The sequence below is a fragment of the Haladaptatus halobius genome, assembly GCF_020618475.1.
In the GTDB taxonomy this organism is placed as follows: Archaea; Halobacteriota; Halobacteria; order Halobacteriales; family Haladaptataceae; genus Haladaptatus; species Haladaptatus halobius.
In genome coordinates this window covers 173,014-403,699 of record NZ_CP085338.1, presented here as the reverse complement: position 1 = coordinate 403,699, position 230,686 = coordinate 173,014, and the positions used below count along the sequence as shown (strand labels likewise).

At 51.8% G+C, this 230,686-nt stretch carries 185 protein-coding genes and 13 pseudogenes (1 of these 198 cut by a window edge); 83 read left to right on the top strand and 115 right to left on the bottom strand.

The features are described 5' to 3' along the window. From LIW51_RS29425 to LIW51_RS29410, 4 genes are all read right to left on the bottom strand, one after another. A protein-coding gene (locus LIW51_RS29425) for an ATP-binding protein (protein WP_227379093.1) crosses the window boundary here: on the bottom strand, nt 1–386 show its beginning. The gene continues 1,033 nt to the left of window position 1, outside the view; the window shows 386 of its 1,419 coding nt (coding positions 1–386); it begins with the start codon at nt 384–386; its stop codon lies beyond the left edge, outside the window. Between the two features lie 51 nt (nt 387–437). Continuing rightward, nucleotides 438–1,937 carry a TrbL/VirB6 family protein gene (locus tag LIW51_RS29420; protein WP_227379092.1) on the bottom strand — a complete coding sequence of 500 codons (1,500 nt, stop codon included), beginning with the start codon at nt 1,935–1,937 and terminating at the stop codon, nt 438–440. Between the two features lie 84 nt (nt 1,938–2,021). Then, nucleotides 2,022–3,854, bottom strand: a complete 1,833-nt coding sequence (locus LIW51_RS29415) for a DUF8186 domain-containing protein (RefSeq protein ID WP_227379091.1) — start codon at nt 3,852–3,854, stop codon at nt 2,022–2,024. Nucleotides 3,855–3,923: 69 nt separating this feature from the next. After that, nucleotides 3,924–4,265 (bottom strand): hypothetical protein, encoded by a 342-nt coding sequence (locus LIW51_RS29410; RefSeq protein WP_227379090.1) that lies wholly within the window; start codon nt 4,263–4,265, stop codon nt 3,924–3,926. 244 nt (nt 4,266–4,509) lie between these two features. On the opposite strand from LIW51_RS29410, the gene LIW51_RS29405 reads away from it, so the two are divergent. After that, the gene (locus LIW51_RS29405) at nt 4,510–4,878 is read left to right on the top strand and encodes a helix-turn-helix transcriptional regulator (protein ID WP_227379089.1); all 369 of its coding nucleotides are present in this window, start codon (nt 4,510–4,512) and stop codon (nt 4,876–4,878) included. Between the two features lie 90 nt (nt 4,879–4,968). On the opposite strand, the gene LIW51_RS29400 is transcribed toward LIW51_RS29405, so the two are convergent. From LIW51_RS29400 to LIW51_RS29390, 3 genes are all read right to left on the bottom strand, one after another. After that, complete coding sequence (locus LIW51_RS29400) at nt 4,969–5,556, bottom strand: metal-dependent hydrolase (RefSeq protein WP_227379088.1); 588 nt, start codon at nt 5,554–5,556, stop codon at nt 4,969–4,971. A gap of 326 nt (nt 5,557–5,882) precedes the next feature. Next, nucleotides 5,883–6,899: a PGF-CTERM sorting domain-containing protein gene (locus tag LIW51_RS29395; RefSeq protein ID WP_227379087.1), complete on the bottom strand. Its 1,017-nt coding sequence runs from the start codon at nt 6,897–6,899 to the stop codon at nt 5,883–5,885. Nucleotides 6,900–7,086: 187 nt separating this feature from the next. Further along, the gene (locus tag LIW51_RS29390) at nt 7,087–9,969 is read right to left on the bottom strand and encodes an FtsX-like permease family protein (RefSeq protein WP_227379086.1); all 2,883 of its coding nucleotides are present in this window, start codon (nt 9,967–9,969) and stop codon (nt 7,087–7,089) included. 1,188 nt (nt 9,970–11,157) lie between these two features. Between LIW51_RS29390 and LIW51_RS29385 the strand changes: the two genes are divergently transcribed. The 3 genes from LIW51_RS29385 (at nt 11,158) to LIW51_RS29375 (ending at nt 16,820) form a co-directional block, all read left to right on the top strand. Continuing rightward, nucleotides 11,158–13,479, top strand: a complete 2,322-nt coding sequence (locus LIW51_RS29385) for an FtsX-like permease family protein (protein ID WP_368411884.1) — start codon at nt 11,158–11,160, stop codon at nt 13,477–13,479. 25 nt (nt 13,480–13,504) lie between these two features. Further along, nucleotides 13,505–15,112, top strand: coding sequence for an RND transporter family protein (locus LIW51_RS29380; RefSeq protein WP_227379084.1), 1,608 nt, complete (start codon nt 13,505–13,507; stop codon nt 15,110–15,112). A gap of 481 nt (nt 15,113–15,593) precedes the next feature. Continuing rightward, nucleotides 15,594–16,820 (top strand): glycosyltransferase family 2 protein, encoded by a 1,227-nt coding sequence (locus LIW51_RS29375; protein ID WP_227379083.1) that lies wholly within the window; start codon nt 15,594–15,596, stop codon nt 16,818–16,820. A 1,099-nt stretch (nt 16,821–17,919) separates the two neighbouring features. Here the strand turns inward: LIW51_RS29375 and LIW51_RS29370 are convergent. The 4 genes from LIW51_RS29370 to LIW51_RS29355 all read right to left on the bottom strand — a co-directional run bounded on the left by LIW51_RS29370 (nt 17,920) and on the right by LIW51_RS29355 (nt 23,229). Further along, entirely contained in the window at nt 17,920–19,335 is a 1,416-nt protein-coding gene (locus LIW51_RS29370; protein ID WP_227379082.1) for a sulfatase family protein, read from the bottom strand. A 72-nt stretch (nt 19,336–19,407) separates the two neighbouring features. Continuing rightward, nucleotides 19,408–20,334, bottom strand: coding sequence for an alkaline phosphatase family protein (locus tag LIW51_RS29365; RefSeq protein WP_227379081.1), 927 nt, complete (start codon nt 20,332–20,334; stop codon nt 19,408–19,410). A gap of 123 nt (nt 20,335–20,457) precedes the next feature. After that, complete coding sequence (locus LIW51_RS29360) at nt 20,458–21,966, bottom strand: oligosaccharide flippase family protein (protein ID WP_227379080.1); 1,509 nt, start codon at nt 21,964–21,966, stop codon at nt 20,458–20,460. 51 nt (nt 21,967–22,017) lie between these two features. After that, nucleotides 22,018–23,229, bottom strand: a complete 1,212-nt coding sequence (locus LIW51_RS29355; RefSeq protein ID WP_227379079.1) for a glycosyltransferase family 4 protein — start codon at nt 23,227–23,229, stop codon at nt 22,018–22,020. A 127-nt stretch (nt 23,230–23,356) separates the two neighbouring features. On the opposite strand from LIW51_RS29355, the gene LIW51_RS29350 reads away from it, so the two are divergent. Next, nucleotides 23,357–24,652 (top strand): sulfatase-like hydrolase/transferase, encoded by a 1,296-nt coding sequence (locus tag LIW51_RS29350; protein ID WP_227379078.1) that lies wholly within the window; start codon nt 23,357–23,359, stop codon nt 24,650–24,652. Nucleotides 24,653–24,654: 2 nt separating this feature from the next. Here the strand turns inward: LIW51_RS29350 and LIW51_RS29345 are convergent, their stop codons facing one another. Beyond that, nucleotides 24,655–24,897: a hypothetical protein gene (locus LIW51_RS29345; protein ID WP_227379077.1), complete on the bottom strand. Its 243-nt coding sequence runs from the start codon at nt 24,895–24,897 to the stop codon at nt 24,655–24,657. A 49-nt stretch (nt 24,898–24,946) separates the two neighbouring features. Further along, the gene (locus tag LIW51_RS29340; RefSeq protein WP_227379076.1) at nt 24,947–26,029 is read right to left on the bottom strand and encodes a glycosyltransferase family 4 protein; all 1,083 of its coding nucleotides are present in this window, start codon (nt 26,027–26,029) and stop codon (nt 24,947–24,949) included. Between the two features lie 245 nt (nt 26,030–26,274). On the opposite strand from LIW51_RS29340, the gene LIW51_RS29335 reads away from it, so the two are divergent. The 3 genes from LIW51_RS29335 (at nt 26,275) to LIW51_RS29325 (ending at nt 31,554) form a co-directional block, all read left to right on the top strand. After that, nucleotides 26,275–27,399 carry a glycosyltransferase family 4 protein gene (locus LIW51_RS29335; protein WP_227379075.1) on the top strand — a complete coding sequence of 375 codons (1,125 nt, stop codon included), beginning with the start codon at nt 26,275–26,277 and terminating at the stop codon, nt 27,397–27,399. Between the two features lie 453 nt (nt 27,400–27,852). After that, nucleotides 27,853–29,199 (top strand): sulfatase, encoded by a 1,347-nt coding sequence (locus LIW51_RS29330; protein WP_227379074.1) that lies wholly within the window; start codon nt 27,853–27,855, stop codon nt 29,197–29,199. 651 nt (nt 29,200–29,850) lie between these two features. Then, complete coding sequence (locus LIW51_RS29325) at nt 29,851–31,554, top strand: hypothetical protein (protein ID WP_227379073.1); 1,704 nt, start codon at nt 29,851–29,853, stop codon at nt 31,552–31,554. A gap of 408 nt (nt 31,555–31,962) precedes the next feature. Here the strand turns inward: LIW51_RS29325 and LIW51_RS40515 are convergent, their stop codons facing one another. Beyond that, nucleotides 31,963–32,079: a galactokinase family protein gene (locus LIW51_RS40515; RefSeq protein ID WP_497007406.1), complete on the bottom strand. Its 117-nt coding sequence runs from the start codon at nt 32,077–32,079 to the stop codon at nt 31,963–31,965. 432 nt (nt 32,080–32,511) lie between these two features. On the opposite strand from LIW51_RS40515, the pseudogene LIW51_RS39565 reads away from it, so the two are divergent. Together LIW51_RS39565 and LIW51_RS29315 are read left to right on the top strand one after the other, a co-directional pair. Next, nucleotides 32,512–32,565, top strand: a pseudogene (locus tag LIW51_RS39565) (hypothetical protein); the annotation flags it as partial. A gap of 129 nt (nt 32,566–32,694) precedes the next feature. Continuing rightward, nucleotides 32,695–34,083, top strand: coding sequence for a PQQ-binding-like beta-propeller repeat protein (locus tag LIW51_RS29315; RefSeq protein WP_227379495.1), 1,389 nt, complete (start codon nt 32,695–32,697; stop codon nt 34,081–34,083). Between the two features lie 34 nt (nt 34,084–34,117). Here the strand turns inward: LIW51_RS29315 and LIW51_RS29310 are convergent, their stop codons facing one another. Continuing rightward, entirely contained in the window at nt 34,118–34,414 is a 297-nt protein-coding gene (locus LIW51_RS29310; protein WP_227379072.1) for a hypothetical protein, read from the bottom strand. Nucleotides 34,415–34,837: 423 nt separating this feature from the next. Here LIW51_RS29310 and LIW51_RS29305 point away from each other — a divergent pair, with 423 nt between their 5' ends. After that, a complete protein-coding gene (locus tag LIW51_RS29305) occupies nt 34,838–36,229 on the top strand; it encodes a hypothetical protein (protein ID WP_227379071.1) in 1,392 nt (463 codons plus the stop codon). A gap of 1,150 nt (nt 36,230–37,379) precedes the next feature. Here the strand turns inward: LIW51_RS29305 and LIW51_RS38810 are convergent. The 3 genes from LIW51_RS38810 to LIW51_RS29295 all read right to left on the bottom strand — a co-directional run bounded on the left by LIW51_RS38810 (nt 37,380) and on the right by LIW51_RS29295 (nt 38,825). After that, nucleotides 37,380–37,502, bottom strand: a complete 123-nt coding sequence (locus LIW51_RS38810; protein ID WP_255767599.1) for a hypothetical protein — start codon at nt 37,500–37,502, stop codon at nt 37,380–37,382. A 172-nt stretch (nt 37,503–37,674) separates the two neighbouring features. Then, entirely contained in the window at nt 37,675–38,262 is a 588-nt protein-coding gene (locus LIW51_RS29300; protein WP_227379070.1) for a metal-dependent hydrolase, read from the bottom strand. Nucleotides 38,263–38,555: 293 nt separating this feature from the next. Then, nucleotides 38,556–38,825 (bottom strand): winged helix-turn-helix domain-containing protein, encoded by a 270-nt coding sequence (locus LIW51_RS29295; protein WP_227379069.1) that lies wholly within the window; start codon nt 38,823–38,825, stop codon nt 38,556–38,558. Between the two features lie 410 nt (nt 38,826–39,235). Here LIW51_RS29295 and LIW51_RS29290 point away from each other — a divergent pair, with 410 nt between their 5' ends. The 4 genes from LIW51_RS29290 to LIW51_RS29275 all read left to right on the top strand — a co-directional run bounded on the left by LIW51_RS29290 (nt 39,236) and on the right by LIW51_RS29275 (nt 43,763). Next, entirely contained in the window at nt 39,236–39,574 is a 339-nt protein-coding gene (locus tag LIW51_RS29290; protein ID WP_227379068.1) for a hypothetical protein, read from the top strand. Next, nucleotides 39,571–40,464 (top strand): DUF8008 family protein, encoded by an 894-nt coding sequence (locus tag LIW51_RS29285; RefSeq protein ID WP_227379067.1) that lies wholly within the window; start codon nt 39,571–39,573, stop codon nt 40,462–40,464. Before LIW51_RS29290 ends, LIW51_RS29285 begins: the two co-directional genes overlap by 4 nt. Before the next feature lie 739 nt (nt 40,465–41,203). Further along, nucleotides 41,204–41,719 (top strand): hypothetical protein, encoded by a 516-nt coding sequence (locus LIW51_RS29280; RefSeq protein ID WP_227379066.1) that lies wholly within the window; start codon nt 41,204–41,206, stop codon nt 41,717–41,719. Nucleotides 41,720–42,248: 529 nt separating this feature from the next. Further along, nucleotides 42,249–43,763, top strand: a complete 1,515-nt coding sequence (locus tag LIW51_RS29275) for an amidase (protein ID WP_227379065.1) — start codon at nt 42,249–42,251, stop codon at nt 43,761–43,763. 269 nt (nt 43,764–44,032) lie between these two features. Here the strand turns inward: LIW51_RS29275 and LIW51_RS29270 are convergent, their stop codons facing one another. After that, the gene (locus tag LIW51_RS29270) at nt 44,033–45,409 is read right to left on the bottom strand and encodes an aspartate aminotransferase family protein (RefSeq protein WP_227379064.1); all 1,377 of its coding nucleotides are present in this window, start codon (nt 45,407–45,409) and stop codon (nt 44,033–44,035) included. 191 nt (nt 45,410–45,600) lie between these two features. Between LIW51_RS29270 and LIW51_RS29265 the strand changes: the two genes are divergently transcribed. Next, nucleotides 45,601–46,362, top strand: a complete 762-nt coding sequence (locus tag LIW51_RS29265; RefSeq protein ID WP_227379063.1) for a LamB/YcsF family protein — start codon at nt 45,601–45,603, stop codon at nt 46,360–46,362. 271 nt (nt 46,363–46,633) lie between these two features. On the opposite strand, the gene LIW51_RS29260 is transcribed toward LIW51_RS29265, so the two are convergent. Beyond that, nucleotides 46,634–47,989 carry an acetyl-CoA carboxylase biotin carboxylase subunit gene (locus tag LIW51_RS29260; protein ID WP_227379062.1) on the bottom strand — a complete coding sequence of 452 codons (1,356 nt, stop codon included), beginning with the start codon at nt 47,987–47,989 and terminating at the stop codon, nt 46,634–46,636. 286 nt (nt 47,990–48,275) lie between these two features. On the opposite strand from LIW51_RS29260, the gene LIW51_RS29255 reads away from it, so the two are divergent. The 5 genes from LIW51_RS29255 to LIW51_RS29235 all read left to right on the top strand — a co-directional run bounded on the left by LIW51_RS29255 (nt 48,276) and on the right by LIW51_RS29235 (nt 53,468). Continuing rightward, nucleotides 48,276–49,181: a 5-oxoprolinase subunit B family protein gene (locus tag LIW51_RS29255; protein WP_227379061.1), complete on the top strand. Its 906-nt coding sequence runs from the start codon at nt 48,276–48,278 to the stop codon at nt 49,179–49,181. Beyond that, complete coding sequence (locus tag LIW51_RS29250; protein WP_227379060.1) at nt 49,178–50,158, top strand: 5-oxoprolinase subunit C family protein; 981 nt, start codon at nt 49,178–49,180, stop codon at nt 50,156–50,158. Before LIW51_RS29255 ends, LIW51_RS29250 begins: the two co-directional genes overlap by 4 nt. Before the next feature lie 84 nt (nt 50,159–50,242). Next, nucleotides 50,243–50,503 (top strand): acetyl-CoA carboxylase, encoded by a 261-nt coding sequence (locus LIW51_RS29245; RefSeq protein WP_227379059.1) that lies wholly within the window; start codon nt 50,243–50,245, stop codon nt 50,501–50,503. 1,582 nt (nt 50,504–52,085) lie between these two features. Beyond that, nucleotides 52,086–52,238 (top strand): DUF2080 family transposase-associated protein, encoded by a 153-nt coding sequence (locus tag LIW51_RS29240; RefSeq protein WP_227379058.1) that lies wholly within the window; start codon nt 52,086–52,088, stop codon nt 52,236–52,238. A gap of 3 nt (nt 52,239–52,241) precedes the next feature. Then, on the top strand, nt 52,242–53,468 hold the full coding sequence (locus LIW51_RS29235; protein ID WP_227379057.1) for an RNA-guided endonuclease InsQ/TnpB family protein: 1,227 nt from the start codon (nt 52,242–52,244) through the stop codon (nt 53,466–53,468). A 1-nt stretch (nt 53,469) separates the two neighbouring features. On the opposite strand, the gene LIW51_RS29230 is transcribed toward LIW51_RS29235, so the two are convergent. Continuing rightward, a complete protein-coding gene (locus tag LIW51_RS29230) occupies nt 53,470–55,812 on the bottom strand; it encodes a hypothetical protein (protein WP_227379056.1) in 2,343 nt (780 codons plus the stop codon). Nucleotides 55,813–56,333: 521 nt separating this feature from the next. On the opposite strand from LIW51_RS29230, the gene LIW51_RS29225 reads away from it, so the two are divergent. Both LIW51_RS29225 and LIW51_RS29220 read left to right on the top strand, forming a co-directional pair. Further along, on the top strand, nt 56,334–57,698 hold the full coding sequence (locus LIW51_RS29225; protein ID WP_227379055.1) for a PQQ-binding-like beta-propeller repeat protein: 1,365 nt from the start codon (nt 56,334–56,336) through the stop codon (nt 57,696–57,698). A gap of 671 nt (nt 57,699–58,369) precedes the next feature. Next, nucleotides 58,370–58,825: pseudogene (locus LIW51_RS29220) on the top strand (zinc ribbon domain-containing protein); the annotation flags it as partial. Nucleotides 58,826–59,859: 1,034 nt separating this feature from the next. On the opposite strand, the gene glmS reads toward LIW51_RS29220, so the two are convergent. Together glmS and LIW51_RS29210 are read right to left on the bottom strand one after the other, a co-directional pair. Continuing rightward, nucleotides 59,860–61,662 carry a glutamine--fructose-6-phosphate transaminase (isomerizing) gene (glmS, locus tag LIW51_RS29215; protein WP_227379054.1) on the bottom strand — a complete coding sequence of 601 codons (1,803 nt, stop codon included), beginning with the start codon at nt 61,660–61,662 and terminating at the stop codon, nt 59,860–59,862. Between the two features lie 3 nt (nt 61,663–61,665). Continuing rightward, entirely contained in the window at nt 61,666–62,841 is a 1,176-nt protein-coding gene (locus tag LIW51_RS29210) for a sugar phosphate nucleotidyltransferase (RefSeq protein ID WP_227379053.1), read from the bottom strand. 592 nt (nt 62,842–63,433) lie between these two features. Between LIW51_RS29210 and tbsP the strand changes: the two genes are divergently transcribed. Further along, on the top strand, nt 63,434–64,240 hold the full coding sequence (tbsP, locus tag LIW51_RS29205; RefSeq protein ID WP_227379052.1) for a transcriptional regulator TbsP: 807 nt from the start codon (nt 63,434–63,436) through the stop codon (nt 64,238–64,240). A gap of 649 nt (nt 64,241–64,889) precedes the next feature. Here the strand turns inward: tbsP and LIW51_RS29200 are convergent. Next, nucleotides 64,890–65,579, bottom strand: coding sequence for an SOS response-associated peptidase (locus LIW51_RS29200; RefSeq protein WP_227379051.1), 690 nt, complete (start codon nt 65,577–65,579; stop codon nt 64,890–64,892). Nucleotides 65,580–65,876: 297 nt separating this feature from the next. Next, nucleotides 65,877–67,136, bottom strand: coding sequence for an RNA-guided endonuclease InsQ/TnpB family protein (locus tag LIW51_RS29195; protein WP_227379050.1), 1,260 nt, complete (start codon nt 67,134–67,136; stop codon nt 65,877–65,879). Between the two features lie 201 nt (nt 67,137–67,337). Between LIW51_RS29195 and LIW51_RS29190 the strand changes: the two genes are divergently transcribed. Continuing rightward, the gene (locus tag LIW51_RS29190) at nt 67,338–67,790 is read left to right on the top strand and encodes a GNAT family N-acetyltransferase (protein ID WP_227379049.1); all 453 of its coding nucleotides are present in this window, start codon (nt 67,338–67,340) and stop codon (nt 67,788–67,790) included. Nucleotides 67,791–67,810: 20 nt separating this feature from the next. Here LIW51_RS29190 and LIW51_RS29185 read toward each other — a convergent pair. From LIW51_RS29185 to LIW51_RS29165, 5 genes and pseudogenes are all read right to left on the bottom strand, one after another. Then, nucleotides 67,811–68,356, bottom strand: a pseudogene (locus LIW51_RS29185) (GNAT family N-acetyltransferase). A 72-nt stretch (nt 68,357–68,428) separates the two neighbouring features. Next, nucleotides 68,429–69,034, bottom strand: a complete 606-nt coding sequence (locus LIW51_RS29180; RefSeq protein WP_227379048.1) for a class I SAM-dependent DNA methyltransferase — start codon at nt 69,032–69,034, stop codon at nt 68,429–68,431. Continuing rightward, on the bottom strand, nt 69,031–69,651 hold the full coding sequence (locus LIW51_RS29175; protein WP_227379047.1) for an NUDIX hydrolase N-terminal domain-containing protein: 621 nt from the start codon (nt 69,649–69,651) through the stop codon (nt 69,031–69,033). Before LIW51_RS29175 ends, LIW51_RS29180 begins: the two co-directional genes overlap by 4 nt. Before the next feature lie 156 nt (nt 69,652–69,807). Then, on the bottom strand, nt 69,808–70,440 hold the full coding sequence (locus tag LIW51_RS29170) for an FkbM family methyltransferase (protein ID WP_227379046.1): 633 nt from the start codon (nt 70,438–70,440) through the stop codon (nt 69,808–69,810). A gap of 149 nt (nt 70,441–70,589) precedes the next feature. Beyond that, nucleotides 70,590–70,763: pseudogene (locus tag LIW51_RS29165) on the bottom strand (FAD-dependent thymidylate synthase); the annotation flags it as partial. On the opposite strand from LIW51_RS29165, the gene LIW51_RS29160 reads away from it, so the two are divergent. Beyond that, on the top strand, nt 70,706–71,164 hold the full coding sequence (locus LIW51_RS29160) for a GNAT family N-acetyltransferase (RefSeq protein WP_438267462.1): 459 nt from the start codon (nt 70,706–70,708) through the stop codon (nt 71,162–71,164). The pseudogene LIW51_RS29165 and the gene LIW51_RS29160 sit on opposite strands and share 58 nt — an antisense overlap. A gap of 12 nt (nt 71,165–71,176) precedes the next feature. On the opposite strand, the pseudogene LIW51_RS29155 reads toward LIW51_RS29160, so the two are convergent. The 5 genes and pseudogenes from LIW51_RS29155 to LIW51_RS29135 all read right to left on the bottom strand — a co-directional run. Continuing rightward, nucleotides 71,177–71,383: pseudogene (locus tag LIW51_RS29155) on the bottom strand (zinc ribbon domain-containing protein); the annotation flags it as partial. Between the two features lie 837 nt (nt 71,384–72,220). Then, a complete protein-coding gene (locus LIW51_RS29150) occupies nt 72,221–72,511 on the bottom strand; it encodes a PadR family transcriptional regulator (protein WP_227379045.1) in 291 nt (96 codons plus the stop codon). A 722-nt stretch (nt 72,512–73,233) separates the two neighbouring features. Continuing rightward, nucleotides 73,234–73,827 (bottom strand): hypothetical protein, encoded by a 594-nt coding sequence (locus LIW51_RS29145; RefSeq protein WP_227379044.1) that lies wholly within the window; start codon nt 73,825–73,827, stop codon nt 73,234–73,236. Nucleotides 73,828–74,258: 431 nt separating this feature from the next. Then, nucleotides 74,259–75,453, bottom strand: a pseudogene (locus LIW51_RS40130) (CBS domain-containing protein). 289 nt (nt 75,454–75,742) lie between these two features. Continuing rightward, nucleotides 75,743–76,687: a formate/nitrite transporter family protein gene (locus LIW51_RS29135; protein WP_227379043.1), complete on the bottom strand. Its 945-nt coding sequence runs from the start codon at nt 76,685–76,687 to the stop codon at nt 75,743–75,745. Between LIW51_RS29135 and LIW51_RS39545 the strand changes: the two genes are divergently transcribed. Then, the gene (locus tag LIW51_RS39545; protein ID WP_368411882.1) at nt 76,669–77,286 is read left to right on the top strand and encodes a universal stress protein; all 618 of its coding nucleotides are present in this window, start codon (nt 76,669–76,671) and stop codon (nt 77,284–77,286) included. The two genes, LIW51_RS29135 and LIW51_RS39545, sit on opposite strands and share 19 nt — an antisense overlap. Here LIW51_RS39545 and LIW51_RS29125 read toward each other — a convergent pair. Further along, nucleotides 77,184–78,323: pseudogene (locus tag LIW51_RS29125) on the bottom strand (calcium:cation antiporter family protein); the annotation flags it as partial. The gene LIW51_RS39545 and the pseudogene LIW51_RS29125 sit on opposite strands and share 103 nt — an antisense overlap. 391 nt (nt 78,324–78,714) lie before the next feature. Between LIW51_RS29125 and LIW51_RS29120 the strand changes: the two are divergent. Continuing rightward, nucleotides 78,715–79,425 carry a prolipoprotein diacylglyceryl transferase gene (locus LIW51_RS29120; protein WP_227379042.1) on the top strand — a complete coding sequence of 237 codons (711 nt, stop codon included), beginning with the start codon at nt 78,715–78,717 and terminating at the stop codon, nt 79,423–79,425. A 526-nt stretch (nt 79,426–79,951) separates the two neighbouring features. Here LIW51_RS29120 and LIW51_RS29115 read toward each other — a convergent pair. After that, nucleotides 79,952–80,137 (bottom strand): hypothetical protein, encoded by a 186-nt coding sequence (locus LIW51_RS29115; protein ID WP_227379041.1) that lies wholly within the window; start codon nt 80,135–80,137, stop codon nt 79,952–79,954. 683 nt (nt 80,138–80,820) lie between these two features. Here LIW51_RS29115 and LIW51_RS29110 point away from each other — a divergent pair. Next, on the top strand, nt 80,821–81,642 hold the full coding sequence (locus LIW51_RS29110) for an IS5 family transposase (RefSeq protein WP_227379040.1): 822 nt from the start codon (nt 80,821–80,823) through the stop codon (nt 81,640–81,642). A gap of 18 nt (nt 81,643–81,660) precedes the next feature. Here the strand turns inward: LIW51_RS29110 and LIW51_RS29105 are convergent, their stop codons facing one another. Beyond that, nucleotides 81,661–82,326 carry an O-methyltransferase gene (locus LIW51_RS29105; RefSeq protein ID WP_227379039.1) on the bottom strand — a complete coding sequence of 222 codons (666 nt, stop codon included), beginning with the start codon at nt 82,324–82,326 and terminating at the stop codon, nt 81,661–81,663. Nucleotides 82,327–82,555: 229 nt separating this feature from the next. On the opposite strand from LIW51_RS29105, the gene LIW51_RS29100 reads away from it, so the two are divergent. After that, on the top strand, nt 82,556–83,341 hold the full coding sequence (locus tag LIW51_RS29100; protein ID WP_227379038.1) for a YihY/virulence factor BrkB family protein: 786 nt from the start codon (nt 82,556–82,558) through the stop codon (nt 83,339–83,341). A gap of 80 nt (nt 83,342–83,421) precedes the next feature. Next, nucleotides 83,422–83,510, top strand: a pseudogene (locus LIW51_RS29095) (IS5/IS1182 family transposase); the annotation flags it as partial. 88 nt (nt 83,511–83,598) lie between these two features. On the opposite strand, the pseudogene LIW51_RS29090 reads toward LIW51_RS29095, so the two are convergent. Continuing rightward, nucleotides 83,599–84,045, bottom strand: a pseudogene (locus tag LIW51_RS29090) (RNA-guided endonuclease InsQ/TnpB family protein); the annotation flags it as partial. Nucleotides 84,046–84,060: 15 nt separating this feature from the next. Between LIW51_RS29090 and LIW51_RS29085 the strand changes: the two are divergent. Further along, nucleotides 84,061–84,379 (top strand): annotated as a pseudogene (locus tag LIW51_RS29085) (cupin domain-containing protein); the annotation flags it as partial. 11 nt (nt 84,380–84,390) lie between these two features. Here the strand turns inward: LIW51_RS29085 and LIW51_RS29080 are convergent. From LIW51_RS29080 to LIW51_RS29055, 6 genes are all read right to left on the bottom strand, one after another. After that, a complete protein-coding gene (locus LIW51_RS29080) occupies nt 84,391–84,675 on the bottom strand; it encodes a hypothetical protein (RefSeq protein ID WP_227379510.1) in 285 nt (94 codons plus the stop codon). A gap of 100 nt (nt 84,676–84,775) precedes the next feature. Beyond that, nucleotides 84,776–85,303: a DoxX family protein gene (locus tag LIW51_RS29075; RefSeq protein ID WP_227379037.1), complete on the bottom strand. Its 528-nt coding sequence runs from the start codon at nt 85,301–85,303 to the stop codon at nt 84,776–84,778. Further along, nucleotides 85,300–85,968, bottom strand: coding sequence for an SDR family oxidoreductase (locus tag LIW51_RS29070; RefSeq protein ID WP_227379036.1), 669 nt, complete (start codon nt 85,966–85,968; stop codon nt 85,300–85,302). Before LIW51_RS29070 ends, LIW51_RS29075 begins: the two co-directional genes overlap by 4 nt. Continuing rightward, nucleotides 85,965–86,384, bottom strand: a complete 420-nt coding sequence (locus LIW51_RS29065; protein ID WP_227379035.1) for a DUF6069 family protein — start codon at nt 86,382–86,384, stop codon at nt 85,965–85,967. The genes LIW51_RS29070 and LIW51_RS29065 overlap by 4 nt, the downstream gene beginning before the upstream one ends. A 291-nt stretch (nt 86,385–86,675) precedes the next feature. After that, complete coding sequence (locus LIW51_RS29060; protein WP_368411870.1) at nt 86,676–87,329, bottom strand: ABC transporter permease; 654 nt, start codon at nt 87,327–87,329, stop codon at nt 86,676–86,678. Nucleotides 87,330–87,514: 185 nt separating this feature from the next. Continuing rightward, on the bottom strand, nt 87,515–88,561 hold the full coding sequence (locus tag LIW51_RS29055) for an ABC transporter ATP-binding protein (protein WP_227379034.1): 1,047 nt from the start codon (nt 88,559–88,561) through the stop codon (nt 87,515–87,517). 93 nt (nt 88,562–88,654) lie between these two features. Here LIW51_RS29055 and LIW51_RS29050 point away from each other — a divergent pair, with 93 nt between their 5' ends. Together LIW51_RS29050 and LIW51_RS29045 are read left to right on the top strand one after the other, a co-directional pair. Further along, nucleotides 88,655–89,293 (top strand): helix-turn-helix domain-containing protein, encoded by a 639-nt coding sequence (locus LIW51_RS29050; protein ID WP_227379033.1) that lies wholly within the window; start codon nt 88,655–88,657, stop codon nt 89,291–89,293. A 599-nt stretch (nt 89,294–89,892) separates the two neighbouring features. Then, nucleotides 89,893–90,531 carry a TMEM175 family protein gene (locus LIW51_RS29045; protein ID WP_227379032.1) on the top strand — a complete coding sequence of 213 codons (639 nt, stop codon included), beginning with the start codon at nt 89,893–89,895 and terminating at the stop codon, nt 90,529–90,531. 515 nt (nt 90,532–91,046) lie between these two features. Here LIW51_RS29045 and LIW51_RS29040 read toward each other — a convergent pair. The 6 genes and pseudogenes from LIW51_RS29040 to LIW51_RS29015 form a co-directional block, all read right to left on the bottom strand. Beyond that, complete coding sequence (locus LIW51_RS29040; RefSeq protein ID WP_227379031.1) at nt 91,047–91,370, bottom strand: helix-turn-helix domain-containing protein; 324 nt, start codon at nt 91,368–91,370, stop codon at nt 91,047–91,049. Next, nucleotides 91,340–91,540: pseudogene (locus LIW51_RS39540) on the bottom strand (bacterio-opsin activator domain-containing protein); the annotation flags it as partial. The pseudogene LIW51_RS39540 and the gene LIW51_RS29040, both read right to left, overlap by 31 nt. Before the next feature lie 93 nt (nt 91,541–91,633). After that, nucleotides 91,634–92,602: a hypothetical protein gene (locus LIW51_RS29030; protein ID WP_227379030.1), complete on the bottom strand. Its 969-nt coding sequence runs from the start codon at nt 92,600–92,602 to the stop codon at nt 91,634–91,636. Nucleotides 92,603–93,252: 650 nt separating this feature from the next. Next, on the bottom strand, nt 93,253–93,462 hold the full coding sequence (locus tag LIW51_RS29025; RefSeq protein ID WP_227379029.1) for a hypothetical protein: 210 nt from the start codon (nt 93,460–93,462) through the stop codon (nt 93,253–93,255). A gap of 37 nt (nt 93,463–93,499) precedes the next feature. Beyond that, nucleotides 93,500–93,646, bottom strand: coding sequence for a hypothetical protein (locus LIW51_RS29020; protein ID WP_227379028.1), 147 nt, complete (start codon nt 93,644–93,646; stop codon nt 93,500–93,502). A 796-nt stretch (nt 93,647–94,442) separates the two neighbouring features. Then, nucleotides 94,443–94,781: a hypothetical protein gene (locus LIW51_RS29015; protein WP_227379027.1), complete on the bottom strand. Its 339-nt coding sequence runs from the start codon at nt 94,779–94,781 to the stop codon at nt 94,443–94,445. A 986-nt stretch (nt 94,782–95,767) separates the two neighbouring features. Here LIW51_RS29015 and LIW51_RS29010 point away from each other — a divergent pair. The 3 genes from LIW51_RS29010 (at nt 95,768) to LIW51_RS29000 (ending at nt 97,235) form a co-directional block, all read left to right on the top strand. After that, nucleotides 95,768–95,935 (top strand): hypothetical protein, encoded by a 168-nt coding sequence (locus LIW51_RS29010; protein ID WP_227379026.1) that lies wholly within the window; start codon nt 95,768–95,770, stop codon nt 95,933–95,935. Between the two features lie 228 nt (nt 95,936–96,163). Continuing rightward, nucleotides 96,164–96,310, top strand: coding sequence for a hypothetical protein (locus tag LIW51_RS29005; RefSeq protein WP_227379025.1), 147 nt, complete (start codon nt 96,164–96,166; stop codon nt 96,308–96,310). 784 nt (nt 96,311–97,094) lie between these two features. Beyond that, entirely contained in the window at nt 97,095–97,235 is a 141-nt protein-coding gene (locus LIW51_RS29000) for a GrpB family protein (RefSeq protein WP_227379024.1), read from the top strand. 525 nt (nt 97,236–97,760) lie between these two features. Here the strand turns inward: LIW51_RS29000 and LIW51_RS28995 are convergent. Both LIW51_RS28995 and LIW51_RS28990 read right to left on the bottom strand, forming a co-directional pair. Next, on the bottom strand, nt 97,761–98,822 hold the full coding sequence (locus LIW51_RS28995; protein ID WP_227379023.1) for a DUF4350 domain-containing protein: 1,062 nt from the start codon (nt 98,820–98,822) through the stop codon (nt 97,761–97,763). 3 nt (nt 98,823–98,825) lie between these two features. Continuing rightward, a complete protein-coding gene (locus tag LIW51_RS28990) occupies nt 98,826–99,101 on the bottom strand; it encodes a DUF8044 family membrane protein (RefSeq protein WP_227379022.1) in 276 nt (91 codons plus the stop codon). Nucleotides 99,102–99,938: 837 nt separating this feature from the next. On the opposite strand from LIW51_RS28990, the gene LIW51_RS28985 reads away from it, so the two are divergent. Beyond that, entirely contained in the window at nt 99,939–100,904 is a 966-nt protein-coding gene (locus tag LIW51_RS28985; protein WP_227379021.1) for a DsbA family protein, read from the top strand. An 18-nt stretch (nt 100,905–100,922) separates the two neighbouring features. Here LIW51_RS28985 and LIW51_RS28980 read toward each other — a convergent pair whose 3' ends face one another. The 4 genes and pseudogenes from LIW51_RS28980 to LIW51_RS28970 form a co-directional block, all read right to left on the bottom strand. Continuing rightward, nucleotides 100,923–102,137, bottom strand: coding sequence for an RNA-guided endonuclease InsQ/TnpB family protein (locus tag LIW51_RS28980; RefSeq protein WP_227379020.1), 1,215 nt, complete (start codon nt 102,135–102,137; stop codon nt 100,923–100,925). Then, nucleotides 102,138–102,260, bottom strand: a complete 123-nt coding sequence (locus LIW51_RS38800) for a hypothetical protein (protein WP_255767596.1) — start codon at nt 102,258–102,260, stop codon at nt 102,138–102,140. Nucleotides 102,261–102,475: 215 nt separating this feature from the next. Next, nucleotides 102,476–103,309, bottom strand: coding sequence for a M99 family carboxypeptidase catalytic domain-containing protein (locus LIW51_RS28975; RefSeq protein ID WP_227379019.1), 834 nt, complete (start codon nt 103,307–103,309; stop codon nt 102,476–102,478). A 265-nt stretch (nt 103,310–103,574) separates the two neighbouring features. Further along, a pseudogene (locus LIW51_RS28970) lies at nt 103,575–104,152 on the bottom strand (RNA-guided endonuclease InsQ/TnpB family protein); the annotation flags it as partial. 1,242 nt (nt 104,153–105,394) lie between these two features. On the opposite strand from LIW51_RS28970, the gene LIW51_RS28965 reads away from it, so the two are divergent. Further along, nucleotides 105,395–107,152, top strand: coding sequence for a carbamoyltransferase family protein (locus LIW51_RS28965; protein ID WP_227379484.1), 1,758 nt, complete (start codon nt 105,395–105,397; stop codon nt 107,150–107,152). A gap of 483 nt (nt 107,153–107,635) precedes the next feature. Continuing rightward, entirely contained in the window at nt 107,636–108,457 is an 822-nt protein-coding gene (locus tag LIW51_RS28960; protein WP_227379483.1) for a DsbA family protein, read from the top strand. A gap of 16 nt (nt 108,458–108,473) precedes the next feature. On the opposite strand, the gene LIW51_RS28955 is transcribed toward LIW51_RS28960, so the two are convergent. After that, the gene (locus LIW51_RS28955; RefSeq protein ID WP_227379482.1) at nt 108,474–109,325 is read right to left on the bottom strand and encodes a M14 family metallopeptidase; all 852 of its coding nucleotides are present in this window, start codon (nt 109,323–109,325) and stop codon (nt 108,474–108,476) included. Between the two features lie 188 nt (nt 109,326–109,513). Then, complete coding sequence (locus LIW51_RS28950) at nt 109,514–110,116, bottom strand: hypothetical protein (protein ID WP_227379481.1); 603 nt, start codon at nt 110,114–110,116, stop codon at nt 109,514–109,516. Between the two features lie 1,406 nt (nt 110,117–111,522). On the opposite strand from LIW51_RS28950, the gene LIW51_RS28945 reads away from it, so the two are divergent. Further along, nucleotides 111,523–112,299, top strand: coding sequence for a Na+/H+ antiporter subunit E (locus LIW51_RS28945; protein ID WP_227379480.1), 777 nt, complete (start codon nt 111,523–111,525; stop codon nt 112,297–112,299). Nucleotides 112,300–112,797: 498 nt separating this feature from the next. Here the strand turns inward: LIW51_RS28945 and LIW51_RS28940 are convergent, their stop codons facing one another. Continuing rightward, on the bottom strand, nt 112,798–113,937 hold the full coding sequence (locus tag LIW51_RS28940) for a hypothetical protein (RefSeq protein WP_227379479.1): 1,140 nt from the start codon (nt 113,935–113,937) through the stop codon (nt 112,798–112,800). A gap of 302 nt (nt 113,938–114,239) precedes the next feature. Here LIW51_RS28940 and LIW51_RS28935 point away from each other — a divergent pair, with 302 nt between their 5' ends. From LIW51_RS28935 to LIW51_RS28915, 5 genes are all read left to right on the top strand, one after another. Next, nucleotides 114,240–115,367: a mechanosensitive ion channel family protein gene (locus LIW51_RS28935; RefSeq protein WP_227379478.1), complete on the top strand. Its 1,128-nt coding sequence runs from the start codon at nt 114,240–114,242 to the stop codon at nt 115,365–115,367. Between the two features lie 667 nt (nt 115,368–116,034). Next, a complete protein-coding gene (locus LIW51_RS28930) occupies nt 116,035–117,531 on the top strand; it encodes a sulfatase family protein (RefSeq protein WP_227379477.1) in 1,497 nt (498 codons plus the stop codon). A 315-nt stretch (nt 117,532–117,846) separates the two neighbouring features. Continuing rightward, nucleotides 117,847–118,956, top strand: coding sequence for a hypothetical protein (locus LIW51_RS28925; RefSeq protein WP_227379476.1), 1,110 nt, complete (start codon nt 117,847–117,849; stop codon nt 118,954–118,956). 259 nt (nt 118,957–119,215) lie between these two features. Further along, nucleotides 119,216–120,388 (top strand): alpha-amylase family protein, encoded by a 1,173-nt coding sequence (locus LIW51_RS28920; protein WP_227379475.1) that lies wholly within the window; start codon nt 119,216–119,218, stop codon nt 120,386–120,388. Between the two features lie 243 nt (nt 120,389–120,631). Further along, complete coding sequence (locus LIW51_RS28915) at nt 120,632–121,435, top strand: creatininase family protein (RefSeq protein ID WP_227379474.1); 804 nt, start codon at nt 120,632–120,634, stop codon at nt 121,433–121,435. A gap of 83 nt (nt 121,436–121,518) precedes the next feature. Here the strand turns inward: LIW51_RS28915 and LIW51_RS28910 are convergent, their stop codons facing one another. The 3 genes from LIW51_RS28910 to LIW51_RS28900 all read right to left on the bottom strand — a co-directional run bounded on the left by LIW51_RS28910 (nt 121,519) and on the right by LIW51_RS28900 (nt 122,952). After that, on the bottom strand, nt 121,519–121,899 hold the full coding sequence (locus LIW51_RS28910; RefSeq protein ID WP_227379473.1) for a Rid family detoxifying hydrolase: 381 nt from the start codon (nt 121,897–121,899) through the stop codon (nt 121,519–121,521). Between the two features lie 136 nt (nt 121,900–122,035). Beyond that, on the bottom strand, nt 122,036–122,347 hold the full coding sequence (locus LIW51_RS28905) for a beta/alpha barrel domain-containing protein (protein ID WP_227379472.1): 312 nt from the start codon (nt 122,345–122,347) through the stop codon (nt 122,036–122,038). Between the two features lie 95 nt (nt 122,348–122,442). Further along, nucleotides 122,443–122,952, bottom strand: a complete 510-nt coding sequence (locus LIW51_RS28900) for a cupin domain-containing protein (protein WP_227379471.1) — start codon at nt 122,950–122,952, stop codon at nt 122,443–122,445. Between the two features lie 1,628 nt (nt 122,953–124,580). On the opposite strand from LIW51_RS28900, the gene LIW51_RS28895 reads away from it, so the two are divergent. Both LIW51_RS28895 and LIW51_RS28890 read left to right on the top strand, forming a co-directional pair. Then, nucleotides 124,581–125,882 (top strand): Gfo/Idh/MocA family protein, encoded by a 1,302-nt coding sequence (locus tag LIW51_RS28895; RefSeq protein ID WP_227379470.1) that lies wholly within the window; start codon nt 124,581–124,583, stop codon nt 125,880–125,882. Between the two features lies 1 nt (nt 125,883). Continuing rightward, entirely contained in the window at nt 125,884–126,927 is a 1,044-nt protein-coding gene (locus LIW51_RS28890; RefSeq protein WP_227379469.1) for a Gfo/Idh/MocA family protein, read from the top strand. Between the two features lie 767 nt (nt 126,928–127,694). Here the strand turns inward: LIW51_RS28890 and LIW51_RS28885 are convergent. After that, nucleotides 127,695–128,834 carry a dienelactone hydrolase family protein gene (locus tag LIW51_RS28885; protein ID WP_227379468.1) on the bottom strand — a complete coding sequence of 380 codons (1,140 nt, stop codon included), beginning with the start codon at nt 128,832–128,834 and terminating at the stop codon, nt 127,695–127,697. A 104-nt stretch (nt 128,835–128,938) separates the two neighbouring features. On the opposite strand from LIW51_RS28885, the gene LIW51_RS28880 reads away from it, so the two are divergent. Then, entirely contained in the window at nt 128,939–129,385 is a 447-nt protein-coding gene (locus LIW51_RS28880; RefSeq protein WP_227379467.1) for a DUF8162 family protein, read from the top strand. A 91-nt stretch (nt 129,386–129,476) separates the two neighbouring features. Here the strand turns inward: LIW51_RS28880 and LIW51_RS28875 are convergent, their stop codons facing one another. After that, the gene (locus tag LIW51_RS28875; protein ID WP_227379466.1) at nt 129,477–130,637 is read right to left on the bottom strand and encodes a Gfo/Idh/MocA family protein; all 1,161 of its coding nucleotides are present in this window, start codon (nt 130,635–130,637) and stop codon (nt 129,477–129,479) included. 382 nt (nt 130,638–131,019) lie between these two features. Here LIW51_RS28875 and LIW51_RS28870 point away from each other — a divergent pair, with 382 nt between their 5' ends. After that, nucleotides 131,020–132,066: a Gfo/Idh/MocA family protein gene (locus tag LIW51_RS28870; protein WP_227379465.1), complete on the top strand. Its 1,047-nt coding sequence runs from the start codon at nt 131,020–131,022 to the stop codon at nt 132,064–132,066. A 19-nt stretch (nt 132,067–132,085) separates the two neighbouring features. Here LIW51_RS28870 and LIW51_RS28865 read toward each other — a convergent pair whose 3' ends face one another. The 6 genes and pseudogenes from LIW51_RS28865 to LIW51_RS28840 form a co-directional block, all read right to left on the bottom strand. Further along, nucleotides 132,086–132,430 (bottom strand): hypothetical protein, encoded by a 345-nt coding sequence (locus LIW51_RS28865; RefSeq protein ID WP_227379464.1) that lies wholly within the window; start codon nt 132,428–132,430, stop codon nt 132,086–132,088. A 1,273-nt stretch (nt 132,431–133,703) separates the two neighbouring features. Further along, nucleotides 133,704–134,795: a Gfo/Idh/MocA family protein gene (locus tag LIW51_RS28860; RefSeq protein ID WP_255767635.1), complete on the bottom strand. Its 1,092-nt coding sequence runs from the start codon at nt 134,793–134,795 to the stop codon at nt 133,704–133,706. Nucleotides 134,796–135,109: 314 nt separating this feature from the next. After that, entirely contained in the window at nt 135,110–135,973 is an 864-nt protein-coding gene (locus tag LIW51_RS28855) for a dihydrodipicolinate synthase family protein (RefSeq protein WP_255767640.1), read from the bottom strand. Between the two features lie 247 nt (nt 135,974–136,220). Further along, nucleotides 136,221–137,381 (bottom strand): mandelate racemase/muconate lactonizing enzyme family protein, encoded by a 1,161-nt coding sequence (locus LIW51_RS28850; RefSeq protein ID WP_227379461.1) that lies wholly within the window; start codon nt 137,379–137,381, stop codon nt 136,221–136,223. A 44-nt stretch (nt 137,382–137,425) separates the two neighbouring features. After that, complete coding sequence (locus LIW51_RS28845) at nt 137,426–138,421, bottom strand: LLM class flavin-dependent oxidoreductase (RefSeq protein ID WP_227379460.1); 996 nt, start codon at nt 138,419–138,421, stop codon at nt 137,426–137,428. Nucleotides 138,422–138,579: 158 nt separating this feature from the next. Beyond that, nucleotides 138,580–138,939, bottom strand: a pseudogene (locus tag LIW51_RS28840) (RNA-guided endonuclease InsQ/TnpB family protein); the annotation flags it as partial. Between the two features lie 202 nt (nt 138,940–139,141). On the opposite strand from LIW51_RS28840, the gene LIW51_RS28835 reads away from it, so the two are divergent. Genes LIW51_RS28835 through LIW51_RS28820 form a run of 4 tightly spaced genes read left to right on the top strand, consistent with a single transcriptional unit; the run spans nt 139,142 to nt 142,527 of the window. Next, entirely contained in the window at nt 139,142–140,398 is a 1,257-nt protein-coding gene (locus tag LIW51_RS28835) for a sugar ABC transporter substrate-binding protein (RefSeq protein WP_227379459.1), read from the top strand. Between the two features lie 42 nt (nt 140,399–140,440). Further along, nucleotides 140,441–141,388, top strand: a complete 948-nt coding sequence (locus tag LIW51_RS28830) for a carbohydrate ABC transporter permease (RefSeq protein WP_227379458.1) — start codon at nt 140,441–140,443, stop codon at nt 141,386–141,388. Between the two features lie 3 nt (nt 141,389–141,391). After that, nucleotides 141,392–142,297 carry a carbohydrate ABC transporter permease gene (locus LIW51_RS28825; RefSeq protein ID WP_227379457.1) on the top strand — a complete coding sequence of 302 codons (906 nt, stop codon included), beginning with the start codon at nt 141,392–141,394 and terminating at the stop codon, nt 142,295–142,297. Continuing rightward, nucleotides 142,294–142,527: a hypothetical protein gene (locus tag LIW51_RS28820; protein WP_227379456.1), complete on the top strand. Its 234-nt coding sequence runs from the start codon at nt 142,294–142,296 to the stop codon at nt 142,525–142,527. The genes LIW51_RS28825 and LIW51_RS28820 overlap by 4 nt, the downstream gene beginning before the upstream one ends. A 71-nt stretch (nt 142,528–142,598) precedes the next feature. On the opposite strand, the gene LIW51_RS28815 is transcribed toward LIW51_RS28820, so the two are convergent. Both LIW51_RS28815 and LIW51_RS28810 read right to left on the bottom strand, forming a co-directional pair. Continuing rightward, nucleotides 142,599–143,459, bottom strand: coding sequence for an EamA family transporter (locus tag LIW51_RS28815; RefSeq protein WP_227379455.1), 861 nt, complete (start codon nt 143,457–143,459; stop codon nt 142,599–142,601). A gap of 564 nt (nt 143,460–144,023) precedes the next feature. Next, complete coding sequence (locus LIW51_RS28810) at nt 144,024–145,172, bottom strand: ABC transporter ATP-binding protein (protein WP_227379491.1); 1,149 nt, start codon at nt 145,170–145,172, stop codon at nt 144,024–144,026. Nucleotides 145,173–145,468: 296 nt separating this feature from the next. Here LIW51_RS28810 and LIW51_RS28805 point away from each other — a divergent pair, with 296 nt between their 5' ends. Then, entirely contained in the window at nt 145,469–145,714 is a 246-nt protein-coding gene (locus tag LIW51_RS28805; protein WP_227379454.1) for a hypothetical protein, read from the top strand. Nucleotides 145,715–146,077: 363 nt separating this feature from the next. Here the strand turns inward: LIW51_RS28805 and LIW51_RS28800 are convergent, their stop codons facing one another. Both LIW51_RS28800 and LIW51_RS28795 read right to left on the bottom strand, forming a co-directional pair. Then, a complete protein-coding gene (locus tag LIW51_RS28800; RefSeq protein WP_227379453.1) occupies nt 146,078–147,082 on the bottom strand; it encodes a Gfo/Idh/MocA family protein in 1,005 nt (334 codons plus the stop codon). After that, the gene (locus LIW51_RS28795; protein WP_227379452.1) at nt 147,079–148,083 is read right to left on the bottom strand and encodes a Gfo/Idh/MocA family protein; all 1,005 of its coding nucleotides are present in this window, start codon (nt 148,081–148,083) and stop codon (nt 147,079–147,081) included. The genes LIW51_RS28800 and LIW51_RS28795 overlap by 4 nt, the downstream gene beginning before the upstream one ends. A 773-nt stretch (nt 148,084–148,856) precedes the next feature. Between LIW51_RS28795 and LIW51_RS28790 the strand changes: the two genes are divergently transcribed. From LIW51_RS28790 to LIW51_RS28770, 5 genes are all read left to right on the top strand, one after another. After that, nucleotides 148,857–149,660: a sugar phosphate isomerase/epimerase family protein gene (locus LIW51_RS28790; RefSeq protein WP_227379451.1), complete on the top strand. Its 804-nt coding sequence runs from the start codon at nt 148,857–148,859 to the stop codon at nt 149,658–149,660. 123 nt (nt 149,661–149,783) lie between these two features. Then, a complete protein-coding gene (locus tag LIW51_RS28785) occupies nt 149,784–150,482 on the top strand; it encodes a PIG-L deacetylase family protein (RefSeq protein ID WP_227379450.1) in 699 nt (232 codons plus the stop codon). A 242-nt stretch (nt 150,483–150,724) separates the two neighbouring features. After that, on the top strand, nt 150,725–152,002 hold the full coding sequence (locus LIW51_RS28780; protein WP_227379449.1) for a Cdc6/Cdc18 family protein: 1,278 nt from the start codon (nt 150,725–150,727) through the stop codon (nt 152,000–152,002). Nucleotides 152,003–152,057: 55 nt separating this feature from the next. After that, entirely contained in the window at nt 152,058–153,056 is a 999-nt protein-coding gene (locus LIW51_RS28775) for a Gfo/Idh/MocA family protein (RefSeq protein ID WP_227379448.1), read from the top strand. Then, on the top strand, nt 153,053–154,066 hold the full coding sequence (locus tag LIW51_RS28770; RefSeq protein WP_227379447.1) for a Gfo/Idh/MocA family protein: 1,014 nt from the start codon (nt 153,053–153,055) through the stop codon (nt 154,064–154,066). The genes LIW51_RS28775 and LIW51_RS28770 overlap by 4 nt, the downstream gene beginning before the upstream one ends. Nucleotides 154,067–154,105: 39 nt before the next feature. Here LIW51_RS28770 and LIW51_RS28765 read toward each other — a convergent pair whose 3' ends face one another. The 5 genes from LIW51_RS28765 to LIW51_RS28745 form a co-directional block, all read right to left on the bottom strand. Further along, on the bottom strand, nt 154,106–155,398 hold the full coding sequence (locus LIW51_RS28765) for an RNA-guided endonuclease InsQ/TnpB family protein (RefSeq protein ID WP_227379446.1): 1,293 nt from the start codon (nt 155,396–155,398) through the stop codon (nt 154,106–154,108). Between the two features lie 3 nt (nt 155,399–155,401). After that, a complete protein-coding gene (locus LIW51_RS28760; protein WP_227379445.1) occupies nt 155,402–155,542 on the bottom strand; it encodes a hypothetical protein in 141 nt (46 codons plus the stop codon). 138 nt (nt 155,543–155,680) lie between these two features. Then, entirely contained in the window at nt 155,681–156,667 is a 987-nt protein-coding gene (locus LIW51_RS28755) for a Gfo/Idh/MocA family protein (protein WP_227379444.1), read from the bottom strand. Beyond that, nucleotides 156,664–157,635, bottom strand: coding sequence for a Gfo/Idh/MocA family oxidoreductase (locus tag LIW51_RS28750; RefSeq protein ID WP_227379443.1), 972 nt, complete (start codon nt 157,633–157,635; stop codon nt 156,664–156,666). The genes LIW51_RS28755 and LIW51_RS28750 overlap by 4 nt, the downstream gene beginning before the upstream one ends. A gap of 106 nt (nt 157,636–157,741) precedes the next feature. Beyond that, complete coding sequence (locus LIW51_RS28745; protein ID WP_227379442.1) at nt 157,742–158,497, bottom strand: sugar phosphate isomerase/epimerase family protein; 756 nt, start codon at nt 158,495–158,497, stop codon at nt 157,742–157,744. A gap of 438 nt (nt 158,498–158,935) precedes the next feature. Between LIW51_RS28745 and LIW51_RS28740 the strand changes: the two genes are divergently transcribed. Both LIW51_RS28740 and LIW51_RS38795 read left to right on the top strand, forming a co-directional pair. After that, on the top strand, nt 158,936–159,814 hold the full coding sequence (locus LIW51_RS28740; RefSeq protein WP_227379441.1) for a thioredoxin domain-containing protein: 879 nt from the start codon (nt 158,936–158,938) through the stop codon (nt 159,812–159,814). An 825-nt stretch (nt 159,815–160,639) separates the two neighbouring features. After that, on the top strand, nt 160,640–160,768 hold the full coding sequence (locus LIW51_RS38795) for a hypothetical protein (protein WP_255767634.1): 129 nt from the start codon (nt 160,640–160,642) through the stop codon (nt 160,766–160,768). A 789-nt stretch (nt 160,769–161,557) separates the two neighbouring features. Here LIW51_RS38795 and LIW51_RS28735 read toward each other — a convergent pair. Both LIW51_RS28735 and LIW51_RS28730 read right to left on the bottom strand, forming a co-directional pair. Beyond that, entirely contained in the window at nt 161,558–161,809 is a 252-nt protein-coding gene (locus LIW51_RS28735) for a hypothetical protein (protein ID WP_227379440.1), read from the bottom strand. Then, nucleotides 161,802–162,383: a glutamine--fructose-6-phosphate aminotransferase gene (locus tag LIW51_RS28730; protein WP_227379439.1), complete on the bottom strand. Its 582-nt coding sequence runs from the start codon at nt 162,381–162,383 to the stop codon at nt 161,802–161,804. Before LIW51_RS28730 ends, LIW51_RS28735 begins: the two co-directional genes overlap by 8 nt. Before the next feature lie 1,435 nt (nt 162,384–163,818). Here LIW51_RS28730 and LIW51_RS40510 point away from each other — a divergent pair. The 3 genes from LIW51_RS40510 (at nt 163,819) to LIW51_RS28720 (ending at nt 166,281) form a co-directional block, all read left to right on the top strand. Continuing rightward, nucleotides 163,819–164,145, top strand: a complete 327-nt coding sequence (locus tag LIW51_RS40510; protein ID WP_497007409.1) for a DUF8044 family membrane protein — start codon at nt 163,819–163,821, stop codon at nt 164,143–164,145. Then, nucleotides 164,142–165,194 carry a DUF4350 domain-containing protein gene (locus LIW51_RS28725; RefSeq protein ID WP_227379438.1) on the top strand — a complete coding sequence of 351 codons (1,053 nt, stop codon included), beginning with the start codon at nt 164,142–164,144 and terminating at the stop codon, nt 165,192–165,194. Before LIW51_RS40510 ends, LIW51_RS28725 begins: the two co-directional genes overlap by 4 nt. Nucleotides 165,195–165,264: 70 nt before the next feature. Then, nucleotides 165,265–166,281, top strand: coding sequence for an AAA family ATPase (locus tag LIW51_RS28720; protein WP_227379437.1), 1,017 nt, complete (start codon nt 165,265–165,267; stop codon nt 166,279–166,281). A 242-nt stretch (nt 166,282–166,523) separates the two neighbouring features. On the opposite strand, the gene LIW51_RS28715 is transcribed toward LIW51_RS28720, so the two are convergent. Both LIW51_RS28715 and LIW51_RS28710 read right to left on the bottom strand, forming a co-directional pair. Then, complete coding sequence (locus LIW51_RS28715) at nt 166,524–167,519, bottom strand: NAD-dependent epimerase/dehydratase family protein (protein WP_227379436.1); 996 nt, start codon at nt 167,517–167,519, stop codon at nt 166,524–166,526. After that, a complete protein-coding gene (locus tag LIW51_RS28710) occupies nt 167,512–168,477 on the bottom strand; it encodes an NAD-dependent epimerase/dehydratase family protein (protein WP_227379435.1) in 966 nt (321 codons plus the stop codon). The genes LIW51_RS28715 and LIW51_RS28710 overlap by 8 nt, the downstream gene beginning before the upstream one ends. A gap of 370 nt (nt 168,478–168,847) precedes the next feature. Between LIW51_RS28710 and LIW51_RS28705 the strand changes: the two genes are divergently transcribed. Then, nucleotides 168,848–169,870 (top strand): glycosyltransferase family 2 protein, encoded by a 1,023-nt coding sequence (locus tag LIW51_RS28705; protein ID WP_227379434.1) that lies wholly within the window; start codon nt 168,848–168,850, stop codon nt 169,868–169,870. A gap of 106 nt (nt 169,871–169,976) precedes the next feature. On the opposite strand, the gene LIW51_RS28700 is transcribed toward LIW51_RS28705, so the two are convergent. Genes LIW51_RS28700 through LIW51_RS28680 form a run of 5 tightly spaced genes read right to left on the bottom strand, consistent with a single transcriptional unit; the run spans nt 169,977 to nt 175,773 of the window. After that, nucleotides 169,977–171,203, bottom strand: coding sequence for a glycosyltransferase family 4 protein (locus LIW51_RS28700; protein WP_227379433.1), 1,227 nt, complete (start codon nt 171,201–171,203; stop codon nt 169,977–169,979). Beyond that, nucleotides 171,196–172,476 carry a nucleotide sugar dehydrogenase gene (locus LIW51_RS28695; protein WP_227379432.1) on the bottom strand — a complete coding sequence of 427 codons (1,281 nt, stop codon included), beginning with the start codon at nt 172,474–172,476 and terminating at the stop codon, nt 171,196–171,198. Before LIW51_RS28695 ends, LIW51_RS28700 begins: the two co-directional genes overlap by 8 nt. Further along, on the bottom strand, nt 172,463–173,380 hold the full coding sequence (locus tag LIW51_RS28690; RefSeq protein ID WP_227379431.1) for an NAD-dependent epimerase/dehydratase family protein: 918 nt from the start codon (nt 173,378–173,380) through the stop codon (nt 172,463–172,465). The genes LIW51_RS28695 and LIW51_RS28690 overlap by 14 nt, the downstream gene beginning before the upstream one ends. A 35-nt stretch (nt 173,381–173,415) precedes the next feature. Further along, nucleotides 173,416–174,540 (bottom strand): non-hydrolyzing UDP-N-acetylglucosamine 2-epimerase, encoded by a 1,125-nt coding sequence (gene wecB, locus LIW51_RS28685; protein WP_227379430.1) that lies wholly within the window; start codon nt 174,538–174,540, stop codon nt 173,416–173,418. 45 nt (nt 174,541–174,585) lie between these two features. Then, nucleotides 174,586–175,773 (bottom strand): glycosyltransferase family 4 protein, encoded by a 1,188-nt coding sequence (locus LIW51_RS28680; protein ID WP_227379429.1) that lies wholly within the window; start codon nt 175,771–175,773, stop codon nt 174,586–174,588. A 120-nt stretch (nt 175,774–175,893) separates the two neighbouring features. Here LIW51_RS28680 and LIW51_RS28675 point away from each other — a divergent pair, with 120 nt between their 5' ends. The 3 genes from LIW51_RS28675 (at nt 175,894) to LIW51_RS28665 (ending at nt 180,557) form a co-directional block, all read left to right on the top strand. Further along, a complete protein-coding gene (locus LIW51_RS28675) occupies nt 175,894–177,123 on the top strand; it encodes a sulfatase-like hydrolase/transferase (protein WP_227379428.1) in 1,230 nt (409 codons plus the stop codon). A gap of 64 nt (nt 177,124–177,187) precedes the next feature. Beyond that, complete coding sequence (locus LIW51_RS28670) at nt 177,188–178,732, top strand: flippase (protein WP_227379427.1); 1,545 nt, start codon at nt 177,188–177,190, stop codon at nt 178,730–178,732. A gap of 82 nt (nt 178,733–178,814) precedes the next feature. Next, entirely contained in the window at nt 178,815–180,557 is a 1,743-nt protein-coding gene (locus LIW51_RS28665) for a hypothetical protein (protein WP_227379426.1), read from the top strand. Here the strand turns inward: LIW51_RS28665 and LIW51_RS28660 are convergent. The 5 genes from LIW51_RS28660 to LIW51_RS28640 form a co-directional block, all read right to left on the bottom strand. Next, nucleotides 180,554–181,456: an alkaline phosphatase family protein gene (locus LIW51_RS28660; RefSeq protein ID WP_227379425.1), complete on the bottom strand. Its 903-nt coding sequence runs from the start codon at nt 181,454–181,456 to the stop codon at nt 180,554–180,556. The genes LIW51_RS28665 and LIW51_RS28660 overlap by 4 nt on opposite strands. Before the next feature lie 129 nt (nt 181,457–181,585). After that, a complete protein-coding gene (wecB, locus tag LIW51_RS28655) occupies nt 181,586–182,719 on the bottom strand; it encodes a non-hydrolyzing UDP-N-acetylglucosamine 2-epimerase (RefSeq protein WP_227379424.1) in 1,134 nt (377 codons plus the stop codon). A gap of 95 nt (nt 182,720–182,814) precedes the next feature. Beyond that, on the bottom strand, nt 182,815–183,987 hold the full coding sequence (locus tag LIW51_RS28650; RefSeq protein WP_227379423.1) for a glycosyltransferase family 4 protein: 1,173 nt from the start codon (nt 183,985–183,987) through the stop codon (nt 182,815–182,817). A gap of 179 nt (nt 183,988–184,166) precedes the next feature. Continuing rightward, complete coding sequence (locus tag LIW51_RS28645; RefSeq protein WP_227379422.1) at nt 184,167–185,369, bottom strand: NAD-dependent epimerase/dehydratase family protein; 1,203 nt, start codon at nt 185,367–185,369, stop codon at nt 184,167–184,169. Next, entirely contained in the window at nt 185,366–185,515 is a 150-nt protein-coding gene (locus tag LIW51_RS28640; protein WP_227379421.1) for a DUF8595 family protein, read from the bottom strand. Before LIW51_RS28640 ends, LIW51_RS28645 begins: the two co-directional genes overlap by 4 nt. A gap of 226 nt (nt 185,516–185,741) precedes the next feature. Here LIW51_RS28640 and LIW51_RS28635 point away from each other — a divergent pair, with 226 nt between their 5' ends. After that, nucleotides 185,742–188,690 carry a LamG-like jellyroll fold domain-containing protein gene (locus tag LIW51_RS28635; RefSeq protein WP_227379420.1) on the top strand — a complete coding sequence of 983 codons (2,949 nt, stop codon included), beginning with the start codon at nt 185,742–185,744 and terminating at the stop codon, nt 188,688–188,690. 44 nt (nt 188,691–188,734) lie between these two features. On the opposite strand, the gene LIW51_RS38790 is transcribed toward LIW51_RS28635, so the two are convergent. The 5 genes from LIW51_RS38790 to LIW51_RS28615 form a co-directional block, all read right to left on the bottom strand. Further along, nucleotides 188,735–188,860, bottom strand: coding sequence for a hypothetical protein (locus tag LIW51_RS38790; protein WP_255767632.1), 126 nt, complete (start codon nt 188,858–188,860; stop codon nt 188,735–188,737). A gap of 561 nt (nt 188,861–189,421) precedes the next feature. After that, nucleotides 189,422–189,622 (bottom strand): hypothetical protein, encoded by a 201-nt coding sequence (locus LIW51_RS28630; protein ID WP_227379419.1) that lies wholly within the window; start codon nt 189,620–189,622, stop codon nt 189,422–189,424. Nucleotides 189,623–190,248: 626 nt separating this feature from the next. After that, complete coding sequence (locus LIW51_RS28625; RefSeq protein ID WP_227379418.1) at nt 190,249–191,151, bottom strand: DUF7982 domain-containing protein; 903 nt, start codon at nt 191,149–191,151, stop codon at nt 190,249–190,251. Beyond that, entirely contained in the window at nt 191,144–191,620 is a 477-nt protein-coding gene (locus LIW51_RS28620; RefSeq protein WP_227379417.1) for a DUF8163 family membrane protein, read from the bottom strand. The genes LIW51_RS28625 and LIW51_RS28620 overlap by 8 nt, the downstream gene beginning before the upstream one ends. Nucleotides 191,621–191,624: 4 nt before the next feature. Continuing rightward, a complete protein-coding gene (locus LIW51_RS28615) occupies nt 191,625–193,073 on the bottom strand; it encodes a DUF58 domain-containing protein (protein ID WP_227379416.1) in 1,449 nt (482 codons plus the stop codon). A gap of 129 nt (nt 193,074–193,202) precedes the next feature. Here LIW51_RS28615 and LIW51_RS28610 point away from each other — a divergent pair, with 129 nt between their 5' ends. The 3 genes from LIW51_RS28610 to LIW51_RS28600 all read left to right on the top strand — a co-directional run bounded on the left by LIW51_RS28610 (nt 193,203) and on the right by LIW51_RS28600 (nt 197,354). Continuing rightward, entirely contained in the window at nt 193,203–195,299 is a 2,097-nt protein-coding gene (locus tag LIW51_RS28610) for a hypothetical protein (RefSeq protein WP_227379415.1), read from the top strand. Between the two features lie 50 nt (nt 195,300–195,349). Continuing rightward, nucleotides 195,350–196,399: a DUF1616 domain-containing protein gene (locus LIW51_RS28605; RefSeq protein ID WP_227379414.1), complete on the top strand. Its 1,050-nt coding sequence runs from the start codon at nt 195,350–195,352 to the stop codon at nt 196,397–196,399. 433 nt (nt 196,400–196,832) lie between these two features. Then, nucleotides 196,833–197,354: a hypothetical protein gene (locus LIW51_RS28600; RefSeq protein WP_227379413.1), complete on the top strand. Its 522-nt coding sequence runs from the start codon at nt 196,833–196,835 to the stop codon at nt 197,352–197,354. A 153-nt stretch (nt 197,355–197,507) separates the two neighbouring features. On the opposite strand, the gene LIW51_RS28595 is transcribed toward LIW51_RS28600, so the two are convergent. The 6 genes from LIW51_RS28595 to LIW51_RS28575 all read right to left on the bottom strand — a co-directional run bounded on the left by LIW51_RS28595 (nt 197,508) and on the right by LIW51_RS28575 (nt 206,610). Next, nucleotides 197,508–199,838 (bottom strand): hypothetical protein, encoded by a 2,331-nt coding sequence (locus LIW51_RS28595; RefSeq protein ID WP_227379412.1) that lies wholly within the window; start codon nt 199,836–199,838, stop codon nt 197,508–197,510. Nucleotides 199,839–200,671: 833 nt separating this feature from the next. Then, entirely contained in the window at nt 200,672–201,940 is a 1,269-nt protein-coding gene (locus tag LIW51_RS28590; protein ID WP_227379411.1) for an RNA-guided endonuclease InsQ/TnpB family protein, read from the bottom strand. 319 nt (nt 201,941–202,259) lie between these two features. Beyond that, nucleotides 202,260–203,192: a class I SAM-dependent methyltransferase gene (locus tag LIW51_RS28585; protein ID WP_227379410.1), complete on the bottom strand. Its 933-nt coding sequence runs from the start codon at nt 203,190–203,192 to the stop codon at nt 202,260–202,262. A gap of 899 nt (nt 203,193–204,091) precedes the next feature. Then, nucleotides 204,092–204,220, bottom strand: coding sequence for a hypothetical protein (locus LIW51_RS38785; protein ID WP_255767631.1), 129 nt, complete (start codon nt 204,218–204,220; stop codon nt 204,092–204,094). A gap of 633 nt (nt 204,221–204,853) precedes the next feature. Further along, nucleotides 204,854–205,639, bottom strand: a complete 786-nt coding sequence (locus LIW51_RS28580; protein ID WP_227379409.1) for a sugar phosphate isomerase/epimerase family protein — start codon at nt 205,637–205,639, stop codon at nt 204,854–204,856. After that, nucleotides 205,636–206,610 carry a Gfo/Idh/MocA family protein gene (locus tag LIW51_RS28575; RefSeq protein WP_227379408.1) on the bottom strand — a complete coding sequence of 325 codons (975 nt, stop codon included), beginning with the start codon at nt 206,608–206,610 and terminating at the stop codon, nt 205,636–205,638. The genes LIW51_RS28580 and LIW51_RS28575 overlap by 4 nt, the downstream gene beginning before the upstream one ends. 123 nt (nt 206,611–206,733) lie before the next feature. On the opposite strand from LIW51_RS28575, the gene LIW51_RS28570 reads away from it, so the two are divergent. Together LIW51_RS28570 and LIW51_RS28565 are read left to right on the top strand one after the other, a co-directional pair. Then, nucleotides 206,734–206,997: a hypothetical protein gene (locus tag LIW51_RS28570; RefSeq protein WP_227379407.1), complete on the top strand. Its 264-nt coding sequence runs from the start codon at nt 206,734–206,736 to the stop codon at nt 206,995–206,997. A gap of 2 nt (nt 206,998–206,999) precedes the next feature. Further along, on the top strand, nt 207,000–207,356 hold the full coding sequence (locus tag LIW51_RS28565; RefSeq protein ID WP_368411880.1) for a hypothetical protein: 357 nt from the start codon (nt 207,000–207,002) through the stop codon (nt 207,354–207,356). Nucleotides 207,357–207,366: 10 nt separating this feature from the next. Here the strand turns inward: LIW51_RS28565 and LIW51_RS28560 are convergent, their stop codons facing one another. Continuing rightward, entirely contained in the window at nt 207,367–208,299 is a 933-nt protein-coding gene (locus LIW51_RS28560; protein WP_227379405.1) for a dihydrodipicolinate synthase family protein, read from the bottom strand. Nucleotides 208,300–208,373: 74 nt separating this feature from the next. After that, nucleotides 208,374–211,634 carry a family 78 glycoside hydrolase catalytic domain gene (locus LIW51_RS28555; protein ID WP_227379404.1) on the bottom strand — a complete coding sequence of 1,087 codons (3,261 nt, stop codon included), beginning with the start codon at nt 211,632–211,634 and terminating at the stop codon, nt 208,374–208,376. A 141-nt stretch (nt 211,635–211,775) separates the two neighbouring features. On the opposite strand from LIW51_RS28555, the gene LIW51_RS28550 reads away from it, so the two are divergent. Then, nucleotides 211,776–212,939 (top strand): ABC transporter ATP-binding protein, encoded by a 1,164-nt coding sequence (locus LIW51_RS28550; RefSeq protein ID WP_227379403.1) that lies wholly within the window; start codon nt 211,776–211,778, stop codon nt 212,937–212,939. 746 nt (nt 212,940–213,685) lie between these two features. Here the strand turns inward: LIW51_RS28550 and LIW51_RS28545 are convergent. The 3 genes from LIW51_RS28545 to LIW51_RS28535 all read right to left on the bottom strand — a co-directional run bounded on the left by LIW51_RS28545 (nt 213,686) and on the right by LIW51_RS28535 (nt 217,436). Continuing rightward, nucleotides 213,686–214,567 (bottom strand): carbohydrate ABC transporter permease, encoded by an 882-nt coding sequence (locus LIW51_RS28545; RefSeq protein ID WP_227379402.1) that lies wholly within the window; start codon nt 214,565–214,567, stop codon nt 213,686–213,688. 36 nt (nt 214,568–214,603) lie between these two features. Then, nucleotides 214,604–215,578 (bottom strand): carbohydrate ABC transporter permease, encoded by a 975-nt coding sequence (locus LIW51_RS28540; protein ID WP_227379401.1) that lies wholly within the window; start codon nt 215,576–215,578, stop codon nt 214,604–214,606. Between the two features lie 349 nt (nt 215,579–215,927). Next, nucleotides 215,928–217,436, bottom strand: a complete 1,509-nt coding sequence (locus LIW51_RS28535; RefSeq protein WP_227379400.1) for an extracellular solute-binding protein — start codon at nt 217,434–217,436, stop codon at nt 215,928–215,930. A 345-nt stretch (nt 217,437–217,781) separates the two neighbouring features. Between LIW51_RS28535 and LIW51_RS28530 the strand changes: the two genes are divergently transcribed. Next, nucleotides 217,782–218,432 (top strand): hypothetical protein, encoded by a 651-nt coding sequence (locus LIW51_RS28530; RefSeq protein WP_227379399.1) that lies wholly within the window; start codon nt 217,782–217,784, stop codon nt 218,430–218,432. A gap of 4 nt (nt 218,433–218,436) precedes the next feature. On the opposite strand, the gene LIW51_RS28525 is transcribed toward LIW51_RS28530, so the two are convergent. Continuing rightward, on the bottom strand, nt 218,437–218,922 hold the full coding sequence (locus LIW51_RS28525) for a hypothetical protein (RefSeq protein ID WP_227379398.1): 486 nt from the start codon (nt 218,920–218,922) through the stop codon (nt 218,437–218,439). Nucleotides 218,923–219,579: 657 nt separating this feature from the next. On the opposite strand from LIW51_RS28525, the gene LIW51_RS28520 reads away from it, so the two are divergent. Further along, complete coding sequence (locus LIW51_RS28520) at nt 219,580–220,341, top strand: IclR family transcriptional regulator (protein WP_438267461.1); 762 nt, start codon at nt 219,580–219,582, stop codon at nt 220,339–220,341. Nucleotides 220,342–220,427: 86 nt separating this feature from the next. On the opposite strand, the gene LIW51_RS28515 is transcribed toward LIW51_RS28520, so the two are convergent. After that, entirely contained in the window at nt 220,428–221,459 is a 1,032-nt protein-coding gene (locus LIW51_RS28515) for a zinc-dependent alcohol dehydrogenase (protein ID WP_227379396.1), read from the bottom strand. 179 nt (nt 221,460–221,638) lie between these two features. Here LIW51_RS28515 and LIW51_RS28510 point away from each other — a divergent pair, with 179 nt between their 5' ends. From LIW51_RS28510 to LIW51_RS28500, 3 genes are all read left to right on the top strand, one after another. After that, on the top strand, nt 221,639–222,853 hold the full coding sequence (locus LIW51_RS28510) for an enolase C-terminal domain-like protein (RefSeq protein WP_227379395.1): 1,215 nt from the start codon (nt 221,639–221,641) through the stop codon (nt 222,851–222,853). A 2-nt stretch (nt 222,854–222,855) separates the two neighbouring features. Continuing rightward, nucleotides 222,856–223,884: an LLM class flavin-dependent oxidoreductase gene (locus LIW51_RS28505; RefSeq protein WP_227379394.1), complete on the top strand. Its 1,029-nt coding sequence runs from the start codon at nt 222,856–222,858 to the stop codon at nt 223,882–223,884. A 76-nt stretch (nt 223,885–223,960) separates the two neighbouring features. Then, nucleotides 223,961–224,827, top strand: coding sequence for an amidohydrolase family protein (locus tag LIW51_RS28500; RefSeq protein WP_227379393.1), 867 nt, complete (start codon nt 223,961–223,963; stop codon nt 224,825–224,827). Nucleotides 224,828–225,184: 357 nt separating this feature from the next. Here LIW51_RS28500 and LIW51_RS28495 read toward each other — a convergent pair whose 3' ends face one another. The 3 genes from LIW51_RS28495 to tnpA form a co-directional block, all read right to left on the bottom strand. Next, nucleotides 225,185–226,030: a fumarylacetoacetate hydrolase family protein gene (locus LIW51_RS28495; protein ID WP_227379392.1), complete on the bottom strand. Its 846-nt coding sequence runs from the start codon at nt 226,028–226,030 to the stop codon at nt 225,185–225,187. 148 nt (nt 226,031–226,178) lie between these two features. Then, nucleotides 226,179–227,414 carry an RNA-guided endonuclease InsQ/TnpB family protein gene (locus LIW51_RS28490; protein WP_227379391.1) on the bottom strand — a complete coding sequence of 412 codons (1,236 nt, stop codon included), beginning with the start codon at nt 227,412–227,414 and terminating at the stop codon, nt 226,179–226,181. Continuing rightward, nucleotides 227,414–227,821, bottom strand: a complete 408-nt coding sequence (gene tnpA, locus LIW51_RS28485) for an IS200/IS605 family transposase (protein WP_227379390.1) — start codon at nt 227,819–227,821, stop codon at nt 227,414–227,416. Before tnpA ends, LIW51_RS28490 begins: the two co-directional genes overlap by 1 nt. 1,044 nt (nt 227,822–228,865) lie before the next feature. Here tnpA and LIW51_RS28480 point away from each other — a divergent pair. Both LIW51_RS28480 and LIW51_RS28475 read left to right on the top strand, forming a co-directional pair. Next, on the top strand, nt 228,866–230,377 hold the full coding sequence (locus LIW51_RS28480; RefSeq protein ID WP_227379389.1) for a sodium:solute symporter family transporter: 1,512 nt from the start codon (nt 228,866–228,868) through the stop codon (nt 230,375–230,377). 1 nt (nt 230,378) lies between these two features. Next, the gene (locus LIW51_RS28475) at nt 230,379–230,654 is read left to right on the top strand and encodes a hypothetical protein (RefSeq protein ID WP_227379388.1); all 276 of its coding nucleotides are present in this window, start codon (nt 230,379–230,381) and stop codon (nt 230,652–230,654) included. Nucleotides 230,655–230,686 lie beyond the last annotated feature (32 nt).

The following is a 230,686-nucleotide window of genomic DNA, read 5'->3' as shown; positions in this document are numbered from 1 at the left end:
AAGATTGCTGCAAATTCCGGAGAAACGTGACTCCAAAGAGGAAGAAACCAAATTCCGGTAAGTGGAAGTACTCCGATAATCGCTCCTAAAAACCACCCCGGATACATATTTTCTTTTTCTACCTGAGCTAACTGCCTCAGAACTTCAAAAAAGACAGATGTGACGAGAGGAGGTAGGAACCACATGGCTAATAAGCTTAGAATTGCCGAAATGAGTCCACCAAGGAGAATGGACAGTTCCCTACCGGCTAAGAATATCCCTATCGGTACGAAAAGATAGCACAGTGATGCTACGATCGTTGTGACTGCGACTATGATCAAATTCTTCAAGACGTAATCAGAATTATCTTGAGGTATTGTGGACGTAGTGTTTTCTTGATCGTCCATAGTCACATTATAATTCTCCTTAATTACCCAAATATATTCTGCCAGCAGACATCATTTCGACCGATAGTCACTGGTCGATGAGTCGGCCCATTCCCTCAATGTCTGCTGTTTCGAGCCAACTCCATCCTGAGGGTCGTTAATAACTGGGTTTTCACGATAGTGCTCCAGACCTGCCTCTGCCCAATCAAGCGGTGAGCGGTCAAGATTCCGAAGTGCAAAATTCGTTCCGGAGCGAGCGTCTTTGGCTGCACGTTTACCACCTTTCTTCGTATATTGTGTTCCTCTTTTGCCGGCTTTAGTTGCGTCTTCTGCAATTGTTCCTTCAACTTTTGACCCAAAACTATCTTTGATACCGCTACTAGTTGAAGTGGCTTTGTTTACGCTACTGTTGAGTTTCTCACCTACTTTTCCACCAGTAGTCCGCTGATCAAGAGAGCCAATCTTGGAACTCGCGTAACTACCGGCTTGTTTCCCACCAAAGCGCGCCTGCTTCATGATACTCGCACGGCTTGACTCCCCAGACCGGCCTGATGATGCAGCCGAGCGGCTTCCAGAACTCCGTTTCCGCCGGCTACGTACCCGCCCAGGAATGAATCCCGAGGACATCGCTGTCTTCAACCCATAGAGCGCAGGCGCAACGAGTCCAATCAGCCAGAACAGGAATGACTCGAGAACATCATTGAACGAGCCGGGATTCGACCCTGCATTTGCGGCTGCATTCGCTGCCCCATGCCCGCCGCCACCGACCGCGACCGTCCCAACAAACATGAGCGCCGCCATGAAGATGCCCGCTAGGAAGAGCGAGAGCGTCGCGTTGATGAACATCTTCGCGGCTTTTGCCGAGTCCTCGAATGGCCCGAAGTCAAGATAGAGCATGACTGCGAGGATGGGCAGCGTGACAAACATCGCCACGAAGAGGAACTCACGGACGATCAGCATCGCAAACAACAAGAGAATCCCAATGATCGAGGTCACACTGAGAATGACCATGCCAACGGCCACGACACCCGCCGAGGCAGCCGCTCCCTCCATCCCTGATTTGAGAATCTCCGTACTGAACGCCCCATAGCTCTGGGGGTAGATGTAGGTGACCACAGCATTGACGAGCAACAGACCAAAATGCATGAGTTGGCGCCCCACTGCAACGAAGATGATCGCTTTGAGTGCCTTCCAAACCAAGATCACGCTATCCACGTCGGCTTTCTTTGAAAATGGCTGTGACGCAAACCCAGCCATCACGACGACTGCGAGCAACTGTGGGAAGATGCCCAACAGATGATCGAATGCCTGGAGGTATTGTGGATCAGTATACGGGCTATCGAAGACGAGAAATGTGTACACTCCCCCGGACATGAGCACCCCGACAAAACCCATGAGCTTTGTCATAAGCCAGATAAACAGATCCCCGATCCACCCGGTGAACCCAGCGGCAACAACATATGACGTTGTCTCCTGTGCGACGAGTGTCGCGCCAGCTGAGAAACGGTGAAACACATGCGGGACGATGCTCGCAACGGAGGACGACGACGTTCGGATGAGGGTGCCAATCATGAGCGTCAGCAGGTCGCGGGTTACTTGGTGTTCACTTGTATATCATAGTAGTACCGTAAAAAATATTTTCTTGCGGATCATGAATTATCTCCGACGAAGATAGTGGAATGGAAGATAAAATAGCACGAACGCGATGACCGAGACGAACCCCTTGCTGATGTGCAAGAGTGCGCTATAGATGTTGAACGGTGTCGGCGCAAACCGAATGCGTTCATGTGATGGGGCGTAGTAGACGCCTTTTGAGTTGGTGGTGTCACCGCGAAACGTCGCTTCGACGGCGCTATCATTACGCGTAACGACAGCGACCCCGTCGCTATTTGTCGTGACATGACCCTGGACGGCCCCATGGAGATAGATCGACTGGTTAGGAACCGGCTCCCCCGTCTGCGCGTCGGTGAGTTCGATCCGAACGTGTCGCTTATCCTGTTTTGTCAAGGTGAGCGAGACCGGGTGTTCCGAGGCAGTCTTCGTGGCCAACGGAATTTCGTTGCCGTGAATATCGTAGAGATTCGTTAGTGGTTGATCGACGTTCGTGATGACAATACGAGTAGAGGCTCGTGGTGGCACCGATGACAGATTGACAGTCGATTTCAGTGGTGCGGACTTTGCGGTGAGCGGGACGGTGTAAACACGATCAACAGTTGCAGTCGTCGCTGTCTGTGGGCCAGTATGAGCGATGGCTGGCTTACTCCGAACGGCGATCAGCTGTTTTTCGAGTACATTCGGTGGTGGGAGTGTCTCCTGTGAGATCGTGATGGATGCCAAGGAGCGATTGATCTGCCCATCAGACAGAGCAGATGGCCGTGCTGAGATATTGAGTGTCTGCGTCGTATTCGGTCGTTGGGTGCCTTTCGTCGCATTCGAGTACCGATGCTGGGAGTAGATGCCCCACACGTTCTGCAGACGCATTTGGCTCGATTTGAACGTCGCGTAACTCCAGTGACGCCGGTCGGAGAGTGTCTTAGGCCCGTCGAGGGTAATGACGATACGTTTGATATCGCCATTCGAAGTGACGAGTGTTTGCGTCGCATTGAGTCGCTGGTTTGGTGTGATCACGACGGGTACTGTATCACGAACCGTATGCGAGAGGAGCGTCGTGTTCGAAGTCGTGTTTGTGCGCTCCCACCCCGATTTGGTCCGAATAGCGGTCGTTGTATGGCGGGTGAGTTGTGTCTTGATCGTCGCTCGAACGACCATTGTTGTTTGGCCAGTCGCCTGTGCATTCGTGTAGGCAAGCGGCCGGGATGCACCCTCCTGAGAGGTCTCATTGGCCGTCCATGATTGGGAGCCAATGCGAAGCGATCGATTGACGGATTGCGTCGAGATAGTGTAGTTGATACAGGTCTTCGTGCCATTCGTGATCATACACGTGCGATTGGGAATCGCCGTCGAATAATCGAGGTGCGTGAGAATGGTTCCGTTTCGCGGAAGGAGGAATCGGCTTTGTGACGATGTATTCGTCTGCCCTAGACGTGTTTGCGTCCCGTTCTGCGTTCCGAGGATAGTCACATGGGCATTTTTAACCACTGTCCCGTTCGAGCGATTCGAGTCGAGAAACCATACGCTCGTCGAGCGATTATGTGGGAGTTTGCGGAGATTGTCAGATCGATACTCCGCGAGCGTCTGATTACGAGGGCCGACTTCGTATGATGGCTGGGACGTCGGATAGGAGAAATCGCGCACTCGACTGGCCTGTACTGCCGAGATATTGTCGGATTGCAGGATGGTACGTAAGTCCGGTTGGATGAACGGTGGAAGGTCTCCAATGTCGGGATCAGGATCGTCAGAGATGAAGACATCCGTTCCAGTGGCGAGCTTCTGTGTACTAACACCAGTTGTGAACGAACTCGTCAGGAGAAGTAGAACAATCGTTCCGAGAGCCAGTTGACGACCAAGGGTACCAGGGAGCGAGGGCATTCGTAATGCGAAGACTGTTAGGGAGTATCTGCGAGCGATAAGACGGTGGAGCTGTCGAACCGCCGTGGCTTAGATGAACGGTGGGACGATCATCCCCGGAGCAAGGTTTTCGAAAAGCGTGACGAACACGTTATAACTGACCGAGAGGACGATCATCCCAGCACCGCCCCAGAGCGCACGCCAGCCCCACTGTGAGCGATTTGCACTCCGGCCGGAGACAAACCACAGTGCTGCGCCAACGAGGAAGACAATGACACCAATCTGGCCCAGGGTGGTTGCGACGAACTGTTCGATCTGACTTAACGAGTTGGTGATCTCGCTTTGTTGAGCGGCGGCGATTCCAGTACTGACACTGATCGTGAACAGGGCAGTGACCACATACGGAACTCGATGTCGGAATGGGAGGTGCATACACGTTTTCGTTCTTTATCCAATGGCAAAAATCTTATCCTTTATGAATAATATACTGAATTTTAGCGATATCATGGAGCAACCTCTACTCATTTCGAAGATGTTTTCGGACGACCAAGGCAGATAATACGCTTCTTTGCCCAGCAAAGGTGAGTGCTGATCTCGAATTTTCCTGCTTGATTAGCACTAATTATTTGCTATAGATTATAGCAGGATTTAAGTAGCAAAGATTAGTCACTCCGGTATGACTAATTCAGGATCTAACCAGGACGACTCTGCTGACATACACGAGAACGAACCCGCTCTTGATTTTGCTTCCTATAATCTCCCGACCGATCTCACCGCCTTTCAGGCACACCTTTTGTGTCTCATCTACCGTTTAGGACCAGCTGAGGGCGTTGATCTGCAGGAGGCGTTGGAAGACCTCTATCCAGAGCCGATCAACCACGGTCGATTATATCCAGGCCTTGACCAACTCGTCGAGAAAGGATTGATCTCGAAGCAGACGAAAACGAGCGATAAGCGACGGAATGCGTATGCAACGGTCGGGCGGGGAGAGTGGGCTGTCGAAGAATATTACCGATTTATGCACGATATCGTGACGCCAGAGTAGCCATCAGACGCTTCTAGCTGCTGAAAGTCTTCGCTCTCTCGGTCGGCCTTCTCACAGTCTACTATGGGACTCGATCTGGGTCTGATTCTCTTATGGAAACGCTCCTGCGAGCGGAGAGAGTGCGAAGATGACAGTACCCATCGCGAGCAGGCCAAGCAGCAAAAAGACGGTGTTCGCGAGTGTGCTAGCAGCACGAAGATTTGTCAGCGAGATTCGCTGTCGAGAGAACGGAAGGTAGGGCTGGATACCGCTGACCGTGATGATGTCCCCGGCAAGATGCACACAGATCCCGAGAAACCCAACAATGAATCCGAGTCCGACGAGCGTTCCAGGAGTGAGTGTAGCGAGCTGCTCGGTCATGATCGCGATAGCCGAGACTTTGGTGACTGGAAGGATGGTCGCCTGCAACCAGTGTGCAAATGGGACGGTGAGATACCGACCAAGAAGCCAGCCAAAGCCCGCGCATAAGAGTCCAACAATGCCTGCGGCTAACAGTGAGTGGCTCACGCCACGGTGCGAGAGACCGGGTATCCAGTGATCATTGTCAGGAAGTGGTTCGATGATGAGTATACCAAGCGTGAGTAACCCAGCAAGAGCAATCTGATTGCGCAGGATGAGGGCGTAGGAAATCGGCGCGAGAAAAAGGAGTGCAATGCCGATATGACCGTGTCGGTACATACTGAGTCACCTCTAGGTATAATTCTGGCTCGTTCTTCTACTAGCATAAGCTCTTTGTATCGATTTAGTCAATTCTATTTGAACACGGAGCCGTTTAATAGCACAATTGAGTATCGATTGTTAGTATAGTATACTAATGAGTGTCTACCGCTATTATGCTATTTTCGTAAGAACCCTCCGCGTGACCATTATAAAAAGCGGACGTAAAATGGCCAATGGAATACCCACGAACGGTACACCAGTGGCGCTTATCACCTCTCGTATGCTCGCTTACTGACCAACGAAACAGAATATCACACCAAGAAGGCGTGAAAGGGGTTACTTCCCTATTGTCTGCGCCTGGCGAGGAGTGCTGCTCCGAGGAGAGCAACGACAGCAGTAGCAACGCCAAATCCAGGTTGACCATTGCTTTCAGTTGTCGTTTCGTCTCCACCCGACCCATCGTCTGACGAATCGGTAGTGGTCGTGCTCGTATCCTCTTCAGTGGTCGTAGTTGTGGTCGTCGTCGTTGTTTCGCCGGGAGTATCTCCCTCGCCCGAATCTCCGAAGACGAGTTTCACGTTACGGATTTCGATGTTTTGGATGATGACACGGTAGGTCTTGTCTTTCTTGACACCCTTTTTCGCCATCTTTTCTTTTACTTGATCCCGAACAGATTTCACCGCAGCCATCGACTGCTTATCTTCCATTGAGGAAGAATCAACGGAAAAGGTGCGGTCTTTGAGGGTCACATCTCCAAGCGTGATTGTCTCGTCTGGAGTCTCATCGGGGCCAACAACAAACGACCATTTCTCGATACTCAATCGCTCAACAGTTATGTGATATGAAGGTAGTTGTTTGTCCCCCGACGTCAGCGACTGCCATTCTGATGAAGACACCAATTTCTTTTTAGACATATCATTTGGCATCTTTTCTGGCAATTTTACAATGACTTTGACGTTCTGAATCCGTATGTTTCTGAAGCAGATACGGACAGTTTCACCCTTTTTCCGTTTGACCTCTTTTTTCGCTTTCGCCATCGCTTTCTTCTTCGCAGGGACTGCTGCAACCTCGGACGCACTGTCCGCCTTCATCAGCTTATTCGCATTCAGGTGGAAGGTCTTGTCCTTGATTGAGTGAGGACCAACGAATACGGTCCGGTCTGGTGTCTCATCAGGCCCCACAACAAACGACCAGTTATGGATCGTCATCTGCTCGACCTTGAAAACGACCTTTTGTGGGTGCTTTTTCTCTTTATCTTTGTCTTTATCTTTATCTTTTGCTCCGTCTGCCTGTACAACCCCGACTGAGGATATGAGGAGTATCCCTATGAGGAAGATACTCACGATCTTGTTCTTATTCATTCTCTTTATTTGGAATTTTAAATTCCTTTGTGACCTCAAACCATCTTAATTTAGGCAGGTATTTAATACTTATCCAAATCTACTGTTAGATTCTTGCTCAGTACATCTCGATTAGATGATGCGCTTCCCCACAAAGGATGGATAAGGACGCCACACAGAGTGAGTGGATTCCTCAACCACCACGGAACTAACGTTCCTGAGGTGCCGAAGTGTTACTTGAATTTGATTGTAGTGTCGTGGGTTCTGCCATGAGGAATGGCAAAACTGCAAGTGAGACACTGAGACAAGATAGGAGGAATGCGCCAACGCCGGTAGCAACGAGTATAAACGGATCAGTCGTCACCGACAACTGGATACCAAAGATCGTCAACATCTCTGTGAATGACATGACATAGACGATTCCAAGCGCACAGAGGATAGCCAGAATCGATGCAGGAATTGATAACCGAATGACATCACCGAGTAGGATTTTGAGAAGTTGCCATTGAGAGGCGCCAGTAGCACGATGAATGCCAATCGCTCGTCGACGGGCGTGGACCACCTGTGCAAAGGTTGCCGTTGTACTCCCGATCGTTGTAAGTCCGGCAAGTGCCACCATTCCTACTAAGAGTAACCTGAAATTCCCAAAGATGAGTTCCACAGCTTGTCCGAGTCCACTACCGCTCGAAAACTGTGTGTTTTGAGCAAGTGTTGAGCGGACCCGCTCATCACCTACGACAGTATACGTGTCGCTAGCTATCGTTGTCCCATTAGAAACAACCTTAATAGTATATTCTCCGGGTGCGATCTGGCTATTCGAATCGGATGCACCGAGTGTAATCGGCATGGTACTCATATTATACGCCGGGAATGTTACTGACCGATTCCGTGTCTGTAATGGTGTGACAAGTGATATATCTCGCGTGAGCGGTTGTCCCCACGGATTTGCAATTCGAATATCGGCTTCTGGTTTCGTATAGACACTTCCCGTATTCGGTGAGACATCAATATCGGCAAACAATCGTCGTGATGCATCTGGTGAAATTCGTATCTGGGTCGTTTTTGTCCGGCCATCTTTGCGTGCCGTCAGTTCATATGTGCCAGGTGTTTGTGGAAGTTGTACAAGTGCTAGCCCTTGTTCGTTGGTAACTGCGGTTGCACTCCCAATTGTCACCGTTGCACCTGAGACATTTTTTTCGGTAATTGTTTGAACTGAGACGGCGATCTGCGATCCTGGTGGTGCTTGCTGTGGAGTAATCGGCAGAACGATCGGAGGGCGCTGATAGACCTGCACTGGTTGTGAGTGGCGTCCCACGTTCAGCGTATAATTCCCTGCTTGTGAGACGCTCAAATTCGTACGAATCGTTGTTTCTTCTCCTGGTTGGAGAGTTACTGACTGGTGATGTCTGGCATCGCCAAGTGATGCAGTCACGTTGTGAGTGCGCTTTGACGAGCCGATATTCTGAACGGTAAAAGAGACGTTTGTTGGCTGGTCAACAACCGTTACGTTTGGTGCAGTAACGCTACTTACAACTACCTTTCTGGACTGAGACCCAGCGGTCTGGGTATCAACGAATTTGTTTGGTGAGCCACCCGATGTTCGGATGAAATGAACCACTCCCGGTTTCGTTGAGAGTGTATGTGCGGTCGTAAGGGGGATAATGAGTTGATCATCAAGCATGCCAGGAGCACGATAGACACCAACGATTGTTACTTCTGTCACGGCTGGCGATGTACTGCCGCCAACAAGTATTGAGTCACCAGTTGTGATGTTTAATGTTTGTGCGAGATCTTGCCCAATAACCGCCTGTGCCGAGGACTGTGGTGGATGTCCTTCAACCAGCTTTGCATCTGAGACTGAAGCAAACGCAGTATAGTTTGCACCCCTTGCTAAATATGGATTCCCATCAGAGACTTGTGCAACAATGATCTCTGGGCTTGCGTTAATTCCTTTATCTCGAAGTGCCGTTGCATACTGACTCTCGATTCGGCTTTCCATTGGGTATGACGCGCCCGGTTCTGTGACGGTTCCCGTCGAAGTTGTAGCAAGTGGAGCGAGCACACCTGCAAGAGATCCTGACAGAATAACGAGAAGAGCAAAGACAGTCAAGGTGGTTGTGGTCGGAATTACGGCTCGCCATGAGAGTAGTCGGGGATGGATGCGAACCCCAAGCAATGGTACCTGTCCCTTTTCAGCTGGAGAGGTTCCTCTGTGTTTTTGGGTTAACTGCGAGGGAGGCGTCATCACCGTCGACCAAGTCGCGAGCACACCTGCAAGTACACCAATGCCAACCACACAGGACAACATTGGGAGTAGAATGCGCGCAACTGATGGTGTGACAGTTGGATCCAATGAGATAGCCATCCCGGCGGCAATTGCGATATTTACGACTGCTCGTATTGCGATCACACCGATCGCATACCCTAGCACAGACCCAACTAACGCTAGTAAACCAGCTCGAAGCGCAAAAACGCCGATAAGACGGCGTGCCGTTCCGCCAGTAGATCGGATGACGATGATCGATCTGAGCCGATCGCGGACACTCATCCTCGTGATATTGTAAAGAACGACAAGAATGAGGATACTAGCAGCAACCGTTGCTGCGAAAAGGACACGAAGTACGCCTTGCATTCCGCTCAAAAAGTACGCAAATAGTGAGGGACTAATAGTTCCATGTTGGGACAGTTTCCCACCTTCGTTTGCCTTGTTAATCTGAATGAGGAGTGCGTTTGTCTCTCCTAACGAACGCACGGTGTCTGGCGTTCCAACGTACCACGAGTGAGGGAAAATCGAATCATCCGTTTTGTATGGGGCGACACGAACAGATACCTGCTTTCCTGTACTGGTTTGAAATTGCTGTTCGGTGGCTGTCGAGACGGTGCCACGGAAACCAGTTGATGGCGGTGCTGGGATTGTTGCATTCCGCCATGAAACAGAAAGACGAGTCAATTCAGACGGTGCATCTGGTGGTACACCAACAATTTTGTGATTTGTACCGTTCTGTTTGATAGTAGTGATTGGAAAGACGAGATCTGATTTTGCTGCGTTCTGGCGAGCAGTCTCATATGAGTCGTAGTGTTGGACGACCATTGAACTCCGCTCAGTCCCCGCGATTGCTGCTGACTGCGTACTTGCTGCAGCCAACAACAGTGTTGTGCCCACGAGAAAGGCGACTGTAATTGCGATAATAAGGACTGTCAGTCGGTCCCGTCGTGACCACTGCGTGAGGAGTGCTTTAGTATAATTCATTTAGTTCCCATTTTCTCCATATTTGTTGGCGATATTGCGAAAGGGAATCAGTGTTAGCTATATGCTTATCATAACTCAACGGTATTCAATATCAATGAAAGAGATAAATCATTAATTGAGTATCAAGACACTAATTAAGGAGATATATTTTAAGTATTCTCCTGGATTCATCGGGGACTTTTTATTATGGTAGCGCTCATACGGAATTGAATGATCCGCGACGTTGAGTCAAAGCCTCTCCTTTTCCATTCGGTCTGCCACTGTCCTGCAGGTTTGGAGACTCCAAATACTATCTACTCACAATCAACACAAGGTATGAGGTAGACCGTGGGATACCGTCGTTCGATTCTTGTACGGTGGTCACATCGCGACAAGCTTGCCGTCCTTGTTATTACGGTTACCGTTGCATTTCTGACTGGAACAACACTTGTCCTCACCGCCGCTGGCACACAGACGACGACCATCGCAGAAGAGTACGACACAGATGGAACTGCCACATACTATGATTCAGTCGAGACAGCCACTGCACATGCGTCTGCAAACACGCTTGTCCTCCCAGTAGCGACGGTTAGCCAGCCTAATGGCTCACATCAATATATTATCGGGATTCCCCCTGACAAAGCACAGGCGCTCAGTACACAAACGGGAATCACCATTCCATCCCCACCAGCAGCAGGTGTCAGTACGAGCCGCAGTTCAGGACTCTCTAGTGATACACTACGCCTCGTCGGGACGAATCAGTCACTAACAGTCCCTGTTACAGTAGACACAGACACACACTCTCAATCAAGTCTACCACCATCCTGGTATCGTGCAACGCCAGCAACAGTCAACCGACTTGGATCAACTGGTGCGTTTGTCGTTCAGCCCTCCTCTCAAAATTCGACGCCTGTTCCGGCAACCGGTGTCCCACTGCGTGCTGCCCTTGCGTTTTTCGTTGCTGGAACTCAGCAATTGCTCTCCGTCGTAGCACTGCTCGCCCTCGGTGGCGCAGTGCTCGTTGGCGTTGTGGTCTATAGCGTCACACGGATGAGCGTCCGCGAGCGCATCCAAGCAATTCAGCTTATCCGTGCCACCGGTAGTACACCCAGTATCGTGTGGCGGTTGTTCGGAGTACGGGCTGGATTGCTCACTGGCATGGGAATCGGAATTGGATACGCGGTCGGCGTAATTATGACGCGTGCCGCGGTCAATATCGCAGTTGCGACCGGGCTCCCAACATCACTTTCCGTTCGAGTAACCCCGCAGGTAGCTCAACTCTTACTACTAGGCTATGGCGGACTTGCTCTCACCGGAATCATTGCTGGTGTTAGCGCAGCTTGGTCAGTAAGCCAAAGACCACCTGCAACACTCCGTCAAGAGACTACTATTACCCCATCGACACCGGCACAGACATCGAGCTGGGTTCCGGACTTTATCTCTTTGACACTGCTCGACTGGCGGGCACTCATTCCAAGTACTGCAACACTTGCTGTGTTCGCAACAGTCGTTCTCGTAGGTGCATCTGTGGCCGGTGTTCTTGCACCACTCATGGGCACAAGTGGGACGACGATTACAGAGCCTGGTGCAGTCCATCCCGTTGCCAGTAAAGTTCCGAGCAACTATGCAAGCGTGTTACAGAACCAAGGAACGACTGCAAGTCCCGAACTGCTCGTATTTACTGCTCACGATGGGAAATCACTCGTTGTTCGAGGAGTTGAATTTGACTCGTTTGCTGCTGTTTCAGGAGCAACGCTTACACATGGACGAGCACCGCGTGCACAGAACGAGGCAGTGATTGGAGCAGATCTCGCTAATACTCGGAATATCGAGGTTGGTGAGTCGATTACCCTCGGCGGGAGTACAACGGCTTCATTTACACGCGTCAAAGTTGTGGGGATGTATACTGCCTCTGGCATCTATGACGATCAGCTGCTCGTGTCACTTCGGACTGGTCAGCATCTCTCACGCGCTAAACCAGGAACAGTACACTTCATTCGAACAACGGAACAACTCAATTCGACACCAAAGACACAATCAAGAGTTGCAATTCTCGATGTCACCGTTCCGGAGACAATCACGGCCACTGAGTCGCTTCCTGTACAAATTCGCGCCCAGAATTTCGGTACAAAAGCAGTTTCTCGAACGATCCGTGTCCACGTTGGACAGCAGGTTCGGGAACGGACCGTCCAGCTTGAACCACATGCACAGCGAACAATCACGGTCAATGTATCACTTACGGACGTTGGTACTCGGAAAATTACCGTCGGCAATAAAACTGCGACAGTGAGAGTTGTCCAACCGAATGCGCTCAAAGTCCATGGACTCCCCGCGTCGGCACCTCCTTCGAGCAAACCTCAGGTACAAGTGACGACGGTTACAGGAAACCCGGTGGCCAATGCAACACTTCACATTCAGAATCGGACAGTCACGACGGGGCAAAATGGAACGGCTCGTCTGCCACTTGGAGCATCTGGAACATACACGCTGACGGTAACCCATCAAAATCAGTCCGTAACAAGAACGATCAACGTCTCGAAAGCCGCAACACGAACGCCTACTGCGCAAGTACAGATCCGTCCTAACCAACCTTCACTCCTAGTACGACCTACCGCTCAGATCTCCGTGTACAATCCCTGGCAGACAGAGATCTCAGAGCAGATTGATCTGACAGCAGCCGAAAAACAGTATACCCAACGCGTTACACTCGCCCCAGGTGAGACCATGACAAAGCAGATCCAACTGACGCGTGCGGCACCAGGGTCATATACGGCTCGTCTGACTGCTACTGGGCAAACGCTCGACACGGCCACCTACACTGTAACTGGTGATGAACGGATCGTGACAGCCTATGCGGGCCGAGGTGGATATGCTGGCAGTAGTGGAATCGGCCGAATTCTTGAAACGGCATTCGGAAATCTGACGTTCCTCGTTGGGATTCTCGGTGTGTTAGCTGGCAGTATGACCATTGGTAGTACCACCGCCATGTTTGCACAAGCGATTCACGCCCGTCGGCAAGCCATCGGAGTTCATCGAGCCACTGGTGCACTCCCGAGGCAGATCACTCTCCTCATCCTCACCGATGCGCTCAAGATCGGTGTTGTCGCAACTGGACTTGCCCTTGGTGGTGCACTTCTCACGACGACTGTGCTTGCAAAGAGTGGTTTCTTAATGGTATTCGGAATTCAAATTACGCCAATGGTAACGTTAACAGTGATTGGTGTTGTAATCTGCGGTGAACTCATGATTATCCTCCTTAGTGCTCTCCTCGTCGCTCTTGGGCTGCTGCGACAGCAACCAGTCGCGCTAGTCAGAGCACCCGAGCAGACGAACAACTCGACGACTAGTTCTCGAGGTATTTGGAATGAATAACCGTCGGTCGTACGTGCTCATTGGTGTGACAGTTTTCATGGTGGGAGTTGCGATGAGAACGATCCCGCTCTATTGGAGTTATCTTCCGTTTAATCTTGATGGGCTCCAATTTGCTGCTCCCGCTCGATACACCCTGTCTCATGGCCACCTACCGTTTTCGCATAGTTATTTTCACCCAGACAAGTACGTATTCTCTGCACTGCTTACGATTTGTAGCCAGCTAACAGGGGTTTCCCCACTCCGGATCGCCCAGCCAATGATTGCAGTTATTGGCAGTATTCCATGTGTGATCGCGGTTTGGCTCACCCGTCGTCTCGGTCGGCAGTTACGATGGCGGCCAGGTATTGTCCGTGTTGCAGCTGCTCTTGCTGGTCTGGTGCTTGCAACAGAGGGGATTTATTTAGGGCGGTCAGCGGCAGTGACGAGTGAGGGTGCTGGTCTTGTCTTCGTCGCTGTGTTGGCTATCGTCTTCTATCGAATGGTACAGACGGGTCGACTTTCGTGGGTGGTTTTGACGATACTTATCATTAGTTTGTTTCCACTCACGCATAACCTTAGTACGATGATTGGAGCACTTGTAATCACTGCTTTGCTTGCTCTAGCTCTGCGTCAAACAACGAAGCAGGTAGTACTTGCTGGTGGCTTCGCTGTTGCTGGATTTTGGCTTTATCTTAGTGGATACTACTCAATAATGGGGATGAGTGAGTTTTCGCGAGTCGCATCCTTGCCGGGTCTCTTTCTTGCCTGGCTTCTTGTGTTGATCGTGGTAGCGATCTGGCTCCCGTCGACGAGTACTCGTGCACAACGTGGGGTGCCAACATTCGCGCTTCTCGGTGGCGTGGGTATATTAGTTACCAATTTCTTTGTTCCTGTCTTCCCAGGAACAGCGGCGCTCCAACCATCAGCACTACTGTTTACTCTTCCAATTGTCGTTGGCGGCTTCCTCGCGACTCGTGGACTTCCATATATTACGACGACAAAAGACGGTGCAATTGTTCTCGCAATGCTCTTAGGGCCCCTTGCATTGATCGGCTTTGCGTTAACTGGGGATCTGACCTTTGAGTACCAAGGTATCGCTGTACGTAGCCAGATTTTTATCCATCTGGCAGCAGCCGTGCTGGCCGCACTTACGGTAGTAGATGTCGGCCTTCGTGGTCGTTCACATAGAAAGCATTGGAATATCGTTCGGACGAGTTTCGTTCCTTTACTACTCATATTTGCACTTGTAAGTGCACCTGTTGCATTTGCTGGCCTTCGAGCGACTTCAGCACAGGCAGTAATTGCCCCAAATGAATTCGAGGCGACCACATTTGCTGTGACTCATGTCCCTAATACCTGGGTGAGTGATGGGCATCTCACACGACTCGCATCATATTACTATCCACTCCAGACGAACTCGACTGATACTATACTGTATCAATGGCTCCGTGGCGGTGATCCGCCAGCATGTCCAGTTATTTCTCAGCATTCATGGACGACAGTTGGCGCACAACTATTCCCAGCGTCACCAGAGCAAGTTGGGTCGACTCAATATCAGACAATGGTTACAAAGCGGAACGTTATTTACTCAGCAAGTGGGGATGACTCACTCCTGATTTCGAGTCCTGTGACTAGCCAACAGAACCATTGTTGATACTTCAGGCGTATTTGCCTGCTTGCATTGGATTCAGTTCATTAAGTCAGGAAGACACTAGTTGGACGGCTACATCTTCTGGTATCAGAACCGTCATTTTCGGCTAATAATGTAATGGGCTATAGAACACGTTTAACTAGTATACTACATTCAGCCATTTATTGAACCGAAAAGTATATACGTTAACTCAATAGTAGTTGATATTGCAGAATCTCAAACATAAGCTTGAAGTACTACAATCAATAGAGTTTACTATAGAAATAATTCAAAGTGTATAAATTATGATAAGGTTCCCAAAATCAGTTCGAGCAGCATCGATCAAATGCATCTCATGTAATGCGCCGGTCATACGAACGGTTGAAGATGCGTATGCCTGTGTCAAGTGCGGAAGAGCGCCTATTGAGACACGATCCTCACCGGATCGAACAAAACTAGTAACAAAGAAAGGGTCTACCTCCGACTAGCTAAATTCATATAATCAATGTCACAAGAAAAAGCCACTGGGAGAACGGCTCGTCAATCCTCCACGCAGGATGGTGTGCAGGTTCCAAAATCTGCAGACGACCTCCTACTCACTTCGGATAGCGTTGTCACTCCAACATTGAGTGTGATTATGCCCACGCTCAATGAAGAAGAGGGAATTGCTGAATGTATCGAGATGATCAAACGGGGTATTGATAGAATCGGAGTTACGACCGAGATCATCATTAGCGATAGTTCGACGGATCGAACCCCTGAGATCGCACGGGAAATGGGGGCAATCGTCGTCAAGCCAGACGAACCCGGATATGGGTATGCATATAGATACGCGTTTGAGCGAGCTCGAGGCGAGTACATCGTTATCGGTGACGCTGATACGACGTATGATTTCGAGGATATCCCCCGACTTCTCGATGAAGTCATTAACAACGATGCGGACATGGTGATGGGAAGTCGTCTTGGAGGTGAAATCAAATCAGGGGCAATGCCCCCACTACACCAATATATTGGAAACCCATTACTGACAAAGTTTCTGAACACCTTTTATGGAGCCGGTGTCTCCGACGCACATAGTGGCTTCCGAATTATCAAGCGAGAAGCGCTTGATAATTTGGAGTTGAAAACGGATGGTATGGAGTTTGCAAGTGAGATGATAATGGAGGCCGGTGCTCGGGACATGACGATCAGGGAAGTCCCAATTACGTACCACGAGCGAGAGGGTGATGCGACACTTGATAGCTTTGAGGATGGCTGGCGCCACGTGAAGTTCATGCTCGTGAACGCGCCTGGCTATCTGTTCTCGATTCCAGCAATGATTTTGACTGGGATTGGAGTGCTAATTATGTCACTCGCATATTTCAGCATTTCAATTGGTGGAGTAAATGTGGGCATTCACTCGATGATAGCTGGCAGTCTGCTAGCTATTAGTGGATATCAAATTGGCAGTCTCGGGGTATTTGCGACGGTTGCTGGGAATCCAATCAAGAAATCTCGACAGCCCGTAATGGGGTGGTTGTTGAAGCGACTGCAGCTTGAACACACGGCGACTCTAGGTCTGTTGATGTTCACCACCGGTACGGTATATGCTGGATTCCTACTCATTCAATGGATTACAAGTGATTTCACTCAATTGCCGCTTCTGATGGACGATATCGTCGCATTTACTGCGATCGTCCTCGGGGTCCAGACGGTATTCTCGTCATTCTTTATGAGCACGATTGCGGAATAACTGTTATAAATATTTTCCATCCTTATTTTAGTATTTTTATCTTACGCAAAAATAGTAGGAAAAGGGTGGGGGAAAATTCATTCTACTTGTAATCAAGTGCTCGAAGCTGATCTTCGTCCATTTTACTAGTTGTACTATTAGTGTCCGGTTCGTCCCAGTCCTCCATAAGTCGCGAAATCAGATCGCCAGTATCGAATTCACTATCAAAATATTCATCACCATCTCTAACAATTGCTGAAAGTGTTATGCCATCTTGTTTTGATGAGAGAATTTTTCCTGCTTGAGTAGACTACCATATCATTTAGACCATTATCAAGTAATTCAGCCATTTTTGAAACAAAATCAATGAATGCAGATAAAGCCGTAGACGATTCTTTCGATAAATTTGATAGTTCTCGTCGGTTGCATCCTAGCTATCAGTATATCTGGTGAATGATTTGAACTAGCTGATAGAATTTTCCACATCTATTTGGCTAATGTATTCTTTAGGGATTTCGATAGGAGCATGAACGTCGCCGAGATGAAGGTAGCCAAATGCTCGATCACGACCAGATCTCTACGATTCATAAGTATTTGTTACGCGTTTTGCATCGGCATCGGTGTAAACTCGGTGTGACTGGAACCAACCGCGAGTAGTCATGAATGGCATCGGGAAGCCGTATCCAACGAAGGTATCATATTCATATTGTTCGAAAATTTCTGGGAGCGGTGTGCTTTGGTCAGGTTTGTGCAGGCATTGCGAACGAGTCGTTTTCCGGATCTGTGTGCGCTACGGCTCCATGTTCATGTGGTATAATCCAGTGAGGTAGCTTGATACTGACGGAAAAGTCCATGAGCTTGGAGCGATAGCGTCTGAAAGCGAAAATCCAGGATATTCGGGGCACTAGTGGCACGGGGGCATCGACGCAAACCAACAGTATGTGTTGCGGTGCATTCGTTGGGGTCGAAACCGTCTCGATCCGCTCGTGAGAGTAGTTTGCCTGCTTCGAGAGTTTCCAAAAGTATGCTGGCCGAACCAACTTTTTCGGATGATTCTTGAATATCATGCTATGATAAGGATCGTATTGGGGGTGAAAAATACTCGGAAAAACGACCGAATTTAGCGGTAGCCAAGATCTGACAGTCGTTGCTTTGTTGCCGCGTCAACCTGGCCATCGAGTGTGGGAAGGTTATCTGGGTTGACAACTAGTTCTGCGGCCGTTTCAATAAGGGTATCTGGCACATCAGAAACTGGAACTCGTTCTCCAGGATCCGCAGAAATATAGTACGCGTTAGTAGTGTTCTCTCGAATATCTTCTGCATTTGTCGAACAGGATGTTATCAATTTCCACTCATCCGTACGGACGGCGAGAGTGTGACCCTCATTTGTTACAGCATCAGCAATGACCGCTTCTGAAGATTCTTTCCGTGATTGAGGGAACGTTGGGGCCTCCACATCTAGATAGTCCGTGATAAGATCACCAAGCCAGCAGAGCGAGAACGGTTTTTCTATTCGTCCAACTGAAGCCTCCGATCCATGAATCAATAGTGGGACTTTAATCACATCATCATACATATAGTGGTGACGGATTTCACCTGTATCAACATGCGCGAATTGACCTTCTCCCTCGCCGTGGCCATAAACACCGCGATCATATAGTGACTCTCCATGATCGCCTGTCACGATCAAAAGCGTTTCGTCCCAGAGATCTTTGACTTTCAAATTTTGTATAAGCCTTCCGATTTGTGCGTCAACATATTTAAGAGCACTATCGTACATTCGTTCGTAGTTCGATTCATAACTCCCGCGTACACGCTTCGAATCCCACCAAAATTGTGTGAGTGACGATGCAGACAGAAGCCCACCAGCGTTAATACGGCCTGGATGAAGTGGTGCATGCAGATCCATTAGGTGGGTCCAGCCAAAGAAGGGTTCAGTCGTAGCTTCTAGGTCCGCTAGAAACTCATCGACGACAGTTTCAGCAGGAACTGTGGGCCATTCAGTGCGGCGTTGAATTTCACGATAGGCAACATACGCTGGAACAAAGGGGTTTACTGGTGCGGAGTCGATATTATTGAGGCATCGCCTGAAATTATCAAGAAGACCGGACAAAGGTGGACCACTGGATTCTTCATTCTGAGGCTGATTTTGTGCGATTTGACTACTTGCATTAGATTCCAAATTTCGGAACTGGTCGAATCCAATATCGAAGTTCCGTATCGTACTTAATTGTGGGTTTGTTATCGTTGCAACAGTATTGTATCCTTGTTTCGAGAGACAAGAGGCAATTGTAGAGGAGTCTGGAGAGAGGCTCTTCAAATGGATTTCTTCGAGATAGGAACTGTCCCGAGACAACTGTCCAGCTAAAATGCCAGGAAATGACTCCGCAGTCCGCATACCTGGAGCAATTGCAGTTTCATATACTTGAGATCCTATAGCTAGTTCGTCAAGAACAGGTGTTGTTTGGAGGTGATGGCCATTAAAACTACAACGGTCATAACGGAAGCAATCGACCGTTAGAAGAATAACGTTCATTACGCTTTGTTAACTCCCTATTGACTTATTCTTTAAGATTTAACGCTGCAGATCTCCTTATCCTACTTGGAATTAGACGTATCCAAGTGCCCGCAGACGCTCATCACGCGATAGTTTATCTTCGCCGTCTGTTTCCGATTTGAATTCTGGCTCGTAGTTTTTATTATCTATAGCTTCCGTTTCAATAAAGGGCACCTGTCGTAGACAGCTTAAGGGTGAATTTGGTGGGTGTCCATAAATTCCCCATTCGCCAACTGCATTACCATGATCACTCGTGATAATTACTTTCTGAGCATCAATATTATCAAGAAGGATTTTCACATCCTTTAGAACGTGTTTCAAGTTCTTCTGGTAACCATCCCAGAGTGTTTCTTCATCGATATCACCATCACGGAATTTTTCCCATACATCACGATTATCTTGTTCGCCCCATTTATCGACCTCTTTTTGCATCATGAGTTCAGGGGCTGGTATAAATGGGCAATGAGGTTGCATATAATGTGTGATGATTTTATCATGATTTTCTTCACGAGCGATTTTAATCGTTTGGTCAGTTATAGCGCGTGGAGGGACAGTTCCCGGTGTTTGCCATTCCGATTTCCAAACTTCGATAAGCTTTCCGAAAGAATTAGCATCCAACTGCTCTGCAGAGAATGGATTCCCACAAACGTAAGCCGTCTTCGAGATCTTACTACAATATTTCGAATTAAAGGTCTTTTTCATCCAAAAAGCAGTTGTGCTGTCAACTGAACGAATAGAGTCAACTGTGTTGATATAATCAAAATTAATTGATATTTGTTGCATCAAGTCAAGCCGACAAGCATCCACGATAATGAGTAAGTCCCATTCTTCCTCGTAAATATTCTTCCCTGGGTCAAGTGCTAAATTCCCCAATGTTAGAAGCTTATGATATATGGGACGTAATGAGCTTCTAACTCCGTCAATTCCATCTTCTTGAACTCTCTTGGATGACTTCAGTATCCACTTTTGAATGTCCATACATAGTAGAGCAGCTCTATCTAATTCAATTTTCCGATCGATATAATTGATCTGATAGAATATATTCCATTATTAATCCCACGATTTTAACTCTGTACTGATATAATGTCCGTGGAAGTTTATTTATTTGACCAAATTCGAGATTTTATAGCCTGTTTTGCTCTCAAATCTGGTGATTAATATTTGGTCTGCATCACTAAGACTCCGTGTCAGAAACACAGAGGCGAACGAAACAATTCCTAAGACGATTCCTGTAGGTAAGAGAATCAGAAAACCATTTGTCTGTATGAAGACTGAAAGAACAAAAGCAGCAACGACAGTTGGTACCATTGGTTTAAACAAGTTCCAAGAAAACGGTGTCTGTCCAGTAATCCGATAGATTGCGACTAGCTCTACAGTGTTGTAAATTACGAAGCCAACAACTGTCCCTAATGCCGCTCCTGCTATTCCAATTATAGGTATCAACAATAAGTTAAGAATAAAGTTGACAATGACGCCCATTACTCCTGCAAATAATTCTATTTTAGGCACATTAATTGCTTTTACCATATCTCCATCAAGTCCCGAAAGGGCTCGGAGAAAATAACCTGCTGATAGAATACTTAATGGTAGTGCGGCCGGTCGATACGCTTCCCCAAAAAGGAACAAAACAATATTGTCAGAAAAGAACATTAGTATTAGAACCATAGGGAGGGCAACAATAACGGTCCATTTTGTAGTTGTAGTAAATAATTTACCAAGATCATCAACCTTCCCTTTTTCAAAATACCGCGTAGCAAGTGGGAGAAAAAGGAAGCTGAATGATGCAAGGACGAACGTACTTGCTTGTCGGAGTGGTTGGATTGAACGATAGTAGCCAACTTCTTTTGCAGAAAGAAAGTAACCAATCATTAGAATGTCAAGTTTAGAAAGAAAAAGAAAAATAACTGAGCCGATAGCAAGTGGCCATGAAAATGACCATAGCTTTGAAACAACATTAGCATCGGGACGTTTGGTTAAAATTTCATTGTAAGAAATTAAAGGATTAATGAAATAAGTAGAAATTGATATAATGGTAAAAGGAATGATAAGCCAATATATTACGGCTGCTTCGGCGTCAAAACCAAAGTGCAATAGTATTCCTAGGCTAAATATCCCTATTATACGCGACGCAATAGCTCTTGATAAAATAGCGTGTTTGGTTTGTCCCCAAGATCGAAGAATGCTTATAGAAACCTGAGAAAGAGGATATAATAGGAGATATGGGGAAAGCAATACGAGAAATAATGCCAAGCCTGGTTGAGACATAGTTTGAGCGATTGCTTTTGAAAAAATGATAACTATTAGAACTCCTATGATACCAGATATCGCTACAGAGAGGTAACCTGCTTGTGTGACGTGATTCATCTTTTTCTTGTCCGTTGTTGCCGAGAGTAGACGCGTAACTCCCTCATGAATCCCAAAAAGAAGAACGCTTCCGACGGCACCTACGATTGAGAATGCAAGAGCAACCTGGCCGTAAGTAGTGGGCATGAGTGAGCGAGCAATGAAAGCTTCAGCGATCAAAGCAATTACCCGGCCAAAAGCTGACCCGATAAATACAATTGTTGCACTTCGAACCAGTGCTGACAATGAATCAGTAACCGAGGACACAAACAACGATTAGAGAAGGGGTCATATCTTTGTTTCGCAACAACATAGTATTTATTTGATCACTGGTTTATATGCTATTCCCTCAAGATTATCAACATGATCTTCGATTGTATGTTTTTGAGCCCATGACAAACAATTTTCGCGAAGTTTCTCATTCGAAAGGTCATCAAGTAATCGGCGGACTGCGTGAACGAGTGCGGTCGAATTTCCTGGTTCGAATAATACCCCTCGTTTACCATCTTCAATTAACTCCGGAATTCCTCCGATATTACTTCCTACTACGGGAAGACCTTGAGCAAAACTCTCGTAAATTGTCAAAGGTGAGTTCTCCATCCAGATAGAAGGTATTACAGCTGCAGCAGCCTTTTCTCGTAGCTTGGCTAATTGGTCAGTCTTGACAAAACCGTGATAGTGAAGATTATCTATTTCTTTGGCAGCTGTTGCAGTTTTATCACTAAATGGTCCACTTCCGCATACGTGAACCGTTACATCAGGCAATTTGCGACTAGCGTTAAACAGTGTTTCTAGTCCTTTTGCCTTTAGTTGTTTACCAACATACAAAAGTGAAGTATTCTCTCTATTAGGCGGTACCTTGTTACGGACAGATTCCACCCCTAGTTGTATACGTTGAGTTGGAGAATCAAGGAAAAACCCACTTTTTTTGTGAACAGAAATCACATGGTTACTAGGTCCAGTGACGAAATCTGGTTTTCCCATTCTATTCTTTTTTTGATTCGCATAAATTCTGCAAGGGAGAGGTGGATTTTCGCAGACTTCGCGATCACCTTTTGCGGTAATATCTCGAAGTCGATTGCTCTTTGGGCAAGTAAGACTATAATCATGTAGCGTATGTACGTGATGGACATTGTCGGGAGCGACTGCACCAATTTGAGGTGAAATACCCATTAAGTTATTTGTGTGGACTATGTCGGGTGAAAATTCATTAAAAACCTGCTTTGAAATATAAGATGCATGTGGATTGTTTATGTCGACTTGATGCCAAATGGCTTTTCCAACCAGACCATATGGATTCCCCCCACTTCTATGGGAAATGTTTGCTGGAAAAAATCGTTTCACACGTACACCTTCGACTCTTGTTTCGGTAGTAGTCATAGAATGTAAGTCATCGTATGGTTCAGTCGTTAAAACTAATATTTCATGATCTCGATTCTGTAATGCCTTTGCAGTACGGAGAACGTAATTTTCCGCTCCGCCATACTGGTGAGGTGGGAACTGTGAGTTGATAAGACAAATACGGGCCATCTTTGAAAGGAACCTTATTCTAATATTGGAAAATCACCATATTAATCTACCGCTTTATCTAGTGAATTGACTGGCAAAAAGACATGGATAATTTTATTTGGTAGGTACTCTTTCTATAAGCAAGGGAATGCAGAACCTTTTGTTAATTTCAATTGATAGCCTCAGAGCAGACACCTGTGGATTTCTTAATGATTCCGGTGTTACTCCGTATCTCTCGGAGTTAGCTAAAGAAGGAACCGTTTTTGAGAATGCGATTGCACCAGGTCCACGCACCCCATCATCTCTCCCGCCAATGTTTACGGGTGAGTTCTATCGTCATGAGTATGACTCTGTTATAGGACGGCGAACTGCAATCGATTTCCATCTTTCAACGCATCAGACTATTCCAGAACAACTTAGTGATATAGGTTATACTACAGTTGGATTCACTGCAAACCCGTGGACCGCAAAAGATACTGGGTTTAATAAAGGATTTGATGAATTCTACGAGCTTAATCCCAATTCAAACAATAATATAGAAACACTCGTAGATTCTCCAGTTATTAGAGGAACTAATACTCTTCTTGAAGCATTTGGTAGAGAAAATATGTTTGGCTGGCAAGGAAAAAGGGAATGGTTTACACACTGGACCGTATTTCTAGATCAAATAAAAGACAAAATCAGTGAATTGGCAGAGCCATATTTTGTATGGATTTTTTTAATGGATAGTCACCAACCATATATTGTTCCATCGACACTTCAAAATGAGACAAATTGGTTTAAAATGTACTACTCACTGCTTCGTTTCTGGCGAGATCGTGACACAGAGTTACCACCACATGCTATTAAGTGGATGCGGCAGAGTTACCGTGATGCGGCACGTTCAGCAGATGAGTTTGTCCGTCGATTGTATGATTCAATTCGAGGATCGAATATTAATCTCGTAGTTCATTCAGACCATGGAGAGTCTCACGGTGAACATGGGACGTATGGTCATGAATATCGACTCTATGAAGAAAATATTCGTATTCCGTTGTTAATACATGGTGACACATATACTGAACGAATAGTCGACCCAGTTTCCCTCACTTCCCTGCCTTCTATTATAGAATCTACCTGTTCTAATGAACTGACAACGCCTGAATCATTCGCCAAATCTTTCGTTTATTCGGGTGCTGAGAGCCGGTCAATATCTACACTGCGCGGAAATATGCTCGATTATTCTCCTCATGACTTTGCTGTTCGAGGGAAACGGTATAAGTATATTTCAGCAAAAGATGATGAAGAGTTGTATGATCTTAAAGTAGATCCTGACGAAACGACTGATATCTCTGGCAAATATACTGAAATTACGAAGAATCTCCGCCAATTGGCCGCAGCTAGAATGATGAAACCAATCGAAAAGAAAAAAATTGTCAGTTCAATTAATAAATCTAATTTATGATATTATTCATCAAGATATCCAAGTGATTTAAGCCGGTTTTGTACAGCTTCTTGGTTAGCTTCGACAGTTTCAGTATGGTCAATTGGATCAAGTTCAGCAAGGACAGCTCGTAGGATATACTCTGTGTACGCCTCGAGAGAATCAAAGTCTGTGGCATCTGCTCGTTGTTCAAGTTTTTCAATAATGTCATCAGGCAATCTTATCGTACTATACTTATCAGACATTTCATTAGGTTTCTCACTCATGCTGATTTCTTCGCAAGTAACCGAACTAACTCTTTTGATTTTAGTTAGATTATCGACTTCTTCGCACTTCTCGAAATACATCAAGTAAGCTGCTCAATGCATTTTCCCAGGTGAACTTAGCTACACGTGCTTTTCCCCGTTGGACAAGCTCTGTTCCGTACTCGGGATTTTCAAGTATTCGTAGCATTGATTTACAAATCTCATTCGTTGCATATGGATCAGGCAATTCTGCAGCGTCACAAAGTACCTCGGGAAGAGCGGATGACGACGACGCTACGACGGGTGTTCCGCAAGCTAGTGCCTCAAGAGGTGGGAGTCCAAATCCTTCGTATAAGGATGGATATAAAAAGAGATCCGCTGCGGTATATGCAAACTTCAATTCCCCCTTAGACACGAAGCCTGGGATGATAATATCATCCGTTTCCTCCACAGAGAGATTTTTAAATATTGATTTATTCTTTGGCCCAATAATGACCATCTTATGTTCGAGATTTCCACGGTTTTTTGCGGCTTTGAATGCTTTAATAGCTCTTTCAATATTTTTTCTAGGATTTAGTGCACCGACAAAAAGAATGAATTTATCTGGAAGTGATAATGCTTGCGTATTGCCTTCAGCTCGGAAAAATGGATCTATACCATTGTAAACAACCTTGATTTTTGACTTAGGTATACCAAGAATCTCGTGGATTTCTTGTTTGGAGAATTCAGATACAGTGGTAATGATATCCGCGCTGTTTGCACCAAATGGGACAGCTGTCCGCCTATACAGCTGGTGGATTCCACTTGACATCCCTTTTTGAGCATTCACGTCATGAATACACATCACAGTTGGAAAAGGTGTCCGATGAAGTGGTCCATTTCCGTTTGGTGCGTATAGTATGTCTATGTTTTGCTGTTGTGCTTTAAGAGGTAAAATAGTTCGCTCCCAGAGGACACCGTACATCTGTGAAGATGAAGGATAAAAAGTTGATTCAACATCCATATTGGGATAATGATTAGTCAAATTATCACTTCCGAAAAGAACAGTTTCATCCACCCGTTCATGGAGCATTTGTGTTAATCGTATGCTTGATTGGATCGCACCACTTGGCTCTGTAACATCGAATGTACGAGCATTAATACCTATTTTCATTGTAAGTTAACTTCTCACTGTGTACTTCATCAGATTAACTGTTCTCACAGGTCAAGAATTTAGCGATTAATGAAGCACTTTTATTGCTCTCAATTCTATCTCATGACGGAAGATAATAATTTTTTAAGTTTTATACTAAATATAAGACCAATATGTTTACATTTTAGATATTTCAGATCGCCACCATTAATGGCAAAAAGTTTATTCAGAAAATTAATATGGTAGGGTAGTATACTTATTAGCTGATGCGGATTGCATTCATTTCAAATGTTGTTTATCCCTTCGTGACTGGGGGTGCTGAAAAACGTATTTATGAAATCGGTCGTCGACTTGCCGACTCTGGACATGATATTACAATATATGGTCGTCATTTTTGGGATGGACCTCCTGAAATCACTTATGAAGGGATGAGACTACGAGCCGTTAGCCCAGAGCGAGAACTCTATGCGGAAGAGCGTCGATCTATTACAGAAGCGATAGAATTTGCAAAAGACCTTGTACTTCCACTCTACCGCCATCGAGATGAACACGACGTTGTAGTTGTATCTGTTTTTCCTTACTTCCCGGTTCTCGCGTCAAAGATTTCCACAATTGCTTCCGAACTCCCTGTAGTAACCACGTGGCATGAAGTCTGGCAAGATTATTGGAATGAATATTTGGGAAATCTTGCCCCATTCGGCAAGGCTATAGAATATCTTACTGCAAGCGTTCCACAATATCCTCTCGCTGTCTCTGGGATAACGGCTGATCGGCTTGAAGAGCTTAGTCCTACTCATGATGATGTCCCAATCGTGCCAAACGGAATTGATTATGATAAGATCTGTTCAGTTGATCCCGCAAAAAACGGCTTTGATGTCCTTTTTGCGGGTCGACTAATTAAGGATAAACGCGTTGATCGTCTCTTAGAAGCGTTTGATAGAGTTGCGCCTCACAACAAAACACTTGGGATCATTGGAGAAGGTCCGGAACTAAGGACGCTACAAGCAAAAGCAGAGAACTTAGAATCAACTGACCAAATTACATTCCTTGGGTTTTTAGAGGACTACAATGATGTTCTTGGGCATATGCGTGTAGCAGATATTTTCGTATCACCATCTACGCGTGAGGGATTCGGCATTACATATGCAGAAGCAATGGCTGCAGGTTGTACGGTTATTGGGGTAGATCATCCTGATTCAGCTGCTAGTGAAGTGATTGGAGATGCTGGATTCGTGGTAAAACCAACAATCAACGACCTAGCTGTTTCTCTTGATGCTGCAATTGCTGGCTATTGTCCTTCTTGTTCACCTTGTGAACAAGCTCGACAGTATGACTGGGATCACGTTGCTGAACGAGCAAAGTTAGTTTATTCTAATGCTCTGGGTCATTAAATCTCACCCTTCAATGTAATATTCACCCGAAATCTGGCCGACGAAATACGGCAGTATCTTGAGGGAGATTAGAATAGGTCGGAGGAGACGTTTAAACAATTTATTCGAAATACAGAAATGAACTTATTTGGGTTAGTTCTCCTTTTAGAAACTATATCCTAATTTGATGTGGAAATATAAAAGGAAACTAAGGTTAGTAGATGATCCAGAGACTAAGACTCTACATTCTATCTAGTGCTATATTTTAGTAGTTACCGGGCAGGTTAGTAATCGGCGGCGTATACGTCGTACCGTATGAGGTAAATTTATTACCAATCATCGAGTCCTATAATGCATGGCTCTAAGGCAGATTCAAAACTCCATATCATATTACGACGATAATCCTTACAAACACGGTCTTACCGCAGAAACAGCAAGTGTCGCGTTTACCTGTTTTTTCTAAACTTCCAGCCGATGAACATCGCACTAATCGTTCTAGATACAGTTCGAGGAGACGTCGCAAATGCACTTATTGAAGATGGTGAGCTACCCACTCTGGCGTCTTTAGCAAAATATGGGAGATGGTATACAGATGCGCGTTCAAACGCACCATGGACGGTTCCATCCCATGGGAGCTTATTTACAGGAAAATATCCCAGCGATTCAAATATTACTGGGACAAGTCCATCCTATGAGTCAGTACCACTGATTGAACGGGTGAATTCAGCAGGGTATGATACTGCCGGTTTTTCTAGCAATCCGTGGCTAAGTGCTAATTTTGATTTCGATAGGTCCTTTGACAAATTTTACACTTCATACGATTTCTATTCTGATGGTGGTTCAATGAATCCTATATTAACGAATAATGGATCGCTCCCGACACGATTCAAAGAATTTTTGTCTGAATTAGGTACCGGATCATTCTCAAAATCATTAGTCAACACAGCGTTTTGGTGCTACCAACGTACCTTCCGAGATGATGCAGGAGGTCACCACCTTACATCTCGAGCAGCAGATTGGCTTTCTGAAAAGACCTCTTCGCGATTTGCATTTGTCAACCTTACTGAATCTCATCTCCCCTATAAACTACCGGAGGATTGGCTCCCTGATGGGATCAACATGACAAAACTTCAGGAAATAGAACAAGATGCATCACAATATCAGGCTAATGCTTCAGACATAACAAGTCAAGAATATGAAATTCTTAAACTCGTATATCAAGCAACAATTAAGTACTCAGATCATCTCCTCGGTGAACTTGTGGATAATGCAAGCGATGACACAGTGTTTATTATTCTTGGAGATCATGGAGAACACTTTGGGGAATATGAGAGATTTGGACACCAATATTCTCTCTACAATGAGCTCTTGCATGTCCCACTCATTATTAGTGGCCCGCACGTCAATGCACAAAAAATCAATAAAACAGTTAGTCTCCGTTCACTTTACCAGTTCGTTCTCAAACTTGCAGACGGCGAAGTGACAGAGTTACCGAAACAACCTTATCATATCGCCGAACTCATATCCCCACAGCCATCGGTAAAAACTTTAGAAGAGAAAGGGCCTAACAATCCCCATCAATTCGTTTACCGATATGGAAATGGGGCACGGTGTATAGAAAATAGAGAAATGAAGGTTGTTGAGTTTCCTGATGGGGAAGTGAGTTCTATCGAAAAAAGCTCAGACATCCAAGGTGATGTTCAAGAACGATTGTATTCGATTCTTCGTGATGAACGAGGCAAGATCGAAGGGAACGACTCAGATGAACTTATAGTATCTGAGACAGTGAAATCTCAACTTGAAGATTTGGGATATGCGTAATTGATGAGTTATGCTTAATTAAGCTAACCGGGTAGGATTTTCACCCATCTTTCATTAGCTTACTAACCATTATAGGGAATTATCCCATCAGGAGGAATTGGATAAAGCAAATTTAGATCCCTACCTCTTATTCATTAAATATTTCAGATATATAAGTATTTGTTATAAATTATATTGCCAAGATTATTTTAATAAAGTATCACCTAATATCTCACCCTATTGTTTCCAATATTACATCGTCCACTTATAATGGGTATAATATTAGAATGTGTGAAACCAATGGCAGTGAGACGGAGAAAGGCGTCCGCATTAGCGACGAAATGGTCAATATGTTATGATCGTTGTGATTGATAGGGATCTCGGCGGTAGCAAAGATATCCATGTTTAGATCATAAACAACCAAACGCATCGCTCTGGGTGCGACCTAAAAACGACAATAGCTGCACTGGATACTGAATGGATAAGATGACGAATTTCATCCATAATGACCTGAGCGTGAGTTTCCTATTGCCCCCATAAACCGAGTCCATGGTTCACTGTGATTGGCACGTCGCCAAATGGTTAGTGGTCTAATGTAATATTATCCAATTCCGCCGTCATGGACTAGTTAATCCACTCAACTTAATATCCTCCAATTACATTGCTCAACCAATGAAACGGTGGAGTAAATTTGCAGTTAGTCTTTCCACACTGGCATTCACTTTCGGCATTCTCCATTCCTATACGTCTGGAACTCTCTCACCGGGGCTTCCCATTGGTACTGCGGTTGCCGTTGTCGGCCTCTTTTCACTCTTGTGGAGTGAGTCACGATGGCTGCCTCTTACAGCATTTGTCAGCTTGGGTGCGCTCTATCGCGTCGTCGCATTCGTTATCCCATCGACGTTCTTGAATTTTGACCCGGATGCTCATGCCGTCCGTAGCCAAATTGTAATGCAAACCGGAGGTACGCAGCATCTTGTCGGCGCTTTCTATGGGTCAGCTGCCGCGTTCGATGTCCACGGGGCGATTGTTGCGCTACTTGCTGGACTTCCTATTGAGGATGCTTACGTATTTTTCCCACTTGCGATTGGGATTGTCATTCCTCTTATAGCAGTTCTCACTGTTCGTACTCTTCTAAGAAAAATCGAAATCTCACCGCACTACAAAACGATTGCCATTGGTTGTGCGGCGGCACTCGGGGCGGTTGAAGCCTCGACAATCCAATACGGCGCGGCACCCATACCCGTGACGTACTCCGCACTCTTCCTTGGCTGTGCGATTCTTGTTACAATCTCATATGAATCCACCCAGCGACTGGAATTCTTTGCTCTCCTCGTACCACTCTCGTTGGCTATGCTTATGAGTGCAAAAGTGCCATTATTGTTGTTCACAGTTATACTCTTAGTGTGGATAATAATTGACCAGGTTATGATCGCTCGATATGCAGCCCCGAAACGGAGACTGTCTAAGTTTCCATTACTTTTCTCGGTACTCCTTCTGCTTCAATGGATGTTTGTAACAGAGTATTTCTCGTTTGGTGTTGGCGTATTTGCAGTCCTATCGGACCTCGTTGCCATCGGCGACACTGGCATACCACCCCTTCCAGCAGCAACTCGCTATAATCCAAGCCTCTTGTCAAAAATACTTGGGCTCTCAAACATCCTATCACTCCTAGTGGCGAGTGGTATTGCGTGGCTTTACTTCTCGATCACGCGTTCCCCGAATAGAAATGCCCATCCAATTCTTGCGGCTTGTGCCGTGACAGTTGCGTTCATCGTCCCAGATCTTGCGTTCGGAACCGGACCTGGGTTCCAGCGCGTCTTCGTGTATGCTGCTCCATTCATTTGCGCGATTATTCCGGCTGCTGTAGTCCTTATTATCGATCGCCAACCGACCCCATCTAACCAATTTCTTCGTCGAGGAGTGATGACTTGTGGCATTATCTTCATTCTCGTATTGGCAAATGTTGGTTCAATGAGCGCAACACCAGATCGTGTGGGTGGAACCCGCTATTATTTGACCCAGCCTGAAATCTCGGGTAAACACTTCTCGCATGCCTATATCTCTGAGGACGTCTATATGGACGTTTATTACGGGGATGAGGTTGTCAATTTCTCCCGTGCGGCTCGCGGTCCGATATACCACCAATATACGGTACCTAACCCATGGAACCGACCACTCTTGAGTCACGAATTATTGACGAGAAGTCTACTTGCACAACATTATCAGTATGTGGCCCATCGGACAACAGTCGATGTATATCGCCTTTCAGATGGGCGATATCGCCTTACTTGGAATCCTGGACGAGTATTGGACAAACATTACAACCGCGTCTATAGTAGCGGTGCCGTGAATTTATACCGTATACCACGGTAATTGACTGTAGCTTATTCACTCAAAAGAAAGCACGGAATCTGAACAATCTTGGAGATGTACTATTCACTCTCTGAGCTTAATTAAGAGACACACCGTGATCGAGTGGTTGTCAAATACTTCAATAAAGACGCTAAAATGTGTAAACCATTCCCACGCCACAGAAAACTCGCTTTGACCTGACGCAAACGGCTGCAAATACTGAACTTGTAAATAAGTAATTATTCGAGTTTGGGTATGCCGATGCAAACCGCAAATAGCTCGATAGAGGGTGTCTGAGCCAGCTACGCCACCCAGACGGTAAAATATACCTCGTTTGAAAGCAATCCCTCGAACCCTGCGACTCCTTCTTGACACTCCGCAATCCCCTTGTTGTAGGCTGACTCAGCGAGTTCGTGTTTCACATATGTGTCAGACAATTGCAGTGGGAGGGTGACCTCCGATGAGTTTTACACGGCCAGGGGCTACCGAGACACAGTCGGGATCCCCATCGAATACTGATTGAGATGCAGCACTGCCTTCGGCCATCCACTGATTATCTTCCGTGACTATGCGTCCTCATCCCCTTCTCGTTATTTCACCATATCTCGTTATAGCTCCCATCGAAGTTGACGGGTCACTACCGCTGGCGGTCTCGGTTGTCGCATGTCAGCCAATCTGGAGGCGGATTAAACGAAGAGCAGATCCGTGAAGTAGTCATACTGCCGACTCTGATGGGCACCGATGCTCAGCATCGGGAAAATCAGCTAGTCAACGACCACTATTTCACGTGCCGTTCTATCTCAATCCAACTACTCCTGTTCCGCAGCAGCATACCAATAAGAAGATGACAATAACGATCCGTTTAAAAATTTTCTCCATGTGAAACACCGGAAATATCAGGTTCAACATGTTAAAATCATTCTTTATTTTTAAATTAATCATGGAAAGCTTATTAATGCGTGATGCCCAATATTCGATATGAACAAAACAGATCGTCGAGAATTTCTTAAATCAGTTGGAATACTTGGCGCGACTCTTACAGTTGGGACACGATTAGCACCCTCAGTGAAAGGTACTAGCGTTCCAAGTAATTCGTGGACGACATCTCGCGGAAACGCCGGGCGAACGGGAGCAACCGCTGATAGTGGACCTCGTTCGGACGTGACAACAGAATGGTCGATTGACATGGACGGTGGAATGCATACCACCGAACCGGTGGTCGACAATGGAATGTTCTATCTGGCTGTGTCGACGGCACATACGCCCTCTGCCAGTAATGGTTATGTCGCCGCCTATGATGTGGCCGAACAAACTATGGTGTGGAAACGCGAGAATGTTTCGCGCCCAGGGACACCAACAATCGGCAATGGCACTATTTACTTCGCCACCTTTGGTTCTGAGGATGCCAGCGGGACTGGGTTCTTCGCTCTCGATAGCACCAACGGAGAAACAAAGTGGCACAAATCTGCATCGACTAGCATTTCAGATTCATTGTTTACAGATGGTCGGCTGTATGTCAATATGTCTGCGGGCGCTGCGCAACTCGATCCCAGTACTGGTGACGTCATTTGGTCGACCGAAGGGGTCAATAGCAGTGCGTGCTACGCCGATGGAAAACTCTTCTATGCGGAAGGCATTGCGTTGAGCGCCGACGATGGATCTGTCTTGTGGGATGTCTCTACGGATGAAGACCAACTCCAGACGGTGATGAACGGGCTTGTATACAGTGTGAAAACGGGTAACGCAGAACCCGCAGTTATGGCACGGTCAGCGGACGATGGCAGCGTCCAGTGGTCGCACTCACTGAATGTAGAAGATTCTTTTTGGAATGCTACGCTCGCAGTTGCCAATGGACACGTCTTCTTCCGGGCTGGAAATTCAGTGCGGGCACTTGACGCAAAAACAGGAACCGAAGCATGGGTACATGAGGTAGATGCAGAACTCACGAATGCTCCCGCGGTGGGCAATAATACGCTCTATATTGCTGGACGGACGACTCTCGACCAAGATGATGGGGATGGGGTTGTTGCTGCAATAGATACGGCATCCGGTGACCGCCAATGGGACTACTCATTCGGAAGTTGGGACTTCGACGAGTACGGCCCTGCCGCCAAAACGCCCGTCATCGCTGACGGACGGGTGTACACTACCACATACCCAATGGGGTCGACTCTTGATTGGATGTACACTGAATACGCTGACTTCCACATCCTTGGTTCCAGTAGCAAAACGACGACTACGGATGGAAGAACGACTGAAACGACTGAAACTACGACGAAAACAACAACTTCAGAAACAAGTACAGTAAAGGGAACTACTTCGAAATCAACCTCAACACAATCGACGACGCGAAAAACAACGGCGACCATAGAGCAGAGTAAAACAACCGCGAAGAGTGGAACAACCACAACGAAGTCAACAATCGGAACAACAGGGACTGCTACTACGACGGCCTCCGATGGCCAGCCAGGTTTCGGAGTACTTGCCACAATTGGCGGACTAACTGGTATTGGCGCGTATCTCCGGTCACAAGTCAAAAATAAGGAATAACCTGGTCTAAATAGGTTTTTCACATCAAAAGTGCTTACTCGGCGAACGTGATAGGCGATTCTAGCCAGTCAGGTATGGATTCGTGGCTTGAACCGACGATATTCGCGCAGAGGTCACTGACAATGACGACAAGGAACACGTCACCGGTTCGCACCGTGGCTACGACTACTACGACAACTTTGACCACTACTACTACGTTGACGATGAGCGGCGTGTCGGGCTTGTCGTTGGTGGCGGGATAGTAACCACACTCTCGGCTGACGAGTATTTTGAGATGGGTGGCGAGTCCCTGCTTCAGGCAGATAGCGGGACTGACGATGAAGAGCAGCATTGACCGAAGTCTGGTGAGCCGATTCCGTCGGTGATAATCAGAGGGCTGAGCACAGCGCGACGGCACCCGTGCGGACATGAGATTCTAGCGGATTAAGGGATACTTTCTGATGGAGGCGAATAGAACTCACATTCTACCACTATGAAATCCAATCGAGATCAGAAAGTATTTACATCTTAAACATTCAGATTAAATGAGTTATCGAAAGCCGTTAGAGTAATACCTCATGACAGTTAAAACCATCTGCGCGGGACTTGAACAGCAGTGGAATCGTTATTCACACCGCTTCCTAGAACTCGTTCTAATCATCCTTTGCTGGCCCATACCGATCTTGGATACCGAGTATATAGTTAATGAGCGCGCTGGTGGTTCCGAGGAGCAACCTGATATTGACGGAGAGCCAGTTCTTTTGGATCCACATCGGTGGCGAATGCACGCTATAATATTCAAGCGTGGGTCAATACAACTATCTCTCCAATGACTATTCTACGACGGCAAGCCATATTGGTTCTCGGCTATCTGACGTCAATTCTCTTCACCCTCGGAGTGACGATTGTCCCCGCCCATGGCTACCACCCAAACATCTACCGTGCTGTCCCGGTCTTTGTCTGGGTGTTGTTTATTGTTGGGTTGGTTGCTGGGTTCATATCGAGTTATAGTGCGATTCAAGCACAATCTCATAAGGAGTTCTCCCAATCTGTGCTTCTCATCGGTGTTTTGTACCTCGTATTCTGGTTCTATCCTCTAAATATAGGCCTCCGTTTTTGGACTGCACCACGCGGAGATTTGCTTATGCATTTTGGACGTGGGAGTGAAATCGTCCAAACAGGGGCGATACCTGCGATTGATATTTATCCCTTGGCTCACATTTTTCTTGCTGAACTCAATCTTGTCTCGGGAATTCGGATGGGGGTGTTTGGCCCGCTTACTTCCCTCCTTTACTATGGAACGCTAATCGCTGGCGTTGGGTTGGTTGCACGCCGCTACGCAAACACAACTGTTGCTCAATACGTCCTCCTCGCATCCTTGCCGCTGGTATTCAACAAATACACACATTCGTTTATGCCGTGGGTTCTCACATTCTCTCTTATTCCGCTTGTGTTTCTTTTTGCCAGTATTCGGCAGAACCGGGATACTCAACTGCAACGCGCGGGAGTAGTCCTTGGCGCACTTGTTGTCATCTGGTTTATTGTCATCGGACACCCAATGACCGGATTAGTCACGGTGGCTGTCATTGTCGGATACTATCTTATTCGTGGATTCGCCTCTAAGTGGGTTGGTGAGTCGGACATCCCGCACTCGCCGGTTACGTGGTATATGATTACACTCCTTGGCTTCCCGTTTTGGTATCTTTCTCGGGGCGGGTTTTCGACGAAAATAGCCACGATTGCTATTGCATTGACTGGGGCTTCCTCAGGGGAAGCCACCCAGAAAATCACACGGGCAGGAAGTTCTGGCTATGGCCTTAAAGGCCTTGTTGAGTATGCCATCGGACACTGGGGTACCCTCATACTCTATCTTGGGGTTGCGGGCGTCATTTGGACGTTCGCGGCGTATCGGGTAAGTAGACGCTATGCAAGTCCGGGAGAAACAATTGTCGCGGCAATGTTTGGGTTCGGGGCCAGTGTTGGGGCGTTTTTACTCGCGGGGAGTTTCATCACCGGAAATCCGTATCGAGTGAACCAAATTACAGTCGTCATCTCGTTTTTTGTCATTGGTGGGGCGTTTTACTGGCTATCTGAACGTGACGGGAAATTCAAATATCAAGCTACCAGTGTTGTGCTCTTGTTAGCAGTTGTTGGAGCTGGTATTTGAGGACCATTCACCATCTATAGTGAAGACGCCCATGTCGTCGAAACCGAATTTGAAGGCGCTGACCATCTCCTCCAATATCGTGATACATCCGACCAAGTCAAGTCGTCCAAGATGGCGAACGTGCTTGCGATATACCTCCAAGGCGGAAATGAGGTATCGTATGAGAACTGGGCATTCTCCTTGCACAAACCCAAATACCAACTCCCGAAACACCTCGGATATCCTGGCAATAAGACGTTTAGACGGGCAGTTGGGTCAGATGTCTATGCCATCACGAAGACGCGAGATTACTATTGGTGGCAAGGGTCTTCACAAGACCGGTTGGATTCGATCCAATATTATAACCGTGGAGACACACGACGACTTCGAAGCGACCAATCAACTATGCGGGTGTATTCGAACGGGAATTTTACCTTATGGGAGACGTAATGATTCAATTGGTATCTTTTGACTACTTTTATTAATATAGAAGTTGTCATCAACCGACCCCATTATCTTTATCTCGCGAATTTGGTGGTTAGTTTATTGCGTGATAACTTCCATTGAGAACACGATAGAACGACGGTGGGGTGGTCGATGCGTCAACAACGAAACACTCTCACGTTCTGCTCGGACTTCTTCCCCCATTTTACTCATCAGCTGCGACTGCCGAACTAGGAGCAGCAGATTGCATCACAACACCGTTAAGAGTAATCCTCATCCCGTTAATACCCTACGTCACCCATGATCCATTAGTAATGATGGCATCACGGTTGCTGACATACAAGTCCTTTATCCCCCATCTTGAGAACTTATTCCATTAAGAAGAATTGGGAAAACGCCGTTATCGCAAACGTAAATGATATATTTTGGTGCGCTCTCTGCATAGAGATTGGTTCCGACCATATCATCTGCGTTGGTTTCGATTTCCTTTTTGATAGGTGTCACTTTGCTTGTCTAAATCCCATCTCCTACATTCTTACAAATGATGTTGTCTCTCGGTGTGGCAGAAACCCAGTGGAAGACTAAGGATGATATATTATACCAATACCGGGGGCGATCCTTCCCGGAGTTCTCGCAGTTGTTCTATTCCGACATGATTTGGATGTTAAGGTGATTTTCGGGTTTCTTGGCGGTAACCAATGCGCAGGCGCGAATTACAACGCTATAATTAGCGCCATCCGGTTGCTATCTCCATGTTCGCTTCGTGGACTTGCATCCACCCTGCCAGATCAGGATGGTCAAACGTAATTTCGATGTGACGTCCGCCGACATCTATCGCGTCATCGACCAACAACTCGTAACCCCTTGTAGCTCACGCCCATCTTTTTCTTCCTCAATACACCCAACAGATACACTCTATGGCGTGTTTTCTGACCTTTATTCAAGAAAAAGAACGATCCATACGATTAATCATTTTCCGAACACCGAGCATAGGGTAGCAGCCCCCCATCGTCGTTAGACGGTCAATGGTCAGTCTCACGTTCACGATGAAGATGATTTTTTACTCGTTGTTGAATCTCCGTAACTCCCGGCATCCCGGTGATAATCCAGACGGCGACGGCCACGCCTAAGAGCACAAGTTGAGTTATCATATAGGGATCGAGCGTCAGCGCTATAAAATGCTCGTGAAAGGAGCTATCATGGGGGTATGGCGGTGACGGCAGCAGTGGCCAGAGAAGATACGTCGTCCACTTCAGCTGGCTCAAATCTCCAGTTAAGAAACCAAACACCACTCTTGGGCCGAGATCAAAAATGCTATGCGAGAGGTATCCAATGCCGAACGCAAGGGCTCCCTCTTCAGAATCTAACCGTTGGCCGATCCAGTAAACAATCCCAATGATCAGTGTAGCGGTAATGAGTGAGTGAGCGAATGATCGACCTGACGGAAGTATCGTCGTACTCCACGCAAGTGGCTTGTCAATCAGGTCGGGAAATTGAGTGCCGACGGCGACGGCGACCAGTGTGAAAAGCGTTTGTTCACCCTCGCTGCGTAATTTAATTGCGGCAACGTAACAGAGATAGCCGACAGCGAGATGTCCCCATGGCCACATCACCAGTGGCTTTTCGATAGGACATTGTGACTCTTTTCATCGAAATATTCGAAGGAGGTTAGGCTAGCAATCTACGATCGCCATACGAGACTACCAGAATCGTACAGGATCTCGATCACCGTTCTGGTTCACCGACTGAGTGCATTTCAGTTGTTCAGTCGTTGGTTCGTTTCCACTTGGACTGTCGTTTTAGTGTTCAGGGTATAGCGCGAACGTAGACCTATATTACAAGGAATAATGTACAAGCAGACCAACCACTCCAATAAGAAAAATACCTAATTCGTTACTGCCCACTAGTCCTGGTTTGACTCCAGTTCCTTTGCGTCAAGTTCACCGGCGAGATATGCGATACCTCGGTCAGTGATTTCGTAGTAGCCCTTTTCTTCGTCTGCCTTCTGGAGAAGGGCGTGGTCAGCGAGTGTTCGCATTCGATTGCGGACATGAGAATAGGAGAAGTCGATGTTATATGCAACAGCTGCAGGAGGAAGGGCGATGGCGTGATCCTCGAAAAACTCAAGGATAGCATCGTCAGCGTTCGTCATCCATGAGACCCGCGGACGCATATCCGCGACAATTCTGGTAGCACGTTTAGTCGCGTCGATAATAGAAAATACCACCCTATAAAAGCTACTATAGTAGCCTATATGAGCTACAGCTTTATTAGGATGGAGTCATTAAGATGTACCAAGAGCTCACTCGGAATTCACTGCTTCCGAAAGGATAGGAGTGGATTCGTGTTCACGGCACGAATCCGAGTTGGCTCTTTACCGAGAAGCCATGTACCTATTCGAGAACATGGGACAAAAGTGTCCCGTCCGAGAGCCGCAGCACCCGCCAACTACCCGCCACCGACACACCAAGCCACGTTTCTTGCACCCATGGAGAGGTGGGGCTCAATGACTAACCACTCACCACACAGAGAAGCCATCCTCCATCGCCCACAAACAGCAGACTCAGTGGAGGTGGCCGACCGATGACAAACGACCAGACCGCAACCGTCCTCGGGTTTGAATGCACTGACCCAATCCAGATTCGCACACAACTATACACCATCACGGGCGTCGTTTACCACTGTGATCACCGTGAGCCAGAATTGACTTTTCGTGGCCCAGAACCCGGCGAGTGCACGCTGTTCGTGGTCACAGACCGTAACGATCGCTACCGCCTGCAATACACCTACTACGACGAAATTGACTACACCAACGTCACTCTCGACCAGTACGGAGGCATTTCTGATGGTCAGTACAGTTGGTTTCGAACTAGCGTGTCTGTCGAGGCTATTACCGACCCGAAAGTAGGTGATCAATCGTGACGACCGCCCCCTCCGCCGTCCGCGAGGACGATGTCTCGGTCAGTGAGCTGGCTGCACACGTCCAAACACTCATCGGCCGCATCGACGAACTCGAACAGAACGTAGCCGAGAAAGACCAGCAAATCGCTGATCTCCGTGCGAACCTCACTCAGAAAGATACCCAAATCCAGGAGCTCGAGCAGCGCATCGAGAAACTAGAAACCACTGCAACTGAGGCGCAAGCCCATCGTGAGGCAATTGCCCGCAAGACGAAGGCATGCGATGATCGGGTCGACGAACTGCAAGCACGCGAACTCGAGAAAGGCGCGCATCTCCGTGCCGAGTATGTCGAACACGATCGAATCACCGTCGAGGAAAGCACACTCGAACGCATCACAAAAGACGATGGTAAGACCTACGTCCGACTTCCCGGCGAGAACGACGCCCTCGAGCGAGGCGGCGCAGTTGCGCATTCGACGGCGGATCTCTTACCGATTCAGCGGTTGGCCCGCTATGACGATGAGATGCTTGCATCAGTCACCAATCGCAAACCCGATGAATTGGCGGGCAAGGTATGGCGTGAACGCGATGAGGCCGGTCGCTATTCATTATGGTCGACGGGCAGTGGCGATATTCGTGTCTACGTAGATGCCTCCGACCTTGCTGAGTGGATTCGCCTCAAAAAGTCCGGTGTGAGCAAGAAATATAGTCAGGAGCTTGCACGCCGGACGATGGATGCGATGCTCGAGTTATCGAAAGGGCGTCTTGGGAAAATCAAACGCCAGCGATCCAAAGACGGTCTACGATATCACGAGAATCGTCTTGTGTTGAAGACGGATGTTGATCTCTCCGGAGAAGTCACCAAGAGCACGGACAATGACTCGGCCACAAATGCGGTGGACGGAGAGTAGCGTGGCCGGGACAGGTGTATGCCCGAGAGGGCGACTGCTCTAACATGAGCTCCCATCTGAACGCGGAATTGGACGCCCCGAATTAACACAGTTCGGGACTGACGGGGGACAACTACTCGTGAGTACGGCAGGTGTATCGGCACCTATCGGCGACAAACCAGCGGGTGGGGGAAACATGGAACTGACCACCGCGTTTGTGGTCGGAGAGAAGTCGAATACCAGCATACCGTTTAACGTTCTCTCTGCCGAGTGAACTACGTTGCAGGAGTTATAAACAGAAGAGAGTGTAGTCGCCGATTCAACGGTATTTTGCAATAAACTAATGATCTTTCTAGTTATAATGGTCAGAGCAGTCAGCCTATCTGGCTCACAGACAGAGACATATGACTGACGAGGATTCCTCACGTTGGGGTTCGGCTCATACCCTCAACATGAGGGCTACCGAACTACGGAGGCATCTTGCAGGTTTCTGCGCATTTTTTGGAACCGTCGTGAGGGTGCAGTTCCCTGACCAGTTGTGGTCGTCCCACTCAAATCGTACGGGCCGTGCCTTCGTTCACCCCCTGAGCGATTTCGGCGACCGATGCGTTCGCTAGTCTACAAACTAATCGATAACCGAAAATGGTATTCAGGCGGGATAATCTCGACGATCGTAATATGATGAAAACAGTTTGAACTTCATGGGATATGACATAGAAACGGCCGAATAACAATGACCCAAGCGTGAGTGGCCAGCATGATGAGAGGCGACTCAAATGCAACGCAGAGTACACGTCGAAAGTTTCTTCAGAGAAGTGCCGTTGGTCTTGTAACGGCAAGCGCCATCGGAAGTGCACAAGCCACTGAGACACCCAGACTCGATGAAGACATCCTCCGAACAGGAAACGCGTGGACAGACCCTACCGAGGTGGCAATCTGTGGAACACTAACGGACTTTCTGGACAAAGACTACGTTTGGGCCGGTATTCTTTATAAGAAGAAGGGCACGATGAGCGGAAGTTATGGTGAAGAAATTAAACTCTGGAATCCAAGAAAAAGGCCAACAAAGGCAGGGCAGACAGATCAACATGGGCCGACGTTTACGCTGACATTCGAATACGGAAAGGAGGGCGTCACGCGAGAAAGTGAGGAATGGCGGCTTCAACCCGGAAATACATACACGTACCACGCTACCGTTAGAATTCCAGAACAAATCGGATTCAAAGGGATTTCGGGGAGTGATCGAGAGTTCACTATTCCACAGCAGGAGCAATAATCCACTCTAGTGACATCTCCTCGTGCTAAAGCGCGAGGATTCCTTACGTCAGAAGTTCGGCGACCCAATGGAGGCAAGAACGATTATGAGTCGCTTAGTGTCCGCCCATACAAACTTAGATGCGCAGATATCGTCGGGATCATGAATGGTGCTGCATCGCGCCGCTAAACGCGATACAACGGTGATGACAGTCGAGAATCTCCACAAATCCTTCCTGAAGCATCGTCCGGGTGAAAGAGTATCTATTCTTGCTGGAGAAGTGTATAAATTCATGTAATCCTCTGGTGGAATTTTATACTAAAGTGTTAATCTTCGCGTTTTAAGACGAATACGATCCATGTATCACTTCACGGTATGAACGCACATCGGGCTGCAGACATTGAAGATTGGCAAGAGAAATGATTAATCAAGAGCGTCAAGGTTAGTTGAAATACGTCATTTTGTATTTGCCGAATAAGGGGCAAATTCCGTAAAACTCGCGGTATCTTTATCGCCACTGTGGAAGAAGGAGTTACTTGGGGGGAAATTAATGGCAGCATCGTCATTCGACGTCATAGAAGCGAAAATTGGTGAAATTCATCGAGCGTACAACGAAGGAGATCTCACGAGTCAAGAACTTGTTGGCAGATATCGTGAACGCATTGCAGCATATGATCAGAGTGGCCCAGAGATACGGTCAATCATTACGGTGAATTCTGATGCAGGAGATCGAGCTGCTGAACTCGATCAAGAGTTTCAAGAGACCGGTGATTTCGTTGGCCCACTGCACGGGATTCCAGTAGTTGTGAAGGACCAAATCGAAACGAAAGGCATTACCACGACATTTGGTTCCATCACCTTCAAAGACTACGTTCCTGAGCAAAACGCGACGCTTATCGAGAGACTCGAAGATGCGGGTGCAATCATCCTCGCAAAAACAAATCTTCCCGATTGGGCCACCTCATGGTTCGCGTTTTCGTCCGTTCTCGGGCGAACAAAGAATCCATACGCGTTGGATCGCGATCCAGGAGGATCGAGCAGTGGAACCGGTGCTGCAGTGGCAGCTAACCTCGCTACAGTCGGTATCGGAGAAGATACCGGTGGATCGATCCGGCTCCCGTCGTCTTTCACGAATCTCTTTGGGCTCCGTGTGACGCCAGGACTAATTAGCAGAACGGGAATGTCACCGCTGGTCATCTCGCAGGACACTCCTGGACCGATGACCAGAACGGTGGAAGATGCTGCGATCCTGTTAGACGTTGTCGTGGGATACGACTCGACCGACCCATACACCGTCACAAACGAATTGACACACGTTGATGGGTCGTATACTGATCAACTCTCAGAAGACGGGCTCGAAGATGCCCGAATTGGTATTCTTCGCGATGCGTTCGGCGACGATAGTGATCCAGAGGCTGCTCCGGTCAATCGCCTCGTTGAGGAAGTAATCGGCTTGATGGACGACGCTGGTGCTGAGATTGTCGACCCAGTGCAGGTCTCTGACGTCGATCAATACATCGAAGAGACGTCCCTCTATCTCGTCCAATCGAAGCGAGATATCAATGAATTCCTCGCTAGTCGGCCGGATACTCCCGCCGAATCGATCGAAAAGATATACGAAGAGGAGCAATACCACGAGGTTCTCGACCTCCTCGAAGGAATCGCTGAAGGGCCTGCAAACCCGGAAGATGATCCGGATTACTGGCACAAAATTGTGTTACAGGATACCTTTCAACGGATTCTGCTCAACAAGTTCGCTGAGCAGCAACTTGACGTACTCCTCTGTCCGAATGTGCAGGTCGTCCCACCGAAAGCGGACGAAGTACGATCTGGCGCACTGAATACGCTTACGTTCCCAACGAATACGGTCATTGCCTCACAGGCCGGATGTTGTGCAATGTCGGTACCTGCCGGTTTGACCGATGAAGGACTTCCCGTTGGTGTTGAACTTATCGGAAAACCATACGACGAAGCGACTCTCTTGAAACTGGCCTATGCGTATGAACAAGAAGCGGATCCCCGTTTTGTTCCAGAGACGACGCCAACGCTTTCATCGGAGAAATAACGCCCACTTATCGGGCGTTGTCGAATCCCTTTATCGGTGGTAGATTTTCTGAGAGATGAATATAAGTTTGTTTGCCCTGTGAACTACTCCGCTCTACCGCGTTCGGGCCTACCCGGCCCTCACTTGTTGCGGACGGAGCTTCCTGTTTCTGTTGTTGGACCGTGCAGGAACCTGTCCCACAGCGGTTTCAGACTCCGCAGGCGATTTCCCTTGACGGGGGGTTCGGAGTGTCCCACTCCTACTGGATGGACACTCAACCATGTAGCCCGTCAAGCATGGGTTTTGATAGCGTCGATAACGACATCCATTCCTGTCTCAGCCTGTTCCTCCGTGATAACAAGCGGTGGTATGATTCGGAGGACATTTCCGTTTCGACCAGCAGTCCAGACCAAGACTCCTCGTTCGTAGCAGTATTGCTGAATCGCTTTCACAAGAGGTTTGTTTGGCTGTCCATTTTCGTCAACGAACTCGGCGCCGATGAACAGCCCCTTTCCTCGAATATCGCCAATACGTGGCGTCTCATCAGCAACGTCCTGGAATCGACGTTGTATGTATGACCCCACGTCGCGGGCGTGAGCGAGCAAGTCGTGCTCTTGAATGTACTCGATCGCTCGAATGCCTGCACGCATCGCTGGGACGTTACCACGATAAGTTCCGACATGTCCACCGGCTTCCCATGTATCCAATTCTTCCCGGTACATAGTCGCAGATAATGGAAGTCCGATGCCACCGATCGCCTTCGCCATCGGCATGATATCCGGCGTCACGTCCTCCCATTCGGTCGCAAACCACTGGCCGGTTCGACCGAATCCTGTTTGGATTTCGTCGACGATGAGCGGAATCTCGTTTTCTGTCGTGATTTTCTTCAATCCGCGGAGGAATCCATCCGGTGGTGTGACAACACCTCCCTCTCCCTGAATTGGCTCGACCCACACACCAGCTGGATCAGCGATACCACTATACGGATCTTCGATTAGTTCATGAACATTAGCAAGCGCACGTTCACATGTCTCTTCGTCAGAAAGTCCCTGGCGGAATGGATAGGGATACGGAACATGATACACATTGGGAAGCAATGGTTCATACGCTTCCTTGTACTTTCGTCCGCCGCCAATGCTCAGTGCGCCAGACGTCGCACCATGGTACGCACCCCGGAATTCGATGAGTCCCGTGTTTCCTGTGTTGTACTTCGCGATGTTGTACTTCGCGATTTTGAGCGTGGCTTCGATTGCATCACTCCCAGTCGGCCCACCAAAGACAACTCGGTTGTTGTCTGGAAGGTCACCGGGTGCAATTTCGTTTAGTTTTTCAATGAGGTCAAGTCGTGCTTCGGTTGGGAAGTCGATTGTGTGAACGAGTTTTTTGGTCTGTTCCTGAACTGCATCGAGGACGTATGGATTTGAGTGGCCGACGTTCAGGACGCCGATACCGGCAAAGAAATCGAGAAACAGATTCCCATCGACATCCCGGATCGTTGCTCCTTTTGCTTCCTCAATGGCTATCGGGACGCTTTTTGGATAGGCGACAGCACGACTATCGATTTCTGTCTGCTTCTGCAGCAGTTTTTGCGAGCGAGGCCCGGGGACACGATCAACAGCAGGTGCATCAGTGAAATGGAGATCCTGTATCGGCGGTGTGGGGCTCATACGCATACTACGGAAACCAGGGGGAAATACGTTACTTGCCATATTATCACTTCTCAAGGCTTCAGCGCGTAGAATTAGTCTTGATCTCAATCGAATTTGAGCATGAGAAACGTTAGTATTGACTACTAACGAACCGGCCAACACCACCGGACGACCGAAGCTATTTCTCTTTCTCCACCTACGTATCCACCATGGTAACAATCGACATCAACTGTGATATGGGAGAAAGCTTTGGAAACTGGAAAATGGGGCGGGATGATGAAGTAATGCCATACATCACCTCGGCCAACATCGCAGGGGGGTACCACGCAGGAGATCCGCATGTAATGAACGACACCGTTGCCCTCGCTGTCGAACAGAATGTTGGCATCGGTATTCACCCAGGTCTTCCGGATAAAATGGGGTTTGGACGGCGAACGATGGATGCGAGTCCTGATGAGATTCAGGATTACGTCATCTATCAGTTAGGGGCGCTTCAAGCCTTTGCCGAGCAACACGGGACAACAGTGCAACACGTCAAACCGCATGGTGCAATGTACTCGATGCTCTCTGAGAGCGACGATCACGCTCGCGCGGTGATGGAAGGAATTCTTGATGTGAACGAGGATCTCATCTATCTCGCGACAGATATGAATATCTACGAGGTTGCACAGGAGTATGATGAGCTTCGCTCAGTCTTCGAGGGATACGTCGATCTAACCTATCGGCCAGATCGAAGTCTGATTGTCGAGCAGCAAATGGAACCGAAAGACCCAGATCGTATCGCCCAACGGTTCCTTGATATCGCACTCGATGGTGAAGTCGAAGCCGAAAACGGGGAAATGATCGATGTTCCTGCCCAGAGTATCTGTATTCATGGCGATGGCCCAAACGCCGTCGAACTCCTCGAAACGATTCATGAGCAGGTTAATGAACACGATATCCAACTCGTATCACTGACCGAAATCGCGTAGGAGCAGTTGGGATATAACTGTTTTCAGGCGCTAAGTCCACTTCCTCACGGAGCAAGCTGCGTCAGCGGTGAGCGAGTAGGGTGGGGTAGTCCACTCGCCATCGAATCCCCTTTGGCCGCTTTACCTGAGAAGTTCGGAGTGGGACGCTCCGAATCAACGCCTGTGAAGACTGCGCTCCTTACGGATATCGTTGTGTCTGCAACGTGCGTTGTCGAAACAGCAAGCTCCGTCCTCATCGAGGCCATCAGGCCGAGCAGGGCGGGGTAGTTCACTACTCATCTTCTGAGGGCATGCTGAACACCTCGTCGACGTACTTCGTCGAATATTCACCATCGTTGAAAGCATCGTCGTTGAGCATCGCCAAATGGAATGGGATAGTTGAGGGAATCCCCCTGATTTCCGCTTCTTGAAGCACTCGCTTTCCCCGTCGGAGAAGTTGTGTTCGATCTTCCCCGGAGACGATGAATTTGGCGATGAGGGAATCGTAATGCGGGCTAATGGTGTCTCCTTGGTCAATTCCGTCGTCAACACGAGTTCCGATTCCACGAGGCGGATGGTAACGCTCGACCGTTCCTGGCATCGGAGCGAACTCCTCGTGTGGGTCTTCTGCATTGATTCGGAATTCCATCGCGGTGCCGTGTGTTTGAAGCTCTTCTTGGTCAAACGATAGTGTCTCTCCTGCAGCGATTTTGAGTTGCCATTGGACGAGATCGAGTCCAGTGACGATCTCGGAGATGGGGTGCTCGACTTGGATTCGGGCATTCACCTCCAGGAAATAGAACTCTCCATCCTCATAGAGGAACTCTACCGTCCCAGCATTGACGTACCCTGCCTCGTCGGCACCGCGACGGGCAGCACGTCGAATCTGCTCTCGCTCTTCCTCAGTCAGTGCTGGACTTGGTGTCTCTTCGATGAGCTTCTGTTGTCGCCGTTGAATACTACAGTCGCGTTCCCCGAGATCCAGGACGTTCCCGTGTTTATCACATAGAATTTGGACTTCGATGTGGCGCGGCTGTTCTAGAAAGCGCTCGACATACACGTTTGAGTTGTCAAAATACGCGTCTCCTTCCCGTTGAGCACTCGTGAACTGTTCCTCAATATTTTGTTCTTCATGAACGACCTTGAGTCCACGACCGCCACCGCCACCGTCTGCTTTGATCGCAATCGGATACCCGTGTTCGTCGGCAAATCGTTGTATCTCTTCGACGTCGGAGACTGGTTCTGTGGTGCCAGGAACAATCGGGACATCGGCCTGTTGCATAATTGCCCGCGCTTTCGTTTTCTCGCCAAACCGCTCCATGACGTCGCTTGGAGGGCCAATCCAAACGAAATCACTGTCTTCGACCGCAGTTGCGAATGACGTGCTCTCAGCGAGAAATCCATATCCTGGATGAATCGCATCGACATTTGCATTGCGTGCAGCATCGAGCAGGGATTCCGGATTCAAATAGCTCTCACGAGCAACTGACGGCCCAATATGATACGCATTATCGGCGAGTCGTACGTGACGTGCATTCTCGTCGGCATCGCTATAGACTGCCACTGATTCAACGCCAAGTTCACGGCAGGCCTGTATAATGCGGACGGCGATTTCACCCCGATTAGCGATCAATACTCGATCAAACATCGTCCCTAGGTGAATCGAGAGCCTGGCATATAATACCGAAGTTCAACCTACCGACGTCTGCTATCTTTAAACGCGAGAGAATCTCGCCGTAAACAGCTGTCCATGACGGTCGTTGGTTCCAATCGTGAAATCGCCTACTCATCAGACTCGTAGGAGGTCGATTACGGAGATCGCAGGCGCAAAGCCTCGCCCTTCAGGGCGGGGAGTATGTCAATCAATACGATCACAACCGAAGAGCAATCGGCGATAAGTATACGTTTGCATACAGGGTGTGTTCTTCCATAGCATGCCAGAAAAACAGATTCAGCGAACGGAGTTGCCATCAGCGCGATACGAATATGGTGGCGATGACTACGTCTTCGTCGAACTCGACCAGGAGATGAGTTTCGACGCCAATTTTAAGGCGATGGCAATCACCCAACAGATTCAGGAATCGGATCTGCCGGGCTTGGTCGAAGTCTGCCCGGCGAATGCATCGTATCTAATTCACTTCAGTCCGGAAGAGATTGAGCCAGATACCCTCATTGCCGAGTTGAAGGAACTCGACCGAGAGATTCACATCTCTGAGTATGAGTGGGATACGCGTATTATCGATTTTCCCATCCTCTACGATGATCCATGGACACATGAAACGCTGATGCGCTTCCGAGAGAACCATCAAGACCCAGATGCGACGGATTTGGAGTATTCAGCGCGAATTAACGGGTTCGAGAGCGCCGAGGCATTCATCGACGCTCACGCTGGTGCACCGCATATGGTGACCATGATCGGCTTTGTGCCTGGACTTCCGTGGACGTTTCAGATGGTTCCGCGGGACGAGCAGATTGAAGTACCGAAATACGTCCAACCAAGAACCGACACACCCAGTCGCGCCGTCGGCTATGGGGGAGCATTCACGGCGATTTATCCAGTTCAAGGGGCAGGAGGCTATCAACTATTCGGCCGGACGCCAGTTGAAGTACTTGATGTAGAGCAGAATCTCTCCGACTTTGCTGATTCGATGGTCTTCCCACAGCCTGGCGATATCATGAAATTCAGAAAGATTGACCGTGGTGAATACGATGACATTCGTGCAGAAATTGAGGATGGGACGTTCCAGTATCGGTATGAAGAGATAACGTTCTCGCCGGAGGCATTTTTCGAAGATCCAGAGGCATACAATGCGGAACTCATAGAGGTGCTATACGGATGATTGAAGTGTTAGAACCAGGAATTTCGACGACAGTCCAAGACCTTGGACGATATGGGCACTATCACATCGGAATGCCACCATCGGGAGCGATGGATCAGTTCTCTCATAAAGTCGCGAACTATCTCGTCGGCAATGATGAAAACAGCGCTACGTTAGAAATCACGTATCAGGGGCCGGACCTCAAATTCGAGGAGGACGCCGTCGTTGCGATTGCTGGCGCTGATATGGAGGCAACCATTAACGACGAATCGATTTCCAATTGGGAAACAAACCAGATCGACGCTGGGGATGTTCTCTCGTTCAATTTTGCGACAGAGGGGGCTCGAAGCTATCTCGCTGTCGCCGGAGGGATCGATGTTTCGCTCATGATGGACAGTCGATCAACCTACACCCTCATCGGAATCGGTGGCTACAACGGGAGACAACTCCAAGAAGGAGATACACTCTCAATCGGAGATACGAGGGGTAATTCGGCCAGTATTGGCACCCAAGTACCAGACGAACACCGCCCGACATACAGCGAAATGGATCCAATTCGTGTGGTAATGGGCTTATGCGACTACCGCCTCACCAATGAGAGCAAAGCAGAGTTCTTAGAGACGGAGTGGACCGTGACGCCAGAGGCTGACCGTGTCGGATACCGCCTCGACGGAATTGACCTTGAGTTCATCGAGCGGGAACAGCCCTTCGGTGCAGGGACTGATCCCTCGAACGTCGTCGATCTCGGATATCCTGTTGGGTCGATTCAAGTTCCAGAACAGCCGATCGTTCTCATGCGAGACGCAGTGACCGGCGGCGGCTATGCGACGATTGGAACCGTGATCAGTCCCGACCGAAATCGCCTTGCACAGCATCGAACGCATCAGTCATTCTCGTTCGAAGGAGTTACGATCGACGAAGCACTCTCCGCTCGAAACGATCTCACTGACCGCCTTGAGGCGATACGCTCCTCTGTTACGAAGGAGAATAACTCATAAAATTCGTTCACACCAGCCGAGTGGACGAAGCATATACAAGCGATTCCAGAGTATCGATACTGAAGATCCACAATAGAATACACCATGACTGAAACAACAACACTTCAATCCCCGATGCCCGGCGTCTTCTATCGTCGTCCCAATCCAGATGAAGACATATTCGCAGAAGTAGGAGATACTGTCGACGTTGGAGACGTCGTCGGCCTCGTCGGTGTGATGAAAAACTTTCACGAAATAAAGGCTGAGCAACCGGGTGAGATAACCGAATTCTTCGTTGAAAATGAAGTCGAAGTTGAGGCAGGGCAGGATCTCGTCGAGATCGAAGCGACATCCTCCTCGCCATAACCTAATTCAGGTTTGGTTATAGAATTGCAGGCGAGAATACCACGCCCTTGAGGGCGTGGATGAATCGCCGTCTTTGGTTACTTTCACTGTACGGTACAGCCTTAGGTGCTCTCCGTGCGTATCCCTCAGTGTCGATTCGATGGTACCCCATCGAATTCTGACAGTCCGAAAACTGGCAGTTGACTGGGCGTTTGCCTCATCAAACAAGTAAGCCCTCGGACGGCGAACCGACATAAAACAACCACGTACCTCCGAGTCCCGTCCGTTTCCCGGATACGATAGGAGTACCGGCTACGTGCCATCGCCAGCACCCCGTCGGGGTGCGAACCGTAAACATCCCAACTCAGCAAGACCGGCTTGTGGGAGGCCCGCGTCTTGAGGCGCGGGAGGATGTCACTTACGTAGAATCGAGGAGAAAGCCTCGCCCTTGAGGGCGGGGAAGAGTCACGAGATGTCGAACGTCACAATTTCAGTTGACTCACAAGTGGGACACTGGTGCTCAGTGGATTCAACTGTGGTCCCACAATGACGACACTCATAAATAATGGCACCATCGTCAGCTAACCACCGCCGCACGGCGACGGAGAATGGCATACCACTTGTCCTTTAGCAGCCAACGTAATAAGAATTCACTCTCCTACCGTCCATATATTAAGTGTATTCATCCGCTATCTTCGCTAAGCCGACAAAATCTAGCCGAATATCGAATAATTAGTGAAGCTAATTCGAAAGTAAGGAGTTTTGCTTCGCAGAAAAAGAAGCTATTAAACAGAGAAATGCATATATCATACTCTCAGGGATATGTATGCTAGCTTCAGTTCTGTAATTTTGAACGGTAGATTCGACCCACTTTCTTTCAAGGTAGGAAATATTATGGGGTGAATCTTCACCTGATTTCCAATGAAATTGTAGACAGATTCACCTTTCCTCTATCATGGTGAATACAGGCGAGGTGTTTACGTAAACTACCCCGCCCTACTCGCTTCCTCGCGCCTTGCGGCGGTCGGTCACTCCTTGAGGGCGGGGCTTTACCGCAACGACAGTGTGCCCCGCGACCCCATGCATGGACGCGGCCCGGCTTTCTCTTACCGTCCTTGCCTTCAGCGTGGGTGCATTGTTTGATGCTTCCCACTCCGACCGAAGGCCGGGATTGTCCCGCCGATTTAATTCCCGGTGTTCTCACGCTCAAACCCAAGATGGGTAGGGAATTGAACCCGTTCGCGGTCGTCGTTCCCGAGTATAGGGTGCGGTACTCCCGCACCACAGGTGCCAGTTTACTCATGGCACCTACTGTCTTGGGCTTGTGCCAAGGCAGCAGTAGATTATCATACGGTTTCGGGTGTATTAAGCCTTCTCGAACGGGTTTCCTCTCCTCCCGACTCACTTCGTTCGGTGAGGAAGGAGGCGCCACCCTACCGAATGCTGAATTGAGGCACTAAGGCCCCTTCCTCAACGAGCGACCGAAGGGAGCGAGTAGGGAGGGGAGATAGTGCCGTCATCGTCTATTAACTATGCGCGGTAGCAGGCCCGCAGGCCCACGCTATCGGCGGATTTAAGTCACAACTGCGTATATACGCAGTTAATGGATCGGCACGAAATCGAGGGCTACGAAGTTCTCGACCGAGACGTTCGCGCGGTCGGCAACGGCGCGCACGTCCTCGTCCCGAAACGGTGGATCGGAGCGGACGTGAAGGTCGTTCGAGTTTCCGAACCCGACGCCGATTCAGGCGAGTAGGCCATGCGCTATAACTACAGGTATCGGCTCAAACCGACCGACGAACTCCACGAGCGGTTAGCGTGGACCGTCGATACCTGCCGGCAGGTCTACAATCACTTCCTTCACCGACTCAACCGAGTAGACGGAACCTCCGCCTACTCCGAGCAGAAGCTTCTCCCGGACCTCAAACGCGAGTGGACCGATCTGAAGGACGTTCACTCGAAGGTCCTTCAGAAAGTCGTTCAGCGGTTATACGACAACCTCTCGACGCTGAAGGGACGGAAGGACAACGGCTACCGAGTCGGCGAACTTCGGTGGAAAGCCCCACAGGAGTATCGCTCGATCAAGTACAGTCAAACCGGCTTCAAGCTCAACAACACGAGCGGTCGACCTGTACTCTCTCTTTCCAAGATCGGCGATATTCCGATGATCTACCACCGCGAGGTTCCCGACGACGCGACGATCAAAGAGGTCGTCGTGAAGCAGGAACCCACGGGCGAGTGGTTCGCCGTCCTCGGACTCGAAACCGAGAACGACGCGCCACCAAAGCCCGAGAAGCCCAAGAAGTGCGTCGGGATCGACGTGGGGATTCTGATGTATGCCCACGACAGCGACGGAACCGCCGTCGAAGGTCCCGACCTTTCCGAGGAACGCGATCGGTTGGAACGCGCACAAAGGAATCTATCTCGGAAGGAGCACGGTTCGGCGAACTACCGCAAGCAACAACGGGTCGTCGCCCGCCGCCACGCCGACCTGAAGCGAAAACGCCGCGACTTTCTTCACAAGCTCTCAGCGTACTACGCTCGGGAGTACGACCTCGTAGCGGTCGAAGACCTCGACGCCAAGGGCCTGATGGAACTCCCGTCGAACAGCCGCAACCGGGCGGGAGCCGCGTGGGGGACGTTCCTTCAGATGCTCGAATACAAGTGCGAACGCGAAGGAACGCACTTCGTTGCCGTCGATCCACGCGGGACGACGAAGGAGTGTTCTTCGTGCGGCGTCGAAACCGAGAAACCATTGTGGGTGCGCGAGCACTCGTGTCCCTCATGCGAATTCGAGGTGAACCACGACCTCAACGCCGCCTACAACATCCTTGCTCGCGGACTTGATCAAGTAGGGGTGGTTCACCCCGATTCAATGCCTGCGGAGACTGCGCTCCCTACGGACACGGTTGTGTCTGCAAAGCGCGTCGTGGAAACAGGAAGCCCCGTCTGCAGCGAGGCCGTCAGGCCGAGCAGGGTGGGGTAGTTCACACAGAACCGTCAAAGACAACATATCCGATCGATTCCGCGGCATGAGCCGTTTCAGTGTCGGCACTTTGCTCTTCTTCGACCTTGACCTCAACGCCAGTTCCAGTGAGATTTCGGTAGCGCAGATTTGCCGTATCAGGGCCGATGAACGTTTGCAGATTGGCAATAAACTGGGGCGCATCATACTGTTGCTGGAAGGAGATCCGAGACCATTGATCGGTGACCGTTGTTCCGGTTCGTGCTACCTCAAATGGTCTGCCGTTGAGTTGCCCCGTCCCTTGCTGGAGCGCGATATAGCCGACTGTCTCACTAGTATGCGAAGTAGTGGCGTTCTGTTCTTCTTCTTGGACACGTACCCTGAACGAACTACTTGAGACATCCGTTAGTCGTGTAACGATTGGATCCGGACCGTTTAACGTTTGGGCCTGCGCCAGGACTACCGGTGTCGCTGTGCCGAAAAAGTCTGCCAGCGAGACAGTAGTGAAAGTGGTGGAAACAGACGCAGTTCCAGCTTTCATCCGATACCATGTCCCATCGCTCAGTTGGAACTCATGTTCAGTTGGTTCCACGGCAAGCATGTGGAACATTTCTCTTCCATGTCGTCCATCGAGATACGACCATTCTTCGAGTTTATACTCAAAACCACTCTCGGTAACGTTCCGTAGGCGAGTGTGAGCAGGATGACTCCCGTTGAACGAGAGGGGCTTTGCACAGATGACACGAGGCTGTTGGACACCAGTCTCAATATGATGCCAGAGATCACGAGTCGGCTGCTCGCCAGAAATGGTGCTCGTGGTGAAACCATTTGCAGCGTTCGGATCATAGATTGCCCCATCGATAATCCAGGTCGCTGGCCCGTCGGCCTCAGTGGCGACGATACCGCCAGTGACGTAGAATGCATACGTTTTCCCTGCCGGAACTGTTCCAGTGGCTTCTGTTGAATTCGGCGGCCGCTGTGGCCCTCCGTCTGGCCCCCAAGACGTTGGTATCGTTGCACCGTCGTTCCCCGCCGGAAGAACATCCTCGCCAGCTGTAATTTGGTAGGATGTCGGTGTTTCATTACCGGTGTTATCAATTCGAACGAGCTGTGCCGACTGCATCGGCACCTCCCCAAGTGGTGGCGGACTCCGGAGTGGCGGGGTTCGGTTTGGTGACTGTGGATTGCCGTTAACAGTCATTCGCTCACTAATGACGGAGGAGTTAGTTTGGGGACCGCTTCCGCCTAAGACGCCAGACACTGTCCCCCACGTGTCTGGTACCTGTCCGATGTAGATAGCGTATTCTGAGCTGTGATCATTACGGACGTGGACGTCCTCAAGTTGGAGATATTCAAGGTTCGCGAGCGTACCGTCTTCCATCCTCCCCTCATACGTGTAGATTGCATCGTGATTCTTTGTGGACTCATAGCTGATTCGGACGCGCTGGATATCGATGCGCTGGCATGTAACAGGTGCCGTAATCGCCCCGCCACAACTGCTGGCTAAATAGCGGTGGTAGAAGTCGCAATCGGCGATGGTTAGCGTTCCGTCATAGCTATTGATGCCTGCCGACGAATTCGCTGGATCGATGGCCTCCGCGTTAACGCCACGTTGGATGGCCCCATTCGACCACGCCGACCGTGGATGCTCGTTATTTTTAATTGAGACACAGTTACGAACCTCTGTGTTACCGCCAAGCCGTAGACCATTTTGCGAATTCCTGAAGAAAGAGTTTAGAATTTTGAGACTACCTTCTGGTTTCTTCGCATAAATCGTGTTCTCGCCCCAATGCTGGAACCAACAGCGGTTCAACGTGAGTGCACCTTTCGATGATTCGATCAGGATTGCCCGGCGATTACTTGCTTCAGTCGGCGCGCACGATCCCGCGTGGAAGTAACAATCTTGTAAGAGACCGCGTGTTCCCGCAGCTGCTGACAGGCGGAAGTACGTCCGTGCATCGCTCGAACTATTCGATCCAACGTTAGTGTCTGTAGCTGCCGGAACTTTCCCACGAGTAATGAGTCGCCTGAGTTCCCAATTACCAGCACTAGAGTTCATTCGCACGAAAGGTGGAACCAGTATATTTCGCATATCGAGTTCGAATCCATCAAGTACGAACCCACTCGAGTAGACATCTAGCCACCGCACGTTATCGCCTGACTGACCCGGAACGAGACGCGCGCCGTCTGGCGCGATGAGTTTAAGGTTATCAGTGCCGGACTGAACTATGAGTTCGTTAAGCAGGTAGGTGCCTGGCGGAAAGATGATGGTCGTATTGCTGCCGACAAGGTTGTTGAGAACGGGGTCAATTGCCGCGTTTCCGGAGTTGTTTGCGCCTTGCTCAACGATATCGTACGTCGGCATTCACATCACCTCCTTCAATGAATTTGTAGCGATAGTTTGGCTGCTTGAGTAGCAACTGGCGTCTTTGGACACCTGGGGTTTTTCGTCATCGAAATTTTTCACGGGGCGACTCTGATCAGTCGAACTGATTGCATCAATTTTATCGTCGGTAGTTTTACTCCAATCCATGGTACAATCATATGAAGAAAGGAAGATTGTTCTACGGACCCTACGCTAGATATTAGAGTTGAAAAAGAAAATTAATTTGGATAGACTGAACATTTAGCTTGAGAATAAGACTGGCTTCTGTTATTTTATTGCGGAACTCTATTCTACGTTGATTCGGGTTTTCATTCGTCATTTCCATTGATTATGTACGTTGATAACCGAAGATAACATCTACAGTTCATGTTTTTACTATTCAAGCAGCCCATAACAAAGTGAGATAGTCTTGTTTTAACTATTACCACATGAGTTGGAAACAACGGAGGCGGAGTGGTCGAAATAGCCGACGAACGTTCCTGAAAACGGTGGGTATCGCGATGGGCGGCATGGGCTACGAAGGAACTACTGCCGTTGCACGCAAAACAGTCGACGGACGAGAATCATCTGATAGCTGGACAACTGTTCGGGCAAATCAAGGGCGAACAGGTGCAATTCCCAAAGATGGCCTAACACCATTCCCAACGACCGATTGGAAAATGGACCTCAATGGTAGCATGTACAACATTGAGCCCATTGCTGTCAATGGAACCAATGAAATAGTTTATCTCGCCGTCATGACGGACAACGATCCTTCGAAAAGCCAGGGCTATATCGGTGCATATGATGTCGAGACTGGAGACCAGCAGTGGAAACGAACGGATCTGCCTGCGCCGCGGACGCCTGAGTTCGACAATGGAATGCTTTATTTTGCAACGAGAGTGCCGTCGACTCCTGACGCCGACGTAGGTGGTTTCTACGCGCTCAACGCCGAAACTGGCGAGACAGAGTGGAGCCGAACCGAGACCCGAGAGTGGGCCAACCCCATTGTGACGGAGGGTCATGTATACACAGCGAACGGCAACGCTGCATATGCACTTGACCAAACGACGGGTGGCACCGCCTGGAAAAAAAGTAATGTCGGAGGTCTCGTGGACGGCGTCGGCGCAGCATTAAGCTACAGCGATGAAACCATCTTTTTCGCAGACGGAACTGCATTAAACGCTTCAAATGGATCAGTAAAGTGGCGTGTAGCTGATGACCAAGTAACGCTTGGAAATCACGCAGTCAATGACGGGACGGTGTACTATATTCGAACCGAGTTTGTCGTCGGGGACGATGACAGGGTCAGCGTGACAGCGCGGTCAGCAGACGATGGGACGGTCGTTTGGACGTATGAATCCAACGGCAGTAATAGATGGGATGGACAACTCGCAGTCGCAGACGGATACGTGCTCCTTCTCAATTCAAACGACGACGAATCGATCGTGAAGGCACTGGATGCGGAGACAGGCGCACTACTATGGACGACAAATCTGGACGGATCATACTTCAGCAGTCCCGCCATTGCCGACGAAACAGTATACGTCGGTGGTCGCTATACGCCAGCTTCGAACCAATGGAATGGTCGAGCGGTGATCTATGCGCTCGATCTAGAGACAGGTGACCAAACATGGGCGTATCTACTTGATAGTAGTGATCTCGAAACGTCCCCTGAAAACCCACCGGCAGCCGGCACACCTGTTGTATCCGACGGAAACATCTATACAGCTACATACCCATCTGGCTCGACCCTTACGTATCGCTATGTCGCCTACTCCAACTTCTTCGTCCTTGGATCATGTGGTGAACGGCCGAACTCCGATCATCGGCCGCCGACAGACGGTGGAAACGATACTTCGACAGTGACATCCTCCCCGCCCTAAAGGGCGGGGCTTCCCGAGGTTCTAATGTTACTCCCGTCGATTCGGATGGTTGGGAATCTAGGGTTCATGACCGACGGCATTGGCAGTGCAACGCTACCATGCGTTAAAAAGTGTATCAGAATCAGTTTAACCCAACTCGATCGCTTCAGTGAGAAAATAGTACACGTTTTATATTTATTAGTATAAACATATCTATAACCTGCTGCACCATCTGAAATACAATTAGGGGAATAATTAAAACTAAAGGCGTCAATTTATTTCTATGGACCACTGGAAAATTGAACGAGAGTACGAAACCATTCTTGCTCATCGTTGGTCAAACCAAAATCCAAACTCAGTAGATCGATCACCCCAAGAGTCAGGTAGCTTTTGGCAGGGATTGGTCGTTTCAGGCTGGCTAGCATTTATCAGTTGGTCTATGCTACTCTTATTGCTAATCGTACTTTAGTTACCTAAAGCAAAAATTAAACTAAATCATCCTCTTATCTTCATATCCGGTATTTGGAAATGAATACCTTTGGATACTTTTCTCCGCCATCAAGGCCGGAGCTTCTTCTCTACCGGAAAGATGAACTCATCAGCAAAGTCTCAACGGTGTTGTGGAAAAGAGACCACAGAACAGAACCCTCTGCTATTATGACGTATTGTCAAACGAAGGTTCTATCTTTAAACAGCGAGAGAATCCCGTTATTGTCCTCGAAGACTTGTCGTTTATCCGCGAGCGGTTGGACTACAGCAAGTACATGAATCGGCGTCTTCACGCATGAGCCTTTGCACGGCTACAGGGTCGTATCGAGGACAAAGCAACCGAGGTGGGAATACCAGTCCGGTTCGTGAATCCGGCATACATGTCCCAGACGTGTCATGACTGCGGCCACATCGGACGGCGTGGTTCGCAAGCTGAGTTCCGATGTACGAACGACGACTGCCACGTATCGGAGTTCCAAGCAGATATTAACGCAGCGACGAATATCGCCGGACGCGTAGACCCGTGGGGTGAGAGCGTTCCTTGGAAACCGGAACGCGATGACACGCCACAGGATGGGAGCGGTAGTGACACCGCCACAGTCCACCGGGAGACGAGTTCGAGAACCGGACAGATGACGCTCTCGGCGTATTCGAACTGAAACCTACGGCATTGCCGGAATCCCACTGTTGTGGGAAGCCCCGTCGTTTACGACGGGGAGGATGTCACTTGGCGGTGCTCAATTGATTTTCTGGTAAGGCGTGAGCTGAAAAGCCTCGCTCTAAATTCTGATTTTTTTGGGTCGTGATTTGTTCTGCTTGGTCAGCCGATAACCCATGCAGGACAACATCTACACCCTCCCGATCTGAGGCAACCACGACTGCATAGGGTCTGTTGTCTGGGCGCACACTTGTCCCACTGCCCTTCCTTTGCTGAGTTGATGTCATAGACGTTCCCTAAATCCTCCTTGGTAGTCTCTCACACTACCTGATTGATCACTACAACGTAGGGGTTAAAAAAGATTATTACTATTAGTGTTTATTTATATATTATCTGTATTTTCATTGAGAAAGACTCGTTGATAAGCGAATACAGTAGCGGAAGTTTGCTTGTTTATTCACATCCTCAAAAGAAGATTGAAAATCGAATGGTTTCGTTGCGTAATTTATTACACTAAAGCGAGATATCCTATTGTTCGTATTTTGAGCGTATGATCGTATACACTGACAAATTCATGATCTAAGCTACTTTCTTGTGACCTATTTATTGGTGTCTCATCTGACAAACTCCACCTCCTACGTGTTTATGTCAACTCCATCAAAAAAGATGTAAGATGGTTAGCTACGATAGCGAATAATCGGTCAGGAATCGGTTATGTAGAATACAGGCGCTAAAACCTGACATGGGCCTTCAAGGCGGGGAGACAACGCCGTCTTTAGGTTACTTTCATTGTACGGGTTAGCCTTACTCCCCTCGCAGTCAAATCTGGTAGTAAGACGGTCGGTGAGTAGCACTGCGTTCAAATCCAAGAACACGGATGCACTGTCTCCTACGTTCGCCAGCGGAACCGTCAAACAGGTAGGAAGGAGACGGTCCGAACGTAATGCCTGTGGAGATTGCGCTCTCTATGCGACACATCGCCGGAAAAAAGCGTGTCGTGGAAGCAGGAAGCCCCGCCCTCAATGGCGGGGTAGTTCACTCAACTGTGACGCTCTTGGCGAGATTCCGTGGTTTGTCAATGGAACGGCCCTTCCGCTTTGCAATGTGATAGGCGAACAGCTGAAGATAGACGTTTGCGACAACAGGTTCCATCAACCCTACCTTTGGCACCGTAAGTGTTGTATCGAATACTGGATTCGGATCAGTTGCTGATGTGACGCCAATAGTAGGGGCACCTCGTGATTCGACCTCTTTCACGTTATGGAGCGTTTCGTCGGCATTCGTACCCTCAGTAAGGATCGCAACCACGGGTGTCTCATCGGTCACAAGTGCAAGTGGGCCGTGCTTGAGTTCTCCACTTGGGAAACCCTCAGCATGATCATAGGAGATTTCTTTGAGCTTCAATGCCCCTTCGAGCGCAACTGGATGGCCGAGACGCCGTCCGATAAAGAAAAATGCGTCACCGTCAGCAAACTCCTCTGCTATTCGGCGCACTGTGGATTCAGTATCGAGTACTTGTTGAATTGCACTTGGAACAGCCGTCAATTTTTCTAATATATTTGATGCTTCAGTCGAGGAAAGCGCGTTCCGCTGCCGACCCAGATAGATAGTCACCAATGTGAGCGTCGTTATTTGCGAGGCAAACGTCTTGGTCGCGGCAACACCGATCTCTGGACCAGACCGAATATAAACCGTATCGTCGACTTCACGGGCTATCGTTGACCCAACTGTATTCGTCACTGCGAGTGTTCGTGTGCCGGCGCCCGCAGCTTTGCGAAGTGCGCGTAGCGTATCAGCAGTTTCCCCACTCTGAGTCACTGCAACCACGAGTGTTCGCCATGGGTCACGGTCCCCGCGGAACTCATATTCACTTGCGATATGGACGGAGACACGCACATCTGCGTACTGTTCTAACAGTTCGGCGGCGTACAGACCTGCATAGTACGATGTTCCACAGGCAATGATTTGGATTTCGTCCAAGGAGTTACAATACTCCTGTGATAATGAGAGATCAAGATCGACTGTCCCAGCGAGTTCGTCAACCCGGCCAGAGAGGGCTTGGCGGACTGCCCGTGGCTGTTCGTGAATTTCCTTGCGCATATAGTGTTCATAGCCACCTTTCTCGGCAGCGTCTGCATCCCACTCGATGGTTTGGCGTTCACGGTCGACCAGCTTATCACCGTTTACAATCGTTACATCGCCCTCCAGAAGGTGCGCGATGTCACCATCTTCGAGGAAGGTGACCGTTCGAGTATGCTCAACGAACGCCGTGACGTCACTTCCGAGGAAGGTGGCATCTTCACTATGGCCGATTACAAGTGGGCTATCTTGGCGGGCGGCGACAATCCCGTCATGGCCGACGGCTGTGACCGCAAATGCAAAACTTCCCTTGAGCATCGAAACGACCTGTTCGACAGCTTCGCGGAGATCATTGGTGTCTGCAAGCGCATTCTCAATAAGGTGAGCGATTACCTCGGTGTCTGTCTCGCTCGTGAATTCATGATCGGCACATAACTCGTTTTTGAACATCTCATAGTTGTTGATGATACCGTTATGGACGACTGCCACTTGTCCCGTACAATCTGTATGTGGATGAGCATTTTCGTCCGTGGGAGCGCCGTGGGTACTCCAACGTGTATGCCCGATTCCACATGTGGCACTCGGCATTGAGGGAACGGTAAGATCATCGATTGTGCCACTCTGTTTATAGACTTCTAGGGATCCATTACGTAATGCAACGCCAGCGGAATCGTAGCCACGATACTCGAGGTTCTTTAAACTCTGTGCAACGATCGTCGAACAATCACCAGTTCCGATGTAGCCTGTTATTCCACACATAAATTATCCTCGTTGTACGAGTGCATTATCTTCGATTTGACCATTCACAACTGTCCCACTGTCCGCTGTCACGCTTTCTCCGATGATTGTGCCTGGTGTGACGACGACATTTCCCCCAAGGTAAGCATTATCACCGACAATCCCACCGAAATTTACATCATGGTGGATGTTATCATCGAGTATCAGATTGGTGCTTCCCCCCTCAATGGTAGTATTTGGGCCGATGGTGGCATTCGCCCCGACGATGCAATCGCGGACCACTGCACCAGCACCGATTGTCGCGTCTGGAAAGATCACAGCATCTTCAATCACGGCATTCACGCCAACAGTAGCGTTTTTGCCGATTGCTGTTCCGCGAAGCACGGCCGCACCGGGTTGTATTGTTGCACCCCTTTCGAGAACAACATCGTCATGAACGATGGCACTGACTGCGATGTTCGCCGACTGGTGACTCTCTGATTCGCAAGTTGATCGGTGCTGATCCAGTATGTAGCTATTGAGCCAAAGCAGATCCCAGGGATAGGAAACATCGCCCCAGAAGCCATCGTACCGAATCGCCCGCACTGGGTGAATCTCTGACCGGGTCTGTAACGTCGTAGTTAGTGCCTGTTCATCATGGCCGTCGGTTTGCCGAATCGCCGAGAAGATATCTGGGCCAAATGCGTAGACACCGGCGTTAATCTGTTCTGACATCATTGATCCGGGAGACGGCTTCTCGACAATATTCGTAACCGTCTGCCCATCGAGTTCGACAACACCAAACCGATTTGGCGTTTCAACACGTGTCACCGCGAGACATGACTTCCCTGTTTGGTGGCGTTCGTCAATTAAATCTTCGACAACTGTAGGCTCGAAATATCGATCACCATTTAACGCGATGAAATCCGAGTCAATGTGGGATTCAGCTTGCAAGAGCGCGTGTCCAGTGCCTAATTGTTTTTCTTGGACAGCGTACGAGATGTCAACATTCCAGCGATCACCATTGCCAAAGTGGTTCTGAATCCGTTCACGGTGATAGCCGACGATGAGAACAATTTCATCTACCCCAGCCCTAGCGACTGATTCAACGACAGATTCAAGCAGTGGCTTATTCCCAACTGGGAGCATTGGTTTTGGCCGACGATTGGTGAGAGGTCTCAGTCTCGACCCTTTACCGGCAGCAAGCACGACTGCTTTCATAGAAGGAATCACTGGTAGGGGGCAGGTTAATTCTTCTCATCGATCTTTCCTCATCTATGCCCCATATTCCTACATTATTGGCCGATATGTGTCGTAAATTTTGGATAAATAGTTTGCGTTTAATGATCAGTATCGGTCACCTTTCTCCAATCCCCTGCCAGAGTATTGCAATTTAACTCGCATGATTTTCCTATCAGTCACCAATCTTTTGTCTTAGGAAATGCTACCCTATGTTGAATTTTTTAATTGATTTATCTCTAGGCTTAGTCGCTTGTCTGCTGTGACTGCAAACTACGTTTGGTTGGCGAATACCGTTAAAATAAATCGATAATCGAAACAACCTAGAATCAGGATCTATCTGCTACAATGTTATCAATAACATCAGTGAGGACAACTAACTCCATTCTCGAGGGTAAAAACGGTCTAAAGAGCGATTAAAATCGGAATGTCACTAGTGGGAATATTTTGATAAAACCAGCTCAAAGTAAGTGATGTTTTTAGCCACGTTAATACAGGCCTTCTTCGTTATTAGTCTTCTATTTCAATGAATAGGGTACACAGAACAAAGGTACCAGTGCTCATCTAAACGTATATGTCTTCAAACGCTGCCGAGCTCGACCAGGAATTCAACAAAACAATTCAGTCAGTACTTGAGGATACTGAATCAATCCTTCTCATTAACCCAGCGCCAGAAATTTTCCGGGAATTCGTGCTTGCAGTATCGGACGTTGACGACGAGCTTCCCGATATTCGGGTGCTTGCATCTCCTGAGGTATTGAAAACTGCTGCTGATGATTTCATCCTTGCAAGTCAGATTGCGGATTTAATCGAGGAAGAAACGCTTGCGCTTCGCACAACCACTGATATCTCTCGGAATTCGTTGCTCATTAGCGATGATCAAGTTATAACGGTAGTACCATTAGATGATAGATTGGCTGGGCTTAGCTCAGAAGATGATGATTTTGTCGAAAATGTGCGGACGACATTCATCGACGAGTGGGAGACGAGCAGTAACTTCAATTTGCGAACGCCACCGCTTTCGCGTGTGAAAGAAACACTGAGAGAAGAATTCGGGGATGAAGTTGAAAATGACTTTATGGCGGTTCTTGAGTCGGTCGACACTGTCCCTGGCGAGGAAGATGAGCTTGATGAAGTAACGATTGCGTTGTTAGTTGGAGCAAAAAACAACGAGTTGCTCTACGATATTAGCAAGTGGGGAGAGGATACCGGGGTTGCAAGTAAAGCTACATTTTCACGAACCAAAACACGACTTGAGGATCGTGATATAATCAAGACAGAGAAGGTACCTATCCAGGTCGGTCGCCCTCGACTTCGACTGCTCTTAGCTGAAGATGATTTGCAAAATCCCGAGGATCTTATTGATCAAGTAAATACATAATTTAGCGAGCTACGGAACAGTGAATATATAACTCAATTGTATAGAGATACAGAAATCGAAAGGAACTTCTCCAAACTAAATCATTAATTTGCTGAATTTCGAAGTTACCTCTAGAGATGATACTATCTAGAAATCTTAACTATACGACATTAACATCATTGGAAAGAGAAGCGCTCGAGCATCTTTATTCAGACTTTGGTTCGGATGAGCCATTCATTTCTAGCCAGATCTATCATTGTATAAATGGATGAGATGGAGTAACTCCTTGCTGAAGATCTTCTTGAAACATTGTCACTCTGTGGGTATCTCTACAAAGTCAACGGTAAATTACGCGTTACAGGTTGGTCCTGTGAATTACCCTATCTACTCGCTCACTTCGGTCGCTCGTTGAAGAAGGGGGCTTAGCGGCTCGTTTTAGCTAAAATCGATCGAGTCAGGTACTCATTACCATCGCCTTGGTAATTACACGAGAACATGAATGGGTGAAGCCCTCCACGGAAACACCCATCCTAAACTCTTCTTTGTTTACTGTTGAGCCAAGCACGATGCCTGGCATATGGGTATATGACTTCCGGGTAAAAATATCTTTATAGAATAGCACGACTGGGAAACAAAAATCCTGTCTGCCAAATAAAATATCTATCACAGGTCATTCTGACGTGAACTCACCGAGCCCGGATTGTTCGTGCTCCAGCGGTTCAATGACTGTGGGATCGTTGTGACTTGGACTGTTGACTCGCGTCGAGATCTCGTACGCGGTCAAGTCATCCTTCGTATACGGTTGACATAGCGCTTCGCGCTCGTCTGGGCCAGCCGAGAGCCACCGTTCTTCGTCATCACGTGCGAGTACAACGGGCATGCGATCGTGGATTGGCTTCATCAGCTCACTGGGTTCAGTCGTCAGGATCGTCACACACGGAATCGCGTGCTCGTCACCTTTCCAAACATCCCAGAGGCCGGCCATCGCGAACGCTGGAGTGTCTTCGCGATATACACGATACGGCTGTTTTGGTCCGCCGTTCTGTTTCTGCCACTCGTAGAACCCTGAGGACAGGACGAGACACGGGCGGGATTCCCACGCATCTTGGAACACTCGTTTTTCGCTGGCCGTTTCCGAGCGAGCGTTGATGATTCCTTCTTCGGGCTCGTCTGCCCAAAAAGGGATGAGTCCCCAGTGGTACTGGTCGATCTCATCAACTGCTTCATTTGTGATGACTTCTAAGGGTTCTCCGGGAGCGATGTTGTATCGCGGTGTGTACCCGCCATCAGTGACGACCCGTGCGTCGAAGCGGTCTTCGAGTTCTTGCTGCTGGATAAAGAGCGCAGTTCGCCCACACATAGTTCAGATACGCGTTACAAACCCATCAACGTATGGACTGAGGGGTCAGAAGAACGTTCATGCCAACATAATATTCATGAAGTTGATCCCGGTATTCATTCGCATGGAGGTTCGTGAGGCTACAGCTGAGGATATCGAGTCGATCCAACGGATTGCTCGAACATCGTGGCATCAAGCGCATGATCACATCATCGGGGAAGAGGCGGTCGAATTGACATCCTCCACGCGCCTAAAAGCGCGGAATCCTCACGTTCGGGGTCTGGCAGTAGCGCCACCCCCGACGTGAGCGACTTTCTCCTATCCGTGGATACTCCGGTCTGTGAGCACTTCTTTGGGACGATGAGAGCGTGGTGACTCCAGCCAGTCGTGGCTGTCCCACTCGAATCGCACGGGCCGTGCCATCGGCCTTGGTACGTCTGTCTGCCGTCTCAGGAACGATTCTGACGCGACGAGGTCGGCGTGTCCCTCGAAGCCACACGAACACGTGAGCGTGTGTTGTTGCCGAATTGTGTCCGTAGTCGAACCGCAGTTCGGACACGTCTGACTCGTCCACGCTTCCGACCGAACTTCGACCGTGATACCGAACTCCTCGGCGGTACACGCCAGCCGGTCGATGAACGCGCGGAACGCCCAGAAGTTGTGCGTCTTCTCGTTCGCTCGAACCAACCAGTGCGTTTCCAGTACGTCGGTTAAGTCCCCAACGTACACCGTCGAAACACCGTCTCTGTATAGCCGTTCGAGGAGGTCGCGTACCAGCGTGTTCTGTGCGTGGTCGCGTCGCCGCGTTCGTTGCCGATACAGATGCCGAATCCGGTTCGAGGAGAACCTCCCCTCGCGGAGTTTCGACTGTAGGCGAGCGATTTCTCGCGTTGTTTCGCGGAACTGGTCGAACAGGTTGTGCCCTTCGTACAGGTACTGTTGGCCGGTTGTGGTCGTACAAGCGACGAGGTTGTTCGCCCCAATATCCAGAGCGGCTTCGTGAGAAGCCAGTGGTGTATCCAGTCGAGAATCGTTGACGGTGACTGGTTGAAAAGCCCTGAATTGGTTCGAGGACTCGTCGTAGTACAGTTCTAACCGACTCTGTTTCCCGTCCCACTTCAGAACGCCCGCTACTTCGAGACGGAGACGCTCGGTGTGTCCGAGACCGTACTTCGCTTTGAGTTCTTTCCCGACGGGGATTTCGAGGCGTGAGCGGTCGCCCAGTTCGAGTGTGTACTGGTCGTTGCGGATGTAGGTTCGTAACGTGCGACCGTCTTCCTCGTTGCCCCAGTAGCCGGGCGGAGAACAGCGTTCGCCCTTCTCTTTGAGTGAGAAGAACGACTTCCACACGCTCTTGCTCTTTCGGATGAGTTGTTGAGCGGTGGCACTGCCGAGAACGCCGACATACTGTTTGCGGTAGTCGGCGGTGTCCCAGATGCTGTTGCCGTCGAAGTACTGTTGGCGGCGTTCGAATGTGAGTTCGTTCCAGAGACTGGCAGAGGCGTCCAACAGTTCGTGTAGCAACTCCGTATCCTGTTCGGAGCGGGGTCGAACGACGAATGTGTTGGTTCGCCTCATCAACTACGGGTTGTACCAGAACGGCACATAAATGTGCCGTTCATGTGATATAGCATGGTCGCTATCCGAATCGAGTTTGACGACGATGAACAGTACGAGCGGTTGAAGTAACTGAAGAAGCATCGTGGTCTGACGTGGAAGGGATTACTCCTCGAAGGTGAGAAGCGTGTGCTGGAACAGACCCCAGACTGAGTGTCGTCAATGGATTGTGGAGTTCTGTGGTCGCTTGACCCCCGCCTGAAGGCGGGGGCATGCGCTCGATTATATGTCATCCTCGACATGTGGTACGACCGTGAATCACTTGTGGAATCCCTTGGTCGGGACGACGGCTCGATGTTCCTTGCCGTCGATGATGAGCAGGCTGTTGGATTCGCACAAGGCGGATCGAGTGACGATGATCCTGCTGATGCGGTCGTCGGGAGAATTTACGTCCTTCCAGAGTATTGGGGGGAGGGAGTGGGGACTGGCCTCTTGAATCGGTTGTTCGACAGCTTACGGGCGACTGGCCACGAATCTGTCTGGCTTGCCGTGCTGGCTGATAATGATGTGGGGAGATCGTTCTATGACAAACACGGCTTCGACGTCCATGAAGAACGGATGGTTGAACTCGCCGGAGAAGAAGTCGACGACGTCGTGCTCGTCCGGGACTTGTAGACGGCATCCAATATTCATCTTTATTCGCGCCACTCTCCACGGAGAAGCCCGTATTGCACCATGTCACGATGCTCGCCATCGACGAACATGTACTTGCGGCGGCCCGCCTCGGCGAACCCGAGCGACTCCAGCAGGCCCCGGGAAGCGTCGTTGAACTTGAACGCTTGCGCACCCACAGCGGGAGTGTCGTACTCCCGGAACACCTAGTCGAGAACAAGCGAGACGGCTTCCTTCCCGTACCCGTCGCCATGGAACTCTGGCACGAGCCAGTAGCCAAGTTCTGGCCATTTCCAGTCGACGTCCATTACATTTACTACCCCAAGCTGGGTCACGTCATCCGCAGTGACCTGGGCTGGGCCCGCGGAGTCTTCATCACGACAGACAAGAAATCGGTCGCTATCCCCGTTTTCGTAGGATTCTTCGATCTCCCCTTGGTTTCTGAGTGGGGTACCAAGTGGATAGCGAATCTCTGGGTTCGCGCTTGCCCGTTGAAGGAACGAAATATCCTCTTGTTCAACGGTTCGGAGCGTGACTCGTTCGCCACCCGTAATGCGTGCCCCTGGCATACTGGTAGTGAAAATAGGCCCACAATATGTTTTTTGTATCCGAGAATCTGTTCACGGACTTCTCTCGTTGATTCACGCTCGTGCAGCCACCTGGATCCAGGTATCGGTTGCATCCGTCTCGAGTGACGTGATTGTAAATCCAGCTTCTTCAACGATCGTTTCGAGTTCGTCCGGGTGATAGAGGACAAAGTGACGAGTATCATCTTCATAGACCTCTCCATCAGCCGTCCCCTTACCGTACTTTACAGACAGGTGCAGGATTCCTTCCGAGTGCAATGCTCGATGGAACTCTGCAAGTGTTGGACCAGCCTCCTTCCGTGGTACGTGCAGAAGCGACGCACACGCCCAGACTCCATCGAACACGCCAGCGGCCACCCCAAGGGTACGCATATCCATTTGTGTGAATGACGCTTGCGGTGCTCGCTGGCGTGCCATGGGTAGAAATTCGTGAGTCAAGTCGATTCCAAGGACATCATGGCCATGTTCTCGAAAGGTTGCTATCTCCCATCCTGGGCCACAGCCGATATCCAATAGACGAGCTGGAGTCCCATTTGTTCTTTGTTCGACCGCACAGAGAAAGCGCTCAACAAGTCCTTCGATAGCTGATCGATCGGCATTGCGCTGTTCATACTGCTCAACGACGCTCTGATACGTTCCGATCGTCTCTGGGTCAGTCATGAATTCGTTTGTTCCATCTCTTGGTGTTGCCAGAGTTCTACAGCGTCACGTGCAATCTGCTCATGATTCTTATGCCACTCGGGCACCGCATCAAGAGTCCAATAGCGCAGATCTTTCCCTTCGTGAGAGACTTGGAGTTCACCGTCAATCACCCGACAGAGATACACGTGGATGACCAAGCAATGAGGGCCATACTCTCCCGGTTTGCGGGTATAGATTCCAGCAAGGTCACGTGGTTCAACGATCAGGCCACTCTCTTCGCGCGTCTCCCGCACAGCAGTCTCTTCAGGCGATTCATTTGGCTCAGTATAGCCACCTGGTAAGCACCACGTCGTATCATCAGCACGGAGTTGCAGCAGAATTTCCCCGGCATCATTAAAGATAGCTGCATCGGCGCTTAGTTTCGGCGTGACACGGCCCACCTCAGCAGCAAACCGATCTCGCACCTCGGCAGGTGGTAACTCGACTGATCGACCGTACCAGCTACTCACTAGATCAAGAATCCGTTCATAGCGCTGTTTATCGTAGGGATCGTCTGCGTACTCGAGTCCCACTTGCGCCATGATCCGAAGCTCATCAAGGAGTTCGAGCAAGTCTTCCTCGGAGGGCTCAGTCATGAAGACACCTCGATGGTGTTCAAGCTCAAATTCATAGTGAATCTACATCTCTTTCGGTGAGTCTCATGAATGATTATGGTTTGACGAGGAGCCATCTTCAACCTGAGGACGAGTATAAGTGAAAGTGTTGGATCGCTTCCGGTATTGTTTTTGTTGTTATGGCGGTTCTTGTTGTGCAACGTACTGGACGATGTCACTCTCGGATCTGATGGGTGCCTTATCCACGATAGTATACTCCAGTTGAGCGAGTTGGGCTTCAATTTCATCGTGTGGACAGCCCAGATGAGGGTGCGCTTCGACAGTGAGGAGTCGTGGTCTGAATTCAAGTCCACGGAGTATCTCTAACTCGGCTCCTTCACAGTCCACATCGAGGACGTCACATTCGGGGATTTCCTCCGGTGGATACAGATCACCATCGTCTTGCCCGAAAATCCGTTTGCTGGAGTCGGAGACCGACCCAATCGCAGCATGCTCAACCCTGACGAGTTCGTCAACGCGATTGGCTTTGACCGTGCGCCGGAGTATTTTGAGCAATTGTGAGCTCGGCTCGTATGTCGTCACGTCGCCCTCAAAGTGTGTCATCCGCGCCGCTACGACCGTACTCGTACCCCAGCCCCCACCGACGACAACAACCTTGTCTCCCCGGCGAACGCGCCGACGGAGTGCTGCCACGACTGTTTTCTCATGATCTGGATGGAGGTCACGCTCTTCCGCAAAATCAGTCCCAGGGACAGCCACACCATTCAGGACACGAGTTTGGGCAATCGGTTCTTCTGTCGCATCCAACATGACTACACTGACTCAACTACGTCATTTAACACTTCTTGAGCCCTGTTGACACACCATTTTCTGCTATCTCCAATATCTGGGCTTTAGACTATCGATACTCGTTCTGAGTAGCAATCACAGATTTCAGAGGAGTGGACAAGAAAAGAGGTCTAGGGTGCCAACCGATTCTTCCGCCCTTTCATGTGCTCCTCATAGTACGCAAAGGTGAGTGGACACCATTCGGCAGCCCTCTCAAGAACCTGCTCGGTCAGCTTTCGAATCTCCCATTGACTATCGGCCGCCGCTCGCATATCGGCAACGTGCATCAACATCCGCACATTCAGTTACAGAACGTGAGTTTATCGAGGAGCAAGTAACAGACGACGAATCAATCAGTCTTCTTGTTTGCGTTGGAGAAGACCAAACAGAACCGGCAGGAACTATCGGATTGGATCAAGCTACCCCCGTCGATGGGTCGACAGAAATCAGTATCGTACTCGCCCCTGAGTTCTGGGGAGAGGGATATGGAACCGAGGCGAGTCGGTTGCTCACAACGTACGCATTTGAAGAACGCCGAATTCATCGGGTGGAGGCAGTGGCTGTCGATGAGAACGTCGATTCGTGTCGCATTTGGGAGAAACTCGGTTATCGACAAGAAGGCCATTTGAAGGAGGCTGCGTACCATCAAGGAGAGTATATGGATCTGCGTCTATATGCGGTGCTCGAAGACGAGTGGGATGGGTGACTGCTCCCCGCCCTAAAGGGCAGGGCTTCCTGTTTCAACGACGCGCTTTGCAGACACAATGGTGTCCGTAGGGAGCGCAGTCTCCGCAGGCGTTGACTCGGGACAGCCCATCCCTATCTGGTCGAGACCACGAGCAAGGATGCTCCATGCCGCATTTGCATCTCGATCCGCTTCGAACCCACACGACGGACACGAGTGTTCGCGCACCCATAGCGGCTTATAACGAAACATCGAAATCTGTACTATTTTATATTAATTAGAGCCGACCTCATTGCTGGTTCGGCACTGTCTAGTTAAGCGATTCTAGCGTATATTGCCGTTACAGCGCTTCTTTTACCCGAGCTGCATTGAGGTGGTTTCTGCACTGTTGGTGAGATGTGTGACGAGATCGTCGAATTCACTTCGATCATGGCTCCCCAATCGCATCACCCCCTTGTCCTTGACCAGGGAACGCTCGTTGAGCAGGGAACCCATTAGGAATTACTGACTGAGGATGGACTATACGCGACCCTGTGGCGGATTCAAACCGACGAGATTGACTCAACCTCACATGAAGGCATTACAGAGACACTCTTTCGCTCTACCTCCCTCGATACTACTGAATAGAACTATCGAGATACTGATCCAAAGCTGAACTTAACGCGATTTTCTCAACTTTTCTCTTCTCTCTGTTTCAATCCTGCACTGGGAAGAGGTTCAATATAGGTGTCTATGCTTTATCTCTCATGTCTAGTCGATTCAGCTGATGCATTCACAGTTCTTCTTTCGTTTGTGGGCCCGATAGCTGTTCATTCGATAAGCGGAAGTGGAAATAGCCGGGACGCCGCCCTCGGTGAAGCTTCTCAGCGCTTATTCTTCAGCGTCGTCTAGATGAATTGATCAGCAGTAGTCTTTCACTCGCTATTCGTGCCCCCCACCGTTCGAGTCTCCAGAGCTACCGCCTGAATCACCGCTCTCACTAGATGAATATTCGCTGCTCCCATCCGAAGTTGTCTTTTCAGCGGTCGAGTTGTCGGCATAGCGGTTTGCGAAAAAGCAGGCTACGGGGTGCGATTGTTAGGCTGTCGGCGCTTCCTGCTCGAGATACTCTTGTTCCCAGTCTCGCCGAGCTTCGATTTCTCGCTGGCCACGCTGAGTCAGCGTGTAGATATTCGTCCGGCGGTCTTTTTCACTCTTCTCGATCAGCCCTTTGTCGACGAGTGCATCCAGATTTGGATAGAGTTGGCCGTGATGGACTTCCTTGTCATAGTAGCCTTCGAGGTCATCTTTGATGGCAAGTCCGTGTGGTTCGTCCAACCCCTTCACGACGTATAGCAGGTCACGTTGAAAGCCAGTCAGATCGTGCATTGTTCTCCTACTGGTCATTGTCACGCATTTAGAAAATCTTTACGGTATGTGAGAGTTCACAGGGTTGACCAGTTATATGCACATGATTTGATATGAATATATCTTATATTAAATCATGGATATAAATGTTATCAAAATCGATGTTACTACTGGCTAAAATGTGATGCGGAAGTGGGACCACCCCGGTACCGACGACCAAAACGATGCGTATCTGCTCGTCATGAGGTACCCTTTCGAAAAATTCGAACCGAGAGTTGTTCGTTTGTCTAGTAGGATTTGTAGAACGCTACCAACAAATCCTATGGAGACTGTGAGCTTTCGCTAACGACAACGTCATTATCCATTGACGTAGCACTTGTCGGAGTATACGGTTTGCCGTCAACAGTCCAGACCGCTGGACCACTCCCTGTTGCTGAGGTAATGCCACCGGTCACGTAGAAGGCGTGCACTTGCCCTGCTGGCACGGTTCCTGACGCTCGCATCGAATTCGGGGAGCGTCTCGCTGAAACCGATGTTGCCCATGTCATGGTCACCATTGCTCCGTTATCACCTGCTGGTCCGATATAGGCACCAGCCCTGATATCGTAGGTCGACGTTGAACTATTGCCTGTGTTATCGATGCGGACGAGTTGTGCTAGTTGCATCGGCACTTCCCCGAGCGGTGGGGGACTCGGCAATGGCGGCCTTGTAATCGGTGTCCTAGGATTGCCGTTGGTGGTCATTCAATCGCTGACAAACGAGGAGTTGGTCTGGAGATCAGTTCCACTGATCGTGCCCGAGACTGTACCCCAGTTGTCCGGCGTTTGACCGATATAGATGCCGTATACTGACTCATGGTCATTGCGAACCTGTACATTTTTGAGCTGCAAGTATGTGAGATTTGCAGGCGTCCCGTCATCCATTCTCCCTTCAAGCATATGAATCGCATGTTCATTTAATTTGGTCGACTCGTAACTGATCCGGGTATTCTGAACATTGATACGCTCACACGGTATCCGTCCACTAATCGGCGCACGACAGGTCGGATCTGAATAGCGATGATTAAAGTCGCTATCGGCGATCGTGAGCGTCCCGTCGTAGCTGTTGATGCCCGCCGATGGATTCGCCGAATCGGTACCTTCCACATTCACACCTTTCTGGAGCGAACCACCAGACCACGTCGATGTCGGGTGTTGGGCGTTTTTGATCGAGACACAGTTGCGCACCTCGGTATTCCCACCGAGACGCAAGCCGTTCTGCGTATTGCGGAAGAAGCTGTTGTAAATATTTAATTTCCCGTCCGGTTTCTTAGCGTAGATCGTGTTCTCGCCCCACAACTCGAACCAACACCGGTTGAACGTGAGTGCTCCTTTCGATATTTCGACTAAGATCGCTCGGCGGTTACTGGCTTCGGTTGGTGCACACGAGCCTAGGTGGAAGTAACAATCCTGCAGGAGCCCACGTTTCCCCGCAGCCGCCGAGAGTTGGAAGTACGTTCGCCCGCCGCTCTCGGGGAAGCATATTTCGTCTCCTCGATTTTGATTGAGTGTGTCGAGGAGCGCTAGCAACCGGACGCCCGTAGGCTAGTAGTTCATACTAACCTATGCGGCCCTCCGCTTTATCGGCTCTCAGTCGCTTCAAACCGGTGAGTAAATCGGACATGGCACGCCTGTCGGTCGGCGACCGCGTGGTCGACACAGAAGAGACCACTTTAGACCCAGATGACGATATAGTGGTAACTGACTACTATCCGAATTCTCACTGTTCGTCATACCCATTCCAACGCTCGACGCCGTTGGAAGCCGTCTCTGGCCGACAAGGATGATTCTGTTCCCCCACTCTGTCGAATAATATCAAAAGCTGTCACTAAGTCGGTTCGGGAAATGAGCCCGATGAGTTCGCCCCGCTCGTCGGTGACGAGTAATCGACCGATATTCTTGCGGTGAATTTCGGTGAATGCGTCCATAGCGTCGCCGTCTGGTGAGATCGTCAGGAGGTAAGTACTCGTTGCGTCTGCCACAGTATAGGCGTCACGCTCAGTCGGGGTAATCTCATTGACGTCAGTAAGCGTGACTATGCCGACGAGTCTGCCCGAATCGATTACTGGATATCCGGTGTGCCGCTGTTTGAACATTTGCTCAAGTAACTCCCTAATGGTCATGTCCGGGAAAGCAGTGACGATATTTGAGACCGGTGTCATGATGTCGCGAATCGTAATACCCTCAAGCGCTGTTTTTCTAATCGTCTACTGGGCCTCGCCGGCGGCACCAATATAGATGAAGAACGCGAGCCCGATATAGAAGATGTTGAAGAGAATCAGCCCGACGACCCCCAGTACTACAGCGAAACCCTTACCCACCTCAGCAGCGATCTGTGTCGCCTTGGTAAATAGGCGATTCCGAGTGAGGAGTGCTCGGAGCACTCGGCCGCCGTCCATTGGAAACCCTGGTAACATATTGAACGCCGCGAGCGCGGTGTTCATCACTGCAAGGTAGCCGAAGATGAATCGGGCAGCGTCAAACTGGATCGGCAGAATGATCATCACGACATAGGAGACAAGACCGAGCACGACGCTGACTGCTGGACCAGCGATCGCAATATTGAATTCCTGGCGCCAGTCCTGGGATTGGTCGGTCAGTTGTGCGATACCGCCGAATAGCCAGAGCGTAATCGAGTCAATCGGAAAGCCATAGCGGATTCCAACGAGCGAGTGACCAAGTTCGTGGAGCATGACACTCGCGAAGAGACCGATTGCAGCGATCGGTCCGAGTATCCACGGCCACCGCTCACTGGTGATAAATTGTGGAGTAATTGCTGCGCTCAGCGTGGTGTTGAGAAGTGTGGTAAGATCCCCGATTTGAGATCCAATAATCCACGCAAACGCTGGCAGGATAAGGATGAATGTGATTATCCAGCTTGATCGGGATATCAAAGAGAGATCCGATTCTGAAACTCTTAAACATGGAATGAGATTACAGCCGATAACGCATAAAAACGCGGCCCAAAGACATTCTTCCCAGTGTTGGTACTCCGGTATTTACGTTAACACATGTCTAGTGTGAACAAGACAAATACAACCACCTGATGCCAGTGCTGCGCTGAAACCAACCCAGACGGAGAACACACGTGTCATCTTCCGGCCAATATCATGATTAGACTGTCTCTCAGAGATAGGTGAACACACTATCACAGAATTGATTATAACCACTAAATTATTGAAGGTGCTAAGGAATTTCAAGTCATTGTGCTTCGTCACTTAGTCCCTGTTTCGATTTCCTCGTCATACTGGACGTCATCCGTATTGCCCCCACGCAGGCTGAAGAACACCTCATGAACCGAGAGTTCGCGGATTTCAGGAATACGGCGGTCTTCAATCTGGGCGTAGTTCACGAGCGTCACTAGAAAGACACCGCCGATGGTATTACCAAAAAGGACAGGGAGCCAGAACTCATAAAATACAGAGAACAACCCGGCTCCAGCGACGAACACGTAGTAAAATGCATCACATGCCGCCGTAACGACGTGGTAGAGCTCGACTGCAGAAATTGTATAGAAGGCGAGATAGATGAGGAAAAAGCGAGCAATGGTATCACGCGAGGCGTGGTCGAGCCACACGACGCCGCCGACGATCCAGCCCGCAAAGATTGCCTTCCAGAACACGGTCCACCATCCAAGTTCGATCCCGTGACTGGCGAACCTAACACCGGCGCGCGCCGCTTCTGTAGTGAGGACGTGGCTGTGGGCGAGGACGAACGCACCGAGGCAGGCTCCAATGAGATTGCCGAGCAACACGAGACTCCAAACGCGAAACAACAAGGGCAGGCTAGCAAGACGTGCCAATACCAGTGCCACTGGCGGAAGGGTATTCTCAGTGTAGAGTTGGTATCGCCCTAGAATGATGTAGATAAACCCAATCGGATAAAGCACGGCAGCAAACGCCTCATTTTGTGGGAAGTATTCAGTTATCGCCGCGTGTCCCACAAACGTGAGCGTGATTGCGAATCCGGCGGCGAGACCGCTGAACAGGAGTTCCACTGTCCCAGTAGCGATCTCCTCGTCAGCGCTCGCAAGGATGCGTTGGAAGATTTCATTCGCCGAGAATCGGTCGCCAACTGCCCATCCGGCAGCAGGCGCACCCGAGGCAGCTTGATTGACCGATTCATCTCTCGCCCTATTCGATGAATCATCGTCGCTCATCAGCCTTCGGTGATATCGACGGGCGAGCAGCGTGCAGTGTGACACGACAACGGTTCGGTGTTGTTAGACATATGGGCCGTGGAAAACGGCCAGCTCGTCGGATGTTTGTGCCAGAGGAGGACCATATTGTCTATGTAGTATGCATTATCAATAACCGTATTGGCCACAGATACGGTGATGAGCGGCGTTCTGCTGGTCGGCCGCCCCCTGGCGTAGATAGCGCTACGTCCGGCGTCTGGAGCGTCTGGGAAATCCACGTCCTTGAGGGTCAATCGCGTCTCCCCGGCAAGACGGGAGACCGAGACCCGAGAGAGCAAGAACGTGAAATACTCGATGAAATCGCGGAACTCACCACCGGGGGAGATATCGTGGTCGATACCCATCTCGTAGAGGGCCAGCCGCACGAGGCCATCACCGACCACGTGGACGAGAATAACATTGACCTCGTTGTGATGAGCCGCCACGGTCGGAGTGGAGTGAGAGAACGCCTACTCGGCACCGTCACTGCTTCACGGGTGCTAATCTCGAAGTTCGTCAGGATGGCAAGCGCAAAGAGGCTCTGGGCGGCAGTGATCCAGATCTCTGCGGCCTGCTTCTGATCGAATGAGAGTGTGCCGATGTGGCCGGCGGCGATGGAGTACACGACGGCGAGCGTGCCGATGAGCAGCGTCCACTGGTTGAGTTTCGAGGAGATCAAGGCGTTGAAGCCGGCAGTCGAGCGCGCCTTATTTACGAGATAGGCGACGACGATAAGTTCAGGGCTCTCGCTTGCGAGCGGGGCGAGCCACTGGATCATGAAAAATGGTGGAATGCCGAGGGCGGTTCCAAGCTATTCAAGGCCCAACGCGGACGGGTGAACTGCCTCGAAGATGATCAGCCCGGAGAACGCAAACAAGAAAAGCACAACTGCAATGCGCGGCCCCTTCGAATATCCTTGGAAGTACGCGGGGACGCCGACGTGCGTCTCGCCTTCCTCGACGTCACCACGGGTGATAATGCCGATATAAAGGACGTAGAGGCCGACGAGAACGATCGTATCGACGAGACCAATACCGCCGCCAAACGGGACGAAAAACGCGTACGCCGTCGCCGCGAGTAGAAACACAATCTCAGTGGAGATATCACGATCAATTTTGACGGCGTCCGTGAGGAATCCAGCGCGCTAGGTGACCGCCGAGTCGCCAGAGCGTTTTGCCCGGTAGATCGTAAAGAGTGCAATGCCGGACCAGCCGATGCCAATCAGGATTCGGTTCGCCCCGGTCATGTTCGCAATGGCGAGATTGGCCGCCTCCGTTCCGCGTGCGGTCGCTTTGAACGCCCCGGCGTTCCACGCTTAGAGTGCGTCGACGGCGTACTCGGGCGCAACGGCGAGTACAGCGAGTACGGCAATGGCGAACGCGGTTGGGACGTCCTTTTCGGCGGTCTCCGCGCCCCACGCGAGCAGGAACGCCTCCCCGAGGATGGCGAGCCCGCCGACGAGAACCGCCATAGCGGGGGTGATGTCCGTGCTTGGATCCTCCGGGGTTGGGGTCGGGTCGAGATGATAGCCGTGCGTAACAAACAGCACGACGAAGGGAAGCGTCAGGAGCAGCGCCGCAGCGACGGCAACGAGTGGATGGCGGAGACGATCAAGCATTGGCCCAGGAAACAGAAGGGATACACCTACCTCTTGCAGTATTCCTTGCTATGCAGAGGGCGGAAGCCCCGTCGGTGAGGTCGGGTATACACGCTCGAAATACTACTTGGCATCCAATATCGGTTCCACTCAGGCACGCTGAACGTACGGGTGCTGCTCGAAGAGAATAAGAAGTACACCGATACATACGACCTCTAAACTGGAACCATTAAGTACAATTCCGAGTAGCCGCTTTCGCATTTCGACAGACATAGTGATGGCGCATAGGGACGGTTTTGGATGGGGCCGACACATCCGTTGGTTCGATTGTGACCGACTGCCCCAAACGCTTTTCCACGATCCCCCTTTACAAACAATGATGGGTGGACACATGAGTGGGATTTTGTCAAAAGTGAGGAAAGAAACACAAGCGAAATCGATTACTGACGCCGACCCCGAATCATTCGTACGAATACTAAAAGTACCGATGGAGGAAAACGAGTCTGAAGGGGCGCAAAATGGCAAAATCGTCCGCGCGTTCCTGCTTGTTGATATCGGTCAAGCGATCAAATACCTCTTTGGAAGCGGTGGAACGACGTCCGAAGTCGCCGAGAGAACGGTTGAAAAGGTTCTCGACACGGAGACGGACGAGGCGACCACGAGTGCCCGAGTGAACCAGAAGAGCCAGGGGCGGGGCGTACTCTCGAAACTGCTGCTCGTTGGAGTCGTCGTCGGACTCGGCTACTTGCTGAAATCACGATCGGAGTCAACGGGCGAAGTCGTTAGCAAGACGACCGACCGGGCCCGCTCGCTCGCCGACGAGACCGCCAGACGCTCTGGCGAGGTTGCCCAGCGAACGGAGGCCGTCACCGGGCAAGTTGCCGAGAGGATTCAGGAGAAAGGTGAAACGGCCGCCGACCAGGTCGAAACAGGTACCAAAGAAGCCGCAGACCAAGTCGAAGAGGGCGGCGAGATGGCCGCCGATCAGGTTCAGGAAGGTAGCCAAAAGGCCGCCGACCAGATAGAGGAGGCCGCTGAGACGGCGGAGAGCACTCAGGAGCAATCAGAGGAAGCCGACGAGGAGATGTCCAACGAAGACGATCAGAGCGAAGAAAAAGAGTAAGAGCTGCTCCATCGTTGCGACAGCCTCGAATTTTCGATTCTCGTACAGACAGGTCACTTTGAACGATACGAATACGCAAGAAAGACTGTCAGTCGGAGAGTGATCCTTAGGTGGGCTTGCTGGACAGTCTTGCATGACGCTTGAAGAACAACAGTTGGAAAGGGTTTAGTCCATTGTAGCTGAGCCGTAAAGTGTACTCCTCACTATTGGCGGCACCACGAACGTCACAGAAGCGACAGTGCTGCCAATTCTCAATGCGCTCTCCGCTGTAAGTCGTTGAGCGGGAGTTCGGAAGGGACGTGGCAAAGCATGTGGCGACCGAGATGGAGTACGAGCCACACGGCGAGATATCTGAGAGGTAGGTCGGCTGCAGTGTTTCTATTCCCATTCTGTCTGTACCACTCCACGTGTTCGTCGTGAACCGCTGGTACGTGAGCTATTCTATGACACCCTCACGTAGTACTAATGAAGCAGAATCGGCAGTATATCGGTCGGTTCCTCTCAGCGATGACCGTTTTGCAGTCTTCTAGGTCTCATCGTATTCTTCTTCTTTATTCGGAAGTTCTTCTTCAGTTCCAAAGATAAGCGCAAGTGGGTGGAGTTGTTTTCCTTCGAATGCGTCGAGTGTTTCGTCATCAAGATCTTTAATACACGCAATGACGCTCAGCGCAATCGTGTTGGTCTGTTCATGCGTTCCAACGCCAACATCCATCAATCCTAATCATGTCCATCCTGCAACTCAATCGTCAATTTCATCTTTTTCATCTGCGGAGAACTGATGGCAGTGCCTAGTTTGAAAAACATCTCGCAGTGGATGTTGCTCGCTGGTCATGAGAGTGAGTGCTCTTCGCCTTAATTGGGTTAAAACCTATCGGAGTACTTGACCACAATAAGAGTAACGAGGAACAGCATTGCAGGGATGAGGTAGGTGCTCACCAGTTGTGAGATCTCCGGAAGCCAGTCGCCAAAGACCTGTAACGGTGCATACGTAGGGTACGTATCTATTGGTTGGAAAATGCGTCCAGCTATGGTATGGAAACCGCTTACAAGAGTTCTTTGGCAATCACTCATTCAACTCCAACTCAGATAGCGTCCCGACGGCGTATTAAAACATTAATTACTTTATATGAAACCAGAAAGTTCACAACGAGAGCTACCGAGGGTCATACGATCTTTATTACTTGGAAAGGATGGGATGATGGAACTCGACAGGAGCAATCCCTTTCAAAAGAGACTATCGGCAGTGGCTGCCCCGACGACGCTGAAGATCGCACCGATGCAGATCGCTTTAGATCTTATTGCGAATTATCATCGCCTACTTCCAGCAAAACATTGGTCACTTAGACTCTGTTGAAATCCTCAGAGAGTTACAGATTCGCCCCGTTGTTTGACTGAATGCAGGCCCTCCCGAAGTCGCGGTTACTCCGGTTCGTTGAACAAGCGATGCACTTGGCTCGGCGAGCTGTCACTCGCTACTCTTCGAAATTCTCGAAACGACAGTACACACTGCATCAGCACATTGTCTTGCTTTGCCTCAAAGTTCGGAAGAATACGACGTACCGAATGCTGCTTGACGAACTTATCGAGATGCCTCGGGTTCGAGACGCCCTCGACCTTGAGGAACTCCCTTCTCCTTCGACGTTGTGTAAGGCGTTCAACCGTCTTGACATGGCTGTTTGGCGGGTTCTTCTCAATCTCTCAATCACGCTTCTCCCGACCAACGGTGTCGTCGGAATCGATGCCTCCGGCTTTGACCGTAGTTACGCCTCGAAGCACTACACGAAGCGAACGAAGTTGACGATTCAGCAGTTGAAAGTTACACTTCTCGTGGACACGAGGGCGAACGCGATCCTCGACCTACACATTACGACTACCAGAAAACACGACTCTCAGATTGCGCCCTCGCTCATCAAGCGCAATGCCGACGAAGTGGCGGCTCTGCTCGGAGATAAGGGGTATGACGACCAGAAGATTCGCGCGTTAGCCCGTGAAGAAGATGTTCGTCCGCTCATCAAGCACCGAGAGTTTTCGTCGCTCCACAAAGCGTGGAACACTCGGCTGGACGCCGACCTCTATGGGCAACGGAGTCAGAACGAGACGGTGAACTCTCGCCTGAAACGGAAATATGGCGCATTCGTCCGCTCACGACACTGGTGGAAGCAGTTCCGTGAACTCGTTGTTGGCTGTCTCACTCACAACATCGACAAGGCACTCTGAACGTTAGATATAGAGAATTTACTGAGTACGGTAGGAGATTGCCAGTCCCTCACCGACAGGGAGAATGTATGTCTCAAATGCGGTGTCATTTTTTAGATGTTTGAAAAACTCCGCCACGGTTCGAGTGCGCTCATTCGGTGGCGTTTCACCGTTCAATGTGGCAAGGAGTTCTTCTGGAGTGAGGATTTCCTCGTAAATAGCCACGTTGTCGATGAGGATCGCTCCACCGGGGTCAACTAACCCGCGTGCAATATCGAAGCCAGGAATATAATCTGCGGTATCGTGATCAAGAACGACGAGGTCGAAGGAGTCAGTACAATTCTCGGCAATTTCGAGGGCGTCTCCATGTTTGAAGACTGCACGTTCGGAGAGGTTACCGCGCTCAAAATAGGTTCTGGCGTCGCCGAGTAGTTCGCTATCGCGTTCAGTGAGGACTATTGTTCCGTCATCGGGAAGTGTTCGAGCAATCCAGTAGGCGGAATAACCATACCCGGAACCAAGTTCGAGTACAGACCGAGCGCCCAACAGACGGGTGCAGAGAGCAAAAGTGCGACCAACCTCAGCCCCGACTGTCGGAAATTCCTCTTCTTCAGCTCGCATCTCCATATCATTGAGCACCTCGTCAGATTCCGTCCCCGCCCACTCAATAAGTTGACCCACAGCATCGGAGTGAAGTTCTGCCATACTCGTCAATTGCTGGGAGGTGACAAATCGCTTTCCCCTTAGTAAATTGGCAGTCCTACCTAACTACTTTTTCAGCAGGAAAAGTATCGAATCAATAGGGTTTCAACAGAGCCGTCACTTATTATTTTCGCAGTAGCTTTACCGAGTTTGCTCCCAGATGGTAACTAAGAGCTTGAGCGAGACAATATTCTTACGTGGAATTCATAGTACCGGCTCTCCTTTTTGATTTATGAGGAGGACGATCAACTCCGTAGCTGCGACCCTTCGTCAGATCGTCCGCCACGCGAACGGTAGCTACCTTCCGTTTCTGGCCGGAAGCCTTGCATATCACGCATTTCTATTATTGATCCCTCTTTTGTTGTTTTTGCTCATTGTAATCTCTGCAGTCGGCGGCGAGGCCAGTGTAGCGTACCTTGTTGAGTTTACCCAACCATATTTCACACCGCGTGCAAGGGCACTACTCGCCGAAACAATCATGGGTGCATCTACTCACGCGGGGGTAATTCTACTTGGCATCGGTGCATTGCTTTGGAGTCTGCTTCGGATATTCCGTGGGCTTGACATTGCCTTTGCAACAATTTACAACACGTCGACACATGAGTCAATCCAGGGGCAGTTCAGAAATGGCCTTATTGCCGCTCTTGCGATCAGCCTTGCGCTACTTACGGCGATCATTCTCGGAACACTTATTGCGATTTTCCCCTGGGAACCACTCGTCCGTATTCTCAATGCTGTCCTGTTCGTTGTTGTCCTCATAATTGTCTTCTTTCCACTCTACTATATCTTTCCGAGTATCGAGGTATCGGTCCGCGAAGTACTGCCTGGAACCGTCGCGGCTGCCATCGGGTGGTTGATTTTTCATATTCTCTTTCAGGTGTATGCTGCCTACGCACTCACCTTGGAAGCGTATGGAGTACTTGGCGTCGTCCTCTCGATGCTTATTTGGTTGTATTCGAGTATGTTTATTCTCCTGCTTGGAGCAGTCGTAAATGCCGTGTTGGCCGGTCGAGCATGATAAATATATATTGGGATACAACAGAAACGATACACTGACCGGGACGTTTTTTCAGTTCACAGCATGATCTGCAAACCGTTCGACTAGTTCAATATGTATGGGACGGGCGCTGCTACGGGTTTCAGCCCAGCAACATCCACAATTTGGGCATGCAGTGCTTGACAGCACTTCTTTGGTCGTGGCTACGCGTCGGCATACTCTCTCAACGGCTTGAATCGGTAGAAGCGCTCAAAGTAACTATAGTGAACTACCCCGCCCTACTCGCTCGCTGGTGCTCGCTCGGCAAGGGCGGGGCTTCCTGCTTCCACGACGCGCTGTGCAGGAACCACCGTGATCCCCGTAGGGAGCGTAGTCTCCACAGGCGTTTCTTCGGAGTGAACCACTCCTAGTTCAGAGAGACCACGAGAAAGGATGTTCCACGCCACGCTCGCATCCCGATCCGCTTCGAAGCCGCACGCGGGACAGGAATGTTCGCGCACCCACAGCGGTTTGGCCGTCTCGACGCCACACTTGACACATTCTTTGGTCGTCCCTTCGGGTTCAACCGCCACGAAGTGCGTGCCTTCGCGTTCACACGTGTATTTGAGCATCCGTCGGAAGGTGTGCCATGCCGCCGACGCTATGTTGCGACTGTTCTTCGGCGATTCGAGCATCCCCCTCACGTCAAGGTCTTCGACCGCGACGAGGTCGTACTCTCGGGCGTACTACGCCGAGAGCCGATGGAAAAAGTGAATTTGACCGAGATGTTTGCATCGTTTGATGAACAGTGGGCACCGTGCCTCGCAGGTGAACTTAACGGACAGGCCGTCAAACTCGCCAAGGTCGAGAGCGAATTCGTCTGGCATCACTTCGACGACGCCGACGAACTGTTCTTGGTGACCTCAGGTGAGCTCCGAATCGAGTTCCATGACGAGTCGGACGTGGTGCTGCGAGAGTGGGAGTTCGTCATCGTCCGGCGGGGCGTTGGAACACCACTTAGCCGCTGAGAGCGAAACGGAGATTCTACTGTTTGAACCAAGCGAGACGCGCAACACGGGATTGGAGGGCAATCACTCACGCACCGTCCAGCTGAGTGAAAGGATTTTTCTCCCATTTAGAATCCGATCGACAATTTCGTCAATGCTTGGTACACGCTCATCGTTCTCCGGTTCATTTGATGGGTCATACGGGGCAAGAGGCATATTTTGAACTTCCGTTCTAAGTGTGAAAATGGTTGCCAGAGGAATAACACTTTCCATGAGATATCCCGGGAGCAATTGCCGAAATTGATTAGAGGGCAGAATTATTTTATAATATTCATTTTTTAAATGAAAAATCGCTGTCAACGTGCTCACGAGCAACCGCGTCGTGACTGCCAAGCGCGATAGAGACTCGTTGCGCGTGTTCACTCCTTATTCCCCAAGAGAACCGGAACCAAAACGAATATCGCCATTTCTACGCCCATCCCGTCGCCCAGAGGAGCACGGCAATGAAGAAGAGCTGAATCAGCAACCGAAACCAAAGTGGCGTGGCTGGCTTCCCGTTGATTTCGATGTTCTCTCGTGCGGCAACGACGTTCGCTGGGAACATCACCATGAGAAGCACGACCAATCCCAGTCCAGCCGCTGGTGCGAACGCTGGCAGGAGCAGCCCGATTGCGCCGGCGATTTCTGCAAAGCCGGTGAGTGTCACCAGTAGTCCGGGAAACGGCAGTTCGTCCGGAACCATCTGGATGAGAGCGTTCCGAGTGCCAGCGAAATGAGAGAGGCTTGTAAAGACGAACATTACTGCCAGCGCGAGTCGAGTGGCATTCGGCCACGCGGCTACGGCTGTCACGCCGAGCACCCCAAGACCGCGGAGTACTAACAGTACGACGAGCAGCAGTAGAAAGGGTACGACGACGTACGGATTACCGCTCGCATTTCCAGTCGCAGCGGATTCGGATGACGGTTCTATCGTTGACTCAGTGCGCAGGAGTTTCATTTGGTATTCCTCTTTATGATACTCTGACACCGCAATGGAGCATGCTTAGCTGTAGTGGGGTCGAGTGCTGCTTGCAGTGCTTCGTGGGCGACTGTCGTCACGGAGAGAGGGCGAGCACCACCGAAACGCCGAGCAAGCCAGTCGTGATCGTCGATCGCTCTCAGCGCCGCATTCATTACACCCGGATAATGGCCGCTGCTGTCATCCTCACCGTAGACGGGGCCTAACCGGAGGACCGTCGTTCGAGGCTCAAGTTCGGCTATCGTTCGCTCTGCCCGACGTTTCGCGGCGAGGTGTTCCTCGCGTGCAAGTGATCCTGTAACTGATAATAAAACGAACGCTGGAATGTCTGCGCGGTCAGCTTCGAGCGCGGCGATGATTGCCGAGTCACCGTCCAGCCGTTCTCGGATCGCGCCTTTTTCGGGAGTGATGCTGATGATTCCGACCGTGTGGATAACAGCGTCACAGCCGTCAAGGGCGTCTCGCCAAGTGTTCGGATCGAAGATATCTGCTTCGCCCCACTCGACCGAATCAACCCATGGCCCATTGGCATCTGGTCGACCACCACGTGAGATGCTTCGTACCTCATGACCATCAGCGACTGCGAGTTGACAGGTTTTACGACCAATAAAACCACTTCCTCCGACGACGAGAATTCGACTCATGTCGGTTTATTTTTAATGCTTTTGGGCGTTTCAGCGTTATCCGCAGCCCGCGTCAGCACGCCGATGCTGACGACTGCTACAATCACGTGCATCACGGCTAAAGCCGCCAGCACGGACGTGGGCGCGGCCGCAAGCACCGATGGTGGCGCGACGAACGAACCGAACGAGAATAGCAGCACAACCGCAGCGATGATCGTGAACGTCCGATTCGGCCGCGTCGAGAAGCGGGTGATTCCTCCATAGACGATGGTCGCCCCACCCACCGTGAGTACAGTGCTTATGATCACCGCTCCCAACCCCAATGGCCAAAAGTCGGTAGGGACAGTACTGACGCTGAGGGTTATCATCTGGACGAGTGCGTTTGCGACGACGGCGACGAACATTGTCAGGAGACCGTATTTCACAAGACGATTCATGCTAACTCGTGTCGTCGATTCCGGTTCGACCGCAGTTGCCTGAAGAGACATAGTTGTACTGAGACGGGAGGTATCACGGCTTCGCGCCTGAACAGGTTCATGCATTTAAATAGTTAAAACGCTCATAATCGACTTTTGATGTGATGACTTCCCTACAACTGAAGACTAACACTATGGCGTCTGACAATTGCCTAGCCATCCTTTCGACCGAGTTTCTTGATGGCGAGACTTTGACGAGTTCTCGGAGGTATGCTCATGCGATTCTGTCGTAAGTCAGTTCACGATTTGCATTCAGTAATGACCCATCACGCCGTTCTTGCGAGCGCGGTCGGTACACCACCTGAACACGAGGTATCCGAGCAGCGAATAGACGATTGCGGATCCGACGAGTAACGACAGATCGATGGCCGAGAACTCCCACAGACGGACGCCGTTTTGCATCGCCTTTTGTAGCATCACGCTTCCCTGTACCAGTGGCAACAGTCGAAGCACCGGAATTCCCACCACTGGTGCCGAGATGAGCCCGATGAGTACGAACTGCATGAGTTGCGAGACGTTTTCGATGCGTTTGTACAGCAGTGCAAGCCCGGCGAAGACGAACCCGATACCGACCACCGACAGAAGAGTCAGTACGCTGATCACAACAATCGTTAGTAGATCCACTGAAAGTGTCCGCCCTGTCGTCACCAGCATCAAGAGAAGAATGGATGCACCCCACAACAGACTCTCCAGTACGTTCGCAACGACTTGTGCGCCCATCACCGATCCGAATCCGTAAGGAGACATGTACAGCTGTTCCAGCGTCCCCCATTGTGATTCGCGGGTGATGTTCATTGCGAGACTGAAATACGCTGTCAGCGACATCGTCCAGAGAAACCACCCGACGACCAACCCATCAAAAGTCCCAACCAGTGCCGTTCCATCGGTTGCAATCCATGAAGCCATCGCCTGACCTCCGAAGAAGATGACCGCAAAGAACAGATAGATGGTCACAATCTGTGAGGCGGTATTCACAGGATAGCGTATCAGCAACAAGAACCGTTTGGACAAGACGGCTCGCAATAGCGTCCACCGCCCCGCTAGATCGGGATTAGTAGCAGTGCTCCATGCTTCGTCTGTGGTCGGGTGACTCACGTGCCATCACCTTCGTGATCTCCATCAGTGATATGCAAGAACACGTCTTCGAGATCTGGCTCAACTGCCTCGATAGAGGTAACCGTGACACCAGCCTCACGGAGCGCGTCAGACAGAGCGTAGAATTCGTCACCAATTACCTGCGCGTGAAACCGTTCGCTCTCGTCACAACGTTCGAAATCGGCAGCACTGAACTCGGTCTGAAGGGAGTGGCGTATCGTTTCGGAGAGGAGCCCATTGAGTCGCACCTCATAGGTTTGGGTGCGAAAGAGATCGAGCAAGTTCTCGACTGTATCGTCAGCGACGATGCATCCCTCGTTCATGATAATTACTCGGTCGCAAATGTCCTCGATAACGTCCATATCGTGACTCGACAGCACGACCGTCATTCCATCGTCGTCGACGAGTCGGTGGAGTTCTGCGCGGAGTTCGAGCGAGCTTTCTACGTCGAGTCCGAGCGTCGGCTCGTCGAGGAAGACGACATCGGCATTCCGTGTCAGCGTACACGCGAGCGACACTTTCTGTTTCATCCCCTGAGACAATTCCTGGACAGGCGTATCTGCTTTCTCCGAGAGGCCGAACTGGTCGAGCAACTCGTCGTGACGGTCACGGACAGCCGAAGGGTGCTGACCGGCTATGGCTGCGAAGAACCGGAGGTTTTCACGCACAGTGAGCCGCCAGTAGACGTTACGAGCGCCTTCGAGCATCGCACCAACCCGGCGATACGCCGCCCGTTCATCCTCGTGTACATCCACGCCACCGACTCGCGCGCGGCCACTCGTAGGGACGACGAGACCCAACAACATCTTAATCGTGGTCGTCTTGCCAGCACCGTTCGGACCGAGTAGCCCGACGGCGGTTCCCTGCTCGACCGCGAAACTGATGTCATCGACCACACGGACAGCATCATCACTACCATACACCTTCTGTAACCCATCGACGGCGACGGCTGGATCACGGACGTTCGTGTCTTTCGCAGGATCGCGCTTCGCTGTAGACTCAGCGAGAGGATCCGATTCGACCGCAGTTGCTTGAAGAGGCATGGTTGTACTGAGCCAGAAGATGTCGTGGCTTCGTACCTGAACATGTTCAGGTATTTAAACGGTTAAGACGCTCGGAAACGACTCTCTGGTACGATGCCTACCGTACAACTGAAGATCAACGCTGCGGCGTCTGACGATTGCCTAGCCACTCTCTCGACCGAGTTTCCGGACGAGGAGTTCAAAATACTGGCAAGCCATACGACTGCCGACGGCCTGCTCGGGATCGTCGAAGTACGGATGTCAGACGGGGACACTCTCGTTCGACAGTTCGACGAGTCCCCGGAGGTGCGCTCGTCTGAGGTGATCCATGCCGATGAGCGAATGGTCTTGATTCAGTATGTGATTCCGATTCCCGATTCGTATCGCGTGGTTCGCACGTCGGGGGTTCTCGTGCGCTTTCCCGTTGTCATGCGAGATGGGTGGTTATTTGTTGAGCGAACCGCCTCACACGAGCGGTTAGCACAGTATATAGACGAGTTGAAAGCGGTTGACATGGTGTATCAAATCCTTTCATTGACCCAGTCATATGACCCGATAGAGCTGCTTACCGACCGCCAGCAGGAGTTCATGACCGAAGCGGTCGCGCGCGGATACTACGATACCCATCGACGGTGTACGCTGACCGAGTTGGCAGAGGCATTTGCGGTGACCAAATCGGCGGCAAGTAGGATTCTTCATCGTGCCGAAGAACGGATTATCAAGGACGCTCTTTCCGATTCTATGATGCTTTAGATCGCTTGAAGTAGCAGCCAAACGGTCGATGGAGAATTTGATTCGAAATCCTCGCGAAACAGTCCGCGACTCATGGAATGAGCTGTGACCGCTATCTAACATAATCAACACCTGTTCTGTCAAATGCTTTATTCACTGTGTGCGTTGTCTGCCCTCAATAGATCGGTGCAAATAGTCAGGTGGATTTAAATCAGAACTTCAATTTCAATTATCATCTTATGCTCACGAATAAAGACCTTCATTTCAGTTTGTACACGATACAGCTTTCTACAATCAGCTGTTGTATCGGCCCTAATTGGTTCCGGACAGTGTGAAAAGCAGACGTGGCACGGATGTCGGTCGACGGTGGTGTAATCGATACAGAAGGTGCTACTCCAGATGGGGAGCGTGATAATTCACTCCGGGATCATGGGACATAATCGTCACTCCGAAGGTCTGGTCATAAGTCTATTTCTATACAGATGGTATGGCAGCGTGCTAAATCTCCAAAATACGTGAACGACGATTGGAGAAAACGAATATTGATAACTAGCGGTCTTCGGTCGCCCGACCCGAAACCCAGGAGTGCACTTACCCATCGGCGCGTCGAACGAGTCATCATGGCCGTCCAGGTGTTAGAGGGTGAGGGTACCGACCGATTGGAAGCGATCAGCGACGGCGTGTTCGCTATCGTGCTCACGCTGCTGGTTCTCCAGTTCGAGATTCCCGACGTTCCGCCAGGACGGGCGGAGACGGATCTGCTTCCCCGCCTGCTCGCGCTCGAACCGCTGCTGTTCAGCTACCTGCTGAGTTTCTTCGCTGTTGGTCTGTACTGGGTCGTCCACCAGAACCTCTTCCAGACCGTCGAACGCCACGATCGCGTTCTGCTCTATCTGAACCTTCTCTTCCTGCTCACTGTCTCGTTCCTCCCGTTTCCGACCGAACTGATTGGCACGTACGTGACTCGGCTCACGTGGGCCCTCTACGCGACAAACTTCGCGCTCGTCGGCGTGACCATGACGGCGACGTGGTGGTACGCCGCCCGACGGGGGTTCACGACTGACGAGATCGACGCTCGTCACGCCCGACTGATCTCGATTCGAGGTCTCACAGTTCCCGCGGTCTTCCTCCTGTCGATCGGGGTGAGCTTGGTCAGCCTCCAGTGGGCGTACTGGACGCCGGTGCTGATCGGCCCGGTACAGGCCCTGTGGGTACGGGCGTATCGCATTATGAAGGCAGACTTGGAGCGAGAGACGTGAGATGACGAGTCCGGTAGCACTCTCGGCCATTCTCACTCCAATTCTGAGAATCCGACAAAATTCTGGGATAGTCGGGCAATATACGCTCTCTATTCAGCATGAAGCCGAGTTTCTGCTACATAGTCTCATAAGCGGAAGTGACGTTGGCTAGTATGCTATACTAATGAGAGATCTCTGCCCACCGGTTCTAATTGCTCGTCATCCACCGGCGTAGACCACGAGTAGAAGGGTAATGTCTATGTTCAGTAGAATCCAGAACTCCATAACTAATACACTTACTATGTTCATTGATAACATGGCAGCAAGCCAACGAACGTTGTACCTCCGTCTGGTGTTGATGATTCAGTTACTTTTTTGGGTCGGACTCCTCCTGCTCGTCTGGATGGCTGCAAGTAGTGTGTTCTAACCTAGCTCAATATCTTTTTCTTCACCACCCCAAGAGTGCCGCTGTAATCGATGCACGAACGCTCTCCATCGCTCATAACACCAGCGACGGGATCAGAGAGCGTCGCTGGCTACTCTGCTTCGTCGCCTACTACTACCGTGTTCTCAATAAAATTACGTACTCCTCGGCGAAGTCGCTCACTGAGCACTTGGTGGGAGATGTCAAGTCCAGCGGCAAGGTCGCCCCCATCGATCTTGCGTGGAATGGTATAGTACCCCCGTTCGTAGGCTTCGACGAACGTCTCGTGCTGGCTTTCAGTGAGGCCAAATTGGGCACGACGAGCAGTCTCGACATCGTACAGCCGGTCAACGTCGAGCGTGATCCGTGCTGTTCGGCAAATGCATGTATTGCCGAGACGCTGCTGTGCTCGGGGAACAACACGCGCAGTGTCCACCTATCGGCAGCGGCGGTCGCTCGTTGGACGGTGGCATCACACTCAATAACCATGTATCCGACAATTCGCGCCTCGTCAGCCCATTCAAGTCGGTAAAACCGCTCTTCATCGGTTTCGGTGAGCAACTCGACATTCTCGACACTCGGGTCAGCTTCAAGAACCGAGGCCAAGTCTGTCGGTCGAGCTTTCTGATCTGGTCGACCATATTATATGGAACATTTGTGATTTTTTGGTTCCAAAGAACTCAAAAGAAACGAAGTTGATCAGAAGAGGTTACTCACAAACCGGAGCACAGCATTCACTGCTGCGGTCAATCCGCTCAGTACTTCCTCAATAACCGACTGTCCCTGCTCCCGACCATCAGTAGATTGTGACGTACTTGAGGTGGATAGTGCCGACTCACCTTGGGCCGTGGTTGACTGATTAGGTTGTGTTGTCTCAGTCTGTGTCGTCGTCACCTCCGACTTGTGGGTTGATGTCGTGGTTGTTTGTGTCGTCGTTACGTTCTGACACCCGTCAGATCGGATTGTGACCGACTTGTTCATGTCCAATTGCGTCTGAACTGGGTTATTGAGATCACCTGAAAGTACGACCCAATTGCTGATCGTTCCGGTGTACGGTTTGCCGCCTGTGTTTGAGAGTCCTGCCTTTTCGTTGAATGCTGGATGGATGGTGACCTTGAAGTCATCTCCAAGACCGCGGTAGACACCGCCATCGGATCGATTCCGTGACCACGTCCAGCTCATGACGCTGCTCGCCACTTTCGTGCCATCTTGGGTACGGTACACCGAGTGATCGAATGTGTCAAGATTCGTCGATCGATTATAACTGTCATCTTTCATGACCCATGCTCCATCCGCCGGGAGGCCCGTAATACGGAATGTGACTGCCCCACCGTTGGTGTTGCTGTTCACCTTGTCGTGCACCATGACGAGGCTCAATCCCTTCGGGCCGTCATACAAGAAGAGAATACTCGTATTCGGCTGTTGGAGTTTTCGCGTGCCGAATGACGCATACTTGTATGATGGCGGTTTCGTATTTGGTGTGCGGTAGTCGTAGAACTTCTTGATTGGGACTCCTGTCGAAAGGGGTTTAATTGGGATGCACTTCCCGCTCTGTTCGATCGTGAACTGCTGCTTACCGTCCGACTGAACTGCATCGACTGATGCAACGCTCCCGAGCGTCACTGCCGATGTGGCTGTTGTCGAGAGAAATCGCCGCCGGGTAACCATAGCTGGCGAGTGGTATCTCATGACCGTGCTCTTGAGAGCGGGCTCCTACTCCTTTGTTTTACACCGCTTGATTCTTATCATTATTCTTAACACGAGTGTGTAGGGGAGCCCTTCTCTAAAGTTAACAAACAGTGGTGAGAAAATACGCTGCCAAGAAACGAACTCTATATTAGATGAATAGTCTATCTGGTCATAGTTTTTCCTCATCCTCACATCTGTCACGAATCGGCGTGCGCATCGCTCATCAGTGGTGGAATGTTCATCGATGGAAGAGAGGAAACGGGGAAGGTGAAGTCGGGGAACGCCGTAGAGATGACCATGCTGTTTCTGACGTTGCCCCAAGGGATTCACTCGACTGTTCCAACTTGAATTTTCCTAGGAGATCTCAATAGAGAACTGTACATCGCACAGATCTAGTTGTCCCATTTACGTCGATGGGAAAGTGAGTTGGAATAATATACTAACAGCGAGAGACGGTACTGTCGCGTGGTCGTCAGCACTTGTGCAAGACACCGACGGAATGCAGATATCAGAGCTACGTTTAATAAGAAAAGTGCGTTACTCGTATCGCTGCACGTAGAAGGGAGACGTATGTTCGGGAGATCACGCATCTCCCTTCTGACGAGAGAATCACGTTAAATCTCTCGAAGTTATTCGGCGTGGGTATCCAACCGTTCTACCTCGTCACAAATCGCTTCAAACTCTTCTTCCATCGACTCGGCAATGGATTCGAGGAGTTCGGTGGCTTCGTCACTGAGGTGGTGTGTCCGTCTGTGAGCGACCAGACTCACAAGATTACCCGTATCAAATGGTTTGAAATCCGAATTTCCGTCTTTCTCTGTCGCAGTCTTTTTTCGCATTGATATTTACTCTTGAATTGATTTTCTCGGGGATTATTTAGTTTTCGTTACTGCCGTTGTCGTATGTATCTGGATCTGGCCCATAGATGGTGGTACCTCTCTCGTCGCCACCAAAGAGAGCATCACAGTTGAGACAAACGTAGAACGTGATACCTTCGCCAGCACTGTCGACATGAAGATTCATTACTGTGGCACCTCGCGTTTGCTCGTGTTAACACTGTTCCAACAAGGAAACCCGCCTAGCGCTTCACAGTCACAGTGACTGTTCTTAACTACTTCGATGTGTTATAAATAAACACACCGTCATTCCACTGTAAGTCGCGTATAAACGTCTCTAATCCACGTGGTTCACGGGATAAGCGGATCGTCATCTATTCCAGTGCAGTATATAAATACCCATCACTGAAGGTATATCGGTTCAGCACCGTATGATTGATGTGTATCGTATGGGTGTGGCTGTCCGCATCGACTTGGTATTCGTTCGTTTGGACAGTAAGAAAACACATCTCACTGTCTAATCCGCCTGCGAATACACAAGTCTTTGTCGGGACAGCAGCCCCTGTTGGAACTTTCTTATACAGCGGCGACAGAGATATATTACCGACTAGCGTAATAATATATGCCGAACACAAGTCATAGTGACGCCATCAAATGGTGTTTGGCGAACGTGGAAAATGCTATTCACTCGGTGAACTGCTTTCTTCCATAGTCTCCACGTTCCAGACGGCAGTACCTATTTGGTTTTCTTATAAAGTGGGGACAAGGGTAGCTATAGAAAATGCTTTGTCGTTCGATATCGATTAGCACGATGTCGGGCATTATCACGAAGACATCGGTGTCCGACAGCGTGGGATGTTACAGTGGAGTCTAACACCTACCCCTGTCATCCACATCCCGTGCTTCACAGTGAAAACCCTGTGAAAACGAGTGTAGCGATATCCCCATTAGTATACCTTCAACGTCTGTTGTCGTGGTTACGTTTAAACAGGCGCAAAGCCTCGCCGATGGGCGGGGATACGCGCCGTACACGTTAAGCGTTCTTCCGCCGTATATTGCCCACCGGAGTTCCCTCGTTGGCGAACACGGTCTTCGAGCGTCCCGATGCTTCGCATCGACTCGCCGCGTGGTAACAAATCCGACGCCCAGTCCACCACGTCCGGGCCGACAGGTCGTCTGACGCTACTGGTGGTACCCAGCAGGCTGAATACCTTGTCGCGGAGGGACGGACGGTATTCCGTCCCGGTGAAACGCCGGTTGCATATCGGTGGGAAGGCCGCGTTGACACGGCTCGACGCGCTGGAACGCACACCCTCGGTCATAATTGGGTGGCAACCGACGAGGGAGGACGCGAAAGCGTCCTTCGCTCCCGAGGAAACGCGCAACCGTGAATATTTCATTTAATTCATTACTACCAAAACAACTATATTACCGTACACCATGCTAACTAGCGTCGGACACTCGTGAAGACTGTTGGATAAGCACGCCCGATAAAACGTGGGGAGCACTGCGACACGGAAACCACCGCTCACCCGCGTTTCAGTACGGCACTGGAGCTGTGGCACGTTTCTATACCTTGCTTCCACCCATAGATTTTTTGGTGGTAGGTTGCTTATTCAAGTGGGGAACACCCGCGAGGAGACCATTCGCGTGTCCCCCATCTCACCGCCCACAGCGAACCCAACCACTAAGTGACAAACTAGCATACTTCTACTGCCAGGTGGATCATAGTGAAGTCGTTGGTGAAACCCGCTGTCTTCCACTTGACAGATGTGGACTTCATGGTCGAATCTCATCTACCACTCCACATTCCAGACAGTGCCATTCTCGTTGTAAGGTGTAGTATTATTTGCACGCCTACGCAAGCAGAGTTATTAAGGTATTATCGTTCATGATAATACCTGTTGGGCGGTAGCGAAGAGAGAGAGGCGCGCTGACCATGGTTGAGTGGACAATCCCCTTGCACCCAAACCCATCTCGCGCACCATCGTTACGGCGGTTATGGTTGTGAATCCGACAACGGTCGATTCACTCTCAGTGGAATCCCTTACAGCGGTTCCACACGGTGGTTGATCGAGAAACGTGTGTCCAGGCACAGTGGAAGACACGTTTCTTGATCAACCACCACTCCCTGACGCTGTCGTCACAACCATTTCTCGTACTACCTCCGCTTAGGTTGCAGACCAAGTAACGAACAACCACCTCGAGGGTTCCGCTGGAATCGAAATACAGCGGTTCCGACACAACTACGAGTTAGAACAGTTTTACGAGCAGCGGATTAAAGACCTGAAAGCACGAATAGATGGCAATGAGTAATGAGCGTGCCACACTCGCTATTAAAAAGTTTGTCCTTGGGCTGGTGCTCGCCCTCATGCTCTTTGCCGTCTTCAAGTCGGTATTTCCACCGTTTGCGGTCGGTCTCACGTCTGCCTTCGTCGGTGGATTGATCGCGTACGTTTACTACAGGGACGTGTGAGGCGATGACCGTCAGTCCTAACCAACAAACCCAAAGGTTAACCCACCAATGTTGGTTAAGAGTGTCTTCTTGGAAACGACATTTGTCCCCGCCCACGGTATACACGCCTGTCGAGTATCGCATTGCTCGATGGCGGTAACAAGAAAGGTGCGACGTAATGGGTGAGCCGGACTTTGGAAGGTGACAGCTCACCCATTTTTCCGCCGCGCCTACGCACAGCTGACAGGGATGAGTACCCACCCAGCGGCATGGCCGTTGGCGAGTACCGCACTGCCAGCTGTGATGAGCGCCGCGGAGACACCGTGGGTGGTGTCTCACACCTCATTTGTTCGTCCGCCGTTTCCAGCAGACAGACGGGCGCTCTCACCGGGATAGTATAAAACAGCGGCAGACATTTGTTAGTATGAACTACTAACATCTGAGAACACGAAATTGCATCTTTTAGCTCATACAGTAAGACATCACGGGCCGATGATTACGGCGTCCGTTGGTCCTGAAACGAATCGGACGGAACATCGGAGACATTCTCGAAACCGAATTTGAAGCCCCCAATAGCTGGTGAGATGGCCACACACTGGGCATGCAACGGCACCATCACCCGTCGTAGCAGATGAAATCTGTACACGATAGGCTGCAGTGACCATATGCTTTAGTATTTTGTTTTGCTCTGAAAAGAAGTGATTGTGTGGAAAACACTTTACTGGGTGGAATGAGAGGGAGACTCCTATGGGACTGAAGTCGGGTACCGACGTAACCAACCCACCAGAAGAGTACTTACCGCCAACGAGTGGTCTAACGGTTGAGGAAATTACTAACGTTGCAAAAGAGGCGACAACACTTCTTGAAGTGTGCCAACAGACGCGCCTCTCACGGCAGACTGTTCGGAAAGTCCTCCGTGCCTGTGCACAGTATCATGAAGTGGAATTAGGGTTTGGGAATGATGCAGAGAGTGCAACGACTCAGATCGAACAGTTACGAGAGAAAATGGGGTAATGTCGCTTCTTTATGCATGAAAAAGTGCATTCATCCCGGAACCCCGTCTCAATCTGTGCGCAGTTCGTAATGCGCACTGACCGGCGAATGCGCTGTACTACCCGGAGATAGATGAGTCCGATACGACCAACAAAACGCTTTTGTAGCGGTCTCATTAGGTATCTCGGTGGACGAGCCCGTGATTGACCTTGATGAGGCACTTGAAATCGTCGAGTATGATCCATCGTGGCCCGACCACTATCTCCAAGCACGAATCACAGAAGCATTAGATAGCACGATCTACACCTATTTATACCGCAGCAAGTAATTCCTCGACGTGGCGCTATCCAAGGGCGATCGTGTCGTAGTCCTCAGTGCCAATTTCTAACGTCGCTGTACTTGACCACCCGGTACTCGCGAGCTCTGCGAATACGGATGCAAAGTGACCTCCTCCACGTCGTGAACGGCGTGGCATCCCACCATGGGATATCGGCCAGCGGCCTTCGAGGTTCAAACCCGCACTCTCACAGGAACCGGCGACATCTCGGAAGACACAGTCTTCCGACGAGTCCGCGAGAGCTCTGCTCTCGTGAGACACCGAGGGACCCTCTCGGGTTGACTCCCGTGCTAGGGCTATGGCCCGGTCACACAGGCCCCATCTCCGACCGAGTCATCGGCATACGTGTGTTCTCTAGTATGACTCTCTCCGTCGGAGTAGCACGTCCAAACACGTAGGACAGGCGCTTAAACGTACCGCCGTGGGATATCCGGCCCCGCAACCGACGGCGGGGAGTCGGCCGGGCCTCCCGTTCGACCCGCGCCTCAAGACGCGGGTATGCACAACAAACTACTATCACTCTTGACGATCACGATTTCGAAGCGCCGTCACAACTCGCTCTGTCCGTTCCTCTTCCCAATTCGGATGCTTTTGTTTAAGATAGGTGAGCATTGCATTGCGATCCATTAATTGTTTGCGAGGTTGCTCATTCATAGAGTTACTTGGTAAAAGGCGAGAGAATAACCCTGGATAAGATACCCAAATGGCAAGTTCGAATAGGAGACCTCCGCCAATAAGTACCTGTGCTATCGCAGAGTCACGAAGGATCAGTATTGCCGCCATCAACGGTGGGATCTGCGCTGAATGTGAGTAATCAAGCAGAACAAAGCTCTGTTCCCTAACAAGATTTTGGACAAATGCTTTATTTCCTGGGCGATCAAGCATTGCGTTGATCAACATACTCGGGTCACTAATGAGAATCACCCGGCCCTGACCAACAGTGTGAGTCGTTACGACAGAGTAGTTTGAAATCGTCTCATTTTCATCAAGCTTTGCATTCTGGTTGGTATCTATATACGCATATTCGGACGTCTCAGCGACAACAGAGCCGTTCTGTGCCTGGATAACGGTTCCATGATTTAACGTGAGTGCAGACACGTTTGTCGCAAGTGAATGGTTTGAGAGGTTTCGAGCAAGGGGCATCGCCGGAGAGCGATAGTTGTATCGTTCATCATACACAATACGCCCATCAAAACGTGCCCTAACACCAAGTGTTTGAAGAAGAGGGTTTGAGTGTCTCCCGAAATCTTCAGCGACAACAAGTGTTCCCCCATTCTGGACAAATTCCTGGATTTGCTCTTGGGATCTAGAGTTGTAAGAGCTATCAGGTGAGAGGATAAAAGCAACACTTTCGTTTGCCGGGACTTTCTTGTAATCCGCAGTGTCTTGCAGGATTTTCGGTGTTGCTCCGGTGGCCTCTGCCTCTGTCCGGAGCTTCGAGCCACCATCCCAACCGGAATTATAGGCACCGAATGATGCTGCAGATGTACTGGCAGCAATGATTAATGCTGTGATAGAAACGAAGGTCATGACTGCAAGCATTTGATGCGGTCTGCTCCAGTTTCGTGGAGATTGCATGTATTAGAATACTCCTGGTGGTAAAATCGCAAGCACTCGCTGAACAACGACGTACGCGAAAATCAATAGTCCAAGACCGATGAGCCATTTAAGACGTTGTCGCCATGCTGGTGTTATGTAGATTGGAGCAGTCAATTCAATCATGATGAGAAAACCAATAAGAGAAATCACAAAGAAGAGTTCTAATGTCGCTGCTTGTAGCAGCGTGAGAATAACGAGACCTCCTAGCATCCACGTAAGTTGATAGTGAATGAATTGACGACCCTGTTGTGTCGGCATTTAATTCGGATAACGAATGGCATGCTTACCAAAGTATCGGTTTTGTAATTTTCAATATCGATCCTACTCCGCTACAAAGATAGAATGGTATAGAATCTAATAAATGGGGAAACCGGTAGATATATCTTGCTGAATTTGAATATAACACATGCCTCGTGGAAATTGGAGGGCTGTCCACGGGTGCTCAATACCCTGACTCACGAACTAATGGGTAAAATTTGGCTCTCCTTCCATCCCCCTTAGTGTCGTTCCGACCTCATATACTCATACTATCGATAGCGTAGTCTTCCCCTCTAGCTTGTAGTTGAGAATTTCAACGTTTAGAAGTATGAATTATTGATCTATAACTTCAATCATGATATTAAGCATGACAGGAGTCAGATCGGTACTATTCACACCAGATCTGCCCGTGCTTCGTGAGTTGAAGCGATTATATAATACTGGCTATTTTATATAAATTTTCTGTTCGATATCATAAAAATAGCCGCTCTGTCCCCTCCCTCAACGGATTGACTGATACGGGCGAAGTAGTGGGAACGTTTATTAAGGCTTTTCATATTTTCTTTGAGCCAAATGCAAGGTTCCCGCTGAAAAGCTCCTCTACGAATTCTGTCCCATCTTAGGACTAACCTATCATTTAAATATCTGTGTAAACCACGCCATCTTTCCTTATCACATGGATCTAATGTTTGGTTAACATTCTATTGAAAGCCAGGCTAGTGTTATATTAAATTTTTGGTTGCAAATTGTTCGCAACAGTCGATAAACAGTGACCAACTCTCCAACCTTTTAAACGATAGAGGGGGGTTTTATCCGTCCTGTTTTTCTGGTAGGGTGATGGCGCGACAGACCTCAACTCGACGTACATTCATAAAAACAATCACGGCCTCAGCACTGGGGATCGGTTTGGCTGGGAAAGCAAGTGCAACTCGCTCTGTTAGTGAGGCACCTGTACCAGACCAAACAAGTAACCTAAAATATGCGACGATGGGGACGGATGCTGATAACCCAACCGCGACGTTGTACGGGAACTTCAAATGCCCATACACCCAAGATTTCGTGAACAACAATCTCAAGGATGTATTGGGCAAGTTCGTGGATTCCGGCCAGATGAATTTGGAATTCCGCGCTCTCGCGTATCAACCACCAGGCACTACTTCGCACGGCTCTTCAACGTACTATATCTCCAGTAGCGACCCACGCATTTCAGAGGTAGCGTTGGGTGCATGGGACGTCCAGCCAACCGACTATTGGGGATTCTTCGAGATGATGTTCGATAGTCTCGTTTCGGGGACGGTCACATATAGCGATATGGAAAATCATCTTCAGTCGGCCAACGTGAGCAACCGATCCACTATTATCAACCGAGCACAGGACGACCAATACGACGCTGCTGTGAAGGAGACCGCTGATGATGCGGGAAGTGCTGGTGTCTCGTATACCCCTACCCTCGAACTAAACGGTGATACAACTCCTCCGCATCATGAAACGGATACAATCCTCAATTGGATTGAGTCTCGGTTATCATCCTCATCGTCGAAGTCGACAATCACCATTGACGGAAGCAAAACTGAAACCTGGACGAATTATGATTTCGTTGTCTCAGGGACGGTTGAAAAAAGCAGGGCAAACAATGCTTCAATAAACCCGAATGATACTATTTCCGGATCAGAAGTAACAGGTAACGTAGGCCCGTGGAAAGATAGCTATACCTTCACTGGTGATCTAACCTCCTTTAATGTGACGGAGGGAGCTGACATCTATCTTGATGGTGAAAAAGTAGATCCTTCGAATCTTGGCTAGAGAGTGAACTACCCCGCCCTACGCGCTTCGCGCGGTGAGGACGGGGCTTCCTGTTTCGATGACGCGCTTTGCAGACACAACGATGTCCGTAGGGAGCGCAGTCTCCACAGGCGTTGATTCGGAGCGTCCCGCTCCTAACCGCTTTGTGATACCGCGAGAAAGAATGTTCCACGCCGCGTTCGCGTCTCTATCCGCTTCAAACCCGCACGATGGACATGAGTGTTCCCGCACCCACAGCGGTTTATCGGTCGAAACGCCGCAGGCTGCACACTCTTTGGTCGTCCCTCGTGGGTTCACCGCAACGTAGTGCGTTCCTTCGCGTTCGCATTTGTATTCGAGCATCCGGAGGAACGTCCCCCACGATGCTCCCGCTCGATTCCTACTGTTATCGGGAAGTTCCATCAACCCGTTTGCATCCAAGTCTTCGACGGCCACAAGGTCGTACGCTTTCGCGTAGTAGTTCGCCAACTTGTGCAAGAAGTTACGGCGTTTCTGTTTCAAATCGGCGTGACGGCGAGCGACGACCGTTCGCTGAGTCTCCCAATTCGAGGAACCGTGTTCCTTCCGAGAGAGGGAACGCTGTGCGCGTTCCAATCGCTCACGTTCCTCGGACAGGTCGAGCGATTCGACCGCTGTCCCATCGGTGTCGTGAGCGTACTTGAGAATCCCTACGTCGATGCCAACGCACTTCTCGGGAGTATCCGGTTTCTCGGGAGTATCATCGGGTGTCTCGACACCAAGGATAGCGTACCACTTTCCAGTGGGTTCCTGTTTAATCGAGACGGTCTTGATGTCCGCGTCGTCAGGCAAATCGCGGTGGAAGGTGATTGGAATGCCACCGAGTTTCGAGAGCCACAGTCGGGTCTGACCGCTCGTGTTCTTGAGCTTGAAGCCAGATTGACTGTAGGTGAAACTGCGGTATTCGTCGGGTGCCTTCCACTTGAGCGTCCCAACGCGGTAGCCGTTGTCTGTGCGACTACGGAGTGTTGAGAGGTTGTCGTACAACCGCTGAACGACTTTTTGAAGCACTTTCGAGTGAACGTCGTTCAGGTCGGTCCACCACTTCTTGAGACTCGGTAGGAGTTTCTGCTCGGAGTATGCAGACGTACCGTCGTTCCGGTTCAGACGGTGGAGAAAGTGGTTGTAGACCTGTCTACAGGTATCGACCGTCCATACCAACCGCTCTTCAATTTCAGCGGATGGATTGAGTCGATATCTGCAGTTGTAGTTCATCTACGAGCGGTCTTCGATGAGTTCGTCCAACTTATCCTGAACGAACCGCGAGAGGTTCAGATGGTTGTTCTGAATCCACTCCTCTTGGTCGTCTCGGATAGAGATGTTCTTGCGCGTTGCCACACCACAAGTTACACAATGTGTGTAGATATAGCTACCGATTACTTGGGCCTGTGGGCCTGCGACAGAACAGTGTATGAAAGACGATGACGGCGCTGTATCCCCTCCCTGCTCGCGCCATTCGGCGCTCCCTGAGGAAGGGGCCTTAGCGCCTGCAATTCAGGTAAGCCCGAACGCGGTAGGTGGGAGTAGTTCACGAATAATTGTCCTCCTCTCAACTATCTGTAGACCCGATTAATCCCATGTCGACGGAGGAGGTGACGGATAATATTGAGCGTCCATCGAACTCGCAAATCTAAAGTAGTTCCGTATCGCGTTACTTCAACGATAAATCCGACTTCGTGAAGATCTCCTGCAACCTTATGAGTAAGAAGAGATCGATCAGCGTCAATCAGATTACCACGTCGGAATCGATAGTGATCAGGCAATGATTGATCAAGATGATACTGATTCATATATTGAGCAGTCATTACAGCATCTTCTTTTGCTCCATGAGCAATCGTCGGATAAATAGCTTGTCCGACACCGTTAGGTCCGACATTTGATCGATAAATCCCTTTTGAACTGTGCAATGAAAGCACGATATCGGGATCAGAATCTCTAACCACCTTCCAGATTTCACGCGCAAGTGGAGTTGTAGGTTCTTCTCCTGGCGGGAATTTCCGATTCAGATTTCCGTTGTCATTTGAGTAGGTATCATTTTTGATTGCAACTTGGTTTGCTTCTGGGATAACCACCAAGTTCCCTTGATCGATCGACCACTCGGTAACATCATTTGCAGAAATATACCCTGCTTCTTCTATTCCGTGGAGACCACCCACAACAACGCCCGTTGGCCCGGGTTTACCTGAGTCAATCTCATAGACGGTAGTCTCATCAGGTGTCCCTTCACGGATTTTGTAGGCTGTTCGAGTTTCGGCTCGGCCTTTCCCTTGAGTCGCTACTGCTACTGGGACGGTGGCAAAGGCACCACCAGCTAGTCGAAGGAACGATCGTCGTGAACTTGAGTCGCTTCTATCGCTGGCATTATTGCCAGACTTTTTACTTGGCATGGCGATTAATCAATATCCAAGTTCCTATTTTGTTATGGGTACAGTGTTACAGATTCTGGGTGTGAATATAGAATATTCAATATAGAAAAGCAGCTATTTCCACGGTAGAATCTACTTACGCCGAAGTATATTCAACATACTAAAGGGAAACGAATTCCAATAACTTGCGTTGGTGGAATGATAGTCAAAGCAGTACCAATAATCAGGATAATATTTTGCTTTTCACCATTTCTCTTCCTTTTCTCGCCTGAACAAGGTTAGTGAACTACCCCGCCCTGCTCGGCCTGACGGCCTCGCTGAGGACGGGGCTTCCTGTTTCGATGACGCGCTTTGCAGACACAACGGTGTCCGTAGGGAGCGCAGTCTCCGCAGGCATTGAATCGGAGTGAACCACTCCTACTTTGGCGAGTCCGCGAGCAAGAATATTGTACGCGGCGTTGAGATCCCTGTCCGCCTCGAACCCGCATGAGGGACACGAGTGCTCGCGCATCCATAGTGGCTTCTCGGTCGAAACGCCACAGTTCGAACACTCCTTCGTCGTCCCTCGTGGGTTGACAACGACGAAGTGCGTTCCCTCGCGTTGGCACTTGTACTCTAACATTCGGAGGAACGTCCCCAAGCCGCTCCGGCGCGGTTTCGGCTGTTGTCCGGTAGTTCCATCAACCCCTTTGCGTCGAGATCTTCGACGGCTACGAGGTCGTACTCCCGAGCATAGTAGGCAGAGAGCTTGTGCAGGAAGTCTCGGCGTTTTCGCTTCAGGTCGGCGTGTCGCCAGGCAACCGTCCGCTGTTGGTCGCGGTAGTTCGCCGAACCGTGCTCTTTCCGTGAGAGCTTGCGTTGCTCACTGCTTGAGGAAGGGGCCTTAGCGCCTGTATTCAGGTAAATGAGTAATAGAACTTCTCTTGACTGGAGAGGAACCTTTCGAGAAGAGCGTTTTCATCTGTTAAACCTAGAGGGATATATTCGTGCCCTCTTATTGCAATTACACTTTGTATTTCATGGATCGGTACATGAATTTGTTGGGAGCAGTGAGATACTCTTCAAACGGCTATGGCTATGTTGTTTTTTCCTGTGGAAGCCCGTGGTGACCGCAGGGAATAAGAATGAATGTTGCTGGGCCAGTTAGAATCAGATTTGTTATTTGATTATGGCATTTTGGACAGTAAAAATCAGCGGCGTTTGTGGCTGCAGGGTTTGTAACTGTTTTCATTATCGAATAATGATCCCCCTTTCTTGTAAAACTATCTATTTTACCTATCGAAAAATTCCCCCAACAACCGAATTTGCTTTGTATCTCCTACGAGATTTCTCATTCCGGTATTAAACAGTAGTAATAAAACAACGATTTTCGTCAAAAAGATAATCAATTTTATGGCGTTATTGTCAATAAATCATGAAAGACCATTTACCATGGTACGTATTAACAATATATGGATGGCAATCCAAGAGTTCGATCGAGAGGAGTGGGAAGATACGCTCGTGCGCTCAAATGAAGTTCGTTTAATTGAATTTATAACCTCAGAACAGATTATAAAAACTGTGGCCTGGTTCGTAATTGGGGGCACATTCATATACTTAGCAATTTCCCAACTTCTCTCAGTACATAATGTACCTCTTGAATTACTTTTTTTGCTATTTCTTGGTCAAGGACTTTTCGCTTTCGGTGGTCGATATTTAAAAAAGATAAGTTGGCCAGCTAGGCGATATTATATTCCCGAGTTAAAGGAATAGAGTAATATTCCTATTGCTATTAAATTTTTAAAAGATCTGAGTTGACATAATTTTTATACCAAATAATATATTACGCGAGTAGTTTTATCATTGGTCACATATTGATATCACCGAAGAACATTGGCTAATAAGTTGCCCCGTCTTAATGACGGCTAAGAATCATTTAGGCAGAGTAGAAATCATGAACTTCGGCATCAAATTGCTAGGAGACTAGCAGACAATCGAGGATGGGGGCTAATTCATTAGAATCAGTTATATCCTCCCCGCCGTTTACGGCGGGGCTTCCCATAAGTCGGTCTTGCTGAATAACTCAGCATGACCTATATTTAAAAATGTTCAAATCAATAACTCAGTATGACCTCGTATTTACTATCGTTCAAACCTGCCGTTGGGCTATACGGTCAACACGATCCAAGTGCAGCATTGTTCGAAAATGGAGATCTTATCTACGCCATCGAAGAAGAACGTCTGTCGCGACAAAAGCACGCGGCTAATTCGTTTCCAGAGCAGGCTATTAAGGCCTGCCTCGACTATCGTGACCTTGGTCTGGGCGATATCGATCGTATCATCCTCCCGTACGAGCCTGGACTTAGTAACAAAATACTCACGCACTACCTCCACGACGCCCTTTCCGTCGAGGATGTTATTGACAAGGCTGCTACGCTTGGAGAAGTGTTTAAGACACAAGCGAAGGCGACCTTTCGTCCGACGAAAGAAGTAGAAGCACGGTTAGCCGAGATCGGTACACCGGTTCCAACTATCGAAACTCAATCTCATCACGCCTGTCACGCAGCAAGTGCCTTCCATCCTTCCGACTTTGAGGAAGCACTCGTTCTCACCGTCGATGCAAAAGGGGAGTTCGACTCCACGGTGGTCTGGGACGCTCAACCCGACAGCATGAAACGCGTTCGGACCTACAAACACCCAAATAGTCTTGGTCTCTTTTTTGCCATCATTACCAGTTATCTCGGCTATCAGATGTTTAACGGTGAAGGGAAAGTGATGGGTCTCGCGCCCTATGGGGAGCAAAACGACGATATCGAATCGATGCTCCACGAGGTAATCGATACCGGTGTTGACTATGATGTTACTGATCTCACTCAGCGATGGGGGACAGGGTACGGCGTAGCCACACTGGAGGATTTATTCGACCGCTCTCGCGTCGAAACGCCAGGGGAATTTACCCAATGGGAAAAAGATCTCGCGTATACTGCACAGAAATTACTTGAGGAGACGGTCACAGATATCGTAGAAACGTATGTTCCTCATGTCGGAGACGGCAACGTCGGCCTCGCAGGAGGCGTTGCCCTCAACTGTAAAATGAATACACGCGTGATGCAAGCGGACGATGTCGAGGATGTGTTTATCCAGCCGGTCGCTAACGATGCTGGCCTCCCGCTCGGCGCTGGCTGGTTAACCCAACACCCAAATTCCGTTCCACCAATGACGGATGTCTACCTCGGTTCTGCCTTTGACTCTGCTGAGATCCGACGCGTCCTTCAGACGAATAAAATTCCCTATGTTAAGCCGGACGACCTTGCAGCATACGTCGCTGAGCGCCTCACCGAGGGTGATCTTGTTGCATGGTTTCAAGGTCGTCTCGAACTCGGACCACGTGCGCTGGGCAATCGAAGTATCCTTGCCGACCCTCGATCAGTTGAGTCCCGCGATCGAGTCAACCGTTTCGTCAAGCATCGCGAGGAATGGCGTCCGTTTGCTCCTTCGATGCTTGAGTCGGCGGTAGACGACTACCTTGACCCGAGTCACGTTGCACCGTTCATGATAACGACTGCTTCGGTTCCAGAGAATCAACGTGATGATATTGCGGCCGTCCTCCATCCAAGCGACCAGACAACTCGCCCACAGACAGTACGGCGTGATCAGAATCCACGGTATCACCGTCTCATCTCCGAGTTCCGCGACCGAACTGGCGTTCCTGCGGTGCTTAATACCTCTTTCAACGACCACGGTGAACCGATTGTGGCGACGCCAACGGAAGCTATCAAGGACTTCTTCGGAATGGGGCTTGATATCCTTGCTATCGAGGACTTCGTAGTGACAAAGAGTGACTTGGACAATTCAGCCACCGATGTCCAAGCAATAGACGACTGAACAACTTTTCCTATAAATTACGTCAATAATACAAGTGTGATTTGAACCCGAGATCTCTGGATGAGCTTACAGTGGACAAGCCGAATTGAAAGACTCCATGCATAACGCTTCGTGGGAGCTGTTTCAGGGGTTGTAGCTTATTTCATCCAATAAGTATAAGAGGCAGTTGAAAAAATAACAATATGTCGCTGAAATGGCCAAGACACCGATGGCTAATGGTACAGTCCGGCTGGCGCCATCACTCCAGCCCCACTGCAAGCCCCCGCGACACATCGTCATCTGCGATCCACACAGGAGAAGCACAAAGGTGCTTCTCCGTGCCTCTGACGTACTGAACGATCTTGTTATTGAACTCCCAAGGCCAGAGTTTGATTGCTTGCAATTTATATATACTAACATTCCAACTAATATGACTGTACTAACTTGTTAACAGTGAATACCTAAACAGTAGCTCTAAATACGAAGAGAGAAATATTTACAACGATGAATCGACGAACCCTCCTTAAAGCAGCAGTCCCCGCAAGCCTCTTTGTAGCTGGTTGTACTTCACAGTCAGATGAATCAGATACCACAGGCTCCACTCACACGTCCACCACCCATACATCCACAACCCGGACAACAGAAACGACGGCAACTTCAACAACGGAAACAACAGCAGAGCAAGAGACGAGTAGTACCTCTCAGTCTACGACGGAGCAAACAACCACCACTACACAGGAAACGACCACGACTACTCAGTCGGCACCCGACCATCCGTCGACGAGCGGAATTTTTGATGAGCCAACGCGTGGACCAGCTCCGTTCAGTGCAGATGCAACCCTGATTACATTTGAGGATCCGTCCTGCCCTAACTGCGTGTATTTTGAGGAAAATACATATCCAAAACTCAAGCGCAACCATATCGATTCTGGGGAGCTCTCCTTCGTTTTACGAACAATACCTGTCGTCGAACAGTGGGGAGCTAGCGCGATCTATGCTCTTGAAGCGACCCATGTTCGAGATGAGCAAGCATTCTGGGATCTGAAATCGCATTATTTCAGCAATCAAGACCAATTCAATAATGAAAATGTACTCTCAAAAACGAAAATATTCATCGATCAAGAGACCCAGTTAGACGGACAGGAAATCATCCGTGACGCCCGATCGAAAGCACAAAAGAAACAAGTGCAAGAGGATCTTTCAGTTGCAAAGAGCGCAAATCTTAAGGGAACGCCAACGTCTATCGCCTTCCGATCTGGAGAGTACGTGACGAAAATCGTCGGAAGACAGAGTTACAGCATATTCAAAAATGTGCTCGGACTCTAGAAGGTAGGTTTTCAACTTACCTATCGACTTTCATCCCATTTTGCTTGAGGAGATGAGCCACAATCGCCTTCTCCCATTGCACCTGTGTCTCCAGTGTTGTGCCATATCGCGTGGCTTCAACAAGGAATCCGGGAATCTTGAGATCTGCTGCGACTTTGTGCGTGAGGCGCGGCCGGATGCCATAGAGAGTATTCCCGACTTTAAAATCGTAGATCGACCGATGCGAGTTAAAACGCTGATTCATATACTGGACGGTGTTATAGGCGTCGGCACGTGCCCCATCAATATATGTTGGATAAATTGCTTGTCCAACACCAGGGGGACCCTCAAGCTCATGAAGGATTCCTTGAGAACTATGGAGACTGAAGAAGACATCTGGATCAGCCGCTTCTATAGTCTGCCATAGCGCTCGTGCAAGTTTTGTCGTTGGTCGACTCCCCGGTGGGAAATGATCGTTCAAATCCCCATTCTCATTGATATATGTTTCTCTTCGAATAGCAACTGGATTTATTTCCGGAAGCACAATAAGTTTCCCAGAGTTGATGGCCCAGTTCTGAACAGAATGCGCTGTTCTCCAACCTGCTGGTTCAATGCCATGGGTACCACCAACCACCACTGCAGTTGGTCCTGGAATACGAGATTCGGTGGTATAGATCTTGACTTCTTCCTCTGTTCCCTCAAGAATCGTCTCCTCTGAGTGCGATTGTCTTATTGGACAGAACTCATCGTCGTCTCCCATCACCGTACCAATTTGCGAAACTCCTAGTGCGGATACAGCAGCCGTTGTACCGGTTTTCCGTAAAAAGGAGCGACGAGAGTGGTTCGAAATGGAAGTGTTTTGATCGTCTTGTTCTATACTTGCCTTCATCAGATTTGTTAATCTTCTACCTAACATGGTTTTTCGAAATTAACTAAATTTCTTTCGTGCGCTTCGGTAACAGCAATGAGGATCACCGTTATTAATATTTCGATTTAGAATATATGGAAATAAACTGTTAACAGGAGTGAACAATTCAGTGATGGTTTCACTAACTACTCAAGAAAATCAAAGATGAATCAGATATCGACCGGACAGCCATTAATTGTGCTGGTCCGCATTCCAGCCGATATCCAATATATCGAGAGTAGAAATACAACTAGTGCAATAGCTGAGAATGAAAGCCCATCAAACGGTAAGAGAGCAAGCACACTGGTTGCGCCGACAAAAGAAAGTAGCCCAGTAAGGACGACAGACCCACATGCAGCACACCCGGCACCAAGCGTTCCGAAAATCACACCCACTGCACTACCGGTTCCGCTTTGTACGTTGACTGCATGTTCACGAAAGTAATAAATGACCATCGAGAGATTGACACCAAATAATCCGGCACTCAGTAGAAGGAAGAGCTCTTTTATTGGTGAAAAAGCAGTTCCAATAATAGGATATAACTGAGAGAATACTGTAACTCGCTGCCCAATCGTCAAATAATTGCTAAGTAGAGTAGTTTGCACTAGTTCTAAATTTTGTGAGAGGACAAAGACCGAGAGTCCAAGGAAAGCCGAAACCACGAAGCAGAGTAAGTATTGAGGAATGGATAGAACAAGACGAACTGCTCGTGCGGCCATTTTCAAATCACTCACTTTTGTCGGGAAGCGCTTTTGAATCTGGTTAAATGACACGGTTATTCCTCCAGCGACTGGCGTTCAATGAGAGAGTCTTGATTGCCAGTCGTACGTATATTAAACCACTAAGCAGAGGGGTAAATAGTTTTCCAATATAGAAATCTGTTTTATATTTCTGCATAATATGAACCAGATAGATAGTTTCTATTTCCAATTGATACGCCTAGTATAAATGGAAGGAAAGCCAATCGCGAGCTCTCACAGCCAACCAGCCACGACAGTGTTCCATTGATGGCACCGGGGGAACGTTCTGGCGAGCTATGAGAGCACGTTACAAACAACGGTAGGAGGAGTAAAAATGCGTCCCGGTAACACAAAATCTGATTGTAGCTAATCACATACGTCGATCGACAGCAACAGCCAACTACCGATTATGTAGTGCGGTGCAAGGCGCTCAAACCTCGCCCTTCAGGGCGGGGATACAGCGCCCGTCTTTGGTTACTTTCACTGTACGGTACAGCCTTAGGTGCTCTCCCTGCGTATCTCTTGGTGTCGATTCGATGGTACCCCCATCGAATTCTGATAGTCCGAAAACTGGCAGTTGACTCGGTGTTTGCCTCATCAAATAAGTAAGCCCTCGGACACCCAACCGACACAAAACAACCAAGTAACTCCGAGTCCCGTCCGTTTCCCGGACGAGATAGGAGTAACGGCTACGTGGCATCGCCAGCACCTTGTCAGGGTGCGAACCCGAAGAGACCACCGAACCAAGGACCGGCCTTGTGGGAAGCCCCGTGCTTTAGCGCGGGGAGGATGTCACATACGGACGAATTCATGGTTAAAAGTCCGTGATCTGGTGCTTACGGTCGACTTCATAACGAAGCTCTTTCAGACAAAGCCGTTCGATGATATCTTCAGTAGCGGACTGCTCAAGACCTTCTTATTGATTAAATGAGTGCTGTACTTGCTTGGGAATGCAAGATAGAGCTGGTCTTTTACTTCACCCTCTATCGTCTTGGGTAGTAGCTATCAGTCGTTGGGCGATCACACTCAAAATACGCTCACAATCCATGCAAGCGAGACATTATTGTTGGTGATCATAGCAATCCCAGTTATGGGCACCCGCCTAACAAGCAATGGGCTTGAAAATGCCGCCATTTCGTCCATTGTTTACATTTTAGTCATTGCTATCATTGTAAACATTGTCGATATCTTTCTTTGGACTCATTCGTATATTTGACACGGTTAAAGGACTCCACTACAGTGGATGATGCGACTGAAGTACTGTTCTGTAGGTTCCCGTAGCTTTCAGAAACTATTCTCTTTAGACTGCAGCTGTAAAGAACTACACATAAAAATACTCACAGCGTCTTTCGACTGAAACCAGATATTCATATCCAAACACTGAAAAAAGTGCTATCTCCTCTCAATCGCAAACGCTAGCACCCGAATACCGAAGAAATATGTTAAATTCAACCATTAAGATCGTTGCTGACCACCCGGTGACGATTCCCCCGTTGCTGGTTACAGTCTGGGTCGTGTACCAACTGTTAAAACGGAACAGCACGAAAGTACTTAACATTGCAACAGGTATCGCGGTCATCCTAATCGTCCCAGTTTTCTTGCTCTCATTCCTCGCCGAATTTACTGAGCATCCATTCTTCCATGAGCTATCAGCACTTCTCATCAAGGTAGAGTCATGGTTTATCGAGCTCCTCTTTCGGTTTATCGACGCAGTGCTCGCAGCTGAGTTACAGGTAGTGCTCTTAGTCTTAGGTGGAACATGGGATATTCTTCAAAGAATGATCTCGTCGGCTGTACCGGTAATGGAAACCACCGAAATCTTCCTTACGATGTTCGGCTTCGAATTCTTTGCTGGTGCCATCCTAATCTATACACTATACATCTCCTCCCATGGATCAAATCTCGATTTCGCGTTGAAAGGGATTGGTGTGGTATTAATGATATCAGGCTTGTTCGCGACACTCATCCAACTGGATACATGGCAAGTGAGTAAGTCACTAGTGGTCTGGGCGTTCATGGCAGAAATGTTAGGTTTCACCCTCGGTGTTACTTCAATGATATTACTTGTCCGGCCAAATTTCGGTGGAAAATCAATGTTGCCGGGGTTCCAAGAGTCAAAGTTATGGAGTGATGAGGTGGATGAGAATCTACGCAAGAGCTGGGTTATGAAGACGATGTCGCGATTGAGTCAATTGGTTTCAAGACAGAGAAAGTGAGTAGTATTACAAGGTATCAAGACGATCCATCTACTGGGCACACATTGTTCTTTTATCTGCTCTTCAGTCCTGGAAGCATTGCCACTCGCCGTTGTCTTGTTGACGCCTATTGCTTCTTTATGAGCTTTCCGACCTCATCGTCACTATTTATCAATAGTGACATCGCTTTATTTTGAAGTATTTGCCTCTTTCACAACTTCTTTGTTATTTCTTGCCATGCTACTTTGTGTCGGGCACACGTGAAGGTTGTGGATTAGCATGCCCGATGGACGTGGAGCTTACGGTACCAACACCTACCTCTATCACTCCACGTTTCAGAGCGTGCCACGCTCGTTAGTGAGTACGGACTCGGTTGTGTCTGCACAGCACGTCGTCGAAATAGATAGCCCCAACATTGAGGGCTAAGAGGAATCACTTGTGGTACTGACCATGGAGAGCGTTCAAAAGACCAAGATGGCTTCGATCCCACTAGAGGTGGGGGATTAACGGTAATGAAGATCAACGCTCTCCACACGTTGTTGCTGCAGTCTGATTATCTTCGAAAATTGCGGTCTGCATGTGGCATCGATAGGTAACACCGTCTCCATCAGGGATACGAATTGGCTTCCCGACTCCAAGTGGGTCAACAACGAGTTGCATATGCACGGCAATAGTAGATCGTTCGCCGTTTTGGACGTGTGCCCGAAACCAATCATCAACCTTGTCGTTGTCCATCGTGACGGGAATAACAACTTCACGAGTTTGACCTGGAAGAAGAAGTGTTTGTTTAGTAGTGTTCGTTGAAAGGACACCACTCCCTGAACGAAACATCCTGATTCCGTTCACGTCAGTATACATCCTCAGCCCAGTTGGATCTACAATGATCGGGATCGTCTGACTTGGATTGTGAACCCGAAACCGAACTAACAAAGTCGTCTGGTTTTGATTTACTCGCCCCCACGTTGCTTGTGCCTTCTGCACCTCTGCTCCGATCGTGACATTCTGGCGAATAGGACCGATGTTAAGATGTTGAGTGCGTACATATCTTCCTTCAGTTCGCTGGGTGGCCTGTGTGAGAGAGTCAGAAATCGGTGTCTGATTTTCAAATTGAGTGTGAGTCATCGATGTATGGTGCTTCCAATCCTTAACTGGTGTGGTAATTCGAATATGGCCGCGCCCAGTCGCGTGGACTGTTTCATTTGCTCTGAGAAAATTCACCCACCAGAGCTTCATCTGGTCATTTTGAAGATACGTTGATTGGGTTTGCGTCGTATTTCCCTGGGGAAGATCGATTCTCTCCCGAGCCCCTTCAGCAACGGTGACTCCATTGAGGGTGAGTGAGTAGCGAAGGTGAAGTGTTTTTCCAGTCGTGAGATCGATAGGATAGGGATTATTAGTCCAAAACGTCGTAATGATCTCAGTTTGCTGGTCAGTGACGCTTCCCCAATCACCGAAATCCTGAACACCAGCAGAGGGTTTTGGAACTTGGCCGCTACTAATCGCCAAAAAGCTACTTCCGGCAATGATGAGTACCACCACAATGAAGCCAATGATGAAATTTTTATTCTTTATCATTTCAGAATCTAGTTGAATCAGCCGTAGGTAGAGATGATTTACTGCTAATAGAGGAGCGATGAACCTCAAAGAATATGATTCCATTGGCCTTTTTTAGATAATTGCTGATGGTATTCATGACCTTTGATGGGAAGTAATGGAAATGTACAGCTGCTGCGTCGGCCACTGTACGTTCGCGCTTGGTCAAGCAGAGTCCACTAAATCAATAATCACAACATTGTATTGGGAAAAGAGAAGTTAGCATAGAATATACTATCGATACACTCTTGTAGAGATAGTCCTTTCAAAAATTACTGTATGGCACGCACTAAGGAAAAACTACCACCATTGAACGGTAGTTATTATGATGGAAACCACGTTTGTTTCCTGATGCAAGAGGGAGATTTATGATTCTCGCATCTCTGCCTCAATGGTTCATCAAGATTTTTCAAGGTCCGGAGGGCCGGTTTCTGCTCTCACTTATCGTTACAATTGGGATTATTCTTGGTGAGTGGGTGCTTTGGCGACTCTCACGACTCGCTAAACGGAAGTATCCACATCGGCTTGTGAACATAGGATTACTCGTTATCAGTCTAATTCTATTAGTAACAGGCGGCAGCCTCTTCGTTGTTATCTGGGAACAAACTCAACAGGCAGTAACGGTTATCGAAGCTCTCAACGAAATCAGACAAGTCGTCATTCGGATAATGCTAACGCTTGGGGTCTGTGCGGCAGCGTACGTTAGCGCTGGAATGGCCAATCGAGTCATTGACCGACTATTGGAACAGACAGAGGATATCACCCGTCATCAAGGAAAAGTAGTCACGCGACTTTCTGATATTGCAGTCTATGCCGTTGGTGTTCTAGCAGTAATGAGTATTTGGAAAGTCAATCTACAAGGGCTATTTATCGGGGCCGGGCTTCTCGCAGCCGCTATTGGGTTAGCTGCTAATGAAACTCTTAGTGCGTTACTTGCTGGCTTTCAACTCATGTTCTCCCGACCGTTTGAAATCGGGGATTGGGTACAAATTGAAGAACAAGAGGGAATCGTGACTGATATCACGATTTTCACGACCCGAATAGAGACATTTTCTGGAAAGTATGTTATGCTTCCTAATGACGTTGTGAGCAGTAATACGATCATCAATATTGGGCGGAAGGGACGGCTCAGACTTGATGTCGAAGTGGGGGTAGATTATGCAGCCGATCCTGACAAAGCCATCGCTATTGCGGAGGATGTAATGAAGGATATCGATGAAATACTGGCTGTGCCCAATCCTAATGTGGTGGTGAAGCAATTTGGCGATTCTGCGGTGCTCCTTGAACTGCGGTTTTGGATTGAAAAGCCCAGTAGTCGGCGGAAATGGCGTGCAATTTCAGCTGTGGTTCGAGCGGTTAACCTTGCGTATGACCGTGAGGGCATTAAAATTCCATATCCGCAGCAAGAGGTATCGGCTCGAGAGGAGTCGGGCGGGTTTCGGGTAATTGATGGTAGCTCAGCCCTTACGATTTCAAATCAAAACCAGTCGGATTGATATCTTCCCGTGCTTAAAGACGCAGGAATCCACGACGTGTGTATTGCGATTGCGAGTTTCCTCGGTTCACAAATTTTCTCAGTGCACAAGGATGCTTTCGCGTGGAACGTCACCGGTAGCCACCGACTTGTGACCGACCATGTGCGTTATAGCGCATGAAGTCATATCAAAGCAGCCTTCCTCCCCATCAACTATCGGTGCCGAAGACCATTGGTTAGTCAACCAGCGAGGAAGCACGATTCGCATCAGCCGAACTGTTACGTCGTGGATGGTCTTCCCTCTCATTGTGGAATGGTCACCGCTACGTTCAAATCCGCGAGGCGCTTGTGACAACATGGCTAATATCTGACTGTTTAATGCCCTACACGTGTCCGCATCACGTCCATCGGAACGGATTTTGTAAGCATATGACCGCTGTCGAAACTGTGACCGACGACGGTACTCTCACCACATTCTCTTCGGACAACGATGAAAATGCTGTGGAAATGACTAGTTCAAAGTAAAGTACCACGGGTCGGGCGACCCGAGGCTTCACCATCTTGGAAGTCGTCCCAAAATGGAACCGACTGCCGCAGGCGAATTTAATTCCCCTCGCGCTCCCTTTCGGTCGCGTGGAAGCTAAAGTCTACTGGGCAACTATTATAATAGCCCAGGCTATCCCTTAGCCATGCGAATCCTATATATCGACGTCGACTCGCTACGTCCAGATCATCTCGGGTGTTACGGATACCATCGTAACACATCCCCGAATATTGATGCGCTCACTGAGAACGGTCGTCGGTTTACGAATTACTACGCCTCAGACGTGCCGTGTGGTCCCTCTCGGACTGCATTGTTTCTCAGCCGCTTCGGCATCCATACAGGTGTCGTTAATCACGGCGGTCTAAATGCCGACCCGCGACGGTACGGCCGAGAACGCGGGTTTAATTACCCCAAAAAGTTCCGCTCGTGGATGACAGTCCTCGTAGAGAACGACATTCACACCGCATCGGTGAGTCCATTTCCCTCCCGCCACGACACATGGCAGGTACTCGAGGGCATGGCCGAATTCCACGATCCTCTAAATAGCCATGCCCACGCCGCAGACATATACCCTTACGTTGAGGACTGGCTCCGAGAGAATGCCGCTGCCGATGACTGGTTCCTTCATGTGAATTTCTGGGACCCACACACGGAGTACAACACACCCTTGGAATACGGTAATCCGTTTGCGGACGACTCCCCACCTGAGTGGCCTGACCAAGAGACCATTGAGAAGCACTATGGCAGCTACGGTCCGCATAGCGCGTTCAACCCTGAAAGTGTCGGCGCTGATTGGAGCGGAAGTTGGGACTTAGAACGGATGCCCGAAGAGATCGCCGACCGCGAAGACTTCAAGCAGTGGGTCGACGGCTACGACACAGGCATCCGCTTCATGGATGATCATGTCGGGAAGATATGCGATCTATTGCGCAATAAGGGCGTATTCGAGGAGACGCTGATCATCGTCAGCGCCGATCACGGCGAGGCACTGGGTGAGTTCAACGTCTACGGCGACCACCAGTGTGCTGACCAGGCGACCTGCCGAGTGCCGCTCATCATCTCCGGCCCTGAGGTAAAGTTGGGCGTCGACGATGACCTTCACTACCAGATCGATCTTGCGCCAACCGTGAGTGAGCTCATCGGCGCAGAGCCAGCGGCGGGCTGGGATGGTCAGTCGTTCGCGGCATCGGTAACTGATGGCGAGAGCGTGGGTCACGAATATCTGGTCGTCAGCCAAGGAGCTTGGGCTTGTCAGCGTGCCGTACGCTGGGATGACTGGCTGCTCATCCGAAGCTACCACCATGGCGGCAAGCCCATTTTCGATGATATAATGTTGTTCGACATCGCGGCGGATCCCCATCAGACGACAGATCTGTCAGCGCAACGTCCCGAGGTAATCGCCGAGGGACTGTCGATTCTACAGCGCTGGCACGACGAGCGGATGCTGGAGGCCGCCCGTGGTGTGAACGGCGGCAATCCTGACGCGCCCGACGGAATCATCGATCCCATGTGGGACAACATCCGCGAAGGAGGACCACTGCATATCCAGGGTTCGCTTGATCCATATGCGAAGTATCTCCGCGACGAAGGCCGGGAAGAACAGGCTGCCGAAATTAAGGTGAACTATGATCTCGACGCCTGACAGGCGTTGGATGTCGTATACATCAGGCAATCAGATCAATATCGAATTGGTCTGGGACTAGTTGATTACGAGTGCATCGGTTCGATGCTGTGAACGATGCATTTGACCACAAGTTCGTCGAACTGCTCCATCAAACGTGAGCATAGAGCGGATGCACGGAACATTTACTTAATTAGGGCAGTCTAAAACATGCTAGATGTGACTGTTCTAGGCAACAAACACTAGGAAGAATACAATATAGCAAACATTTTTGTCATTTATAGCCGTTATAGGTCGGCCCAATGGTATTCATACTCTGGAATTGAATTCCGTTCTATGGAGTTATATGACCAGATCAAGGATTTAGAGTTCACCATCGAGAGCTACGATCTCCATTATAAGGAACAAAATAGCTCCGGCGATTTTGCCCGTACAAGTATCATACTTGATGTTCAGGACGAAAAGCCATCCTCTCCTGGTTTCACTCGTCCATGTACCCAAATTTCCCTTTCCGGAAACGGGTCAAGAGGATGGGGAGAAGACGTGATATATGATAAAGTGGATCATCATGCACTTATCGAGTCAACGACCCTGCTTCCTCTGACAGGGGAATATACAATAGAATCGTTTTCGGCTACGCTCAATGAATTAGATCTCTTTCCTGACCGACCACCCGAGCGAGAAGCCTCTCGATTCTATCGTCGGTGGGCATTCGAGAGCGCCGCCCTCGATCTTGCGCTCAAACAGGCTGAACTGAATCTCGCGACTATCATCAACCGTGATTATAACCCGGTTCGATTTGTCGTGAGCAACCGGTTAGGTGATCCACCAACGTTCGACCGGATTGCGACCTGGCTCGAACTGAATCCTGATTTAGAATTCAAACTCGACGCAACTTCTGATTGGTCAGATGATTTAATTGAAGATCTTGCAGCGACCAATGCAATCCAAATTCTGGACCTTAAAGGCCAGTATCAAGGCACAATGGTCGACCAACCGGCAGATCCATCACTCTATCGTCAGCTCATCAACCAGTTTCCAAATGCACTCATTGAAGATCCAGTGTTGACCAATGAGACACAGTCATTATTCGATGGTCAATCCCATCGAATCACCTGGGATGCGCCGATAACGGACATCCATAGCATTAAAGAGCTACCGTTTGAACCCGACTGGCTTAATATCAAGCCTTCGCGCTTTGGGACGCTCAAACGTCTTTTTGATACGATTGAATATTGTCTCGATCACGAGATCAAAATGTATGGGGGAGGACAGACTGAGCTCGGCGTTGGGCGTCAACATATCCATGCGCTTGCATCGCTGTTCTACCCCTCCACACCGAATGATATCGCACCACGAACATACAATCATCCAGAACCAACGCCTGGCCTCCCAACAAGCCCGCTCTCACCTCCGTCGAATCCTCGCGGTCTTGAATGGCGCTGAACAGTAGTATGACAATAAAATACAATAAATATCTAACTATGATGACTTCTCGACCCAACATCAACTGGAACTCGACAGGCTGAGTACTTCGGGGTGTGACCTCAAGAGTGACGTCGAGCCGTTCAATCGTAGTAGTATTCCAGGAGGACAGGATCAACCACTGGCAAATCATTCCATGAGTGCGAAAATGACAAAAATATAAACTATTCTAATCTCTTCAAGAGAAAACATTATTCGGGTCTCCCTCGAGTTTAGCGGTATGTCGGGTCTCTGGACATACCCATGGACGCTGAACCGTGACGGGCTGAACGACGCCTTCTACGATCTCGCGGCCCGCGAAATCGACACTGCAGCCTGTGCGACACACTATCATTCCGTCCGTTCCTTGCAGCCGCGCCACCCAGATACCATCTTTGAGACATTCTCCGGCGGCTGCTACTTCGATCCCGAATCTGAGCGTTTCTCAGGGATCCCAATCGATCCTATCCCAAACGAGATTGGCGACTTGGAGGACCCACTGGCCGATATTGTCGCCGCGGCCAACGACCACGGTGTGGACGTGGCCGCGTGGACAGTCTGCCTACACAACTCCCGTCTCGGGGAGCAGAATCCCGACTATCGGCAGGAGGACGTCTTCGGAACTCCCCATAATCACGCCTTCTGCCCAAGTAATCCCGAGGTGCAGCAGTACTTCCGGGCCGTGACGGAGGCAGCGACAGCCCGGGGTGTCGTTGAGGTACAACTGGAGTCAGTTGGGTTCCAGTCTGTCTTCCACGGCCATGATATGGCCTTCGGCCATGATAAACGCCAGATTCTCACGAGTTCGACAGAAGAATGGTTATTCTCCCAGTGTTTCTGTGACGCCTGCCGAGATCGCGCTCGTGACTACCACGTCGACATCAATCGTGCACAGACTCTGGTGAAAGATCTGATTGGCGATTCCTTCGACCACCCTCACTCGAACCCGCCGTCGCTCGACGCCCTAATCCAGGAACACCCAACTATGGCCGACTTGTTCGATTTCCGTGCCACAGTTGTCACCGATCTGATGGCTGCCATCGCAGACGGCGCCGGGAGCTCCGACGTGAACTACTACGTGATGGACGGATTCGGTTCAGAACCCGGCGATGGGTGGCCCGCTGGGATTCGACTCAATGAGCTGGAATCCTATCTGAACCGAATAACTGCACTCTGCTATGTGGCAAACCCCTCCGTCGCGGCCGAACGAGTTCGGCGACTCCAGCGAATCATTGATATACCGGTTGACGGTGGAGTCACCCTCAACCCGTCGCTGGTCGAATGCGAGCGTGACCTTCACGGCCAAGTGGATGCAATCCGCGAGCAGACCGACGGACGTGTGCAAGTGTATAATCATTCTCTTGCGACGATGACACAGATGGATTGGATAGAGCGGGCCCTCGCCACGGAGTGACACGGCCGCGAATCCATTGTACATCTACTCACCCATTTCCCGGTTGGCTGCGTTCAGAATTTCCTGGATGTATCCGATTGTGTACGCGTATTCCCGATGTTGCTTGTCTGTGTCGTCCTCCATCTTGAGGATGTGATCGGGCGTGAGTGCGGGTGTTGTGACAACCTTCTTGAATGTATTACATGTCAACGGCCCCTGCATGGGCTCCCGAACGCTTTTATTCCTTTTCTGAGATTATGGATCATGGCCTTCGAAAGTGAACCACTAAACGGACAGTCATGGGCAACTCAGACGTACACGGACATCGGTCGAGTCGGTGCAAAGGAGGGCTCGATCGCGATTATCCCTGTCGGCAGTATCGAGCAACATGGTCATCACCTGCCTGTCGCTACCGATACGTTACTCGTCGATGCCATCGCACGCCTCGGAACGGAGGCGGTCGCCAACGAGCTTCCGATACTCGTCACGCCACCAGTTTGGACTGGGCTTTCGCCCCATCATATGGCGTTCGGTGGAACGTTGACTCTTTCAGTAGAAACGATGTTGATGTTGTTAGAGGACATCGCCGAATCAGTGCTGGACAACGGGTTCGATGCGCTACTCTTTCTCAACGGCCACGGCGGGAACATGTCCCTTCTCGGTACCGCTATCACCAAGATTGGCCAATCACACCCCCAGGCAGAATTGCAGGGACTGACCTATTTCCAACTGGCTGAACCATTTGTGGATGAGATTCGGGAGAGCGAAATCGGTGGAATGGCCCATGGGGGGGAGTTCGAGACATCACTGATGCTTCATCTGTACCCTGATTTGGTTCACATAGACGATGCTGAAGGAACGTATCTAGATGATGTATATGAGCTTCGTAGTAAGGATATGTTCAAGGGCGGTCCACTATCAGTGTATCGACCATTCTCTACCTATAGCGATTCCGGAGCCATCGGCGACCCGAACCTCGCGAGCGCGGAAAAAGGTAGAAAGTTCTGTGACCGCTTAGAGACTGAATTGGCGAACTTGCTTCGGGCGATTCACGAAGAAAACCGGTGAGATAGGATGAATTAAAGGAGGGTAGCGACGACGCGATGTTTTTTCCGTCTCGGCTGAATATGATCCGCCGTTTTTCCGCCCTGCTACCTCGAACGCTCGGCGATAACTTCTATCTCGACGCCAATGTCGATGGGGAGGTCGGACACTTGAACTGCGCTCCTTGCGGGGAAGGGGTTGCTCATGTGTTTGGCATAAACCTTGTTAACTGCCTCGTAATTGTCCATGTCGGTGACGAAGACTGTTGCCTTTACGACATCGTCGAGCGAGCTGTCGGCCTCTGTGAGGATGGCCGAGATGTTCCGGAACACCTGTTCGGTTTGCTCACTAATGTCGTTGCTCACTACCTCACGGGTCTCAGGATCGGCTGCACCCTGTCCCGAGACGAAAATGAGGTCATTAGTGACGATCCCCTGTGAGTACGGGCCGATGCTAGAAGGCGCGTTCTCAGTACTTATCTCTTGCATACATTCCCTTGTTGAGGGAGGCTACAATAAATAGCTAGACACCGGCAAAATCCTTGAGCCTAGAACATATCGCAGCTGAAGCCCAGACATTTACACTAGTAGCTGACGGGAGCCGAGTGCTCTGATGGCGGCTGTTTCAGATGTCAGCACCGGTCATTCGGTCGTAGTATTCTTCTGCCCGGCACTTGTTCTCCTCAGAAAGCTCTACGATCGGCTCGCGGACTGGTCCTCCGTAGCGGCCGGCGAGTTCGATGCCGTACTTAATGGCGGGCACGTTGTTTGCGGCAAGGATATCATTATCCGGTCCAGATTCCTCTCGTAGATCTTCGTAGGGTCGGACGAGATCACGGATGCGCAGGGCTCGCTCCCAGTCCTGCTCGCGGAGTGCTTCCATAAGTGCGACTGCAATTTTCGGTACGAAGGAGCCGATACCCGTGGTGAACAACATACACAGTATCAGTCTGCCGATTACCGGGGTGCTCACTGTGAGAACGACATGGAGACTGGCAGTTATCTCCATCGACGGACGAAGGTCAGGATTGACTACGGAACTTCCCCTGGTATCGATCCTTTTGTCCATTCGCCAGTTTCTGATCCACAGGTCTTGCAGACCGAGAACGCCACTTGCTCATCAGATGCCTCAGGCGCGGTCCGTCGCTCAATGTCGTGGTTCGTGGCCGTGCCACAGGCCGGGCAGTCACGGAGTTTCACCGTTTCACCGTATTCAAGTGGCGCACCGAATGCGAGTGCCGTCACCCGTTCATTTCCGTGATTCCACCCGCGTTGGAATTCGCCTGGAGGGAACCGAATGATTTCACCAGTTTCGACATAGACCTCGCCGTCGTCTGTTTCGAAGGTGGCGGTGCCCGACTGTATGTAGAATATCTCTTCTTGAACCTCGTGGCAGTGGTAGGCGAAGGCGAAGCTGTCACCGGGTTCGAGTTCATAATAATTAATCGCGACGTCGGTCGTTCCCAGCGGCTTCGTTAATGGACGCATCACGGCTGCGGGTTGGAGCGCGTTCTCGACGTTGTCGATACCAAGTTTCTCCATACGTTACTTAGGTACCCCTGAAATTAAAAATAGTATTAATCAAAAATGATATGTTGTCGTTCTCTATCTATTGTCAAGAGCTGTGGAATAGGACACAGCTCTACATAATTGTACTTCTACGGTTATCGACAAAAAGGTAGTATTTGCTGACCTCTTCCGACTTCCACAAAGTCCTTGGACTGGTCGCTCCTTTCGCAGCTCGTTGTCGCTCCCAGAAATCGACTGAGTTCATCCCTACGAGCCGGTTCGTGAACGCATCGATCACGTTCGTGGCGTCTACGTTTTCTTCGACATCGAAGATTATTTCATTCTTAAAATACTAATAATATGCCTGATTTCAACTATCATGAAGCGCGCCTCATCAGTTCGTTGCAGCACGCCGGGGAGGATCTCTCCATCGATACAGACCAACGGGACCGGTTTTTCGACTGGCTTGTCGACCAGATAGGGAAGCTAATCTTCCCACGGATATCCGTTGCTTCCTAGTACTTGAGTGTCGGAATCGAACCCCCGGTTATGCCCGGTTCCAGTCTAGTTATCGGATTCCATTGACAGACTAGTGAACTACTCCGCCCTCCCGTGCTCGGCTCCTCGCTTGGTACGGACGGCGCTTCTTGGTTTTACGTGATTGCAGGCGAGAAAGCCTCGCCCTTGAGGGCGGGGATGAATCGCCGTCTTTGTTCACTTTCACTGTACGGTACAGTCTTCGGTGCTCTCCGTGCGTTTTTCTGGGAATCCGACGCGGTACATCCGCGCCCATACCGGGACAATCGGACAAATTCGGACTTCCCGGCCGAGGCTCGAAGTACCCCTTCGGGATCGGTTGGGTACCGACGCTAAACAACCAAGTACCTCCGAATCCCTCACGGGATAGGAGTAACGGCCACTTGGCATGGCCAGCACCTCGTCGGTGTGTAAACCGTAAACTCCCACCGAACCAGCGACCGACGTTGTGGGAATCCTCGCCCTTCAGGGCGGGGAGGATGTCAAGCCGGCACTTGCAGGAAATGGTCTTAGACTCTGCAAGCGAGGTCGCGTAAAAAGTGGGTCGGCGTGTCTCGCTCCTCCCAGTTCGATATTTGGACCGAACATTCGACGCATGCTTTGTGTCACGTTTGAACGATGGCAAGATGTGATGACCATCGCATCATTCGACCGCTGAAGAAGTAAGACCCCACCGTACAGTAAACATTATGAAAGATAACGTTCAAGAGACGCAAAAACATCTCGTTCGGACACCAGAAATCAGACATCTCTGGAAGCCCTTTCTCTCCTCTCTCCTTACGCAACCCGCGCTCGCTGAGGAATAGGGCGTAACGTTTGCAATTCAGCTAATAGTGATTCAACCGGTACCCGACGATATCAGTATGACAGTGAGCAAATCCACCATACATGACGGTAACCTGATAACTGTAATCGTAGTCGACCGTTCCTCCTTTAGTTGTTAAACAAAAACGATATTACTGGATGAGTTGTTACGGTGACGACGTTAGCAGGACCAATTTTCTCGATGACAGGGTATTACCAACCCTACAACGAAGTGGTGATCTGGGTAAATTTCCAATCTGTATAGCCGCTTACCAAATATTGATAAAGATTCACTCACAGCAATAGACAGAGGTGGGTATATGGCTAAAAATACAGATAATCAAAAAGTCCGATTGGGATTCACAGGCGTCGGTGGTCGTGGGGCGCACCTTCTCGAACGGTGTCTCGACATGAACGACGTTGATGTGCTAACGGTCTGTGACATTCAAGAGCGACATTGTCAGCGAGCCTGGAAAGAAGTCGTTGAATCAGGCCGTCCTGAGCCAAAGATCTATGAGGACCATGGTCAGATGGTGAAACGAGACGACCTCGACGGCGTTGTTATCGCTACGCCCTGGGAGAGCCACATTTCGATGGCAATCACGGCTATGGAAGCAGATAAATTCGTCGGCCTCGAAGTTGGTCCGGCGAACTCAGTCGAGGAGTGCTGGGAACTCGTACGCACTGCTGAGGAGACCGGTAGCCACTGTATGCTGCTAGAAAACTGTTGTTACTACCGGGATTGTATGGCCGTGCTAAACATGGTTCGACAGGGAATCTTCGGCGAGCTGGTTCATTGTCGATGTGGCTACGGCCACGATCTCCGTGAACCGATCATTACCGGCAGCGAAACAGCACTCAATCAAAAGGATGGACGGAATTATCGAGGGCTCCACAATGAGAAGCGAAACGGGGATCTTTACCCAACTCATGGTATCGGGCCAATGGCGAAGTGTCTGAACGTCAATAGCGGCAATCGGTTTGTCAGCTTGACTTCGACAGCGTCGAAATCCCGCGGACTCGATGACTGGGCGGAGAATAACCTCGAGCCGAACCATCCAAGTTACAACGTCGACTGGTCAATCGGGGATATTGTCACCACGGTTTTGAAATGCGCGAACGGAGAGACCGTGATCGTCAATCACGACGTCAGCCTCCCTCGGCCGTATTCGAATATGTATCACGTACAGGGAACGAATGGGATCTGGAAACGGACATTCGAATCGATCGATCATTCAGAGGAAAATCCAGGACTAACGCTGGAATCATCGATATACCTAGAGAAAAAGAGCTCAGGACATGAATGGGAATCCTTCGATACATACCAAACTAATCATGATAACCCTGTCTGGGAGGAATATCTTGAAATGGGAAGAAAAGCGGGTCACGGTGGGATCGACCATCTAGTGCTGCGCGACTACGTTATGAGCGTTAAACGAGGGGAGCACCCCCCAATCGACGTGTATGATGCCGCGACGTGGATGGTGATTTCACCTCTCTCGGAACGCTCGATCGCTCTCGGCAACGAACCGGTTGCGTTCCCGGACTTCACGAACGGAGCGTGGATGAATAACGACCCCAAGTTTGGGCTACTTGGTGACGATCTTCCCGAGCACCTATAAAATGACACTAGGTATAGGACTGGCCGGCCTTGCATCGTTCTACACCCACTACTATGCCGATCGCGCCGCCGAGCAGACGGGTACGGAGGTCGCAGCCGCCGCGCGTCTCGACGCATCGGACCAGCAGCTCAGCCAGCTAGGCCAACTGCCGGTAGAGGAGTTCTCGGATACGTACGATTGTCCTGTTTACGAATCATACGACGAATTACTTGAGGACGACAACGTCGATGTGATCGTTCTGGGATCCCTGGTCGCACGGAGGGCAGACGACGCCGTTACCGCACTCGAGTCTGGGACTCCGATATTAACGGGAAAGCCTGCTGCTGCGTCTGCTGACGACGCATCCCGGATCGCGAATGCCGCACGCACCGCTGATCTGGTTGCGGCTACGACCACTCCCCATCGCCACGACAGCCGCATCCGAGAAGCGCAGAAGAGAGTAACTGAGGGAGGCGTCGGAGAAGTCCTTCGGGTCCGTACCTCGGTTTATCACAGGATGGCTAGTCCCGACGGGATCGAAGCCAAAGACGGACTGGCTCCCGGAGAACCGGGTCCCACCTATACGATGGGGTACTATACGACCGACGCGCTGTTGTGGTTCGTCGGAGACGCTACCCCGATGCGAATGACTGGTGAGTTGGAGAACAGCAACTCACCGTTCATGAATCATCCTGATGTAGGATCAGCGACAGTCCGTTTCGAAGACGGTACGATCGGCACGATGACCTTCTCGATGTGCAACAATTCCGGTCCAAGATACGGATGGGAAGTCGAGGTCTTCGGTACTGAGGGGACAATCAGGACTGGTCAGCATGGTCATGAAGGGACTCACTGGCGTAAGGACAACGGAGAAATCATCGAGGAATTTGGACGCTCGCTGGATCCTGTCCTCGATCGGCAGTTCGATCAGTTCGTCGACGCAGTGCGAGCTGGGAACGGCCACGATGCAGTTCCGCCGGGTCCAGCTGAATCGGCAAAGGGGATTGCATTGTGTGACGCGTGGGCCCGAACTGCCGAGGATGGTGATCCCGTGATGCTAGACTGATTGAAAGTATTGCGCGTCGCGTTCTATACTGGGCCGCTCCCGTTTTCGATCAAAATTAGTAAGTTCCGAGATCGAGTGTCTCCAAATCGAGACGAATTCTCCCGTTTGTACCTCCGATTGTCACTCGAATGAATCCCTCCAAGTCATCCCGAACTTCTCACACCTTTAGAGTTAGCTGATGGCTATATTTGTGGCAATCGGCGAACTTGTAAAATAGTTAGATGGCTAAGTATTCTTCAGTCGTAAGAGTTAGAGAATTCGTTTCCCGAACCAATGCAGCGATATAAGCGAACGACCAGACCGTGATACCTTACTAGCTGGATTTCCCCATCTACACCACGGCCACTCGATCCATTCGACGATGAGTCCGATTTCCTCTCGGATTTCACTGCCGGCGGTTTCGAAGGACAATTCGTCGGGATTCGCGTAGCCATCCGGTAACCCCTCTTCAGATCGTCCACCTGGTGCTAAAGGAGGATCTGTTCGTCGAAGACGTCGGTGTCGATCTCAACTTTCAGCGTGACATGACCAGCTTCTTCAGTGAATCTCACCCGAGACTTTTTCCGCGTAGATTGGATCTTAATTCATATCGTTCGGGATAACTCGAAATCGTTCCTTGCCGTAGGGATTGTCTTCGTATTTCTATCCGTTGGTCGCTAGGAACCGTAACTCTTCCTAAAGAGAGAATATCTCTATATCCTGTAGAGAATATCAAATGAGCAATCTTTAATTTGGAAAATTAAGTCGTCTGAAGTCGAGTACTGGTATTATTTGAGTGTTTTGTCGAACCAATCAAATGCCTCGACCTGCATTTCGCAATCGAACTTGTGTGTTCCTTTATAAAATGAGCATTTATATCGATCATTAGCCCCAGCGATCTCGTAGACCCGTTCGAGTATATCGTCGGCGCGACGCATCTCCTCGACGGTAAACAACGGATCTTCTCGATTGTTGAGAACCAGCGTTGGAGCCGGAACGCGGAGTCCGAGGATCTCGGAGTAGTCAAGGTCGTTTGCACATAGCGGCAAGTAACACATCCAGGTGTGGGATTGGCTCTTATGTAGTTGAAAATCACGCCAAGTAGTCATCATTCCTGCACAAACGGCGCTATCGATCCGGTTATCAAGCCCGGCGAGATAAACCGTTCGCAGACCGCCCCCGGAGAGACCCCCACAGCCAATAGCTGACGCGTCCACGTCAGTCCGCGCACAGAGCACGTCAAGTGCACACTGATCCTCGACGAGGGTGACCCCCGGCCACGTCGTTCCCGCCGAGAATAACGATTTCGCCATTGTCGATTCGTGAGCGGCTGCCCACTTGTCGTAGGCTTTGATGGTATCTGGGTCGTCATCACTCGGTTCAGTGGTTTTCTCGCGTATCGATGCTGGGACGTCCCGGAGGCGAACTCGTCGGCTCGCAAACGTGAACGCGTCGTGGACCAGGACCGCATAGCCGCGCTTTGCGAGAGCGTTCGCCCATGGTCGTCCTCCATAACTATCTCGACGGTGGTTAGTCATCAGAGGATTGTTAAGTCGAGGCGTCTCCACGATTTTTCGTCGACCGAAGTATTTCACGCCACCATGATCGTGGAGACCTAACACGCCGGGTAATGGACTCTCTGCCTTCGAGGGCTTTAGAAAGACAGCCTTTGTCGGAGGTCCGTAGGGAAGTTCCCAACTCAGTTCCTCGACGTATAGGCCATCGTGGTTGTATTGTGCTTCGACGGTCGGTTCTAGCCTGTCACTTATCTCTGGAGGCGACAGAAGAGCACCTACGCGCTCTCGCGCCTTCTTCCGCCACTCGTCGGTATTGTCGTATCGAGAGTTGAGAAGTGATAGCGTCCCAGGGTCGTCCGCTAGTGACGCGGCCCACTGACCGTATGCACCGATCATTGTTCGGTCCGACATACAAGAGATACTGACCAGTAATGATAAAGACATTGCGGTGATATAAACGAGCGAAACTAGACCAGCATCAACTATTTTTTCCTGCCCTGCAAAACTACACTCAAATGGCAGTGACCGAAATCATCGCTAAGGTGTTTACCGTTGTCTTACTAGGATTGATTACAGGAGGGTATATTGCGGTAGCGTGGTCGCCATTCCTGCTCCTCCGGCAGCTTCAACCGTTGTTCCGAGTTGGACAAACCAACAAGTGGTGGCTCAACTACCTGTTTGCCGCTGCCGTGATTGGGATCAGCCATGTGGTCGTGTATACTGTCGGGATGCTCTTAGTCGGCCGCACCGAAGCGGCAGTAGAGATGATTTTCTATAGCGGGGTCGGAGTCGCGCTGTTCGGAATGGTGGTAGCCGGGATAGGGCTTCCCGTACTCGGATACAATTGGAAACGGGGTGGATATATGACGGAGTTCGCGCTTCTGGGCGGCGCTGTCTGGTACGCCCTGATCACGATCGTTCCGCCATTTGTTCTTCAGAGCTTGTATCTTGCCCGCTCATGAGCGACTGAAATAGAACTGAGGGGATCGCCGACGGGATCCACTACACCGATTCGAGACAACCCGCGACATACCTGTAGGCCAATTTCGGTACTCACTCCGGTTTGACATTGTACTCGTCGTCGATCCGGTAAAACGGACCGTGTTTGATCGACTCTTGAGCGGCGATGGCGATCGCAGCAGCTTTCTTCGCGTCATTCGGCGAGGCCGGTCTGATCGCATTACCCTGGAGACAACGGAGGAATCGAATCATCTGACGGTAGTCGGCGCCGCCATGGTTAGCCTCGCCGGCGGCGGCGTTGGGCCGCGTCTGAATTCGACTCGCAGTGGTCCGGTTGAACAGATCGAGTGTACCCGCTTCCTCTGGCGTTCGAATGATGCCATCGTCTCCGCGAACAAAGTAGCTCCGGTGTCGCCCCTGTGTAAATGGCGAGAACAGCGAAAGTTCAAGGGTAGCCTTAACGCCGTTTTCGTACTCCACAATGGTGGTTGCATGATCGATCGTGTCGGTTTCCTTTGAGAGCACTCGCTGTCCACCAATCGCCGCGACTCGGACCGGATCCGCTCCGGTATACCAGTTGTAGAGATCGAAATCATGACAATTTTTTTCCAAGAGAGTTCCGCCGGAACGTCCATCTGAGTACCGGAATCCTGGGGGAAATGGGACACGGACGTTGTGACTGGTGATCATCCCGAGTTTACCGATTGTACCGTCGTCGATCAATTCAGAAATCTTCGTGTATACGGGGTGAGATCGGAGATTAAATCCAACAAAAAACAATCCATCGGATCGGTCGTCGGCCTCTATGAGTAGATCGTGCTCTGCCAGCGTGAGGCCGATTGGCTTCTCGCAGAACGTGTCGATCCCGCGTTCGAGGAGCGCGGTCGCCTGTTCGAGGTGGGCAAAGTTTGGCGAGGCGACAATGACAGCGTCGAAAGAGCCGTCATCGACCAGTGCTCGGAAGGAATCGTACAGCGTCGGATCGTCCCCCTTGTCGACGCAGAGCTGGCCGAGCCGCTTGCGAGCTGCTTTGTCTGGATCGAACACGGCTGTCACTTCCGGATCGAGATCGCTAATTCCCTGGGTCCACGACGGCGGGTCAGGCGCGTGTTTCTTGTAGGCTGCCTCTCCGACGATCGACCACTGGTCCTCCGCGGAGAACGGATACTCCCGGTCGCGGACCGTGTACACCTGGTGAACGTGATGGCGTGCGCGATCGCCACCGCCAACGACAGCAAGTCGAGTAGAAGCCATAGCCGACAATTGTGTGGATGTTATTTAAATTTTTGTCGTGCGTAGAATCTGCCAGTTGACATCCTCGCCCTTCCGGGCGGGGAGGATGTCAACGTACACCTGATTGCTATACAGTATAAATCCGAACCCATTTGTTCAAAGACGGCTCTCCTATTCTCAGTTTTGTTCACCAGTCTGGTTGGTTCAGTTTCGAGGAAGACGTAAACCAGTTGAATAGGCCCACTGGCACGACTCATCAGAGATATCCCGGAGAAGCGGTCTTCGTAGCATTGTGTCGTGATTCGGTCCGCTCAACGGTCTACTCTCGACCTCACCAATTGTCAATATACCTTTGATTGTCGCTTCCATCATATTTAGGTACTAATGTTCGAAAGAATAACGCATGGCTAAGTACGCTGTCGGAGTCATTGGTACCGGTGCACAGCCTGGGGGAAATGAAGAAACAGGCATGGCAATGGGCTATCGTCACGGTGATTCATATCAGGTGCTCGAAAGCTGTGAACTGGTGGGGTGTGCGGACGTTGTTCCTGAAAACGCGAAGAAGTTCGCGGATACATTCGGAATTGAGGTGGCAAACACGTATACGGACCACGTCGAGATGCTCCGCGACGTAGATCTCGATATCGTGAGCATCACGACCCCGATCCCAACCCATGCACCTATCGTTCTTGACTGTGCGAATGAGGGCGATCTGCGGGCGATCCACAGCGAGAAGCCCATAGCCGACAGGTGGGGCGATGCGAAACTGATAACTCAGGAATGCGCACGTCAGGGAATCCAGCTCACAATCGACCACCAGCTACGATTTTCCGAGCCGGTCGAGCGTGCAATGGCACTGATTGAAGATGGGGCCGTCGGTGAGGTTCGGCGTGTCGAGGCTTCCCGACGTGATCTATTCGAGGCCGGAATCCATCAACTGGATCTCTGTAGCTACTTCACCGGTGATGTCCCTGCGGCATGGGTGCTGGGCGCGATTGACTACCGCGAGGAGGAGCGAAGGAACGGCGTCCACATCGAAGGACAGGCACTCGCCCTCTGGCAGTACGAGAACGGGGTTTACGGACTCATCTCAACCGGTCACGGCATGGATTCGATCGGTGCCCTCAACCGCGTGGTCGGCACTAATGGCGAGATCGAGTTAGACTTCTGGAGCGACGAACCACTCCGTATTCGACGCACCGGCAAAGGATGGGAGACGATTGACTGCGATTACGGCAATCCTCTGGAGGAAGGAGTCGCGCACGTCGTTAACTGCCTAGACTCGGATAAGGAACCGCTCCTGTCAGCCCGTCGGGCGCTCATTGGAACAGAATTAGCCTTCGGAATCTACGAGTCCGTTCGACGGCGAGGACGAGTCGACCTGCCGCTCGACATCGATGATAATCCGCTGGTTACAATGATCGAGTCGGGGGACCTGGATTTGGCCTAACGCTTTTCAAGAATTGCATCTACAGCCTTTTCCAACGACGTGTTCGGTCGTCTGTGAGGCTGTGCTCGGAGACGACCCAATCGACATTGGCACAGGCGTCGATCCGGTTGCACTTCTTGACCAGTACGGTGACCGGATTAATGTCGTCTAGCTGACCGACAGTCGGCCGGGATCGATGAAGTCCTACCACATGTTTCTCGAGACCGGCGAGGTTGATCTTCGGGCTTTCGACGCCGGCATGATTGGTCAACTCGTTCTCGATTTGGAGGCTGAAGTCAAAGGCGGCCTGCGCAAAGACGTCGAACGCGGTTCCGTTGTTGAGCGGTGTGAAATCGAAGGTATGGTAAGGATAGTACAGCTGCACGTCGTTTTCTCGAGTCGTTCAGCCAACGACGTGAGGTCGTGTCCCCTCGCGAGCGGCCGCTTCAAACTTGAACGCATCACGATCGTAGGATTAGAAAACGAACCCATCGCACTGGATCGTGTCATACGTAGGGAGTGTTACCGTATAGACGTCCCTGAATTCATCAAGACAAATATGTGCGCCGGTCAAATGGAGATCGGTGGCGGTGATCACAGACACTATCTCCTCGGAAGTGGTTTCTTTAGGTCCGGAGAGTTGAAGGCCTCGAAGGTCGTTTCCGACCCGTTTCATCGTCTACGGCAGCGATTCGTCCAAATTCAGTAAGGTATATAATTAGATCCCGATCCGCATGACCATTGACACCTGACGGAGTTTACCAAACGTTACTCTACTAACTGGGTTCATTGCAGTCATCGTGGAAGTTGAATGGGGTCTTCCTGCGCGAACTACTAATGGATGACCTTCCATCCCCTTCTTCGCTAATTGCCTCAAGTCCGTTCATGATGACGTCCTCGTTTCTGGTCACTTCGAACGCTGCGTTTCGGCCGCTCTCTATAACTGGTGTCATCATGTCTACGGATAGCCTTCATCGATGTGCACCGTCCGAACATCGGACGGGTTGAGGGGTCGTAATCGAATCGCGAGGCTGCAAGATCGATTAGGAACATCCGCCACCCCGGGCAAAGCAGCATGTTTGGGTGGTTGACTGCTCCAACAAACCAAACAATGAGACCAATTTCCCCTACGCCCCTTGACCGAGTAAGACGCCGTTCATCACGATTTCTACGATAGTGAAAAATACGGTCCACCTTAGGGATATGTCGTTAACATTGGGACAGTGATCGGTCTCAACGATAACACACTCGCGGTAGATATTGTAAGTTCTGACCTGTAACTGGCAGATGAATACTTCAAATATTTGTTAGTTCCGATTACAGTTCTGACGATGTTGTAACCTGGCCTGTACGGGTATCCGCACTCGAACCACCTCGACTCGCGTGGATACTCGCCGTCAAGTATTCGAAGCTCAGCGTACGCTCCGTCTCCACAAGCATTTCCACGGTATCAGGTTTGTGATCACTCCATCCTGGATGGTTACCTGCTTTAGTTCCTCAAAAACGATCGTTTGGTTCACAACAAATTTCAAAATGCGACAAAATAATTGAAGATCACAAGGATCAAGCGACAATATTTCGATCGAGTAGTACAGACAAAGAAAATATCTTGCCCGTTAATGTAGAGCTGTTGTCTTCGCTATTTGGACTGGCGCCGACTATGCTTCTTCGATGTTGTAGTCGTCTGTGATCTGCACCTCGATTCCGTCGTCAATAGACTTCTCAGCTCCGAACGCGATCGCCGCAGACTTCTTTGCATCCATCAGCGTCGCGGGCGGTTCTTCCTCTCCCTGTACACATCGGAGGAATCGCTTCATTTGAATGTAATCCGCCCCCCCGTGCCCGGACGATTTCGGTGACCGTACAGAATACTCGTCCCGCTTCATCTTTCCGAAGAACCGTATGTTCTCTTGGTCTCCTTCCGGCGTCCGCAGCAGCCCTTCATCCCCGCGAAGTTCGTAGAGGCGAGTCCGTTCGCCGAACGGAGCGAACAGACACAACTCAAGTGTAGCGACGGTATTGTCGGCGTACTCAATCACAACGCTAGCGTGGTCCTTTACGTTGTTGTTCTCTTTCAGGGCGTGTTGGCCGCCGTAGGCGAACACGTGGACCGGATCGGACTCAACAAACCAGTTAAACACGTCGAAGTCGTGAGAATTCTTGTCGAGTAGTGCACCACCGCCCATTTCACGCGAGTAGGCATATCGCGCGAAGAACGGCCCGCGCGCCTCCTGACAAGAGATCATCCCGAGGTCGCCGACGATGTCATCTGACAATAGCTCCTTGATCCGCATGAAATACGGTGATGATCGGAGATTGAACCCCGAATAGAAGGTGCTGTCAGACCTCTCGTGGGCCTCGATTATCTCATCGTAATCAGCGAGTGTCGTGACGATGCCCTTCTCACACAGGATGTCAATATCTCCGTCCATGAGTGGAAGCAAAGCTTCTTTGTGAACGGCCGGAGGTGAGGCTACGATCGCAGCGTTGAACTCGGCGGTCGCCAGGAGTTCGTCGAGTGTCTGGAACAGTTCGGGCTCGTCTCCATGCCGCTCGCAGATCTCGCTAGTTTTTCTCCGCTCTTCCTCCGACGGATCCATTATCGCCGCTATTTCGGGCTGAAGATCCGACACGTCGTCTACCCATGATGGGACCCTGTTCGCGTACTGGTCGTAGAGCCGGTCTGGATATTCGTCCGATCTATCGCTGTATAGATAGTTCGCGTCTCTTACATCGTAACTCTCCTTCACGTGGGCTCGCCCACGTTGACCGCCACCAATTATCGCTAACTGAATGCCATCATTCATATGATCTAGATTAGCACAAGAGAACAAATAACTTTCTTTGCAACTACTTGGTTTCTGTACGTGACGTAATAAGCGTGAAGCGCGTTTGGATTGAATTCTCTAACCGGTTTCGTGGAAAATCACACTAGAACCCTGTAGTGATTGTTCCTTGTTACCCAATACCAAATTTTTGATATTAGTTCCACATTTACAGTAATAGGAGTGTAAGCCCCCCGAAAGGGGTATCGGTCTTATGATTTTTAACCTAGAGGTCACTATCACATTCGACGATTCATCTCTTCTTCACCGATGAATTCGGTATCCATGACCGTCTGAAGGCAGGTATCGAGACGGTCGCACTGTTCTGAGTTCAGATTGGGTAACGGCGGAAGGGTTCCACCGAGGTCCCGACCGACTTCCGCCGAGAGATACTTGAGTGCCGGCACTGTCGGCATCGAATGCATGCTCCCGATAATCGGAAAGAGAACTTTTGATTGTCGCTTCTGTGCACCGAGATAGTCTCCGGAATCGTGTGCATTGTAGATTTCACTCACTAGCTTAGGAAAAATGTTCGCCAATCCTGCAATGATGCCGTCCGCACCTCGATCGAGCGAGTTGATCGCGAATGTCGGGATACCTTGAAGTACGGTAAAAGACGAAGCGGTGGTATCGAGCAAATCCATGAAAAATGGGAAGTCACCCGACGAGTCTTTGATCCCAATGATGTTCGGATGCTCCACGAGCCGTTCTACTGTAGCTCGTTCGAGAGCAAAACCGGTAAGCTGGGGAATATTGTATAGGTAAATCGGAATCGAAGCCTCCAATGCCACTTGTTCGTAGAACCGCTGAACTCCCTCCTGGGTAGTTTGGAAATAATACGGGGTAACGACGACGGCCACATCTGCACCCGCATCCGTGATACTATCGAGTTGCTCGCTGACCGCTCGGACGGATGTTCCACCGCATCCGGCGAGAACTGGCAGTCCTCTTGATTCTTCCACAACGGCTTGAATGACCGTCTTCCGCTGTTGGTGTGTCAAGCTGGCGAACTCGCCAGTAGTCCCCATCGGAAACAGCGCATGGACTCCGCCCTCGACGAGAAAAGCGGTGAAGTCGCGAAGTGTGTTCGTATCGACGTCCATCTCACTGGTCGTAGGGGTAAGCATCGGTGGAATGGCTCCGCGGATTTGCATACTAATACATACAATCGATCAACACAAATAATACAGTTTCGGTGTTCATAACGGGCTTTGCGTTCGCTAAACCTCCAGATAACTCCCCATATAAGACTGTCGGTTGTAATGAAACTTGGGCCCGTTCATTCTGATGCATTCGGTGAGGGGCAGTGTGAGTCGGCGGTGGAAGCGGTTAGCAGTCGGGTAAAGTGGATCAGTCGAGGTCTATGGCGTACTCTGCGATTTTGCGTTCGTCGACCTCGATTCCGAGGCCAGGATTGTCGGGCACTGGGATGGCACCGTCTTCGACGGTGAGTGGCTCAACAAGAACGTCGTCCTCCCAGGCGTAATAGACAGAGTCTGGTGGAAGATTAAACCCGGGAACGCCGCTGACGGTGTGGACAATGGCTGCAGTTCGAACGCCGAGATCGAATGCACAATGGTGAGTCGCTGGGACACCCGCATCTTCGGCGATACTTGCTAGTTGCCGCACGGCCGATATGCCGCCAGCGGGCGTCATGTCAAGAACGGCAACATCGAGCGCGTCTTTCTGGATCATCTCTGTTAAGTTATGTGCGATGTAAGTATCCTCATTCGGACCAATGGGTTGGGCGGTCCGTTCGCGGAGCTTAGCCAACGTTCCGTGAGCGTCCACCCGGATCGGCTGTTCTAGGTATTGGAGGTAGATACCGGCGTCACCGAGGGACGCAGCGACACGGACTGCCTCGTCAAATCGCCATCCTTGGTTTGGGTCCAGCCTGAAATCAAGCCGCCCTTCGGTCTCATCATGCATTGCTTTGATGCGCTCGATGTCTTGCTGCCAGTCACGGCCGGCCTTCGTTTTTAATACTGAAAACCCCTCGTCAAGCGCCTTCGCGGCTTGTTGCCGGGATTCCTCCGCCGAGAGAATTCCGACACAATAGGCGACGCCGACCGGCTCAGTACCCATAGTAATGGGTTCCTTCGTCCGCTCGTTAAGGTTCGGAGCGGTCCACCCACCTAGCAGTTCATAGATTGGCTTCCCAAGTGATTTGCCGATAATATCCCAGCAAGCAATTTCGATTGGTGCAAAGAACATGTCGGCGTTGGTGTACTCGATAAATAATTGTCGCCGGATTCCCTCGACCTCAAAGGGAGAGCGGTTGATGACCCACGGAGCAATCCCATCTTCGAGAACGGATTTAGTCGCCATCGGCGAGAGGAACATCCGCATTTCTCCCCATCCAACGATGTCCTCGTCGGTTTCGACCCGAACAAGCATCCGGTTCACGTCTGTCACCTCTCCGTGGTTGGTTACATAAGGGGCGATGCCCCCCTCGTCTAGCGGAATGACTGGGATATTAACCGAATAAGCCTCTATGTCAGTTATTTCCATACGAAGGTGTTATTTTTTAGGTGAAATAAAACTACCGTCGAAGATCAGGAGAACGATGGAAACACCTCACTCTCAAATGCCTGAATCGTCTCCATGGGATTGCCAACATTGCTCCCGATTAGTACGCGGGTGACGCCGGCATCTTCCAACCGATGCAGTTCCTCGATGATGTCGTTTGGATCGTCAGTGATGGTGTTGTTTTCGGCGATTTCTTTGTCGGTCATCGTTGCAAGTTCATTGGTCGCCACGCGCTGGATTGATCGCGGATCCGGGTTGTACCGTTCGCGGTCAGCAGGAATGTATTCTCCGCGCTCACGAATCCGCGTAATCAATTCCTCGGAATTGCCAAAGTTGATCGCCAACTCTGTTGTGATATCCACGTCCGACATGGAACGGCCCGCTTTTTCGAGACCGCGCTCGTAATTAGGAATGATACGGTCTGCGATAGTATCGGCTGGCGCGGCAGTGATGAGGTGATCTGCATGTTTGGCGGCATAAGCACAAGACTTTGGTCCCCACCCGGCCCAGTGGATTGGAATGTGCTCCTTTGGAGGAGTGTAAAGTTTCAGATGCTCGTAGTCGAAGTATTTCCCTTTGTGACGTATGTACCGGTCCGAATTCCAAAGCCGGTCCATCAGCGCAAGCGCCTCAATCATCTTTTCCGCTCGCTCATCCCAGCCAGGATACGTATCGACGAAGTGGGCTTCGTTGAGAGCTTCCCCAACACCGACCCCAAGATTGAATCGACCTGGATACATATTATCGAGGGTTGCGATAGCCTGTGCGAGTAGCGGCGGGCGGTACCGAAGCATTGGACACGTGACCGAGGTCCCGACCGGAACGTCCGGAATCTCGTTCATTAGCGAGCCGAACCACGGGAGGACGTGATGGGAATACGGCCGCGAATCGATCCATGGGAGGAAGTGATCGCCAATCCAAATTCCCTCGAAGCCTGCATTTATCGCTTCCTTGGCTAGTTTAACATCAGAACGTGGATCGCGGAAGCAACCGTACACGTTGTAGTGTATCTCCAGTGCCATACCTCAAGATTTGAAGATCAATTATATAAACACACGGTTGAAACTTTTTTCACCCAGATTCGACTCTGGAATTCCGTCTACGGTTGCTTTTCTGGAGTTCTAATTGGTCTGGTTCGTGCGCAACACATCGGGAGATTCTTGGTGAACGAACCCCGCGGTCAAGCCGCGGGGCTTCCTGCTTCGACGACGTGCTTTGCATCCACCCGTCCCGAGTGACGAGCGAACGCAGGGAGCACAGTCTCCACAGGCGGTGATTCGGACCGTCCTGGCCCTACATGAAGAGATAGTTTGTTGAGTCCCCTGTCGAGGATGTTCTTTGCTGCGTTTAAGTCCCGGTTTTCGGTGTGGCCGCACGCCGGACACGAGTGTTCCCGTACCCACAGTGGTTTCGACGTTTCCACACTGCACTGGTTGCACTCTTTCGTGGTTCCTCGGGCGTCTACTTCAACGACATGGGTTCTGTGCAACTCCCCCTTGTATTCTAGCAAATCGAGGAACCGGGACCACGAAGCGTCCTGCCCTCGTGCTTCGATTGGAATATCTGAGCTCATAGAGTATCTAATTTACTGGTCCTTTATTTGTAATCCATAGACCGAGCTATTTTTCCATCATCAAGACTGATTTTCACCGTCTAAATATATAAATCTATTTATCTGTCAATATAATGAATGAGAACGATTATAATGTTAGGCGTTAATTGTAGTCGTGGTACCTATAACCATGGACCGAATTGAAGGGCTTTCTCGACGAAAGATTCTAAAGGCGAGTGGAACAGTCGCTATCGCAGGCTTGGCCGGTTGTTTAGGTGGAGATGGAGGCGGCGGTGGCAAGCCGGATTCGATAACTTACTGGGACTGGGGCGACCACTATAAGAAGCCCACTACGTGGTTCGAAAAGAAACACGGGGTCAAGATTGATTATCAACAGTTCCCCTTCGAGAATTACGTTTCGAAGGTCATTTCAGCGGGCTCAGCCGGAAACCTTCCAGATACAATGAACTCGTCGGTATTGTGGGTGCCACGGTTCGCCGATCAGAATATCGTAGTCCCGCTCGAGGAGCACGGGTTCAAGGCAGAAGACTACATTGACGCCGCCACCCAAAATGCGAGCTATGAGGGGAAGCTGTATGCCATACCGACATATGTCGACTGCAGATTGATGGCCCTCAACGAGAAAATGTTCAAACAAGCGGGGCTCGAAATCCCTGAACGTACCTACGTCCCCTCATGGGACGACTTCGAGAAGTGGGCAACGGAACTCAACAAGGAGTTTAAATACGGGGTGTCTCTTGATGGTGGAGAGGGATTCGATAACTTCGTGCTGGCCAATGGAGGTAACTGGGTCAACGACCCCAAAAATCCGACTAAGGCAATCATTAACAACAAAAATGGTGTCAAAACTGCTGAATATATCAAGAGTCTTATCGACAAAAATGTAGTAAGAATGCGATACGAAGGAGGAAGTCAAACGCCTGTCGATGATTTTACGAGTGAAACAGCCCCTATGGCCGCATACGTCGGTTCGTGGGAACTTGCCGATATTAATAATAAAGTAGATGCCAACTGGAGATATCTTCCAATGCCAAAGGGACCGAACAGCGACTCCAGTCACTCCTGGTCTGCTGGCAACTTCTTGCTGGCGACCGAACAGGGGAACACGGAGTGGGCGCTCAAGTGGCTCGAATTCGCGAATACGGAACGGGTTCAAAAGCACCTACTTGAGAACGTTGGTGGATTCCCCGGACTGAAAAGTATCTACAAATCGGATTTCTTCAAAAAGTTTATCAAGAAAACACCGAACGCACAAACGATCAAGCAGGAGATCAGTAACACCAAAGCCTTCCCCCGCCACCCCAAGGCAGGTGACATGTATACGCTAGTTCATACGGAAGTCGAAGCAATTTGGCAGGGGAAACAAAAACCACAGCCAGTACTTGACCGTATCGCAAACGAGATCAACAGCATGATAGAGTCCTAAACTCAGCAATGAAATTGGTCTGCAAAGCGCGCCGAGGTGAGTATGACAGTTAGAGAGATCAACGACGACGGGTTTAGCGACAAACTCATCAACAAGTTTAAATCATATTTTGATCAGCAGACAGGTGAGGAATCCAGCCCTGGGTGGTACTTAATTATCCTGCCGAAAGTAGTCATATCTGTGTCATTTCTGCTAATTCCGTTTATCGCCGCTATCGGAATTAGCTTTTTCGAATGGAGTCCACTCGCAACGATCCATCCGTTTGTCGGCCTTGACAATTACATAGAGTTATTAACCGATCCAGTTTTCATCAACTCAGTCATCAACACAACGGGATATTCAGCGTCACTGCTGTTAATTGACGTACCTATTGCGCTCGGGCTCGCGATACTATTGGACATGAACCTCCGAGGTACCAGGTTCTACTCGACGGCTATCTTCCTTCCGGTCGTCACTTCTTGGGTTGTGGTGTCGCTAATTTGGACATGGATCTACAATCCGAGTTCCGGCGTATTGAATCTATTTCTGGGATGGCTAGGGCTGCCTACGCTAAACTGGCTAAACAACTCAGACACCGCTTTGGCTGCCATCACCGCGATGAGTATCTGGAAGCATGTCGGATTCAACATGGTGATCTTTCTGTCTGGGTTAAAGGGTATCCCAAACACGTTCTACGAGGCTGCCACAATGGACGGCGCTAATCGATGGCAGAAATTCCGATATATCACGCTCCCACTGTTGAAGCCGACGTCATTCCTCGTCGTCATCCTTACCATGATTTTCTCGTTCCGGTTCTTCACACAGGTATTCGTTATGACAGGCGGCGGCCCTGTCCACTCGTCGTACTCAATTATGTTTTACTTTTATGAACTAGGCTTCAGCAAATTCAGAATGGGATTGGCCAGCGCCGTTGGTGTCATCCTTTTTATCTTTGTTTTCGCATTGAGTCTTGTTCAAAACCAATACTTCGAAGATGATGTGAACTATTAAACCATGGCTGAAATACAACCAACAGATGTGATTGATCACACGGACGGAGAATCGAAAGACGAACATGATTCAAAACAGGATCTACTGCCGCGGTTGATCGCGCATAGTATTCTCACGATCGCGAGTATCATTGCACTATTTCCGTTTGCCTTCGCGATAGTCACGTCATCGAAACGACCTGGAAACGTATTCACGGTTGTCTCGTCTTTTGCGGACCTCTTCCCAAAAGCCCCGACAATTCTGAACTACTACATGGTCTGGATGCAACAGCCACTCGACCGGTGGTTCTTCAATACTCTCATCGTCGCGGTCGGAGTCGTAGGACTCACCCTTCTCCTTGACTCGCTCATCGGCTTTGCGCTTGCAAAAGGGGAGTTCGTCGGCAAGCGGGTACTCTACCTATCTGTTATTGGTCTATTGATCATTCCGTTTCAGGTGACTATGGTGCCATTGTACGTCCAAATGTCCGCGATCGGTTGGGTAAACACATATTGGGGGATTATAGTGCCATTCCTCGCTAGCCCGTTCGGAGCGTTCTACATGCGTCAGTACTTCCTTACGATTCCCGATTCGCTGTTGGAATCGGCACGCATGGACGGGTGTAGCAATCTACAGATCTTTACCCGTATCATGCTCCCTATGTCGAAACCTGCACTCTCTTCACTCGCCGTCTTCCAATTCATATTCTCCTGGGGTGCATTCCTGTGGCCGCTAGTGATCACCGGTAAGGATTCGATGTTCGTACTACAAGTCGGTCTGGCGTTCCTGACGGGACGATACTCGCAGAACGCATATGGACAGGTGCTCGCAGCGACGATTCTAGCGGCACTCCCTGTGATCGTGGCGTATCTGCTCGCACAACGCACGTTCATCGAAGGTATCGCTCTCACGGGGGCGAAAGGGACATGATCGGACTCAATGCGTTCAGCACCATTGTGCTCCAAATCGGAACGTCCGAGATCAACGAACCGATCTATGGGGGCGCCATCATCTTTGGGGCTGCTGCGTTGGCGCTGTATTACCTTGGGTACGTCCGAACCGAGATGAATCCCGGAATTATACTCCGGATAGGACCGTTCGTCATGCTTCTGTTCACCCTACTCGCGCTGTTCTGGCCATGGCGTCCATGGCCCCACTGATCTCTTTGCGGTTCGCGTCCGGTAGTTCGTGTACTTGAAGCCGCGAAGGTCTGCGATAAATCGAAAGTAGGTCATAGTGTGAGAATGACGCCGGCAACGATGCAGAGCGTGCCAACCAATTTCCAAAGCAAATTTTTCTCAGAAAAGAAAAATCCACCTGCAAGAACATTTAGTAAAATAGAAATTTGCAGGACAATAGAAACACGTGAAGCAATAGCGAGCGAGAAGGCGACGTATGTGACGCTGGTCCGAAGGGCAGTCAACCCTCCCAATAGTATGAGGCGACCACGGAATAGTTCCGTGGTGAGTAGGTGCCGGTCACGGAAAATCTGGATACTGACAAAACCGATGGCCATAAACAGGTAAATGGAGAAGGCATAGAATAATGGTGGAATCCGGGTCGTGACGAACCGGTTGGCGAGGGAAGTCGAGGCAAACAAGAGGGCAGCGGTCAGCGCGAGCAAGATAGGTTTGTCTGTAATCCGTTTGATTGGCACAGTTAGGCCACCTGCGTCATTTAACAAAGTATATGCGCCAACTACCGCTACAGCGCTCCCGAGGACTATCCCGGTATCGTAGTGTGTAGCTAGTACAAGTGGTTCAGTTATGGCAACCACAATTGGTGTAGATTGCATCAACGGTGTCACGATTGAGAGATCTTCGAGCTTGAGTGCAGTAAGAAATGTCACGATCGCACAGATATTGGCCACTCCAGAGATGGTGATTGCCATTATCACCGGCGGGGTGAAGGACATATCGATATGAGAGAGGTACCAAACGCCGATAGGCGTCATGAATAGCATACCAAGTATCGAGGTGATGTAGCTCAGTTCGAGACCGTCATATTCGAGGGTAAGTCGTTTCTGTACTACTGAGTAGGCCGTCTTCAAAATGGCAGCTAAGAATGCGACGACAAACCACCATTCGACCATGATCAAGTTACCCGTTGCAATCCGCAATCAAAATAATACCGGTGTGGTGGAAATAAGCCATTTGGTGAAGATGGGTTGTGGGATGTCCGTCGCTACACCAAATCAGAATTCGCGTCATTCTCGATAGCTGCCTTCTCACCAATGGCCTTCTCTGCATCAAGGACGATCGCAGCAGCTTTTTTGGCGTCGACAATTGTCGCCGACGGTGTTTCCCCACCGCGCAAACACCGCAGAAAGTTACTCATCTTGAATATATCAGCGATCCATTGCCACGCTCACAATATACTTCTTCCACCGTCCTCTAATCGATGACTGACGGATCGAAGATCACGCTAACCTGACGTGTTGCGCTGCTGTCGTCACCGACAAGACTGAGCCTGATTGCGTCGCTCATTGCACTCGTATCCACAGTCAAATATATAATACAATAACCTACAGCAGTGTAATCATTGGTCGCCTTCGCGTTACTAACGGTACTCGCGACCGTTCGACGACTGGCGCTAGTGCATACCATGTAATGTTTTCCGAAGAAACACGATCGTCGGAGTTGGATCGGAACTTTCCTCAAGCCGGTTCGCCCGAGTAGGAATACTCGGAATCCGAAGTACTGTCCAGTTTGCGATTCTTGACGGCGTCACCGGTGGCACCATCGAAGAGATGAATGCAATCTTCGGGGAATACCACCTCGAGTTGGTCGCCTTCTTCGATGGCCAGGTCGCCCGAGACACTCGCAGTGCAGGGGGTATCGTCCAAGTCGAAATAGACGTAGGTGGTGTCACCCAGTGGCTCTACTACGTTCACCGACACTGTCACCGCATTTTGGTCCTCCGCATCGGCTGGCTGGATGTCCTCCGGGCGAATTCCCAGCGTGACGTGCTCGCTACTAGAGGTGCGCAATTGCTCGGCGGTTTCAGCCGAAAGTTGGTAGTCGAAAGAGTCTTGTCTGAGCGTGTCGCCCGCTAAATGGCAGTCCAAGAAGTTCATCGAGGGGCTTCCAATGAACCCGGCGACGAACCGGTTATTCGGCTGGTGATAACATTCGAGAGGTGTGCCAATTTGCTGGAGCTCACCGCCGTTCAGCACGGCGATACGGTCGCCCATCGTCATTGCCTCTGTTTGATCGTGGGTGACATAGATGGTAGTGATTCCCAGACGTAGCTGGAGTTCTTGTAACTCTGTCCGCATAGCCGTACGTAGTTTGGCGTCGAGGTTCGACAACGGCTCGTCCATCAGGAACACTTCTGGCTCGCGAACGATAGCCCGCCCGAGTGCCACGCGCTGTTGCTGGCCCCCCGACAACTCGCCTGGACGATCTTCTAGGAGTTCGTTGATTCCCATCATCTCGGCGGTGTCTTCGACGAGCTCGTCGATTTTCGCCTTCGAGAGGTCGGTGCTCATCTTCAATCCGAACGACATATTCTCGCGCGCGGTCATATGGGGATAGAGTGCGTAGTTCTGAAACACCATCGCCATATCACGCTCCTTAGACTTTTGATTAGTAACTGACTGCCCGTCTAAGATGATCTCACCGGAGGTAACTGTCTCCAAACCCGCCACGCAACGAAGCGTCGTCGACTTTCCACAGCCTGACGGGCCAACCAGTACCAGAAATTCGCCATCTTCGATCGCGATGTTAAGGTCGTTGACTGCGATAACCTGGTCATCATCGACGCCGAACACTTTCGTAAGATTGTTTAATTCAAGTTTGCCCATTGTTAACGATGCATATGATATACATGCCCACCCAAATAAATTCTTCGAATGATACGGACAATTTCGAAGACGGTCGGAGCGAAGATGATCGCATTCTAATCTTGTTCGTAAGCCATTAGACCTGCTCTTTTGTGGACCAGACGCCTGCATGGATACATCGGCGAAAACTACATACGTTTCTACATCACGATAATACGTATAATGATGATACCGGTCGAGATGGGGTTGATCCGATACGACATACTTCGGCATTTCAGCGGTTTGCGATCCAGACAGATTCGCAGCGGTGAGGCAGCATGAGAGCGCTCATCGATCGAGTGGTCTATCCACGACTGGCCAGTTCAATCCTCATTGGAGTGGTGTTATTCGTTCTGAGTGCGGTCTTCATCGCGTTCGCCGCGACGATACATCAGGGTTTTTTTGTGGTCGCAGTCATATTAAAATACCTTGGTATCACGCTCTTTATCATCGGGGGGTTCTACTACCTGATGTACTGGATCGTTGATTACGGCCCTGATTATTTTCGGAAATGGCTCACCTGAGGAACCTGACTAGAGAATCACTACGTCTCCCACAGGGTTAGCTCGCGACTATAACTTCGGTTTGCGAGTACGTAAACAACGATAAGTTGCCATCAGTGTCGAACACATCAGCAAATTCATCAGTATTATTATAGATGATGTCTGTACACGCGGCGAGGTTACATAAGTCGAGTCCTTCATACGCTTGGTCATGCTTGTATCCTATCAAAAAACTTTCTCCAGCTGTCTACTTTATCAGATTCGATCCAGTACCGACAACTGCAACTGTATAACCCTAAACGGTTCCGGCTTCAAAGAGCGAGAGAATATATTGTTATTAATTATTGATTGGATAATGGTAATCGACATCAGGATGAGGCTAATTCAGAAATCCCCGTTGTGTTCGATCGGCACCAGATTGTTTGACTCCACCGACTCGTAAACTGCTTCGACAATTTGAACCTCTCGGACGCCCTCTTGGCCAGAAATCTCTGGTTGTTCACCAGCACTGACAGCAGTGACAAAGTCGCGTAGGAGTTCTTTATTCATATCTGTCCCCCAGTAAACAGAATCGATACCTGGATCTTGTCCTATATCCGTTGTCTGAGTCAGAGTCTGGTCAAAACAATCAATCTCGAGCACACCCTTCGTTCCAATTAATCGCATAGTCACGTCTCCCCAGAAGTCCCACGATTTGGGCTGTCGCCAGGATCCATCATGGGTCAACGGCGTACCGTCTTGCATCGCCATGGATAGGACAACTATATCTTCGACGGGAATATTGGTGAAACGGGTTCCGGATTCGGCGTAGACATTTGCCACCTCCTGGCCCGTAATCCATCGGGCAAGGTCGATTATGTGCACTGTGTGATCCATGATCGCCCCCCCGCCGCTTCGTTCAGGATCAGTCATCCAATCTCCACCATTTTTTTGCATGAGGATGTTAGTGCCAATAATAGCCTGTAACTCACCAATCTCGCCGTTTTCAACTGCCGTTTTGGCCTGTCGAGCGGGTTCGCTAAACCGAACCGGCATCGCGACGCCAAGGATGACACCTGAACTCTCGCAAACGCGAACCATTGCACGCGCGTTATCTTCAGTTGTTGCCAGAGGTTTCTCACAAAGTACGTGGACGCCGGCTTTTGCAGCCGCTTCCGTCCATTCGAGATGGTTTGCATTTGCGGCGGTCACGATCCCGGCGTCGATCTGTTCAAGAATTTCGGCTCTTGAGCCATACTCTATATCATGTTGCTCTGCAAACTTTCGGCCACGCTCTTCGTCTTCATCCGCGACAGCGACGAGGTCTGCAATCTCGAGTGCTTTGAGTGCCTCCGCGTATGCGTCACTATGGCTGTGAGCTGTTGAGAGGATGCCCAATTTGATTGTCATTCGCCCACCTCCGCCACAGCGACAGGTTTGCCGCGTTCTACGGATTCGATGGCCGCGAGAGAGATACGCATAGAAGCGATTCCTTCCTCGATTGATACAGAAGGTTCTTTTCCCCCCTGAATACATTCAAAGAAATGTTCAAGTTGGCGGTGATACCCGTCTCTTCGTAGGGGGAGATCGTCACTAACAGGATCTCGTGGCGACGATCTCCCTGTTTCGTCATAGTACTGGATCGGCCGGACATCATCGAGATCAAACTCAAGATGTCCATCACTGCCAGCGAGTTCAAATGCGGTGGTAAAGGGGACCCTCGGTCCCTCGACAGCCCATGCCTCGACGTGTCCCACTGCTCCATTTTCAAAACGAACGATAGATAGCGTGACGTCGCTTTTTCCTTCGTTTATCCAATCAACGCGACGTGTAAACACACGCTCGATATCACCGATTACCCACCGAAGGTAATCGAAGTCGTGTATTGCTAGATCAAGAAGTATGCCACCGCTTCGGTTCGAGTCATCGAACCATCCACGTGATCCCTCGAATCCGAACGCTCGTTTGGTTCGAGCGACACCGGGAGTTCCGATCACACCGTCATCTACACGTGCTTTAGCTGTCACGTACTCAGGAAAGAATCGGGTGACATGTGCGACCATGAAGGTAATGTCAGTGGATTCTACAATTTTTTGAATTCTCGCGGCTCCCTCCAACGTTCGTGCGATAGGTTTCTCACAAATGACATCGAGCTCATGTTCTGCAGCGATTTCAACCAGTTCTGGATGGGTATCGGTCGGCGATAAGACCGCTACAGCGTCGACATTCGTGTCCTTGCATAGTTCATTTGCATCCGAATACGCAGTCGCCGTGGGTACCCGCTTGGTGACGAACGATTCAGCGCTAGTTGGCGACGCAACTGCCGTAACTGTCGCCTCATTCAGGTCTGCAATTCGATCTGCATATATGCCAGCCATTCTGCCAGCTCCAAGCAAGCCAACTTGTATCATAGTGGTACTGGCTAGTCCAGCATGATATACCTTTCCTCAAACGAAGCAATGTTGCACCAAATCGCGATGGTTACAATTCTCTTTATTATACTCGATCGAATCCCCGCCACTTATATTAGTGATGTAATTCAGTCTCAAGGGAGTGATTTTCTCATAATAATCGGGGGAGTCTCAATCCAATAAGGCGCAGCTATAAGCTACGAGGGCATCTAATAGACGTTCAAGATCACTCGATTTTAATATTCACCGCGAAAAATTTTGCGTGAAAAAAGTGGACATGCGAGCGAAATCTTGAGTGTAACATTGTCTCTGTCAAAGTAGCTGCCAACCTCTGTTTGGACTGTTGCTTCATCGTATCGGATACGAATACGCTCTCTCTAATCTTGTATTCAAGAATAAATGGATATCCTTTCGTCGAACCATATGGATTGCAGTGCGACATGAGATGGTACTTCCTTTCGAGAATCTCTAAAATCGATTTTTCTCTCATTCTCAATTTCGGTCCTTATTTTGATAAAACTGCCGAGATGGTTGTCACCATGGTAGGAACATTTTAGTAAAGTACAACTAAAAAAATATATGCATTTAGCAATCCAACTGTACATACTCCGAGATGTTGAACCGAAGCGATACCACCTGCACCGATAAACCCAATCGGAAGAGTCAAGTATATTATCATTAAGCATGGAGAGATGATAAAAGTATCCGCTCCGGAACAGTGAAAGTGGCCGCTACGCTAATATATAAACAAGCACAGTGGACACGTTAGTGGTATGAAGCTTGCACTCAACCAAATGGGATTCCCAGCGGACAGTCTCCAAACGAATGCGAAACTCCTCGCAGATGCTGGGTACGACGGTATTGAACCGAACCTGACTGCCGACGGACCGCTATGGAACGATGAAGCTGTCGATGAATTCGCTGATCAAATTGCCGAATTAGAGCTTGATATTCCCGCCATCTCAACGACACTCCACTGGGAACGGCAATTGTCGAGCGGGGATAAGGAGACACGCAGAACCGGTATCGAAGCTGGCGAACGGATGATCGAAATCGCAGATTCGCTCAATGCTGGGGCCGTGCTCATCGTTCCAGCTATTGTCGACGAAGAGACGCCATATGACGAAGCGTATCGTCGCGCACTGGAATCGATCCAGAGCCTCGCCGCGACAGGGGCGGAGTATGATGTGACGGTCTGCATAGAGAACGTCTGGAATGACTTTTTACTCTCCCCGTTGGAATTCGCCGAATTCGTCGATCAAGCATCCAAGTTTGGGCCAGTTGGAGCGTACTTCGACGTAGGAAACGTCAGGCGGTTCGGTCATCCCGAGCAATGGATTCGAATCCTTGGTGAGCGAATCGAGCGCATCCACGTGAAGGATTACCGGAAAGACGTTGATACGATAGACGCCTTCACATACCCATTGGAAGGCGACGTCGACTGGCCCGCCGTAGTCGAGGAGTTGACGGCCATTGGCTATGACGGATGGGTGACTGCCGAAGTGCCACCATACCGAACAGCACCCGAACGAATGCCACCGCGTGTCTGTTCTGATCTCAAATACCTTTTCTCGTAGTGCAAACAGCTTGGTGTCACTCCTCAGCACTTGTCTATATGTGAATCATCACGGTACAGAATATACGCTGCAGAGATAAAAATGGCACAAACTTTATTATCGGTTTGTTTGATTTCCATGTGTATGCATCTTACAACAGTAGTTGCACATCCCGATGACGCAGATATCTTCTGTGGTGGGACGCTCGCCAAGCATGCCGATCGTGGCGATGACGTGACGATAGTTTATATGACTCGCGGCGAGTTTGGCGGCTTCGATACGACTGAAGCTGAAGTCGCCGCCACGCGCGAAGAAGAGGCTAAAAATGCCGCTGAAACCCTCGGCGCCACAGCAGAGTTTCTCGATTTCGAGGACGGTCGCATCACATACTCGTTGGAAAACCGACTTCAACTAGTCGACGTGCTCCGCGACCACAGACCAGATATTGTGCTAACACACTTCCGCGACGATATGCATCCCGACCACCGAACCACCTCTCAATTAGTGAGTGACGCGTACTACATGTGCTCGCTTCCACTGTTGGAGACAGAGTTAGACCCATGGGAACCAGAGAATGTCTATTATTTCGGCAAGCCAACTTCCTCGTTCGAGCCTGAGACGTACATTGATATCGGTGAATACCAGTCGACGAAGGAAGATGCGATTCTCGAACACGAGTCCCAAGTTGAATGGCTCGAAGAGCATGGCGGCATCGATGCAGAGTTTGACGGACTCATTGAGGGTGTACGCGCCGAGGCTCGAGTGCTCGGCCGGACTCGGGGAGTTGATTTCGCCGAGGGCTTCGTTCCGCTTCACAAGAATACGATCGAGTTCCTTAGCTGAATATAGTCGATTTATTTTCCTGTTGTTCGGGGATAGACTCTTCGTTGTCAATATATAATCAATTTATTTACCCATAATTGAATAATTATATTGGTAATTTTGATCAGTTGTTCCATTACAGAATTAGGGATGTAATGAAATACAGGTGAAACGAGGGGTGGGGGGTGGTTCTCTCCAACGATCAAAGTCTACGACTAAGCTACCCGATGATTTTATCATAGGTGTGCACATTCTGTTGGAATATGACACGGCGCGACGAATCGATCCAGAACGCAAGTATGCTAGGAGACGCATTTAGTGTGCAGGATCACGTTTTCTCAAAGAGACAACTCCTCGATGTCGGGTACGTTCCTGGATCCAATCATATCGTTGCTCGCAACGAGGAGATTCGTTGTTTAGCAAATGCCCTTAATCCGTCTATCACCGGAGGAGCACCGAGCAACGTGTTTCTGTACGGGAAAACGGGCACCGGAAAATCGCTTTGTGCTAAATATACGACGCGTCGTATCGTCGAGACGGCGGAGAACAATGCATCGGTCGGCCGCGTCGTCATCGACTGTTCACAAGAAAATACTGAAACTCGTGCGATTAGAGCAACAGTACAGGAATTGAACGACGCTGAAGTGACTGGGTTCGTCGTTCCAGAAACGGGGTTCGGACGCTCACGGTATTATAGTCTTCTCTGGGAAGTGCTCGATATACGTTTTGATGCCGTTCTCGTCGTCCTCGACGAAATTGATCGACTAGAGGGGACAGACTTTCTCATGCAGCTATCGCGAGCAACTGAAGCGAACAAACTTGAGCGCTGTTCGGTCGGCATCGTCGCGACTAGTAACAAGATCAAATACCGAAACCGACTAGAGGAGCGTATCAAAAGCAGCCTCCAAGAGCGTGAAATAATCTTTACACCATATGATCGCGACGCCCTTCGTGCGATAATTCGTAGTCGATTAGATGCATTCAACAACGGCGTACTTTCCGACGACGTGGTATCGGAGTGTGCTTCACTCGCCGCGGACGAACATGGCGATGCACGGAAGGCAATTAACTTACTTCGCCACGCCGGTGAACTCGCCGCGAGCGAAGGGGCAGATAGTATCACTATCAAGCACGTACACAGTGCCAATAACCTAGCCGAACGCGACCGAGTCAATGCACTTCTTGCCGGTTCGACGATACAACAGAAAGCGACACTACTTGCAATCGCCTCGTTGGCGCTCGTCGAGAAGACGCTGACATTCAAAACGCCAGAAGTGTATGCCGCCTATGAATATATTTGCGCTGAGTCGGGCTTGGAAACACTCTCTAAACGGCGTGTTTACGACCTCCTGCGGGAGTGGGAATTCCTCGAAGTGCTAGAAATTACTCGGACAGGTGGTGGACGCGCTCGCGGGAGCTACCTTCAGCATCGTCTCCTTGAAGATCCGTCGGTTATCTGCTCAGTGTTTGAAAAGGACAACCGTTTCGCCCGTAAGGGCATTACGTCCGGCACGGTCACAACTACTTGGTCGAATATATAAGCACGATTTGCCGCTGGGGAAAATTTAATACCAATAGTTCCGTACATTGAAGTTGATGCAACGAATTGGGTTAGTAGGTAGTGGCTTCATGGCCACGACCCATGCTACCAGTTACCAAGAAATAGATGATGCCGAGGTAGTCGCGGTCGCATCGCTTAGCAACGACAAAGAGGCCTTTGCGGCAGAAAATACACCAGACGCCGACGTTTACGACAATGCCGAGAAGATGATGGGCGAGGCCGACGTCACAGCTATCGATATTTGTACTCCGACGCCGACGCACCGACCATTCGTTGAAGCGGCCGTCGAACACGGATTTAATGTGTTCTGCGAGAAACCACTTGCTCGCACTGCAAAGGGCGCTGACGCGATCGTTGATACGGTAAACAACACTAATGTTACCTTTATGACCGGCCATGTGCTTCGATATTTCCCCGAGTACACAGAGGCAAAACGACGCATCGATGCTGGTGAAGTCGGTACATTAGGTACACTGCACACTGAACGCTTCTCGTCACCGCCACGATATGGCAGTAACTCGTGGTTCGGTGACAAAAAACAAAGCGGAGGCGTACTCCTCGACATGGCAATTCATGATTTCGACTATCTCCGCTGGGTCGTCGGCGAGGTTGACCACGTGTTCGCCCGCACGGCTGAATGGGACGACGGCCACTTAAATCAGCACTCATCGGTACTATTACGTTTTAAAGATGGAACAGTCGGTCATGTCGAAGCGTCGTGGGGCTACCCTGAAGGGTCGCCTTTTACTACGAGTTACGAAATCGCCGGCGATGAGGGTCTGCTTGAATTCGATACGCGAGACGAGAATGCCGTTCGTATCTCCGGTGGTGCGGAGGGAGCGAACGCTCCAACCAGCCCGCTGGCGAAGAGTCCATACACGAAGGAACTCGAACACTTCATCGACTGTGCCGAGAACGGATGTGACCCGGATATTTCACCAGATGATGCACGTCAAGCAGTTAGAATCGCTCTCGCAGCCATCGAGTCTAGTAAACACGGTGAGCCCATCTCACCCACGGAGGTAGGTGCATGACTGTACGAATTGGTATTTGTTCGACCAGGCATCTTCACGCTGACTCCTATGCAGCCTCGCTGAATGACTTATCGGACGCTGAGCTTGTCGGCGTTACTGATGTCGGTGACCAAGTCGATAATGCACGTGTAAAAGCTGATGAATACGGCACTGATTATCTGGAACCTAACGAGTTACTCACGAAGGCCGACGGGGTGGTCGTTTGTTCAACGAATGCCGATCACGTCGCATGGGTCAATCGCGCCGCCGACGCTGGCGTTGATGTCCTTTGCGAGAAACCCCTCGCACCAACCGTCGCCGAAGCACAGGAGATGGTCAATATCTGCCGGGAAGCAGGTATTAGCCTTGGCGTCGCGATGCCGCTCCGCTTCAGCCAGCCAGTCCGTAACGCAAAAACTGCAATGGAAAATGGCGTGCTCGGAGAGCTGAAATTTCTCAGTGGAACAAACCGCGGGCAAATGCCCGGGGGGTGGTTCGTCGACAGCGAAGCGTCCGGCGGTGGTGCAGTGATAGACCACTCAGTGCATATCCTCGACATTGTTCGCTGGATTACTGGTGAAGAGGTACAAGAAGTATATGCCGAAACAGACACTCGTTTCCACGACATCCCTGTCGAGGATGTGAATTTGTTGTCGATGACACTCACTGACGGGACGGAGTTCGTCCTTGATGGGTCGTGGAGCAAACCTGATGAGTGGGACTTTTGGGGCGACGCGACACTTCGGCTTGTCGGCACAGAAGGGGTCGTCTCCGTTGATTGTTTCGACCAGAAAATAAAACAGACACGTGATTCAGACGACCCGGGGATTCAGTCGGTGTACTGGGGATCGAACCCCGACGAGGGATTGGTCGCCGACTTCGTCAGCGCCGTTGCGGAGAATCGATCCCCATTGAAGACCGGTGCAGACGCCGTCAATGATATCGCCGTCGTTGAAGCAGCTTATGAGTCCGCGGAACAAACCAAAGCTATCATCGTCGAAACGACGGAAACTACCGTTCCGACTAACTGAACGAACAAGAATACGAAGGACGAAAATCACGAGCGTGAACTACCCCGCGTCGGGTGACGCGGGGCTTCCTGCTTCCACGACGTACTTTGCATCCATCGACGCCGAATGGCGACGAGTGGACGTAGGGAGCACAGTCTGCACAGGCGTTGATTCGGGCAGTCCCTGCCCTACATTGACCTGAAAAGAGTGTTTGGTTCGGACGAACGATACGCCTTTCTCGGCTAATGCCTTGTCGAGTACATTCTTCGCCGCGTTGAGGTCTCGGTCATCTTCGTGACCGCACGCCGGACACGAGTGTTCCCGAACCCAAAGCGGTTTATCCGTCTTCACGCCGCACTGGTTGCACGCCTTCGTCGTATCCTTCGGTTCGACCGGAACCACGTGAACGCCGTGGAGTTTCGCTTTGTACTGTAGGAGGCGAACGAACCGCGACCACGCCGCATCCTGCCTGTTCTTTGCGGACTGGCTCGTTTCGAGCATCGGCGTTACGTCCAAGTCCTCGACGCCGATGAACTCGTAACGTTTCACTAGCCACGTCGTGAGTTTGTGCTGGTAGTCGAGCACCCGCCGTTTGATCCGGCGCTTCGCTTTCGCCATACGAACACGCTGTTTCTCCCAGTTCGAGGAACCGTGTTCCTTCCGGGCTAACTTCCGTTGTGCTCTCGCATAGCGGTCGTAGCTGTCCGTGAGGTCGAGGCAGTCTACCGAACAGTCGTCGCTCATGTGGATGTACGAAAGTATTCCGAGGTCGATCCCTACGCAGTTGTCCGTCGTGAGGTCTGACAAGTCGGGTTTCTCCGGTTCGTCGGCTTCCACTACGAAACAGACGAACCACTCGCCGGTTCGTTCTTTCTTGAGAATGACGCGCTTCACGTTCTCGGTATCGGGAATGTCGCGGTGCACTCGGAACGGGATGTTCTCACCGATCTTCGAGAGGGTGAATGTACCGAATCGTTGGCCCGTCGTATGATTGACGTTGAAGCCTTCGGACTGGTACGCCACCGACCGAAATTCGCCCGCTCCCTGCCATTTCAGCCGTCCCGTCTTCCGGTCGTTCTCTCGGTGACTCTTGAGAACGGACAAATCGTTGTGGATTTGTCTGACGGTCTGTTGAGCGGCATGTGCTGATACTTCCTTCCAGAGCGGCCAGCGTTGCTTCCACCCCGGAAGTTTGTTGACCTGCTGATTCCTGCTCGGACGGTCGTTCCGTGACGAGCGGTGATAATCTCGAACCGCGTGATTCCGTATCTGCCGATGGATGTCGATGTGTCGCCACGCTTCGCTCGCGGTGTCCTCGTCTGGATACGCACGGAAGCGAAACGTAATATCCATCACTTAGCCGTTCTCTGCTTCGAGGCCAGCGCGTACGAGGTCGGCATAGGCACGGGGCATTCGAAGTCCGTGCTCGTCAGCATACTCTCTCACGCGCTGTTGTTCCTCGTCCGAGAGATCGATTCGTGGCCGTGGTAGTACCATCTGTTGTACGTCCTATGGCACATCTCACGGGACTATAAGCGTTCTGCTGGCCATTCGGCCGACGAAATAGCGTACGCGATTCACCCACGGGTCGGGTGACCCGTGGTACTCTCGCTGTATTTTCTATAGATAGATGGCCTAGTACATAACATTAACCGGTTCACCCCTATCGACTGATTCATACGCAGCAGCGATAACGGCGGCAGTCTGTACAGCGTCTTCGAGAGACGTCGCAGGCGTGGACTCGCCACGGATAGACGTGACGAAATTGCGCAATAGGGCATTATTTGGATCGGCACCCCAATAAATGGATTCGTTGTGTTTGCCGTGACCAGTATCTTTTACATGTGTGTACTGATAGCCAAAGCAGTCCGCCGAGAGCGTTGATTTTGTCCCCACCAGTTCGACGCTGGCATCCCCCCAAAACGTGTTCTTTTGCGGTGTGCTCCATGATCCATCGAGAACAAACGAAGCTCCGTTAGAAAGCGTCATCGACAACAAATTCACGTCTTCAACTGGGATATCATAGAATCGGGTGTCTGTTTCGGCATATACTTCTTGTACCTCTTCACCAGTAATCCAGCGAACAATGTCGACAATATGGTCAGTATGGTCCGCAACGGCCCCACCACCAGCCAGTTCAGGATCGACAAACCACCCACCCGGCATTCGACCGCGGTTAATTCCCGAGACGGCGATGAGTTCACCGATTGTTCCAGCTTCGTATTGTTCTTTAAGACGTTTCATTGGGAGACTATAACGAAGCGGCATCGCCATACCTGTGACGACGTCGCTTTCGTCGCACTTATCCTGTATTGACTTCGCTTTCGCAAGTGATGTCGCAAGCGGTTTCTCTACAAGGATGGCAACGTTTTGCTGGAGCGCGAGATCGATTAACTCGTCGTGAGCGGCGGTTGTCGAACAGATAACGATTCCTTCGGCTGCCTGCATTAGTTCGCGATGTGACATCGCTGACGTGCCGATAGCATTCGCTTGTTTACGGGCTCGGTCAGTCGTTTGCTCCGAAATTCCGATGAGGTCGACCTCCGGTAATTTCGACAGAAGCGCCGCGTATACCTCGGCGTTGGCGTGGGCGGTCGAACAGATACCAATAGAAACGGTCACAAAGACTCCTCCGCGATTGTGATCGGTAGTCCCTTGTCGACGGAACGGCGCACAGCGACTGTGACTCGCGAAGGATGATTCGGAGTGATATCCGATGGAGGCTTTTCAGTACCCTGTATACGGGCAGTGAACTCATGCAGCAACCGACCTCGACAGTCAACCTCTGGCGGATCGACGTTTAGCGGTTTCGACTCTTCTTGAAGTGCAGTCGACGCATCGCGGTCACTGAAAGTGAGACGCCCATGATTGCCGCTATACTCAACACTAACGCGTGGCGAAGGAGTAGACGCCTTGCTCCATGTCGTCTCGATGGTCGCTCGTCCACCGTTCTGAAATGTGAGTACAGCATGTGCGTGGTCGTATTGCTCGCCAGACCGTGCTCGAGCGAAGACACGCCCGATCGTTCCAAAAGTCCAATCGAGAACGTCGATATCGTGTGCAAATACGGAGCAAAGTGCGTCCACGTGGTCGACAGTGGCCGTGACGCCGACATACGAGGTATTCCATCCAGGATCGCCAAACGGTGCAGTTCGCTTGATTCTGGCGACGCCAATTGTTCCAATACCACCTGTTTCAACATCCGACCGGAGACGGTTGTACAGTCGTGAGAACCGGTGTGGAGAGTACGCCATTAACCACCCATTCGCGTTCGACGCCCCTGCGACGAGTCGGTCGAACTGCGCATCATCGAACGCGAATGGCGGGTCACAGCGAGTTGGGAGCCCCGCATCGAGAGCCGCGTTGAGCGCATCGTCATAGACTGCCCCCGGCCCGCAGATATCCACCCCATTTACGTCGCCATCGCGGAGAGCGTGAACCACTGAATCGTAGACAGGTACATCGATATTGTCAAATGGTTTATTAGAGGGTTCGACGGCGCCACTGACAGTCACCCCGTCGAACTGTTTGTAGCGTTCAGCGTGCGCTTGCACCGCCGCCCTTTCTCCTACTATGACGATGCGTGGCATACGGCTACGTCACTTAGCACTTAGCATAAGTATTGTGAACTCGTACCCGTGGCGGGTTCGGTCGTTCTCATGTTACTGTCAAGTGTTAGTTGAAATCATAGACAGCTCAGGCGGCGTCAAGAAGTTCCCGAATACGAGCAGTGCTCGACGTGAGCGTCGTCACTGGGTCAGTTGTCAGTCCGTTCTCGTAGATGAGCCATTTCGCGTCGGCGTCTATGGCAGTGCGAATGCACTCATCGAGTACGACCACACCTTCGCCCAGATCGACGTGAAGTGTACTGTCATCACCAGGGATCGTATCGGTCAGGTGAATTAACGAAATCCGGTCGGCGTACCGGTCGAGATACGCTATTGGATCAATGTTGCCATGGCGCGCGAGTCCTACGTCGAATTCAAGACTAAGTCGCTCGTCGGTCTGTGCGACAAGCGCATCATAGGCAGTGTCGAATTTGCCAGCGATCTCTGTGAACTCGTAGGTGTGGTTGTGATAGTGCACCTCGAAGCCGTCGTCGACGAGACGATCAGCGAGTGTTAGGAGTCGATTTGCAGCCTCCGAAACCACAGATTCAGAGGTAAAGCCGTCCTCGCCGTAGGAGGGAACAACGATACGCCTACACCCTAGTATCTGATACGTCTCGACCGTCTCCTCGTAGTCGGTCCAAAGTGAGTCGAGACTAACGTGGGCACCAACGGGTTCGAGACTGGTATCGTCAAGCGCGTCGGCGATAGATTCGGCTGATTCATCGCCAATCCCGGCAAATTCAACGCCTTCGTACCCTGTATCGGCGACGCGGTGGAGCGTTTCGATTAACGGTTCTTCAAGCTCACGAAGTGTATACAGCTGAATCGCCGGTCGAGCCATGTCTCCGAAGAGATGTGAGCCATTGACATAGCCGTTCCGCCATCTGAGCGTTCCGAAATACGTGTCACGTGTTGTCGTTCGTCGCACACTCGACATCGCCAACCATGAATGAGAGGTGACATCACCAGCCTATTCGTTTTATCTGTTCGTCAATCCGTATTTCTATCGCCATTCCACTGATGGTTCTGTGATGTATTCTAGAAACTATTCATTTCCCGTAATGATTTTCAGAGATCGGTATTTCACATTATATTGTAAAATAAGATAACTAAATTTGAAATTCCGATGGATAACTACTATAGCACTGTTCCTAGTCACGAAGGCGAGATTTGATTCACCAGCGCCAAACAAGGTAGCCAACTAGTTCCATTTGTCATCGATGATTTAACAATCATTAAGAACATATTAATCAAGTATGAACCCGTCCATTACGTCTCCATGCGAGAACGCAGAAGGGCGGTACTCCAGCTTCTCGGAGCGGGCCTTTCGGTCGGGGTTTCTGGCTGTTCGACCTTTTCAAAGTACGGTTTAGATGGTGCGAAGAACCCGACGACCGAATCGGTGACGGGAAAACGGAAAACGACGATCGACGACCGGGTGACCGAATCGACGATCTCCGAGCAGACTACGACTTCCGAATCGATTGACGCTCCTCCGAGCGTTTACCAATCAGTATCGATTCCGGACAAACCCAGTAAGTATCAATACCCAATGATGGGTGACGGAGATGCCCCTGTCACAGCGACAGTCTACGGGGCATGGAAATGTCCTTACACGCAAAATTTCGTTCTTGAAGATATGACATCGATTATCGAACAGTACGTCGAACCCGGCAACGTCGCCCTCGAATTCCGTGCTGTCGCCTACGAAGACGGAGAGGGGTTCCACGGGCCGGATGAACCGCGCGCAGCCCGAGCTGGATTGGCTGTCTGGCATTTCGATCCCACATCGTATTGGTCGTACTTCGGATACTTATTCCAGAATCAGCAAAGCTTCGACGGATGGGCAACGATCAAACGACTTCTGCGCTTTGCGAAGAAGGCGGGGGTGCGCCACCGCGACCGCATCGAATCAGAGATCGAGAGCGGGTCATATCAATCGCAGATAGAAGAAACGATGTCTCGGGTTCAAAAGATACCCATTCCTGCGGTCCCTCGAGTCGTCGTCGATGGGACAGTAACGGTCCCCACGGTGGCACCTGAGCGGACGAGAACGCAACTCGAACGGGCTCTTGAGCAGGCGTCCAATTCGAATGGCGGAACGACTACGAAAGGTTCCGGAATGACGACCACAACTTCGCACAGTTCGTCAGCATGACCGTCATCAATTCTCGTTCTGAACTCTCCGACTCTCTGGTTGCTTCGAAATACTGGTCAAATTCAGCTTGCAAGACGATATGGAGTTCGATGACTGAACCATACTCTAGCATCACGTCATAAGCAATATCACGGAAGTCGTCGGCAGTCGTGTCCTGATCGGTGAAGTCTGCAAGGACGACAAAGACGTCAACGTCACTCGCGGGGTCAAGTGTGTCTCCTCGGGCTTACAAGCAAAAGACGACGAGTCGACGATTTTATTGAGCTGGTGTAATCATGCGCAAGTTGCGAACATATCTGCGGCCGCGGCACGGACATCGTCCGAATCGTTCGTGGGATTTTGAGAAATCATATTGATACGTATGGATTTGGCGAACTCCTGTAGTTTCACTAATGTGCCGTGATCCACAGTCAGAATTACTTATAGATCTAACTCCTGGAACCCTGTTCACTTGTACCCCCAGCTTGCTCCCAAGCCGAGAAGATCGTTGGAAGGGCCTCTTGTTGGTAGTATCAGGATTTGTGCTTCCTTGAGGGCGTCGACTGGGTAGATTTCACTTCCTATTATGGATTTGTGGAGAAGTCGACCACGTGGGTTAGTATAAAGTACTAACCTATGAGAAGCCACTTGCTAACTACAGAGTGTGGATTCAACAGTGAGATGAGAACTACACACGTGGAGCCGCTGCTATCCTGACTTCGATACGCACGACTGCCACCGTGAGCGACTGTCGCGGGTGAGGAGAGAGCGTATATGGGCCAATTCGAGAAATTTTAGATTGTATGCTGGAGAAAGCTTATTAGTGTAGAAAAAAGTTAAGGATATATGGACGGAGATGATGAAATGTATATAGATGTCTCGGAGATAGATGGTGGAGGAGATGGAATGGGATATATGAACAGGAGGGATGGAAATCCTACGGATTCTGGGACTGAAGTCCTCAAGTCGATGTGATATATGGACAGAGATGCTGGCGGTGGAATGAACAGGAAGAACGGAGATTCTACGGGTTCTAGGACTCAAGTCCTTAAGTCGGTCATAACCAAAACAATGGTGGTACTCCTTGGTTTGCTCGTCGTGCTCTTCCTCTTGATGTTTTAGTTATCTACAGATAATAGAGCTACTTATGCCAAAACTCACTGCTCGTCGAATTGGTTTCTTGCTTGTCCCTCTTGGAATTTGGCTAGTGCCGGTGTCACTTGTTGGTGCGAGTACAATGCGAAAGTGTCAGAACGTCAACCCCGATTTTTTCGATATTGAATTCAGTCGAGCCAAGATTTCAGGTTTGATTTGCACGCGATGACAGTCACATGGTACGACGGATGTAACTGGCACACTGCCTCGTTGCTTCTAACTGTGATCGCGTTTTGTCTGATCGTTGGAGGACTAGTCCTGATTGGTGTTCCTATGGTCCGACAGAATGAGTGAGGTGATCGCTTTCGAGGTCGTTTCGGAGAATTCGTTGTGGCTGTAAGTCTGCGTCAGTAGGGATGAAGCAGTTGAACCATTCAAAGTGTGGTTGCTAAGACTGGGCCAGTTGTCTCGACTCACCGCTATATCGCTAACAGCTAACCAGAGTAAGCCCTCCGACTGCTCCTCACAGTAGGAAATCGGCAGGGAGAAGAGATCTAAGTTGACGGTGACGGATTTTGTACTTCTCCGAGGGCGGCATGGTGGTCAATTCCACTTCCGCTTACCGTTTTGTGGAGAAGTGTCAAAGGGGTATTTCACTGTTCACGAAGCTTATTGTCTAATAGATACATCTCTGTAATATGGAAACACGCACAACACACATCCTCTCCGGGCAGCATCGAACGATTTCCGTCCCTTGTCCGTCGCCTCGGCGTCCCATTCGATGGCCGTTTCCCGTTTTGCCTGTGGCACGTCATCTGAATCGACGACGGTGTAATCGTCCTCCGAAAGAAATGCGAACTCATCGTCGTCTAAGTGGACGACGCTATCTGTGCGATCAACCATGGCGGTCATGTCACTCACCACGCACGTCCCCCCCGTCGTCGACGCCAAGAACCAGAGATGAATCTCGACGAGTGACCATCACCTCGTCGCGGTCTTCGAAGATCGCCGCAATGGCGTAGCTGCCCTCAAGTTCTTCGACCGCGCGTCGAAACGCCAGCTTGGGAGACAAATTCTCTTTGAAATGGTGACTGATGAGGTGCGGGACAACTTCAGTGTCCGTCTCTCTCTCGAACTCGTGGTCGACGGAGCGAAGTTCGTCGCGAAGTGACTGATAGTTCTCGATGATTCCGTTGTGTACCACTGCCACTCTATCTTTACAGTCTGTGTGCGGGTGGGCATTGTCGTCAGACGGTTTCCCGTGCGTGCTCCACCGGGTGTGGCCGATTCCGGCCGTACCGGTGAGTTCGAAGGGCTCTTCGACCGCCCGCTTGAGTGCATCGAGATCGTCCTCTCGTTTTACGACGTGAATATTGGAATTGGCGACGGCTAACCCTGTCGAATCGTAACCCCGATACACCAACTTCGAAAGACCGGTCAACAACGTCTGAACGGGATCGACGTCGCCACCTGCGTATCCGATGATACCACACATAAAATAGTCACCCTCGAACGTCACTGGTCCATGTCTGTCGTCTGGTAGCTCGTGTCCGTCCGAATCCTATAGTTGGTAGTTGTGTACACGATTTGTACGTCGTGAAACGAAATAGCATCCATTCGGCGTTCGGTATCGAGTTCATATTGAACACCGACATACTATGCCCACCGGCGATTTTGTTATTTAGCGGATTACAGAACGCTAACGGAGATATCGAACAAAAGTCGTATTAAATAGTATTAAATATGACAGCTTCTTGCCGCGCTCTCTCTCGTCGTTTCTCTACTCCGTTAACCCCAGTCCACAGTTCCGGTCAGAAGTTTTCGCGAATTGGAAGCTGATAAGTGTGAGAGAATGTATGACAAATCTCGAAATTAGCCAAAAATACAATAATTTCTCTTATCGGTCCGTTTATATCGCATCTCTAGCTTGAAACGAGCAGTACAAATCAAATATTGTGATTATATTTGACATTAGATGGAGCTAGTCGGCGATTCTTTTTGTTTGCGCCGCTTTCTATGGAATTCACGTCGATCTATCATCGATATCCAGGAGGCGCAATATAATGTCTAGATGCCACAGATATACCGAAAGAGTATCGCAACCCAAGATTGGTTTTAAGAATTCATTTTATCTACCAGTTAGGAATAGAGATAATGGATCAAAAATAGAGTAATATTTCTATCACTGATACTATTGACGAATCAATCTGGTAAATATTTTTCTTCGATTTATATACTCGCTATTTCTTCAGTTTGCATCCCTGCTGCCGGGGTTTTAGGTGGATATGATTATTTCCCCTTTTTCTTCTCTCTTGCCTATATATTTATATTGGTTTTACGTCCCCTTGGATGATAAGCGTCCATCGAATTTCATTCTTTATTTATATACATTATTATATTTAAGTATCCGTGTCCTTCAGAACTGAACGCAGAAGAATATAATCACCCGTACCTTCTCCGTTGCTTCCACATGCTAACTATCTAGATATTTATCAAAAACGTCAATTACGTGAAACAGCTTTTACTCGGTTTTGGAGTTCATTCCACCACGGTCTTTACTGACTGAACTAATTCTGTTGAACATGTCCGATTAATCGTGCTCCGTCCCATCGTTCCCCCATTACACCTATGGGAATGTAATGAATTGGAACGAGTAATGTTTGCCGGGACGGCTAGCGTCCTCCTTGCGAACCTAATTTTCCATTAGGATAAACCAAGGAAGGAGAAATCCATCCACTTCAAATCGGTAATCGTTATATCACAAGCTAAACGAAGATTACCACGGGACTTAAAGGGTCGAAAAATAAACGACCTCATGGTAGTCCTCCATTACTGGGACGCAGTGCGGAACCGCAAAGGTATAGAATTGCCTAGAAAATGCTTGTGGTCCTAGTATCGCGAGAAGAAAGAGAAAATCGGCACAAGTGGCGATGTGCTACCCCCACGGCTTAAGTTCGCGAAGGACGTTTGAGAAGACGATGGTCACTCGACGCCGCCAACGATTTATATACGGACAAGTCTTGTGGATGGTCTCTACGCTCGTCACTCTGGTTGCATTAGGCGTCTTCTCCCTCCCCCTTTTTTTCGTCGCTTCCTTCGTCGGTTTCATCATCGTGGTTGAACTCACTACTCCAATTAACGTCGCGCCGCGGTGGCGGGCACGACTACGATGGATCACGATCCTTGGATTTTTGATTTTCATGATCTTCGTCATTCGAAAGATACTGAAAATCGTACCTTCGGGGGTGATTCCGTGAACAACCCACTCGATGCGGAGTACCCGAAACTGCTTCTCCTCGCGTTGGCCGTGATAATACTCGGAGCACTTTTTGTAGCCATTAGCACATCGACGGCGTCATTTAGCAGTTACAACTCCGCGTGGGACGGCGCGACGAAACTGCAGTCTGAGGCGAGCGCTGCCGGTGCAGATAGCAAGATAGTTCGAGAGACGGCGATATACGATGACGCGAATCCGAACGGGACGGTCGCAGTCGTTCTCTCTCCCGATACGCCGTACGATCCCGCCGAACGCGCCAACGTTAAGGAATTCGTTCAAAACGGGGGAACGCTCATCATCGCGGAGGATTTCGGCCCGCACTCGAATCCGCTGCTCCGATCGCTCGGAGCGAGAACGCGCATAGACGGTCAATTTGTTCGCGACGAACGGTACAACTATCAATCCCCGGCGATGCCGGTCGCGCGTAACATATCGAATCACTCTCTCACCCGGGGTGTCGAGAGGCTTACGCTCAACTACGGGACGGTCGTCCGTCCGCACAACGCGACCGTGCTCGCAAGTACGTCGGAATACGCTTACCTCGATACGAATCAGAACGAGAACCTCGACGCCGACGAAACGCTCGCAACTCATCCGGTCGCCGCTACTGAGCCCATCGGCGATGGACGAGTCATCATCGTCAGCGATCCGAGCCTGTTCATCAACGCGATGCTCGACCAATCCGGAAACGGGGAGTTCTTCCGTCGGATCTTCGAAGGCCACGCGACGGTACTACTGGATTACTCGCACGCGAGGGAGCTTCCGCCGCTGGCGATCGCCGTACTGACGCTCCGGACGTCCCCGGCACTTCAGATCGTCGTAGGAACCTGCGGAATCGGGGCACTCGCACTCTGGGTGCGACGACCGGAACTACGACGACGACTCGCCGAGTTCCGGCGCGACGACGTCACGGGTAGTACCCCGGAAGTCGGCGAACGCGAGATGGTCGCCTACGTCGAGAAACGACATCCCGAGTGGGACTCCGAGCGCGTAGAACGAGTCGTCGAGTCGCTTCGCGAAAAGCGGTAGAAGGCGACGAACTCCGTCACGGACACACCGCGCCAGATGAATTATCTTGCTGGAGGTCGAAGACGCTCCAATGGGTAATCCAGCCGAAATCTACACCAACGTCATCGACGAAGTTAGCAACGTTCTAATCGGAAACGAGACGATCGTCGAAAACCTCACAATCGCCCTGCTATCGCGGGGCCACGTGCTTTTGGAGGGGGTGCCGGGCGTGGCGAAGACGACGATCGCCAACTTGTTCGCACGCGCAATGGGATTGGACTACAACCGGATTCAGATGACGCCCGACCTCCTTCCCGCCGACATCACCGGAACGAACGTGTACCGGGAAGGAACCGGCGAGTTCGAGATCCAACGCGGACCGATCTTCGCGAACGTCGCCGTCGCCGACGAGATCAATCGCGCAACCCCGAAAACCCAGAGTGCACTGCTGGAGGCGATGCAGGAGCGGGCGGTGACGATTCAAGGAGACACGTTCCCGCTTGCATCTCCGTTTATCGTGATCGCGACCCAAAATCCGATCGAGATGGAGGGAACGTACGAACTGCCGGAAGCCCAGCGCGATCGCTTTCAACTCAAACTGACTGTGGATCTGCTCGAACGTGACGACGAACTCAAGTTACTGAACCGATTCGATGGTCACCCCGACCTTGGATCAGGGGACGTATCGCAGGTCGTGTCGGACGATGACATCATCTCTGCTCGGGAGGTCGTTTCGGACGTGTACATCGACGAAGCGGTGAAGGGGTACATTTTGGACATCATCGCGGCGACGCGCGAGAGTTCGAACGTGGAATATGGCGCATCACCGCGGTCGTCGCTGGCATTTCTCAACGCCACAAAAGCACGCGCTGCGATTCACGGACGGGAGTACGTAATCCCGGACGACGTGAAGGCCTTAGCGAAACCGATTCTGATTCACCGCCTCCAGATCAACACCGAAGCGGAGCTGAGTGGCGTGACAAGCGGCGATCTCGTCGAGGATATCCTCGAGTCGGTAGCTCCGCCGAGCGGCACTGTCGACGTCGAGAATGCAGACGCCTCGGATGCTGACGGAACGGTACCGGTAAGCCAGAGAGAGGGAGATTGAGACGTGGAGCGCGATCGTCCATTCGGTTTCGATTGGTTCGGTTCTGCGATCGACGAGGCGGAGTACTTGCCGCTTTCGAGTCACTTTGAGTCGGAGACTCAAATTCCCCTTCTCTAACTCGAATAATGCGAGCGACGTGAGGAACGTAGCTCGTCGAAATCGAATCGACGCTAAGGAGCATCGGGACGCGTTCGCTGGAACTAACGATACCGATTAACCGCCACGCCCTCACCAGTCGCCGTTCAAGCGCTATCGTCGATTTTCCGTCTGACGAGCTCACGGACGCTATCTTCGATTTCCTCGTCGGCCTTCCAGTCCAGTTCCGTCTGCGCCTTATTCGTGTCGACGGAAAACTCCTCGACCAGTGTTTCATTCCCTCGCGGGTTTTCGACGAGCTGGACGTCCACATCGATGTCCGCCTCTTCGGTGGCGATCCGCCGTACGAGATGGGCGATATCGATAACGCTCCTATCGTTGCCGCTCGCTATTTCGTACGCCGATGTTCCGGTTTCGCCTTCCTCTAACTCCTCGAGTAGACGTTCCGCGCTTCGCAGGTACGCGTCCGCCACGTCGACGACATGGACGTAGTCGCGCGATTGAGTTCCCGGCTCGTAGACGGTCAGCGACTCGTTCGAGAGGGCGCGGTTCACGAAAAAGTTGACGACCGTTCCTTTCGACAGCATTTGTCCGTCGATCGAGTGCTCTCCGTAAACGTTGGACTTCATGAAGAGATGCGCGGGAAACGCACCCTCCGCGAGCCCGGTAACTGCGTGTTCACCGAGGAGCTTCGTTCGGCCGTACCAATTCATCGGCGCTCGCGGGAAGTCGGTCGTGATGGGGAACGAAGTCGGGTCGCCGAGCACGGCCATACTGAACGGGAACGTGAGACCCGAACCGGTCTTTCGACACCACCACGCGACGTTGTTCGTTCCCTGCATGTTGACTTCTTGCGCGAGATCGGGATTCGCCTCGCAATCGTCTACGCCGCTGAGCGCGGCGAGGTGCAGAACCAAGTCGGATCCCGAGAGCGCTCGCTCAAGACGTTCACGGTTGCGAACATCGACGTACTCGATACTCGTGTCGGCCACGGATCGAATCTGGCCGTTGTAGTAATTGTCAAGGCCGCGGACATCCCACTCTGGGTGGACGGCGTTGAGTTGGTTCACGACGCGACTCCCGATGTACCCGGCGGCACCGGTTACAGTAACGCGTGGTGCATCGGAGTTGTCCTCAGCCACGGACCGACACCTCCGGCGCTGCCTCGAATCCGCGGAAACGTCGTATCAGTTCCACGATTCCCGCGCGGAGCGACCAACTCAGTTCGAATCCTGTTTCAGTGAGTTGATCGAAGTTAACGTGATAGGACGGCCCCGGATTCTTGTCTTTGAGATACGTAATCTCCGTCCCGGTTCTCGTCTCCTCGCGGACGAGTTTACCGATCTCCGAGATACGGTAGTTCTCCCCGTTTACGCCGACGTTGTACTCGGTCTTCGGCCACGAGGCAGGATTTCGGACGGCGTGGGCGTACGCCCGAGCAGCGTCGTGAACGTGGATAAACGGTCGCCAGTTAGTTCCGTCTCCGTACACCGTTAGCGGTCGGTCGGTCAGCGCCTGAAAGACGAATCGATTGGCGACGAGGTTGAACCGCATCCCCGGTGCGTACCCGTAGTTTGTACTCATTCGTAGCGCCGTGCCGGCGAACCCGTAATCGTCGACGTACTGTCGAAGTAGTTCCTCGGCTTCGACTTTCGTTTCCGCGTACGGAGTTAGGGGATCGGGCTCAACTCCCTCGTCGAGATTCATGCTACCCGCGCGTCCGTAGATGTTACACGAAGACGCGTACACGAAGTTCTCGACATCGAGTTTTCTCGCCGCATTCAGCGCGTTCCTCATCCCTTCTAAGTTCACGGAGCGAGTCTCGTCCGGTCGGCTGTGGGTGCTCTCGGCACCGGTTATCGCGGCCAAGTGAACGACGGCGTCGACGTTCCGCATGGCGTTTTCAACGTCGTCGTACTTGCAGACGTCACCCCGATAGAACGAGAATCCCTCCGCGACGTTCGCACCGAGTAGATTTCGCGGTGATCCGGTTTCTAAGGAGTCCAAGACGACGACCTCCTCTATTTCGATCGCTTCCTGTAATTCGGGGACGAGAACGCTCCCGATGTAACCGCATCCCCCGGTAACTAGCACCCGCATTAGTACCGGAGGAGAGCGTCGACTCGCCCGTTCTTCCGAATGAGTCGTAAGGGTGTTCGTCGATGATGCCTACCGTTGCTGATGTCGAATAGCACTGCCATGGACCTCTAAAAGGAGGACATCGGCTAGCGGTAAAAAGATTACACTCTTCCTGTTCGAATCTCGGTTATTAATCCATAGACGCCGGAGCGCGAATCGGGGTGACAGCGCTAACTGACGGTCGATAGGTGCTATAGTTGTCAAGTCAATTTATATCCATTACTACTATAGCGGGCAGTGGTGATGAGTGGTGGTAGAGCATGGGCGGTTCAGTCGCACGACCGATCAGTAGCAGCGGAAGCGATAGGAACCTCGCTAGAAGGAGCGACCAATGAGTTTTTCCCTCGATTTATTTCTCGTGGGGATAGCCGTCGCGGTTCTCGCTTGGGGGTTCAATCGGTACCGGACGCAGTTCGTCAAGGCCGATCTACTCACCGGCATCATCCTGGCGGTTGGAGTTCTTGGATTCGTGTTTGTCCCGCAGATCTACGACCTCGTCGGTCTAGTACTCGATATCCGAAAACGATTCGTCGTCGTCTCGCTACTGGGGAATCTCGCACTTCTCACGCTCGTTCTCTATCTCCACACGAACGTTCGGACTACTCGCAGGCGAGTGAATAAGCTGACCCGAAACCTCTCAATCGATCAACTCTCGGATTCTCCCGGCGAACAGGGGGATATTCAAGTCGTCATTCCGGCGTACAACGAGGAGAACACGATTCGTACCATCGTCGAATCGCTACCGAATTCGATCGCCGAGCGGAAAGTCACGCCGGTCGTCGTCTCGGACGGCTCTGCGGACGATACCGCGGAACGAGCACGCATCGACTCCTCGATCGTCGTCGAACATCCGCTCAACCAGGGGCAGGGGGGTGCATTGAAGACGGGATTCGAGATCGCGCGACGGACGGGCGCGTCGATCATAGTAACGATGGACGGTGACGGCCAACACCCGGTGGAGGAACTTGAGGCGCTCATCTTCCCCATCATCAACGACGAGGCGGATTTCGTAATGGGATCGAGATATAAAGGGACCGATCGCTCCGGGAACGGAACGATCCGTCGAGCCGGAATTTGGGTGTTTACCGCTCTAATAAACATCCTCCTGAAATCCGAGATAACTGATTGTACGAACGGATTTCGTGCGATCCGCGGCGATAGCATTACCGAGCTCACGTTGACGGAAGAACGGTTCAGCGCACCGGAGTTGATCATCGAAGCGCGAAAGAACGGCCTCCGAATCATGGAAATCCCGATAACCGTCAACGAGCGACAGGGCGGGGAGACGAAAAAGCCGCGCCTCGGATACGCGATCGGACTCGTTCGGACGATAATCGGTACGTGGATGCGGTAGCGTTCGTCCTCCGCGCCGGATATGCTCCTTTTCGCGTGGAATCACAGTGAACCCGCTTCGTCCGTACGGAGGCCGCTCGCATACCGACCGTTCGAGGAACGGTCAATTACGCGCTCTCTCGTACCACCTTCGAAAGCACCGAGCCCGCCTCCTCCCCGATGGTTTCCCACCGATGGTTGGTGGCGATAAATTCGACGCCCCGCTCGCCCATCTTTCTCCGTTTTTCATCGTCGGCGATGAGTCGTCGCATCGCATCGGCGATCTCGTTCGGATCGTTCGCGACCGCGATACCAGCATCGACGTTGTCGGTGACCGATTTGATCTCCGCGGTCTCGCTGGCGACGTACGGTGTTCCGACGGCCATCGTCTCGAGGAACTTGGTCGGGCGCGCGTAATCGAGATGGTGGTTCGTTTTAAGCGGTACCCAGCTGAGCGTCGACGAGGCGACCAAGTCCGCAACCTCTTCGCGGGGAATGACGTCGCGAAACGTAACGCTGGATCCGATGCCGAGGTCGTCACACACCGCTTCGAGTTCTTCTCGTCGTTCCCCGAACCCGACTATCAGGAGCTCGTGATCGTAATCGTCGGTCACTTTCGCGAACCCGCGGAGAAACGGCTCGAACGCCTGCCCGACACCCAGTTTGCCGGTATAGATGACTCGAGAGTCGGATCTCTCCGAGGTGCCGTCGAACAGATTCGTGGTCACGCCGAACGGGAGCGCCGTGAACTGATCCGATTCGACGTCGTATTTCTCTCGATACTGCCGAGCCATCGTCGGTGTGAGTACCATGACGTGGTCGGCATGCATGATCGCAATCCGTTCGAGGTAGCTAACCACGCAATAGCTGATCGAGTGCTGGGACACGTAACCGAAGTCGACCGCGTTGTCGATCCAAAGGTCGAATACGTCCACCACCCATCCACGACCGAGCGCTTTCGCTACGACGCCCGGAAGGAGGGTGCTGTGCGGTCCGACGAGCGTCACTACGCAGTCGTAACGCCACCACGTACAGAGCACGTACAGTGCGGCGTGAATCGCGAAGATGGCGTAGTTGAGTATTCGGGCGATGTTCGATCTGTCCTCGGTCGGTTGGTACGTCCACAGGCGCGTCACGGGGATGCCCTCGACCAGTTCGCGTTTCCACGGACGGTAAGTCCGGTCGAACTTCTCGCACGGAACCGACGGCGGTGGACAGACAACGTGTGGTTCGAACCGCTCCGGAAGGTGTCGGCTCATCTGCTGCCATCGATGCGCACCTCCGACGGATTCCGGGGGGAACATCTGCGAAACGATGAGCACGCGCACCGTCTCTGACTTTGCCGATTCACTCATCGTACTGTCGAGGATCGAGCGGATTTTCTCCTCCGAAACGCAGCAGCTGAACGCCCGCCTCAGCTAGCTCCGGTTCGAGCGCGCACAGTTCCGCGTCGGTCGTGTCATGCGAAACGAGCTGGAGAACGACGTCGGGTTCCACCCTGCGAATTAGCGAATCGAGGTCGTCGTACCCCATGCCGTCTACGTGGCGGTCGTAGTGTTCGACGCGGAAGTGCTCGTTGCGGAGGGACTCAACGATCTCTATGGCGGGACTGTTCCTGGAATCGTACGTCTCCGGCTTGTACGCAGCGCCGAGGGCGAGGATTAGCGGGGCCGTCTGACCGCCGACCGCTTGACGGATCTTTCGAGCGGCGACCTCGGGCATCTTATCGTTGATTCGCCGCGAACCCGTGATAAGATTCGTGTGTTCCGGGTCGACCTCGTTGAGGAACCAGGGATCGACGGGGAGACAGTGGCCGCCCACCCCGACTCCGGGTGTCAGTATATCGACACGCGGATGGTTGTTCGCCAGTTTGATGACCCGATTCATATTCAGGTCGAGTTGCTCGCCGATAAGCGCGAATTCGTTCGCCAGCGCGATGTTGACGTCGCGGAACGTGTTTTCGAGGAGTTTGCACAATTCCGCGGAGAGCAGATCCGTGAAATAGACGTCCCCCTCCAAGAACGGTTCGTATATCGCCGCCGCGCGGCGCCTGCTCGAATCGTCCACGCCGCCGATGATGCGGTCGTTGTGCCGAATCTCCTCGAAGACGTTGCCTGGTAGGATTCGTTCCGGCGAGTGAGCCAGTTGTACGTCTCGTCCGGGTTCGAACCCCTCCTGCCGGAGCGTCGGTACGATCGTCTTTTCGAAGGTGCGCGGTGGCAGTGTCGACTCGATGTTTACTAGATCACCCCCAGAGAGGTACGGGAGGATCGAATCGAGCGCGGTCTCGACGAACGAGATGTCGGGTGTTTTGCTCGGCTCCGCCAGGGGCGTCGGAACCGATATGACGAAAGCATCGCCCTCGGTGGGATCGGTTCGCGCTTCGAGGTGCTCGTTCACCCGGTCGCTGGCTAACAACGCCTCGAACTCGTCCTCGTCAAAGTTGAGGTTTCGGTCGTTGATCCCCTTCACCACCTTCTCGTCGATGTCGACGCCGACGACGTTCTTTTCGTGTTCCGCGAGCAGGAGCGCGAGCGGCAATCCGATGAACCCGGTACCGACAACGACGATTGTGTCGAGCGAGTCTCCGCCGGTTGCCCGTGCGACTCGGTCGTTACTCGACGTCATAGTACTCACGCATCCACTCGATCGTTTTCGGGATTCCCTCCTCCAACGGAACCCGCGCCTCGTGGTTCAGGTGACGTTTGGTCTTCTCGACGCTGGCCCGCTTGTTCAGCGTGTTGTGCGGCTCTCTGCCGCGATACTCGACGAGGTCGCCGTCCTGATCGAGGTAGTCGAGGACGAGATCCGAAAGTTCCGCGATATCGTGGTACTCCTCGCCGGCGATGTTGTACGCCTCGCCGGGGTTGAAGTACTCGACGATGTTCGCAAGCGTTCGAACCGTGTCATCGACGTACGTGAACGACCGGTGGTGGTTCTCGTAAACGTGGTACGGTAAATCGTGGAGCGAGCGGTAGCAGAACTTGCAGACGACGCTGCGATACTCGCTGTACTTCTCTCCGGGACCGTACGTGTTGAAGAACCGAACGCGCACGGTCTCGGTGTCGTAGCGGTCGGCGGCGTTCAGGATCTGCTGTTCGTTCACCCACTTCGAGATGGCGTAATCGTTCAGCTGACGAGGACCGTCTCGCAACGGCACGTCCTCGGTCATGACGCCGTCGTAGTCGCCGTACACCTCGCTACTCGAGGAGAATATCATGCGGAATCCGTGCTCCTTCTGGAGTCGGAGCATGTTTTTCGTCCCGACGGCGTTCGAATTCCACATCGTTTCGTAGAAATCCTCCCCGTTTCGCCTCCCGAATTCGGCGGCGAGGTGGTAGACGTAATCGAAATCCCGACTCTCGAACACCCGTTTGAGTTGCCGATACTCGCTCACGTCGCAGCGGTAGTATCGATCGCGTTCGTGCCACGGGAGATCTGCAACCCAGACGTCGTGGCCTCGGGATTCTAACTCCTCTGTGAGCGGTGCGCCAATCGCACCTAACCCTCCGGTAACTAAGATGTCCGTCATCGCAGCAAAGTAGACACCGGCCGGTGTTATTTAGTTTATGGACCCGTCCCGCCCGATCGTCCGTCGTTCGGATCGTCACCGTTCCGCAGCGCGTCGACGATGCGTTCGGCCGCCGTCCCGTTTCCGAAGGGATTCGGCCAATCGTGTGTCGCCGATAGCATCTGTTTCCCAGCGGTGCGAATTTGATCCGGGTCGGTGCCGACAAGGACGTTTGCATTCACTTCGAGCGTCTCCGGTCGTTCCGTTGTCGTTCGCATCGTTACGCACGGCGTGTTGAGGATACACGCCTCCTCCTGGACGCCACCCGAGTCGGTGAAGACGAGCGCGGAGGCGCTTTCGAGTCGGAGGAAATCGAGGAAATCCTGCGGTTCGATGATTCGTATCACGTCTGGAATCGGTAAGTCGTGCGCCGCGAGCATGGATTCGGCCCTCGGGTGGAGCGGGTACACAACGTCACTATCGGTCTCCTCGGCGAAGGAGGCGACGCCGTCGAGGATGCACGCGAAGCGACTAGGGTCGTCGACGTTGTTCGCACGGTGTGCGGTCATGAGACAGAACTCTCCGGGAGCGAGGTCGTGCTCGTCGAGGACGGTGCTTCGCTGCGCCGCCAACTTTCGGTGCTGCTCGACCGCGTCGACGATGGTGTTTCCCGTGACGAAGATTCGATCATCAGAAATTCCCTCTGCCCGCAGGTACTCCTCGGACTGCTCGGTCGGTGCGAACAGATAGTCCGCAGCGTGGTCGGTGAGCACCCGGTTGACCTCCTCGGGCATCCGGCGGTCAAAGCTCCGCAACCCCGCCTCGACGTGGGCAAGTTCGACGTCGAGTTTCGCCGACGCGAGTGCTCCGGCGAGAACAGAGTTGGTATCGCCCTGAACTAAGACGGTGTCGGGCTGTTCGTCCGCGAGCACGTCCTCGATACGAGCGAGCATCTCGGCCGTCTGTCGCCCGTGTGATCCCGAACCCACGTTAAGATTGTATTCGGGCGGTGGGAGTTCGAGCTGCTCGAAGAACACCGCGTCCAAATTCTCGGAGTAGTGCTGTCCGGTATGAATCACCGCGTTCGGGATATTATTGTCGGCAAGTTTTCGTATCACCGGTGATAGTTTTATGATCTCCGGACGCGTTCCTAGTATCGTTACGAATCTCATATCCCCCATTCCGGATTGAAACGCTACCCCCGGACTCAAGAAGGCTACTGTTTTTCACGATACCGTTGAAGGTGAAACGTCTTCCGCGGCCGGCTCTCCGTCGACAGCCGCGAGGTACGCGCGTTCATGTCGGTCGGCGCACCGCGCTAGCGAGAACACGCGCTCAGCTCGACGTCGCGCTCGTTTCCCCCTCCGTCGTCGTTCCTCGGATTGGCAGATCGCCTGACTCACGGCCGTTGCCAGCGAGCCAGATTCTTTCGGCGGGACGACCCATCCGTGGGTACCGTCGCGAATTTGTTCGCTAACGCCGCCGACGTCCGTGGCCACGATGGGGCGACGCATCGCCATCGCTTCGAGAACGGCCATCGGACACGCCTCCGCGACCGACGATAGCACGAAGATATCGAACAGGGCGAGCATCTCGGCGACGTCCGAACGGTGGCCGAGGAAGTGGACGATACCGTCGAGGTCGAGCTTCGAACGGAGCCGTTCAAGGCGACGGACGTACTCGGCGCGCGTCTCGAGTCGCTTGCCGACGATCAGTACGGTGACGGAACCGTGTCGGTCGACGACCCGTCTCGTAGCTCGCAGCAAGTACTCGTATCCTTTTATCGGATTGAGGTTACCGATGGCTCCGATGACCGTTCTCTCCGAATCTACGTTCACCGCTTCCGGTAGTCTATCGACGGATGGATCGATCCGATCGGGGTCGAACGCGTTTACGTCAACCGGCGCGTATATCGTTCGGTGGGAACTGTCCGCAGAGAAGTAGTGATCGTCGACGGCGTCGGCGGCGACGACGATCTCGTCCGCGAGTCGAGTCGCCACCGCTGCTGCAATCCGGGTCACCGGCCACGACATCGACGTATCGTTGAAGTGCCAAACGAGCGGAACGTCGTCAGCGGCTGCCGCGATCCCAGCTTGGACGTTCAGCGGGCCGTTCACGTGAGCGACGTCGGCGGATGCGGCGTCGAAGACGCGCGCGATTTGGCGGGTTGAGGAGGGGAGGTTTGCGAGATGCCGCGCATTCGCGCCGATCCGGTGCGGCGGACGGAGGCGGGGGAGATCGGGTCGGTATACGTCGAATCCGCGTTCAACCGTTCGCTGCTCGAACGCATCCGTTCCGTTCGGGAGGAGAAACGACGTCTCGATACCTCGCTCTCGGAGTTTCTCAGCGACGGATAGCGCTCGGAGTTGGGGACCGCCGACGCGAGGGTCGGGAAGACAGTTCAGCACTCGCATTCGTTCGAGTTGTTTCTCTCCCTGCGTATAACTCCTTGGTCGGAGGCCACGTTCATCCGGCGCTCCGGACACCGCCGCCCGGGGATAAGCATTTAACGAGCACCGAAGTATAGACATTCCATGGTAGACGATGCGTTTGAATCGGCACTCGACGGTATCGACGTCGATAACGTCTTCATGTATGTCGGCGACGCCGTCCGCTGGGACGCGCTCTCATCTCGGATCGCGGGGATCGGAACGACGGTGAAAACGGTCGCCGCCTCGGCGTACAGCCCCTCGTCGTTCGCTTCGCTCGTCACCGGCCGATACACTCCCAATCACGGCGTTCGGACGTTTTCCCACCGGATTCCGAACGATGTATTTGGTTTCTTCGACGCGGAGGACGTCGAAACGGCGTTCGTCAACTCGATTTTCGAGTACGCCGACAGGGAACACCGGCAGGACGTCGACCCGATCTTCTCGGTTCTCGGTGTCGAACCGCCTGACGACGTGAACCCGTTCGACATCGTCGAACCCCCTTTTATTTCGATGGAGCGCGGGCCGGGTGGACACTCGCCCTACGGTGATTTTTCGGGTACCGCTACCGAGTACTTCTTGAGCGAGGACGCGACCGACTGTGACGACCTTGTCTCGGACTACCGGAGAAGCGTCGAACTCGACGCGGACCAGTTCTTCCGTCGAATCGAAGAGCTCGAACGGCGTGAGCTCACGGACGACACTCTAGTAGTGTACACCTCCGACCACGGTGAGTTACTCGGGGAGGACGGGATGGTAGGCCACAGCTCGCCGATGCGTCCCGAACTCGTGTATGTGCCGACTGTTTTCATCCATCCTGATTTGCCGGAAGGAGGCGTTCGTAACGTAGTGATGCACCACGTAGATCTCCTCCCGACCGTGCTCGACGTGCTCGACCTAGAGACGCCTGCGAACGCCTGCGACGGGACAGCGGCGACGGAAGGACTATCGAACGACGCAAGGCCCTCCGCCTGTTTCAGTGAGTTTCTTCCCGACGCCGTACCGATGCTATCCGGCGACCTCACCTACGGAGGGGCGTGGGACGCAAACGGCGGATATGCGTTCGCCAGGGGTTCCCGGATCGATCGGCTAGCCGTGCTCGGGGCGAAGCTGTTTCAGAGCTCGAAGCGCCGGCACATGCGCCGACGGCTAGGATCGCTAGCGGTCGCGTACGCCCGCTCGGGAACGCGCTACGGCACGCCGAGATTCAATCGTGACGAAGCCCGTCGCGTTCTTTTCGAGTCGATGCGGGCGCCCGGAGCCATTCGGGAAACTGATCTCTCGGTCGACGTACAGCAACAGTTACGAAACCTCGGGTACGGCGAAACTCGCTAACACCGTACGATGACTGCGTATCATCTTCCCAGCGGACGCGTCGTAGTTCGAACCGAGGGGTATCGTGAGCGATAGCTCGCTCCGAACGCTACTGGGCGGAAGTGTCGTCCTGTTCGGGGGAATGGTCTGTCAGTTGGTGCTCGGATTCATCGCCAGAATAGTGACTGCGCGATACCTTTCGCCGGCGGAGTACGGGGCGATCGGTCTCGGCATCAGCTTGGTCACGTTCTTCGGGACGCTCTCAGTTCTCGGCGTCGATATGGGCGTCGCTCGGTTCCTGCCTCGGTACGATGACTCCCGTTCGACGCGGGGCGTTCTCGTCTCCGCGTTCCGGATGAGTATTCCGGTCGCCGTGCTCGTCAGCGCGGTGACCGTGCTGTTTCCCGCTCGCATCGCGTCCGTGCTTGGCGGGAGCGGTGCAGCGGGCGTCATCCGAGTCTTTGGGTTGATGATCCCGATAGCTGCGCTGCTTCGCCTGACCGTGGGAAGTATCCGCGGCCTCCAACTGGCTACCCCCCGGGTCTACGCCAAGGATATCGCGCTTCCACTCACCCGACTCGTGCTCATTTTCGCCGTCATCGCAGTAGGGGGAACCGTGTTCGATATCGCCTTGGCGTACCTCGCCGCTTACGTGATTGCCACCGCCATAGCGTTCGTCTACCTGGGGCGTCACACCGCCGTCTTCGACGTGAACGTACCGTCGGCAACCATGTATCGCGATCTGTTGTTGTTTTCGGCGCCGCTCCTCGTATCGTCGATGACGTATCAAATGTTCACCAACGTCGACGTATTTCTCTTGGGATACTTCACGGGTTCAACAGCGTCGATCGGCGTCTACCAGGTCGTCTATCCGCTTTCGCAGCTACTCACAGTCTTCCTCGGTCCCGTTGGGTTCATGATCCTCCCGATCATCTCGGAGTTGGACAGCGAGAGGAACGAGGATGAGATTCGACGGGTGTACCGAGTCGCCGTGAAATGGGTGTTCCTCTTCATGCTCCCGGTGTGCCTCACGTTCGTTCTCTTCCCCGAGACGATAATCAGCTATACGTTCGGCGAAAAGTATGCGGTTGCGGGGCCGACGCTCGCCGTGCTTTCGCTCGCCTTTTTCACGCACTCGATGGCCGGACCGAACGCAGAGGCGTTGACCTCGATCGGCGAAAGTCGACTCATCATGTACGATAACATCATCGTCGCGCTTGCCAACGTCGGCCTGAACGTCGTCCTTATCCCTCACTACTCGTACTTCGGCGCGGCCGTCGCGACCGCGCTCTCGTTCTGTCTGTTGAACGTGATAGTGACCGTTCAACTGTACCGCCGGGTCGGCATTCGACCGGTATCGTTGGCGGTGCTCCGAATCGGTGCCATCGGAGCCCTGGTATTCGTTGCCACGTGGGTAGTAACGCGGCAGTTCGATCTACGGCAGGTAGTGACCATGCTCATCACCACGGCGGTATTCGTGCCCGCCTACGCCGTCATCGTCATTCGGTTTGGAATTACGCGGGAAGAACTCGCGCTGTTCGAAACCGTCGAAAACAGGTTCAATGGTAAGCTACAGAGAATCAGGCGGCAACTCCGCCACGTAAGTCGGCGAACCGACTCCGAGGAGTGAGATACATGTTGAAACGACCGTTCAACCGGCCGGACGATTTAACTCACCATCCGCGGTTCTTTCACTGGGTGGATTCAGCAAGATGAAACGCATCTTCTCCCTCTCGTTCGCCGTCTTCGGCGGGAGCGTTATCTATGCGAACGTCTCGGGGAATGTTTACCCGACGTTACCCGGTGGCTTCCTGCTGGCAGTCGGTCTACCGTTGGTCTCGCTGCTCTTTCGGGACTCGATAGACGCACGCACCGCGTTCGCGTACGTAGGCGGCATCGTCTGCCTTTCGGTTCTCTACCGCTGTCACGTATTCCTGTTCCCCGCGAGCGTCGTCGGACACGACCCGGGGCTCTACGCCCAGCAGGTTAGCCAGTTGATGGAAACGGGACGGCTCGGCAGCATTCAGGAGAGCGAGATCTCCTTTTACACGGAAGCTCCGTTGTTCCTCGTGTTGATCGGCGCATTCGGGACGCTCGTACGGCTTCCGCCAACGGAGGCGATGATCATCTATCCGATCGTCGTCGGCGCGCTCTACCCGCTCGTCGCGTTCGCGTTGGTTCGGTGCGTTGGCTCCGAAGAGGGGTGGCGCCTCCCGTGTATCGCCGCGACGATCGCCGCAACCGCAACCCTTTCGCTTCGGTATGGGTTCTGGCCGGTCGCACAGACGCTCGCGGTGGTGTTGTGGCTGGTCTTTGTCGTCGTCGTCGTGCGCTACTATACCGATCGCGATTCTCGCTTCTTCGTATTGCTCACCCTACTGCTGTTCGCGCTGATCTTCACGCACAAGATTCCGGGCTTCGTTGTGGCGGGAACCTTCGTGACTCTGATGGCGCTCAACCGTTTCGTCCGTGACGGGGCGACAAAATCGATGGCGGAAAAGCTCCGTTCCCGATCCGTAGGAACCCTCGCGGCGCTCGCAGCGGTCGCGGTTCTCGTTCAATGGGTGTTTGTCACCGATTACGTGTACCGAATGGTGTTGCGCGTGGCGCTCCTCGCGACACCGCAGGCGCTCGCCGCCTTCGCAGAGCGGTTCACCGATCTGTTTCTCGGGGGCGCGTCCGGGGGCTCAATGCAGTACGAGTGGGCGAATCCTCTCAATCCGTTGTTGGTATTCTTCCTGATGAACACGTACGCTATCGCTCTCATCCCGCTAGCGGGACTCGGCTGGCTCGTCTTGTTCCTGCGCCGACGACGAGAACCGAGTACTCGAGTGCTCCTCGCGGCTACCGCTTTTATCACCGCGATGATCGCGTTGGGCTATTTACGGCGGGCGGTCGCGAATCCGCGGCGGTTTACCTTCATCGGCGAGATTCTCCTCATCGTTCTCGCTTCGGTCGCCGTCTATCGGTTAGTGCCGTCGGGAACGCGACTTCCCACCCGCCCGCTTCGCCTGCTCATCGTCGGGATGTTACTAACGGCGAATCTATTCGCGATTCCGGCCTTCCCGGCCCATCCCGAGGCACCGCGGAATTACTTCGTGACGACCGAAATGGCGGGGAAGCGGTTCGTCGACGAACGCGTCGACGGAACGGTACACACGGACTACGTGTTTGCCAACACGCCCCCTGCGAACCCGGCTATCGTCGGCCCAGAGGACAAGTATAGTTCCCTCAGTGAAGAACTCCTGAACCGATCGAGTGCCCTGTACCGCCACCGACACGTGTTGTTCCGGGAGACGGTCAACGTTTACAGGACGCCGGGCGAGTCGTGGCGGCCGACGTGGCATCCCGAACGGGGATTCGACCGCGAGTACCACAGAACGTACGACAACGGCGACGTCGTTCTCTACTCTTCAACGCCGTCCAACGGCACGACGCGGACACGCGACCGCTAAACGCGATATCCCAAGTTCCGGAGCCGCTCGTCTATCACATCCTCATCAACCTCGCTTCGATCGTATCTCGGTTCCTCCGGGACGACGGTTTTTCGTCCTCCTGAATCGTAAACGTGCCACGGCACCTTCACCAACTTTCTCGTATACGTGCCAAGGGGATGGCCGTACTCCCGGTACGGGAACGGGAACGACCTCTCGGCTAACAGTTCGCCGTGATCGGCGGTGATGACCGTCTTACCACGAAGCGAGTCGAACAACGTTTCCATCTCGGCTATCACCTCGTCGAGATTCTCCCAATACGCCTTTCGAACGACCGCCGGCGGCACATCCGACTCCAGTATGGCCGTGAGCATGTTGGTTTTCGGCGAGATATGTTTCCGACCGACCGGCCCGATGTACGGGTAGTGAGGTTGGATGTAGTGGATCAGCATACGCTTATTGGGGTACTCCTTTTCGGTTCGTATCGCGGCATCCGTCACGGTTTCGGGCAGTTCGACGCCGAGTTGCTCGTCCTGGTACTCGCTCTGCTGGAGATTGATAAAGTCGTGAATTTCAGCGCCGATATCGTCTGCGAGGCGCGGAAACCAGGCGTTCGCAGAGACGTACACGGTATCGTGGAGTTTCGTCTCCCGAAAGTTCGCGGTGAGAAACTCGTTAGTCGAAGAACCCTTAGAGTACCGCCAGTCGAGCGTCCCTGGGAGGTCGTACCCCACGAAGTGGTCGTACCGGCACGAATCGAGAATGACAAGATTGTCCCAATCCTCTTCGAACACGTCGATACCGTCGAGGTTGTGTTCGCGTTTTCCGAATCGCGTGTGGTACGCTCGGTTGATTTTCCGTCCGAGGGCGTACTTGATCAACGCCGGCTCGTCGAGCGCTTTCGCTACTTTACCGAACATCATGGTCTATGTCGCTTATCACCGCTAAATAGCTGCTGGTGATTCGTCCGCGACGCCGCGGTGAGTACCGTGTCGGAGTAGCGATGGGTTGCTCGGGTACCCGACGGTCTGCCGATCGTGTCACGTGAGTCATCTCCCTTCGTCGAGTACAGTGTCTGCGATTCGAAGCGCCGCGTCTCCGTCGCCGAAGGGGTTCTCCCAATCTCCGATCCACCCACGTGCTACCTCGAGCCTGCGTATCACGGCATCGGGGTCGGTTCCGGCGATGGTGTTCGCGCCGACTTCGACCGTCTCTGGCCGTTCCGTGTTCTTCCGCAACGTAACACAAGGAACGCCGATGATGCACGACTCCTCCTGTATACCACCGCTGTCCGTGAGCGTTACGTCCGCGTTGACCAGCAGCTGCAGGAAATCGAGGTAGCCAACCGGATCGATAAGGTGCAAGTCCGAAATCCCGCGAATGCTCTCCATCAATCCAAACTGTTCGAGGCGCTTTTCGGTGCGGGGATGCAGCGGATAGACGATCGGAATTCCCTCCTCGGACGTCACCTGGTCGAGAATTTCGATCAAGTCGGAAAGAACGGCCCGATCGTCGACGTTCTCCTCCCGGTGTGCGGTAAAAACGGCGTACTCGCTTCCCTCCAACGAGAGGCGCTCCAGAATATCGCTCTGCGCCCGGGCGATTTCCATGTTCCGTTCGACCGCATCGACGATCGTGTTCCCGGTGACGACGATCTCACCCTTGACGTTATCCTCGACGGCATTCTCTCGCGTCTGTTCGGTCGGAGCGAACAGATAATCGGAGATGTGGTCTATCATCACCCGGTTGTGCTCCTCCGGCATTCGCCAGTCACCGCTTCGAAGTCCAGCTTCGACGTGTCCGAGTTCGAGTCGAAGTTTCCGAGCCGCCAGCGCTCCGGCGAGGTTGAAGTTGGCGTCGCCGCAGACGAGAACCGTCTCCGGCCGTTCCTCGAGTAGCACGGCTTCGATGCCTCCGAGCATCGCCGCAGTCTGCTCGCCGTGGTACTCCGTCTCCTCGACGCCCTCGATTCTGTATTTCGGTTCGTCGAGTTGCAGATCCTCGAACATGCGGCCGTCGAGTTCGTAAGAGTAGTGCTGCCCGGTATGAATCGTGAACGACTCGATGTCTCTGTCGTTCAGCTCCGCGATTATCGGACTCATCTTGATGATTCCCGGACGGGTTCCGACGATCACGCACGTTTTATCTGGAATGGGTTCCGTCACTATCTTGGAATTATCCATAAACGGTGTTCGTGTGAAAGGGACATAATTTTTCCCCCACCGAGGTTGCCGCGTCGACGAAACCCGATCAGCGGTGGGGGAGCGCCACGACGGAATCACTCGGTTTCGAAATCATCCTGCGACGCGAAACATCGGTCGATAGCGGCGATGAATCGGTCATTGATACCATTCCAGTCGTACCGCTCGACCGCCCGTGCCGCGTTCCCACCAATCTCGGCCCGTAAGTCCTCATCCTCGGAAAGACGACATAGCGCCTCGGAAAACGCCTCGGCGTCGCCGGGTTCGACCAGGAGTCCCGTCACGTCGTGTTCCAGCAGCTCGGTCGCACCCTCGAGCCTCGACGCGACGATGGGCTTGCCGAGCGCCATGTACTCGAATAGCTTGATCGGATAGATGTACCGTAGCACCCGCTGGCGGGGAAACGGGTACAGACAAGCGTCCGAGTTCGCTATCCTCCTTACGGTCTCCTCGTGACTGAGTCGTCCGGCGAAATCGACGTTCTCGGCGATATTCTTCCGCCGAGCGAACCGTCGTAGCTGCCGTTCGTCTCCGTCGGTCGCCGGTCCGATTATGGTGGCGGTCCACTGATCGTTCGTGGAGTCGAAATCGGAAAGCGCCTCGATTACGGTGTCGATCCCTCTGCTCGGCTGTACGAACCCGACATACACGATGTTGAATCCATCGTCAGTCTCCGTCTGCACATCGTCGTACAGCGCCAGGTCGGTTCCGTTTGGCACGTTCACGACCTTTTTTCCGGGAAGTCCGTTGGTTTCGGCGAACTGCGAGTGAAGGGAGAGAACGATAAGATCAGCGTGAGACATCGCAAGAAGCGCGACGACGTACACCGCCCGATAGAACATCAGGGCCATTTTCCAAACGATCCCTTCGCTTTTCTGTAAGAACTCTATCTTCAAACGAGGATGATCCCAGATATCGAGAATCCATATTTTCCCCCCGAGAGAACAGATGAACCCCGCGAGGATGCAAAACAGGTGGTAGCTCGTGTGAACGGCGTCAACGCTAGCGTCGTCTTTAACGAGAATCCGGTATACGACCCAAAACGGAAACAGGAGGTGCGAGACGAGCGATTTGCCTGGACAGACGTGGATCGCTGACTCCGGTATCGATATCTCCTCGGGCATACCGCCGTCCGCCCGCGTGTAGAAAGCGCAGTCGTAGTTTTCGGTTAAACTGTGCGCCCGCTGAAAACGAGTCGAGTTTCGATTCGCCGGAACGTAAGTTTCCCAGATAAGCGCGAGTCTAGCCATATTCCAGTTACCGAATCAATGCAGGCGATTATATACTTACTGTCCGCGACACCGGTAATCTGTTCGCTTACTCCTTCGAGGATCGAATCGGCGGTCGTTCGCGGTGGATGCGGTTTACGACAGCAGAAAAGGCGAACGAAGCCAAAGATGCTTCTCGGCATGGAACGGTTGACGAACTCTCAGTCGGTGTGCTGAGCCACAGGGCGACCCTCGGAGCGCTCGAGAACGTCCGGAAGGAACCTGTCTTCGTGTTCGGTGATCGTTTTCTCGTGGCGTGCGAGCGTCGTGAGAATGTCCCTGACACCGTCCTCGAACGACTGCCGCTGATCTCCGATGAGCGATGCGTAGCGTTTGTTTTCGATCTCCATTTTATGTTTCTCGTCCTCGTCGCGCGGATTTTCGAAGTGCTCGACCGACACGTTGAGGTCGAACTCCTCGCCGACGTCCGCGATGGTTTCGGCGATTTCGACGATGCTGATGGCGCGCGTCACCTGATTGTACACGACGTACTCGTCCGAGGATTCGTCGGAATCGGTCAGTGCGAGCCGCGCCAACCCCTCGACGGCGTCTTCGAGGCTGACGAACGGCTTGCGCTGTTTCCCTTTGCCGTACACCGTCACTGGGTAGCCCGCGGCCGCTTGGGCGCAAAAGCGGTGGGCGACCGTCCCGAAGTAGTAATCGAAGTCGAATCGCGTCTTCAGTTCGTCCGCGTTCCTGGTCTCCTCGGTCTCGGTGCCGTACACGATAGCCGTCCGGACGTCGCTAACCGAAAGTCTGAACTGATCGTGCGCGAGGCGCATGTTAGCCGCATCGTGAGCTTTCGTGAGGTGATACCAGCTACCGGCCATCGCGGGAAACGGTACTTCGTCTTGGTGGCCGTCGTTTTCCATCGTCGCGCCACCCTCGGGGATCGGAAATTCGGGCGCGCCGTACACTCCCGTCGTCGTGGTCTCCACGAAGTGCGTCCCGGTGAGACCGTTCTCCTCTAGCCCCCATAGAAGATTGCGCGTCGTCTGCAAGTTGTTGTGCTGGGTGTAGTTCGCGCGCTCGCCGTTTATCTGCGAGTATGGGGCCGATGGTTGCGCCGCTGTGTGAATGACGACGCGGGGTTCGTGAACGGCGAGGAGTTCGTCGACGAATGAGCGGTTCACGAGGTCGCCGTCGACGAACGAGAGATTCGATGCGTCTAGCTCGGATTTCGCCGCTTCAACTCGGTCGATGGGATCCGCAATCGGAACGGCGCTCATGCTTCCAACCTCCTCGACCCATCGCCGACGGCTTCCGTTGTCGACGATGATCACGCGCTCGTCCGTCCGCGTGGCGATGCGAAGGGAAGTGGGCCACCCTAGATATCCATCGCCGCCCGTGACGAGGATAGTCATAACTCCTCCTTCAACTTCTCGTTTTCCTTCTCGCACTCTCTATTGTCGCTCAAATGTTCCCAAATTTCGGTGCAGCCGCATCCGTCGGGCACTCCCTGTAAGTGTTGGACGTACTCTTGGCTACTCTCACCAATTTCGTTTGACATTCTTCATCTCCACGCTGGTGGACCATCCTGTTCAACTTTAAGATTGTGTCCGTTCCGCTACAAAACGAGCACGGACGCGAACGACTTCTGGATCCGAATCGAGTTCTCCGTCGCGATGAACGTGGAATCCCTCCAAGCCCTCAGTTCGTCCCCGGCGGTTACGACCACCCGTCGTACCGCCGCTGAGACAGATATTTAAGGGATTGGCTGGAGTACGCAAACGGGCATGGACGACGCTAGTAGGGCGGTAGAGGCTCTAATCCGTGAAGACCCGGAGCGAACGGCCGCGCTGCGAGAGATATTGGCGATCGACGAACGACGGGAACGGTGGTCGCCCGAGGACGTGTCCGTCGACGCTGCGCTCTTCCAAGAGCTCGTCTCGGAGGGAGTCGTCGTTCGAAACGGCGACGGTGCGCGGGTGACCGACAGTGCGGCGATCCGCAGGGTACTAGATAGTAACTACGCACCGAACGAGACGTCCGCGAATCGCTGGATGCGGATAAGCGGTCGCGTCCTCGCTCTGTTCGCAATCTCCGGTGCGCTAGCGCTGGTTATCGGCGTCCGCGTCGCGTTCATTCACCACATGGTGTTCAGGAATGGTGACGTGGTGTTGGCCGGAAACGATCCGTACTACTATCGGTACTGGGTCGAGCAGTTGACCGCCAGCCACCCGACGTTCAACGTCCGAGCTTTGGCTCATCTCCCTTCGTCTCTCAAAAACCACGACGTACTGACCGTCGTCACGATGTGGGCGGCCGTGAGCGCAGTCGGCGGGAGCCCGCAGTCCGTTGGAGAAGTGTTAGCCTGGTTCCCGGTAGTCGCGGCTCTGGTTAGCGCGATTCTCGTGTACGCATTAACGGTTGAGGTGACCGACGCCCGGTGGGCGGGTATCGCGGCGGTGACGCTGCTCGCGATTACGCCGGTTCACGCGTTCCGAACCGCGTTGGGGTTCGCCGACCACCACGCGTTTGACTACGCGTGGCTCGCGCTTACCGTACTCTCGGTCGTCCTCCTCGCGACCGAGAGTACGAACGAGGAGACGGACGTCCCTCGGCTGACGAGGTGGCGTCACAGGGCGGCGACCGTCGCGTTGGGGATCGGCATCGCCGCACAGACGCTCTTTTGGCGCGGCGGACCGCTCCTTCTCCTACCGATTGCACTCTACGCACCCTTCAAGGCAGCCGTCGACGCTAGAGCAGGGCGGTCTCCGCTCATCGAGAACGGGCGGCTGTTCGTGGGTCTCGGCCTTGGCTCGGCAGGGGCGTGCATCGTGCACGTCGTCTTCGGCTGGCTTCCCGCGTTCCGCGCGTTCGCTCCGACGCTGTTATTTGGTGCCGTCTTCGTTCTGTTCGCCGTTGCTGAGAGTTCCACCAGACAGGTGGTTCCCCGGCGAGTGCTAGCGGGCGTCGTCGGCGTCACGGTTCTCTCCAGTATCACCGTCACGGTGCTGTTTTCTGACCCGATCACCGCGTTGTTCGGCCATATTCGTCAAACTCGCGGCGGCGGCGTCATGGAGGCAGCGCCGCTGGTTGGAGGTGGATACGCGTTCGTCCTCAGACCGCTGTACGTATTCGGGTTGCTCCTGTTCGTGGCGCTACCCTACATGGCGTGGGGAAGCTACGTCGCGATCCGCGAACGTCGACCGGCGTTGTTCGCGGTCTCCGTCTACGCGTGGTACTTTCTCCTCCTTGCACTCGTTCAGGTTCGGTTCGCCGGAGAACTCTCGCTTTTCGTCGCTCTGTTCGCCGGAGCCGGCGTCGTTCACCTATCGACGAACGAGAATCCGTTCCGTCGACGGATCGGAACCGACCGCGACTTCCGAGGACGAGCACCCCTTCGGTCGTCTCTTCCGACCAAACGGACGGTGTTCGTGCTCCTGTCGGTGGTTCTACTCGTCGGGGGAACTGGGCTCTTCCTCTCGTTCGTGCAGACGACACAAATCGGCGTCCAAAGCAACACCCACGAGACGGCGACTCGCGTAGACGCGTACGCCGACCGGCACGACTTGGCGTATCCCGACAACTACGTCTTCAGCGCTTGGTGGCAAAACCGCGCTTACAACTACTTCGTAAACGGCGAGTCTAGATCGTACGGATTCGCAAGGTCGTACTTTTACGAATTCGTCACCTCTACGGATCCGGACAGGTGGATCCGTACGTTCGAACGAACGAATCGAACCGGGTTCGTGGTGACTCACGACCGTTCTACCTCGCTTCCCGACGAGTCGATGCATTCGCGGTTGCACGAGCGTTTCGGAAGTCGCGGAAACGGAGTGGGCGGATTAGGACACTACCGAGCCGTGTACGCGAGCGACGATGGGTCGCAGAAGGCGTTCGAGATCGTCCGCGGAGCGACCGTCGTCGGCACCGCACGGCCGGGCGAAACGGTGTCGATGTCAACGACGGTTCGCCTCGAGGGCGAGCAATTCGTCTACAAGCGTATGGTTCGAGCGAACCCGTACGGCATCTACACCCTGACGGTTCCGTACGCAGACAACTACTCCGTCAACGGGAAGGTGAAAACGGTTCCGAAGGGAGCCGCGACCGCCGGTCGACGCGTGATGTGGCACGACCGGGACGGCCTCGTTCACTGGCCCTTCGATCGCGTGGACGGGGCCAACGTCTACGACCGAGTCGGCGGCCATCGCGGTAACATCGACGGTGCCGCATCGATACGGAACGGCGTCTGTGGTCAGGCCTTGGCCTTCGGCGGCCAGAAATCGTACGTGAAGTCGAAGGTGGACGCGCCGCGTCGATTCACCCTCGATATGTGGATCGACCCGGACGAATCACGGACAGGTGATGGGCATCAGCACCTCGTCAGCAGCGAGGCGGGTCGCCTGCTCACGTTGACGGGGAACGGTCGAGTCGGCTTCCGCGTGCCCGGCGTCGAAACGGATCCCCTCGTCGCCGGAAGCGTCCCTTCCGACCGCTGGACGCGCGTCACGACCGTCTACGACGGAACGCACCGGACGATATACATCAACGGGCGACGCGTCGGCAGGGACAAAGTGGGCGCGGGAACGGCAGAGTGGGGTGGTCAGCTCCGCATCGCGGGCGGGTACGCCGACGGCAACCGAAGAACCTTCGAGGGTGCTATCGACGAAGTCCGCGTTTCCGACGGAGCAGTTCGTCCGGGAGCGATGGGACGATGCCCTCGTCCGACGGACGGATAGTCCTCGTAGTGTGCGGTCGCGATACGGAACAATCTCGTTCCGATTCAGCTCTTCGTTCGCGGCGGTGCAAGCACCGCGTCACTGACTGCTCGGTCAACGAACACGGGCGGCCCGAAGATCGCCAAAACGGCAGGCGAGGAGTGGAGGCGAGTTCCGACTACCGCATCCACGATATCGCTCGACGGCTTACCGGGGCGATGTAACGAGACGAGGAGTTCGCTCCTAACCGGGTGGTGTAACCGCCGAGATTACGGTGAGGACAGTGACCGGGATTGGACGGCAGAGCAGCTTTGAAAGCCGGCGGTCATCGGCCTTGAAGCGCCGTTACGCTCGACATCTTTTTATTACGGCTGGATGAACGGATCATTTCGAGAACATTCCGATTCGACTGGAATCCGGTCGTTTGATAGCGAGGGGGGCCTACCGGCTTCGAATTGGTGCACGGACGTTACTTTGAGCCCTATGATCGGAATAGATTCGAATCTTCCACCGAAATTGAACCTATCTCCAATCCCAAGGACCAGTATTTCCATAAACAGTGGATTACTCTACCAGATATCCATTACACCAGTAGCAATGTAACACCTCTTATCGACATACCAGAACCCCAGTTAGGATGAGTACTCGTCGGAAAAACAGGCGACCACATGAGAGGTAACAGGAGGGTCGAAAGTGTTCCAAAACGGAAAATCTCGAGTCGGCGTTCGAATACCGGAGGGTATCCGGATAAGTTATGCAGAAATCCGCCGCATCGGCGATAACTCGTCGTGAGCGTCGACGCATCGCCGGTTGCGGTCGCTTCGATCTGAACGAGGCTGTCCGTAAGCGAGACAGGAGCGGACGATGGCGGTCACCGCCGCCGCAGTTCGTCCATTACGACCACAGCCGACCTCAGTTTTCGACTTGCCGTTTCGGCTGTTCTCCGACTCCAACGCTCGTCGTCGGACGGATCACCGGCAGGAGCATCACAAAGACGGAATGCAACGATTTGCTCGAAGTTTTTCAAGGTGATGGCGGTGTTTGGTCCACTCTTCGCACTCGTCGAGTTTCTTCTCCGGATCTCCAGAACTGTGCCGCTCATCCCGATAGGATATCAAACTCTGGGGAGAGCAAACCGCCGTCGACTTCCAGGCTTTCTATACCAATAGTCGTGCGATAGCCGAAGATTCTATATATGAACAAGTTGAGAATCGTGACTGAGGTGTTGCCATGAAAAAGAGAATACTAACCATAATGCTGGTGATTAGCGTGGTTCTCGCCCTATCGGCGGTGGGAACTGCTAGCGCACAAGGCAACGCGCCCGGGAACGCGGCTTGTCCCGGCCTACAGAATGCCTTGACCCAGCTCAGTAACAATCCGTATGTCCCGAATAGCGCGATTCAGGCGATAACCGGCCTCATGAACAGTCCCACCTTCGGATGTTGAGGTTGAACTGAGCACGGACATTCACCTCGCGTCGACGGAGGAATCGCCTCGCCGGAGCGAACCACCGGCGGGTTCGAAGCAGATTTTTTGAATATGACGTGACGAACGCGTTACGTCGACCGTCGTGGTCGGTCTACGACTCTCGATCGGTCGCATCCGTCCAGTTGCAGGAGACGAGATAATCGAAACGGTCATCGTCGGCCGGTAGCTGTTCGACCGTCACAGGCGCGTCGAGGCCCTTCGCCATCCCGGTCGCGAGGAACGACGCGACCGGATGGTCGAAGCGAGTTACGGATCCGTACGCACTTCCGCGAATTCCGACCGTGACGGTCGTACCGTCTCGGTCTACGTCGGCGCTCGCGCTATCGGCCAGTTCGAACCCCTCGACCACCGCATCGGTTAACTGTCCGACGAGCGCCTCCGGTTCATCCGGAACCGCATCCGTCATAGTCGACTCAAACTCCCGAACGAGTCCGGCTCCGGTCGGGATAAAGGATGCTCCTCGCCTGCGTTCCTCGTTCGCCACGACGAACGGCGAAACCAGCTCCTCGCCGTCGGGGACGACGTAATCAGCGTGTTGAGGGAGGAACAGTCGAACGTTGGCGAACGTTTCGTTCCCGTCGGGTTCAGTCGGCACGTACACGCGCTCGTCTTGCAATCCGAGGTCGGCGACAATACTGGTGCCCGTCGCCGCTGCGGACGCATAGACCCGTTCGCCGACCTCGGCCGAGACGAACTGCTGCGGCGTGAGATAGTACGTCAGGACGGCCACGAAAAAGCCGGTTCCGGCCAACGCCAGTAAGAGAGAGCGCGAGTCCGGAAGGAGAACGGCTCCGACGGCGGCCAGTCCACCGAGCGCGGCCATTCCGAGCGCGGTCCTTCGATGCCGAGCCTGTCGGGCGCGTACGTACTCGGCGCGCAGACGCTGATTCTCCTCGGCCAAGAGTTCCACCTGTACCGCGAGTTCGTCGGTCGAGTTTTGTGTAATCGGTTCGTCGTCCGCCAGTTCGGCCGGTTGATCGTGATCGCTACTCATCGCTCATCCTCCCTTCGAATCCGAGCACGACGCTGTCGTATCGGTGAATGCCGTACGCGAATAGCGCAACGGTTCCGACGAGTACGAGGGCCGCGTGCCACGTGACCCCGCTCCATCGATGGGTTGCCCACACGAGCGCACCGAGCAGTAGGAAACAGCCGCCGACGAGCCCCGTGAGCAAACGTCGGCGATCGAACCGAATTGCTGGTTCGATCAGTACGCCGAGGAGCCCTAACTCGACGATCGCGAACTGGACGGCTCCGATTCCGTCCGGAAACAGCGCACCCAGCACGACGTGTCCGAAGGCGAACGCGTACATCGGCGCTAACACGTACCACGCAGCTAGAAGCGCCGCACCCGCCGCCAGTCCCGGCGAACCATGAAACGCCGCGAGCGCCAGGGCTGCGGCAAACGCACCGCCACCGCCGATGGTCGTCCGATGCCTGTCACGTATAATTCGTCTTTTCATGGTTTTACGTGGTCGTCGTCTGGTTGCGGTGCGATGCTGCCTCCAGCAGACGTTCGAGCTCGTCTCTCGGGCCCACTTCGAACGCTTGAACGCCGTTGAGCCCAGCGAGCTCTCGTCGGAACGATTCAAAGTTCACGTATCGATCGTAGGTGTTTTCGACGTCGGTCAATCCAGTTTCCTCGAAGAAAACCGACGGTGTCAGGAATACGAGCACCGCGTCGTTACGTCGCCTTGCCAACTTCACGGTCTCGATCACTTCGTTTCTATTCGTGTCATCCGTTAGCAACACGGTGACGACCGTTCCGCGCAATCGCACGAGTTCGGTTCGAGTGACGTCGTACAGTGAACCCGTCTCGACTCGGCGACGGTACGACCCCGACTCGCCGAAAAAGGGCCGGAGTCTCGTGCCGAACGGGGAATCGTCCGCGTTGAGGCGACCCACCGTGCGTTGAGCTCGGCCTGGCGACCGTCTCACCGGCGATGAGGGTGACGCTGGCGTCGACGCGACGGACGGATCGAGGCCGTACAGCCACCTCCGAACCGTCACGTAGTGACTTCTGTTGGCGCTTGGGGAGTGCTTGGCAGTGAGACCGCTTTCATCGACCGCGTACAAACCGAGCGGCTCCCTCTTCGAAAAGGCGTAGCTGACGAGCGATATCGCAACTTGGCGGGCGTAGTCCAGCTTTGTTCTGCCTTCCGTGCCGGTGGTCATCGATGCGCCGTGGTCGATAAGGATGGCCGTTCGCAGGTCGATTTGCGGCTCGAACTCGCGAACGTGAGGGTGAGCCAGTCGAGCCGTCGCCTTCCAGTCGATCCGTCTGAGCGAATCGCCGGGGATGTACTCTCGAATCTCCTCCGGGTCGATCCCGATCCCTCTCCCACTCGTCTTGTGGTCCCCGTACTCGCCCGCCACACGCTCACCGCCGATGCCGACGTGGAGGTCTTCAGGCGCTCGTGCGTCGACCGTGATTGTCCGCGCCTCGCCGGCCGTGACCGCCGTCCGAAACAGGTTCGCGCGGTCAGTCACTGTCACGGTCGGGGCAACGAACTCGAAGGTTCCCGCTATGGGCATCGTGACGGAGTACGTTGTCGTGACAGCTCGATCGCCGGTCAAAATCGTCGCGCCGTGCTCCGTCGAATCTGACCCCGTCGCGGCAACGGGCGGATTCACCTCCACGTCCAGTCGTACCGCCGCTGCATCCGGTAATTCGGCGGCGAGGACAACATCGACCTCCTCGCCGCGAGACACCGTTTCGCGCTCGAGCGACTGAGCCACCGAAAGGTTCTCCGCGGTTTCTCGCGCGATTCGGACGAACAAGTACTGTCGAGCCAACAGCCATGCGAAAATACCCACTGCGCCGCCTAGTAGTAGCGGCTTGGCGAGAACGACCGCTCCGCCCGTGAGGAAGACTCCGAGGCCGACACCCGCCAAATAGTGACGCGTGAACTCCATTACCCCAGAAAAGATACCGCGGTAGTTCAAGGTACTGGTCGATTCGTTCGCGTAGGCCCTCCTTTCTCGGGTCGCGACCAAAAAGAGGTATTACCTAGTAACTTGTACCGTCCTTCGGGATCCAAGGTTATGCGACACGGTGAAGTCGTACTCGTGCTCCTGTTGCTACTCTCGGGAGCGGGGACAGCGGCGGAAGATCCGACGGCGTCGGATACCGAGCGGGGGATCATCTCGGAAGTCAACGGGGGTGAACTCTTCGTCGGAACCGGTGTCGGAATGAGCGCCGCGAACAATTCGTCGGTTCTACGGCATAAAAACCCGGACAACGCGGCTGAGAAGGGGTCGTCCGAGGACGTGAAGCGGTGGCTCGCTAACCGGTTGTCCGGGCGTCTCAACGAGAGCGTGGTTCAGATGAGTCAAGGGGATTACCAGCGCGCGAAACGTCTCGTCGGCAACGACTCCGAGTACTCCGAGATGCTCGGAAAGTACGTCAACGTCTCTGGGGGGGCGACGAGAGGGGAGTCTGGAAAGCGGTTCGAGCGATCCCAACGGAATCAACAGCAGTTTGTCGAGAACGTGAGATCGTATCGGAAGACGCTAAAAAAGTACCAGAAGGCCAAGCGAAACGGAAACAAGCAGCGGGCGAACGAGCTTGCGCGCAAACTGAACCAGTATTCCGGTAGGGTAAAACGAAACGGCGATAGCCTCAAACGGAATCTGAAGAACATTTCGTCCAACGAGACGCGATTCTCGAACACCACGCGAACTATCGACGAAATATCGCAGAATATCACTCAGCACCAAGATTCCATCGCTCAGCGGGAGTTCACGAGGACGAGCCTGTCGAGCCTGATCGTCCAAACGCCCGCTTCCTTCCGCAACCCGCTCACAGTATCCGGAAAACTGACCGCGGCGAATGGATCCGCGCTGAGTAGTCGACCGATCACACTCAGAATAGGCAACCAATCTATCCGGACGAAGACGGACGGCGACGGGTGGTTCAACGCGAGTTATCGTCCGACTTCACTTAAAGTGGGTTCCGCACCGCGTACGATCGAGTACGTTCCTCAGCGCAATTCGGCCTATCTCGGAACGAACGCGACGGTGAATGTTACCATCAGACAGACCGAGCCGACGGTCGAGATCGAGGAAGCACCGAATGGCGGGCGTTACGAAGATAACCTCACCGTCACCGGGAACGTAACGGCGGCGAACGTGGGCGCATCGCGGGTGCCGGTGGTCGTAACCGTCGGCGGCGCGCCGATCGGAACCGCGCAAACGTCGTCGGATGGTTCGTTCACCGTCGAAGGTACGCTACCGGCCAACGTATCCGCCGGCGAACGGCGCGTCCGGGCGCATATCGCGCAGACGGGGCGGGCGATAGCGAGCGCGAAAACGTCGAAACCGATCACCGTTCGGCCGACCGCCACCGATATCTCAATAAATGCGACTCGGAACGGGAGTCTAATACACGCTACGGGGACGCTTACCACTTCAACCGGCGCTCTGGCGGCCAACCAGACGATTCAACTCCGCGTGAGGGGGCGAACCGTCACGACCGTTCGAACGAACGAGACGGGTCACTATTCGGCGGTCACCCCCCTCCCGAACGACACGGTCTCGGGCCAAGAGAGCGTTGAGGTCGCTGCCGTCTACGCCGAACCGACGACGAACCTCGAATCTTCAACCGCACGAGTTCGCATTCAACTCCCCGGGGAATCGACCGAGCTAGCCGACTGGCGACTCTGGCTCGCTGGCGTCGGCCTGCTCGGCCTTATCATTGGCAGCGCATACGCAATTCGGTCGCGGGAGCTGCTAGAACGCGATTCGGATTCGGACGCATCCATCGTCCCGGAGGACGGTACCGACGAACCGGATTCGACCGAGGAGTCCGCCAACGGGGAGGTCTCTCGTGAATTACTTCGGATGGCACGCGAGCAGCTAGCTGCCGGACAATCCAACGTCGCCGTTCAAACGGCGTACGCGGCCGTCCGCCAGCACCTCGCGGTCGAGGAGGCGGACGACCGAAGTACCGGAATGACACACTGGGAGATGTACCGCGCTTTCCAACTCGGCGACGGTGACGACGACAGCCGAAACGCGTTGCACGAGTTGACGCGAGCGTACGAAGTCGCAGCATTCGCGGCGACGTCCCTCTCACTCGATGACGCACGAACTGCCGTCGATGCGGCGGCCGCTCTCGTTTCGGAGTCGACCACCGACTGAGTACCGAACTGGCTCAATACTTTTTACTACCACTATCGAAGTGTGAGCTGATGGCCTTCGAAAGCGATCTGTGGTTGTTGATTCCTCGCTCGGTTCGTCGGTTCCCTGCCGATCTCGGCGCCGTCGTTTGCATCGTCGCGCTAACGTGCGGCTCCGTACTACTCCCGAGTCCCTATGGAACGCCTCTTCGGATCGTTTTCGGTCTGCTTTTCGTGTCGTTCGTTCCCGGGTATGCGTGCATCGCGGCCTTGTTTCCGGAAGCAAAGGACGGTGGGGATGCCTCCGAGTCCCGAACGGACGATGTCGTGGAGCGGAACACCGCTCTCCCGCGGCCCGGTCGCGGCATCTACGGAACGGAACGCATCCTCCTTTCCATCGGGACGAGTATTACCGTCGTTTCGATGATCGCTCTCCTGTTGAACTTCACTCCTTGGAAGATTCGCCTCGTTCCGATGCTCCTCGCGACCAGCGGTTTTACCCTGTTTGCCACCGGACTCGCTACGCACCGGCGGTGGAAGTTACCCGCGAACGAACGCTTTGCCGTTCCGTACGAGTACTGGGCCAGCCTCGGGCGCGAAAAGTTACTCGAACCTGATTCCCGCACGGAATTGGCGCTGAACATCGCTCTCGTTATGAGTCTGCTTCTCGCCGTAGGGAGCGTGACGTATCCCGCTGCCGTTCAGGATGGGAGCGACTCGTTCACGGGATTCTACCTCCTTTCCGAGAACGAAACTGGAAGGCTCGTTGCGGACGACTACCCCTCGGAGTTCACGCGCGGCAAGAGCAAACCCCTGTACGTCGGCATCCGAAATCGCGAACACCGAATGACGAACTACACCGTCGTCGTCCTGCTACAGCGCGTTGAAACCGCGAACGGCACAGTGCGGGTGACCGAGTCTCAGGAGCTCCACCGGTTTCATCCGTCGGTTAGGGCGAATGAGACGTGGCGGGTCAAACACAAGGTCACACCGCGAATGTCAGGTGAGCAGTTGCGGCTGCAGTATCTCCTCTATAAAGGCGATGCGCCGCCCCGGCCTGCGGCTGGGAATGCATACCGCGAACTTCATCTCTGGGTGAACGTTTCGGCCTCTAACCGCTGAGATGGCTTCGAGCAGCCGTTTCCGTCGAACGGACGCGCAGGCGCGGTTCACCTCTCCCCCTGACGTCGGTCTTCTTCGGCCGGTGCGAATACGGACGGCGGATGTGTCCACCAATCGGAGCGCGAGCAACGCGCTACGGTACCTCGATTCGGATGCAGAACGGAACAAGATTGCGATTCTTCCGCTTCGATTAGTTCGGGACTTCTCGCGGAGAAAAGAGTGAACGTTCACCGGAAGTCGATGTTCTTTATTTCCTTATAAGGAATATAACCTTGTCCACTGTTTTCTATATTTTCAAAATCTCTCTTAGGAGTTGTTGTTTTTCATGTCATTCAGTATTATTCGTTGTTTTAGTCAGGAATATAATCACCGTTCGAAAATTACTTTCCTAGTAAGGAAACACTTAACTCGACGGGTCTCGACGTCCTCCTCGATGCCAGACTCGAATTCGAAGGAGAAGATCACCGACGCAGAAATCATCTCCGTATTCCGCGAGACGGCCGATCCCGTCCTCGCGACGGGTGAAGTCGCCGACCGCGTGCCGCTCGGACGACGGGGCACGCTCAATCGACTCGATGCACTGGCCGAGGAGGGAAAACTGCGACGAAAGAAACTCTCGAAGCGCTCGCTCGTCTGGTGGGATCCGCGATGGACGACAGTCGGCGGTCGATGCGTTCTCTGTGACGACACCGCCGAGTACGAACTCACGACGAAGGCCATCGGCACCAACCCCATCGTGCGACTGATTCGAAAGCACGACCGTTTCACCGTCTGCGGGAAGTGCTCGACCGCGCTCGTCGGCCTTCGCGAAGCTTTTCCCGCCGAACGAGTGTTCGTCGACTGCCTCGACGGGGATAACCAACCGATTCCGACGAGCGAGTTCGTACGCCAACGGTTCCACGGGGCGGATGGGACGAGCGAACCGGTGGCCGAGAGAGGGAGGGAAGACCGCTAGCGCGGTGAAGAGCGCCGTCGTCCGAGTCGGATTTCTCGTAATCGCGTCCACCGCGCCGGTGAGCGCGACGAGCGTGTCCATCACGATTACCGGGGAGAGCAGATTCTCCTTCGAGGCTCCGCGAGGGGTTCTCACCGCATCGGAAGGCGGTACTCAAACGGAGCTCTCGAAGACGGCGTATCCGACCGCTTCCCGGGTGTGTGCAGTCTCGGCGTCGGCGCTCTGTTCCTCTTCGACCTTTACCTCGACGTCGGTTCCCGACAGATTCCGATAGCGTAGACTCGCCGTATTTGGGCCGTTGAGCGTTTGAAGGTCGGCGATGAACTGCGGTGTTTCGTACTGCTGCTGGAAGTCAATACGGGACCATCCGTCGGTGATCGTCGCTTCGGTTCGCCGTACCTCGAACGGTTTAGTGTTGAGGCGCCCCGCCACTTGCTGGAGCGTGATGTAGCCGACCGTCTCGCTCCGGTGCCAGCCTCCGGCTTCCTCCTCTTGGAGCTGCACCGCGAACGAACCGCTCGAGACGTCCGCTAATCGCGTGACGATCGGCTCGGGACCGTCGAACGTCTGTGCCTGCGCCAAGACAACCGGATTTGTGGTGCCGAAGAAATTCCCGAGCGAAACGGTGTCAGAGGCGGTGGAAACGGACGTCGTTCCGGCTTTGATCCGATAGGGGGAGCCGTCGCCCAGCCGTAGCTCGTGCTCGCTCGGTTCGACTGCAAGTGTGTGAAACCTCTCGAGGGCGTGCACTCTGGTGAGGTACGCCCACTCTTCGAGCTTGTATTCGAAGCCGTCATCCGCGACGTTCTGCAGGCGGACGTGGCACGGTTGGCTACCGCTAAATGACAGCGGCTTTCCGACGACGACGCCGGTCGATTGGTCGCCCGAATTGAACCGGTGCCACTGCTCTCCGCTCGTCTGTCGGGCGGAGAGAGTTGTCGTCGAGAGGGGTACCGCCGGGTTGTACGGCTCTCCGTCCACGGTCCACGTAGCCGACCCGCTCTCCTCCGCGGAGACGATACCGCCGACCACGTAGAAGGCGTAGACCTCCCCCGGCGGAACCGTCCCGGTCGCTTGCTCGGAATTCGGCGGGCGTTGCGAGATGGACGTCGGTCCCCACGTCATGGTGATAGTCGCCCCGTCGTTACCCGCTGGAAGGACGTACTCCCCGGCTTCGATTTCGTACGTCGCTGCCGATTGATTTCCGGTGTTGTCGATGCGGACGAGTTGCGCTGACTGCATCGGCACCCGCCCTAACGACGGCGGATTCGGTAGCGGCGGCGTCGTGTCCGGCGCCGTGGGATTGCCGCTGATCGTCATGTGCGACCGGATATAGTCCGAGTTAGTTTGGGGGCCGCTCCCGCCGAGAACGCCGGAGACCGTCCCCCAGGAATCGGGCGTCTGCCCGATCCAGATAGCGTACTCGGAGTTGTGGTCGTTCCGAACGTGGACGTTTTGAAGCTGAAGGTACTTGAGATCAGCGGGAGTATCGTCGCTCATCGTTCCCTCGTAGGTGTATATCGCATCGTGGTTCTTCGTCGAGAGATAGCTAATGCGAACGTTGCGAATGTAGAGACGCCGACACGGCGCCGGCGCCGTAATCGCTCCGCCACAACTCGAAGCCGAAAAGCGGTGGTAGAAGTCGCTATCCACGATAGCGAGCGTTCCGTCATAGCTGTTGATGCCAGCCGCGGAGTTCGTCGGCTCGTTGGCCTCCACGTTGACGCCACGTTGAAGCGAACCGTTTGACCACGCTTGTATCGGGTGCTGGGCGTTCTTTATCGAGACGCAGTTGCGCACCTCGGTGTTACCGCCGAGGTGCATGCCGTTCTGCGTGTTCCGGAAGAAGCAATTATAGATCTTTAACATCCCCTCCGGTTTCTTTGCATAGATGGTGTTTTCGGCCCACAGTTCGAACCAACAGCGATTGAATACTAACTCGCCCTTCGCTGATTCGACCAGGATCGCCCGTCGGTTGCTAGCTTCGGTCGACGCACACGACCCTTCGTGGAAGTAGCAATCTTGAAGGAGTCCGCGAGTGCCTTCTTCGGCCGACAACCGAAAGTACGTTCGGGCGTCGCTCGAGTTGTTGCTTCCGACGTTGGTGTCGGTGGCCACACGAACCTTTCCCCGCGTAACCAATCGTCTCAGCTCCCAGTTGCCAGCGGCGGAGTTCATTCTCACGAACGGCGGCACCGCGACGTCCCGCATGTCGAGTTCGAATCCGTCTAACACGAACCCGTATGAGTACACGTCGATCCACCGCACGTTATCACCCAACCGTCCGGGGATGAGACGCACGCCGTCCGGAGCGATGAGTTCGAGGTTATCAGTGCCTGACTGGATCACGAGCTCGTTGAATTTGTAGGTGCCCGGCGGGAACACAACGGTTGTATTGCTGCCAACAATGTTGTTGAGAACGGAATCGATGGCCGTATCTCCGGAGTTATCTGCGCCCTGCTCAACGATATTGTACGTCGGCATTCACTCACCCTCCTTTGATGAGTACCCGAAGTCGGCTTGGCCGCCCGAGTGTCGACGGATGTCTATGGCCAGCTCTGAATTCTCGTCATTGAGTCTTCGGCAGTTTCCACTCCGATCGTTTACACTGATCTCAGTCATTTCTCGGTCTATGGTTTTACCCTGGACCATAATTCGTTTAATTTTGGGAGTAAAATTGTCATGAGGAGCCTGAATACAAACATTATAATTTATAATTCTAGTCAAAGCGGTGGGAATAGGTGTTTAACACCAAAATATGTAGAATTTAAGATATTCTATCGTGCCGCTCTGCTCCACGTTGTTTGAGTGGTCACTCCTCCCGCCTGACCTCTTCGTCCCCGATTCGTGAGGAAAGCGGCCGAGCGACGACCGTCGGCTCCCGATAGACGATGCGCCGGACGACGGCGACGAGTGTCTACGGCCGAAGGCTCGCATCGACGCGATGCCGACTCTTGATTCGCGCGACCTCGATAGCGACGACTCGTCAGCTCGATGCATTCGGCTCGGAGGGCTGCGAACTCAGGTACGAATGGGACATCGACAATGACGGTCTGTACGACTGTTCGGCAGTTGGGTTTTCGTTTCCATGCCAGACGGTAGATCCGTGACGGTGACGCTCCGAATTAAGGATTTAAATGATGAAATCGATAGAACGACCGCTGCCATACCCGAGAACTGACTCATCTCCTACGTCAGTGTTTGAACGAAACGCTCGGCTTCGACGATTCATCAAGGAATACCGAGACTGACGGCGTTCCGAGTATTGACATCCTCCCGCGCCTGAAGACGCGGGAATCCCGACCGCAGTTGGGATATTAGGGTTCGCGGTTACCAACCTGTTCTCGTGGGGCGAAACAGCCCTCACGACGGTCGAACAAGTGAACCGCTGGCTGTGCCAACCAGCCGGTACTCCTATCTCCTCCATCACAGACGAGACTCGGAGTTACTTTTTGTCGAATATTCTCAGCACCGTTCACATCGGCATTCATCGCCATCTCGCATTCGTCGCAGACGTACAACCCGCGTTCAACCCGCTGGTCGCCATCGACCGTTCCACAAACCGAACACGACTTCGACGTGTTGCGTTCCGAAATTAACTCAACCTCGATGCCATCAGCTTCGGCCTTGTAGTCGAGTAACGTGGTGAACCGGTCAAACGCCCATCCATGCAAGTCAAGATTGCCGTGCGTTCCCCAATTTCGAGAGTCACCGTTTTTGTCGTCACGGATTCCGCCGAGATCTCCCACGACGATAGTTCCGACGTGTCTCTCAACGCATTCGGAAACGATGTGTTTCGTGAGTGAGTGGAGGAAGTGCGACCGTCGGTCGGTGCGTTTGCAATCGATTCGCATTCGCTTTCGCGAACGGGAATCATCACACTTGGCTTTCTCTTTCCCAAAGTAGTATTCATCCTCTTTTAGGACGTTTCCGGGGAATAGAATTGACTCACCGCCAAACAAAAGAGCGACGAAATTACAGATTCCGAGATCTATCCCAGCTATTTCGTCGCCCGGCGGTTCGGGGTCTATCGTCGTTCGGCAGACGAATTGAAGCCGCCACTCGTCACGCTCGTAGACGGCACGAACCTGTTGGATGTCCCACTCGGTTAGATCAATATCCGGGCGAGTCTGATACTCACACAGAATGAAGTCCGAGCGGTGTTCTTTGAGGTTGCGGCCTTTCGAGAGGCGAACGCGTTGATACTGTGTATCATGCTTAAAGCCAGCCGCTTTGAACGACACCGTCGAACGTGGGTGTGAATCCCCGTGTTTGCGGAAACCGGGCGGTCGGCAACGATTGTCGCCGTTCCGGCGCTTTGTGACCCAGCCGGTGAACGCTTCAGCAAGTTCTTCGAGAACGCGCTGACTGGATTGGGAATGAAGATCCGTATAGCGTTCGTGGCCTTTGAGTTCGGCTTTGAGTTCCCCGTCATCGGGAATCTCGCCCGTCGTGTCCCATCGTTCGTCTGCGTAGTAGCGACCGACGTTCCAGAGTTTGGACGCGGCCCATCCGAGTTGGTCGAGGTCGTCACTTACCTGTTTTGGGTTTGTGAGTGTAGCCTCGAATGTTCGGACGGTTCGCATTGGATTTTGCCTTCATAACCAGTTATGAAGGCCGAAAACATAATATTTCTGATTCAGCGTGGAATATCCGGCCCGGCCATTGGCGACGGGTGTGTCAGCAAGTGTACGGCGCGTATCCACGGCCTAAAGACCGTGGTATTGCGCCTGTTCAAACTATAACCTCACTGACGTCAACACGAAACTCGTCACCGACAGCCTTGATTTGGTCGGTTCGGCGTATCTCCGTACATTTATTTATGCCCTCAAATGAGAGGAACTATCGTTACTGCGGCTTCCGCGTTTAGACTGACATTAAAAACATTCAAACCGGAATTGATTTTTATTCGGACTTGTTCTGCAGGACGCTTAACATCTCTTCGTCGCTCAGTTCGTCCAGATTATACTTGTCAAGGTATTTGTAGTGTTGCCGGAGTTCGGTGGTCGACGGATTGATAGGTTTCCAACTCGACGGCTTCTCTGCGGTAACTACTTGTGTGTCTCGGAAATTAGGATCGAGGTTCGTCACTCGTTTATATAATCCCGCCGCGTATGGGAGGAATCGGCTATCACTTCTTGCCACCGTCTTATCGACTCCCTGATTAATCAACGTGGTCTCGATGTGTCGCATATCATGGTATTCCAGCATCCGACGCAACTCACGGGGCGTGTATTCCTTGATGTGGCTGCGAAACTCCCCCACGTTCCAGTAGAGGTAGTCCGCACTGACTTGGTGCGACCGACCGAATGCTACTTTAATACGGTTTATGAGGTGAACTCCGTTTGGCGTTAACAAGATGAGCCTTCCACCCGTCTTCAAATGGGAAACTGCTGCGTTTAAGAACTCACGCGGCGTCGAGATGTGCTCAATTACGTCGAGCGCGAGGACGACGTCCCAATGACTTTTAGGAAGATCGGTGGATCCTGCGGCCGCAGCTTTGAAATCAACTCCGACTCGATCGGCGAATTCTTTGATTCGCTCTCGATTGTTCCCAAGCTGATGCCACTGATCATTGAGATCGTCGATCGCCGTAATTGAGTATCCGAGACGAGAGAGCACGGCTTCGAAGTCGCATGGTCCGCTACCTATCGACAGCACATTCGATCCGGGAGGGTATTCGCCGGCGATCAGCGATATGATGGTCTTTGTCCTACCCAATTTACCGTTCAGATACTCCGAACCAAACGGAAATTCGCGCTGAACTTCCGCGAAGACACGTTCAATCCTCGCTTCGTCAATCGGTGCATCCGTTAACGGATGTTTGACTGAGAACATGACCTAGCACCACCGTCGGCTCGCTAAATAGTAATTTGGGTCTTAATACGCTGGAACAGTTATTAGGGAGCTTCATCTCGATGATCCATTACCTATGAATGCCGTGACCTCGCCGATGAATAATTCGGAAGTAAGAGATAGAAATGCACATATCTCTATGAAACTGATATTTTGAGATCCGCCCACGAAGTATCATCACATGGAACAATTCTAATGACTGTTGGTCAGTGAGTCTACAAAATCGGTATCGAATTCTTAGCTCACTGCGCGCAGTTCAGCTTCGAGCTTACTCTTCTCATTCATCAACCACTGAATCACAGGAGACCGGGCATGGATAACTTATGCAGATTCAGAGGCGATTACGTGCTTCTTCGAGGGCGGTGACCTGGTTGAATCCACTTCCTATTACTGCAATATGCGGAAGTGAATAGATAAACCAATATTTCGCCGAATCTCAGAGGTAGAGTATCTAACGCCGCAGATCACCACTTTTTAAACCTCATGTGGCTATATCAAATACAGTAATTTGGGAAGATGAGACCACGTCAGGTACAGAGGGGCTGTATGCATGCTCCCAATTGAACAGAGGAAGGTGAAGGGCCTCGACCTCGCCTTCAGTCGGCATTTCTTTCAAAAATTCTACTTATGGTCAAAGTGAATAATTAGCTCAGTAGCGTCACCACTCATCATCAAAGCTGCCACTCGAAGAAGACGGCCTTCTATCCAACTCTAGTTTGCTTCTTCAGCAACGTGAGAACCCCAATTCGCTATTACAATCGGTGATCGTTCGTACCTATCTATTAGCTCGGCCTGTACCAGCAAGACCACCGCTCGCCAGAATGACCGTGATCCCAAAACGGTTTGCGCAGCCAAATTCCAAGATTTTCCGTCCATTTCTCCTAATTGAGATGGAGTTCACTTGTCCCTGCAAATTCGTCCGCCCTGTCCTCCGATTCCCGTGAGAAGATTCCATAGACAGCATCCTCAGCGTCGTCCCACCTCTGCTCGAAGGTGTCGAAATGTGCCACGTCTCTTTGAGTATTTGGTGTGGATCTCAGGACGGGTATTTCGTCTCTTCCGCAATCGTCTCACTCTTCGCATAATACTCATAGATGTATAGGGGTTCGACCCCCTCTGTGAGTTGGTGGAGACGGAGCCAATCGATTTCGATCACTGTGGGAAAGATGCCGAGATGTGTGAAGGCCAACTGATAAAGTGTTTCGCAAGGAGAAACCATTCGAAGATTCCCCCTAAGTCTGAAAAAACGGATTTTGCAGGCTATTTGCTCGTGCATTGAGAATGGCAGTCTCAACTTCCGCATATGGCGAACAATCACAGACCTTCGGAGAATGTATACTGACGCGTCATCGTTTCTAGAAAATTAGCTCCCTGTGTGGAGAATACAGAATTGGATTCATGATGATTCGGAAGAGAGCTGCCTCAGAAGATCGAATATGCAAAATCCGTCTAGATCGTAGTAGCGTTACCACTCGTAAAACACGAATCAAGAGTCAGAGAATTCCTCAATTAGACGGAACTAACGCAGAGACAATCAAGTCGATCGCTTCCCAGCTTCCAACACCGGAGAATACGTCATCTCCCGTTCCACACCGCTTCAGGAGGAAGTCTGTGAGCCGCCAAATATAGAACCTTACTATAAATTACTTTAAACACTCTCGCAACACCTCACGCATCGTTACAGCCTGGCACTGTGCCGCCTGTGGATCAACGTTCTCTAACGAGTCAATGTACTCAACAGTGACAACGCCATCGTATTCAGCGCCACGCAGATCGTCGATAAATGCTTCAATATCGATGCTCCCATCCTGGACGGGCTGTTGAATCTCTTCCCAGCCGATTCCCGCTTGTCTAATGTGCACGTGCTCAATATCTGCTAACAGATCACGGTACGGTGGTTGAATATCGTGATTCCCGATAAAATAATGTCCGGGATCAAGCGTATATGCTAGTCCAGGTACGGCTGCCGCGTATTCGGCAGCGACGGCGGGCTCTTCGGTATGAGTCCCCCAATGTGTTTCGACGGTTAGAATAACGTCTCGATCTGCAACGGCGTCGACGAGCGCACTGAATCGATCGAGATCGGCAGCCAGTAATGTGTCTGTCTGCGCAGCGGGTAGCGTTACCACGTCGATATCGAGTGCGTCGGCGACATCGGCAACGGCCTTGACCCGCTCGATTTCGGTATCGAGATCGACCTCACCGGCGCTAACGTTGATCGCGACGGGATCAATATTCGCTTCTGTACACGCGGTCTCGATCCGGAGCGCTGCAGCGTCAACTGCACCGACAGCCTCGCTGGGAGCCACGTGAGCCCAACCCTCCTGCATTCCAACGTCGATCGCATCAAATCCCAAGTCGGACAGGCGCCGACACGTCTCGTTGAGCGAAAGACGACTGTAGAGCAATGTCGATCCAGCAACTTTCATAGGCTGATCCACTCCTCGGATTCGGCCGACTCGACCACAGCGCGTTCGAGTTCCAGCCGACGAAGCCCGTCGGCACCCGTGGTCGGCGGACGTTCGCTGGCCTGAATCGCATCGACGAACGCCTCGACTGAGGATTCGAACGACTCTTCAAGAGTATTCGATTCAATATTTCGCAAATCGTCGGTAAGCGGGCCTGGTGCGACTGTTCCGGTGCTATCGCTCGGTGTCATCCCCGTGAGCCGAACACGTCCGCCATCAGCGTACACGGCAAGATCGATGAGATGATCGTCCAACGAGGTGTGAATTGACGCTGAGACCGACGCGAATGTCCCCTCGTCGAAATCCAATGTTACTGAAGCAGCGTGAGAGGGAACGTACAGGATATCATCGAGGCGGAACTGCTCTTCGACCACTGTCGGATCATGGTTCAGCGTAGCGCGAACCGACTTGGGTTCTCCGAGGAGGAACACGAGTAGATCCAGAACGTGATGCCATCCGTAGGCATGGACGTCGACACTCACGAGGTGGACATCACCCAGTTCGCCCTTGTCAATCGCATCTGCTATACGCCTGAACGAAGGCATGTGCCGGTAATTGTAGTCAACAGCGAGCGTTCGTCCTGTTTCTTCAGCGACCTCAACCATTCGTTGCCCGTCCACTACGGACTCGGCCATAATCTTCTCACAGAGGACGTCCGCACCGCCTTGGAGCGCAGTGATCGTCGGCTCAACGTGGTGTTTCTCCGGAGTTGCGACCGAGACAACGTCGGGTTCGAGATCCGCCATCAGGGCAGACAGATCATCGAATGAGGGGACGTCGTGTTCGCCCTCCAGTTCGGCTGCTCGCTCTGCGTCGAGGTCGCAGACCCCGATCAGTTCGGCGTTTGACGACCGTCGATACCCCACTGCGTGATTCCGTCCTGCGCCGCCGCAGCCGACGACGGCTGCTCGTACTGGGTCATTCGGTGGCATTGCTTCGAACGTCTGCCGGAAGAGAAATAAAACTGTGTCCCGCGGATGTCGCCAGAGCGCGTAGCAAGCGCAGTCGTCGGTCGGAGGCAGATGTTCATTTACTGACTGTGAGAAGTGGTATCGATGAGCGATTCAGAGGTAGTCGACGCTGTCGCCAGTGAATTCGTCGACCCGGCACCTGAATACGATCCCGTTCCGCGATGGTGGGACGGCGAGGAACTCGACCACGAGCGAATAACTGAGCAGCTGGAGGCGCTCGCTGACAACGGCGTCTCTGGTGTCTGCTTCATTTCGAAGATTCTGAACGGCCCGTCGGGGAACACCTCTAAGGACTTCACCGAGGACTGGATTCATACTCTGGGCGTGCGATCTACCTGCAAACGATAGACGTGCCGACGGTCGACGACGCTCATATGATACTTGATCTGGGCAACGTAGCTGTATCTGCGACTATTTCGGTTGACGGCAAGGTCGTCGGCTCAGTCTTCGCACCACCCTTTACCGTCGACATGACGGCCCATGTTTCGGCTGGAGAACATATGGTCGAGATCGACGTAGCGAATTCCCTCGCGAACCACTTCGCCACCGAGACGCCCAACGACTATCGCGAACTGCTACTCAGCATGTTCCTCCGTGAGGATGGCGATCTTCTCGATAAGTACGACTCAGAACGGCAGTACGCGGGTGGCTTGCTCGAACCGGTTCGGCTCCGAGTCGAACCGCGCGTGACGCTTCCATTGTCGTGAAAACAGACGTTTAGTCCGAAACAGGGACGATACCAAGACGGTCTCGCCAGTCCTCAATTTCCGATTCCAGCGCGTCCAACGTCGCGAGGTGATCCTCCGAAACCGAGTCCGACGTGCTGCGGCAGTGAACCGTCTCGATTACACCCTTCCGAGCAAGGTATCGCTTGGCGCCGCCGGGGTACTCCGCGCGGACGAGATAATCCGCGATCGAGAGGAATCTCCCAAGCGCCGCGGCGACGTTCGGGTCGGTCGAGTAATTCTCGCACAGCCATGAAAGTAAGCCGGGATAAAAGTTCGCTGCGATACCGCAATAGCCGTCCGCGCCGTTCCGAAGAGATTCGAGCAACAATGGTGCGTTCGCGTTGTATAGTCCGATTGACGTCGCGGCAACTGCGTTAACTCGTTCGGCTAGCAGTTCACTGTCACAGCACGTGTCCTTCACGAAGACGAATCGGTCTGTCGCGGCCACGTCACGAAGCGTCTTGGTCGAGACCAACCGATGGTATGGGATCGGACACTCGTAAAGTCCCAGCGGAATCCCATCGGTCAGCGCCAGCAGCTGTTCGATCCGCGCAGCCCACTGCTCGTCTGTCTCCGCCGCCGCAGCCATTTCGGCAGCGTTCACAACGATGGCGTCCGCCCCAGTGTCGGAGAGACGGCGAACGAACGCTGCCTCGTCGCTGATCTGGCGACCGAAGGTTCCCGTGGCGATCACTGGGACGCGGCCGTCGGCGACATCCACAACACGTTCGACGATAGAAACCCGCTCAGCATCGGTGAGTTCGTACATTTCACTCGAAAGCGATACCGGAAACAGGCCGTCGGCACCGGTGTTTAGGTACCACTCGACGAGTCGGTCAAGTGACTGCCAGTCCACGTCCCTGGAGTCGGTGAACGGCGTCACCATCGCCGGCCAGACGCCTGATGGAAGAGATGCTGTCATCGTTACCAACCTCAAAAGCAAGTAGCGGAAACTTAGTTCTTGTTGAGCAATAAAAAGGGGTGGGAAGGATTGAATTATTCGATCGAGAACTCGTAGGCACCCGCGCCAACCTCGACGAGGATATCAGCCCCATCAGCCTCGACTGAGAGCACACCGTCCGGCGCACCCTCGGCCAGTGAGAGATCCGACTCCGTCACTGCTGCTTCGGCCGCGTTCGGGAGGCGAACCGTCGCCTGTCCATTCCAGGGCACTGTCACCGCAAGATTGTAGGTGTCGCCGTCACACTTCCAATCGACGGTCAACTTTCCTGCCCGCGTCTCCATACTTGCCGACACCCAGTCAAGGGCGGTGACGATCGAGGGTGCGATCGTCAGGTGGTCGGTCACCGGTTCGTCGCCGAGTTTGATTCCAGCAAGTACCTCGTAGAAGTACTCGGAAACGTGCGTGAAAGGCGAGTGATTTAGGGAGTTCATGCCGGAGCCAACGCTCTCATCGGAGTTCCAACGCTCCCACATCGTTGTTGCACCGTTCCGGGCCATGTAGACCCACCCAGGCTGCTCAGGCTGACTGACGACTTCGTAGGCCAGTTCGTCGAAGCCGTGCTCGGCGAGCGTGTGGATCAGCGGCCGTGTGCCGAGGAATCCTGTCTGGAGTTTCCCTCCGTCTGAACGGACCTTCTCTGCGAGATTCTCGGCGACCAATTCAACTTGTTCTTCGGGCACCATTCCGAGGAAAAGCGGAACGGAGTACGATGACTGCGTGCCGGGACCGTAAACACCCGCTTCGGGATCGAAAAACATTTCATTGAACCTGTCAACGAGGTAGTCCGCATGCTGACGGTAGTTTTCCGCGTCGGACTCATTGCTGAGGGTGTCTGCGATCTTCGCGAAAGTATCGGTCACTTGGTAGACAAAGGCAGTGTTGAACAGGTCGTGCGGGAGACCGCGCCGACCATCAATATTCTCGAAAGCAAGCCAGTCACCAAACTTGCCGTATTTGTCCGGGACAATACCTTCTTCAGCGATATCGTTCCAGTAGTCAACGTAATCGCGCATTCCCTCGTACTGTTCGCGGAGGATGTGATCATCGCCGTCGTGCTGGTAGAGATACCACGGGATCATTACGCGCGTGATCGACCACGTCGGGTCGGCAGGATCCTCATGGGCTTTGTTCGGGATGACGTCAGTGACATAACCCATCTCCGAGGCGACATCATCGTGGTCTCGTGCCCACTTTTCGTCAAAGCGGACGCTATCGAAGTTGAACAGCAGCGATCGCGTCGAGATGTGCGCATCGCCAGTCCACCCAAAGCGCTCGTCGCGTTGTGGACAGTCTTCGGGAATGGAGTGAGTGTTGCTCCGGAGGCCCCAGACCGCATTGTGCTGGAGCTGATTGAGATCCTCGTTTGAACAGGCGAAGTCGCCGCGCCGATCCATCGCCGTTGTCACGGCTTTTGCGGTCACGTTGTCGGGATCCAGTTTGCCCGGATAGCCAGAGATCTGCGCATAGCGGAAGCCATGGTAGGTGAACCGCGGCTCGTACGTTTCTAAGGCGTCGCCGCGAGCGATATAGGTGTCGGTCGCATCAGCGGTTCGAAGGTCAGTCGTTGAGAGATCGCCTTCCTCCGTCAGCGCCTCGGCGTGCCTGAGCGTGATCTCGTCGCTTTCGTCTGGATCATCGAACTCAATTTCTATCCATCCAGTTAGGTTCTGTCCGAAGTCGAGTATCGGTCCTTCCGGGTGATCGTGGATCTCTTCGTAATCGAACGTCTCGACAACTCCCATCGGCTGAATACGCTCGGGACGAAGCGTTCCGCCGGGTGCGGAGACGACAGTTGCGGGATCCCAGTCGGCGTCGTCAAAGCAAGACGCACACCAGTCATCCTGCTCACGGCGAGCGTCGTAACGCTCGCCGTCATAAATGTCGTTCTCCAGTAACGGGCTCTCGCTTGCTCGCCAGTTTCCGTTCGTCGTGACCGTGCGGGTTGTGCCATCCTCGAACTCGATCGTGAGCATGACACGAGCTCGCGGCGAGCCGCCGGAGACCCAGTATGCGCCCCGTTTGGAGAACCAGCCGCGACCGAGCCACAGGCCGAGCGCGTTCTCGCCCTCCGTCAATCGTTCGGTGACGTCGTAAGTTGAATAGAGGATCCGCGTCTCGTAATCTGTCCAAGCTGGATCAAGTTTCCGGTCGCCGATCAGTTCGCCGTTGACGTAGAGTTCGCCGTAGCCGACGGTAGCGGCGTGGATTCTTGCGGATGTTACTGATTCATCGAGTTCGAACTCTGTACGCAACAGGGGCGAAGACGACGCCATCTCGGACTCTGTGTTACCGTTAACCAGGTGTTCACGTCCCCAAGTGTCGGTTTCGACGGATGAGGACGCCTCGACGGTTGCGTCGCGGGCGAGGTTCTCTCCGTCGTTCCTGACAGTAAGTCCAGCAAGCGCGAAGCACTGCCATGAACTGGTCCGCTTTGTCTTTCGGTTGATGCTACGAACGTGGGAAACAGACTCGTTTGATGGGGCGATCTCATCAAGATCGGTCGCGGTGACGCGTACGTACCGGCCGTGGACGTCGAGATCGTCGTGCATCTGAACCGATGTCGTACCATTTTTTGGCGTACCGTTGGACACCTTGTCTTCTTGCTCAAATGTGGCATCAGTGACGACTGTGGCATCCTCGAACGCGGGATTGTCGGCCACCTCGATGTGATAGGAGTCTGGGAAACCGAAGCCATCGAGCGGATTCTCTGCCCACGACATCGTGACTGCTGTGTCATCGGGCGTGTGTATGATCGTAACCGGATTGGTTGGGTGGAGACCGATCTCCGAGATTGATTGAGGCTCGCCCAAATCGACTTGTACCCACTCCTTGCCGCCCTCGTCGGGGTCACGCCATCGACTCCGCCAGCCGTTCGTGTCGCCCTCGCCTGGCTGGTGAGCGATCCAGTCTCCGCGCCAGTCTTCCGGTTCGAGGGCCGTCGAGAACGACGATGGATCCGCCCATTTGGTCTCCCCGGCGTCGGTCCAGACTTTCACCGACCAATAGTACGTTTCATCGGAGCCTAAGTCTGGACCATCGTAGCTGACGCTCGTTGCGTCGCCCGATTCGATGTGCCCGGAGTCCCAGAGATCACCGTGTCCACTCGCGGCCGCGTTGCGCTCGTGACTGACGACGAGTCGATACGCGATCTGGCGTGCTCCCCGACGTTCCGTCGCTAAGCGCCACGAGAACCGTGGTGTCCTCGTTGGATCGACGTTGTCCGGTGAATCCTCGTATTCGACGCATAGCTTCGTAGGGAGGAGCGTCTGCTCTCCTCCAGATGGTGAACCCATGTACCACGCCACTCATCCAGCCGAGTTAAACCTTCGTACGACCCCTCTCATAGAGTCGTAAGATACGGTTCGCAGTATCGATATGGCTCGGTTGTGCAATAGAAAAAACTTAATGTCTATGGTATGCATACTCATATATCCATGGGCGAGCTTAAGATAGAGAATCTCACGAAGGATTTCGGAACCGACGAAAACCACATCATCGCGGTCGATAACCTCGACATCCACATCGAAGACGGAGAGTTCCTCATCCTCGTTGGTCCGTCCGGTTGCGGAAAGTCGACAACACTGCGGTGTGTTGCTGGACTAGAACAACCGACCAGCGGTGATATCGTCCTTAACGGAAATCCGGTAACACAACGAAAGCCGAAAGACCGTAACATGGCCATGGTCTTTCAGAACTACGCGTTGTATCCGCACATGACTGCTCGGGAAAACATGGCGTTCGGGCTCAGAATGACGACTGAGTTGTCGAGCGAGGAGATAGACGAACTCGTTCGTGATGCATCGACACTCATGGGAATCGATGGCCTCCTCGAGAAGAAACCCGGTGAACTTTCGGGTGGACAACAGCAACGAGTCGCATTAGGACGGGCAATCGTACGTGATCCAGAAGTGTTCCTCATGGACGAACCCCTCTCGAACCTGGACGCGAAGCTCCGAACACAGATGCGAACGGAACTCCAAGATCTTCAGCAAGATTTGGATGTCACGACGATGTACGTCACCCACGATCAAACGGAAGCGATGACGATGGGTGATCGCATTGCTATTCTCGACGGAGGTGAGCTACAGCAGATCGGTACGCCGGAGGAGTGTTATCAGGAGCCATCCAACCAGTTCGTCGCCGGGTTCATCGGGTCACCAAACATGAACTTCTTCGACGTGACGCTGAGCGACGGAAAACTCCTGACCGACGACTTCGAAATTCCCCTCTCCGGGTCGGTTTCGGACCAACTTGCTGGTCGAGAACCAGAGTTCGTGATGGGTATTCGGCCCGAGGAAATCCTCAGCAAAGAGGAAGCGGTTTCGAGCGATAATACGTTCACTATCAACGTCAACGTCGTCGAACCATTGGGTGACGTTACGTACCTCTACACCGAAGTCAACGGCTCCGAAATGACGATCAGCGTCGATAGAAACTCCGATATCGATCCGAACGACCAGATACCGATAGCTATACCGGAGAAGGAACTTCACATCTTTGACAAGGAGACGGGAGAGGCACTGGTCAACAGAGGAGTACCGGTTTCCAGCGATCACGTGATGGGTAGTAGCGCCCAATCGGACGCGTCCAAAGCGTAAGGCTATCGTTTCTACAATTCTATCGGAGATGTTTGAGCCTCCTATCGTGTTGGTTTCGATTTTAGTGTCGCGATGCTGCCAGCGATAGCAAAATTTGATACGATCGTCCGCAAAATTCCGTTATTCAGCACAGTTCGACGCGGTTTCCCATGTCTATCGATCTCCCGTCCGTTCGCGGATACGCCGCAGCGGGCAGCGGTTCGAACTTGTGAGGGCAACGAGTATTACCGCTTCCGCTTCGGACACGTCTGCGTACTCTCTATGTAACACTTCGCCGCGAAACGAAGAGTTGGCCAAAACTTCCGTTCCCAGGTAGCCCTGCCTAAACTCTCACAACGTCTGTAGATTATGGTGATACGTCTCGTCATGAACCTACAGTCCCCTGCCAAGACGGGCGCATTCGTCGGCGAGGTGAATCATGATCTCCACCAGTCTTTCGTTAAGTACTGTGGAGTGTTGCCGTTCGGCCCATTCGGAAGTTTCAAAATGGAACAGAAGCCACAAATTTCGTTCGCCAAGTCGTCCTCCTAATGATCGTCATTCGTCCTGGTTCAAGTCATCGTCGTCCCACGCCCAAAACAGATCAGGCAATATTTAGGTGCCGGGTCGACAAAACTATCAGATGAATTATTAATAAGTTGCCACGGTGTCATAATATTACGGCGTTAAGTAATCTCCGACTGTGATAGTTGTCCTGATTGTGGGTTTATATCATATCCGGGCAAGTTAGGAAAGGAAGATTCTGATTATCCCTTAATACCGCCGAGGGTGAACCCACGGACGTAGTATTGCTGCATTGAGACGAACAGGATGACCATTGGGATCAGCGTCATTGCCGCGGCGGCCATCAACGGGGCCCAGAGCGTACTCACCTGGCCCTGGAAATACCCCAGGGCGACTGGAAGATTGTAAAGCGCTGCGTCGCGAGCAAGAACCAGCGGCCAGAGGAAGGAGTTCCAGGTCGTAATGAACGTGATGATGCCCAGCGTCACGAGTGCAGGTTTCATCAGCGGGACGACGATACGCCAGTAGATACCGAAACGTGAACAACCGTCCATTAGCGCCGCGTCTTCGAGTGACGAGGGCAGAGTCTTGATGAATTGGCGCATCAGAAACACGCCGAACCCGCTGATCGTGTGCGGGAGGATGATCCCGAGGCGGGTATTCACCAGCCCGAATTGATTGAACATCAGATAGACTGGGATGAATAGGATCATTGGTGAGATCATGATCGTCGCAAGTACGGCCGCGAATGTCACGTCTCTGCCCGTGAATTTCAGTCGAGCGAACGCATAGCCAGCAAGCGAATCAACGACGAGAACGACTAGCGTTGCCCCCGCTGCGTAGATGAAGGAGTTGACAAAGAATCCAAAGAATCCCCGGTCGAGGAGTGGAGTCTGTCCGAGCCAGACATTGACGTAGTTCACGAAACTCCAGACCTCGGGGATGAGTTTTGGCGGTACGACGGGCTTCCAGCCGTTACCCATCATTGATACCGAGATCATGATCAGGTACGGCCCTGCCGTTAGCGTTGCTATTAAAAGCAAGTAGACGTGTGCGCCCAGTCGTTCGATTCGCCCTTTTGTCGTCGTTGGATCGTCAAAGATCGTTTCGTGTTCCGAGCTCATCGTTCCATCATCTCGCTGTGTCGAGGATCCGTCCCATCATTGGTAGTACTCTGCGTTGCTCTGTAGCGGTTTGTAGGTCAAGAGTGCGATCAGTGACGTGACGAGGAATATCAGGATAGCGGCCGCTGCCGATTGACCGAAGCTGTTATACTGGAAGGCCAGTTCGTAGATCAGGTATGAGGGAACCATCGTGGAGTTGACCGGTCCTCCCTGCGTCATGACGAAGACTGCGCCGAATCCCATACGCATCACCAGCACAAGTTGGATGATGACGAGAAAGAACGTCGTCGGTTTCATCAAGGGCCAGATGATGTATCGTACTTTCTGGTACTTGTTCGCCCCGTCCATGGCGGCAGACTCCATCACAGATGCTGGGAGACCAGCCAGTGCCGCCATGTAGATCAGCATCGAGAGACCAAAGCCCCACATTTGTGAGATAATCACAGATGGGAGCGCAGTGGCAGTGTCAGAGAGGAATGGAATATACGACTGGATGACGCCCAGTGAGAGCAGGACGGCGTTGACGATTCCGCCTTGGTTGGGGAATAGAACCAGTTTCCAAACGATCGCCCAGATGATCGGCGGTCCAGCGACGGGGATCAGGAACGCGATTCGGTAGAGGGTACTCCCGCGCAGTTTCTCTCGAAGCAACAATGCCGTCGTGAACGAGAAGATAATATTCGTTGGAATAACCACTGCAGCGAGCAGGAAGACGTTCTTCAGCGATGTCCACCAGACTGGCTGGTTGAGGATCCATCGATAGTTCTGGAGACCGATGAACTCGCCGGGGAGGTTCACCAAATTCGAATTGGTGAAGCTTAGGTAAAAGGCGAAGACCATCGGAAACCCGATCACAAACAGGATGAGTGCGAGCTTCCCCAGGACGAACGCCCACCCCTCGATGAATTCCTGCTGTTTCAGCGAAAGGTTATCGACACTGTACCAAGATGTCGTCTGGGTTCCGCTCTGCGAGTCTACTTCTATCGATCCCTCGGTCGATTCAGAAGCCATCGCCGTACCACTCCATCGTTCGTGCCACTTGTCTGAATATCGGTTTCCACGGAGTCATCATTATCACATTAAGGGTACAGGCTGTGGTACCGGCTGGCTCATTGGATCCACTGATGCGCGCCCTGTCAGCATGGTCTGAGCCTTCCGACCTCTTCCGGAGGTACCAATGTTTTCCTGCAGGTATGGTCGGCTCCGGTATGTCTGAGAAGCGCCATTGTCACTATCTGCCATACACTCCGTAACTTGGAATATAAGGCAATAAATGTTTCTATAATTAATCAAGAGACTGAGACAGTACCCGACGATTTTCGAATTAGATTATCACATCAGGTGATATTCGTATAGTTGCTTACTTGAGCGTTCCTGCCTGCGGTTTGGGTTTATTGTAGCCGGAACTTGACTTGGCGAGTTTGAGATCAGGGGCGTTGGCGATGAGAGACGCCCATTCCTCTTCAGCCTTAGTGATAGCTTCCTTGGGATTTGCGTTGTTGTTCTGGTGTAGTCGCTGGAGTGCCCCGCCCACCGCGTCGTGGACGCGCCCACTCCCGATGGATGTCGGAACGGTTGTAATGGGAGTGCCAGCCTCCGTTAGCTTGATGTCTGGGTATCGGCTCTTGATGGCCTTCTGCTGGTTGATGTACTGCTTGAATGCTTCGTCAACCCGATCCATCACTTCAAGTCCACGACTCTGCTTGACAAAATCGGAGACACCCTTTTTCTGCATTAGCTTGTAGGCCTCTTTATTCGGAACTGACTGTGACGATGTGTTAAACCACTTGTACTGGTTCTGGGCGTTATTTCGGAACTTAATGAACTCCATAGCTGCTTTTGGATTCCCGCCGACCTCTTTACGGAATGCGTTGAACGTGACGTTCATACCGCTTGCTGCGTAGACGCCGTAGTTCTTCTCGCCATTTTTCGTCGGGAACGGGATAATGTCGAAGTTAACATCCTCTTGCGAGAACTCGACCCGCGAGAATGTAGCGTGCGGGAGGAGACCAATCTGCCCGGCAGAGAACGGATCCTGAATTCCATCGCGTGTGTAGGCGCCGGGATTGTTGGTCCAGCCATTCTTCATCGGCGTTCCGATGTATGCGTTCCAGCCGTTTACTTCAGGATCGGACGCGAGTGTCATCACGTACTCGTCATCCTTGTTTTGGTATCCCTCACCAATCAGACTTCCCGACGTTCGCGAAAACTGAGTAAGAAATGTGTCCCACTGTGCGGCCGAGGCAGCGTCCGAAAGGCCAACGCCGACGCCGTTAACCGTCGAGCCGTTGATCTTGACTCCGTTGATTTTCTTGGCGGCAGCTAGGTACTCCTCATAACTCCAACTTTCCTTAGGCAGATCGCCCAGTCCGGCTGCTTTCCAGGCATCAACGTTGACGTACATCAGGCCAGGGTCAAAGCCCGCAATGAAGGGTACACCGATGAGCCCTTTAAACCGTTGTTCCTGCCAGTGCCAAACCGGTTCATAGAACTGATTTCGGAAGTCGTCACTGATGTAGTCCTCGATGAAAGCAAACGGAGCGTTCTTCTCGATCTGTGAACGAGACTTGCCCGAATAGTCATATAGTTGATCCGGAAACGACCATGCGATTGCCGGAGCGTCATTGCCGCCAATAGCCGTTCGAAGCGCTTGATTGTGGTCGCCGAAGGGATTCTTTACCTGTTTGACGCGAATGTTCTTCTCTGCACCCGGCCCCTTGTTGAACGCTTTTACGATTTGATCCTCGCCCTTGTTCGATGGTTCGGTTGAGTGAGGCCATCGCCAGTACTCAATAGTTGTGCCCTTCCCAGAGCCACCGTTACCACCGCTACCATTGCCACCGCCCATACAGCCAGCCAGCGCGGCCACACCACCTGTACTGGCGATCCGAAGCCAGTTCCGGCGTGAAACACTGCCTGTGCTACTGCTATGACTATTCGCAGGAGTACCCCTGTCATTTCTTGGCATACGTACGGACAAATGAAATAGAAGTTAATAAAAGTTCCCCAGAATCTATGATAGACGATAGGGACGGAATTAAATAATTAACGCGATTCGTATTGGAGAGCGCTCTTTTGGATATGTCTGCTTCAGACAAGACCGTCGATTTAAAGTCACTGGTTGCAGAACCGGAGACTGATGAAACAGTCCCTAACGGAACAACGAACCGGAACACTGACGGAAAATGAGTGAGGTCACACCGGTTCTCGAATCATGGATTATAAACAGCCAATCAAAGCGACGATAAGTGTCGGCTATCAGAATCTATCCGAGCTGATCATCGTCAGTCTTGGAATCACGCTTACCCTGGTTCCACTCGTAGTCACGGGGCTTGTCGGAACATCACTGACAGTGCTTGGGGGCCTCTGGGCAACTTGTCTCCTACTCGGCATTAGTGTCGTCGCAGCGTTTCGGTACACTACAACCATCACTGAACGTGGTGTGAGTATCGATCTTTGGCCAACGATCGCTCCTGTATTGAAGGATCCAATGCTTGGGCTAAAAGTAGGTACGATTACGTTCAGTGTACTCGTTGTGACTATCTTAGGTCTGCTTCTTGCGCCAGAGGTGTATCGGTCAATCGTCGTCGGCATTGCTACCTTTCTACTCGTGCTATGGTACCTCGTCGTGGCGTTCGCGACACCAGAGCTAGGTACCGGTCAGGGATTGATATCTGCACTGCGGTCTAGCAGTGTTCGACTCGGTGAATCGCCGGAAAGCGCTATCGTATTTCTCGTTCTTACAGTCACATGTACCTTCATCACAGGCGTGACAGTCATTACAATAGGGCTTTTTCTCCCAGGACTGCTCGCCCTACTGGCAGCCCAGATGACGGCCGCAGTGAACGGCAGAGTTAATCAGTAGCAGCTCAGTTTTCGGACAATCCCTCGATTGAGTGCGATGGACTCTCCAGTGCGGCTGTGCGAACGATGGATATGCTGATCATTAGAATGAAACCAGGTAGCACGAGCATCGGTGCAATAATTAGAGGAATCGACAATAGCGTCCATCCAATTGCCTGAACGAGCAGCCAGCCGGCACTCGTCGGCTCTACGAGAATCAGTGTGCCTCCCTTGAGGAACGGTGCACGGATGTTGTCATGATCTCGAGACGGGGCCCAGAACGTAAGTGCGAACGTCACGAGCGTGAACCAGACGAGGAGGAGATAGAACCCAACAAGCATGAGACTTAGGCCTAAAATGCCATTAATCGAATTTACAACAGTCATAAGCACAACGAGCGCGACGAGAAAGGTTCCGAATCCGATCGCGAGCCCCATCCGACGACCCTGACGGATACCCTCCCAAAAATGATCAGTTCCTAGGGAAACCTCGCGTTCGAGCGTGATTGTCATTAACCGAGCTCCACCTACCGAGAGGAATCCTAACAGGAACGACGTCGTCCAGAGGCCAACAAGACCACCGGCAGGACCGGCCAGCAGGAAACCAGTCACAAACGGTAGGATCGACACCGACGTGAAAACACTCACTAACAAAACCCCGAATGGATTGCGAATCATCAGTCGAAGACTCCGACCCACCGGGCTGGCGTATTCCATACATCCCTTAGAATTGTCCTTCCTGAATATTCCTCCGATAGCGACGTTCCATACCTATTTTCCGTCCAGTTGCGCGTTGTTCTGGATCCAAAGTTTCAGCATTATCGTTCATCTCTTTTCCTGATATATAGGAAATCAATGGATCAGTACTGGAACTTCGCCACGATAGCGGCGAACTAGCACTTTGAATCCCCTGTCGAAAGGAAAATAACAGACGGCATATTGATTCTTATTGACTTAATATGATATTGTAATAAAATTTATACTTCATGAATGAGGTATAGATCAAATTCATCCACTGAACATCTATTCGGTATTACCGTCCCCTTATTCGAACTCAAAACCGGATACAACAGGCTAAAGATGGAAAATGTCGAGAGTAATCCCATTTGAAGGGAGTTGGGTAATACCGAACAATTAATACTGATAGCCTGAATGTGTTCAATTGACATGGTGCGACAAAATTTGCGCGTGAAGTCAGCTGGAACAATGATCCAGGTAATCGACGCTATCAAGACGCTTGACAATCCAACCCTTTCTGAGATCGCCAAACACGTAGCTATTCCAAAAAGCACAGCCCACGACCATCTGACGACGCTCACTAAGCTGGAGCTCATCGTCAGTACACAAAGTGGATACCGCATCGGCGCTCGATTCTTGGAATACGGTGGATACGCACGTAAGAACATGAGGGTGTATCGAGTCGCGCGTCCAATTGTTGAGAATTTAGCAGCTGAGACAGGTGAACACTCCAATTTGGGAATCGAAGAGCACGGGCGTGCAGTCTTTTTGTATAAGGCGGAAGGTGAAGATGCAGTCACGATCGATACCCACCCTGGAATGAGAGTTCCTCTTCATACTACTGCCATGGGAAAAGCGATTATGGCACACCGACCTAGAACGGAGGTAGAAGAGATAATCAATAAACATGGCCTCACCAAGGTGAATGAAAATACGATCACTGACCGTGAAACTCTGTTCGAGGAATTCGAAACGATACGGGAACAGGGATACGCCATCGATAATGGTGAACGAGTAGAACGGATGCGGTGCGTGGCTGTACCGATCATTGGAGAGGAGGAGAACGTTATTGCCGCAGTCAGTGTTTCGGGACCGATGAACCGAATGAACAACGAACGGATGAAAAACGATTTGCCACAACGAGTGAAAAGCGCAGCAAATGTCATTGAAGTGAATCTTAAGTATTCAGAGTGATCTTTTGCTTGGTTTTGGTGTTGTCACAAATTTGCCCAAACCATATACAGGAAAATCAACTACTGATACAGTCATTAACAGCCTAATCAATTAGAGAAGGAAAATACAGGTTTGCACGTTTTCGATTCAAGGAAGGCCTCAAAAGCGCTTGAAGGATCAGACACCGAATAGGAAGTATCCATGATGGTCGATGCATCTATCGCCCCTTTCTCAATAAGACGGAGTGCTTGCTCGAAATTGCGCCATGTCGATCCATAGGAAGTATTGATGTCGACTTCACCACGAACCGAGTCGGTGAATGCAAAGTCACTCGCTTCATTTGGTATTCCGACCATTACAATTTGTCCACCTTTTCGAACGTACTCAACACCCATTTCGATACCAGAATGATGGCCTGTTGCATCGAAGATCACATCGAACCCGTCACCAACCGTCAGTTCCTCCACGAACGAATCTAAGTTAGTTTCATGAATGTTGATCGTGTCAATTCCAAGTTTCTCTACGAGGGGAAGGCGGTATTTGGTATCTTTCTCGAGACCGGAGACGATGACGTTCGCACCAAGTGAATCAGCAACGGCTGCAGTTAAGATGCCAATAGGTCCTGGTCCCTGGACGAGCGCTGATTCTCCTGGTTGAAGCTTTGACTGTGTAAGGACTGCTCGCGTCGCGATACTCGTTGGCTCAGTGAGTGCCGCCTCTGCGAGCGGAACATTTTCTGGGACACGGTGGAGGTGTTCGGGACTTACGGTCACGTAGTCCGTATATGCACCGTCGCGATGCATTCCAGTGATTGAGAAGTCTTGACAGACATTTGACTGCCCATTCTTACATTGAAAGCACTTCCCACAGTGGTGGATTGGCTCCTCTACGATCTTCTCTCCCGGTGAGAATGAAGTAACGTTTTCTCCAACTGCTTCGATAGTGCCAGAGTACTCATGACCCATAATCCGTGGTATAGGGATCCACTCGTATCCTCCATCGTATTTATAGGCGTGAGCATCACTTCCACAAATACCAGCAGTGTGAACCCTAACAAGCGCCTCATCTGGATTTGGACTTGGTTTTTCACGTTCTTGTACTTCTACAGTCTCTGCTCCTGTTTGAACAATTGCTTGCATTCTAGCTCCATTGCCGGCTAACCGTTGCCGACAGGGTTGCCAATTACTAATTCCGCTTAATACTTATAGCTCTGGGTGAAGACAATTGACATCGAGATACCAAATACATTTAAGATAAAGTTGTACAACTCTAGAGATGGTATGGTACAGAAAGCGGTCGCGCAGACGGAGGCATAACCATGGAAATCACAAATATCCGAACAACTAACGTTAGTACAGATTCGTGGGGCGAATTCGTTGAGTTTCCGCTTGTCACCGTGATGAGCAAATTTGACGAGTACAATAACGCCGACGGTGATAATCCACAAGCTCGCCGGAAGTGGATGGGACCAGTTGGCGACGTGGTTGTCGAAGTCGAAACGAATGCTGGGATCATTGGCGTCGGGCATGGAAACTGGGCAACAGGTGCCATTAGTACCATCATTGAGGAGACGCTTTCAAAACTGATCGTTGGTGAAAATCCCCTTGAACGAGAACGACTTTGGGATATGATGTACCGGGCAACCATCCCATTTGGCCGCAAGGGCGCAGCCATTGAGGCTATTAGCGCCGCTGATCTCGCACTGTGGGACATTGCCGGAAAAGAGGCCAATAAGCCGGTCTACGAACTCCTCGGCGGTCCAACCATGGACGAGATTCCAGCGTATGCGAGTAACCTTCACCCGGTTGACCACGAGAAGCTAGCAGAAGAAGCCCACCAGTATGCTGAGGAGGGTTTCGAAACTATGAAGCTCCGCTTCCGCTATGGACCTGAGGCTGGCCGTAAAGGAATGGAAGCGAATGAGGCCATCATTGAGACAGTTCGTAATGCTGTGGGCAACGATATTGCAATCGCTGGAGACGCATACATGGGTTGGAACGTACGATATGCGAAGAAGATGCTCCAACGTCTCGAACGCTACGACCTAGAATGGGTCGAGGAGCCTGTCATCCCCGACGACATCGATGGCTATGCTGAAGTCCGTGAAGCCGCACCGATGCCGATCTCCGGAGGTGAGCACGAATTTACTCGCTGGGGTCACAAGGAACTCCTCGAACGTGAAGCAGTCGACATCCTCCAACCAGATGTCCACCGGTGTGGCGGAATGACAGAATTATTAAAAATCGATAACATCGCCAGTGCTCACGATGTACCGGTTATCCCGCACTCAGGAACGAATCCACATCTGCATTTTATCGCGGCATCAACAAACTCCCCAATGGCGGAGTATTTCCCGATACCTAATTGGTATAAAGAACGGCAACAGGCGGCTGAAGATCGCGAATCAACGTATGCTGATGCGATTTATGCAGATCCGCCGAATGCAGAGAATGGAACAATTTCCCTTCCGAAAGGGCCGGGTATCAGTGCGGAGTTGAATAGAGAAGCGTTGGAACATTACAGTATTGATTGACCATGTCTGGTGTATCCTTCGAATATAACGTCCCGGTCTTCGCGGGTGCTCCCCAAGAAGGAAACGAGCCTGTCCACCGCGATACACCGATGTACGAGGAACTCAGCTGGGAAACGACAAAGAAGGGGATTTTAAGGGCTGAGGAACTCGGCTTCGATGCTGTCTGGGCACCTGATCATCTCATGCTTGGACGTGATCACGCGGAGTATGAGTGTTGGACTCTCTTGAGTACCATTGCTGGTATGACAGAAGAAATCCGCATTGGATCTCTCGTTCTCTGTAACGACTACCGAAATCCAGCGCTCGTCGCGAAAATGGCAGCTACCCTCGATGTTGTTTCGGATGGTCGTCTTGAACTTGGACTAGGTGCTGGTTGGCACAAACCAGAGTACGAAGCATATGGCTGGGAATACCGTGATGGATTTGAACGATTGATGCGGCTCGACGAGAGCATCCGACTGATAAAGCGCCTCTGGGATGACGATGGGACAGGGGTGAGCTTTCATGGTGATCGCTACACTGTCGAAGATGCTCCGTGTGTTCCAGGACCAATCCAGGATCCCCATCCACCGATTCTCGTCGGAGGCCAAGGCGAAGAGGTAACGTTGAAACTAGTTGCGAAACATGCCGACATCTGGAACACTGACGTCTTCAATGGCAGTGTTGAGACGCTCCGGCACAAAATTAGCGTCATTGAAGATCACTGTGAGACAGTCGGTCGGAACCCAGATGAGCTCACATACTCTTGGGATGGGCACGTTATCTGTTCGCGAGATGATGAGAAGCTGGACCGTATACTTGATCGGATGCTCCCCATTCAATTTGAGGAAGAATATCAGGATCAGCCGAATATCGAGACAAAGGAGCACGCACGGGAGTACTTCGTACTTGGTACGCCCGAGGAATGTGTTGAGTGTATCGAGCAGCGTATCGAGGCAGGCGTGACAAAATTCCAATGCTGGTTTATCGATTTCCCTGATCTAGAGGGTATGGAGCTATTCGCTGACGAGGTAATGCCTCAGTTTCGCTGATCAACGTTAGTCGATAACTTAGAGTCCCATTTCCCAATACGCATATTTTAATAGGAGGAAAAGTAGAGATAGACCCATGATAGACACGCATACCCACGCATGGGGGTATCCGAGTACGGAGCATCCCTGGTCAAATGGAGCAATTATTGACCGTGTCGATTCCTTCGATGTCCACACTGCCTATACGTCAAATCGGCTTCTTGCCGATATGGATGCGGTAGGGGTAGACGAAGCCGTTGTGGTTGGGTACCCCATTTGTGATTGGACAGACAACGCATACACACTCGACTGTGTTGCTGAGTCAGATCGTCTCTATGGGGTGGTTATGCTCGACCCATTTGCGGATGATGCAGCTGATACACTCCGAAAAGCGATGGGTGTTGACGGAGTCATCGGGTTCCGTCTAGGGGCGGCATGTCCATACAGCTCCATGTGGGAATCTTTCGATCCGTCGGTTACTTGGCTCCGTGACACCATCGAAGAGACTGAATTCTGGAAAGCGGTTCACGAGACGAATGCCTTCGTCCAAATCTTGGCGGATGAGACACAACTTGACCAAGCAACCGAGCTCGTAAAGTCGTACCCGGAGTTGACGTATGTTTTTGACCACTTTGCACACACGGATCCATCGACCCCTCCGTCAGAGTCTGCGTTTATACGCTTCTCTGAGCTTGCCGAATACGAAACTGTCGCCGTGAAAGTCTCCGAAATAGTTCATCGCTCGGAGGAGAGGTTCCCATACACCGATGTGCACAATCATGTTCGCTGGATGCTCGATGAATTTGGCCGTGAGCGTGTCATCTGGGGGTCAGACTATCCAAACGTGAGCGACGAGGCCACATATAGTGAGGCCATTTCCTGGCTCAAACATGTTGAAGGCCTCTCACACGTTGACCAAGCATGGTTGACTGATCGAGCCTTCCGCCGACACGTCGATGTGTAATCTCTTTACTGGTTCTGCACCGTCGCCATGATCATTAATCACGATTGAACCATAATCGCCAATACATGGGCTAGCAGTTGTGACAATAGTCTTTGCTCTAGTGGGGGTCTCTTGAGGATGGGTTTTGTGTCACCTTCTCAGGGAGTGATGACATTATCAAAAGTAAGTTCTATTCCAACCGTTGGTGGCTCGATTAGTGCGGAAAGTTTGTCCAGTGCATTGGCCGACATGACCTTCGTTGATGATACGGACAGGTCAGTCAGCGATTCCTCAAATGATTCTATTATGGTCACAGTCACAAATGACGCTATAGGTCGGGAGTAGTCAGTTCTTCCTCCGATACTGAATTTGGGTAGATTATTCAGCGATAACGTGGTTTCGGAGAGTACCGATTGATTCGATTTCGACTTCTACTTCATCACCCGGTTCAAGGAGTTCAGGTGGATCACGGAACACACCAACTCCTCCAGGCGTTCCTGTAGAAATAACATCTCCGGGGTGAAGCGTCATTACGCGCGAAAGATATGCAACAATCTCGTACGTATCGAAAATGAATTCATCAGTGTTAGACGATTGCTTGGTTTCTCCGTTCACACGCGTTTCAACATCAAGCGCATTTGGGTCAATGGTATCATCGGTTACTAGCTCAGGCCCCATCGGCGCAAAGGTGTCGTATGACTTTCCACGGAAGAACTGACCGTCCTCGAATTGGGCGTCTCGGGCGCTTACATCATTTACCACCGTATAGCCCGCAATATAATTCATGGCGTCAGTAGCAGGCACATTCTTAGAAGTTCGTCCCATGACGATTCCTAGTTCAACCTCGTAGTCTACTTGTTCTATGTCATCTGGATGAATTATAGCCGCATTTGGATTTGTGACTGATGTGGACGACTTTGCAAACAATATTGGCTTATCAGGTATTTCTTCGTCCTGTTCTTCGGCGTGGTCATGATAATTCAACCCAACACAAATGATTTTTCCTGGATTAGGAACTGGAGCGAGTTCCTGTACTTCCGTTCTGGGGACACCAGTTAGTGTATCAGAATCTACTGCTTGCTGAACTTTCGATCGATAACCAGGTGTTGCAATATCCTTGTAAGTTGGTTCACCAAATGGAGCCTCCGCAAGCGAATAGACGGTATCGTCGACTACAGTGCCCCAGTGCTGCGTGTTACCTCCAGCATAGCGAATGAATCGCATCGGTTCAGCCTTTGCAGAGCTAGCAAAAAATAGTTTTCTATCCCCGAAACTTGATAATCCGTTTGCTCATACCGAACTTGATCCAGATCCGTACTGTACCTCCTACGACGTGAATCCAGACGATTATTTGCCTTTCTTGTGAACTACCCTACCGCTCGCCTGACGGCTCGCGCTTAAGGGTAGGGCTTCCTGCTTCAACGACGCGCTTTGCAGATACTGACGTATCCACAGGGAGCGCAGTCTCCACAGGCGTTGATTCGGAGTGTCCCACTCCTACCTGCTTGATGCCCCGAGAAAGAATGTTCCATGCAGCATTCGCGTCCCTATCCGCCGTGAAACCACAGGCGGGACAGGAGTGTTCGCGGACCCACAACGGTTTATCGGTCGAAACGCCGCACCCCGCGCATTCCTTCGTCGTTCCCGCCGGTTCGACGGCGACAAAGTGCGTCCCGTTCCGCTCACACTTGTATTCGAGTAGTGAGAGGAACGTTCGCCACGCGGCGGACGCCGTGGTCCGACTGTTCGACGGGGATTCGAGCATCCCCTTCACGTTCAAGTTCTCAACCGCTACGAGGTCGTACTCCCGAGCGTAGTAGGTCGAGAGCTTGTGAAGGAAATCCCGGCGCTTTCGCTTCAGGTCGGCGTGGCAGTTCGCCACTCGACGACGTTGACGCTCGTAGTTGTTCGACCCGTATACCTTCCGCGAGAGCTTCCGTTGCTCGCGTTCAAGGCGCTCTCGTTCGTCCGAGAGGTCGAGCGACCCGACGGCGTGACCGTTGGTATCGTGAGCGTACTTGAGAATCCCTACGTCGATACCGACGCACTTCTCGGGATTCTCGGGCTTCGTCGGCGGTTCACGGTCGAGATCTATGCCGAAGGTAGCGAACCACTCGCCGGTCGGTTCCTTCTTGAGCGTGACCTGCTTGAGCTTCGCGTCGTCGGGTATCTCGCGGTGAAGCCGTATCGGTATGTCGCCGAGTTTTGAGAGGCACAGTAGTGTCCGACCGCCCTTCTTGTCGAGCTTGAAGCCGGATTGACTGTACGTGAAACTGCGGAACTCCCGTGGCGGTTTCCACTTGAGCATCCCGACGCCGTACCCCTTTCGCTTGAGAGCGGAGAGGCCTTTGAGATTGTCGAACAATCGTTCTACGACAGTCTGAAGGACCTTCGAGTACACGTCCCTAAGGTCGTTCCACCACTTCTTGAGGTCGGGTAGCTCCGACCGAAGCGAGGTCATAGACGGTAGTTCGCCGTTCTCCTCACGGTACTCGCCGAGTCGGTAGCGGAAGTGGTTGTAGGTCTGTCTACAAATATCGCGGTGGCGGTCCAACTCCTCGCGGTGGGTGTCGGACGGCTTGAGGCGATACTTGTAGGAGTAGTACATCAGGACTCTCGTTGTTCTTCGACGTATTGTTTCAGAACGTCGAGCGACACTTGCCCCGTCGAGAGGAGGCAGTAGGAACTGTTCCAAAACGAGTCCCCCCACAGTTCGTTCTTCAGTTCATCCTCGTACTCGTTGCGGATGCGACGGGCAGTCGCTCCCTTCACGGTATTGATGAACTTCACGAGGTCTGTGGTCGGCTTCGCTCGGAACAGGACGTGTATGTGGTCGTCTTCGCCGTCGAGATTGACGATTTCGACGCCATAGTTGTCCGCGAACCCTTCGATGATATCTCGAATGAAGTTGGTTCGTTCTTCGGTTAGCACTCCTCGCCGATACTTCGTTGTGAGTATCAGGTGATAGTGGAGCGAGTAGACCGAATGCGAACCTGAATCGAGGTCATACTGCATTGGGTTCGGTAGTTAGTATGACATCCTAACGCAAAAAGCTACCGATTGCGTGGGTCTGTGGTCCTGCTACCGAACACGTTTGAGAACTGTGCGGCGCTGTCTCCCCCTCCCTACTCCCGCCTTCGGCGCTCGTTGAGGAAGGGGGCTTAGCGCCTCGGTTAAGCTAACACCACTGAGTTCGGTAATACCCAACGATTAGTTTTCCGAATTACTGTTCACTACATCGTGGGTGTCATACGCAACGTTACATTGGCCAGGAATTTCTTCATTCTCACCTCATTCAGAGTCCATAAATACCTCAAAACCACTATTTAGACTTCCGCTCTGGAGGTCACAGAGTACTTGAGTAAAACCGCAGTTAGATTCGCACCAGATATTGGACGGGAGAACGAGAAGTGTTGTACGTATACTGTCCGGCATCACCCAACGCAGTCAGCAAGGGTACTAGCTCATTCATGAGAAAGCATTACGGCTCTACTACTGTAACGGGTAGTGTCAATTTTAGACGCAAATTACGAATTAGATCGCTATACAATGAGACACAACACTACTCGGAGTACGTGATACCTGGTTAGATTATTTCCACATCATAGTCACTCTCAAAATGTAAGATCAACACTGGGGCGTGCCTCTGGCAACAACTTCCCGGTCGCGGACGCCAACGGGACTCAACTGGTACAAATGATTGGGTATTACCGGATAATCAGTGTAGCAGTGAGCGGAGTAGATTGAGCGTCCTTGTAGCGAGAGCATGCCCGAAGATCACGGTGACGTGAAACCATCGAACAAGGCATCGATGTTGACATTACTGAGCAAGTCCGTATTGCGTCAACAATACTAAATATTTGTTCTTTTCGATCGGCAGTTGCTGAAACAGAAGATTAGCAGAGATCAGTCTCCTTCTTGAACGAACATAAAATATAAGATGGTTGCTTGGAATTGTGTGCCTGTACCATGCAAGTCGGAGGTTCGCCAAATCTCGTTGTGACAGAGTGGTTAGCATTATCAGTGTTCGTAGGATCCCTTATCGTCTTCGGAGCGTACATGCGACAAAGTACGGTCGATACAGCGAGTACGTTCCTAGCGGATCGTTCTTTACCCCCCTGGGTACAAGCCTTCTCCACCGTAGCGACGAACCTAAATGCCAATGACTTCCTTGGATTGGCTGGGTTTGCTTACACCTTTGGCATCATCGCGCTCATGGTTCCGATCTCGACGGCGCTCGGGATTGTTGTAGCCACGATCGCGATAATCCCCTTCATCCGCGAAATCGAGGCGTTCTCACTTGGTGAATGGCTTAACACTCGATTCACGAGTCCAGTCGGTGAAGCGTACGACTTCATCTGGACGTTTGTTTGGATGTTCATCAATATGGGATTGTATATTTATGCAGGGTCGCTCGTGTTGAACACGTTACTTGGATGGGATCTGTGGGTGTCCATCGGCGTCGTGGTGGTTGTTGGCGCTACCTACACGCTTCTCGGCGGGTTCGGTGCGGTTGCCGGCTCTGACACGATTCAATTCGTTCTCATGTTCATTCCCCTCGCCCTCCTCCTTCCAATCTCGTTAGATATGGTCGGAGGTATCTCAGGCCTTGTCGAAGGTATTCAATCGAATCAAGCGACGATGACTCCCTCTGAACATCCTTTGCTGGCAGACTTCCCGTTTAGCGGACCCATTGCCATCATTCTTCTGTACCTTGGATTCATCACACAATCGATTTCCTATTGGGGTACCGAATCACAGATTCTCCAACGCCCACTGTCATCTGAGAGTTCAGAGTCCGCACAATTAGGATTCCTTTATACTGGAATTTGGTACGCAGTTCTCGTGCCGTTGTTCATCCTACTCCCGGGAGTTATCGCAGCCGTACTCTACCCGAATCTCGAAGTGGCTGATGAGGCGATGCCGATGCTAATCCGTGATGTCATGCCGCCTGGACTCTACGGTGTCGTCATCGTCGGGTTGCTTGCTGGGGTTCTATCTAGTGTCGATTCGCAGCTCAATAATTTCCAGACGTTGCTCACCGAGCGTGTGTATCGTCGATTCGTTGCCCCGGATCGGTCGCAGAGCCATTACATCAGGGTAAGTCAAATAGCAGGGATTATTTTCGTCATCCTTTCCGTGGGGATGGCCTATTACTTCTCGCTTCAGGACTCCATGTACTTAGTCGCTCAATCACTCTTGGTAACGATTATGCCCACGTTTGCCGCTGTCGCAATCGTTGGGGGGTTATGGGACAGGGCCACAGCGACTGGTGCTAAAGTTGCAGTGGTCATGGGCTTCCTCTTTAGCATTTACCTTGGATTCGCCTTAGGTCACGAAGCGACCTATGTTAGATCACTCTATTCTTTGCTTTCGACCATGGCCGTGGCAGTAGTCGTAAGCGTGTTCACAACTCCGAAAGACAGCGAAACACCAACAGGATTCGTTTCGTCTCTTCGAGATTCTACCCGAACAGCCATCTCACCGAAGATAAAACGTGCCGCTCTCTTGACGGTAGGTTTAGCCCTGATGACGTTCGTTGGCGCAATCATCCTTTTCGAGGTGATCTAACATGGAGAGTAAAATCGACACAATGACCGGTGACGGAACTTCCAGCGAACAGCAAGCAACCGAAACGACGACTAGCGATAGCTATGACCTTCCAGTTTCACTTTTCGCTGGAATAGTGATTCTTATAATGGGGATTCTCGTCATAATAACGCCGCTCTTCGCTGCGATGCCAACTAATTCAGCCTGGGATCCAGTTCTCATGAACCTAATCAGCGGATCACTCTATGTCATTGTGGGAGCATACTTTATCTGGCGAGGTAAAAGCGCTAAGCAATAGAATTTGAGAAAATTGCATAATTCATTCATTTT

Coding starts and splice junctions, on each gene's coding strand:
- LIW51_RS29420 (WP_227379092.1), bottom strand. CDS start 1,937: ATGATTGGCACCCTCATCCGAACGTCGTCGTCCTCCGTTGCGAGCATC.
- LIW51_RS29415 (WP_227379091.1), bottom strand. CDS start 3,854: ATGCCCTCGCTCCCTGGTACCCTTGGTCGTCAACTGGCTCTCGGAACG.
- LIW51_RS29410 (WP_227379090.1), bottom strand. CDS start 4,265: ATGCACCTCCCATTCCGACATCGAGTTCCGTATGTGGTCACTGCCCTG.
- LIW51_RS29405 (WP_227379089.1), top strand. CDS start 4,510: ATGACTAATTCAGGATCTAACCAGGACGACTCTGCTGACATACACGAG.
- LIW51_RS29400 (WP_227379088.1), bottom strand. CDS start 5,556: ATGTACCGACACGGTCATATCGGCATTGCACTCCTTTTTCTCGCGCCG.
- LIW51_RS29395 (WP_227379087.1), bottom strand. CDS start 6,899: ATGAATAAGAACAAGATCGTGAGTATCTTCCTCATAGGGATACTCCTC.
- LIW51_RS29390 (WP_227379086.1), bottom strand. CDS start 9,969: ATGGTCGTCCAACACTACGACTCATATGAGACTGCTCGCCAGAACGCA.
- LIW51_RS29385 (WP_368411884.1), top strand. CDS start 11,158: ATGAGCGTCCGCGAGCGCATCCAAGCAATTCAGCTTATCCGTGCCACC.
- LIW51_RS29375 (WP_227379083.1), top strand. CDS start 15,594: ATGTCACAAGAAAAAGCCACTGGGAGAACGGCTCGTCAATCCTCCACG.
- LIW51_RS29370 (WP_227379082.1), bottom strand. CDS start 19,335: ATGAACGTTATTCTTCTAACGGTCGATTGCTTCCGTTATGACCGTTGT.
- LIW51_RS29365 (WP_227379081.1), bottom strand. CDS start 20,334: ATGGACATTCAAAAGTGGATACTGAAGTCATCCAAGAGAGTTCAAGAA.
- LIW51_RS29355 (WP_227379079.1), bottom strand. CDS start 23,229: ATGGCCCGTATTTGTCTTATCAACTCACAGTTCCCACCTCACCAGTAT.
- LIW51_RS29350 (WP_227379078.1), top strand. CDS start 23,357: ATGCAGAACCTTTTGTTAATTTCAATTGATAGCCTCAGAGCAGACACC.
- LIW51_RS29345 (WP_227379077.1), bottom strand. CDS start 24,897: ATGAGTGAGAAACCTAATGAAATGTCTGATAAGTATAGTACGATAAGA.
- LIW51_RS29340 (WP_227379076.1), bottom strand. CDS start 26,029: ATGAAAATAGGTATTAATGCTCGTACATTCGATGTTACAGAGCCAAGT.
- LIW51_RS29335 (WP_227379075.1), top strand. CDS start 26,275: ATGCGGATTGCATTCATTTCAAATGTTGTTTATCCCTTCGTGACTGGG.
- LIW51_RS29330 (WP_227379074.1), top strand. CDS start 27,853: ATGAACATCGCACTAATCGTTCTAGATACAGTTCGAGGAGACGTCGCA.
- LIW51_RS29325 (WP_227379073.1), top strand. CDS start 29,851: ATGAAACGGTGGAGTAAATTTGCAGTTAGTCTTTCCACACTGGCATTC.
- LIW51_RS40515 (WP_497007406.1), bottom strand. CDS start 32,079: ATGGCCGAAGGCAGTGCTGCATCTCAATCAGTATTCGATGGGGATCCC.
- LIW51_RS29310 (WP_227379072.1), bottom strand. CDS start 34,414: ATGCTGCTCTTCATCGTCAGTCCCGCTATCTGCCTGAAGCAGGGACTC.
- LIW51_RS29300 (WP_227379070.1), bottom strand. CDS start 38,262: ATGTGGCCATGGGGACATCTCGCTGTCGGCTATCTCTGTTACGTTGCC.
- LIW51_RS29295 (WP_227379069.1), bottom strand. CDS start 38,825: ATGCGTCCGCGGGTCTCATGGATGACGAACGCTGACGATGCTATCCTT.
- LIW51_RS29290 (WP_227379068.1), top strand. CDS start 39,236: ATGACAAACGACCAGACCGCAACCGTCCTCGGGTTTGAATGCACTGAC.
- LIW51_RS29280 (WP_227379066.1), top strand. CDS start 41,204: ATGAGAGGCGACTCAAATGCAACGCAGAGTACACGTCGAAAGTTTCTT.
- LIW51_RS29275 (WP_227379065.1), top strand. CDS start 42,249: ATGGCAGCATCGTCATTCGACGTCATAGAAGCGAAAATTGGTGAAATT.
- LIW51_RS29270 (WP_227379064.1), bottom strand. CDS start 45,409: ATGAGCCCCACACCGCCGATACAGGATCTCCATTTCACTGATGCACCT.
- LIW51_RS29265 (WP_227379063.1), top strand. CDS start 45,601: ATGGTAACAATCGACATCAACTGTGATATGGGAGAAAGCTTTGGAAAC.
- LIW51_RS29260 (WP_227379062.1), bottom strand. CDS start 47,989: ATGTTTGATCGAGTATTGATCGCTAATCGGGGTGAAATCGCCGTCCGC.
- LIW51_RS29255 (WP_227379061.1), top strand. CDS start 48,276: ATGCCAGAAAAACAGATTCAGCGAACGGAGTTGCCATCAGCGCGATAC.
- LIW51_RS29250 (WP_227379060.1), top strand. CDS start 49,178: ATGATTGAAGTGTTAGAACCAGGAATTTCGACGACAGTCCAAGACCTT.
- LIW51_RS29245 (WP_227379059.1), top strand. CDS start 50,243: ATGACTGAAACAACAACACTTCAATCCCCGATGCCCGGCGTCTTCTAT.
- LIW51_RS29240 (WP_227379058.1), top strand. CDS start 52,086: ATGGATCGGCACGAAATCGAGGGCTACGAAGTTCTCGACCGAGACGTT.
- LIW51_RS29235 (WP_227379057.1), top strand. CDS start 52,242: ATGCGCTATAACTACAGGTATCGGCTCAAACCGACCGACGAACTCCAC.
- LIW51_RS29230 (WP_227379056.1), bottom strand. CDS start 55,812: ATGCCGACGTACGATATCGTTGAGCAAGGCGCAAACAACTCCGGAAAC.
- LIW51_RS29225 (WP_227379055.1), top strand. CDS start 56,334: ATGGGCGGCATGGGCTACGAAGGAACTACTGCCGTTGCACGCAAAACA.
- glmS (WP_227379054.1), bottom strand. CDS start 61,662: ATGTGTGGAATAACAGGCTACATCGGAACTGGTGATTGTTCGACGATC.
- LIW51_RS29210 (WP_227379053.1), bottom strand. CDS start 62,841: ATGAAAGCAGTCGTGCTTGCTGCCGGTAAAGGGTCGAGACTGAGACCT.
- tbsP (WP_227379052.1), top strand. CDS start 63,434: ATGTCTTCAAACGCTGCCGAGCTCGACCAGGAATTCAACAAAACAATT.
- LIW51_RS29200 (WP_227379051.1), bottom strand. CDS start 65,579: ATGTGTGGGCGAACTGCGCTCTTTATCCAGCAGCAAGAACTCGAAGAC.
- LIW51_RS29195 (WP_227379050.1), bottom strand. CDS start 67,136: ATGAGGCGAACCAACACATTCGTCGTTCGACCCCGCTCCGAACAGGAT.
- LIW51_RS29190 (WP_227379049.1), top strand. CDS start 67,338: ATGGATTGTGGAGTTCTGTGGTCGCTTGACCCCCGCCTGAAGGCGGGG.
- LIW51_RS29180 (WP_227379048.1), bottom strand. CDS start 69,034: ATGACTGACCCAGAGACGATCGGAACGTATCAGAGCGTCGTTGAGCAG.
- LIW51_RS29175 (WP_227379047.1), bottom strand. CDS start 69,651: ATGACTGAGCCCTCCGAGGAAGACTTGCTCGAACTCCTTGATGAGCTT.
- LIW51_RS29170 (WP_227379046.1), bottom strand. CDS start 70,440: ATGTTGGATGCGACAGAAGAACCGATTGCCCAAACTCGTGTCCTGAAT.
- LIW51_RS29150 (WP_227379045.1), bottom strand. CDS start 72,511: ATGCACGATCTGACTGGCTTTCAACGTGACCTGCTATACGTCGTGAAG.
- LIW51_RS39545 (WP_368411882.1), top strand. CDS start 76,669: ATGAATCATCGTCGCTCATCAGCCTTCGGTGATATCGACGGGCGAGCA.
- LIW51_RS29135 (WP_227379043.1), bottom strand. CDS start 76,687: ATGAGCGACGATGATTCATCGAATAGGGCGAGAGATGAATCGGTCAAT.
- LIW51_RS29115 (WP_227379041.1), bottom strand. CDS start 80,137: ATGGATGTTGGCGTTGGAACGCATGAACAGACCAACACGATTGCGCTG.
- LIW51_RS29110 (WP_227379040.1), top strand. CDS start 80,821: ATGCAGGCCCTCCCGAAGTCGCGGTTACTCCGGTTCGTTGAACAAGCG.
- LIW51_RS29105 (WP_227379039.1), bottom strand. CDS start 82,326: ATGGCAGAACTTCACTCCGATGCTGTGGGTCAACTTATTGAGTGGGCG.
- LIW51_RS29100 (WP_227379038.1), top strand. CDS start 82,556: ATGAGGAGGACGATCAACTCCGTAGCTGCGACCCTTCGTCAGATCGTC.
- LIW51_RS29075 (WP_227379037.1), bottom strand. CDS start 85,303: ATGAAACTCCTGCGCACTGAGTCAACGATAGAACCGTCATCCGAATCC.
- LIW51_RS29070 (WP_227379036.1), bottom strand. CDS start 85,968: ATGAGTCGAATTCTCGTCGTCGGAGGAAGTGGTTTTATTGGTCGTAAA.
- LIW51_RS29065 (WP_227379035.1), bottom strand. CDS start 86,384: ATGAATCGTCTTGTGAAATACGGTCTCCTGACAATGTTCGTCGCCGTC.
- LIW51_RS29060 (WP_368411870.1), bottom strand. CDS start 87,329: ATGGCTTCATGGATTGCAACCGATGGAACGGCACTGGTTGGGACTTTT.
- LIW51_RS29055 (WP_227379034.1), bottom strand. CDS start 88,561: ATGCCTCTTCAAGCAACTGCGGTCGAATCGGATCCTCTCGCTGAGTCT.
- LIW51_RS29050 (WP_227379033.1), top strand. CDS start 88,655: ATGCCTACCGTACAACTGAAGATCAACGCTGCGGCGTCTGACGATTGC.
- LIW51_RS29045 (WP_227379032.1), top strand. CDS start 89,893: ATGGCCGTCCAGGTGTTAGAGGGTGAGGGTACCGACCGATTGGAAGCG.
- LIW51_RS29030 (WP_227379030.1), bottom strand. CDS start 92,602: ATGGTTACCCGGCGGCGATTTCTCTCGACAACAGCCACATCGGCAGTG.
- LIW51_RS29025 (WP_227379029.1), bottom strand. CDS start 93,462: ATGCGAAAAAAGACTGCGACAGAGAAAGACGGAAATTCGGATTTCAAA.
- LIW51_RS29020 (WP_227379028.1), bottom strand. CDS start 93,646: ATGAATCTTCATGTCGACAGTGCTGGCGAAGGTATCACGTTCTACGTT.
- LIW51_RS29015 (WP_227379027.1), bottom strand. CDS start 94,781: ATGACCGAGGGTGTGCGTTCCAGCGCGTCGAGCCGTGTCAACGCGGCC.
- LIW51_RS29010 (WP_227379026.1), top strand. CDS start 95,768: ATGAGTAATGAGCGTGCCACACTCGCTATTAAAAAGTTTGTCCTTGGG.
- LIW51_RS29005 (WP_227379025.1), top strand. CDS start 96,164: ATGAGTACCCACCCAGCGGCATGGCCGTTGGCGAGTACCGCACTGCCA.
- LIW51_RS28995 (WP_227379023.1), bottom strand. CDS start 98,822: ATGCAATCTCCACGAAACTGGAGCAGACCGCATCAAATGCTTGCAGTC.
- LIW51_RS28990 (WP_227379022.1), bottom strand. CDS start 99,101: ATGCCGACACAACAGGGTCGTCAATTCATTCACTATCAACTTACGTGG.
- LIW51_RS28985 (WP_227379021.1), top strand. CDS start 99,939: ATGGCGCGACAGACCTCAACTCGACGTACATTCATAAAAACAATCACG.
- LIW51_RS28980 (WP_227379020.1), bottom strand. CDS start 102,137: ATGAACTACAACTGCAGATATCGACTCAATCCATCCGCTGAAATTGAA.
- LIW51_RS28975 (WP_227379019.1), bottom strand. CDS start 103,309: ATGCCAAGTAAAAAGTCTGGCAATAATGCCAGCGATAGAAGCGACTCA.
- LIW51_RS28965 (WP_227379484.1), top strand. CDS start 105,395: ATGACCTCGTATTTACTATCGTTCAAACCTGCCGTTGGGCTATACGGT.
- LIW51_RS28960 (WP_227379483.1), top strand. CDS start 107,636: ATGAATCGACGAACCCTCCTTAAAGCAGCAGTCCCCGCAAGCCTCTTT.
- LIW51_RS28955 (WP_227379482.1), bottom strand. CDS start 109,325: ATGAAGGCAAGTATAGAACAAGACGATCAAAACACTTCCATTTCGAAC.
- LIW51_RS28945 (WP_227379480.1), top strand. CDS start 111,523: ATGTTAAATTCAACCATTAAGATCGTTGCTGACCACCCGGTGACGATT.
- LIW51_RS28940 (WP_227379479.1), bottom strand. CDS start 113,937: ATGGAATCATATTCTTTGAGGTTCATCGCTCCTCTATTAGCAGTAAAT.
- LIW51_RS28935 (WP_227379478.1), top strand. CDS start 114,240: ATGATTCTCGCATCTCTGCCTCAATGGTTCATCAAGATTTTTCAAGGT.
- LIW51_RS28930 (WP_227379477.1), top strand. CDS start 116,035: ATGCGAATCCTATATATCGACGTCGACTCGCTACGTCCAGATCATCTC.
- LIW51_RS28925 (WP_227379476.1), top strand. CDS start 117,847: ATGGAGTTATATGACCAGATCAAGGATTTAGAGTTCACCATCGAGAGC.
- LIW51_RS28920 (WP_227379475.1), top strand. CDS start 119,216: ATGTCGGGTCTCTGGACATACCCATGGACGCTGAACCGTGACGGGCTG.
- LIW51_RS28915 (WP_227379474.1), top strand. CDS start 120,632: ATGGCCTTCGAAAGTGAACCACTAAACGGACAGTCATGGGCAACTCAG.
- LIW51_RS28910 (WP_227379473.1), bottom strand. CDS start 121,899: ATGCAAGAGATAAGTACTGAGAACGCGCCTTCTAGCATCGGCCCGTAC.
- LIW51_RS28905 (WP_227379472.1), bottom strand. CDS start 122,347: ATGTTGTTCACCACGGGTATCGGCTCCTTCGTACCGAAAATTGCAGTC.
- LIW51_RS28900 (WP_227379471.1), bottom strand. CDS start 122,952: ATGGAGAAACTTGGTATCGACAACGTCGAGAACGCGCTCCAACCCGCA.
- LIW51_RS28895 (WP_227379470.1), top strand. CDS start 124,581: ATGGCTAAAAATACAGATAATCAAAAAGTCCGATTGGGATTCACAGGC.
- LIW51_RS28890 (WP_227379469.1), top strand. CDS start 125,884: ATGACACTAGGTATAGGACTGGCCGGCCTTGCATCGTTCTACACCCAC.
- LIW51_RS28885 (WP_227379468.1), bottom strand. CDS start 128,834: ATGTCGGACCGAACAATGATCGGTGCATACGGTCAGTGGGCCGCGTCA.
- LIW51_RS28880 (WP_227379467.1), top strand. CDS start 128,939: ATGGCAGTGACCGAAATCATCGCTAAGGTGTTTACCGTTGTCTTACTA.
- LIW51_RS28875 (WP_227379466.1), bottom strand. CDS start 130,637: ATGGCTTCTACTCGACTTGCTGTCGTTGGCGGTGGCGATCGCGCACGC.
- LIW51_RS28870 (WP_227379465.1), top strand. CDS start 131,020: ATGGCTAAGTACGCTGTCGGAGTCATTGGTACCGGTGCACAGCCTGGG.
- LIW51_RS28855 (WP_255767640.1), bottom strand. CDS start 135,973: ATGGACGTCGATACGAACACACTTCGCGACTTCACCGCTTTTCTCGTC.
- LIW51_RS28850 (WP_227379461.1), bottom strand. CDS start 137,381: ATGGAAATAACTGACATAGAGGCTTATTCGGTTAATATCCCAGTCATT.
- LIW51_RS28845 (WP_227379460.1), bottom strand. CDS start 138,421: ATGGCACTGGAGATACACTACAACGTGTACGGTTGCTTCCGCGATCCA.
- LIW51_RS28835 (WP_227379459.1), top strand. CDS start 139,142: ATGGACCGAATTGAAGGGCTTTCTCGACGAAAGATTCTAAAGGCGAGT.
- LIW51_RS28830 (WP_227379458.1), top strand. CDS start 140,441: ATGACAGTTAGAGAGATCAACGACGACGGGTTTAGCGACAAACTCATC.
- LIW51_RS28825 (WP_227379457.1), top strand. CDS start 141,392: ATGGCTGAAATACAACCAACAGATGTGATTGATCACACGGACGGAGAA.
- LIW51_RS28820 (WP_227379456.1), top strand. CDS start 142,294: ATGATCGGACTCAATGCGTTCAGCACCATTGTGCTCCAAATCGGAACG.
- LIW51_RS28815 (WP_227379455.1), bottom strand. CDS start 143,459: ATGGTCGAATGGTGGTTTGTCGTCGCATTCTTAGCTGCCATTTTGAAG.
- LIW51_RS28810 (WP_227379491.1), bottom strand. CDS start 145,172: ATGGGCAAACTTGAATTAAACAATCTTACGAAAGTGTTCGGCGTCGAT.
- LIW51_RS28805 (WP_227379454.1), top strand. CDS start 145,469: ATGAGAGCGCTCATCGATCGAGTGGTCTATCCACGACTGGCCAGTTCA.
- LIW51_RS28800 (WP_227379453.1), bottom strand. CDS start 147,082: ATGACAATCAAATTGGGCATCCTCTCAACAGCTCACAGCCATAGTGAC.
- LIW51_RS28795 (WP_227379452.1), bottom strand. CDS start 148,083: ATGATACAAGTTGGCTTGCTTGGAGCTGGCAGAATGGCTGGCATATAT.
- LIW51_RS28790 (WP_227379451.1), top strand. CDS start 148,857: ATGAAGCTTGCACTCAACCAAATGGGATTCCCAGCGGACAGTCTCCAA.
- LIW51_RS28785 (WP_227379450.1), top strand. CDS start 149,784: ATGCATCTTACAACAGTAGTTGCACATCCCGATGACGCAGATATCTTC.
- LIW51_RS28780 (WP_227379449.1), top strand. CDS start 150,725: ATGACACGGCGCGACGAATCGATCCAGAACGCAAGTATGCTAGGAGAC.
- LIW51_RS28775 (WP_227379448.1), top strand. CDS start 152,058: ATGCAACGAATTGGGTTAGTAGGTAGTGGCTTCATGGCCACGACCCAT.
- LIW51_RS28770 (WP_227379447.1), top strand. CDS start 153,053: ATGACTGTACGAATTGGTATTTGTTCGACCAGGCATCTTCACGCTGAC.
- LIW51_RS28765 (WP_227379446.1), bottom strand. CDS start 155,398: ATGGATATTACGTTTCGCTTCCGTGCGTATCCAGACGAGGACACCGCG.
- LIW51_RS28760 (WP_227379445.1), bottom strand. CDS start 155,542: ATGGTACTACCACGGCCACGAATCGATCTCTCGGACGAGGAACAACAG.
- LIW51_RS28750 (WP_227379443.1), bottom strand. CDS start 157,635: ATGCCACGCATCGTCATAGTAGGAGAAAGGGCGGCGGTGCAAGCGCAC.
- LIW51_RS28745 (WP_227379442.1), bottom strand. CDS start 158,497: ATGGCTCGACCGGCGATTCAGCTGTATACACTTCGTGAGCTTGAAGAA.
- LIW51_RS28740 (WP_227379441.1), top strand. CDS start 158,936: ATGCGAGAACGCAGAAGGGCGGTACTCCAGCTTCTCGGAGCGGGCCTT.
- LIW51_RS38795 (WP_255767634.1), top strand. CDS start 160,640: ATGGACGGAGATGATGAAATGTATATAGATGTCTCGGAGATAGATGGT.
- LIW51_RS28730 (WP_227379439.1), bottom strand. CDS start 162,383: ATGTGTGGTATCATCGGATACGCAGGTGGCGACGTCGATCCCGTTCAG.
- LIW51_RS40510 (WP_497007409.1), top strand. CDS start 163,819: ATGTGCTACCCCCACGGCTTAAGTTCGCGAAGGACGTTTGAGAAGACG.
- LIW51_RS28720 (WP_227379437.1), top strand. CDS start 165,265: ATGGGTAATCCAGCCGAAATCTACACCAACGTCATCGACGAAGTTAGC.
- LIW51_RS28710 (WP_227379435.1), bottom strand. CDS start 168,477: ATGCGGGTGCTAGTTACCGGGGGATGCGGTTACATCGGGAGCGTTCTC.
- LIW51_RS28705 (WP_227379434.1), top strand. CDS start 168,848: ATGAGTTTTTCCCTCGATTTATTTCTCGTGGGGATAGCCGTCGCGGTT.
- LIW51_RS28700 (WP_227379433.1), bottom strand. CDS start 171,203: ATGAGTGAATCGGCAAAGTCAGAGACGGTGCGCGTGCTCATCGTTTCG.
- LIW51_RS28695 (WP_227379432.1), bottom strand. CDS start 172,476: ATGACGTCGAGTAACGACCGAGTCGCACGGGCAACCGGCGGAGACTCG.
- LIW51_RS28690 (WP_227379431.1), bottom strand. CDS start 173,380: ATGACGGACATCTTAGTTACCGGAGGGTTAGGTGCGATTGGCGCACCG.
- wecB (WP_227379430.1), bottom strand. CDS start 174,540: ATGGGGGATATGAGATTCGTAACGATACTAGGAACGCGTCCGGAGATC.
- LIW51_RS28680 (WP_227379429.1), bottom strand. CDS start 175,773: ATGCGAGTGCTGAACTGTCTTCCCGACCCTCGCGTCGGCGGTCCCCAA.
- LIW51_RS28675 (WP_227379428.1), top strand. CDS start 175,894: ATGGTAGACGATGCGTTTGAATCGGCACTCGACGGTATCGACGTCGAT.
- LIW51_RS28665 (WP_227379426.1), top strand. CDS start 178,815: ATGAAACGCATCTTCTCCCTCTCGTTCGCCGTCTTCGGCGGGAGCGTT.
- LIW51_RS28660 (WP_227379425.1), bottom strand. CDS start 181,456: ATGTTCGGTAAAGTAGCGAAAGCGCTCGACGAGCCGGCGTTGATCAAG.
- wecB (WP_227379424.1), bottom strand. CDS start 182,719: ATGGATAATTCCAAGATAGTGACGGAACCCATTCCAGATAAAACGTGC.
- LIW51_RS28650 (WP_227379423.1), bottom strand. CDS start 183,987: ATGGCTAGACTCGCGCTTATCTGGGAAACTTACGTTCCGGCGAATCGA.
- LIW51_RS28645 (WP_227379422.1), bottom strand. CDS start 185,369: ATGACTATCCTCGTCACGGGCGGCGATGGATATCTAGGGTGGCCCACT.
- LIW51_RS28640 (WP_227379421.1), bottom strand. CDS start 185,515: ATGTCAAACGAAATTGGTGAGAGTAGCCAAGAGTACGTCCAACACTTA.
- LIW51_RS28635 (WP_227379420.1), top strand. CDS start 185,742: ATGGACGACGCTAGTAGGGCGGTAGAGGCTCTAATCCGTGAAGACCCG.
- LIW51_RS28625 (WP_227379418.1), bottom strand. CDS start 191,151: ATGAGTAGCGATCACGATCAACCGGCCGAACTGGCGGACGACGAACCG.
- LIW51_RS28620 (WP_227379417.1), bottom strand. CDS start 191,620: ATGAAAAGACGAATTATACGTGACAGGCATCGGACGACCATCGGCGGT.
- LIW51_RS28615 (WP_227379416.1), bottom strand. CDS start 193,073: ATGGAGTTCACGCGTCACTATTTGGCGGGTGTCGGCCTCGGAGTCTTC.
- LIW51_RS28610 (WP_227379415.1), top strand. CDS start 193,203: ATGCGACACGGTGAAGTCGTACTCGTGCTCCTGTTGCTACTCTCGGGA.
- LIW51_RS28605 (WP_227379414.1), top strand. CDS start 195,350: ATGGCCTTCGAAAGCGATCTGTGGTTGTTGATTCCTCGCTCGGTTCGT.
- LIW51_RS28600 (WP_227379413.1), top strand. CDS start 196,833: ATGCCAGACTCGAATTCGAAGGAGAAGATCACCGACGCAGAAATCATC.
- LIW51_RS28595 (WP_227379412.1), bottom strand. CDS start 199,838: ATGCCGACGTACAATATCGTTGAGCAGGGCGCAGATAACTCCGGAGAT.
- LIW51_RS28590 (WP_227379411.1), bottom strand. CDS start 201,940: ATGCGAACCGTCCGAACATTCGAGGCTACACTCACAAACCCAAAACAG.
- LIW51_RS28585 (WP_227379410.1), bottom strand. CDS start 203,192: ATGTTCTCAGTCAAACATCCGTTAACGGATGCACCGATTGACGAAGCG.
- LIW51_RS28580 (WP_227379409.1), bottom strand. CDS start 205,639: ATGAAAGTTGCTGGATCGACATTGCTCTACAGTCGTCTTTCGCTCAAC.
- LIW51_RS28575 (WP_227379408.1), bottom strand. CDS start 206,610: ATGCCACCGAATGACCCAGTACGAGCAGCCGTCGTCGGCTGCGGCGGC.
- LIW51_RS28570 (WP_227379407.1), top strand. CDS start 206,734: ATGAGCGATTCAGAGGTAGTCGACGCTGTCGCCAGTGAATTCGTCGAC.
- LIW51_RS28560 (WP_227379405.1), bottom strand. CDS start 208,299: ATGACAGCATCTCTTCCATCAGGCGTCTGGCCGGCGATGGTGACGCCG.
- LIW51_RS28555 (WP_227379404.1), bottom strand. CDS start 211,634: ATGGGTTCACCATCTGGAGGAGAGCAGACGCTCCTCCCTACGAAGCTA.
- LIW51_RS28550 (WP_227379403.1), top strand. CDS start 211,776: ATGGGCGAGCTTAAGATAGAGAATCTCACGAAGGATTTCGGAACCGAC.
- LIW51_RS28545 (WP_227379402.1), bottom strand. CDS start 214,567: ATGAGCTCGGAACACGAAACGATCTTTGACGATCCAACGACGACAAAA.
- LIW51_RS28540 (WP_227379401.1), bottom strand. CDS start 215,578: ATGGCTTCTGAATCGACCGAGGGATCGATAGAAGTAGACTCGCAGAGC.
- LIW51_RS28530 (WP_227379399.1), top strand. CDS start 217,782: ATGGATTATAAACAGCCAATCAAAGCGACGATAAGTGTCGGCTATCAG.
- LIW51_RS28525 (WP_227379398.1), bottom strand. CDS start 218,922: ATGACAATCACGCTCGAACGCGAGGTTTCCCTAGGAACTGATCATTTT.
- LIW51_RS28515 (WP_227379396.1), bottom strand. CDS start 221,459: ATGCAAGCAATTGTTCAAACAGGAGCAGAGACTGTAGAAGTACAAGAA.
- LIW51_RS28510 (WP_227379395.1), top strand. CDS start 221,639: ATGGAAATCACAAATATCCGAACAACTAACGTTAGTACAGATTCGTGG.
- LIW51_RS28505 (WP_227379394.1), top strand. CDS start 222,856: ATGTCTGGTGTATCCTTCGAATATAACGTCCCGGTCTTCGCGGGTGCT.
- LIW51_RS28500 (WP_227379393.1), top strand. CDS start 223,961: ATGATAGACACGCATACCCACGCATGGGGGTATCCGAGTACGGAGCAT.
- LIW51_RS28495 (WP_227379392.1), bottom strand. CDS start 226,030: ATGCGATTCATTCGCTATGCTGGAGGTAACACGCAGCACTGGGGCACT.
- LIW51_RS28490 (WP_227379391.1), bottom strand. CDS start 227,414: ATGTACTACTCCTACAAGTATCGCCTCAAGCCGTCCGACACCCACCGC.
- tnpA (WP_227379390.1), bottom strand. CDS start 227,821: ATGCAGTATGACCTCGATTCAGGTTCGCATTCGGTCTACTCGCTCCAC.
- LIW51_RS28480 (WP_227379389.1), top strand. CDS start 228,866: ATGCGACAAAGTACGGTCGATACAGCGAGTACGTTCCTAGCGGATCGT.
- LIW51_RS28475 (WP_227379388.1), top strand. CDS start 230,379: ATGGAGAGTAAAATCGACACAATGACCGGTGACGGAACTTCCAGCGAA.